General features: G+C 41.4%; 158 protein-coding genes and 2 riboswitches (2 of these 160 only partly in view). Of the genes, 103 read left to right on the top strand and 55 right to left on the bottom strand.

Going from position 1 to position 230,686, the window contains the following annotated elements:
* On the bottom strand, nucleotides 1-685 hold the 5' portion of the coding sequence (gene pstS, locus F1644_RS11420; protein ID WP_229782347.1) for a phosphate ABC transporter substrate-binding protein PstS. It extends 377 nt beyond the left edge of the window; the window shows 685 of its 1,062 coding nt (coding positions 1-685); its start codon is at nucleotides 683-685; its stop codon lies beyond the left edge, outside the window.
* 168 nt (nucleotides 686-853) lie between these two features.
* A complete protein-coding gene (locus F1644_RS11415; protein WP_118304549.1) occupies nucleotides 854-2,047 on the bottom strand; it encodes a uracil-xanthine permease family protein in 1,194 nt (397 codons plus the stop codon).
* Between the two features lie 112 nt (nucleotides 2,048-2,159).
* Here F1644_RS11415 and F1644_RS11410 point away from each other — a divergent pair, with 112 nt between their 5' ends.
* The 5 genes from F1644_RS11410 to F1644_RS11390 all read left to right on the top strand — a co-directional run bounded on the left by F1644_RS11410 (nucleotide 2,160) and on the right by F1644_RS11390 (nucleotide 6,133).
* The gene (locus F1644_RS11410) at nucleotides 2,160-3,038 is read left to right on the top strand and encodes a YicC/YloC family endoribonuclease (protein ID WP_118304548.1); all 879 of its coding nucleotides are present in this window, start codon (nucleotides 2,160-2,162) and stop codon (nucleotides 3,036-3,038) included.
* A 47-nt stretch (nucleotides 3,039-3,085) separates the two neighbouring features.
* On the top strand, nucleotides 3,086-3,430 hold the full coding sequence (locus F1644_RS11405; protein ID WP_118304547.1) for a four helix bundle protein: 345 nt from the start codon (nucleotides 3,086-3,088) through the stop codon (nucleotides 3,428-3,430).
* A gap of 30 nt (nucleotides 3,431-3,460) precedes the next feature.
* Entirely contained in the window at nucleotides 3,461-4,024 is a 564-nt protein-coding gene (gmk, locus tag F1644_RS11400; protein WP_118304546.1) for a guanylate kinase, read from the top strand.
* A gap of 4 nt (nucleotides 4,025-4,028) precedes the next feature.
* The gene (gene nadD, locus F1644_RS11395; protein ID WP_118304545.1) at nucleotides 4,029-4,625 is read left to right on the top strand and encodes a nicotinate (nicotinamide) nucleotide adenylyltransferase; all 597 of its coding nucleotides are present in this window, start codon (nucleotides 4,029-4,031) and stop codon (nucleotides 4,623-4,625) included.
* 160 nt (nucleotides 4,626-4,785) lie between these two features.
* Nucleotides 4,786-4,968, bottom strand: a riboswitch (cobalamin riboswitch).
* A 253-nt stretch (nucleotides 4,969-5,221) separates the two neighbouring features.
* Entirely contained in the window at nucleotides 5,222-6,133 is a 912-nt protein-coding gene (locus tag F1644_RS11390; RefSeq protein WP_118304544.1) for a YitT family protein, read from the top strand.
* A 24-nt stretch (nucleotides 6,134-6,157) separates the two neighbouring features.
* Here F1644_RS11390 and F1644_RS11385 read toward each other — a convergent pair whose 3' ends face one another.
* The 5 genes from F1644_RS11385 to F1644_RS11365 form a co-directional block, all read right to left on the bottom strand.
* A complete protein-coding gene (locus tag F1644_RS11385) occupies nucleotides 6,158-6,451 on the bottom strand; it encodes a PG0541 family transporter-associated protein (RefSeq protein ID WP_087419055.1) in 294 nt (97 codons plus the stop codon).
* A gap of 69 nt (nucleotides 6,452-6,520) precedes the next feature.
* The gene (locus F1644_RS11380; protein ID WP_118304543.1) at nucleotides 6,521-9,673 is read right to left on the bottom strand and encodes an efflux RND transporter permease subunit; all 3,153 of its coding nucleotides are present in this window, start codon (nucleotides 9,671-9,673) and stop codon (nucleotides 6,521-6,523) included.
* 49 nt (nucleotides 9,674-9,722) lie between these two features.
* Nucleotides 9,723-10,757 (bottom strand): efflux RND transporter periplasmic adaptor subunit, encoded by a 1,035-nt coding sequence (locus tag F1644_RS11375; RefSeq protein WP_118304542.1) that lies wholly within the window; start codon nucleotides 10,755-10,757, stop codon nucleotides 9,723-9,725.
* A gap of 35 nt (nucleotides 10,758-10,792) precedes the next feature.
* Nucleotides 10,793-12,079 carry a TolC family protein gene (locus F1644_RS11370; RefSeq protein ID WP_229782346.1) on the bottom strand — a complete coding sequence of 429 codons (1,287 nt, stop codon included), beginning with the start codon at nucleotides 12,077-12,079 and terminating at the stop codon, nucleotides 10,793-10,795.
* Nucleotides 12,080-12,162: 83 nt separating this feature from the next.
* Nucleotides 12,163-12,798, bottom strand: coding sequence for a TetR/AcrR family transcriptional regulator (locus F1644_RS11365; protein WP_087419052.1), 636 nt, complete (start codon nucleotides 12,796-12,798; stop codon nucleotides 12,163-12,165).
* A gap of 213 nt (nucleotides 12,799-13,011) precedes the next feature.
* On the opposite strand from F1644_RS11365, the gene dnaG reads away from it, so the two are divergent.
* Nucleotides 13,012-14,937, top strand: coding sequence for a DNA primase (gene dnaG / locus F1644_RS11360; RefSeq protein WP_087419051.1), 1,926 nt, complete (start codon nucleotides 13,012-13,014; stop codon nucleotides 14,935-14,937).
* A gap of 55 nt (nucleotides 14,938-14,992) precedes the next feature.
* On the opposite strand, the gene F1644_RS11355 is transcribed toward dnaG, so the two are convergent.
* From F1644_RS11355 to F1644_RS11305, 11 genes are all read right to left on the bottom strand, one after another.
* On the bottom strand, nucleotides 14,993-15,994 hold the full coding sequence (locus F1644_RS11355) for a hypothetical protein (protein ID WP_118304540.1): 1,002 nt from the start codon (nucleotides 15,992-15,994) through the stop codon (nucleotides 14,993-14,995).
* Between the two features lie 247 nt (nucleotides 15,995-16,241).
* Entirely contained in the window at nucleotides 16,242-16,736 is a 495-nt protein-coding gene (locus F1644_RS11350) for a hypothetical protein (RefSeq protein ID WP_118304539.1), read from the bottom strand.
* Nucleotides 16,737-16,972: 236 nt separating this feature from the next.
* A complete protein-coding gene (locus F1644_RS11345) occupies nucleotides 16,973-17,674 on the bottom strand; it encodes a hypothetical protein (RefSeq protein ID WP_051465918.1) in 702 nt (233 codons plus the stop codon).
* Nucleotides 17,675-17,745: 71 nt separating this feature from the next.
* Nucleotides 17,746-22,485: an efflux RND transporter permease subunit gene (locus tag F1644_RS11340; protein WP_118304538.1), complete on the bottom strand. Its 4,740-nt coding sequence runs from the start codon at nucleotides 22,483-22,485 to the stop codon at nucleotides 17,746-17,748.
* A complete protein-coding gene (locus F1644_RS11335) occupies nucleotides 22,482-25,571 on the bottom strand; it encodes an efflux RND transporter permease subunit (protein ID WP_118304537.1) in 3,090 nt (1,029 codons plus the stop codon). Before F1644_RS11335 ends, F1644_RS11340 begins: the two co-directional genes overlap by 4 nt.
* Nucleotides 25,572-25,577: 6 nt before the next feature.
* The gene (locus F1644_RS11330; RefSeq protein ID WP_087419046.1) at nucleotides 25,578-26,642 is read right to left on the bottom strand and encodes an efflux RND transporter periplasmic adaptor subunit; all 1,065 of its coding nucleotides are present in this window, start codon (nucleotides 26,640-26,642) and stop codon (nucleotides 25,578-25,580) included.
* 31 nt (nucleotides 26,643-26,673) lie between these two features.
* Nucleotides 26,674-28,146 (bottom strand): TolC family protein, encoded by a 1,473-nt coding sequence (locus tag F1644_RS11325; protein ID WP_229782345.1) that lies wholly within the window; start codon nucleotides 28,144-28,146, stop codon nucleotides 26,674-26,676.
* An 18-nt stretch (nucleotides 28,147-28,164) separates the two neighbouring features.
* On the bottom strand, nucleotides 28,165-31,434 hold the full coding sequence (locus tag F1644_RS11320; RefSeq protein ID WP_147344470.1) for a golvesin C-terminal-like domain-containing protein: 3,270 nt from the start codon (nucleotides 31,432-31,434) through the stop codon (nucleotides 28,165-28,167).
* Nucleotides 31,435-31,567: 133 nt separating this feature from the next.
* The gene (locus tag F1644_RS11315; RefSeq protein ID WP_087419044.1) at nucleotides 31,568-32,497 is read right to left on the bottom strand and encodes an ABC transporter ATP-binding protein; all 930 of its coding nucleotides are present in this window, start codon (nucleotides 32,495-32,497) and stop codon (nucleotides 31,568-31,570) included.
* 330 nt (nucleotides 32,498-32,827) lie between these two features.
* Nucleotides 32,828-33,544 carry a DNA repair protein RecO gene (gene recO / locus F1644_RS11310; RefSeq protein WP_087419043.1) on the bottom strand — a complete coding sequence of 239 codons (717 nt, stop codon included), beginning with the start codon at nucleotides 33,542-33,544 and terminating at the stop codon, nucleotides 32,828-32,830.
* 6 nt (nucleotides 33,545-33,550) lie between these two features.
* A complete protein-coding gene (locus F1644_RS11305; RefSeq protein ID WP_118304535.1) occupies nucleotides 33,551-34,126 on the bottom strand; it encodes a non-canonical purine NTP diphosphatase in 576 nt (191 codons plus the stop codon).
* A gap of 402 nt (nucleotides 34,127-34,528) precedes the next feature.
* Here F1644_RS11305 and rsgA point away from each other — a divergent pair, with 402 nt between their 5' ends.
* The 24 genes from rsgA (at nucleotide 34,529) to F1644_RS11185 (ending at nucleotide 69,441) form a co-directional block, all read left to right on the top strand.
* Nucleotides 34,529-35,449 carry a ribosome small subunit-dependent GTPase A gene (rsgA, locus tag F1644_RS11300; protein WP_118304534.1) on the top strand — a complete coding sequence of 307 codons (921 nt, stop codon included), beginning with the start codon at nucleotides 34,529-34,531 and terminating at the stop codon, nucleotides 35,447-35,449.
* A gap of 107 nt (nucleotides 35,450-35,556) precedes the next feature.
* Nucleotides 35,557-36,108, top strand: coding sequence for an RNA polymerase sigma factor (locus F1644_RS11295; RefSeq protein WP_118304533.1), 552 nt, complete (start codon nucleotides 35,557-35,559; stop codon nucleotides 36,106-36,108).
* 102 nt (nucleotides 36,109-36,210) lie between these two features.
* Nucleotides 36,211-37,164, top strand: a complete 954-nt coding sequence (locus tag F1644_RS11290) for a PD-(D/E)XK nuclease family transposase (RefSeq protein ID WP_118304532.1) — start codon at nucleotides 36,211-36,213, stop codon at nucleotides 37,162-37,164.
* A 146-nt stretch (nucleotides 37,165-37,310) separates the two neighbouring features.
* Nucleotides 37,311-38,486, top strand: a complete 1,176-nt coding sequence (locus tag F1644_RS11285) for a FecR family protein (protein WP_087419038.1) — start codon at nucleotides 37,311-37,313, stop codon at nucleotides 38,484-38,486.
* A gap of 89 nt (nucleotides 38,487-38,575) precedes the next feature.
* Nucleotides 38,576-42,007 (top strand): SusC/RagA family TonB-linked outer membrane protein, encoded by a 3,432-nt coding sequence (locus F1644_RS11280; RefSeq protein WP_118304531.1) that lies wholly within the window; start codon nucleotides 38,576-38,578, stop codon nucleotides 42,005-42,007.
* A gap of 13 nt (nucleotides 42,008-42,020) precedes the next feature.
* Nucleotides 42,021-43,967 carry a RagB/SusD family nutrient uptake outer membrane protein gene (locus F1644_RS11275; RefSeq protein ID WP_229782344.1) on the top strand — a complete coding sequence of 649 codons (1,947 nt, stop codon included), beginning with the start codon at nucleotides 42,021-42,023 and terminating at the stop codon, nucleotides 43,965-43,967.
* A 38-nt stretch (nucleotides 43,968-44,005) separates the two neighbouring features.
* Entirely contained in the window at nucleotides 44,006-45,373 is a 1,368-nt protein-coding gene (locus tag F1644_RS11270) for a DUF4959 domain-containing protein (protein WP_118304529.1), read from the top strand.
* A 9-nt stretch (nucleotides 45,374-45,382) separates the two neighbouring features.
* Nucleotides 45,383-46,960, top strand: coding sequence for a DUF4998 domain-containing protein (locus F1644_RS11265; RefSeq protein WP_118304528.1), 1,578 nt, complete (start codon nucleotides 45,383-45,385; stop codon nucleotides 46,958-46,960).
* 3 nt (nucleotides 46,961-46,963) lie between these two features.
* Nucleotides 46,964-49,342, top strand: coding sequence for a thioredoxin domain-containing protein (locus F1644_RS11260; RefSeq protein WP_118304527.1), 2,379 nt, complete (start codon nucleotides 46,964-46,966; stop codon nucleotides 49,340-49,342).
* Nucleotides 49,343-49,394: 52 nt separating this feature from the next.
* A complete protein-coding gene (locus F1644_RS11255) occupies nucleotides 49,395-50,024 on the top strand; it encodes a hypothetical protein (RefSeq protein ID WP_118304526.1) in 630 nt (209 codons plus the stop codon).
* A 64-nt stretch (nucleotides 50,025-50,088) separates the two neighbouring features.
* Nucleotides 50,089-50,823 carry a hypothetical protein gene (locus tag F1644_RS11250; protein WP_118304525.1) on the top strand — a complete coding sequence of 245 codons (735 nt, stop codon included), beginning with the start codon at nucleotides 50,089-50,091 and terminating at the stop codon, nucleotides 50,821-50,823.
* A 222-nt stretch (nucleotides 50,824-51,045) separates the two neighbouring features.
* Nucleotides 51,046-53,880, top strand: coding sequence for a M16 family metallopeptidase (locus F1644_RS11245; protein WP_118304524.1), 2,835 nt, complete (start codon nucleotides 51,046-51,048; stop codon nucleotides 53,878-53,880).
* 241 nt (nucleotides 53,881-54,121) lie between these two features.
* Complete coding sequence (locus F1644_RS11240; protein WP_118304523.1) at nucleotides 54,122-54,568, top strand: 2-dehydro-3-deoxyphosphooctonate aldolase; 447 nt, start codon at nucleotides 54,122-54,124, stop codon at nucleotides 54,566-54,568.
* Nucleotides 54,569-54,697: 129 nt separating this feature from the next.
* Entirely contained in the window at nucleotides 54,698-55,213 is a 516-nt protein-coding gene (locus F1644_RS11235; protein WP_229782343.1) for a YceD family protein, read from the top strand.
* 16 nt (nucleotides 55,214-55,229) lie between these two features.
* The gene (gene rpmF / locus F1644_RS11230) at nucleotides 55,230-55,415 is read left to right on the top strand and encodes a 50S ribosomal protein L32 (protein WP_027201828.1); all 186 of its coding nucleotides are present in this window, start codon (nucleotides 55,230-55,232) and stop codon (nucleotides 55,413-55,415) included.
* 110 nt (nucleotides 55,416-55,525) lie between these two features.
* Nucleotides 55,526-56,527, top strand: a complete 1,002-nt coding sequence (locus tag F1644_RS11225; protein WP_087419029.1) for a beta-ketoacyl-ACP synthase III — start codon at nucleotides 55,526-55,528, stop codon at nucleotides 56,525-56,527.
* Between the two features lie 138 nt (nucleotides 56,528-56,665).
* A riboswitch (cobalamin riboswitch) is annotated at nucleotides 56,666-56,867 on the top strand.
* A 138-nt stretch (nucleotides 56,868-57,005) separates the two neighbouring features.
* Nucleotides 57,006-59,225, top strand: a complete 2,220-nt coding sequence (locus F1644_RS11220) for a TonB-dependent receptor (protein ID WP_118304522.1) — start codon at nucleotides 57,006-57,008, stop codon at nucleotides 59,223-59,225.
* Between the two features lie 35 nt (nucleotides 59,226-59,260).
* Complete coding sequence (locus tag F1644_RS11215) at nucleotides 59,261-60,445, top strand: HmuY family protein (RefSeq protein WP_118304521.1); 1,185 nt, start codon at nucleotides 59,261-59,263, stop codon at nucleotides 60,443-60,445.
* A 74-nt stretch (nucleotides 60,446-60,519) separates the two neighbouring features.
* The gene (locus F1644_RS11210) at nucleotides 60,520-64,767 is read left to right on the top strand and encodes a cobaltochelatase subunit CobN (RefSeq protein WP_118304520.1); all 4,248 of its coding nucleotides are present in this window, start codon (nucleotides 60,520-60,522) and stop codon (nucleotides 64,765-64,767) included.
* A gap of 146 nt (nucleotides 64,768-64,913) precedes the next feature.
* The gene (locus F1644_RS11205; protein WP_087419025.1) at nucleotides 64,914-65,261 is read left to right on the top strand and encodes a bactofilin family protein; all 348 of its coding nucleotides are present in this window, start codon (nucleotides 64,914-64,916) and stop codon (nucleotides 65,259-65,261) included.
* A gap of 15 nt (nucleotides 65,262-65,276) precedes the next feature.
* Complete coding sequence (locus F1644_RS11200) at nucleotides 65,277-65,630, top strand: bactofilin family protein (RefSeq protein WP_087419024.1); 354 nt, start codon at nucleotides 65,277-65,279, stop codon at nucleotides 65,628-65,630.
* Nucleotides 65,631-65,638: 8 nt separating this feature from the next.
* Nucleotides 65,639-68,179: a M1 family metallopeptidase gene (locus F1644_RS11195; RefSeq protein ID WP_118304519.1), complete on the top strand. Its 2,541-nt coding sequence runs from the start codon at nucleotides 65,639-65,641 to the stop codon at nucleotides 68,177-68,179.
* A gap of 1 nt (nucleotide 68,180) precedes the next feature.
* Nucleotides 68,181-68,939: a 3-deoxy-manno-octulosonate cytidylyltransferase gene (gene kdsB / locus F1644_RS11190; RefSeq protein ID WP_087419022.1), complete on the top strand. Its 759-nt coding sequence runs from the start codon at nucleotides 68,181-68,183 to the stop codon at nucleotides 68,937-68,939.
* Nucleotides 68,940-68,952: 13 nt separating this feature from the next.
* The gene (locus tag F1644_RS11185; RefSeq protein ID WP_118304518.1) at nucleotides 68,953-69,441 is read left to right on the top strand and encodes a pyridoxamine 5'-phosphate oxidase family protein; all 489 of its coding nucleotides are present in this window, start codon (nucleotides 68,953-68,955) and stop codon (nucleotides 69,439-69,441) included.
* Between the two features lie 79 nt (nucleotides 69,442-69,520).
* On the opposite strand, the gene frr is transcribed toward F1644_RS11185, so the two are convergent.
* From frr to nhaC, 3 genes are all read right to left on the bottom strand, one after another.
* On the bottom strand, nucleotides 69,521-70,084 hold the full coding sequence (gene frr / locus F1644_RS11180; RefSeq protein ID WP_027201833.1) for a ribosome recycling factor: 564 nt from the start codon (nucleotides 70,082-70,084) through the stop codon (nucleotides 69,521-69,523).
* Nucleotides 70,085-70,148: 64 nt separating this feature from the next.
* Nucleotides 70,149-71,408, bottom strand: a complete 1,260-nt coding sequence (locus F1644_RS11175; protein ID WP_158571876.1) for an energy transducer TonB — start codon at nucleotides 71,406-71,408, stop codon at nucleotides 70,149-70,151.
* Nucleotides 71,409-71,518: 110 nt separating this feature from the next.
* Nucleotides 71,519-72,958, bottom strand: coding sequence for a Na+/H+ antiporter NhaC (gene nhaC / locus F1644_RS11170; protein ID WP_118304516.1), 1,440 nt, complete (start codon nucleotides 72,956-72,958; stop codon nucleotides 71,519-71,521).
* A gap of 145 nt (nucleotides 72,959-73,103) precedes the next feature.
* Here nhaC and F1644_RS11165 point away from each other — a divergent pair, with 145 nt between their 5' ends.
* Nucleotides 73,104-74,360, top strand: coding sequence for a peptidase U32 family protein (locus F1644_RS11165; protein ID WP_118304515.1), 1,257 nt, complete (start codon nucleotides 73,104-73,106; stop codon nucleotides 74,358-74,360).
* Between the two features lie 34 nt (nucleotides 74,361-74,394).
* On the opposite strand, the gene F1644_RS11160 is transcribed toward F1644_RS11165, so the two are convergent.
* The 3 genes from F1644_RS11160 to F1644_RS11150 form a co-directional block, all read right to left on the bottom strand.
* Nucleotides 74,395-75,189 carry an outer membrane beta-barrel protein gene (locus F1644_RS11160; protein WP_118304514.1) on the bottom strand — a complete coding sequence of 265 codons (795 nt, stop codon included), beginning with the start codon at nucleotides 75,187-75,189 and terminating at the stop codon, nucleotides 74,395-74,397.
* An 11-nt stretch (nucleotides 75,190-75,200) separates the two neighbouring features.
* Nucleotides 75,201-76,562 (bottom strand): PCMD domain-containing protein, encoded by a 1,362-nt coding sequence (locus F1644_RS11155; RefSeq protein WP_118304513.1) that lies wholly within the window; start codon nucleotides 76,560-76,562, stop codon nucleotides 75,201-75,203.
* Between the two features lie 101 nt (nucleotides 76,563-76,663).
* Nucleotides 76,664-79,138 carry a YfhO family protein gene (locus tag F1644_RS11150; protein ID WP_118594283.1) on the bottom strand — a complete coding sequence of 825 codons (2,475 nt, stop codon included), beginning with the start codon at nucleotides 79,136-79,138 and terminating at the stop codon, nucleotides 76,664-76,666.
* A gap of 111 nt (nucleotides 79,139-79,249) precedes the next feature.
* Between F1644_RS11150 and F1644_RS11145 the strand changes: the two genes are divergently transcribed.
* The 4 genes from F1644_RS11145 to F1644_RS11130 are packed head-to-tail and all read left to right on the top strand — an operon-like array spanning nucleotide 79,250 to nucleotide 84,612.
* The gene (locus tag F1644_RS11145) at nucleotides 79,250-80,377 is read left to right on the top strand and encodes a glycosyltransferase (protein WP_087419014.1); all 1,128 of its coding nucleotides are present in this window, start codon (nucleotides 79,250-79,252) and stop codon (nucleotides 80,375-80,377) included.
* Nucleotides 80,378-80,393: 16 nt separating this feature from the next.
* Nucleotides 80,394-81,899, top strand: a complete 1,506-nt coding sequence (locus F1644_RS11140) for a lipopolysaccharide biosynthesis protein (RefSeq protein WP_158581829.1) — start codon at nucleotides 80,394-80,396, stop codon at nucleotides 81,897-81,899.
* Nucleotides 81,900-81,956: 57 nt separating this feature from the next.
* Nucleotides 81,957-83,411 carry a hypothetical protein gene (locus tag F1644_RS11135; RefSeq protein ID WP_168044062.1) on the top strand — a complete coding sequence of 485 codons (1,455 nt, stop codon included), beginning with the start codon at nucleotides 81,957-81,959 and terminating at the stop codon, nucleotides 83,409-83,411.
* A gap of 37 nt (nucleotides 83,412-83,448) precedes the next feature.
* Nucleotides 83,449-84,612: a glycosyltransferase gene (locus F1644_RS11130; RefSeq protein WP_118304509.1), complete on the top strand. Its 1,164-nt coding sequence runs from the start codon at nucleotides 83,449-83,451 to the stop codon at nucleotides 84,610-84,612.
* Here the strand turns inward: F1644_RS11130 and wecB are convergent.
* The 17 genes from wecB to F1644_RS11045 form a co-directional block, all read right to left on the bottom strand.
* Nucleotides 84,594-85,670: a non-hydrolyzing UDP-N-acetylglucosamine 2-epimerase gene (gene wecB, locus F1644_RS11125; protein ID WP_118304508.1), complete on the bottom strand. Its 1,077-nt coding sequence runs from the start codon at nucleotides 85,668-85,670 to the stop codon at nucleotides 84,594-84,596. The two genes, F1644_RS11130 and wecB, sit on opposite strands and share 19 nt — an antisense overlap.
* Nucleotides 85,671-85,678: 8 nt before the next feature.
* Entirely contained in the window at nucleotides 85,679-86,719 is a 1,041-nt protein-coding gene (locus tag F1644_RS11120) for a glycosyltransferase family 2 protein (RefSeq protein ID WP_087419009.1), read from the bottom strand.
* Nucleotides 86,720-86,885: 166 nt separating this feature from the next.
* On the bottom strand, nucleotides 86,886-88,814 hold the full coding sequence (gene asnB / locus F1644_RS11115; RefSeq protein WP_118304507.1) for an asparagine synthase (glutamine-hydrolyzing): 1,929 nt from the start codon (nucleotides 88,812-88,814) through the stop codon (nucleotides 86,886-86,888).
* A gap of 47 nt (nucleotides 88,815-88,861) precedes the next feature.
* Nucleotides 88,862-89,842 carry a D-glucuronyl C5-epimerase family protein gene (locus F1644_RS11110; RefSeq protein ID WP_279038124.1) on the bottom strand — a complete coding sequence of 327 codons (981 nt, stop codon included), beginning with the start codon at nucleotides 89,840-89,842 and terminating at the stop codon, nucleotides 88,862-88,864.
* Nucleotides 89,843-89,855: 13 nt separating this feature from the next.
* Nucleotides 89,856-91,142: a glycosyltransferase family 4 protein gene (locus F1644_RS11105; RefSeq protein ID WP_118304505.1), complete on the bottom strand. Its 1,287-nt coding sequence runs from the start codon at nucleotides 91,140-91,142 to the stop codon at nucleotides 89,856-89,858.
* A gap of 10 nt (nucleotides 91,143-91,152) precedes the next feature.
* Complete coding sequence (locus tag F1644_RS11100; protein ID WP_118304504.1) at nucleotides 91,153-92,280, bottom strand: DegT/DnrJ/EryC1/StrS family aminotransferase; 1,128 nt, start codon at nucleotides 92,278-92,280, stop codon at nucleotides 91,153-91,155.
* An 18-nt stretch (nucleotides 92,281-92,298) separates the two neighbouring features.
* Nucleotides 92,299-92,877 (bottom strand): acyltransferase, encoded by a 579-nt coding sequence (locus tag F1644_RS11095; protein WP_087419004.1) that lies wholly within the window; start codon nucleotides 92,875-92,877, stop codon nucleotides 92,299-92,301.
* 131 nt (nucleotides 92,878-93,008) lie between these two features.
* Nucleotides 93,009-95,132, bottom strand: coding sequence for a peptidylprolyl isomerase (locus F1644_RS11090; RefSeq protein ID WP_087419003.1), 2,124 nt, complete (start codon nucleotides 95,130-95,132; stop codon nucleotides 93,009-93,011).
* Between the two features lie 114 nt (nucleotides 95,133-95,246).
* Nucleotides 95,247-97,631: a type I DNA topoisomerase gene (gene topA / locus F1644_RS11085; protein ID WP_118304503.1), complete on the bottom strand. Its 2,385-nt coding sequence runs from the start codon at nucleotides 97,629-97,631 to the stop codon at nucleotides 95,247-95,249.
* 213 nt (nucleotides 97,632-97,844) lie between these two features.
* Entirely contained in the window at nucleotides 97,845-99,881 is a 2,037-nt protein-coding gene (locus F1644_RS11080; protein WP_229128135.1) for a thioredoxin family protein, read from the bottom strand.
* Between the two features lie 155 nt (nucleotides 99,882-100,036).
* Nucleotides 100,037-100,648, bottom strand: a complete 612-nt coding sequence (locus F1644_RS11075) for a lipoprotein signal peptidase (RefSeq protein ID WP_118304502.1) — start codon at nucleotides 100,646-100,648, stop codon at nucleotides 100,037-100,039.
* A 42-nt stretch (nucleotides 100,649-100,690) separates the two neighbouring features.
* Nucleotides 100,691-101,071 carry a TraR/DksA family transcriptional regulator gene (locus tag F1644_RS11070; RefSeq protein WP_027201860.1) on the bottom strand — a complete coding sequence of 127 codons (381 nt, stop codon included), beginning with the start codon at nucleotides 101,069-101,071 and terminating at the stop codon, nucleotides 100,691-100,693.
* Nucleotides 101,072-101,165: 94 nt separating this feature from the next.
* The gene (gene ileS, locus F1644_RS11065) at nucleotides 101,166-104,594 is read right to left on the bottom strand and encodes an isoleucine--tRNA ligase (protein ID WP_118304674.1); all 3,429 of its coding nucleotides are present in this window, start codon (nucleotides 104,592-104,594) and stop codon (nucleotides 101,166-101,168) included.
* A 461-nt stretch (nucleotides 104,595-105,055) separates the two neighbouring features.
* Complete coding sequence (locus F1644_RS11060; protein WP_118304501.1) at nucleotides 105,056-106,765, bottom strand: hypothetical protein; 1,710 nt, start codon at nucleotides 106,763-106,765, stop codon at nucleotides 105,056-105,058.
* Nucleotides 106,766-106,784: 19 nt separating this feature from the next.
* Complete coding sequence (locus F1644_RS11055) at nucleotides 106,785-107,492, bottom strand: glycosyltransferase family 2 protein (protein ID WP_087419740.1); 708 nt, start codon at nucleotides 107,490-107,492, stop codon at nucleotides 106,785-106,787.
* A 10-nt stretch (nucleotides 107,493-107,502) separates the two neighbouring features.
* The gene (locus tag F1644_RS11050) at nucleotides 107,503-108,768 is read right to left on the bottom strand and encodes an aspartate kinase (RefSeq protein WP_118304500.1); all 1,266 of its coding nucleotides are present in this window, start codon (nucleotides 108,766-108,768) and stop codon (nucleotides 107,503-107,505) included.
* A gap of 90 nt (nucleotides 108,769-108,858) precedes the next feature.
* Complete coding sequence (locus F1644_RS11045) at nucleotides 108,859-109,803, bottom strand: Rpn family recombination-promoting nuclease/putative transposase (protein WP_118304499.1); 945 nt, start codon at nucleotides 109,801-109,803, stop codon at nucleotides 108,859-108,861.
* Between the two features lie 178 nt (nucleotides 109,804-109,981).
* Between F1644_RS11045 and F1644_RS11040 the strand changes: the two genes are divergently transcribed.
* The 22 genes from F1644_RS11040 (at nucleotide 109,982) to F1644_RS10935 (ending at nucleotide 143,626) form a co-directional block, all read left to right on the top strand.
* The gene (locus F1644_RS11040) at nucleotides 109,982-111,727 is read left to right on the top strand and encodes a fimbrillin family protein (RefSeq protein WP_158571877.1); all 1,746 of its coding nucleotides are present in this window, start codon (nucleotides 109,982-109,984) and stop codon (nucleotides 111,725-111,727) included.
* A gap of 271 nt (nucleotides 111,728-111,998) precedes the next feature.
* Nucleotides 111,999-113,018 (top strand): class 1 fructose-bisphosphatase, encoded by a 1,020-nt coding sequence (gene fbp / locus F1644_RS11035; protein WP_204247524.1) that lies wholly within the window; start codon nucleotides 111,999-112,001, stop codon nucleotides 113,016-113,018.
* Nucleotides 113,019-113,101: 83 nt separating this feature from the next.
* Nucleotides 113,102-115,159, top strand: coding sequence for an acetate--CoA ligase family protein (locus F1644_RS11030; RefSeq protein WP_118304673.1), 2,058 nt, complete (start codon nucleotides 113,102-113,104; stop codon nucleotides 115,157-115,159).
* A gap of 9 nt (nucleotides 115,160-115,168) precedes the next feature.
* On the top strand, nucleotides 115,169-115,396 hold the full coding sequence (locus tag F1644_RS11025) for a hypothetical protein (protein WP_087418996.1): 228 nt from the start codon (nucleotides 115,169-115,171) through the stop codon (nucleotides 115,394-115,396).
* Nucleotides 115,397-115,452: 56 nt separating this feature from the next.
* Nucleotides 115,453-116,139: a hypothetical protein gene (locus F1644_RS11020; protein WP_087419737.1), complete on the top strand. Its 687-nt coding sequence runs from the start codon at nucleotides 115,453-115,455 to the stop codon at nucleotides 116,137-116,139.
* A gap of 79 nt (nucleotides 116,140-116,218) precedes the next feature.
* Nucleotides 116,219-116,869, top strand: a complete 651-nt coding sequence (locus tag F1644_RS11015) for a flavodoxin domain-containing protein (protein ID WP_118304498.1) — start codon at nucleotides 116,219-116,221, stop codon at nucleotides 116,867-116,869.
* Nucleotides 116,870-117,052: 183 nt separating this feature from the next.
* Nucleotides 117,053-117,427 carry a cupin domain-containing protein gene (locus F1644_RS11010; RefSeq protein ID WP_118304497.1) on the top strand — a complete coding sequence of 125 codons (375 nt, stop codon included), beginning with the start codon at nucleotides 117,053-117,055 and terminating at the stop codon, nucleotides 117,425-117,427.
* Nucleotides 117,428-117,576: 149 nt separating this feature from the next.
* Nucleotides 117,577-119,868, top strand: a complete 2,292-nt coding sequence (locus F1644_RS11005; RefSeq protein ID WP_118304496.1) for a S9 family peptidase — start codon at nucleotides 117,577-117,579, stop codon at nucleotides 119,866-119,868.
* Nucleotides 119,869-120,013: 145 nt separating this feature from the next.
* Nucleotides 120,014-120,571, top strand: coding sequence for an RNA polymerase sigma-70 factor (locus F1644_RS11000; RefSeq protein WP_118304495.1), 558 nt, complete (start codon nucleotides 120,014-120,016; stop codon nucleotides 120,569-120,571).
* 73 nt (nucleotides 120,572-120,644) lie between these two features.
* Nucleotides 120,645-121,808 carry a FecR family protein gene (locus F1644_RS10995; protein ID WP_118304494.1) on the top strand — a complete coding sequence of 388 codons (1,164 nt, stop codon included), beginning with the start codon at nucleotides 120,645-120,647 and terminating at the stop codon, nucleotides 121,806-121,808.
* 70 nt (nucleotides 121,809-121,878) lie between these two features.
* Complete coding sequence (locus tag F1644_RS10990; protein WP_229782342.1) at nucleotides 121,879-125,481, top strand: SusC/RagA family TonB-linked outer membrane protein; 3,603 nt, start codon at nucleotides 121,879-121,881, stop codon at nucleotides 125,479-125,481.
* A 28-nt stretch (nucleotides 125,482-125,509) separates the two neighbouring features.
* A complete protein-coding gene (locus F1644_RS10985; protein WP_118304493.1) occupies nucleotides 125,510-126,889 on the top strand; it encodes a RagB/SusD family nutrient uptake outer membrane protein in 1,380 nt (459 codons plus the stop codon).
* Nucleotides 126,890-126,902: 13 nt separating this feature from the next.
* A complete protein-coding gene (locus tag F1644_RS10980; RefSeq protein ID WP_087418989.1) occupies nucleotides 126,903-127,103 on the top strand; it encodes a hypothetical protein in 201 nt (66 codons plus the stop codon).
* A 26-nt stretch (nucleotides 127,104-127,129) separates the two neighbouring features.
* Nucleotides 127,130-128,404 (top strand): Calx-beta domain-containing protein, encoded by a 1,275-nt coding sequence (locus F1644_RS10975; protein WP_087418988.1) that lies wholly within the window; start codon nucleotides 127,130-127,132, stop codon nucleotides 128,402-128,404.
* 3 nt (nucleotides 128,405-128,407) lie between these two features.
* A complete protein-coding gene (locus F1644_RS10970) occupies nucleotides 128,408-129,370 on the top strand; it encodes a hypothetical protein (RefSeq protein ID WP_168044064.1) in 963 nt (320 codons plus the stop codon).
* A gap of 87 nt (nucleotides 129,371-129,457) precedes the next feature.
* Complete coding sequence (locus F1644_RS10965; RefSeq protein ID WP_087418986.1) at nucleotides 129,458-130,036, top strand: 30S ribosomal protein S16; 579 nt, start codon at nucleotides 129,458-129,460, stop codon at nucleotides 130,034-130,036.
* Nucleotides 130,037-130,040: 4 nt separating this feature from the next.
* Nucleotides 130,041-130,568, top strand: a complete 528-nt coding sequence (gene rimM, locus F1644_RS10960; protein WP_087418985.1) for a ribosome maturation factor RimM — start codon at nucleotides 130,041-130,043, stop codon at nucleotides 130,566-130,568.
* A gap of 335 nt (nucleotides 130,569-130,903) precedes the next feature.
* Complete coding sequence (locus F1644_RS10955; protein WP_087418984.1) at nucleotides 130,904-133,465, top strand: adenosylcobalamin-dependent ribonucleoside-diphosphate reductase; 2,562 nt, start codon at nucleotides 130,904-130,906, stop codon at nucleotides 133,463-133,465.
* Nucleotides 133,466-133,859: 394 nt separating this feature from the next.
* Nucleotides 133,860-137,231, top strand: a complete 3,372-nt coding sequence (locus tag F1644_RS10950) for a PL29 family lyase N-terminal domain-containing protein (protein ID WP_087418983.1) — start codon at nucleotides 133,860-133,862, stop codon at nucleotides 137,229-137,231.
* Nucleotides 137,232-137,374: 143 nt separating this feature from the next.
* Nucleotides 137,375-138,613, top strand: coding sequence for an OmpA family protein (locus F1644_RS10945; RefSeq protein WP_168044066.1), 1,239 nt, complete (start codon nucleotides 137,375-137,377; stop codon nucleotides 138,611-138,613).
* Between the two features lie 874 nt (nucleotides 138,614-139,487).
* Nucleotides 139,488-142,259, top strand: a complete 2,772-nt coding sequence (locus F1644_RS10940) for a PL29 family lyase N-terminal domain-containing protein (protein ID WP_087421332.1) — start codon at nucleotides 139,488-139,490, stop codon at nucleotides 142,257-142,259.
* 128 nt (nucleotides 142,260-142,387) lie between these two features.
* Complete coding sequence (locus F1644_RS10935) at nucleotides 142,388-143,626, top strand: OmpA family protein (protein ID WP_087421333.1); 1,239 nt, start codon at nucleotides 142,388-142,390, stop codon at nucleotides 143,624-143,626.
* Nucleotides 143,627-143,680: 54 nt separating this feature from the next.
* On the opposite strand, the gene F1644_RS10930 is transcribed toward F1644_RS10935, so the two are convergent.
* Nucleotides 143,681-144,610: a bifunctional riboflavin kinase/FAD synthetase gene (locus F1644_RS10930; RefSeq protein WP_087421334.1), complete on the bottom strand. Its 930-nt coding sequence runs from the start codon at nucleotides 144,608-144,610 to the stop codon at nucleotides 143,681-143,683.
* Between the two features lie 366 nt (nucleotides 144,611-144,976).
* On the opposite strand from F1644_RS10930, the gene F1644_RS10925 reads away from it, so the two are divergent.
* Together F1644_RS10925 and F1644_RS10920 are read left to right on the top strand one after the other, a co-directional pair.
* Nucleotides 144,977-147,586 carry a carboxypeptidase-like regulatory domain-containing protein gene (locus F1644_RS10925; RefSeq protein ID WP_087421335.1) on the top strand — a complete coding sequence of 870 codons (2,610 nt, stop codon included), beginning with the start codon at nucleotides 144,977-144,979 and terminating at the stop codon, nucleotides 147,584-147,586.
* 97 nt (nucleotides 147,587-147,683) lie between these two features.
* Nucleotides 147,684-148,925: an OmpA family protein gene (locus tag F1644_RS10920; protein ID WP_168044069.1), complete on the top strand. Its 1,242-nt coding sequence runs from the start codon at nucleotides 147,684-147,686 to the stop codon at nucleotides 148,923-148,925.
* 106 nt (nucleotides 148,926-149,031) lie between these two features.
* On the opposite strand, the gene F1644_RS10915 is transcribed toward F1644_RS10920, so the two are convergent.
* From F1644_RS10915 to F1644_RS10875, 9 genes are all read right to left on the bottom strand, one after another.
* Nucleotides 149,032-150,270: a DcaP family trimeric outer membrane transporter gene (locus F1644_RS10915; protein WP_168044071.1), complete on the bottom strand. Its 1,239-nt coding sequence runs from the start codon at nucleotides 150,268-150,270 to the stop codon at nucleotides 149,032-149,034.
* 158 nt (nucleotides 150,271-150,428) lie between these two features.
* Nucleotides 150,429-151,985: a glycine--tRNA ligase gene (locus tag F1644_RS10910; protein WP_027201976.1), complete on the bottom strand. Its 1,557-nt coding sequence runs from the start codon at nucleotides 151,983-151,985 to the stop codon at nucleotides 150,429-150,431.
* A gap of 79 nt (nucleotides 151,986-152,064) precedes the next feature.
* Nucleotides 152,065-153,759 carry a Na/Pi cotransporter family protein gene (locus F1644_RS10905; protein ID WP_027201975.1) on the bottom strand — a complete coding sequence of 565 codons (1,695 nt, stop codon included), beginning with the start codon at nucleotides 153,757-153,759 and terminating at the stop codon, nucleotides 152,065-152,067.
* A 106-nt stretch (nucleotides 153,760-153,865) separates the two neighbouring features.
* Entirely contained in the window at nucleotides 153,866-155,500 is a 1,635-nt protein-coding gene (gene groL / locus F1644_RS10900; RefSeq protein WP_027201974.1) for a chaperonin GroEL, read from the bottom strand.
* Between the two features lie 76 nt (nucleotides 155,501-155,576).
* The gene (locus F1644_RS10895; protein ID WP_027201973.1) at nucleotides 155,577-155,846 is read right to left on the bottom strand and encodes a co-chaperone GroES; all 270 of its coding nucleotides are present in this window, start codon (nucleotides 155,844-155,846) and stop codon (nucleotides 155,577-155,579) included.
* A gap of 147 nt (nucleotides 155,847-155,993) precedes the next feature.
* Nucleotides 155,994-156,371: a preprotein translocase subunit SecG gene (gene secG / locus F1644_RS10890; protein ID WP_027201972.1), complete on the bottom strand. Its 378-nt coding sequence runs from the start codon at nucleotides 156,369-156,371 to the stop codon at nucleotides 155,994-155,996.
* A 2-nt stretch (nucleotides 156,372-156,373) separates the two neighbouring features.
* Nucleotides 156,374-157,084, bottom strand: a complete 711-nt coding sequence (locus F1644_RS10885; protein WP_051465935.1) for a hypothetical protein — start codon at nucleotides 157,082-157,084, stop codon at nucleotides 156,374-156,376.
* A 3-nt stretch (nucleotides 157,085-157,087) separates the two neighbouring features.
* The gene (locus F1644_RS10880; protein WP_027201971.1) at nucleotides 157,088-157,606 is read right to left on the bottom strand and encodes an LptE family protein; all 519 of its coding nucleotides are present in this window, start codon (nucleotides 157,604-157,606) and stop codon (nucleotides 157,088-157,090) included.
* An 85-nt stretch (nucleotides 157,607-157,691) separates the two neighbouring features.
* Entirely contained in the window at nucleotides 157,692-158,924 is a 1,233-nt protein-coding gene (locus tag F1644_RS10875; RefSeq protein WP_027201970.1) for a sigma-54 interaction domain-containing protein, read from the bottom strand.
* A gap of 423 nt (nucleotides 158,925-159,347) precedes the next feature.
* Between F1644_RS10875 and F1644_RS10870 the strand changes: the two genes are divergently transcribed.
* From F1644_RS10870 to F1644_RS10850, 5 genes are all read left to right on the top strand, one after another.
* Nucleotides 159,348-159,899, top strand: a complete 552-nt coding sequence (locus tag F1644_RS10870; protein WP_034502697.1) for an RNA polymerase sigma-70 factor — start codon at nucleotides 159,348-159,350, stop codon at nucleotides 159,897-159,899.
* A 266-nt stretch (nucleotides 159,900-160,165) separates the two neighbouring features.
* Nucleotides 160,166-161,323, top strand: coding sequence for a FecR family protein (locus tag F1644_RS10865; protein WP_051465934.1), 1,158 nt, complete (start codon nucleotides 160,166-160,168; stop codon nucleotides 161,321-161,323).
* Nucleotides 161,324-161,624: 301 nt separating this feature from the next.
* Nucleotides 161,625-162,533 (top strand): IS1595-like element ISBbi1 family transposase, encoded by a 909-nt coding sequence (locus F1644_RS10860; RefSeq protein ID WP_057281936.1) that lies wholly within the window; start codon nucleotides 161,625-161,627, stop codon nucleotides 162,531-162,533.
* A gap of 69 nt (nucleotides 162,534-162,602) precedes the next feature.
* Nucleotides 162,603-163,148, top strand: a complete 546-nt coding sequence (locus tag F1644_RS10855) for a BRCT domain-containing protein (protein WP_005807148.1) — start codon at nucleotides 162,603-162,605, stop codon at nucleotides 163,146-163,148.
* Nucleotides 163,149-163,368: 220 nt separating this feature from the next.
* The gene (locus F1644_RS10850) at nucleotides 163,369-164,193 is read left to right on the top strand and encodes a class D beta-lactamase OXA-347 (RefSeq protein ID WP_004295324.1); all 825 of its coding nucleotides are present in this window, start codon (nucleotides 163,369-163,371) and stop codon (nucleotides 164,191-164,193) included.
* Nucleotides 164,194-164,395: 202 nt separating this feature from the next.
* Here the strand turns inward: F1644_RS10850 and erm(F) are convergent, their stop codons facing one another.
* Nucleotides 164,396-165,196 (bottom strand): 23S rRNA (adenine(2058)-N(6))-methyltransferase Erm(F), encoded by an 801-nt coding sequence (erm(F), locus tag F1644_RS10845; RefSeq protein ID WP_004295323.1) that lies wholly within the window; start codon nucleotides 165,194-165,196, stop codon nucleotides 164,396-164,398.
* Nucleotides 165,197-165,446: 250 nt separating this feature from the next.
* On the opposite strand from erm(F), the gene F1644_RS10840 reads away from it, so the two are divergent.
* Complete coding sequence (locus tag F1644_RS10840) at nucleotides 165,447-166,310, top strand: aminoglycoside 6-adenylyltransferase AadS (protein ID WP_003013318.1); 864 nt, start codon at nucleotides 165,447-165,449, stop codon at nucleotides 166,308-166,310.
* A gap of 200 nt (nucleotides 166,311-166,510) precedes the next feature.
* Here the strand turns inward: F1644_RS10840 and ere(D) are convergent, their stop codons facing one another.
* Nucleotides 166,511-167,737, bottom strand: a complete 1,227-nt coding sequence (gene ere(D), locus F1644_RS10835; RefSeq protein ID WP_009040233.1) for an EreD family erythromycin esterase — start codon at nucleotides 167,735-167,737, stop codon at nucleotides 166,511-166,513.
* 357 nt (nucleotides 167,738-168,094) lie between these two features.
* Here ere(D) and F1644_RS10830 point away from each other — a divergent pair, with 357 nt between their 5' ends.
* From F1644_RS10830 to F1644_RS10720, 23 genes are all read left to right on the top strand, one after another.
* Complete coding sequence (locus F1644_RS10830) at nucleotides 168,095-169,261, top strand: tetracycline-inactivating monooxygenase Tet(X2) (RefSeq protein WP_008651082.1); 1,167 nt, start codon at nucleotides 168,095-168,097, stop codon at nucleotides 169,259-169,261.
* A gap of 234 nt (nucleotides 169,262-169,495) precedes the next feature.
* Nucleotides 169,496-170,053 (top strand): exonuclease domain-containing protein, encoded by a 558-nt coding sequence (locus tag F1644_RS10825; protein ID WP_009135711.1) that lies wholly within the window; start codon nucleotides 169,496-169,498, stop codon nucleotides 170,051-170,053.
* A gap of 19 nt (nucleotides 170,054-170,072) precedes the next feature.
* Nucleotides 170,073-170,981: an IS1595-like element ISBbi1 family transposase gene (locus F1644_RS10820; RefSeq protein WP_005807145.1), complete on the top strand. Its 909-nt coding sequence runs from the start codon at nucleotides 170,073-170,075 to the stop codon at nucleotides 170,979-170,981.
* A 15-nt stretch (nucleotides 170,982-170,996) separates the two neighbouring features.
* Nucleotides 170,997-174,263, top strand: a complete 3,267-nt coding sequence (locus F1644_RS10815) for a SusC/RagA family TonB-linked outer membrane protein (protein WP_209279519.1) — start codon at nucleotides 170,997-170,999, stop codon at nucleotides 174,261-174,263.
* Between the two features lie 17 nt (nucleotides 174,264-174,280).
* Nucleotides 174,281-175,705, top strand: a complete 1,425-nt coding sequence (locus F1644_RS10810) for a RagB/SusD family nutrient uptake outer membrane protein (protein ID WP_168044287.1) — start codon at nucleotides 174,281-174,283, stop codon at nucleotides 175,703-175,705.
* 13 nt (nucleotides 175,706-175,718) lie between these two features.
* Nucleotides 175,719-176,234 (top strand): DUF4843 domain-containing protein, encoded by a 516-nt coding sequence (locus F1644_RS10805; protein WP_087421346.1) that lies wholly within the window; start codon nucleotides 175,719-175,721, stop codon nucleotides 176,232-176,234.
* Nucleotides 176,235-176,253: 19 nt separating this feature from the next.
* Nucleotides 176,254-177,351: a thioredoxin family protein gene (locus tag F1644_RS10800; RefSeq protein WP_087421347.1), complete on the top strand. Its 1,098-nt coding sequence runs from the start codon at nucleotides 176,254-176,256 to the stop codon at nucleotides 177,349-177,351.
* 100 nt (nucleotides 177,352-177,451) lie between these two features.
* The gene (locus F1644_RS10795; RefSeq protein WP_087421863.1) at nucleotides 177,452-178,537 is read left to right on the top strand and encodes a thioredoxin family protein; all 1,086 of its coding nucleotides are present in this window, start codon (nucleotides 177,452-177,454) and stop codon (nucleotides 178,535-178,537) included.
* Between the two features lie 5 nt (nucleotides 178,538-178,542).
* A complete protein-coding gene (locus F1644_RS10790; RefSeq protein WP_087421864.1) occupies nucleotides 178,543-179,067 on the top strand; it encodes a TlpA family protein disulfide reductase in 525 nt (174 codons plus the stop codon).
* Nucleotides 179,068-179,093: 26 nt separating this feature from the next.
* The gene (locus F1644_RS10785; protein ID WP_087421348.1) at nucleotides 179,094-180,431 is read left to right on the top strand and encodes a TlpA family protein disulfide reductase; all 1,338 of its coding nucleotides are present in this window, start codon (nucleotides 179,094-179,096) and stop codon (nucleotides 180,429-180,431) included.
* Between the two features lie 136 nt (nucleotides 180,432-180,567).
* The gene (locus tag F1644_RS10780; protein WP_118303720.1) at nucleotides 180,568-181,146 is read left to right on the top strand and encodes an RNA polymerase sigma factor; all 579 of its coding nucleotides are present in this window, start codon (nucleotides 180,568-180,570) and stop codon (nucleotides 181,144-181,146) included.
* Between the two features lie 57 nt (nucleotides 181,147-181,203).
* Nucleotides 181,204-182,367: a FecR family protein gene (locus F1644_RS10775; RefSeq protein ID WP_118303722.1), complete on the top strand. Its 1,164-nt coding sequence runs from the start codon at nucleotides 181,204-181,206 to the stop codon at nucleotides 182,365-182,367.
* A 163-nt stretch (nucleotides 182,368-182,530) separates the two neighbouring features.
* Nucleotides 182,531-185,875: a SusC/RagA family TonB-linked outer membrane protein gene (locus tag F1644_RS10770; RefSeq protein WP_229128133.1), complete on the top strand. Its 3,345-nt coding sequence runs from the start codon at nucleotides 182,531-182,533 to the stop codon at nucleotides 185,873-185,875.
* Between the two features lie 10 nt (nucleotides 185,876-185,885).
* Nucleotides 185,886-187,334 (top strand): RagB/SusD family nutrient uptake outer membrane protein, encoded by a 1,449-nt coding sequence (locus F1644_RS10765; protein ID WP_118303726.1) that lies wholly within the window; start codon nucleotides 185,886-185,888, stop codon nucleotides 187,332-187,334.
* Between the two features lie 13 nt (nucleotides 187,335-187,347).
* On the top strand, nucleotides 187,348-188,088 hold the full coding sequence (locus F1644_RS10760; RefSeq protein WP_158571835.1) for a DUF4843 domain-containing protein: 741 nt from the start codon (nucleotides 187,348-187,350) through the stop codon (nucleotides 188,086-188,088).
* 18 nt (nucleotides 188,089-188,106) lie between these two features.
* Nucleotides 188,107-189,621: a PKD-like family lipoprotein gene (locus F1644_RS10755; protein WP_087421354.1), complete on the top strand. Its 1,515-nt coding sequence runs from the start codon at nucleotides 188,107-188,109 to the stop codon at nucleotides 189,619-189,621.
* A gap of 1 nt (nucleotide 189,622) precedes the next feature.
* Entirely contained in the window at nucleotides 189,623-190,714 is a 1,092-nt protein-coding gene (locus F1644_RS10750) for a TlpA disulfide reductase family protein (protein WP_118303730.1), read from the top strand.
* Nucleotides 190,715-191,158: 444 nt separating this feature from the next.
* Nucleotides 191,159-192,331 carry a FecR family protein gene (locus tag F1644_RS10745; protein ID WP_087421356.1) on the top strand — a complete coding sequence of 391 codons (1,173 nt, stop codon included), beginning with the start codon at nucleotides 191,159-191,161 and terminating at the stop codon, nucleotides 192,329-192,331.
* A 141-nt stretch (nucleotides 192,332-192,472) separates the two neighbouring features.
* Nucleotides 192,473-195,886, top strand: coding sequence for a SusC/RagA family TonB-linked outer membrane protein (locus tag F1644_RS10740; protein WP_229782408.1), 3,414 nt, complete (start codon nucleotides 192,473-192,475; stop codon nucleotides 195,884-195,886).
* A 3-nt stretch (nucleotides 195,887-195,889) separates the two neighbouring features.
* Complete coding sequence (locus tag F1644_RS10735) at nucleotides 195,890-197,353, top strand: RagB/SusD family nutrient uptake outer membrane protein (RefSeq protein ID WP_087421358.1); 1,464 nt, start codon at nucleotides 195,890-195,892, stop codon at nucleotides 197,351-197,353.
* Between the two features lie 32 nt (nucleotides 197,354-197,385).
* Nucleotides 197,386-198,222: a DUF4465 domain-containing protein gene (locus F1644_RS10730; RefSeq protein ID WP_158571838.1), complete on the top strand. Its 837-nt coding sequence runs from the start codon at nucleotides 197,386-197,388 to the stop codon at nucleotides 198,220-198,222.
* Nucleotides 198,223-198,447: 225 nt separating this feature from the next.
* Complete coding sequence (locus F1644_RS10725; RefSeq protein ID WP_158571839.1) at nucleotides 198,448-200,550, top strand: thioredoxin family protein; 2,103 nt, start codon at nucleotides 198,448-198,450, stop codon at nucleotides 200,548-200,550.
* Nucleotides 200,551-200,761: 211 nt separating this feature from the next.
* Entirely contained in the window at nucleotides 200,762-201,334 is a 573-nt protein-coding gene (locus F1644_RS10720; RefSeq protein ID WP_087421361.1) for an RNA polymerase sigma-70 factor, read from the top strand.
* Here F1644_RS10720 and F1644_RS10715 read toward each other — a convergent pair whose 3' ends face one another.
* On the bottom strand, nucleotides 201,335-204,709 hold the full coding sequence (locus tag F1644_RS10715) for a hypothetical protein (protein ID WP_118303738.1): 3,375 nt from the start codon (nucleotides 204,707-204,709) through the stop codon (nucleotides 201,335-201,337).
* 676 nt (nucleotides 204,710-205,385) lie between these two features.
* On the opposite strand from F1644_RS10715, the gene F1644_RS10710 reads away from it, so the two are divergent.
* The 15 genes from F1644_RS10710 (at nucleotide 205,386) to F1644_RS10640 (ending at nucleotide 230,187) form a co-directional block, all read left to right on the top strand.
* Nucleotides 205,386-206,555, top strand: a complete 1,170-nt coding sequence (locus tag F1644_RS10710; protein ID WP_158571840.1) for a FecR family protein — start codon at nucleotides 205,386-205,388, stop codon at nucleotides 206,553-206,555.
* A gap of 80 nt (nucleotides 206,556-206,635) precedes the next feature.
* Nucleotides 206,636-210,025 (top strand): SusC/RagA family TonB-linked outer membrane protein, encoded by a 3,390-nt coding sequence (locus tag F1644_RS10705; protein WP_118303742.1) that lies wholly within the window; start codon nucleotides 206,636-206,638, stop codon nucleotides 210,023-210,025.
* A 12-nt stretch (nucleotides 210,026-210,037) separates the two neighbouring features.
* Entirely contained in the window at nucleotides 210,038-211,528 is a 1,491-nt protein-coding gene (locus F1644_RS10700) for a RagB/SusD family nutrient uptake outer membrane protein (RefSeq protein ID WP_158571841.1), read from the top strand.
* A gap of 15 nt (nucleotides 211,529-211,543) precedes the next feature.
* On the top strand, nucleotides 211,544-212,284 hold the full coding sequence (locus F1644_RS10695) for a DUF4843 domain-containing protein (protein ID WP_027202241.1): 741 nt from the start codon (nucleotides 211,544-211,546) through the stop codon (nucleotides 212,282-212,284).
* Between the two features lie 17 nt (nucleotides 212,285-212,301).
* Nucleotides 212,302-213,813, top strand: a complete 1,512-nt coding sequence (locus F1644_RS10690) for a PKD-like family lipoprotein (RefSeq protein ID WP_158571842.1) — start codon at nucleotides 212,302-212,304, stop codon at nucleotides 213,811-213,813.
* A gap of 105 nt (nucleotides 213,814-213,918) precedes the next feature.
* Entirely contained in the window at nucleotides 213,919-215,277 is a 1,359-nt protein-coding gene (locus tag F1644_RS10685) for a TlpA family protein disulfide reductase (RefSeq protein WP_118303748.1), read from the top strand.
* A 71-nt stretch (nucleotides 215,278-215,348) separates the two neighbouring features.
* Nucleotides 215,349-218,084, top strand: coding sequence for a TlpA family protein disulfide reductase (locus F1644_RS10680; RefSeq protein WP_118303750.1), 2,736 nt, complete (start codon nucleotides 215,349-215,351; stop codon nucleotides 218,082-218,084).
* Between the two features lie 50 nt (nucleotides 218,085-218,134).
* A complete protein-coding gene (locus F1644_RS10675) occupies nucleotides 218,135-218,455 on the top strand; it encodes a hypothetical protein (protein ID WP_087421370.1) in 321 nt (106 codons plus the stop codon).
* 45 nt (nucleotides 218,456-218,500) lie between these two features.
* On the top strand, nucleotides 218,501-219,592 hold the full coding sequence (locus tag F1644_RS10670) for a BF3164 family lipoprotein (RefSeq protein WP_087421371.1): 1,092 nt from the start codon (nucleotides 218,501-218,503) through the stop codon (nucleotides 219,590-219,592).
* Nucleotides 219,582-220,070: a hypothetical protein gene (locus tag F1644_RS10665; RefSeq protein WP_118303752.1), complete on the top strand. Its 489-nt coding sequence runs from the start codon at nucleotides 219,582-219,584 to the stop codon at nucleotides 220,068-220,070. The genes F1644_RS10670 and F1644_RS10665 overlap by 11 nt, the downstream gene beginning before the upstream one ends.
* Before the next feature lie 14 nt (nucleotides 220,071-220,084).
* A complete protein-coding gene (locus F1644_RS10660; RefSeq protein ID WP_087421373.1) occupies nucleotides 220,085-221,125 on the top strand; it encodes a DUF1573 domain-containing protein in 1,041 nt (346 codons plus the stop codon).
* A 30-nt stretch (nucleotides 221,126-221,155) separates the two neighbouring features.
* Nucleotides 221,156-222,688 carry a hypothetical protein gene (locus F1644_RS10655; protein WP_087421374.1) on the top strand — a complete coding sequence of 511 codons (1,533 nt, stop codon included), beginning with the start codon at nucleotides 221,156-221,158 and terminating at the stop codon, nucleotides 222,686-222,688.
* A gap of 12 nt (nucleotides 222,689-222,700) precedes the next feature.
* Entirely contained in the window at nucleotides 222,701-223,921 is a 1,221-nt protein-coding gene (locus F1644_RS10650) for a hypothetical protein (protein WP_087421375.1), read from the top strand.
* A 25-nt stretch (nucleotides 223,922-223,946) separates the two neighbouring features.
* Nucleotides 223,947-227,309: a golvesin C-terminal-like domain-containing protein gene (locus F1644_RS10645; RefSeq protein ID WP_147344451.1), complete on the top strand. Its 3,363-nt coding sequence runs from the start codon at nucleotides 223,947-223,949 to the stop codon at nucleotides 227,307-227,309.
* A 184-nt stretch (nucleotides 227,310-227,493) separates the two neighbouring features.
* Nucleotides 227,494-230,187, top strand: a complete 2,694-nt coding sequence (locus F1644_RS10640) for a sensor histidine kinase (protein ID WP_229782407.1) — start codon at nucleotides 227,494-227,496, stop codon at nucleotides 230,185-230,187.
* A gap of 1 nt (nucleotide 230,188) precedes the next feature.
* Here the strand turns inward: F1644_RS10640 and F1644_RS10635 are convergent, their stop codons facing one another.
* Nucleotides 230,189-230,686 carry the final stretch of an FAD-dependent oxidoreductase gene (locus F1644_RS10635; RefSeq protein ID WP_118303756.1) on the bottom strand. 882 nt of this gene lie beyond the right edge of the window, so 498 of the gene's 1,380 nt are visible here — the last part of the coding sequence; the start codon falls outside the window, past its right edge; its stop codon occupies nucleotides 230,189-230,191.

Genomic DNA, 230,686 nt, shown 5'->3' with positions numbered 1-230,686 from the left:
AAGCATATTCGGAACCCACGTAACCGATGGACCCTTCAGTTTGACTGATTACTCCAGCAACGCCTGGGTTACCTTTAGCGGCCATACCTACCGGCCATTTTAATGATTTTCCGGTTCCGATCTTCTCGGCCCATTCCGGGCTTACTTTGGTCATATAGTCACTGAACACGAAAGTGGTTCCGCTACCATCTGAACGATAGACAGGACTCATGGCTTTGTCGGGTAAGTTCACGCCGGGATTGATGGCTGCAATACGGCTGTCGTTCCATTTGGTGATTTTGCCCAAGTAAATATCGGCGATAATATCCCCGGTTAGTTTCAAGTTGTCTACTCCCGGAAGGTTGTACGCCAACACCACGGCTCCCATGCACGTCGGGATGTGAACCACGGCTGCGGGCATTTCGCTCATTTCTTTGTCGGACAGATAGGCATCGGACCCCCCGAAATCCACGATTTTGTCTTTCAGGCTACGAATACCGCCACCACTACCGATGCCTCCGTAGGTAATGGAATTACCTGTTTTATCTTGATAAGTTTTGAATGCAAGGTTATAGAAGGGAAGAGGGAAGGTTGCCCCTGCTCCGGAGATAGATACTTTTTTAGCGGGACCGTTCACGTCATGTGTCGCGTTGCTGCTAAAAATAACAGCTAACATAAGAACTGTGGTTAAAAGCAAGTTTTTCATTTTCTATTCATTTAAATAAATTGTTTTCTTTCTTTTTTGCGATTGCAAGTTCCGCTGATTATGTGAATCTAATGTTTCAAAACGGTTATTTTTTTGTTACGCGGTAGGGCATAAAGGGGTGGTGGATATGTTGATCCACAAGAGATGAGTGACGTTTGGAAGCCTGTATTATGCTTTGGATTCTTTTGTCGGTAATATCAAGTTTAAGATGACGCCCAATAAGGCGGCAAGGCCTATGCCGGACATGGAGAAATTACCCCATTCGAAGGCCGCCCCTCCAATACCGAAGGTTAGGATGAGAGAGACGATAATCATGTTGCGGGTGTTGGAAAGGTCAACCTTGTTCTGTATTAAGTTACTCATTCCCAAAGAGGCAATTGTTCCGAACAAGAGTAGCATGATCCCTCCCAAAACAGAGGCTGGGATGGATTTTAACAAAGCACTGATTTTACCGAAAACCGAGAAGACGATCCCCATCACGGCAGCAATTCGAATCACGGCAGGGCTTGTCACCTTTGTTAAAGACACGGCCCCGGTAACTTCGGAATACGTGGTTACGGGAGGGCCACCGATTAACCCGGCGAAAACACAGGCAAGACCGTCACCCAGTAGTGTACGGTGTAATCCGGGGTTTTTCACGAAATCCTTACCGGCAACACTGTTCACCGCGTAGACATCCCCGATGTGTTCGATGACAGGAGCGATGGCCACGGGAACCATATAGATAATGGCAGCCCAAGAGAAATCGGGTGTCACGAATTGGGGAAGGGCAAACCATGCGGCTTCTTTGATCGGGGCGGTATCCACGTTATAGAAGAAAAGTGCTACAAGATATCCGACAATGATTCCGCAGAATATAGGGATTAATTTTAACAGCCCCCGGCCTTTCAGAGAGACGACGACAGCCGTGATCAGGGAGATAAGGGCCAATACCCAGTTTTCGCTTGCCATTTTTACCCCGGAGCTGGCGAGGGAAAGCCCGATTAATATGATTACCGGACCGATCACGATGGGGGGAAATAGTTGCTTGATAAAGTCGGTTCCCCGTAATTTTACCAACAAGCTCATAAGCCCGTAGACCGCACCCACGGCGACCATCCCGGAAAGGGCTCCTGCCATACCGTACAATTCACTGGCTTTGATGATTGGGGCGATGAATGCGAAACTACTTCCCAAGAAGATGGGAACGATACCTTTCGTGACAAGATGGAAAATTAATGTTCCGATTCCCGCGGTAAGAAGTGCTGTTGACGGGTCCAATCCTACAAGTAAGGGAACGAGTACCGTCGAACCGAAGGCGACGAAAAGAAATTGTACCCCGATAACTCCTTTTTGGAAGGCAGAAAGATGATTCGCATCCATGATTATGTATATTCTGATGATTTGACAAACTGAACAAAGGTAGTTATTTGGCGGGGATTTTCAAAAAAAGCCTTACTTTTGTGGTTAAATGTTTGTATTTAAAACAAGAGCTATGATAAAATCAATGACCGGTTTCGGTAAAGCAACAGTGGACTGCGGGACAAAGAAAGTGATCGTGGAGGTAAAAAGTCTGAATTCAAAACAATTGGATATTAATTTGAGGACTCCGAGTATTTACAAAGAGAAGGATATCGAGATCCGGAATATGATAAAGAACGTTCTGGAACGCGGGAAGGTGGACGTGTATATCTATTTTGATAATGCGGAGGACGAGAAAGATGTTGCCGTGAACCAATCGGTGGTAAGACAGTATTATAATCAGATGTTGGAAGTTGCGAGTTCGTTGGGAGTGGAAATCAACAAGAGCGAGTTGCTGCAAACCATTATGCGTTTCCCTGACACGATGCAAGCTAAAATGGAAGAGTTGGATGAAGAAGGTTGGAATTGTTTGAAGAGAGCCATCGAGAAAGCGTTGTCGGATGTTGATGATTTCCGTATTCAAGAGGGTAAAGTTTTGATTGCAGATATTTTGAAACGGATCGAGTTGATCAAAAGCTTGTCGGGAGAAGTGCCCCAGTTCGAGAAACAACGAGTGATTACTATCAAGCAACGCTTGCAAGACAAGATGAAGGAGTGGGGAGAGATTAAAAATATTGACGAGAACAGGTTAGAGCAAGAAATTATCTATTACTTGGAGAAACTGGATATTACGGAAGAGAAAGTTCGTTTGGCAAATCATTGTAAATATTTTGTCGAGACGGTGGAGAAAGAAGAGGCGCCGGGACGTAAACTCGGATTTATCGCTCAGGAAATCGGTCGAGAAATCAACACCATGGGTTCTAAAGCCAATGACCACGACATCCAGAAACTGGTTGTCCGCATGAAAGATGAACTGGAAAAAATAAAGGAACAGAGTCTCAATGTGCTATGATTAGGTTCGTAAAGTTCATAAAGTTTATAAGGTTCATAAAGTAAGTAATGAGAGTAGAGCGATTTGAAGATATTCTTGCTTGGCAAAGAGCTCGAGATTTGGCAAGAAGAATTTATAATCAATTTGGTTGTAGTAAAGATTATGGATTCAAAGATCAAATACAACGAGCTGCAGTATCTGTGATGAATAATATTGCAGAGGGATTTGAGCGTAAGTCCAATCTTGAATTCAAACAATTTCTTTATATTTCGAAAGGATCGTGTGGTGAAGTTCGCTCAATGCTTTATTTAGCTAAGGATGTATTGATATTAGATGAAAAGAATTTTTCCGAACTTTTGCTAGAAACAGAAATCATATCTAAAATGTTATCGAACTTTATTAAAAAGCTTTGACTTTATGAACCTTATAAACTTTATAAACGGATGAAAAAGAAGGTAATCATATTTTCAGCACCTAGCGGATCGGGGAAGAGTACGATCGTGAATTACTTGCTGGCGAAGGATTTCGGGTTGGAGTTTTCGGTGTCTGCAACGTGCAGGGCGCCCCGGGGAGAAGAGAAACACGGGAAAGAGTATTATTTCTTTTCAACGGATGAGTTTAAAGAAAGAATTGAGGCGGAGGATTTCCTAGAGTGGGAAGAGGTCTATCCGGGATGTTTCTACGGGACGCTGAAGAGTGAACTGGAGCGAATTTGGAAGGCTGGTCATGCCGTGGTATTTGACGTGGATGTTGTTGGAGGGGTGAATATCAAGAAAATATTCGGGGATCAGGCGCTATCTGTTTTTATTAAAGCTCCTTCCGTGGAGGTCTTGCGGCAACGGTTGATCGGACGGGGTACGGATTCAATGGAGAAGATAGAGCAACGTGTGGCTAAAGCGGAGTATGAAATGACATTTGCTGATAAATTTGACGTGGTCATTGTGAATGACAATTTAGATACGGCTTTAGCCGAAGCTGAAAAGGCGGTAAGGGATTTTTTGAAATAATCGAATGAAACAAGGTAAGGAAAAGAAAAGCGGACCTGTTATCGGACTTTTTTTCGGATCGTTTAACCCGATCCATAACGGGCACGTGGGAATTGCTCGTTACCTGTTGGAAAAAAAGTTGTGTGCGGAAGTGTGGTTTGTGGTCAGTCCTTGTAACCCGTTTAAAGTAGATCGATTCCTTTTGCCGGAGACCGAGCGTTTCGAGATCGTGAAGGCTGCCATCAAAGGAATTCCCGGAATGAAAGCCTGTGATATCGAATTTTCAATGCCTAAACCTTCCTACACGGTGGATACCTTACGGGTTTTGTTTGATCGATACCCCGGTCAACAATTTGCTTTGATCATCGGGGGGGATAACGTACTGGATTTCCCGAAATGGAAGGAGCATCGTTGGATCGAGGGACATTGTGATATTTTTGTTTATCCCCGTTCAGGTATTATCACTTCTATTGAAGGATTTACGAACATGACGTTCGTTGATGCCCCTTTGTTTCCCTTGTCTGCCACCGAGATCCGAGAAATGATCCGAAAAGGAGATGATATTTCAAGCTTGGTTCCAAGCGAGGCTTTATCGTTGATTTGGAAACTGTATTCAAAATAAGTGAGCTTGTTACGCGATGTAAAACAAAATTGGCAGAGATATTCTACATCTCATAATCTGCTCACTTATTTCACAGAACAATGCTTGTTGGAAAATTTGGGTAGAAGAAGATCATGTTACCATGATAAACATCTTGCCAGCTTCACTTCCCGAAAGCTACATAAACAGTTACGTCTTGGCAGGTTTTCTGACTTGTTTCCTTTTCGTCGCCTTCCCATCCATGTACAGACAGTGGCAGTAGAGACTAAAGTTTCGAAACTTACAGCTGCGGGTACAGTTCCCGACTCTCACGGGATTCCCTCGTAATGTCACGAAGAACATTACCTTTCCAATACGTTTACAAACATAAGGAAAATAATTGGAAATCGGAAATGGAGTATTGAAAATTATTCTTTTTCATGGGGTTCGTGTTTTTTCGAATAATTATGAGGTGAGTTGTATAATTATGCATCGAAATTAAAATGTAATTCACTTGTAATTAGGTGTTTATAGTTAAATTCGAGAGATCGAAAACGTTGTAAAAAGTCGAAAACAAGTTGTACTTTTGTGCGGCTAAAAACAAGCGAAATTAATAACTAAAATAAATAAGTTGTAGTATGGGATTTGTAACTAAGGAGAAATTGTTCTCCAAGGATTTCTTTATCACCTACGGATGGTTGTTGGGTGGTTGTTTCGTGTTTGCATTAGGGGCTGTGTTATTTGCGGAGCCTTATGGTTTTGCTCCCGGGGGAACATACGGTCTGTCCATGGTATTTCATCATTTGTGGGGTTGGGAGACTGAAATTGCGGCTCTTTGCATGGATTTACCCCTGTTGCTATTGGGAATCTATTTCTTGGGAGGGATGTTTGGTGTGAAGACCATCATCTGTACGTTTGCCATTCCGGCGTTTATGCGCTTGATTCACTATGTTTACGGTTATGATGCTTTATTGGAACCGGGAATTACTGACCGGACAATGTTAAACGAACAGTTGTTGTCGGCTATTTTCGGTGGTATTGTTTACGGTATCGGTATCGGTATGATTTTCAAGGCGCGGGCGACTTCCGGGGGATCGGATATTATTTCCATGATTTTGAACAAGTACACCCATATCTCTTTGGGAACGTTGGTAATTATCGTGGATTGTACGATAACCCTGTCAACGGTTGTAGCCTTCGGAGACTGGCGTTTGCCGATGTATTCCTGGATTATCGTGTTCATCGAAGGTAAGGTGATCGACTTGATCGTGGAGGGAGCTTCTGTTCACAAGACGTTGATGATCGTGACTAAAGAAATGGATACAGTGAAAAATATAATCTTGAATGATATTAATCGCGGTGCTACGATTTTACCGGCTATCGGGGCTTATAAAGGTGAGGCGCGTGAGATTATCTACACGATTCTAACCCGTCGTGAGATGATGATTTTACGTCACCGTATCCGTGAAATTGACCCGGAGGCTTTCATAAATGTTATTGATTCCAGAGAGATATTAGGAAAGGGATTCAAATCATTGGATGCAGAATAAAAAAAGAGGCGAAAGCCTCTTTTTTTAATACATATCCGTGATGTCCCAGACAAATGCCCGGATACCGTTTTCTTTATTCACTTCATCCAGGTTCTTGACGTATTTCAAGATCAGAGGAACCATTTCTTCCTCCACGATAGTCAAGGTTGCGGAGTTCATTTCCGGCCAAGTGTGGGTTCCCATTCTCGGTTCTCCATCCACGGTTCCAGCTCCGTTTACCAAGGGCCATTGCGTGAATCCCCGGATCTGTAATTGATCAAGGATAAAAGCAACCCGTTCGGTCAAAGCTTGGTTATATGATATAAATACTGCTTTCATAATTATTAGGACTTTAGATGTTAGATTTACGATGTTACATTTTACATCGTAAATCTAACTTAGTATTATTTATTTCTTTTTCGGAAGATCTCTTTCCGGGTTAAAGTCGGCCATGAACTTGAATTGTTTGCTGAGAATCTTCTTTTTGTCACGGCTACCACTCTTGTCCATTGCGGCGTAAACGGCCGGAACAATCACCATCGTGATAATCGTGGAGAAGATCATACCACCGATTACGGCGATACCCATCGGTCTCCAGGTTTCAGAACCCTCACCAGCACTAATTGCCATCGGCACCATACCTAAGATGGTGGTTAACGAGGTCATCAATACCGGACGCAAACGAGAACGACAAGCCATTGCGATTGCGTCGTACAGGCGGATACCTCGTTCACGCATCAAGTTGATAAAGTCGATCAATACGATACCATTTTTCGTAACGATACCCACCAACATGATAGCACCCAATGCGGCAACGATACTCAAGGTTGTGTTCGTCAGCAACAAGGCAAGAACCACACCGGTGAAGGCGAACGGAATTGCCAACATGATGATGAACGGCATCTTGAATGACTCGAACTGTGCAGCCATCACGATGTAAACCAACATCAAAGAGAGTAACAACAATAAGAACAATGAGCTGAATGATTCCTGTTGATCCTCGTAGCTACCACCGATATACATGGATACTTCCTGAGGTATTTCCGTGTTATCGATGATCTCTTGAGCTGCAGTTGCTATATCTCCTAGGGCAACTCCTGCTGCCGGGGTGATAGACACTTTCAACAAACGTTGTTTACTCTTACGCTCGATATTTGGCGGGGAGAAGAACTCTTGGATTTCTCCCAGTTCTTTTAACCGAACCTTCTGGCCCTTGCCGTCAGGAATAATGATATTTTCAATCTCGGTGATCGAAGAACGATATTTCTCGTCGAAACGTACGATAATATCATATTCCTCTCCGTTTTCCTTGTATTTACTGTTCCGGTATCCATAGATACGGTTACGCATGTATGAACCTACTTCAGACGTCGTCAGACCGTGGCGGGCTAGTTTATCTTGATCCAGCATGATACGCAACTCGGATTTATCTTCGTCACGGCTGATCTTGATATCTTCCGCACCCGGAATCTGGCGGGCTTTCTCTGCGATGGAGTGTGCTAGATTCGTAGTTGTGTTGAAGTCATGTCCCATGATTTCAATGTCCACGTTATTACCTCCCATGGAACCACCGCTTGAAGTTGTTACCGTGTACTGTAAAATGTCCGGGAAAGCTTTCAAGATACCACGCACCTGGTCGGCAATCTGGAACACACTACGTTGACGGTCTTTAATATCTGTTGTTCTCAAACGCATGTTCAAGATATTGTTACCCGTGCTGTTCATCATGGATGCGAAAGAGGCTTCCTCTTCACTACCGTATGACAAGTTGATCAACGTGATTTCCGGAATATCTTTTCGAATGATGGAATCAATTTCCAAGGCAACCTCTCTCGTCACCTCTACACGTTGGCCGGATTGCATCTTGGCGTACACGTTCAGGTAGTTCTGGTCATTTTGGGGCATAAAGTCCGTTTTGATCAATTTAGCCAGGAACATGGAGGCAAAGAATAAAGCAAACATACTAAGGATCGTTACGGTCTTGTGAACAAGTACCCAGCGGATCAATTTCTCGTAAGCACTGTCCAATTTCTCCAACATTCTGGAAACGAAGTTGTAGAAACTAAACTTACTTGAATCCGTCTTCTCTTGAATTTTCATCAATTGAGAACACAACATCGGGGTCAAAGAGATTGCGGTCACGGTTGACGTACATACCGTGATACAAACGATCCATCCCAACTGTTTAAACAAAATACCGGTCATACCGCTCACCAAGGTCAACGGGAAGAACACAGCCACGGTTACCAACGTCGTAACGATTACAGACAACCAAACCTCGTTTGTACCGTATTTGGCGGCCTCTCGCGGACGGCTTCCCCGGTCAATATGTTTCGTGATGTTCTCCAATACCACGATGGCGTCGTCCACCACCATACCAATTGCAATAGATAGGGACGATAGAGATATAATGTTAAGCGACTCCCCGGTTGCAAATAAGTAAATGAAAGCAACAATCAAGGAAATCGGGATTGTCAATGCGATGATGAAGGTTGCTCTCCAACGTCCCAAGAATAAGAACACGATCAAGATCACGAAGATCAAAGCGTACATCAAAGACTCCTGCAAGTTGTTAATAGACTTGATGATGAAGTCCGAGTTATCCGAAATGATTTGGAATTTGATATCTGTCGGTAGTTCCCTCTGTGCTTTCTCGATTTCGCTCTTTGCCTGTTTCGCAACAGCTACTGCGTTTGCATCGGTTTGTTTGGTTACCATTAATACACCACCCCGACCTCTGTTAATCGTTTGTTCTAGGGTAATATCTTTTAGGGTATCCCGTACATTGGCAACATCACGCAGGTAAATGATTTTATCATTTTGAGTGCCTAACACGATGTTTTTGATCTGGTCACTTTCTTCGAATTCTCCTTCCACGCGCAAAGTATAGTCCATCTGTCCCATCTTCACGTTACCGGAAGAAATATCTTTATTCTCTGCCAGAATCTTGTTACCGATTTGTTCCAGCGTCAAATTGTAAGCATCAAGTTTATTCGGGTCGAGGTCCACGTAAACGACACGTTCCGGGGCTCCGGCCACGATAACAGAGGCAACTCCGTCCACGCGGTTTAACCGGGTAATCAGCTTGTCATCCAAAATCTTGTCAATACCGGGATATGATTCCTTTGCGGTTACGGCATAAATCAAGATAGGCATCATGGACGTGTTGAAACGCATGATGGTAGGACGGTCTATATCATCCGGGAGGCTGGACATGGCTTTATCTACTGCATCACGCACGTCGTTTGAAGCCTCGTCAAGATTTACTTCCCATTCAAACTCTAGGGAGATAACAGATAGGTTATCGTAAGAAGTTGAGGTCAATTCCTTCAAGTCATCCACCGAGTTTAACTGGTCTTCGAGGATCTTGGTCACGTTCTCTTCAATATCTGCGGCGTTAGCTCCCGGGTAGGTTGCCATTACCGTGATATAAGGCGGGTCCATCTTGGGATACTGGTCCACCGGTAATTGTATATAGGCAGCAACACCCAGTACGATGATGGCGAGGAAAACCATCAAGGTTGAAATGGGTTTATTGACCGCTGTATTGTATATACTCATATTCTGAATTTTAAATTTTAAGTTTTAAATTTTAAGTTGCGGGTTTCTCCTATTTTGTAATAGAAAGTGGTGATCCGTCAACTAACCGGCCTTGACCGACAACAATCAACTCGTCTCCTTCGCGGATTTCATCACTGATCAACTCTACTTGATCTTCGAAACGTCTGCCGAGTTTTACTGCCACACGTTTTGCTTTTCCATCTTTATTCAAGAACACGTAACGATCGTTGGAACCCTGTAATTTCAATACAGCGATAGCCGGAACGACCATAGTTTCTGTGTTACCGATGAAGAAGTCAATGGTTCCGTACATCCCCGGTCTTAATGATTCGTCGCTATTCGGGATTTTTACTTCTACCGTGAAAGTTCTTGAGGCGGGGTCGATCGTCGGGTAAACGATGCTAACCGTACCATCAAATGTTCTGTCAGGATAGATATTGCTCTTCAACTGAACTTTGGTTCCCTTTTGTACGGACAAATAGTATTGTTCAGCTAGATTCACGTAAGCTTTCAAAGGGTTGATCTTCTCGATTGCGATGATAGAAGGTTTGCTGGCCCCACCGAAAGCTGCACCCGTGTAAAGTTCCCCGTTCTCGAAATATTTTCCGGTCACGATACCGTCAAAAGGAGCGAGCATTTTCGTGTTCTCTTTCAAGAAATCCACGTTAGCTTTAGCTACTTCGTATTGGGTTACGGCAGCATCATAAGCTTGTTTGGAGATACTTCCGGTTTCATTTAATTGGACGGCACGGTTATATTCCGTTTCCAAGTTCTTTAGTTGAACTTCTGCTTGAACTAGCTGGGTTCTATCCATCTCAACGAGTAACTGACCTTTCTTGATGCGGTCGCCTACTTCCACGTAAATCTTCTCGATTCTACCCGTGGCAGCGGGGGCATAGTACACTTGCTTATCTGCTTGTAAGTTGGCGGTATAGTCCAAGGTTTTGGCAATATCCGTCTTCTCTAATTTTTGCACCTTAACAGGAACCGCCTCCACGGTTTCCCCTGTAGTCTTATCTTTTTTGCCCGAGCAACCGGCAAGGATAGCTAATGCTATAATCGATAAAATGAGATTCTTTACCATTGTATTTCTTTTTTGTTTTTGTTATTCAAGTTGTTTTATCGGGGAAGTTGATTATACAGTTTTTCCAAACTTACTTGTGCTTGTAGCAAGCTTAGAATTGCTTCCGTGTAATTTGTTTCTGCTTGCAGGTAGTTGTTATTTGCTTGTGTCAAATCCAAACTGGAAACAGCTCCCAGCTCGTATTTTCTCTGGTAGTTCTTTAATACCCGCGTGGCAACATCGATGTTCTCTTTTTGCAGGTTGTAATTTTCCATGGCGTTTTTCAAGTTGAATTTCAACTGTTCGTCCTGCACGTTCAACTGGTCTTGCAATAAACTCTTCTGCATATAAGATTGTTCCAAGGTGATTTTGGCCTGTTTAACCTTGGAATCCCGCTGTAAACCGGAGAAAATCGGAATGTTCATCGTGAGGCCGGCCGTGTGTTTCGGGCTCATATCCAATGCTGGTTTCAAAATCTTGTAGTTGAAGTTGTAATTACCGGAGATTGTGGGAGCGTAACTCCATTTTTCCAATCCCAGCATCTTTTTATTCAGTTCGGTTTGCGTGGTGATCAATTGATAACTTAAATTATTATTGATGTCAAATTTCTCAACATACAAGCGAGTGGACTTATCGTTTTCCAAGAATACGTTCAGCGCGTCCGTAAGTTTAATCGGGGTGCCTGCTTCCAGTCCCAGTTGAAGACGCAGTAGGTTGTAATTCACGGCAACCGTTCTCTCCATGGATAATAAACTGTTTTTCAGTTGTCCCACGTTAATGCGGATTTGATCCACGTCCGTCACTTCAACCGTTCCGGCTTTGTACATATTATCGGTGTGCTTGTAAATTTCATTCATATTCTCCAGATTCTGACGTAGAATGTCGAGCATTCTTTCAGATACCAGCACCGTGTAGTATGAATTATAGATATTCTCAATAATATCTAGTTCCGTGGTTTCAACTTCCTGCTCGGTCAGGCGTACAGCGATTTTACTGGTTTGCAGTCCTAAAATCCATTGGCCGCTGAATAATAACTGTTGCAAACCTACCGTCAGGTTAGACTGGTCTTTCATTTTTATCGCTTGACCGCCGAAATCCATCTTGTAGTTGAAATTCGTGGAATACGTTACGGTACCATTGACTTGTGGCAATCCTTGTGATACGGATTCCCGTACCTTTTGGCGATACAAATCAATATTCATCTGCGAAGATTGCAGTTCTTTGTTGTGCTTGATGGCAAACTCCACTGCTTGCTGCAGCGATATCGTTTGCGGCGCTTCCTGTGCGTGGAGCATCCATGGCACGAAAAACATTAGGAGGAAAAGAGTCGTTCCTTGTTTCATAGATTATAGATTTAATTATTTATTTTTTCCGGGAAATTTCAAATGTTTTTTCTCTCGTTACAAAACTCGTACCAAAAAATCAATCATCCGTCTTCTGGTCGTTTTGCCGTGTTCCTTAAGCGTTCAAATTCTTTTAGACCTTTTTCTGTGGATATAGCGTAAATAAAATTGATAAAGATCGTTGAAATAATTACCGAAATCGGGTATTCAAGCTTACTGGTGATTTCAGGATCTTTCAAAAAGTGCAATTGTTTGCCTAACAGGTACAATTGTAATTCTTTGTCAATATCCTTCCGGAAGAGTTCTTGTTTTATACCGTTATCCAGTAATGCCACGAGAAACTTCTTCGTTGACTCCTCTTCTTGCTTGGCTACTCTTTCGTACACGGCCGGGTGGTATTTCCTTAAATCAAAATGATTGGCAGGTAAGCGGCTACCCAAGTCACTCACCATGAAATCCCGAATTTCGCTCATGACCACGATCGGGTTTTTCTTGGCTAGTTGATTAACATCCGTGTTTTTTATTTTTTCATCTCTCCTGTACAACATCACTTGCTCCACCACGTCGTCTTTATTGGCAAACTGTTGGTAGAGTGTTTTCTTCGAAATTTTCAAGTGATTCGCTATATCATCCATGGAGGTACTTCTCAATCCAAATCTCAAAAAAAGATCCGAGATAGCGGCTATAAGTTCCCTTTTTTGTTTTATGTTTTCTTCCATAGCTGATGTCTTAGTGTTTGTACGTGGAAACGAAACGTGTTTAAAACGTTTCCACGTGCAAAAGTATACAAATATTGTTCCACTAATACGACATGTATGTTAAAGTATTGTTAAAACTCTTGTCGGGCGCAACTTTTCAATGATTTTAATCTTATTACATCATTTTCAATTTTCAATTCTCCATTTTCAATTCCATTATCCTATCTTTGTGTCATGATTGATCAGGCTACCATACAGAAAATTTTTGATGCGGCGGATATATACGAGGTGGTTTCCGATTTCGTGAGTTTAAAAAAGCGAGGCGTGAACTATCTTGGGCTGTGTCCGTTTCATAACGAGAAGACAGGTTCGTTCACCGTTTCCCCGGCAAAAGGCATATATAAATGTTTCGGTTGCGGGAAAGGGGGAAATGCCGTGAATTTTATCATGGAACACGAGCAGATGTCTTACGTGGAGGCATTGAAATACTTGGCCGAGAAATATCATATCCCGGTTGAGGAAAAGGAATTAACAGAGGAACAGAAGAAGGAGAAGACGGAACGGGAGAGTATGTTAATTGTCTCTTCATATGCGAACGAGTATTTTCAATATCAACTGTGGAACACGGACGAGGGGCGTTCCGTGGGATTGGGTTACTTGCGTCAACGAGGTATCAGTGACGAGATGATTCGCAAATTCGGTTTGGGCTATAACCCGGAAGGTTGGGGGGCGTTCACGAAAACAGCTCAGGAAAAGGGCTACAAGAAAGAGTTTCTCGTGAAGACAGGATTGACCATCGAGAACGAGAAAGGACTTTTCGACCGATTCCGAGCCCGGGTGATGTTTCCCGTGCTTGATTTGGCGGGTAAGGTGATTGCTTTCGGGGGACGAACGATGACAGCCGATAAAAAGATTTCAAAATACCTGAATTCCCCGGAGTCCGAGATATATCACAAGAGTAAAACCCTTTACGGGATATTCTTTGCTAAGAAATCAATCGTGCAGCAAGATCGCTGCATCTTGGTGGAAGGGTACACGGACGTGATCTCTTTTCATGCGAAAGGAATTGAGAACGTGGTGGCTTCCTCGGGAACCTCTTTGACGATCGAACAGATCCGGTTGATTCGTCGGTTGACCCCGAACGTGACAATTATTTATGACGGGGATGCTGCCGGGATCAAGGCCTCTTTGCGGGGAATCGATCTCGTGCTGGAAGAGGGATTGAATGTGAGGGTACTTTTACTGCCGGACGGGGAGGACCCGGATTCTTTTGCCCGGAGTCATACGCCGCAAGATTTGGCGGACTTTATCGCAAATAACGAGACGGATTTTATAAATTTCAAGACTAAATTATTGCTGGGTACTGCGGGGGATGATCCTGTTGAACGGGCTCGCCTAATCACGGACATCGTGCGAAGTATTGCCAAGATTCCGGATAACATCGTGCGTTCCGTCTATGTGCGGGAAACTGCACACCAGTTGGATGTTGAGGAACGAGTTTTATATACCGAGATTGCCAAGGTTCGCTTGAAGAACGAGGAACAACCTTCTAAAACTCCTGTTACGACTCCGGAATTGAAGGTAACAACCCCGACACGAGGAGCGACTCCTTGTGACATCGAGGAAAGTGTGTTGATTCGTTACCTGCTTTTATTCGGGGATAGCGAGTTGTACGAGGAGGAACGTAACGGGTATATGCGAAGTGTGAGTGTCGGGGAATTCATTATCCGGGAACTTGGGGAAGATGATTTGGAATTGTTGAATCCCGTGTTCCGTACGATGCAACAGGAATATCAACGTCAGTATGAGTCTCCGTCGTTTATCCCGGCCCGTTATTTTATTTCTTACCCGGATATAAAAGTTAGTACTATGGCTGCCAATATCTTGAGTGAACCTTACGAGTTAAGTAAGATTTGGTACAAGATGGATAGTTTTGTCGAGACGGAACAGATGAAACTCGGAGAACTTCTGCCCAAGATACTAGATAATTACAAGATGCGAAGAGTGGAAATGCTCTCTCGGGATATAGATAATCGCATTCTTGAATCACAGAATAGTAAAGATCCTTCGCAAATCGTGGAACTCCTTAAGCGCAAAAATGCCATCAATGTCATTCGTCGTAAACTAAACGAGAAATTGGGGCGTACAGGGATTCATTAGACAGAAATTTCCCCGGCTCTTTTTGAAAACCGGGGAAAGAAATCTTTATAGGAAACTAGATAAATGTATATAACCGGAAAAATAATTCTGTTCCGTCTTGGAACATACATTTACAAAGAGGGAAAGGACTTTCTGCGCCTCGTTTTAGTTCCACGAATTCCCATTCTCCGATTTTCTCATCTTTATCCGTGAAAACAATAACACTTTCTCGCATATTTTTTCTGAAAAGTTCTGTAACCAACTCGTCATAACGTCCTTCGTTCGTGTAATATATTTCCTCAATTAACGCCTGTATGCTGTTATATTGTTCGAATGTTGAGCGAATCCGGATGTTATTGAAATCTGTCACTAAATCTAAGTTACCATTTTCGATATTCATTGAAAGGCTGTAATAATCTCCTCCGTCCTTTTGTACAATGACCTCTTTGGGCATTCTTCTCATGATAAATCGGGAGACAATATCATCGTAATTTATTTCCATCTTGACCATTTGGCTGTAAGGAGGGCATTTTACTATTTGTATGGCTTCGGAAGTTTCTTTGTTATATTGCTGTACTTTGTGTAATAGAATTTCTTCACCCTTGTAAACTTCCATTTTAAGGCAGACACCGGTACTATAATCAATCGTTGCAATGAAACGAAGATCATTTTTGGACTGATCTGTTTTGGAAGAGGGGAAGAGGACTTCCATGAATCCGGCTGCATTGATAGTCGTGTCGAAATCCTGTTTGTCTTTGTTCCAAACTAATTTCATTCCGGTAAATGTGTTTTCTTTGCTTGAGTCTGAACTTCGGGAGTTTATCAAATCGGAAATATTGAAACTCAAGTTTATACCATAATACCTTATTAAATCGAATATCTCATTATTTTCCTCCATCTCACTAAACTCCTTGACCAACGCTTCGCATGAACTGATATTGTCTTCGATTAAAGTTCTTAATTCGGAAGAGGGTAACTTCGTGTACGGTTTGTCATAATCGGTAATAATTTTGTCATCGTCATCACTACACGCTACAAGAGTCGTAAGCAGACATAATACATACAAGATTTTTTTCATTTCTTTATTTTTATGGTGATAATCTCCGCAAAATTATAAAAAATGACATAGCTTACATAAGACGTTGAAATTATTCTTGCAGAAGTCTATTTATTCCTATTTCCTATTTTATAGAATTGGTTTTTCATTCAATTATGTTTGTATGTCGGGTGAATCGTGTTGTATATTTACTATATGAGCTGTTATGCCATGATGTTTAAGAATAAAGAATATTTATACTTGCAGTAAGGTGTGCCGTGCAAAATGCTTATCGTGTACGCACGGCATATAAATCCGCATTTATAAGCCATTCACCATTATCTTTTACGGTTACATTCTGCCAATGAAATGTGTTATCCTCGATCTTGACGAAAGCCCATTTCTTCTTTTCGTCGTCAATATTCGTGAGAACAATCATATCATCTTGTTTTCTTGCCTCAAGGCGCATGATTCTTCCTGTATAGCAATAGGCAATGTCCCAAGTGTGCGTGGCTGGATTGTAGACACGAAGTGTCGTGCCGTATTCGGTGAGGGGATGTGGTATTTCTGTTCTGGTTTCTCGTGAAGGTAGAATAATAACATCTTGTACCGCCATTCCCTCAAGGATCCACGAGAAATGCCATTCTCCTTTAGTCGAACAGGATATGTTGTGATCGACATAATCAAATTTCCAACTGCCAATCAGTTTCCCGAAATAATTAAACTCTTCGGGTAGTTCCACGCTCTTGCTGTTGCTTGTTAGGGTTTCAATAAAATATTTCATGTACTAATCCTTCTTATTAGATGAATAGAGTTTCTTAAAAAAAGACGAAAATTTCACTTGATAGTAGTATTTGCGAACAAAGGTAACAAAAGAACAGACATACACAAAACAAGGTGTTTTCAAACTCCCTCCCCCCTTCGGGGTACTTCCCCTCAGGCAGGGGAAGAAAGAGGTGGCACGAAGTGACGGAGGAGTTTTACGAAATAAAATGACTTTTGGGACAACCCCGATTTCTTCTATATAAATTTCTCCCGGTTTCGGGTGTTGTTCAGTCCGAAGATGATAAAGAGGACTGAGGCGATCAACATATTCATCCGGCAATGGAAGACCGTGTTGAAGAATATCTGCGGGTTCTTGTCAATGGGAACATCGTAAGGATTCAAGAAAATGTTCCATTGACTATCCCCGATAGCTCCCTGTATCATGGAGAATAACAGTCCGATAATGATAATCACCACGGAAGTTCCGTTCCCGTTCTTGATCATTGTGCTTAACATGAAGGAAAGCGTGCCGATAAAAAGAGCCGGGACCATGGCTTGTAGGGTCAGTCCCATCGGGGGAACCGACACGATAGCCAAATCCGTTAATAGAGCAAGGAAACAGGTAATCACGAAACAGATCACGTAAGAAATGATGAGGCGTAATAACCAGACCTTATAACTATAGTTCGGGATTCCGAAAATAATCTCCACGATCTTGGCGTCCTGATCGTTCTGTATGCCGAAACACATCGGGTAGAAAACCAACAGAATGCTCGGTAACATCAACATGGAGTAGGCTGTTGCCTGCGTGATCTCGTCGTCTCCCAGTAATTTCACGATCACCGTGATCACGTAGAAGGCGAGGGCACTCAACATGAAATACAGGAATTTATTCCCGAATATAATCTTGATGTTATATTGTACCAGCTTTTGTAGGGTTATCCAAAATTGCACCATAGCGTTAATGTAAAATGTAAAATTTAGAATTTAGAATCACGAAATCGTCAATCATAAATCGCTAAATCTTTTTATTGTGTTATAATTTCTTCTTTATTCTCGATCTTCACACTTCTCAACAACCACAAGTAAGAGTCCTCCAAGGCCGGGAGAATCTTCTCGGCGGTCTCGGTGGGCTTATGCTCGCTGAGGCAACGTACTTTGATGATATCGCCTTGGCGGATGTGGTGAACGATCAGCATGTCGGACGGTAATTTTGCGAAATCCCGTACCGGAACCTCAAAGGTCCAGGTAACATCCTTGGCGATATTAGCCATGTCACTTGGCGTACCGTTGTATTTCAGAATACCCTTGTTGATCACGCCGACTTGGTTACAGGAACTGGCAATGTCCTCTATAATGTGGGTAGAGAAAATCACGATCCGGTTTCGGGACAATTCCACGAGCAAGTTTCTGAAACGGATTCTTTCCCGCGGGTCCAGACCGGCAGTCGGTTCATCCACCACGAGTATCCGGGGCAGGTTCAACAGGGTTTGTGCGATACCGATACGTTGTTTCATACCACCGGAGAAACCTCCGATCTTCTTGTCCTTGTTCTCGTACATATGCACGGCAGAAAGTACTTCGGCTATCCGGTTATGACGTATCTTTTGGTTATATATTCCTTTCAACAGGGCTTGGTACTCCAAGAACTCCCATGCCGTGAGGTTCTCGTAGGTCCCGAATTCCTGCGGTAAATAACCGATCAAACCTTGCAACTCTTCCCGTTTCTTCTGGGTATCGATGCCGTTAATGAATATCTTCCCGTAACTCTGTTCGAAGACCCCACAGATGATACGCATCAACGTGGTCTTACCGGCTCCGTTAGGCCCTAGCAAACCGAACATTCCGGTATGTATCTCCATGGAAACGGAATTCAACGCCTTGAACGGTTTCTTCTTCACCCCGATAAACGGAGCCTTGGAAGCCAGGCGGAAAATAGTCTTTTTCAACATACGGAACCGACCGTCGATTAAGTCAATATTGATGTTCTCCTTGTTGATCTTGTTGGACAGGTAGCGGGCAGCAATACCGAGATACCAGAACATACCGAGGAAGATGGCCCCCCCGCTGTTCTCGAATTTCTTGCTTGCCCAAATCAGGATTACCATCGGGCCGGCATAATAAATGACGATAGCAATGATCCGTAGAATCTTGGCAATGACGGTCTGTTTCCGGTTCTCGCAGAACTCCCGGAAAACATTCATGATACTTAGCGTCATCGTCCAGGTAATGAAGGCTAAAACAATTGCCCAGAAGAACAGTACCTGGTAGCTGAACGTGAAATAATACATGAATCCCAGCACGGGCAACGACCATAACAACGGTTGCATATCCCGCCATTCGCGATAATTCCCTTGCAGGCCGAGCCGTTCCCGGATCTTCAAACCGGAAGTCCATTCCCGGTTGAAACGTGACGGGCGTCCGTACACTTTGACAAGATTGCATATCTTGATCTCCAACTCTTCGTCAGCTGGGATGATATTACTTTGCGCCCGACGTAAACTGTCTTCCAAGAACCAGGTCACTCCCGGTACGAGAATAACCGTCAGGATCACGTATAGAATCCGGTTCAACAGGGTATAGGTCCAGAAGTAAACGCAGATTACGGCCACGACGAAAAGCACGACTTGCAATAGTTTCATGAAGAGACTTTGCGTGCGTAGGCGGTATAAAGCATCTTCCATTCCGGAATACAATGTCGGGATAATGACCAGAGTCAACAGCGTACTCATGGTAAGTCCCCCGATCACGGTGATGGCAAACGGGGCTCCCAGTCCGGACACATATTCTCCTTGCCCCATAGCTAACGGAATCATGGCCACGATCGTCGTGATTGCCGTGATCAGAATCGGTCTTAAACGGGATAACCCGGCCGTTATAATAGCTCGTTGTTTACGGTTTCCATTCCGACGGAGTAAAGAAGTGTAGTCGATGAGGATGATACTATTATTCACCACGATACCAATGAGGATAATGAAACCCACGAAAACATTGGCATTCATCAATGAATTGCTCGTGAATAATAACGCCAGTAAAGAACCGATAGCGGCCAGCGGGATGGTAAACATCAACACGATGGGAGCCGTGGTTGATTCAAATACGGCAGCTAAAATCATGTAAATCAAAATGAATGCGGCCAAAATAAGGAAGATAAAATCATCCATTTCGTTTTCCTCGTGTACGACCTCCACGGCGATACCCGTCGGGACATCCATGCTTTGCACCAGTTCGTCAATCTCCTCCCGTGCGGCTTCCAGCAAATCCTTTGATTCGTTGATGTCGGAATTGAACATATAAACGAGGTTCACCTCCTTTTCCTGGTTAATGCGAGTGATATTTCCTTTGTCACGTCCTAGGTTGATGCGGCTGAAACTCCGTAATTGGACTAACCCGTTATTCTTGTTCGTGACTTCCAGGTTGCGTAAATCTTCCAATGTCCGGGTTTGTGTCTTCTGATCGTCCTCATCATAATTGATATCCCGGATCAGGATATCATATTCCTGGTTCCCGGCTTTGTATTTTACCTCAGCTTTACTTTGAGGCTGGAAATTGGAAAGCTCCTGGCTTACATTACTGGGTTCAACCTCGTTCATTCCCATGAGGTACTGGTCAAAGAATATTTTGGAGACCGTACTTCCTTGGGAAACTGAAATGTGGGAATTGGAGATGTTATCCAGATCGTCAAGTTGATATTTCAAATATTCGGCAAAATTCGCCATAGACTCGAAATCCTGCCCCTTGATTATCACTTTTTCTGTTTGACTGCCCATACCCATCATTCTGAGCAAGGAACTATTGCCAAGCATTCCACCGCCACCGCTACTTCCTCTGAAGTTCTCGCTGCTCTCGCTGGCTTCTAGGCTGATTTGGTTGATATTGACCGTCTCGGCCAACCGGAGTACTTCGGTTTTCAGTTGGATGAGGGATTTCTTATTGATCTTTTGGTAATCATCTTTCAATCGAATCGTAAGCCGGACATCCTCTTTCATAACGTTGGAAGAGAATTCTTTTATTTCCGGAACTTCGAGTAATTCGTCCTCGAAAAGCCGGATCATCTCGTCGGTCCTTTGAAGCGTGTAGCCCGTTGGCGGGGTGATATACACGTTGAACGTATTCAATTCAACCTCTTTCAGCGTGTTCAAGGTTAAAGAGGTGGACAGAACCACGGTAACCAGTAACGTGACTAGAGCGATAATGATTACTTGTGCCGGACGGCGAAGTGACATCTTGAGTATGGCAACATATATCTGCACCAATCTGTTATGGATTGATAAGTTGCTGAAGTTTACATCTTCCGGTGTCTTGCGCAAAATAGCGTTTACCGCCATCGGAATCAATAGTAATGCCACGACCAACGATATGGTAAGCGTTGCCACGATAGAGATGCCGATATGTTCCCCGATCAGTTTGACTAGATAATTGTCTGCGAAAAGGAAAGGCAGGAACACGGTAATTGTGGTGACTGTGGCCGCCATGATTGCCTTCCATACCTCGGTAGTTCCCCGAACACAAGCCTCATCGGTGGAAACTCCCAGACCTTTCAGCCGGTAGATATTCTCCATGACGACGATAGAATTGTCCAGTAACATACCGACGGCAAGGGCGATACCCGTGAGGGTTAACGTGTTGATCGTTATTCCGAATAGATAAAAGAAATAGAATGACGAGAACACGGAAATCGGGATGGCAAAAGCCACGATGGAAATGATCCGTATTTTCCGAAGGAACAGGAACAACACGAATATGGCCAGTAAGGCTCCCGAAAGTCCGAGATCAATGATCTGGTCAATATTTTTATTCATCACATCGGCCGCATCATCTTCCACTTCAATAAGAACCCCTTTGGATTCTAATTCCCCGTTTAGGCGATCAATTTCTTGCCGGACTTTTTCGGAAAGGTCGATCACGTTAGCCATCGGTGATTTTGACAAGATGCAGGAAATCACCTCTTTCCCGTTAGTACGGGCGTAGGATTCCTCTTCCTTCACACCGAACTGGATTTCAGCGATGTCCTTCAACTGGATCGGGCCACTGGCAACCACGATACTTCCCAAGTCTTCTGTGGCAAGATATTCGGCTGTTACGTTGACGAAATAACGTTTGTTGTTCTCGTAAACCGAACCGGCAAAACTCTTTTCCGCCAAGTTGCTCGAAATGGCCCTGCTGATCGTTGATGTCGTGATGTTCAATGCTTTGCATCTTTCCGGATCGACAATAACTTCGATGCTTTTTTGTCGTCCTCCCATGATGGTTACATTAGCGATCCCGTCGATATTTTCCAGGTAGGGAACAATCTCTGAATCGGCGATATTGCGCACGTAGTCGATGTCGTCCTCCCCGAGAATTCGTAGGTTCATGAACATATCACTGGCAGAACCCGAAGAAGATTTGTTCACGTTTAACCTGAAATTATCAGGCAGATTCGGGGTGATGCTTTTTATCTTTTCTTCCAGTTGTAGAAAGGTGTATTTCAGATCAACGTCCTGTTTGAAAGAGACGGTTACCTGTCCTCCTCTCGAATAAATCTGGGTTTCTATTTTTTCTACCCCGTTAAGGGCACTGACGGCTCCTTCAACGGGAATAGCTACTTGATTTTCTATATAGGAAGGGTCGGATTCTGTCTCGGAGCTAATGCTCACGCTCAACACCGGCAATTCGGCATTGGGGTATAATTCCATGGGGAGGTGTTTATAGGAGAAAATTCCCATAAGTACCAGCCCGATGAAAAGCATCGATACAAGAACCCTTCTTTTTATAATCGTGTTCATGATTTCTTTCTGTCAATAACGTAATACACACACGGAATAACGATCAGCGTCATGATGGTTGAGGTCAGCAAACCACCGATCACGGCAAGTGCCATGGGGGAGCGCAATGAGGCTCCCTCACCGAATCCGAAACACATGGGTAGCAATGCCAGAATCGTGGTGGCACTGGTCATGATGATCGGACGCACACGATGCTGTGCTGCCATTTTAATAGCCTCTTCCAGGGGATGACCCTCTTCTTTCAGGCGATTGATCGCGTCCACGAGTATGATAGAACTGTTCACGGCAATACCCGCCAGCATGATAATACCGATAAAGGCCATCATGTTGAGTGTTTGTCCGGTGAGCAGGAATGCCAAAATACACCCGACGCCGGCTAACGGAATAGTCAGCAGGATCGTGAACGGGTGGCGCAAGGATTCAAATTGTGCCGCCATCACCATATATACTAATAGAATAGATAAAAACAGGGCGAATCCCAACCCGCTGAATGACTCTTGTCGCATCTCTTCCTCTCCCGTTATTTTAGCCGAATACTTGGCCGGGAATTCAACCTCGGACAATTTAGCTTTAATAGCAGGGGTTATATGGCTTAGTGAGTATTGTTTCTCGATCATGGCGGTCACGATGCCCGTCCGGCTTTGGTTAACCCGGTTAATTTCTTTCGGAGCCGACGCGATTTCTATGTCTGCAATCTCTCCGAGACGGTATTTCTTCTCGCCTTGTATGATTTCAATATCGTAGATTTCGGAAAGGGTCACTTCGGGAACCTTGATATTGATGTCAATAGTCTCGCCTTGTGTTTCGAAAGTTCCGGCATCCTTACCTGCCAGTTTCTCGCTGACTTGGTTACTTACCGTGGCAACGTCAATCCCGTAGATTCCACTTTTCAAGCGGTCAATCTTGATATTCACCTCCGGGGCTCCTTTTTCCAAGGAAGATTTGATGTCGTATATACCGGGAATTCCAGTGATTTTCTCTTTTATCTCGGTACACAATTCATCCAGCAATTCAAGTTCTTCCCCTTTCACCTCGATTACCAGCGGTGCCCCCTCTGTTCCCAGAATACTTTGTAGGGCGGATTCTCCTTTCTCGTAGGAAATTTCCACGCCTTCCGGCAAGGGGTAATTCTCGTTAATATTCGTGATAAAGTAATCGGCATCCAGCTTAGAATCTTTCTTTATCTTTACCTTAATTTGGGATTGATTCTCTGATTCCAGTTTTCCCCCGCTTTGACTTTCAAGGTTGGATGGGCCAACCAGCGTGTATTGCCATTCAATATCATCCTGTCCTAGAGTCCGGATGGCATCTTCAATGGTTCCCACGGCATTATCCGTACTTTTTAACCTTGTTCCCGGTTCCATGGTAACAAGAATCGAGAACTCCTTCGATTCTGTTTTAGGCATGAACTCCATGCCAATGAATGGTAACATCAAGTAAGAAACGATCATGAGAGCTGTGGCGATGCCAATCACCAAGTATTTCCTTTTAAGGATCTTCCCGACGAAATTTCCGAAACCTTTGATCGTGATGGCGTGACTGGAAATGTTGTCTTTCTTCCGCATGAATTTCGATGCCAGCATCGGGATAAACAGGATAGAAACAAAAAGGGAGGATAACAGCGAGAAACTAACCGTCCACGCCTGTTCCTTGAACAACTCCCCGGCGGCACCTTGCAGGTACACGATTGGAAGGAATACCACGATCGTGGTTAAGGTGGAAGCCGTGATTGCTCCCGCTACTTCCGAGGTCCCCCTCACGGCTGCCTCCGTGGGCGGCAGGTTGTTCTCGTCCATATTCCGGAAGATATTTTCCATCACCACGATGGCATTATCGACCAGCATTCCCGCACCCAGTGCGAGTCCTCCCAGCGTCATGATGTTAATGGAAAGACCGTTGAAGTACATCAGGTTGAACGTGGCTATGATCGAGATCGGGATAGAGAGACTGACGATTAATGTCATGTTCACTCGTCGCAAGAATATATAAAGTATAATAACGGCGAGGATGATACCCATTAAAGCGGAATCTTTAACCTCCTTGATGGAACTCCCGATAAATTCTCCTTGGTTACTGATGATATGGAAATCATACCCCGGTAAACTTTTGCGAAATTCATCAATCTTGGCGAGCAAGTTTTCCACGGCATTTACCGTGTTATATTTATTTTCTTTGTAGATACTGATTCCCAGACAGCGTTCTCCGTTATAACGGGCCAAATTTTCCGGGTCTTTGTTGCGAATGGACACGGAGGCCACATCTTTTAAATATACCGGGGCTTTTGTCTTGCTGGAACTGCTTGTAGATTCCGTGGAAGAGGAACTTCCGCTGGAAGAATTCTCTTTAAATGCCACGATAATATTTTCAATATCTTGGAGACTGGTAATCAGGTTTACCCCTTTCACCGTGTATTGAATATCCCCGTCCGTGATCGTTCCCCCGGAAACATTTTGATTGATGGCCGTGATTTGCGAGGCAATCCCGTCGGCAGTTAATCCGAATGCCTCCAACATATAAGGATTCGTGGATATTTCGACGATAGCCTGTTCCTGTCCGTTCAATTGAATATCTGCGATTCCATCTACCCGGACGAGTTCATTCCGCATGTAATTTTCTGCGATCTTTCGCAATTCATTCATGTCCTTCACCTCGTTATGAGTGAGAGCGATGGTCATGATTGGTGTCGCGTTGGCATCGTAACGGGTAACGTTAACTTCTTCGATGGTTTCATCTTGAGAAAGAGAAGAGACACTTCGCTGTAAATCCAGGAAAGCGGCATCCATGTCCTGATCCCATCCGTATTCCACGGTAACCTTCGTGTACCCGACTTTCGTGACGCTGTACACGCTCTTCACGCCTTCCTGACGTGCGGCAGTCGATTCGACATTGGTAGTGATTAGCTTTTCAACCTCTTCGGGTGGTCTCTGACCGCTTTTCACTTCCACGTAAAGAGCGGGATTTTTCAAGTCAGGGAAAAGATCTGTCCCTAACTTATTATAAGATATGGTTCCCAGTAAACATACCGCCAGCGTGAGCATTAACACGCTCACCGGGTATTTTACTGCAAATTTGGTAATGCTGTTCATGTCTTTTTATTTCATGATTTTTACTTTGCCTCTGTTTCTCAGGAATTCGTAGCCTTTCACCACGATCTTGTCTCCTTGGTTCAGACCGCTTTCCACCTCGATGAAACGGTCATCACTGATACCAATTGTGATGATTTTCTCCATGGCCCGGTTTTGTTCCACCGTGTAGACAATCCGGTTTCCTCCCCGACGGGAATTAACGATGTCTTTCGGTATAACAATAACTGAATCCTTTTGCAAAGTAATAATCTCTCCTTTCGCGAACATACCGGGACGTAGTTTCAGTTCCGGGTTGCTGATCGTGATGTATCCGGTGTATGTGCGGGTATCCTCGTTGATTGCCGGGGATAACTGGGAAACAAGGCCGGACAGTGTATCTGATTTGATATTATAATTGGTGACCAACACTTTTTGACCCACTTTCACCTTATCGATCGTGTTTTCCGGTAATGCGATTTCCATGTACATATGGCTGTAATCCATCAACCCGACCATCGTTTCGCCCGATGCGATCTCCACGTTCGGGGTGAAATACGGCAGGCTGACGATGGCTCCTTTGAAAGGGGCTTTGATCGAGAGCTTTGCCAGATCAGAGTATGCCGTTTCCAATGCTGTTTGCGCTTGTATGTAACTACTTTCGGCATTTAGTACATCTTTTTCCGTGGCACCGCCTTTTTCAAATACGGCTTTTTGTCCTTCCCACTCTTTCTTGGCGATATCAACCTGCATTTTTTTTGTTGGTAACGACACGGTATTTTCGTGTTCTTTATTATTCAGCTTGATAATCACGGCCCCTTCCTCGACAATGTCTCCCAGCTTGTAGGGACGCTTGGTCTTGGGGTTGATCATCAGCTCGTATTTACCGTTTGTCTCGGATTTCACTTCCACCGTTTTGGCTGCTTTGGCTGTTCCTGTTGTGGTGGTTAATTCCCGAACATCACGTTTCCCGACTTCGGCAAGCCAAACAGGCGTGGTTGTCTCTGAAGAAGAACTCATTCGTTGCTCGTTACAAGCGTTCAAGGTGTAAGCCAGTAGAATCACCCCGATATATTTTATAGATTTGTTGATCATAGCGTTTTTGTTTTATATTTTGTGTTAGGGTTTATTTCAATAAATCAACCGGTAAATAAGACCTGTTATTCTGGTAATCCCACAGGGTTTGGATTTTCAGATCCAGTAATTTCAATTTGTATGAAATGATGGCATCCGTCAATGAGTTTTTTGCGTCAGTTAACTGGGTCTGTTGGTTTTTCAGTTCCATACCGGTAAGGGTTCCGCTACGATATTTCTCGACGTTGATGTCGTACGTGCGCTCTGCGTTTCTGACTGTCTGGCGGGCGATTTCGATCTGGCGTAATAATTTGGGTAACTCTCGACAAATCTGACGTACTTCGAGCATGATGGATTTTCTTTCTTCCTCGTTGCTGATCTCCGTGTTTTCGTTGGATAATTCCGTACTGCGAATACTTGCCTTTCTTGCCCCCCAGTCCCAGATAGGAACGGTTAAGGTAACCCCGATCGTTTCGTTGTCATCCGGTTTCGAGAAAGCTCCGTTGAATTTATCACCTTGGCCCATCAAACCTACTCTGGCGGAGATACTACCTTTAAACTTGTTATTATCCTTTGCCTCGATCAAGCTAAAAATACCTTCTTCAATGGCAATCTGTTGTTGGCGGATTTCCATACGTTGAGTCAAGGCGTATTTAACGGCTTGATTCACATCCACGTGAACCGAATCAATCTGGATGTTGGGTAATATGCTGATGTCTATATCCAAGGGTAACCCCAAAGTTTGCTTGAATTGATCTTTGGTATTCTCGTAACTAGTTTCCGTGTCGGCGAGAGAATTCTCGTTCGTGGCTAAGGTTACTTCCGCCTGGAAGAGTTCTTCCTGGGCGATCAAATGTTGTTCCACTTTATTTTTGATTAACTCGTAATTTTCTTTTTGACTCTGGAAAGCTTCCCGAGCCGTAACGAGTCTTTTATAAGACTGGTAAACGCCATAAAATGCTGCGGTCACGTTCTTCTCGATGTTCAGTTGGGCTAGAGCGTATTGTATTTTTGCTTTTTCAAGGTTGAATTCCAGCCTTTTCAATTGCATCTTGGTCTTGTTGTAGGTAAAGATCGGTTGCTCCAGGTTTAAGCTAAGATTATTTGAAAAAGAGGTACTCTTGGCTCCGAAAGATTGGTTATCGTCATCTTGCCAGTTAAACGAGTTGCTAAGTGTAAGCGTTCCGTCCGTCCACTTGATCGGTTGACTGATCCTGAAGTCCAGGCCGGAACTCATGGATTTTCGGGTATACCATTGTGTATTGTAATCGTCAAACGACGTGCTTCTGGTGTATTGAAACGGGCTCAGGTTCAAACTGAATTGTGATTTTAACGAGGCTTTTTGCTGAATCAGGGCCAGCTCACTTTGTTCCAGACTCATTTTACTTTGAATGATGGAAGGACTTTGCTGATAAGCGATCTCCAGAGCCTTTTCCAACGTCAAAATTTCCTGAGCAAACGTTGATCCGGAACAAAGCATGAGTATTCCCGAAATAATCAACGATATTGACGCGATCTTTTTCATAATATGTTGTTGTTATTTTTATTTGTTATTGTTCGTGTACACCCATTTTACTGCATCGGCAAAGATGATTTGGTTTGATCCCGATCCTTTGTCACTTAAGGTAATCTTAGCCTCTCCTTGCGAGAAATAGAAAGAACCCAGTGTCATCCATCCCTGCCGTCCCCGGCCCGTCTCGACTGAAATTTCCTCTTCTCCGTCATCATGTTTTACCGTGTAATATTGCATTTTTTTCTCTTCATTCCTTCCCCAGCGATGTCCCATCATGGGAAGATCAGACGAGTACACGAATACCTCGTAGAATCCTGGAATTTGTATCTGGGTTGTCCATTCCGTCTTGTTACTACCGCTTCCGGATTTCTTGTACACGGCACTATTGATATAGTCCCCGTAATAATTTGCCCCGATAGTAGCTGTCCATTTACTGGGGGGCATCCAGAAGTTTAAGTTCTTGTATTTATCTTCGCTCTCCTTCTTGAAGAAGGATTGTAGCTTGTTCTTTTGATTGGATTCGATTATCCGGAATCCGGGATCTTCGTTGTCAACCGTGATCTCTTTCGGGTTAAACGTGAAAAGGGTGGCATTTGCGTCGAATATTCCTGTTACCGTGTCGGTCGTCGTGGTGGTCACTTTGGCGAAATTCTGCATGATCGTACTGGGTAGATTCTGCGAGATATTCGTGTTAATCGTGAGGTTACTCGGACGTTCGTCACATAAAATACGAATCTCTTTGTATTTCTGCGGTTCTATAATGTAATTTTTCGCTGGTTTGGACTCCATTTGAGCGGCCCGTCCTCTTCTTCCCCGCGGGCCGCCGGGGAACATTCCGCCTCCTTCTTCCACGTTGACGGAAATCACGCCTTCTACATTCGTGGGGTTGTACACTTGGAACTTCACGATATATTTCGTGTAATCCCCGACTTCTACTTGATCGGCATCCACCCCTTTCACGATAAAACGAGGCGTGCTGTTTATCGTGTACCAGTTCGGGATGAAATCCATTAAATTGAAATGGAATTTACGGATAAACTCACTGTTCAGGCGAGTGAAATTAACTTCTTGAAACTGGTATTTTTTCGTGAATTCAGCCATGAATTCCTTGAACTCGTTTGATGAAAGGCGTGAGTTTATATAGTTCCTTAGGTAAACGCCCTTTAGTTTCATCATTTCGTAGAACACCTCTGTCGAAAGCGTGTTATCAAGTACGGCTTGTTCAAAACTTTTCCCGTTCAGATAAGCGGCGGCTCGTTGGTCATCGCCCATCCCGTTGAACATCCGGAAGAAATGTCTTCCCTGATCGCTTTCTTCCTGTTTTAGCATGGTGTTCATCACGATGTCTATGATCGGGAAATTCTGGGAATAAATAGAACCCGCGTAATTAAAATACATGGACGATAAATCGTACTTGTTCAGCTTGGATGTCCCGGACCATTCGCCAGAGAACATATTCACGAATGTATTTCCCTCTTCTTGAAACGTTTCCTCCGAGAGAAGAACCCGGCGGACAAAATCCCGTATAACGTTCATTTCCACGTCAATTTCTTCCATCGCTCCCTGGGGATCACGTCGTCCCCAGTTGGCCATTCTTTTCTTGGCAAATTTGAAATTACTGCTAGGCAGGGTCGTGGCAAATTCCGGAAGGAAAACCATCTCCGGTTGCGCCTGCTCGCTGTTCCCTTTCCAATTTCGTACGTAACCCGTGTAAGAAATAGGCGTTTCTGCCATGATAAATTTCTGATACGGGTATTTACGGCCTTTTCTCAACTCGTATTCGGATTTCACATCCTGAAGGAATCCGGCTAACGTGTCCGAAATGTTAGGAAAAACTTCAGAATAGAAATCGTGACCCTTAAAATTGTATAATTCGATCTGCACGGAATCAACCACGATACTCTTCTTCTCGTAGTCCCCGATGGCTAAACTGATGCCGGGCAGTTGCTCTTTATTTCGGAATATTGTCGTGTCCCCCGATTGGAAAGGTGTCCCTTGTGAAAGAATCGTCCGGTCATCGGGATGAATCACTTTTAGAGTGTAATTCGAGAAGTTTTTCCGGATATTATAAGGAGCTTCCGGGTTTACCGGTGGAAAGGTAGAGGGGTACCACAGGCATTCCGGGGTCAGCAGGGTAAATTTATCCTGCACGAAAGCGTATCTTTTCCCGAAACGGAGAATGCTACTTCCGGTTTGCGTGTCGTAATATTCTTCGTCCGTGATGTCCAGGTAGCAGATATTCTCGTCGATGGAACCGTTATACGTGATATCCAGTTCAAGGCTCTCGTACGGGCGGAGTTTGTGTTCCGCAATAATAACTTGCGCATCTCTTTTATAGGGAATTTCTTCTCCTTGGCGGGTTAATTTTTCAACTTGCAGGGATGGGTTCAAGTAGAACACGATTTTGTCGATCTCCTGGTGATTCCGGTTTTGGACCTTTACGTGTGAATTGACGGTAATCTTTTTACCGTCTTGTGAGAATATAATCTCTTGATCTATCAAATGAACTTTGTCAATATTATTGTATTTCTTGTATCTTTCAGAATATAATTTGCGTTGATTGTCAACGTGATGGAATCGGGTGAAATAGGTGAAACCACAGCCGATTCCGGCGATCAGGATAATACATCCCAGGGCGTTCAGCAAGATATTTTTCTTGGGATGTAACGGTAAGCGGTTGACCATGGCGATGGTAAACGTGAGTAATCCCATTCCCAATAGCAAGAATGTCAATCGTTGAACGAGATAGGGAAACAAGTTCGTGTGTCCCAGCACGTCGGAGAACATATTCGGCACCGTGAGGGCGAAGAAGTCAAACGTTCCGTGTTCCGCGTCCCCGAGATAAGATAAGGTTACCCCGATGAATCCTAACATAATTACGAACGTAACCGCTTGGTTACGAATGAAACTCATGATCACGAACGATAGTCCCAGCACGAAAATCAGTGACGGGATCGATAACGTGAGTAGGTAGAAGAAATAGGGGAATAGGGTAAACGGGGATTCACTCGCAAACAAATGAATGAAACCAGCGATGAGTAAAGCGATAATGTTTAACGATACAAACACTTTCACGATCCCCCATGTTTTCCCGATGATATAATCCGCGTTACTCATCGGGCGTACGTAAATTACTTCGGCTGTATCTAACTTTTTATCTCGCTTTAAAAAGCTCCCTGCCAGGAATATGGCAATGACAGATTGTGCGATATTGAAAAGGTAGATATTGACAAACGGGATGGAGGATGGCATGGCAACCATGACCCATTCGAACCATCCCAGGTTTGACTGTGTACCCATGTGAAAAAATACGATAACTAAAAGGGATAAAATAGCGAATATACGAAATAGCCAGCTTCTCCGTAGGAGCTTGGTTTCGTATCTCGATATTGTGCTGATGTTGTGAATATTCATCGCTGGTTTCTTCTAAGATTTACTTGAACAATTCATTTTCTTTGATTGCTTCAACCTGCATGTTCATCTTGTCTTTCAGCAAGTAGTCCATGTAGTAAACGTAGGCATGTTCGAGGTTCGGTTCGATGGCTTTGTGCGAGTAGCCGTCAATGGCATCGGCCACGACCTGAATCTCCATACCGCCGTCCGTCGGGATGGTTGAAATAATCGGGTATTTATCTTTGATTTCTTCGTATTCCATGTCGGTTACGAAGATCTCCCATACTTTTCCGCGAGCCAGATCGATCATCTCGTCCGGTGAACCTTCAAACTTCAGTTCTCCGCGGTTTAGCAAGGCCAGTTTCTTACAGGTACTTGAAATGTCTCCCACGATATGGGTGGAAAGGATAATGATGGAATCCTTGTCGCTGATGTCTGACAGGATGTTACGGAACCGGATTCTCTCTTCCGGGTCCAGTCCGGTAGTCGGCTCGTCCACGATAATCACTTTCGGGTTTCCGATGATGGCTTGGGCGATCCCGAGTCTTCGTTTCATACCCCCGGATAACCGGTTGGCCCAACGGTCACGGACTTCAAATAAACCAACTTTGCGTAGCATCTCGTCTACCACTTCGGCCCGGTGTTGCTTCCCCTTGATCCCTGCAAGCCCGGCACCGTAATCGAGGAATTCCCAGGTTTTCAGTTTCTCGAAGAAACGGAAGTCCTGTGGCAAGTAGCCCAGCAGGGAGCGAATCGCTTTCCGGTCCTTGGCAATGTCATAATCATCAAAATAGATGGTTCCTGACGTGCAACTCTGCAATAGAGTCATGATTCTCATGAGAGAGGTTTTTCCTGCTCCATTCGGTCCCAACAGGCCGAACATCCCCGGTTCGATTTCCAAATTCAAGTCTTTTAAGGCTTTTTTACCTCCCGGGTAGACTTTATTCAGATTTACAATTTTTATACGCATAACGCTGGTATTTTAGGTTGGTATAAATCTATGCATAATAAGCCGGAATATATGTTAATAAAATGTGAAATATCCTAGTTTGAGTGAGACACTTTTTGCTTAAAAAGGTTTATTATTTTAACAAAATATTAACTTATGACTTCCAATGTTGGTTCTCGAAGGCCATTTTGGTGAATTTTTGTTGACTGCCGGATGCTTTACCCTGTTTCATGTGATTTTCGTTTAAGTTTTCTGTAAAGATATGAAATACAGCGTTATTGATCAATTAATTCAAGTCAACGTCGGTAATTTCGGGACAGAAACCTCGATTTTATCGATGAACACGCATCATCAAGAAAATATCTCCCGGATAACCCGGATACTTTTCGTGTTAAAATCCAAGTTCAGATGGAACCCGAGAAAGAGCAGGGCTATGTCGAGTAAAATCTTGCGTCCCTGTTGATTAAGCGGGATGTCTTTCAATTCTTGTAACTGGCACGTGCAGAGGGCATGGATTGCTTTGGCGGAATGTGGCCCCGTATGGTAACTTCCCGGTGAACCTGTGGGATAAAAACATCCGTCATTGATGTTGAACACGTGGTCGGGGTGGTATGTGCTATTGTCTATGCTGAACCCGAGTAATTTGCCCAACCGAAACAGGAATAGCAAGTTGAAATTGGCGATGTCCTCCCGTGTGATATTCAAGTATTCCACGGAAGTTTTGATGTACTCGTATAGGCTGGGGTTCGGGTCGGAATCCCGTAGCACGAGGTTTAATATTTCACCCCACAACAGGGCTATATTCATTTTGTACACGTCGAAATAGATGGCAGACGTGTTTACGAGTGGAGAGAATGATTTCAGTTTGTGGAGTCCCCCCCTTTCATTAGGGATAAACTCGATTTCCACGATTTGCATACACTGGGCGGAGGTGTTCGCTTTACGCTTGAACAGGGCTAACGGGGTAATCATTTGCATATAACCTCTTTCTTCCGAATAAACATGTAGAATTTGTTGCTGTTCGGAATGAGGTATGCTTTTTAATATGATGGCCTTCACCGTGTGCATGCTTTTTTATAAGTTGTTTAAAAAACTGCATAATGCCCGGACGGCTTGGCCCCGGTGGCTGATTTCGTTTTTCTCGTGAAGGGGCATTTCGGCAAAACTTTCTTGAAAACCTTCGGGACGGAAAATCGGATCGTAACCGAATCCCTCGTGCCCATGCTTGCTTGTGAGAATTTCCCCATTGACAATACCTTCAAACAAGTATTCCTTTTCCCCGAGAATTAAAGCGATAACAGTTCTGAAACGGGCTTGGCGTTCCGATATATTTTGCATCTCTTGTAAAACTTTTTTCATGTTGGCTTCCGAGTCGTGGGCATTACCGGCGTATCGTGCGGAATAAACACCGGGAGCATTGTTCAAGGCTTTTATTTCTAATCCTGTATCATCCGCGAAACAGTCTAAGCCATATTTCTCGTGAATATACCTGGCTTTTTGAAGAGCATTCCCTTCGAGCGTGTCTTGTTCTTCCGGAATGTCCTCATGGCATTGAATCTCTTTCAAGGAAACGATCTCATGCTGGGAACCGAGCATTTCTTTTATTTCTTCCAGCTTGTGGGCATTATTGGTAGCGAAAACTAATTTCATGGCTTGTAATAATTTGTATGTTGCAAAGGTAGTGAAATTGGGAGTAGAAACTAACGATTATCCCTAGAAATGCCGTGTAAAGTTAAAAAGTCATGATTTATAGATGATTACTACTAGACCACTACCGTGTAAAACGCTATTAGAACGCTATTAAAACCCTATTAAAACGCTATACTTAGAATAGCGTTTTATAAGAATTTTAAAAGCATGATAAAAGAGTGATTTCAGCTATTGATCAGGTAGAAATACAAGATTAATCATGTATTAAAGATTGACGTGGGACTGTCGTGGGTAGGACAATTTATAATCCTTGATATTATAATTTTTCTCGGTCCGTGCGAGAAGAAAATTATATCGTGTATATTTGCATTCGGGTAAAACAGGAACCATTAAATTGATAATATGAAAGGGATTGTTGTGAAATCTACCGGAAGTTGGTATTCCGTGCGAATGGAATCGGGGGAAGTGCTGGACTGTCGGATCAAGGGGAAGTTCCGGATGAAAGGGATTAAGACCACGAATCCTGTTGCGGTAGGGGATGTTGTCGAGGTGGTGGTCAATCCCGATGGCGCGGTGATCAACCGGATTGAAGATCGGAAGAATTACATTATCCGGAAATCAACGAACTTGTCGAAAGAGGCGCATATTATCGCCGCGAATGTTGATCAGGCGGTGTTGGTGGTGACGGTGAATCATCCCGTTACATCGACCGTTTTTATCGATCGTTTCCTAGCATCCGTGGAGGCTTACCGGATTCCAGCCATACTCGTGTTTAACAAGATAGATTTGTACGATGAGGAGGATTTATTGCTATTGGGAGCTTTGACCCAGATCTATATGCAGGTGGGGTATGAATGTTTTCACGTGTCCTCGTTGACCGGGGAGGGGATGGAAGACGTGGTGACGGCCTTGAAGGATAAAGTGACCGTGTTTTCCGGCTTGTCGGGGGTGGGAAAATCCTCGCTGATCAATCGTGTCGAGCCGGGATTAAAACTGAAAGTGGCGGAGATTTCCGATTCCCATGACACGGGAAAACATACCACCACGTTCGCAGAAATGTTCCCGTTGAGTTTTGGCGGGTACATCGTCGATACTCCCGGAATCCGGGCGTTCGGGTTGATTCACATGGAAAAAACAGAGATATCACATTATTTCCCGGAAATATTCAAGCGGGCAAGTGAATGCCGATTCTATAATTGCACGCATATTCACGAACCGGGATGTGCCGTGCTGGAAGCCGTGGAGAAGGGGGAAATCAGCGAGAGTCGCTATTTCAGCTATGTAAGCATGTTCGAGGAAGGAGATGAAAAATATCGGAAATAAAGGGTTTTGAGGGAACGGAATTTTCGTTATGTATATCCAAAAACCGAAGTTTTTTGTATAAGTTTGTAAATCTAATAATTTATACATGGTAGCGAGTTTTTGAATTTATGCAGGTTGATGATAAGTTGATATGTAAACTTTTAGTTGGACATGACGATCCCCGGGGGATGGAGGTCTTGTTCAATAGTTATTATCGACCGTTGGTTTTATGGGCTGACTCGTTTTTGGGTGATATTCCGGCGGCGGAAGATCTGGTACAGGATTTCTTCGTGGCATTCTGGGAGCAGCGAGCTTATGCGCGAATCACTTCGGGTAATCTTCGGGGATATCTTTTTGCTTCAGTAAGAAATCGGGCGTTGAAGTTATTGGAAAAGAGGGATCCCTTACGCGAGGCTTGTGGTGAGTTGAACGAGAATGTGGAAGTTGAGGACACGGATTGGCTGACAGAGGAGATTTTGCAGGCAATAGAAGTTGAGATCGAGAAATTGCCCCCGAGAACACGCGAGGTTTTGAAGTCAGTGTATATTGATGGGTTGAGTTACCGGGAGACGGCAGATCGTTTTTCCATTTCGATAGCGACGGTAAAAACGTTGCTCGTGAATGCTTTGAAGTATTTGAGGAAAGTCTTTTCCGGGTTCTGGCACTTCAGGTTCGAATGAACCTGATACCGGTACGATCGGTAGAAAAGTTAAATCACATTTTTTCCTCCCTTAATCTCGTAAAAAAGCTTACCTTTGAATAGAGAAGTAAACTATTTCCACATGGACAAGAATAAATACATTCGATTTGATTGGGCCGTGAAACGGTTATTGCGGGACAAGGCGAATTTTGTCGTTTTGGAAGGGTTGTTAACCGTGTTACTTGGTCGTCAAGTTCACATTATAGATATATTGGAAAGCGAGGGTAATCAACAGATTTACGAGGACAAGTTTAACCGGGTAGATGTTAAGGCCCGGGATAGCGAGGGTGAGATTATTATCGTGGAGGTGCAAGTTACTAGGGAATTATATTTCCTTGAACGAATTCTTTATGGTGCAGCCAAGGCGATTACCGAGCATATCAAGCTAGGAGAACTTTATTCAGAAGTGAAGAAAGTGTATTCTATTAGTATTCTTTATTTTGACATTGGAAAAGGGGATGATTATCTTTACCATGGTCAAAACACCTTTACGGGAGTACACACCGGTGATCATTTGCACGTGACCGTGAAGGAGCGGGATGCTTTGGTTCAGCGCTTGCCATCGGAGATATTCCCAGAGTATTTCTTGATCCGGGTGAATGAGTTTGATCAAGTGGCAACAACCCCGCTTGAGGAGTGGTTGGATTACTTGAAAAATGATTACATCCGTCCCGATACAAAGACTCCGGGATTGAAAGAAGCAAGGGAAAAGCTGGTTTACTATAATATGGATGAAGCAGAACGAGCTGCGTATGATCGTCACGTGGATGCTATCATGATCCAGAATGATGTGCTGGGTACAGCAAAGCTAGAGGGATTAGTCGAGGGTCGAATGAAAGGCCTAGAAGAAGGTCGAGTAGAAGGTCGAGAAAAGGGTCTAGAGGAGGGGCGAGTAGAAGGCCGGGAGGAGGGATTGGTCAAAGGTGAAGAGAGGGGGATCTTGAAAGTAGCCCGGAATATGAAAGAAAAGAATATGCCGATGGATATAATCATTCAAATGACCGGACTGACTGCCGAGGATATTGAAAGGTTGTAGTTATCTTTTTGAAATAGAGATCACGATGATAACCCTCAAATTCCATAGAATTTGAGGGTTATCATTTTTTTTTGAATTTTTTTCTAATTTCATTCAACCGTTTTCTACTCTTTCCGGTCTTTAGAATAACAAAGGTTATTGTAAAAATGAAAAGAGAATATCAAGTCACTGAATCCGAGTTGTTTGACTTTTTTAATGACAAACTTTCTGTCGAGGAAGAAAAAGAAATTCTGGAATGGAAAGAGGCTTGTGATGAGAATCGTGAGTTGTTCGATGTCATGCGAAAGGAAAATCTCATTCTGAAAGAGGTTGTCCGAGCTCAACTTATCAAGGGTGATTATTCTTCCATACAGGGACGGATAATTCCTCGGCGTCATCGGGCATTTAAATTAAAATATTGGGGTGTTGCTGCTGCTATCGTGGTGGGGGTTATTTCTTCGGTTTCGTTATGGCAGTATTCTTCTATGGATAATAATAAAGAAATATCTCATGTTGGCGCTCCTGCCCGTGCTGCGATATTAGAGTTGTCTGGAGGGGAACGCCATTATTTGGGTGGTAGTGAGATCGAATTCAAAGAGCAGGATGGTACGCAGTTGGCAGTCAGTGAGGGTAAAGTTGTGTATGATAAGAAGGCAGGGGAGGACGTGGAGAGAGAGAAGGAAGTACTTGTCTTTAATAAAATCACGGTACCGCGAGGTGCCGGGTTATATCGAATTTTGCTTAGTGATGGTAGCGTGATATGGTTAAATTCAGATAGTCGCTTGGAGTATCCGGAAAAGTTTGCCTTAGGAGAACGAAGGGTTCGTATCAGCGGAGAGGCGTTTTTTGATGTTGCCCGGGATACGATGCGTCCGTTTGTTGTTGAGACAGCTTTACAATCCGTTTCTGTTTTGGGGACAAAGTTTAACGTATCCGCTTACCCGTCGGAACCAGTTTTGACAACGCTTGCTTCCGGGAAAGTAAAAGTGATACCTGTTAGTGGAATGGATTCGGTTGTACTGTTACCGGGGGAGCAATCTGTTTTAAGTGTGCATGCAGATAACTTATCCGTGCGGCAAGTGAAAATTAATGATGTCGTTTCTTGGAAAGATGGGATCATTAATATTGAAAACATGGGTTTGAGAGAGATATTGAAGGTCGTATCTCGTGCCTATGATGTGGATTTTGATACAGAATTATTACCAGTTGATGATATTATTTTGCGGGGGAGCATTTCAAGTGATGAAAGTCTAGGAGTGTTTCTAGCCGTGTTAAGTAAAGTAGCGGATGTGAAATTTAAAATGAAAACCGATGGGAAAATAGAGGTTCAAAAAATTAATTAAAAAAGGGAGAGAATTCAAGGAATTCTCCCGCCCCAAGTTTGCGACGTCTGTTGGCGACAGACGATATCTTATAATTCAAATACAAAAATATGAAAAAAAAATGGAGTCACGCCATTTTTCGAGTGGAAATTCGGAAATGGGGTCGGATTATGTTAGTAAATTTAATTTTGGTATTGTTGTCGGGAGTGTCTTTGTATGCACAGAATGAATCTTCTCGGCAACAGAGAATTACGGCTAAGTACCAGAATAAAACGATTCTGGAAGTACTAGAAGACCTGAAAGCAAAGACGGGATATACTTTTGTGCACAAGCAAAACGATATATCCAGCGAGGTGAAAATCACGGAAACTTTTACAAATGCGACACTGGATGACGTGTTAAAAAAAGTGCTTACGGCTCATGGTTACGATTATTCGATTGAGAGCAAGGTGATTGTTATCAAGAAAAAGCCGAAAGCCCAAGAGTCATTGACACGGGATATTATCACAGTGAAGGGGCGTGTGGTGGATGAGAAGGGAAATCCCATGCCGGGAGTGAGTGTGGTGATTAACCAGACTACGAGAGGGGTAGCAACGGATCACCGGGGAAATTACGATATTCTCGTGCGAACGGATGATGTATTGAAATTCTCGTTTATCGGTTACAAGGATGCAACTATTCCGGTGGAGGGGAAGTCAACAATTAATTTAGCCCTTGAACCCACGGAGGAGACGTTGGAGGAAGTGACAGTGGTTGCTTACGGGGAGCAGAAACGGGAGAGCGTGACCGGATCCATCACGACGGTCAGACCGAGTTCGTTGAAGAGTTCTAATAGTGACCTCACGGCGAGTTTCGTGGGACGTATTCCGGGTATGATCGGTTATTTGAAAGGTGGTAAGCCGGGGGCGTTGACGGAGGCAGAGTTGAACACACAGTTTTCCATCCGGGGTATCACGTCTTTTGGAAATAATGCCAACACGGCTCCTCTCATCTTAATGGATGGCGTGGAGGTCTCCGTGCTTGACCTGTCGAGGATTGACCCGGAGGACATTGATTCGTTTAGTGTGCTGAAAGATGCTTCTGCAACAGCCATGTACGGGGCCCGAGGAGCAAACGGTGTGATTCTCGTGTCAACGAAAAAGGGGGTTGAGGGGTCGGTTTACACGGCGTTTCGCTATGAGGCAATCGCATCTATGCCAACGAGAAAGATTGATGTGGTGGACCCCATTACTTACATGAAAGCGTATAACGAGGCATTACAAACCCGCGATCCGTTGGCACAGCCCAAATACACGGCGGACCGGATTGCCAACACGGGGAGCGATCGTTTCCCGGAATGGTTATATCCGGCAAATGATTGGTATGATCTTCTTTTTAAGAATGTTGCGATCAATCACCACTTGGGGCTGAGTGTTCGCGGGGGTACAAAGATCATGCAGTACTATGCATCTATAGGGCATAATTATGACGAGGGTATGTTGAAGACCGACCGGTTGAACCAGTTTAACGTGAATATCCGGAATAACACGACTTCTTTGCGAATCAATATGAATATTGATATGACTCCCACGGCTAAGTTGGTGATTAACTCAAATTCCACGTATGATAGTTATCACGGGCCGCTTGCTGACGTAACTGCAGCATACGGGCTTGCTTTTAATGCTAATCCGGTGGATTACGCAGCCGTGTATCCGGCAGATGACACGTACGTGTTCCCGCATATTCGTTACGGGTATGAAACGATAAATTCGAAAAATCCTTACGCATCTATTCAAAGTGGGTACGTGGAGCGGAGTCGTTTTGCCACTACAAACCGGGTGGAATATATTCAGAATCTATCTGCTTTATTAAAGGGGCTGGAAATTCGGGCGAATGTCTCTCTTTATAAAGAATCTTATGATAGTACACCCTTTCAAACGGTGCCTTACCAGTACCGGCTTTTGGATTATAATCATCAGACTGGAAAACATACTTTGGAACAATTGTTAGAAGGAGATAAGAATCTGAAAGTAGATCCAAATAATAAAGTTACGATAGATGAAACTCAATTAGCGGGGGAATTCCGCTTGTATTACAATGGGAACTGGGGGAATCACTCGGTGAGTTACACGGGACTTTTCAATTTATCTCAGTTTGCTTCCTCGCAGGGAAGATCGTTGTTTGATGCCATCAAGCACCGGAATATGGGACTTTCTATGCGTCTTTCTTATGGTTTCAAGGAACGCTACTATTTAGAAGGGAGTTTCGGGTATAATGGATCGGAGCGTTTTGCTAAAAATAATCGTTTTGGTTTTTTCCCTTCCGTGGGAATATCTTACGTGATTTCGAAAGAGCCTTTTATGAGCGGGACAAGTCATTGGCTTTCTTTCTTGAAGTTGCGCGGTTCTTATGGTAAGGTCGGGAATGACGGTATCGGGACCGGAAGTGGAATAGGAGAAAACGGTCGATACGTGTATTTGCCGAATATCGGTAAAGATTCTCAGGATCATTATATTATTAAGTCTTACGGAGATCCGACGGTTCAGTGGGAAATTGCAGAGCAAGTGAACTTGGGTCTTGAAATGACGTTTTGGAACGGGTTGTTGGATTTCACGCTGGATGTCTATCAAGAAATTCGTCATAATATTTTGTCGCAACGTGTCATTGTTCCGGCAAGTATGGGGTTAGGACTTTACCCGGATGCCAATATCGGGTCGGTACGCTCGCGTGGTTTCGATTTTGCCGGAAAGGTGCAACATGCTTTTTCGAATGATTTCTGGTTTATATTGAATGCCACGGCGACATACAACAAAGCGGTTTATCGGAAGATAGAAGAGGCAGCGGACAAACCCTCGTGGCAGCGGAAAGTGGGACATGATATCTCGCAGGTGGTGGGATACGTTGCGGAAGGGCTTTTTCAAAGTCAAGAGGAGATTGACCGTTCGCCCCAACAGTCGGGGGACTATATGCCGGGAGATATTCGTTACCGAGACGTGAATAACGACGGACAGATTACGATCGAGGATGCCGTCCATATTGGGTTTCCGACGGAACCGCGCTTGGTGTACGGATTTAGCGGTACGGTGAGTTACAAAAGGTTTGAGTTTAATTTTGCATTTCAAGGATCGGGGCAACGTTCTCTTTTTATCAATCCGAGTGCGGTTACTCCGTTTGTTAACGATCGGGCTTTGTTGAGTGCCATTTGGAAGGATCACTGGACTCCAGAAAACATGAAAAGTAATCCTTTGTGGCCGCGGTTGTCCACAAATAGTATTGCTGCTCATAATATGGAAGAAGGATTGCTTGGTACGGAGACTTTGCGAGCTTCAACCTATTTTATGCGTGAGGTGAAATTCTTGCGTTGTCAGTCATTGGAGTTGGCTTATAATCTCCCAGAAAGATGGGTGAGGAAACTTCATCTGCAACGGGTGAAACCTTATGTACGGGTGAATAATCCTTTTTTGATCAGTGATTTCGATCTTTGGGACGTAGAATTGGGTAGCAGTGGGTTCAATTATCCTATCCAAAGGACTTATTCCGTGGGTATTAATGTTAGTTTCTAAATAAATCATGCTTATGAAATTCAAGAATATACTGATTTTAATTTGTTCCGTTTACTTTTTCTCGGGATGTGACGATTATCTCGATTTAGTACCTGAAGATGATATTCTGACGATCCCGAAAATATTTGAGACACGGAGCGGAGCGGGACAATGGATGATAGATGCGAATCTGTTATTTAATATGTTAGCGATACATCAAACTGGTAATCCTGCACTTATGGGAGCCGATGAGTACACGGCGGGAACTTATGCCCGGGTAGATAAGGTGTTGACATCTTTCTATATTGCGGATGGGCTACAGACAGCACTGTCACCGTTAGGTGATATATGGGATTATAAGAGTGCGTATTATTATATCCGTTTGTGTAATACCTTTTTGGAGCATATCGGGGATGTTTACAATTTACGTGCCGGGGAACTGGAGACTTGGACCGCAGAGATAAAAGCGTTGAAAGCTTTTTATTATTTTGAATTGATGAAACGTTACGGGCCGTTCACGTTGGTACCAAAAAATATAGATATTTATGCCCCCATAGAAGAACAACGGCAGCAGAGAAGCCCTATGGATAGTTGTGTTCAGGCGATTTCGACATTGTTGGATGAGGCGATTCCTCATTTAACTCCGTTAAGAGAAAAGGATGCGTCCAGAAGGGAGTTCTTTTCTAAAGAAGGGGCGATGGGTTTGAAAGCGAGGGTGTTGCTTTATGCAGCTTCTCCCTTGTTTAATGGTGGGATTAGCCCGTACAAGGACATGAAAAACAAGGACGGGAGTGCTCTATTTTCCCCGGAAGACAAGGAAAAATGGCGAATTGCTGCGGAGTATGCTGATGAAACAATAGAATATTTGGAGGGGATGGGATATAAATTGATTTCGGGAACGATGACGGAGGCAACTCCTCTTCTGAATACCATGCGGGATTTGGAATCCTCTTTATGGGCTCCTAATTTTCAGAATTCCACGGAAGCGATCATGATTGTTAGTGGAATTAATTCAATATATCAATACTTGTTACCTCGTTTGGGGACGAAGGAGTCCGACCCGTATTATAGCTCTGTTCTTGAAGGAATTCTTGGAACAAACATTCGGATGGTGAATAAATTTTACACGGTAAACGGGTTACCTATTTCGGAAGATAAGACTTGGGTTTACGGGGACGGTTATGGAATGGCACAGGAACGTGATGTCAGATACACGAATGTGGTACCGTTGAGTACGGATGTGTTGGCTCTGCATTTGGATCGGGAGCCTCGTTTTTATGCCACGATTGCAGCTCCGGGACTTTATTGGCAGTTAGGTCCGGGGAGTTATAATAGATTGCTGGTGGATTCTCGTCGGGGACAGTTGTTCGGTGTGACGCAGGATCGTATCATTTCGAGGGTACGGCAAAATCTTACCGGTTATTATGTGAAAAAAGGTACGCGGAGTGATATTCGACTACCGGATTATTTTAATGGTATCAGTACTTTTCAGCAAGGAGCGACCGTGTACATGCGATTGGCGGAGCTTTACCTGATAGCCGCAGAGGCTTGGAACGAGTACGAAGGGCCAAACGGAACTCATCGGGACAAGATCTTCGATCGGTTAAATGCAGTTCGCGAACGGGCAGGAATTCCTACTGTACAGGAAAGTTGGGGAGAATACGGTATCAATCCGAATAAGTTTAACGAGCAGGCTGGTTTGCGGGATATTATTCGTAGGGAGAAGACGATCGAGTTTATGTTCGAGGGACATCGTTTCTGGGATGTGCGCCGTTGGGGAACTGCTATCGCAGAGGGATGGAACGACAAGCCGATGGCTTGGGTTGTGCTAGGAGAGACATGGCAGGAATTTTTTAACAACGGTCAAGGCCCTGTGGTGGTGTGGGATGATGCGTATTTTAATCCGGCACGGGATTATCTGTTCCCCATCAAGAGTGAAGAAGCTATGGTTTCCGGTATCGTGCAAAATCCCGGATGGTAGGTGAATTTTAAATTTAAGTTACCTAAAAAAAGAGAAAGATGAGAAATACGATATTATTGATATTATTGATGTTCGGTTTGTTCGGTTGCTCCGATGATGATAACGTGAATTTCGATGTGGAGATAAACGAGAATATGTTTTCTTTTACACCGACGGAGGGGGGAGCCGTGATGCGTTATTCTCTCTCGGACCGACGCGTTAACCGGGTGAAGGCGGAGTACACGGACGAGTATGGTACACGGGTTTACAAGGTGGCGGATTATGCCGTGGACACGTTGGTCTTGGACGGGTTTAACCAAGTACACGAGAATGTTCCGGTGAAAGTATCATTTTTAGATAAGAATGAACAAGAGTCGAAGGTGATGAATTTTACTTTCGATACCCGTCCTTCGGCTCTTTACTCGTTCTTTGACAAGGTGGAGGTTAGTTCGTATTGGAATGGTTTCCAGGTGATTTGTGATTTGGAGGGTAGAACAGAGGGGTCGGCCTCGGTGTATTTCGTGGGGATAAATCCTACAACTAAGTTGAGGGATACGATCTTTTTAGAGAACTTCCGCTTAACGAATGGACATTCCGTGAAAGCGTATTCCTTGGACGATTCGCAACAGCAGGAAGATTATACGATCGTGATTACTACGGAAGATGACCGGCAGCGTATTGCCCGGAAACAAATTTGGACCGGGGTGAAAGGAGCCACACGGGCATTGATTCCTAACTATAATTTTGAACTTTTTGATCCTTTTAACAAGTCAAAAGAGATGCCTCGTTCTACCGATTCATGGAATCCGGGAGCGTTGGGTAAGGGCTACCTTTTTGACGGGGATGTGAAGGGGACGCAGGCTCTTGAATATTATAGGAGGGGGTATGCGACGCCACCTTTTACTTTCTTGGCGGGGCCTAATGCCTTGAATCGTCCGGGGAATGACGTTTATTTCGTGCTTGACATCAAGGAACCGGCTATCGTGGGAGAGATGCGCTTGTATATGCGGATTCAAGATGAGGGAGCTATAAATCATGATTTCGATAATGGTTATTACACCAAACTTCCCTGTAATGTTCAAGTGTATGCTTGGGTTGGTGACGGGGATTACCATCCGACAACAAATCCCGGAACAAAGGCGGATTGGGAACTGATCGGTAATTTTGAGCAGGATCCCGGTATAGAAGAGACGGAACGTTGGTACGTGAATAAGGAAAAGGTTAAGGATCAATGTAATACATTGACAGAATTAGCAGCCGTGGAGGCTCATTATTTGTCGATACCTTTCCCATTCGAGGAAAGGGAGTATCGTTTTTTGAAAATTCAATTCAACGAGACTTACGTGGATACTCTTACGCCAGACTATGACCATAATAATAATAACAACGTGACTTTCCATGAATTGGAGATCTACGGGGTAAAATAGTAGCGATTTATGAAAGAATTATTTTTTAAATATGCGGTAATACTCGTTTTGCTCGCCGGATACCTGACGGGATGCGAGAAACTTGAAGATACTTATTCAAAGCACACGGGAGACGGTCCGGAGCAATACCTGACTAAAATCTATGATTTGAAAGGGGAACCTAAATGGTTGTCCGTGTTGCTGACGTGGAATCTGAAACTTGATCCGGGACGGACGGCGATCATGGTGGAATGGACCGATGACGAGAAGACGGATTCAGTGATTATTGATCGGGATAGCGAGAGTTATCTGGTGGAAGGGTTGAAAAATTATGAATACACGTTCCGTGTTAGCGCTATCGAGCAAAAGGAGGGGGAGATTATAAAACAGTCGTTAGGAGACCCGGTGTACGTGCGTCCGTACACGAGTGCGTCGGAGGAATTATTGCTTTTTACCCGTGTGGTAAATAAACAATTTCAAGTGGCCGATAAATATTTGTTTGTTGCCTTTGACGAATGGGCGGATAACTTGATTGCCTTTAAGATCGGTTATTTTGAAAAGGGCAGTGAGACGGAACAATTCTGGGAGGTTGGGCCTGAAGATCGGGAAAATAGCTGGCCGAAAGGAAAATCTTATGCGCTGATCGGGGAGAATATTGATTTTACAAAACCGGTAAAGGTGTATCGTAAAGGTAAAATCGCGATCCTTGATGATATGATATTGGATTTGGATCCCATCGAGTTGTCTTTTAATGTCCCCTCTTTCGAGAGTGATTTTGCGGCTGACGTGAGAAATCGATTGGATTTATTGGGGGAGATCAAGCAGGATGATATTAAGAACGTGGAAATACTGGATATAGATTATGACCAGATTTCGTTAATAGATGTTCTTCATTTCCCGAATCTAAAGGAACTTCATTTGGGAAGAAACCGGTATCTTGCATTGGGAACGGAGGATCGGGTAAGATCCAGCCTTTCTAATAAGGAACTTTCTATCGGGGCTTTGAACGTGATTGCCGAGAAGTTGGGTGTGAAGATTTATCATTACGGGAATCATTATTTTGATGTTGTCCCTGATTTCTTTACAGAAAAGAATAAACTGTCTGAACAGCCGATGCTTGCATTCATGGATGCCACAAACTGGGATATATCTGTGTCTCCGGCAGATGCATTGGGATATGATTCCGGGGCAAAGAATCTGTTGGTTGATAATGATTCTTATTGGTTGCCGCAACCGACAACTCAGATCCGGACGCATGTCATCGAGATCGATATGAAACAGGAGGAGACAATTGCCGGATTCAAGATTGTGCAGACAAAAGACTTCGGAGATCCGGATGCTTCTCGCCCGGAGACTCTGAGTATAGAAGTCGAGACCGGATCAGGACAATGGGCGACAGCGACTTTCAGCAAAAGTACAACTCTCGGAAACGGAGAAGGTGAGACCACGATCGTCTACCTGAACAAGGATAAAGGGACGAAAACAGCTCAAAAAATCAGGATTACGGTATCTGATGATTTCTATAAACAAGGTTATGATTCATCTTGGAATTGGGTGGATTTCTATAACGTGACGTTATCCTCGATTATGGTGATCAAGGGAAATTAGTGGATGAGAAGAAGTGTTGTTTTAATTGTCTTGTTTTGGGCGATGGGCTTGAATGCTCTCGCCCAAACACAAGGCATTATGTTTGAGCCTACCCGGTCGTGGAAGAAGATCGTGGAAAAGGCTCGGAGCGAGAACAAGTTGATTTTCGTGGATTGTTACGCTGATTGGTGTGGCCCATGTAAACAACTAGCATCGCAGGTGTTCACGCAAAAAGAAGTGGGAGATGTTTTTAACAGCCACTTTGTCAACGTGCAGTTTAATGTAGAGAAAGATGCTGATGGCAAGGTGAATGTTGCGAAATGGGGAGTTGCTTCTTTACCAACGCTCGTGTTTATTGATCCGAAGACGGAACAGGTTATCGGAAAGCTTGTCGGGGCGGGTGATGCCGCTTGGCTTGTGAATGGGGCGAAAGCCGTGTTGGATCCTGCCAAGCGGTTGGATGTATTGGCAACCCGGTATAACGCAGGGGAGCGGGAGCCGGCATTTCTTTTGGAGTTTATTAAGGCTCTGGGGAGTGCGGGGATGAATGCCGAGGTGCAGCAAGTGGTGAAAGAGTGGCTTGACGGGTTATCACTTGATCAATTGGCGACACCGCGGATGTGGCCGATCATCATGCAGTTTGAAAATGACCCGTTGTCGAAAACGTTACTGATGGTACGGGATCATATTGATCGTTTTTACTCTATTCCCTTGGAGAACCAGCGGGCAATGGTGGACGCCACGTTAATGGGGGCGATGGTGCAAACGGCAATGGAGTTTTCCACGAATCCCAATCTTGGCATTTATGAACAGGATCGGTTTAATGCTTTTGTCGATTATCTGGATCAGGCAAAAGAGGGGCCGGGGAAAACGATGGCTGCCGTGTGGTTGAACACGTCGCAACTCGCCCGGCAAGGGGACTGGAAACAGATGTTGGAGGCGATGCGGGAGGTGGAGAGGGAGAATGTTTTTCCTCCCCAGTTGTACGGGCCGTATTTCTCGTTTTTCATGCAGGCATTGACACAGGTGAAAGAGCAGAAGGCGGCCGTTGAGGCCGGTTTGAAGTGGTTGGACGAGTTGATCATGGCGGCTTCGGGGGAAGATGTTGTTTCCTACCAGACACGTGCCATGATGTATGCGGGGAAAGCCGCTTTATGGCAGGCTTTGGGAAAATCCGCCGAGATGAAGAAGGCGCAGAAGGAGATGGAGAAGTATGTTAATTTGCTGAAAGCGAACGCGGGAAACCACGTGAATGAACAAATGTCGGGAGTTGTTCCGGGAGGGGTTTCCCAAGGATTGGGGGATAGTCAGGCAAGCCGGGAGATCACGTTGAATTACGAGTTCCGGCAAGGAGTCCCGGTGGTGAAGGTGGAGATTAACGGGCATACTTATTACTTTTTGTTTGATACTTGCGCGGGCATTACTTGCGTGTCCGACAAGCTGGTAAACACGGAGAAGTTAGCTTATCAGCAAACCGGGAACACGATGCAGGGGATGGGTGACCAAGTTGTCATGGCAGAGATCCCGGTGCTTTCGCTAGGTGGGCTTGTGCTGAAAGGCAGGCAGGCGGCCGTGATGAGCGAGCATAACCCGGTTTTCAAGCATTTGGGAGTTGACGGGACGATCGGGGCGAACGTGATTAACGAGTTCGTGGTGACGATTGACGCGAGGAATAAAACGATCACGCTTTCGGATCGGGTGGATCCTTCTATTTCTCGATGGGAGACGTTGAAGCTTTGGAACAATGTTCCGTTACTTTCGGTCAAGGTGCAAGGAAAAGGTGAAGTTCATGATGTTCCGGCTCTGTTCGACACGGGGAACGGAACGGGAGCTATCGGGTTGCCCTCGGTGGAAGGGTTTGAACAATGGACACAAGCGGGAATTATCGGGGACGTGGAAGAAGGGAACGGCTTTATCGGGACGATGGTTGGCGGTATGGTGAAGACGGATAAGCTTTACCGGGGTCGGATGACCGGACTTCATCTGGGAGATGCCGTTTTCAAGAAGATGCCGATTATTACCGGGGGAATCGGGTATTTGTTGCTCTGTTTCAAAACGACGGATTTAGGGGTGTTTACTCTTGATTATCCAAACGGAAGGTACCACTTTGAACCTTATGTCGATGCAAGCGTGTGGGAAGGCGATAGCCGTCCCGTGATGACGGGGTCGGATAACGGGGTGTTGAAAATCGCTGCCGTGTGGGGTAAAGAGGCGAGCAAGCGGTTGGCCCCGCGATGGACGGTGATCGCCTTGGACGGGAAACCGTTGGAGAGCATGGCCTTGGATTCTCCCAATATCGACGAAATGATCCGTGAGCGTGGGGTAAAAACGGTGACCGTTCGAGATACGGAGGGGAAAGAGTATGAAGTGAAGGCGGAGGTGTTTTTACCAAGTATGAGATAGTTTGAATATGATTAAGATGGTTGCATGACCAAATTCATTAATGTAAAAAATTATGAGAAAACTCTTATTGTTACTAGTGGTTACAATAATATTTTTTAGTTGTCAAAATAAGAATGTAATTTTGGACGAAGAGACGTTAGGATTCTCTAGATCGAATTGGGAAATATTAATACCTAATCCTGTCCCTCCAGTATGGACATTTGGTGTTTTTTATAGAAAGTTCGTAAAAGATGAATTTAATACAAATTCTGATTATCAGAATCTTGTCGCTTTTGATATGTATACAGAATCGATGTTTACATCGCTTGGAAGTAATTGGTTTGAATCAACTCCATTATTGAAACTTTTTGCTTATCAAGTATTTTGTGCAAATGGAAATGAGCCTATTCCCATGGGGTTTGATACATCATTACGTTTGGATGAAAAAGAAGGAGGTGTTTATCATACGCAGTGGGGAATATTTTTTTTGAAAGCTGGTGTTGGACCTAATTACGTTTCTCGTTCAGTATTTAATCACGAACTTGTACATGCATTCCAAGATAAAGTTTGCAATTACACGATGAATATTAACACGAGGCCTCTTGTTGAATTTGAAGCAGATATTGCTACTGATGCATTGGAGTTCGTGTGTAATAAAGGATCTTTTCCAAACGATTATGAACCGTTTCTATTATCAAGCTGATGCATTGCTTTGTATTACTTATTGGAAACAAACGATTTAAATGTAATTTGTAAAACGAGAATTTATGAAAAAAAAATTGTTTTTATTGGTATTTACTATTATGAGTTATTTCTTGGTAAATGCACAAGTTCATATAGATACTCTTTTTTTGGGTAATTGTGAGTTATTGAATTCTTCCGGTTTTCTATCGATTCATCCTAAGGAGTATAAGGTTATCATGATCCCGTTTTTTGTGAAGGGGAAGAATGTGGCTATTGATTTGTTGGATATTCCTGTTGAAATTGATCCGGAGTTGGATAGAGAACAATACCAAAAGGCTGTAGATAATCATCCGTGGACACGTTGGGCAGATGAGATGGAAACGAGAGTGTTCAGTTCTGATTTGATGAAAATGGTGGAGAATAAAGTGGATTCGCTCGGTTTAAAAACTACAATTTATGGAAGTATTTATTTTGACAAAAAGGGAAAATTACTCTCGTACGAAATAGTTATCCCTTCAGATATTCTTGATTTTTTAACAGAAGAACTACTGGGACAATTTCAAGCAGTGTGTCTTGATGAGGTTGGTGGGGGGAACGTGCCGAAGAACGTGTTAAATTCTGTATTTCTGAGGTTGTCAACGGAAGAATTTCTTGAATCCATGAAGAAATCGGTTTTGGAATATCAAGAGAAAATGAAAAAAGGAAAAACACCATATAGAGGGCATTTTTTTAATCACTTTTTACCAATTAAAGATCGTCCAAAATCAGATTATGGTAAATTGGAATTTAGAAGATATTTAAATAATAGTGTTGAATAGGCTTCGCTTTAATGAAAATGCTAAATGAGATGAAGTTTTATAAAGGTCATAAAGTTATAGATCCCTTGAGATTAATTTTCCAGTAACTTTGTATATAAAGGAGGAATTTCGAGAACGACTATAAATTTTATGATCTTGTAAATACGTGTGTGTTATGGTTATATATCTTCCTTCCTCCATGTATGGTGGAAGGAGAAATTGTTATGAATTATATCATATATTATGAGAACAATATTACGACAAATTATCTTGGGGATATTCTTGTTGGTGGCGGTAAGTAGTGTTGCTTCTGCCCAACAATTGAATATGGGGGATATACTCCCTCAAGATACAAATGTGAGGGTTGGAAAACTTGATAATGGGATGGGGTATTATTTGAGGCATAATGCCAAGTCGACGGGATTGGCGGATTTCTACATTGTGTATGATGTGGGATCAGTTCAAGAAGAGGATTCACAAAATGGATTAGCGCATTTCTTGGAACACATGATGTTTAACGGGACAAAGCATTTTCCGGATGATAGTATGATCCGGTGGCTGGAGAGTATCGGGATGCAGTTCGGGACGAACTTGAATGCCGCCACGGGGATGGAAATGACGTATTACCAGTTGACGCAAGTCCCGCTTAAGCGGGAAAGTATCGTGGACTCGATGTTGTTGATCTTACACGACTGGTCTGGGTATTTGGCTTTGGAAGATAAGAAGATTGACAAGGAACGGGGGGTGATTATAGAGGAGTTACGGCAACGGAATAATGCCCAATTCCGGGTGGGTAATAAGGCGGCTATTTCCGTTTTTGGAGATACTCGTTATGCACACCGGAATATGCTCGGTACGGAAGAGTTCCTGCGTACGTTTGATTCTCAGATGCTTCGAGATTTTTACAAGTGCTGGTATCGTCCGGATTTACAGGCCGTGGTAATTGTCGGTGATTTCGACGTGAACGAGATGGAGGCGAAGTTGAAGAAAGTAATGGCGGATATTCCTGTCGCTCAGAATCCGAAAGCAAAGGAGGTGATTCGGATTCCGGATAACGTGGTTCCTGTTGTGACGGTGATCACAGATCCGGAACAACAGACGTGTAATGCAAATTTTTATATCAGGCGAGCGGCTGTTCCAAAGGAATTGAATAACCGGGTCGGGGCGACTTACATGAACATAATGATCAATATTGCCGCAGCCATGATGAACACTCGTTTTGGGGAGCTGGCGCAACAGGAGGGATGTCCGTTCGCATCTGCCCATTTGCAGAATGTTCCGCTGACGAATACTTGTGATGCGTTGGAATTGCAGGTCGTGGCACGCGGAGATGCTATTGCGGAGGCTTTCACCTCAGCGTATGGAGAGTTGGAACGAGTGCGACGTTTCGGGTTCACGGAGGAGGAATTGGAGCAGGTTCGCACGGGAATCTTGAGAGGTGGAAAGTATGCGTACGAGACTGCTGGGGACCGGGAAACCGGGATGCTAGTGTGGGAGTGTATCAATCATTACGTGAAGAATACGCCCTTGATGTCTCCGCGACACAAGTGGGCGGTTACGCAATTGATGTTGATGAAACAGGTGACATTGCAGGAGGTTAACGAGTTGGTACAGCAGCTAATCTCGCTTGCTAATAACGTGTTGGTTATTTCCGCCCCGGAAAAGGCGAAGAGGGTTTTACCCGAAACGGAGATTCTGGAAAATTTCTTCTCGTGGGTTCGAACGGTTGAGATGGAACCTTACCAGACTGAAAAAATTGATCGACCCCTCTTGTCTGAAGAGGTTATTTCTGGTCGTGTTATAAAAACCAAGAAAGGGAAATATGGTTCGACCGTGTGGATGTTGAAGAATGGTATCCGAGTTGTAGTGTTACCAACCACGGATACTCCGTATCAGATCGTCATGAGCGGTCAGGCGAGTGGGGGACTTTCCATGATTCCCACGGAGGATTATTATTCGGTTTCGATGCTCGCACAGGTGGTGAGTGCTTCGGGAGTAGGGGATTTCACTGCAGAGCAGTTACGAAAGGTGTTGGGTAGCAAGGTTGTTAACATACAACCTACGATTAATCGTTTTTCGACAGATATAAACGGAAGTGCCGCGAAAGGAGACGTGGAGACCATGTTACAATTGACGTATCTGTATTTTACACGTCCTAATTTTGATCGGGGGCGTTTGGATATGGTAATCGAGGCGAACCGGAAAAATTTGGAAAATTCAGTAAACTCTCCGGATTTTGTCATGACACAAATGGTGAATAAGATCACGTATGGTGACCAACAGCGAACACGAATTCCTGATGAACAGATCTTGGCAGGTATTGATTGTGGTAAAATTAGCTCTTGGTATCGTAATTTGTTTACTGATGCGGCAGGTAATTATACTTTTTATTTTGTCGGGGATATTGACATGGAAACTTTCAAGCCTCTGGTGGAAAAATATATTGGAGGACTTCCTGCCGGGAAGCAACAATTGGGATGGAAGGATGACGGGGTGAGGGTGTTGCCCGGAGTGAAAGAGGAAAGGCAAGAAATACGTATGGAAACTGCCAGAAGTATGGTTAGTATTGGTTACTCGGGCGGGATGGACTACACGCAACAGAATATGATGACGATGGGAATGCTTTCCGCTTGTCTTCAATCACGCTATAATCAAATTATTCGAGAGGAAAAAGGTGGAAGTTACGGGGTTTCCGTGAATGGAACTCTCTCCAGACAACCGATCGGTACGTATGATCTGAAGGTAACTTTCCAGACGAACCCGGACATGGTGGAAGAGCTGGTTCGGGTGGTAAAAGACGAGCTTTTTCAGATTGCCGACAAAGGGCCTGATCCTGAAGATTTAAACAAGCATCTGGAATATTGGCGAAAGATGGAAACTCAAAATGCAAGGAATGTTCAGACTCGTTTGATTTTATTACAGACGTATTACACGTGGGGTGAGGATTGGGATGTTGATTACAATAAATTGTTGAATTCGATCACAGTGGAAAAAGTGCAGGAGCTTGCCCGGAAAATCATGGCTGATGGGAATTTGAAGGAGGTGGTGGTAAATCCGACGACGATGGTTACTCGATGAATGGGCTATGGGTGCACTAGACCATGAACATAGTTTTAACATAGCATCTACACGGCATGAATACTCGTTGGTGTTCATGCCGTGTTAGAAAAGGCATGATGCCGGGTGGTTGGTGTCGAGGAAGGATAGCCTGACATGGGGCCTTGTGGCTCCCTGTTGTTTATTAGAAATAGATTTCTAACCTTTGTAGAGTATATTTTCCTAACTGCTGATTCACATGAATCATTAATTATTCAAAATTATGAAAACGATCTATTTATTTATCTGTATTGTGGTACTCTTGATGAGTTCTTGTGCGACTTCGAAAAAGAGTGTCCGGAAGGGGGAAGCAAACGTCCGGCACGAGCTTTTGGATGCGAGAACTTTTAAGATCACGAAATTTGCTCGTGACAAGACCTATGGGTACACGGAGGATAATCCAATCAAGGTAGGTGGGGGGATGGAAGGCCCTCTGAATGAACAACGCTTTTTGAACGCATTGGCAGGTCCTAACGGAGAGAAGGTTTCGTATAAACGTCAAGGGAGTTGCTGCCCGTTCAAGACCCAAAACGCAGTTTTCGGTGATAGTGGAATGTTGGATATGTACGAGATTAGCATCGAGGGGATGTTCCAAAAAATTATTCTTTATCTGAATATGTACGATTCAGAAACTTTGCAAGTGCCGGTAGGGTTCACATTGCGGAAATAGAAACTTCAAAAGGCGAACACGATTAAGTGGGAGAGAGATACAAGATTTTGTTTCCAAGAAAAAAACGGGTATGAATGTACTGGGTATTATATTTTTTTGTACATTTGTCCCCGTTTTACGTCAAGAGTAGTGGACAGATTGAAAGAATATAAGATAGCCCACAGAGGCTTAGGGGAAGGCGTTCACACTTTCGAGTTTGTCATGGATGGCAGTTTTTTTGATTGTTTTGACGCGACAAAAGGAACGAAAGGAAAAGTAAACGCGAGAGTAAATATCGTGAAATCATCCCTGCTGATGGAGGTTCGGATGACGATCGAAGGGACGGTAGAAGCAATTTGCGATCGCTGTCTGGAGGAAATGGAGTTACCAATTAGCGGAGAATTGAACTTGTACGCGAAGTACGGGGAGAGAGAGGAAGGAAATGATGATGATTTTATTATCTTGGCTCAAGATGATGATTATCTGGATTTGAGTGAACCGCTATATGAGGTGTATATGCTGAATTACCCGCTTCGCGTGGTTCACCCGGAGGGAGAATGTAACGAGGAGATGGAGCATGTACTGGAAGAGTTGACAATGGAAGAAGAGAATGATAAGATTGATCCCCGCTGGGATGAATTGAGGAAATTAATTAATAATAACTAAATAAAACTAGAGAGAAATGGCACATCCTAAACACCGAATCTCTAAACAGAGAAGGAATAAAAGAAGAACTCACGATAAGGCAACGGTTCCTGCAATAGCAAAGTGTTCAAATTGTGGTGCTGCAGTTCAGTATCATACTGTATGCCCGGAATGTGGGTATTACAGGGGTAAATTGGCTATTGAGAAAGCAGTTGTTGCATAATTTTGATGCAATGATAAAGATTGCCTTAGATAATACAGCCCCCTGTACTAGGGGGCTATGATTGTATATAGGTGTCTGATTCTATTATTCAATTTGAAAATTTTTATTTTATGGAAAGGCCAAGAGCGGTAATCACAGGGGTAGGAGCGTATTATCCCGACTATATTCTAACTAACGAGGAGTTGAGCCGGATGGTAGATACCACAGACGAATGGATCATGACTCGAATCGGTATAAAAGAGAGACGTATTTTGCGGGATGCCGGTAAAGGCAGTGCTTACCTCGGGGCCAGAGCGGTGGAGGACTTGTTTCGTAAAACAGGTTTGAAACCGGAAGAAGTTGATTTATTGATTTGCTGTACGGTTACGGCCGACATGCATTTCCCTGCTAACGGGAACGTGATTTCCGATATGGTGGGAATAAAGAATGCTTTTAGTTTTGATCTTAATGCCGGATGTTCCGGTTTCCTATATGGCTTGATCACGGCGACGCAGTACGTGGAGAGCGGGCGTTATAAAAAAGTGATTGTCGTGGGAGCTGAAAAGATGTCCGCGATTACGGATTACACGGATCGGGCAACTTGTCCTATTTTCGGAGATGCGGCTGCCGCCGTGTTGCTGGAGCCGACAACTGAAGATTTGGGGGTAATTGACCACATATTGCGTTCGGATGGAATGGGACGTGTTCACCTACATATGAAAGCAGGTGGTTCTTTGAAACCGCCAACCATTGATACGGTTTTAGCCCGGGAACATTATATTTACCAGGAAGGACAGCCCGTGTTTAAACATGCTGTATCGAACATGGCAGACGTGTCGGTGGAAGTGATGGAACGCAATAACTTGTCCTCGGAGGACGTGGCTTGGCTGGTACCTCATCAGGCAAACCTGCGTATTATCAAGGCTACCGGGGAACGAATGGGGTTACCCAAAGAGAAGGTCATGGTTAATATCCAAAAATACGGTAACACGACCTCGGCAACAATCCCGTTGTGTCTGTATGAATGGGAGGACCAACTGAAGAAGGGGGATAATTTGATCCTTGCTGCTTTTGGTGCCGGATTTACATGGGGTGCCATTTATTTGAAATGGGGATATACTCATAAGGGTTAGATTGTATCGATAATACGATATACGAGGCTGTTCGGTTATTTCCCGAACAGCTTTTTTGATTTCAGAAGATGGGTGTAAGATATTTTAGCTGATTATTAGAAAATAATTGTTTTTTTCATTAAGAAATAAATTATTTTATATATTTGCGTCGATTTTGGTGAGTCCCATGCTATCTGTATGGGATGTAAGGGAATCCGGTGAGAGTCCGGAACAATACCCGTTGCTGTAATCTCTTTCCCGTTACACGGGAAATGCTTAGTCACCTCATGCCACTGGTTCGTCCGGGAAGGCGACATAAGCGGAGAAAGTCAGAAAACCTGCCTGAATTAGATGTTTTTATTGTTCTCGGGAATAAGGATGATAAAAAGGAAAAAATAATAGCTATTGTTTTTATTAACAGTAACATTTATGAAGCCACGGATGTGCGTGATGTGTGCTGTCGTGTGGCGTTTATAATGTTTATGAAAAAATAATAAACATGAAAAGTATCTTATTGCTAGTATGTGGCGTACTTGTATTGAATTTTGCACCAATGTCAAGACTTATGGCGATTCAACCGGAGGTGATGGCTGATACGGTGAAAACGGTAAAATTAACCGGAAAAGTCGTGGATGTTGAAACAGGGGAAGCAATACCTTTATCAACTCTCATGGTGAAAGAGTTAGGTTGGGGGAGTGTTTGCGATACGGAAGGAAAATTTAAAATTGACGTGCCTGCCAATCGTAAAGCAACTTTGACGGTTCGTTCTGTTGGGTATGAGACTCGTGAAGTTGATGTGGCTCCTGGAACGATCTCTGGGCTTGTTATTAAGCTGAAGAAGAGTTTGTTGGATTTGGATGAGGTGGTTATTACAGGTACGAGAACGGAAAAGGTGATTTCCGAGGCTCCCGTGATGACTCGTGTCGTTTCTGCCGAGGAGTTACAACGAAATGATTACGAGAGTATGATGGATGTTCTGGAGTACAATATTCCGGGGCTTCGTTTTAACGTGGACCCTCGCGGTAATAATATCCAGATTCAGGGATTGGAAAATAGTTACATCCTTATCTTGGTTGATGGGGAGAGGTTATCTCAGACTCCCGGGGGACCTATCGATTTCGATCGGCTGAGTACGTCCAATATTAAACGGATCGAGATTTTGAAAGGTGCGGCTTCTGCTCTTTACGGGTCAAGTGCCATGGGTATGGTTGTGAATATTATCACGGATTCTCCGAAACGCTCTTTGGAAGGCTGGGCAAAAGCTCGTTATTCTAAGTTTAATGACCTGCAGTTGGATGCGGGGATCGGGTTGGCTCACAAGGGATTTTTCTCCCAGACTCTTTTTCGTCGTAATTCCACGGATGGGTATGATCTTACGCCCGAAACACCCCAGTCTTACACGATGAATCCTTCACATGATATGAATATAGAGGAGAAGGTAGGATGGAATAATGAACGGACGAAAGTGGTGGCTTCAGCTTCTTTCTATTGGAATGAAGTAGAGAATCCTCCCAAGGGAGAATCTCCAACGCATTATCGCAGTTTAAACAAAACATTCCGGGCATCATTGGAGCATGCCTTCGGGGAAAAGAATAAGTTGTATGCGGTGTATTACGGAGATTTTTATACTCGTAAGACCGTGTATGATTTGATTGATCTTGCAGATAGTACGAATGCGACTTCTCACGAGCAGACAGCCCGTTTGACAGATATTTATAGTCCCTTGAAGAACGTGGAGATTGTTGGAGGAATTGAATGGAATTGGACTCGGAATTATAATAAGATGCAATACGGTAAGGAACAAACCGTGAGAAAAGTGAACGATGCGAATGTTTTCGTGCAGGTGGATTGGCAGATATTGCCGGAGCTGGATTTGGTAGGAGGTTTCCGTTACACGCACCATTCTGTTTTTGGTGACGCGTATACCCCGAAAGTAAATTTGATGTATGCCCCGGGCAGTTTTAAATTCCGTGCCGGGTATAGTCGGGGATTTAAAGCTCCCGGCTTGACGGAGTTGTATTCTGATTTTGACATGGGAAGTGTGTCGCATAATGTTGGAAATCCAGATTTGAAACCGGAGTATTCCAATTATTTATCGGTTTCGGCGGAATATACTTACAATGGACGGTTGAATGCAAGCGTGGAAGGGTACCAGAACACGATAAAAGATAAAATTAATTCTTTTGTTATTGACGTGGAAGATCCGGAACCGGGACAATTGGGAGCAGAAATGCATTATGCAAATGTGGAGGCCGTGCGTATACGCGGGGCAGAAGGAACATTAACTTATTACCCGATTAAGCAATTGTTGCTGAGGGGAACTTATGCTTATACTGATGCGAGAGATCGGGAGACGGATTTGCAATTGTCCGGAAATTCAAAACACGCCTTGAATTTTACCACGACATTACGCGGTAAATTATTGAAACGGGATGGTTCTGTTTCTCTCTCCGGACGGTGGACTTCTAAGAAATTGTCACAGAGTAAATCCACTGAAACGGACGATAGCGGTCAAGAAATAGAGGTGATTCGTGAAAATACAAAACCGGCTTATAGTCTTTGGAAGTTGGTGGCCCAATATACGCCTTGGCAAAAGAAGTTTATGAGGTTGACGTTAACAGGCGGAATTCAGAATTTATTTGATTATACGGACACGGAACATTACACGACGTATGATGCCGGACGTCGATTCTTCGGTTCCGTGATATTCCGTTTCTGACAACATGAGAATCTTTAACTTAATATTGATATAGAATGAAAAAGTTTAATTTAAAATCATGCCTCATGCTATTGGCTTGTCTGGCATTTTCGTTTAACTTTATGGCTTGTACAGATGATGATGGTGACGGTGATGGTCCGGAGGTAGATGATTCTATCCGTACTCGTACTTTTGAATCGGCAGATTATAATAGCGGTTGGAAATATTTTTCTTTTAAAAAAGGAGATTTTGTTGAATTGACAACAGAGCAGGCCACAACAAGTTTGGAGTGGGATGTTGCTTTCAATCGTTATTACGTGAAAACCAATAGTGGGACTTCTGGAAAAGGAAAGGGTGGAGTGCTTGATTCTGGAGCGACAACTTTTGCTGCTGTTACTGGAAATGTGAATTCCGAGTTTGTGGTAGATGATTCTCTGAATATCATGACTACGATGGGAAATTTCACGAAAGATTCTTATAATCCGGGGATAGAATGTGAAGGTTCTAATAGTTGGGCTTGGTATAAATATATGGAATCTACTTGGTATTATAATCACAATGTTTTTGTTTTCCGTTCTGCTGACGGAAAGAATTGTGCAAAAGTGATTTTCGATACTTATAAAGATAAATTAGGAAATTCTGGCCACATTACATTCCGTTATATATATGATGGAGAGGCTGATGCAGACATAGAGCAGGGTGGTGATGAGCCGGAAGAACCGGAAACACCTGTTACGAATAACATCGTTTATCTAGCTTCTTCAAATGCAACAGATCCATGGAAATATTTTTCCTTTGCTAAAGGGGATTTTGTTGAATTGACAGAGGAACAAGCTGCAACCAGCTTGGATTGGGATATTGCATTTCAGCGTTATTATATCCGTACGAATAGCGGAACTTCCGGTAAAGGTCAAGGTGGTGCCTTGGATATGAATAAGACGAGTTTTGATGATGTTCCGAGTGTGCCTAAATCTGGTTATACAATAGATAAGCTGGTTAGCATGATGACCACGATGGGAAGTTTTGAGAATAAAAGTGGAAGTCCTGCTTTCCAATGTAAAGAACAACCAACGTGGGCATGGTTTAATGCTCCTGCAGAAATGAAGTGGTATTATAATAATAACGTTTTTGCTATTCAAACGGCAGATGGTGAACATTGGGCAAAGATTATAATGAAGACCTATAAAGGTACGAATGAAAAGGGAAATATAGAATTTGAATATATCTATCCTGCAAAGTGACAGGAGGTAAATAATAGTGTTTGTCCCCCGGAGTTTAGGCTCCGGGGTAATTTGGTTTATTAAAATCTGATGTTATGGGATTGAAATCTTTTGTTCGTACACGTAAAAAGATATTGTTAAAGGTGGGGATAGTGATTATCCTACTTTGCTGTATCTGGGGACTTTATTCCCGTTACCTTGCCCCGACTCGGGTTGCATTAATTAATTTCCCCGCTTATCAGGCATCTAGTATCGCTTTGGCGAATGACAGTCGGATGATACAAGTCGATGCATTGAAACCGGAGGATGCAAGTAAGTTGAAAAATTACGATGTTGTTTTATTTTTTGGTCCCGGATTACGTTTAAACGGAGAACAAGCCGCGGCTATTCAGACTGCAGGGGCGAAGGGAACCGCGGTGTATACTTTAATATTTTCTTCTGGGGTAATTACAAATCATAATGTGGATAGTCTTCAGCAGGAACGCATTGGAGATTATTACGGAAATGGTAATAAGACGAATTACCGTAATCTGCTTTATTTCTGCCGTGCAGAACTCGACAAGCATAAGCTTTTTACAACGATGCCGGCTGATCCGCAACATTTGCCTTCTAATTTTTATTGGCATTTGGGAGATGATAACTATTTTACGGATTTGGACGGGTACAACAGCTATTATCGTAAAAATGGTTTTTATAAGGAGGGGGCTCCTTCCATAGCTATTGTTTCCGGCATGACTTCTCCTTTAAGTGGTAACCGGGCGAATGTGGATACTCTGGTTGTCAGTTTGGAACGTGCAGGTTTTAACGTGTATCCCGTTTATGCGGCAGGAAAACGTTTACAGATGTTGCAGGAGGTTTCTCCCGATGCCGTGATTTATCTGCCGATGGGGCGTTTGGGAAGTGATAAAAGCGTGGAGTGGTTACGGGAACGTAATATCCCGTTGTTTTGTCCGTTAACTCTTTTGCAGGAACGGGATGAATGGGAAAAGGACCCAAGGGGATTGGCCGGAGGGTACCTGTCGGCTAGTGTGGTATTGCCGGAAATTGACGGGGGTACTCGTTCACAAGTGCTTTCCGTGCAGGATGCTGATAAGAACGGGTATTATCAATTTGTTCCCGTGGCGGACCGGGTAAAGAATCTGGTTGACGGTATTTATAATCAAATACAACTTCAACGTAAAGAGAATAAAGATAAACGGTTGGCAATTGTCTACTTGAAAGGAGCCGGACAAAGTGCATTGACCGCTGCCGGACTTGAAGTCGCTCCATCGCTTTATGCTTTTTTGAAACGATTGAAAGCGGAAGGTTATACCGTGGAGAATATTCCGGCAACGGAAAAAGAATTTGAGGCTTTGCTCCAACGTGAAGGAAGTATTTTTGGGAGTTATGCCAAAGGGAAAATGGCGGAATTCATGGCAACCGCCCATCCGGAATGGATTAATAAAGCCGATTATGAGAGATGGGCCAAAGAGGTTCTTACCCCGGAGAAATATGCAGAAGTCGTGAAACAATATGGAGAGGCGCCTGGAGAATACATGAGTGGGGTAAAAAATGGAGAACCGGCTTTGGCATTTTCTTGTTTGCGTTTTGGAAATGTAGTGTTAATGCCCCAACCTGTTGCGGCTGCCGGAGATAATGAGTTCCAGATTTTACACGGGGTTGATGTGGCTCCTCCCCATGCTTATATTGCACCCTATTTGTGGATACAGAAGGGTTTTCTGGCGGATGCTTTAATTCATTTTGGCACGCATGGCAGTTTGGAATTTACTCCCGGAAAACAAGTGGCTTTGTCATCAGGGGATTGGCCGGACCGATTAATAGGGACTGTTCCTCATTTTTATTATTACACGATCGCTAACGTGGGAGAAGGTATCGTCGCTAAGCGTCGGACGTATGCATCATTGGTGTCATATTTGACTCCACCTTTTATGGAGAGCCGGACTCGGGGACAGTATGAAGAATTGTTCCGGCTGATTGCAGACTATGATCGTGCAGGAGAGACAGAACAACCGACTTGGGCAAAACGGATTAAAAGTAAGGTGTTAAGTCTTGGTCTGCATCATGATTTACAGATGGATAGTGTGGCTACAAAGCCTTGTACAGAGGAAGAGATCCGGAAAGTAGAGAGTTTTGCAGAAGAGATTGCCAATGAAAAAATGACAGGGCGGTTGTATACTTTAGGGCAGCCTTTTACTGGAGAAGATATTCGCTCTACGGTTATTGCCATGTGTGCAGAGCCGTTAGCTTACAGTTTTGCTCGTCTTGACAAGCAAAAAGGACGGATTACTGCCGAGCAATTTTCTGATAATGTATACGTGAATCGCCATTACGTGGCTAACGCTCGGAAACAGGTTGAAGAGTTGTTGCGTTCGGGGAAAGAATTGACATTGGAACAATTGGGAGTGAGTCAGGCAGACGTGATGCGAGCCCGTGCGACAGAAATGGCTCTTAACCCGAAACAATTGTCGATGAGTGAAATGATGGCGATGGCTTCTGATGCGGGTAATAATATATCGGAAGGGGTGAAAAAAAGTGATGGTGGGATGAAAATGCCTGTCGGGATGCCCAAGGTCGGTAAGATGCCCGATTGGGTGAAAAAACGTATCGAGGCTCGTAAAAAGGCGGAACAAGAGGGAAAGAAACCTGTGTTACCGGAAGTACCGCAAGAAGATAAAGAATTTGCCAAAGCGGTGAATGAGATTCAACAGGTTGCAGGGCACGTGCAGGATTATGCCCGGTGTTTACGTGAGTCTCCCGAACAGGAAATGCAGTCTTTGCTGAACGCATTGAATGGTGGTTTTGTGGCTCCTTCTCCGGGAGGGGATGCCGTGCGTAACCCGAACACGTTACCCACCGGACGCAATTTGTTTGCTATTAACGCGGAGTCCACTCCGGGCGTGAGGGCTTGGGACGAGGGTAAAGCTTTGGCCCAGACAACCATTGACCAGTATCGTAAAAAGCATGGAACTTATCCCCGTAAGGTAAGTTACACTTTCTGGGCCGGGGAGTTTATAGAAACGGAGGGGGCAACTTTGGCTCAGGCAATGTATATGTTAGGGGTCGCACCCGTACGTGACGGGATGAACCGGGTGACAGATTTGCGGTTAATACCATCAGCCGAGTTGGGACGTCCGAGAATTGATATTGTTGTGCAGACATCCGGACAGTTGCGGGATGTTGCTGCATCACGGTTGGAGTTGCTCACGAAAGCGATAGCGCTGGCGGCTCAGGCTAAAAATGATACGTGTGGGAATTATGTTGTTTCCGGTACAATGGAGGCAGAGAAGTTGCTGGTGGATAAGGGTTTTTCTCCGAAAGAGGCTCGGGAGTTGTCCATGGTGAGAGTATTCGGTGGTGCCGGGTATGGTACAGGAATTACGGGATTAGTAGAAAAAGGAGATGCCTGGGAACGGGAGTCGGAGATCGCTGATCGGTATTTGAGCAATATGGGAATGATGTATGGCGACAGTAAGGCGTGGGGAAAATATAGCCGGGATGCTTTTGAGGTAGCTCTTCACGATGCAGATGTTGTCATTCAACCCCGTCAAAGTAATACGTGGGGGGCTTTAAGCCTAGACCATGTGTATGAATTTATGGGAGGATTGAATTTAGCCGTACGAGAAGTGACCGGTAAAGAACCGGAGACTTATCTGAGTGATTATAGGAATCGTAATCATGTGAGAATACAGGAATTAAAAGAAGCTATCGGTGTGGAGGGACGTACAACAATTTTTAATCCTGCTTTTATTCGGGAAAAAATGAAAGGAGGGGCATCGTCTGCTTCTATTTTTGCTGAAACCATTCGGAATAGTTACGGTTGGAATGTTATGAAACCGTCAGTTATAGGGAAGGATTTTTGGGATCGGGTGTATGACGTGTATGTGAAAGACAATTTGAAGTTGGGTATTCATGAATTTTTCAAACAGGAGAGTCCCGCGGCTTTAGAGGAGATTACGGCGGTGATGCTTGAAACAGCACGTAAAGGCTACTGGCCGGCAACGAAAGAGCAGTTGGCCGATGTTGCAAACTTACATACCCGTTTATTAGAAGATTATCGCCCGGCTTGTACCGGATTTGTTTGTGATAACCGGAAGTTACAGGATTTTGTTGCCTTGCATACAGATAAAAATCGTGTTGAGGCTTATCGTAAAAATATAGATGGTGTTCGGGAAGTACAAGTGGAACATGCTCAGAATGGGGTGGTATTGAAGAAGGAGGAATTGAATCGAGCAAGTCAGGTACAGCAAGATTCTGGAGAAGGTAGGAAGACCCTCTTTATTGCGTTGTTATTGGTGGGAGTCATATTGATTATAGTGATGGTGTTTCTGAAACGGAAAAAATAAATTTGATTATTTGCGTTTACTATTTAAATGGAAGGACTGCTCGGATCAATGGGCAGTCCTTTTTGTTTTTACGTCATTAATCCTTAATCGGGATTTCCAATTTTAAATTACTTGTTGTATATTTGGTCGATTATTATGGATGCTAAATGAGAAAAAGTGCGAGTCAGGACTGTACCGAAATGAGGCAGACAGTTGTCTTGAAAGATTCCGAGATCGAGGGAGATATTATCCTGCCCGGGAACTTGTGTTTATTTGGCAAAATTTCAGGTAATGTTACTGCAAAAGGTAAGGTGGAGGTGAAGTCGGGGGCTGTAGTAACAGGAAATATTTCTTGTCGGGAATTGGAGATAGAGGGATTGGTGGGGGGAAACGTGGAGACCTGTTTTTTAATTATTGGAGAAAATGCCGTTTTGGAAGGGGATGTGCAGGCAGGAAAACTGCTCGTGAGAGCCGTGAAGTATGATATAAAACGGTTACGTTTGGTAAGAAAATAAAGTAAACGATAAATCATGGGAAAAGAAGTACAACAGCAAATAGCGTTAAATTTACTCAGTGAAGGAACTCAGATTACCGGGGATCTTCACGCTTCAAATGACATTCGTATTGACGGAGAACTTAAAGGAAAGATTTTCACGAAGGGACGTCTGGTTATCGGGCAGATGGCCAAGGTGGAGGGAGAGGTTAATTCTCCGAATGTTGATATTTTAGGAACCATGGAAGGGAATATCGTGTCGACGGGGACTGTTTCCTTGAGGGCAAAGTCGGTATTCACGGGAACGATCAAAGCTGCTTATATCGCGATCGAGTCCGGAGCGGTTTTTAATGGCGAGTGCCATATCCAACGAGAAGTTCAACAAAAATAATTAAAGACGTGGTGTGTCGTGTATTGGTAGTGATCTCATTGCTACTGAGTCTGGTTTCTTGTGAAAAGGAACAGGATAAGGTAGAAGATGGTGTTTCTTTGGAACTGGCCAAAGAACGTAAAGCGAATATAGGCGGCGTGACCTATAAATTGTATTTTTCCATTCCGGCGGACAGGAGTGAGGCGATTATGGCTGAATCGACGATCTTTTTTGAATTGTTTGATCTGGTTCCGGTCATTCTGGATTTTAAAGAGGCAAAAGAGAATATTCTTGCCGTTACGTCTTCGGATGGGAGAAAAGTTCCGTACACGTTTAAAAATGAACATATTATTATTCAACCAGAACACTTGAAAAAGGGACGGAACGAGCTGGTCATCCAATTTAAAGCGGGAGAGTCCTCTTTGAATCGAAGCGATGATATGCTATACACGTTGCTGGTTCCGGATCGATGTCGTACGTTGATGCCTTGTTTCGACCAACCGGATATAAAGGCGAGATTTAAATTGACGTTGAAAATACCATCCCGGTGGAGGGCGGTCGCTAACGGGGAACCCGTTCGTACGGAGTATTTTAATGATTATAAGTTATACGAATTCGAGGAAACAAAACCGTTGAGTACTTATCTGTTTGCTTTTACCGTGGGAAGGTTTTCGTACGTGGAACGTTACGTGGGGGGGCGCTGGATCGGTATTTACCATCGGGAAACGGATACTTCGAAGATCAATGCCAGTATTCCGGTCATTGCCAGAGAGGTAAGTCATGCATTGGATTGGATGGAAAACTACACGGGGATACGTTACCCGTTTGATGTATATAATGTCGTGGCGATTCCTGATTTTCAGTACGGCGGGATGGAGCATCCGGGCGCCGTGTATTACCGGGCGTCAACGATGTTTTTGGACCGGAACGCTGATTTGTCGGCATGGATGAAACGCAGTGATGTTATCGCTCACGAAACGGCCCACATGTGGTTTGGTGATTACGTCACGATGAGGTGGTTTAATGACGTGTGGTTGAAAGAGGTGTTTGCCGGTTTCATGTCGGACAAGATTATGACCCAGTTATACCCGGACGTGAATCATCGGTTGAATTTTTTCTTGAATCATTACGAGCCGGCATTACGGACGGACCGGACGAAGGGGACGCACCCGATTTTGCAGGAGCTGGATAATCTGAAGGATGCGGGGACTTTGTACGGGGATATTATTTACCACAAGGCCCCGATCGTGATGCGTATGTTGGAACGGGAGATTTCCGAACGGCGGTTACAGATCGGGTTGCAAAGGTATCTTCGCAGATGGTCTTATTCTAATGCGGACTGGGACGAGTTGATCAAACTGCTGGAAAGTACAACGGGACAGGATTTGCAGGCTTGGAACGAGATATGGATAAAAGAAAGTGGGGCTCCCGTGATCGAGTTCCAGAAGAACGGAATCGTGATGACGGATGAGAGCGGGAAGAATCGGGTTTGGCCTCAGGCTGTATCTGTTTTTTGGGATTACATGGGGTTGAAGAGAACATTGATCCCGTTACGTGATTCGCTGACCCCTTTCAGGTATGGGGCTGCTGTCGTGTTACCGGATGGGGACGTCATGGGATACGGTTGTTTCTTACCCACGGATTTTTCTATTCGATTTCTTGATGATGAGCTAGGAAATCTGAATGACCCGCTTTACAGGGCAGTTGCCTGGCAAGCTCTCTACGAAGGGGTTTTGCATAAAAAAGTGAAAGGGGAGTTTTTCCTGAAGTTATGTATCAAGCATTTACCACAAGAGAAGAATAACTTGGTTGTGAACCGGACGTTAAGTTTCTTGAAGATTATTTATTCAACCTATCTGGATGAGGGAAGTCGGCAGTTAATACAGGACGATTTAGAACGTTTTTGTATTAATATGGTAAATAATAAGGCTGAAGGGAAGAATAAAAAATCGTATTTTAATACGTTATTGTCAATTTGTTCTTCACCGAAGAGTTGTTCCTATTTGTCAAGCGTGTTAAAGGGTGAACAGGATTTACCGGAAGACGTAACGATCAATGAACAAGATAAGATTAGTATTGCGTTTAATTTGGTATTGCGAGATACGAGTGTTTATGAAGACACGAAGGCATATGTCATGAGAACGGTTAAGAATAAGGACTTGCTGGATCGGTTTGAATATGTATACCCCTCTTTATCTGGTGATAAACAAGTGCGTGATAGCGTGTTTAACGCCTTACTTGTAAGAGAGAACCGGGTGAATGAAGTATGGGTGGAAGAGTGTTTGCGGTGGTTGAATCACCCGCGGAGGAGAATGGAGGCGGAGGGGTATGTTCCGAAATTGCTTGGTGCGTTGCAGGAGATTCAACAGACGGGGGATATTTTCTTCCCGGGTTCTTGGTTAAGTGCCGGATTAGCGGGTCATACGAGTAAGAATGTGTACACGATGGTAAATTCTTTCTTGGAGAAACATGCGAATTATCCGCAGAATTTGAAATTGAAGATATTATCTAATTCAGATCATTTACGGCGTTTACATTCAGAAGAAGAGAATAGAGATAGATTAAAATAACATGGCGATAGAAGAGAATTCATTGATATTGATTCCGGCCCGTTATGCTTCCACCCGTTTTCCTGGGAAACCGCTGGTGGATATTGCCGGAAAACCTATGATTCAACACGTGTATGAGAAGGCTGCGGTTGTTTCTGATCACGTATACGTGGCGACGGATGACAAGCGTATATATGATGCCGTGCTTGCTTTTGGTGGGTGTGCGGTAATGACTTCCGATGCGCATCGGAGTGGAACGGATCGGTGTTACGAGGCGTACACGAAAGTCAAAGAGATGTTGCAGTGCAATTTTGACGTGGTGGTTAACGTGCAGGGAGACGAGCCTTTTATTATCCCGGAGCAGATCGAATCGTTGATTGCGTGCTTTGAAGATCCTGCCGTGCAGATTGCCACGTTGGCCAAGCCTTTCGAGAAAAATGATGAGATTTTTGACCCGAATAAAGTGAAGGTAGTGTTTTCCGCCAATCATACTGCTCTTTATTTTAGTCGAAATCCGATTCCTTATTGCAGGGGCGTGGAGCGTGCAGATTGGCTGGCTAAAACCCCGTTTTATAAACACGTGGGGATGTACGCTTATCGTCCGGAAATTCTGAAGGCGGTGACTTCTATCCCGCAGGGTGTTCTGGAACAGGCGGAATCTTTGGAACAATTACGATGGTTGGAGAATGGTTACACGATTGCTGTCAGTATCACGAATCATGAATCAATAGGGATTGATACCCCGGAAGACTTGGAGAAATTGAAGGAGTTAATTCAATAAAAGGAGGGTACGAATGTTTAGGGAGATGCGACGTAAAAAGCAGATGCTGTCATTGGAGGAATGTGTTGCCGTGTTGGATAACGGGACATCAGGGGTATTGGCTGTTGACGGTGATAATGACTATCCTTATGCGGTCCCGCTTAGTTACGTGTATTGTGATTCTAAGATCTTTTTTCATTGTGCCCGAAGTGGGCATAAATTAGATGCTATTGCGAGAAATGAGAAGGTTTCTTTTTGTGTTATCGAGGCAGATCAAGTGATGCCTCAAGAGTACACGACTTATTTTCGGAGTGTTATTGTTTTCGGGAAAGCACGTGTTCTGGAAGATGATATGGAAAAGAGAATGGCTCTTGAGATATTGGCAGCAAAATATACCCCGGATGACGAACGTGGACGTATGCAGGAGATTGATAAATTGTTTGGCCAAGTGAGTATGATTGAATTAACTATCGAACATATGACGGGCAAAGAAGCTATTGAATTGGTTCGGATGAAACCGTAAATTTGGGGGAATGTAGATAAAAAATTAAAAGCTAAAAGGTATTTCACTTTTAGCTTTTAATTTTTAGTTTTTATCTTTTTTAGATTGTCATGATGTCTTTTTCTTTCTTCGCAAAGTATTCATCGGCTTTCTTGCCGTACTCGTCTGTCATTTTTTGAGCGATGGCTTCAGCATCTTTGGACATATCTTCCGGAAGTCCGTCTTTTACCATTTTTTTCACTTGCTCAATGACATCCCGGCGGGCGTTGCGGATACTTACTTTCGCTGTTTCCATCTCGCCTTTACTTTGTTTTACAAGGTCGCGTCTGCGCTCTTCTGTCAGAGGCGGGATATTTATACGAATAATTTCTCCGTTGTTATCCGGGTTCAAGCCGAGATTAGCGTTCATGATTGCTCTTTCAATGGGAGAGATCATACTTTTTTCCCAAGGTTGAACTGCAATTGTTCTCGGATCTGGGGTTGAAATATTGGCTACTTGTGATAACGGGGTAGGACTACCATAATAGTCAACCAGCACGTCTTGTAAGATTTTCGGGTTGGCTCTTCCCGCTCTGATTTTACTAAGTTCTGATTCCAGGTGACTCAGAGCAGCTTCCATTCTCTCTTTTGCTTCGTCGAGATAAAATTGTACTTCCTCGTTCATATAATTTTTATTTGATTTAATATCCCATAATGAATCAAACAAAGGTATAAAAAAAACTTTATTTTTACTCTATCCTACGCCACGTTTCCTTGACTTGAACGTTTTTGTGGGTTCCATCTGCTAATTTTAGTTTTGCTTCGCCTGTGAGGACAAGAATCCGGTTGTTTGCATCATATTGGTAATGAGCAGAGGATTCCACGATGTCTTTTATTTTCACAGAAGGGGCGTGTTCCGATAAAAATTGTCCGTGGGCAATCTTGTAGGTCCCGTTGACCCCGTTAGAACAACTGAACGTGAAGTCGTCGAAATATTCTTTTTGTAAGAGTTGTTTCGTTTCAACCCCATTTTCTCTTATTTTTTCCCATTTACCAACAAACGGGTTGGCAATAATAGCCCGAATGAGTTTTCCGGGATTGAAAATACAGTCTTCGACGTATCTTTTGAACTTCTTCTCTCCCAGATAATCCCGGATTTTGATTTCTCGTAGGGTCGTGTTTGCTCTGAAACGAGGGGTGATCCGTACATACTCCGAAGTGAAATCTTCTGTTGGTAGGCTATCTATAAGCCGGATTTGTTCGTCCCATTCTTCTTTATAGAATTGTAGTATTTTGTTTTTATCGCTGACGGGAAGGGACATGGTGGGCATGACGATGCTTAACATGATTTCCGAGGACTGTTGTTGTTCTCGGGCGGAAGTGATGATTCCTTTATAAACGGCCTTATCTGATCCGTAACGTTTTTTCAGATAGAGGCGATACATATCGAAAGAAGCTTGAGGAACCGAGTCAAGTCCGTTTTTCAATTTTTCTTCTTCAGCATTCAATACTTTCAAGTATCTGTCGAAAGTTCTTCTTTCTACGCTAGGGGAGGTACTTTTTAAAGCAAAATAGACAGGGACCGTGTATGAAACACGCACGGGAGAGCCGTTTTGTTTTCCCGGTTCCCACTTCGGCATAGAGGCGATAACTGCTTTCGCCTCGTTGTCTAGTTCGGGAGAAACACCCCGAATAACTTTGACATTGCTGATGGCTCCATCCTTTTCAATAACGAATCTGACATACACTTTCCCTTCGAGTTTTTTCTCCTTGGCAGTTTCCGGGTAGCGTATATTGTTGTATATCCATGTATTTAGATTACCTGGGAATACAGGCATTTCTTGGACGAGGAAATGGATTTGGTTGTCTTCCGTGGAGTCTTGAACAGTTTGTTTATCTTGAATTTGGCTAATTGCCGTATGCGTATTAAAAATAAGAAAAACACTCACCAATCCGATTGGTAATTTGGCGAGGGATTTTAATTTAGCATAGAATGGTTTTAATGTCATGGTGTGTTTCTTAGTGTGATAAATAGTTCTTTTTATCACAGCTAAATATAGAAGGAATTTTTTGTTTTTGCAATGAAAATAAAGATTTAATGAAAGTTTAACGTGCATCGTTAAGAGTTGCTTTTGGGGTAAAAAGGAGGAAAACGACGGATTTTGTAATTGATAGAAGTGATGAAGATATTCATGATAGGACTAATTAGATTGAAAAAACAGTAGGGAAGATAATCTAACGTGGCAACTCCCAAAACTTTAGCTTGGGTGGCTCCACAAGTATTCCAAGGGATTAAAACGGACGTGACTGTGGCAGAATCTTCAAGGGCACGGCTTAGTACTTCCGGCTTTAATCCCCTGTTTTTATAGATATTTTGAGTCATTTTCCCCGGAACCACGATGGAAAGGTATTGATCACAGGAAGTAATGTTGAACAGGATACATGTCGAGATGGTTGTGGATACCAGCGAAGTATCGTTTTTGACAAATGAAAGTAAGACTTCGCTAATCCTTTTTAAAAAGCCGCCAGCTTCCATTACCCCGCTGAATATCATGGCCATGATGATAAGCCAAACCGTGTTTAGCATCCCTTCCATACCCCGGGTCGATAGTAATGCATCAATGTTGGGTGAGCCTGTTGAAAGTTCCATTTTCCCGAATATTGTTTGCACGACAAGCTGGTAGGTATTAGAGAAATGTTCTTCCTGTATGAGTTTATTTAGCAATTGGCCTTGAAAGATCAAGGCAAAGAGTATGCCGAGCCCGATGCCAGCGAGCATGGCAGGGACTGGTGGAACTTTCTTGATAATAATGAAAGCCAATAAAACGGGAACGAGGAATAGCCACGGGGAAACATGGAACGTGTTCCCGATCCCTGAAAGAATGGAATCGGTATCCGTGATATTTCCGGTGTTGTGGTACCAGAGTCCGATGATCCCGAATATAATTAAGGTAATTATGTACGTGGGTGTCGTGGTGTATAGTAGGTAACGAATATGTGTGAATATGTCTGTTCCTGCAATGGCGGAGGCTAAATTTGTGGTGTCCGAGAGGGGTGACATCTTGTCCCCGAAATAAGCACCGGAAATGACAGCTCCGGCAACGATGCTGGGATTCATGTTGAAAGCATTACCGATTCCGATAATAGCAACGCCCACGGTGGCAATGGTTGACCAGGAGCTACCCGTGGCAACGGAAACGATACTACATATAATAACGGAGGCGATCAGAAAGAAAGAGGGTGACATGAGTTTAATTCCATAATAAATCATGGTTGGGATCACTCCACTGAGCATCCATGTACCACTTAATGCCCCGATAAGTAGTAAAATCAGGATGGCAGGCATGGCGGAATTGATCATGCTTAGTATTTTATTTTGTATGGTATTCCATTTCACGTGGTGAAAGCCTGCGATGATGCCACTTATCGTTGACGTGATCATGAGAGCGATTTGATTAGCTCCACCCAAAAGATCATCAAAGTAGATCACGTTTAGGAACAGGAAACCGATCAGAATAAGAATCGGCGTGATGGATAACAACAAGGATGGAGATTTCATGGTATGCTATCATTGATTTTCGTGTAAATATACGGGAGAGAAAGAAAATAGTTTATCGGCTTGAATGATATTAAAATGAGAGAGTAGCCTTTAAATTTTTAATTTTCAATTAAGGGAGTTACTTTTGTCTGCTTAAAGAAACGATATGAAAAGGAAAGATTTTGAAGTGATGGCTCCGGTTGGTTCTTATGAATCTTTGGAGGCGGCTTTGCAGGCTGGAGCGAATTCTGTTTATTTTGGGGTGGAAGGATTGAATATGCGTTCCCGTTCATCGGCTAATTTCACGTTGGATGATCTGAGGAATATCGTGGAACGTTGTAACGCCCGGGAAGTGAAGACTTATCTCACGGTGAATACGATTATATATAATAACGAGCTGGATAAAATGCATCAAGTGATCGAGTGTGCGAAGGATGCTGGGGTGTCAGCGATTATTGCCTCGGATATTGCAGCAATCTTGTACGCCCGCTCGATAGGGGTGGAAGTGCATATCAGTACGCAATGTAATATTACCAATTATGAGGCGGTGAAGTTCTATGCCCAATTTGCGGATGTAGTGGTGTTGGCTCGTGAGCTGGATATGGATCAAGTGATGATGATTCATCGTCAAATTGTTGAAAATGATTTGCGTGGTCCCAAGGGAGAATTGATCCAGATCGAGATGTTTTCTCATGGGGCATTGTGTATGGCGGTTTCGGGTAAATGTTATTTAAGTCTCCATGAGATGAATGCTTCGGCAAACCGGGGGGCTTGCTATCAAATATGTCGACGTTCTTATACGGTGAAAGATACCGAGAGTGATATAGAATTGGAGGTTGATGGGAAATATATCATGTCTCCTAAAGATTTGTGTACGATTGGTTTTATTAATAAAATGATCGATGCCGGGGTGCGGGTTTTCAAGATTGAAGGGCGTGCCCGTCCGGCAGAATATGTGAAGACGGTTTGCGAGTGTTATGACGAGGCGTTGAATGCTTATCTTGACGGGAGCTACGGGGCGGAGAAGATTGCGAATTGGAAAGAGCGATTGGCTACCGTGTTTAACCGGGGATTTTGGGATGGCTATTATCTGGGCCAGCGTTTGGGGGAGTGGAGCGAGGTGTATGGGTCTAAAGCCACGAAAAAGAAGATTTGTATCGGTAAAGTGACAAACTATTTCGGTAAATTGCAGGTAGGAGAATTTAAACTGGAATCCTATGATTTGAAAGTGGGAGAAGAAGTAATGATCGTCGGACCGAACACGGGAGTGGTGCAAATGATTGTCCCGGAGTTAAGGTTGGAGCTGGCACCTGTCGAACAAGTGGGTAAAGGGGCTATTTTCTCCATGCCGTGCGAAACGAAATTGCGAAGGTCTGATAAATTGTACAAGTTGGTGGATACGACGGAGGAGTTGATGCAATAAAAAAATGCCGATTGTTAAATCGGCATTTCTTTTATTATTTTCTACTGAATTTAGGAAATCTAGGAGGTTTAATATCAAATAGATTATAGCTGATAACCACGGTACCTCTCATGTGTAACATACTATAATCAAAATATTGATTATTGCTTTTGAATATATCTTTGAATCCCCAAGAGAAACGAAGTCCAAGTTCGAAACGGGTTGAAAGTTTTCTTTCATATCCCATTAAGATTCCCAGATCCCAAGAGTCCAAGGAAGAGTCAAAATCCATATCGTCCATATCATCCGGCATGATTGAATCAACTTTGTCTGGACCTCCGGTTCCGATGTATCCTTTCTCCGGATCGATTACAAATGAACTCTTCATTACCCAAGCGAAATAGGGACCTAATAGAAGTCGGTCTTTCCCGTTACGTAGAGTATATTTCGTGTACACGGGGATCTCAAGCATGGTAAAATCCATGTGCATTTCTGCCGATCCTGAGAAGTATTGAACAAGTTCTTTGTCTTGATAGCGTTGATTTTCGACCCTCGCATCAGCATTCATGGTGATCGTTTTATACGTGAGTTCCGTACCTAGAGACCAGCGGGAAGTGATGGGAAAAGATAGTTTAGCACCTAACGATAAATTCAATTTGGGATAAGGGTTGAATGTTTCGGGTATATGTTTGAACGGGAACGGTACGGCTCCACCAATATCCGTACCCAACTGAACCCCTAATGCAAATCGATAATCGACAGAATCTGTTTTCCGTACCTTCTCTTGTCCTTGTACGGAGAATGCTCCACAGATTAGAAATATAAGTGTATATATGATGTAATGTTTCATGTTGCAATGATTTAATAAATCAGTTTGACGTCATCTACTTCCATGGTACTACCCGGAGCTCCTAAGAATATATCCCCGCTTTTGCTGGAACTGAACACGATAACAATGTGTGTAGGAATATCGGTTTGGTTCGTGTATACAACCGGGATATTGTAATGAGCCCAGTTCCGGTATTTCGTTTCTTTTCCATCAAAAAGGATTTCTCCTCTTCCGAGAACTTCAACACCATCTGCAGGTCTTCCATGGTATTCGAATGTCCCTTCTCCAGTCCAACGAATAATTTCGACAAAAGCTTGTCCGACATCCACGCCTTCGCGATCTTCGATAGAGTATTTTGAACCACTTTTAACCGCTTGTTTTAATTGTGGACCGGGTTCATATTTGGCATCAAATTCGATAGATTGAATTCTCACCGTGTGAGGGATTCCAAAGTGAGTCATGGATCGAGGGTCATTAAGTGCCCCAACATCGAATTTGAAACACCCAGTATAGATACTTCCTGCTGCGATTAACTTACCGAAAATAAGAGCATTTTGTTCATTTGTCGTCATCTTGGCTGCATAACCTCCATTGTGTTCAACAGGGCGAGTTCCTTGTACGAAGTAATTGTTTGCAGTTGCCCAACCTTTTCCGTATCCCGGTACGGGATCAATAGTTTCTTCATTTAAATTAATATCGTTTCCGAATTTTCCCCATGATTCAAAGTCCGAATTGGGGATTTGTAAAAGGGCTCCGAATTGAATCTTCCATGTCCGACGAGTTTGTCCGTCAGCGGAGACAACCGTGATCTCTTTTATATCCTCAAAACTTTGAAACGTTAATTCTTCTCCTTCCGTGTAACCTGCAAAAGTAGCATCCTCTGATAACCGGATTGTAGGTTTTATTGTAACCGGGAAACCGGGATCTAACACGGAGATATTGACTATTTTGCTCCAGGGATTGATTGTAATAGTCATTTTCTCTGAGCCTTCAAATTTGAATTGTAGAATATCTGCTCCAGTATCCATAGCTTCCAAACTAATAGAATATGGATGAACGAATCCACTTTCTGCTATAAGGAAAAAGTTGATAGTAGATTCTCCTCCATTAAATACAATATCTTGGCCTTTCACGTAATTACCAAGAACTTTATGGGTTGTTGAACTTGTCTCTAAAACAGTTTGGAGTGTTAAAGGAAATAAATTATCTTCCGGAACGACAGGTATAATAATAGACTTGTCATCGCGATAGATTTCTCCTAGTTCGGCTGTCGTCGGGGTGTATGATGTGATTTCAAAACGCTCAATTCTAGCATCATCACTCAAGTCTTTTACTTTCTCGCACGAGCTTAGTAATCCCACAGCAAATAAAAGAATCCAATAATATTTTCTCATAAAAATTTATTTTTCGTAATACCTAGCAATTTTCATGCCATCTATATAGATACGGAAATAACGACAAACGGGTTATCCGGCTGTCGTTATTTTATTGGTAGTTAATTTTTTTTCTTATAATAACGAATAATATAAAATACAATACATCCTAATAACGCAAGTAGTAATATGCTGGAACTTATCGCTGATATTTTAGCTCCCATGAAATAGGATTGCGGTTTATACTCGAACGTGATCACGTGTTCTCCGGCGGGAACGATCATGGCCCGTAAAATGTAATCAGCCCGGAATAGTTCACTTGGTTTACCATCCACGTAAACATTCCAGCCTTTCGGGTAATATACTTCGCTGAAAATGGCCAATTGTTCATCGGTAGCTGAAGTTTTATACTCTAATTTATTCGGGGCGTAAGATGTCAGTTTAATAGTTGCGTTTTCGTCGAAATTGAATCCCTTGTCTTGGATAATAGATTGGAATTCTTTGTTGATAACGGCAGATTCTTTCGGATCGATTTGTTTCAACGTGATAATTTCATCATCCGGAGTGTCAACTAATTCGTAATCTTTAACAAACCATGCGTTCCCGTATGCGAAACGATTATTGATTGGTGCCGAGTTCGGATCAATGATAATGTATTTCGCATTCAGCATGTTTAGTGCTTTTTGCTGGGAAAGGCTTCCCTCGATGGAAGAAAGTGTCGGTGATTGCTTTAATGCGTTCCCGAGATTCTGTATTTCGGGAATGATAAAGTAATCAATCATGTCTTGATAGCGTTGTAATTTTGCGGCACTGTAACCCCCGATTGTTTTGTGGAAATAACTGGTATGGGAATCGTTAAACACGTCTACGGATAAATCCAACACCCGGTAATTAGGATCTTTATCGGTTAAAATAGCATTATCAGCAGGACGTAACTTATATTGGCTATTAAATTCTCGTTGTGTAACGAAATGGTCAGCATTTAAATAACGTTTATCCACGGTCCACATATCTGCAAGAATCAGTAACCCCATGATTATAGCAACTTGGGTTACTTTTAGTTTTTGGATTACCCATGCCCAGATAACGGCTCCTGCCAATAATATAAATGCCAATGAGCGGAAAGCATCGGTGCGGAGTAAAGATTCTCGTTCTGCGGGTAAGTATTGTTGTAACCATTCGGCTTGTGTGTCGATGGGGGCGGAGAAATTTCCGGCAAGTCCGGGAATCAAGGCGAATAAAGCACAAATTCCGGCTGTAATACCAAGAGATATTTTTAATGATTTAACAAGAACTTGTCGTTCAAAGCAGCCATTGAGAATTTTGTTCAGCGTGTATATGCCTAATAACGGGATGGTCACTTGCAGTACAACCAGCATCATCGAAGGTACTCTGAATTTATTGTACAAAGGAACATAATCATAGAAGAAACTTGATAATGCCATGAAATGACGTCCCCAACCCAAGAATAGGGCTAACAGGGATATACCCACGATCCACCATTTCATGGGGCCTTTTATCAAGATTAATCCTAGTACGAATAGGAAAATAGCGATAGCTCCCATGTACATCGGCCCGGCTGTAAATGCTTGAGGACCCCAGTATAAAGGCATTTGCTTGATCATTTGCTCTGCATTCTGGGCTCCTGCGCTCTTTAAGAATTTGTAAGTCTCCGAGTTTTTGCTTAATGCCCCGGCCGAGGCTCCTCCTTTAAAGTTCGGGATCAGCAGATTCAGGGATTCATCTATCCCGTAACTCCATGCTGTCGCGTATTCTTTATCCAAACCACCTTTGGTTTGGTTCTTTTGATTTAAAGTTAATTCCGAACCACCACGCATGGTATATTTACCATATTCCCATGTCGGCCATAAATGGTTCACGTTCGTAGCCCCGGCCAGTCCGGCAGCAACAATTAACAATATGGTTGTTTTCAAGAATGACGGTAGAGCCTTTTGTTTTATAGCCGTGTATAATTGAGCAATACCGTAGAATATCGTAATAAATGCCAGATAGAATGTGATTTGCGGGTGATTGGCCATAATCTCGAAAGAGAGTGTGATGCCAAACAGCACGGCTCCCAGCCATCGGTTCTTTCGAAAGGCATAGACAAGTGCAGCGAGAACCGCGGGCATAAGGGCGATAGCGGTCATTTTGGCATTATGCCCTACTTGGATGATTTGGAAATTATAGGAGCAGAGTCCAAATGCCAAAGCACCAACAATGGACAACCAAGGATTGACCCCAAATGCCAGCATAAGAAAGTAAAAACTGATGAAACCTAAGATTAAATCGGCTGCAGGCCGAGGACCAACGAATAGAAATTCGTAAATATTTTCCAGATAGTTTCCCTTGTAATAGGTACTGATCATGGTTGTGGGCATTCCACTGAACATGGAATTTGTCCAAAGCGGTTCTTCCCCGTTGTTTGCGGCCCGGTAATCTATCGTTTCTTTGGCGGCACCCACGAAAGAAGAGACATCCGATTGATTGACAACCTTTCCTTGTAACGTGGGATAGAAATATATAAAACCGATCAGGATCAATAATATAATTGCAAATAAATGGGGATAGAATGCTTTCAGTTTTAGCTGTTTCATTTTGAATCTTTTTTAAGGCCATGTTTATTCATCGACAAAAATAAAAAATATAATATGAAATCTTTACTACTCGATGAATAATTGCTATTTTTGTTTATCAAGAATTGAATTATGAAAGTGTTCATGTTATCAAATCCCGCCGCGATACATACTCAACGATGGGTAAGTGCGTTGGCTAAGCGGGGAGTGGAGATTATGTTATACAGTTTTTATCCTTGTGAAAAGGTTGACTATTATAGGGGGATTAAGCATGTACAGGTAAAATCGTTCTGGCAATCACGTGATAGTAAAGGGATCAAGGGTTTTATTTTAGTCAAATTATTTATTTATTACCGGGCGTTGATAAAAGACATCAGAAATTCCATTCAAATATTTCATCCGGATATCGTTCATGCTCACTATTTATCGGATAATGGTTTATTCGGGGCGTTGGCGGGTTTTCATCCTTTCGTCGTTTCGGCATGGGGAACAGATGTATATGACTATCCCCGGCGTTCATGGAGCAGGGCTTGTGTGATTAAATATATATTGAAAAAGGCGGATCGGGTTTTGTCTACAAGCCACGTGATGGCCGGAGAACTTGCAAGATATACGGATAAAAAACAAATCCCTGTTACCCCATTCGGAGTGGATATGACATTGTTCAAGAGATTTCCAAAAAAGCATCAAGAGACAGATGGATTCGTGTTTGGAATTGTGAAAACTTTGGAATATGGGTATGGGATAGATACGTTGATTGATGCTTTTGCTTTGTTGTGTAAACGGCGACCAGATCTGAACTTGTGTTTACGGATCGTGGGAGAGGGAAGTGAGAGAGAAAAATTACAGTTACAAGCAATAAATTGGGGGTTGGCAGAAAAAATCATATTTGAAGGAAAGGTCGTACATGATCATTTGCCGGAAGTCATCAGTTCTTTTGATGTATTCGTGGCGCTTTCCCGGGCAGAAAGTTTTGGGGTTGCTGTAGTGGAGGCAATGGCCGTGGGCTGTCCTGTTGTTGTATCAGATGCTCCGGGATTCACCGAAATCGTGAAATCGGGAGAGTCCGGCCTTATCGTTGAACGTGAGAATCCACAACAAGCATCAGAGGCCATGGAAACCCTGGTAAATGATGAAACATTACGGGTTACTTTGGCTCAAAATGGAGAAAAGAGGGTTCGGGAATTATATGATTGGGATAAGAATGTGGAAGATATGATAGAAATATATCAAGAAATCATGGAGGAAAGAAATGTTTAAAGATATAAAGCAAGTCATGAAAGATTCGGTACTTTATGGTATCGGAAATGTGGCTGTCAAGCTTGTCGGTTTTATTCTGATTCCCCTTTATACGGATGCCGAATATTTCTCTACTGCTGATTACGGGTTGATGGGGTTATTGGAGGTGACATCACAAATTTTGATTGCGGTGATGGGACTTTCTTTATATTCCGGGTTGATCCGTTGGTATTGGGATGCCGAATATCGGGATAAACAAAAGACTATTTTTTTCACGACATTGTTGTTTACGATATTGATCTCTTTAACTGTTGGGGGGCTATTGTGGTTGAATGTTGATGGCTTATCGGTATTGTTGGTGCAGCAAGAAGGATATTCTTTAGGTGAAGATCTTCCGTATGTTCTTCAATTACTGATATTAACTTCTATGTTAGGGGCTGTTGTCGAGGTCCCGCAAAATTTGTTGAGATTACAAAGTAAGCCTATTTATTATTCGACAACGAATATTATGAGGCTGTTTGTAACATTGGTCTTGACCATTTATTTTACTATTTCTTTGCACAGAGGAATTGCAGGTGTGTATGAGGCGCAATTAGTGGGAAGTGTCATCCAGCTACTAATGGTTTTGCCATTGATCATTAAAAATAGTTCCTTCCAAATGGATCGGGCATGTACGGTTCAATTATTCTTATACAGTTATCCGTTAGTTTTTTCTGCAGTGATTGGGAATTTGCTTACTGTTTTTGATCGTTATATAATAAACCATTTTCAAGGGTTAGAGGATGTTGGTTTTTATAGCTTAGGGTACAAAGTGGGAAATACACTTAAAGTTTTTGTGGTAACATCAGTTCAATTAGCGTTGACTCCTTTGTTGATGAAGAAAATGAACGATCCGGACAATAAACGTTTTTATTCAAAAGTATTGACTTACTTCTCTTTTGGTTTGATGTTTTGTGCTTTAGGCTTGAATCTGTTCTCTAGAGAAGGGATCGTATGGGTGACGACCAATCCTGATTATATTGAGGCTCTTTATGTAATCCCTTTTATTACTTATGCTATTTTTTTCAATGTGATGCGAGAGTGCTGTATGATAGGATTACAAATAATGAAAAGAACTAAAATTATAAGTTATATCATAGTTGGTATTACAATCCTAAATTTCTTTTTAAATATGGTGCTTGTGCCTTCAATGGGAATGTACGGGGCTGCTTTGTCTACAATGTTTGTTCAAGTAATTTCGTGGTTGGCATGTTATATATTTGCTCAACGGTATTACCCTATTCCCTATGAATTGTCGAAAGTGGGGAAGGTGCTTGTTGTGGGAACAATATTATACCTGATCGGTATATTATTTAATGAAACAGCTATTGGGATAAGTATATTGGTGAAATTGGTTATTTTGGGCGGATATCCGTTTTTGTTGTATAAATGGCATTTTTACGATAAGGATGAGTGGAATAACTTGAAAGGAGCATGGAAAAAATGGTCTGATCTGAGGCGATTGAAAGAGAACGTGAAAAATGTAAAATACCGGGAGTCATAGGACTATTTCCCATACCGGATGAATTAATTATATTTGTAAGAATCTTAAAATGGACAAATGATGGAAACAGAGCTTTTTAACAGGCAGTATATAATTTCAGAGAAAGAATTGGCTCTAGACGGGTGGAAACAGTTTTTGTTTGATAATTATCATGTTTACGTACATCCGAATCTGGATTATGTACATCAGGATGGGAAACATTTGTCTGTGGCAGTATTGGGTTATCTGTTTGACTATCGGAATACTGAATATACAAATGAAGATATTGTAAAGAGATTATCGGAATCTGTTGACGTGGAAGATTTGATGCGGCAACTGGATCAATATTGTGGTCATTTTATTGTACTTTGTAAAGATGCTGTGGGGGTAAAAATTATACCGGATGCTTGTGCGCAGCGAATCCTTTATTATAAGGATTCTTTTGACGTTTTTGCCTCTCAAGTGAAATTAATAGAACATTTTTTCCCCTTGGAAGATGTTGTAGACCCGGAGGCAAAAGCATTTTTTAATTCATCGGTTTATAAATATCGATTATATGCGATCTCCAACAAGACTTGGAAACAAGGAATATTTCGTTTAATGGCAAATTCCTACCTGGATGTGACTGCACGTAAAGTCGTGCGTTTCTTCCCGGCACAGCCTATTCAGAGACAAGCCTTGCAGGATGTTGTGGAACAGGTGATTCCGATGTTTAAAGGATATATCGAGGCGATAGCGAAACGTTATAAAAAAGTAGTGATCCCCGTGACGGCTGGCTTTGATAGCCGAATGGTTTTTGCCGCTAGTCTTGGTTTGAAAGAGTGTACTTATTTTATTTATAAACATCCTTCTTTTAAAGAAAACCACCCGGATCTGGTTATTCCTAAAAAGTTGACAGAATTAGTTGGGAAATCATTTCAAGTGTTCCGGTATTCGCCAGAGGTCGATCCTATTTTGAAAGAAGTGTATAAGAATAGTGTTGATTATGCCAGAGATCGGACAGCGGCAATGATTCTTTCGGGGAACGGAACTTATTTTAAGGATGCAATAATGTTAAATGGTAATTTAGGAGAGATTGCCCGTAGTTACTACAATTATACAGAGAATGTATCGGGAAGGGAGCTTGCGGCGTTGATGGAGTGTAGAAACTATCCTTATGCCGTACGGGAATTGCAAGCATGGTATGATACGAATCGTCCTCTTTTTAAAGCAAATCATTTAAATGCGCTGGATATGTTGTTTTGGGAGTTGGATTGGGGACCTTCGACTGCACAGTCAAAACAGGAATGTTGGATTGCTTCGGAAGTTTGCTCACCTTTTAACTCCCGAATAATGTTGACAACATTGCTGAGTGCCGATGCAAAGTATCGGGTAAAAGAGTCTTGTCGGGTATTTAGAGAAGTGATTAATCATTTTGCAGGTAAAACAATAGACTTGCCTGTGAACCCGACGGGGAAACATAAAATTATAGCCATGATGAAATGGCTGGGTATTTATTTACCTTACCGGAAATTTCGAATGAATGTGCGTTAATGTGTTTATTTGAATAATAGAATAATATCTTCGGAGCATGAAAATACTGATGGTTTTAGAGAACCAGTTCCCGGATGACGAACGGGTTGAGAAAGAGGCGTTATCCTTGATAAAAGCCGGACATGAAGTCCATTTGTTGTGTGCAACGCTAAAAAAAGAACGTGTCGGGGATGAAAATTATAAAGGAATCAGGTTACATAGAGCCTTGTCGACATCTTTCCTATATAATAAAGCGAAAATTGCCTGTCTGCGCTTGCCCTTCTATTTTATGTTTTGGAAGAAACAGGTCGGGAATTTATTGTGTGCGGAGACTTTTGACGTGATTCATATACATGACCTACCCTTAGCCGAGGTTGGATATTGGGCAAAAAAGAAATTCGGGATAAAATTTGTTTTGGATAGTCATGAGAATTATCCTTATATGTTGGATATGGCTCCCTACACGAAAGGGATAGCCGGGAAGTTGATGTATTCTTTTGATGCTTGGAAACGCTATGAACGGGAGATGATAGGCAAGGCGGATATTGTTATTACGGTATGTAAGGAGATGTCTGACCGGATGAATGATCTGGTTCCACGGACATATTATCACGTGGACAATACGATTAGTATGGAGTTGTTTCCCCGTCCGGAACCACACCCGACGACAGCAGGAAAGATACGTTTACTTTATGTTGGGGGAATCACTTATCACCGGGGATTACAAAATGTGATCAAGGGATTGGCATTGATAAAGGATAAATCTAAGTACAGTCTTGACATATATGGAAAAGGGGCCTATGCCGGAGAGATAAAGGATTTGGTATTAGCACTTGGTTTAGAAGAGATGGTACATTTCCCCGGGTATTTGAAGTTTCCGGCAGAAGCCGTTAAGATGTGCGCCTATTCTTTGGGAGTAATATCGAATCTGCGTTCGGTACAGACCGACTGTTCTTCTCCGAATAAGATATACCAGTACTTTTATTATGGTTTACCCGTGCTGGTGAGCGATATGAATAGTGTTGGGAATATTGTACGAGAGCATCAAGTTGGAGTTGTGTATAAAGATAATTCTCCGGAAGACTGTGCCCGGAAATTAGAGCAGCTGGTAACCTTGGATTTGGAAGATATGGCAACTCGGGCTCACAAATTGTGTTTGGAGCAATATAATTGGGATGTTTCTGTTAAACAGTTAATAGCAGCTTACGAATCTATTCGTTGAAGTTCCCGGATAATGATATGTCCGGCTTGTCCATCCCCGTACAGAGGAGAAGAAAAAACGTCTTTTGTTGTATGTTTAAGTTGCTTGTAGCTGTTTAAAATATCTTCGTATCTCCAACCCGTAATGATATTGGCTCCTTGTTCAACCAGTTCAACCCATTCCGTTTCAGTTCGGAGAGTGATACAGTATTTTTTGAAAAAATAGGCTTCTTTTTGTAAACCACCACTATCCGTGGCAACAAGAGAACAGTGTTTTAGCAGATAAACCATCTCCAGGTAGCCCACGGGGTCCACCAGTTGGAGGCGGGTTTGTTTAAAATTGAAATTCAACTCTTGTAATTTTTTACGGGTACGGGGATGAATAGGAATAACGGCAGGCATTTCCCGTGCAATCTCTTCAAGAGCAGCGATAATAGATTGTAAACGTTCGGGAGAATCCGTATTTTCAGCCCGGTGCAAAGTAGCTAAAATAAAATGTTCCGGAAGTAAAAAATCAGGATGTTTGGCTTTATTGGCATAAAAAAGTGCGGCATCTTGCATGACATCACCACAATTCAATAATGTACAAGGAAATTGTTTAAAGCCTTCTTGGTGTAAATTTTTAATAGCTTGCTCTGTGGGACAAAACAATACGGAACTTATCCTATCCGTGAGAATTCGGTTGATCTCTTCCGGCATATTCATATTGTATGAACGTAGTCCGGCCTCGATGTGTGCAACCCGGATATGTAATTTACTTGCTGCCAAGGCTCCGGCCAGCGTGGAATTTGTATCCCCGTAAACGATCACCCAATCCGGCTGTTCCGTTAATAGGATAGATTCAATCTTTTCGAGCATCTGGCCCGTCATTGCTCCATGCGTCATTCCGTTGATATTCAAATTATAGTTGGGTTTGGGTATACACATCTCTTCAAAGAAAATATCAGACATATTCGTGTCAAAATGTTGTCCCGTGTGAACGATAACTTCCTGTATATCCGGGAAACTACTGATGGCTCGACTGACCACGGCTGCTTTTATGAATTGAGGGCGTGCGCCTATGATGGTAACTATTTTCATGTGGTGAATTATGATTTCTTATTTCCGTAATAATTTTTTGAAAATCCTTTTACTTCCTTTCCGAGCAAGGCATTCCAGCCTCCCCAGAGTAACCCGAAGCCATAAGCGAAGACTTGGATGAGCAAAGTAATGATGGAGAGGAAGGCAACAATGATGTTCCGGTATCTGAAAAGTGACTGAAAAAAAGCAAATAAGCAAACAAGCATTAATCCGTAGTCAACAATATTCCATACAAAATGTACGGGAGGATAGTTTTGTCCTGTGAAAAAGGTGCATAATTCCAAAACGACTAATCCAACGATTAATAGGGCCGGGAGCAGGTGAATCGGTTTTAGCGTATGTGGATGGCGTCTGGATAAATTGATGCGTGCAACTCCCCAGTTAAAGATTTGGCGGAAGAACTTGGGTATACTTGTGCGGCGTTTATGATAGACATAAGCATCTGCGATTAGCCCCACTTTAAAACCGGCATTGTATATTCGCATGGAATAATCCATATCCTGACCATGACGCAATCCTCCCATACCTCCAATCATGTCATATACTTTTCTGGATATTCCCATGTTGAAACTTCTAGGATAGAAACGCCCCACGTGCTTTTTATTTCCCCTGGTTCCTCCTGTTCCGATAAATGAGGTCATGGAGTAATTAATCGCTTTCAGTAGGGGAGAAAAAGAGGGATGACAGGTGTCCGGGCCTCCGAATGCGTCATAATGATGTTCGTTTTGGGCCTTCTCAATTTCAGCCAGCCATTGAGGGGGAAACATACAATCGGAATCTACAAAGATAAAATACTCTCCTTGGGCTTTACTCATGCCGTAATTTCTGGCAGCCCCGGGACCTTGATTTTGTTGGTATATCGCTCGTATTTGAAGTCCGCTGGCAGAGTGGTATTGTTCGATGAATTCCTTGAACCCGTCTTTCGAACCGTCATCCACGAATAATAATTCAAAAAGACACCGATTCCCTTCGAGCTTTTCTGCGCTTTCAAGGAGTTCTTTCACTTCTTCCAGACGGTTATATACGGCAATGATGATAGAGTATTTCATGATCTAGTTGTATTTATTATAATCGTGTATACCTGAATGCCAGTTCCTTGTTTGTAATATTTATTGGATTTATTTCAAACCATGACAATTTTTCACGGTTTGAAGATAAACTTAATTACGTTCTTCGAATAGCTTGATGCTTTCTTTTTTTGTCATAATCATGTTTTTAATAGTAAGCTTCGATGTTATCTTCTACTCGTTTGTGTATGAACTCCTGTTCCCAGATAGCCAGTCCCAGAATGATCCAGATAAAATTGTAGTGCCACCGGAGTTTCGGATGTGCCGGGTAATCCAGAATATAGCGGATATAGTCATAATTGAATATTCCCTGTTTCTCGATATATTCTTTTGTAAGAATCTTCTCGGCTGTATCTTTTAAATCCTTTTTGAATTGTAGATACGGGTTCACCGTGAATCCCCATTTCTTTTTCGTGATAATCTTGGGGGGAAGATATGGTTTCATGGCTTCCCGGAAAAGATTTTTAGTCTGGTTATTTTTGATCTTCATCTCCACGGGGAGAGTAAAGCCGAAGTCTACCAAATCCCGATCAAGGAAAGGAATTCGTTCCTCAACCGAATGGGCCATGGACATCCGGTCATCCGTAAGCAAATAATCGTTTACCATTTTGGATTGAAATTCGGCATATAGCACTTGATCCAATCCGTTCTGGTGGCGTACGGATTCAAAAATCTTGTCAAATTCCTTATGTACCTTGAATTGTTCTATTTCTTGCTGTTTCAAGAACGATTCCGAATAGATATTCTTGTAGAAAGGGTTATCGAAATCCCACGTGTTTCGCAGGATGAGGTAAAAGCGCTCCACGTTCCCGATAGACAGTAACATTTGTACGCCCCGGCGATATTCGTCGTAACGTAATGATTTAGAATTGTTCTGAAGACGGAAGATGAAATCCGATTTCCAGCGTAACATACGTTGTAGCCATTGTGGAGTATAGTGATGCCAGTTTTTGAATGGGTAAATAAATTTATGAATATCATATCCGGCAAATAGTTCGTCTCCGCCTAGCCCTCCGAGAATAACCTTCACGGTTGGGTGGACAAAAGCCGACATATTGAATCCCTGCAATAGATTAATTTTAGGTTCCTCTGCATGCCAGATTACTTTCGGCATTTGTTGCATCGGATTCATCGATAGGCTCAACGTGTGGTGATGCGTGTGAAAGTGATCGGCGATTTGTTGGGCATCGGGAAATTCATCCGTGGGCTCATTAAACCCTAGGGTAAACGTGTTGATCTCGGGAACACCCAGTTCATGCATTTTCTGCACGATCGTTGAGGAATCCAGTCCGCCCGATAGATACACGCCGACTGGAACATCACTGACCAACTGGCGTTTCACGGCCTGTTTGATCAATTCGTTCATTTTCTCTTTCGCCTCGTTTTCCGTGATGGATCGATCGATATTCACAGCCAGCTGCCAGTAGCGTTTTACCGTGAACAGACCGTTTTCAAACACGGCAAAGTGAGCCGGGGGAAGACGTTTGATGCCTTCAAAAAGAGTCTCATTCCCTTGCGTGTAACGCAAGTTCAAGTGTATATGTAAAGCCTTTAAATTTAATTTCCGTTCATATTTCGGGTGTAGGATAATGGATTTCTGTTCGGAACCGAAAACTAATATACCATCTTTGAGGAAATAGTGTAGAGGTTTAGTTCCGAAATGATCCCGTGCGAGAATCAGGCGGTTATTGTTTTGATCCAGTAGGGCGAAAGCAAAAATACCGTTTAACTTGTTGAAGAATCCGGTTCCGTACTCCTCGTAAAGATGAACCAGAACTTCCGTGTCGGTAGCGGTATAGAACACGTGTCCCTTGGATTTGAGTTCTTCCCGGATTTCTTCGTAGTTGTATATCTCCCCGTTAAAAATGACACAGACACTTTTGTCTTCATTAAAAATAGGTTGATTGCCACACGTGGAGACGTCGATAATGGACAAACGCCGGTGTCCGAGAGTGAAATCCCGGTAGGTATATATAGATTGATCATCCGGCCCCCGATGTTCAATCGTGGTCAGCATTTCCGACATGAGTTGAGTGTTATCTGTATCCCGTTCGAATATTCCGGCTATTCCACACATATTACAAGAGTTTGTTTATACAAAAGTATTATTTTTTCCCGTTTTTATTATAAACGATTCAGTTTCTTTAATGCCGTGAACTTGTGGCGATACATTTTTAAAATATTGGAAATACGGTCATAATGATGGAATTTCTCGCTAAAAAGGCGTAATTCCTCTTTTCCGGTGATTCGATAGAGAATTAGGAGTTGCTGGCGAACAAGTCTGAGATAACCGATCGTGCAGGGGTCATCTTGTGGATAACCGGAAAGATCGCAGCGATTGAATCGAGGCCAGAACCCCATGTCAAACAGAGGAAGTTGACGGGTAAGACCTTCTATTCCTTCATTAAACAGCCGAAGAGCGAGTGCGTACCCGTTGGGGTCCTTGTTTTCGGGAACTGCACGAATGTAATCGTATAAACCGAAAAGGCAAAAGCCATGGCCATCTAGTACTCGTGTCGGACACTCTGCCACGTATTCTTCGTAAAAGGTTTCCCCCTTTTCTCGGTCTACGGAAACCCCTCCGACTGTTATATCCTTCGTGAAAGGAATTAATGCTTGAGTTGCAACCTTCAAGTAGGCATCGTCCTCTGTAAGTTGCCAGGCTCTCAATAGCATGGATATTCCCCTACTTTGTGCGAAGGCGGATTTCCAAGGTTGATAAACATGGTATTCGGGTTTCGGCACATCGGTTAGCCAATAACAACCGAGTTCTGTATGATCTGTCCGATTGTTCATAAACCAGTCTGCAATGCGAAGAAAATGAGCCCTTTTCTCTTCGGAATGTGTCTTTAACCACGAGTGGAATATGGCTAACCCGTACTGTCCGATAGAAATAGGATAGTAGTGCAGTTTTGTATCTTCCACGTCAATATAAGTCGTGTTCAAGGGGACTCCATTTTTGTCGAAAGAGTGAATCAGACGATTGAGCTTAGCTATGTCCTCGTCAAATTTGATGTAATAATAGCCTAGCGTTTCAGATTGATTCTCCATGTTAATTTCGATCTTGCGGTTCGTGTTGAAATCTCGCAAAAGTTTACGTAACATGAAAATAGCTTTTTTAAGCTTCATGGCGGGCTAAGATTTGGGTTAAAGACTGGGTTAAGGACTTTCTCGAATAACGGTTGACTACATTGTCCTCTTTTATAGGAGATTGTGGATCAAAATTATTCAGTAAGGAGGTTAGAAATTGAAACATACCTTCTTCATCGTCATATTCGAATGTTTTCCCGGCCTTACAAACTTGAATGATGGCTGCGGCATCACCATCGGTGGGACCGAGGCAAAGAATAGGGGTTCTGGAGCCGATATACTCGAAAAGCTTGCCCGTGAGATTACCTTTACTCCCTTCGATGTTGGGGATAATGAGTAATAGAACAGAAGAACTCTTCATGTATTTGATGGCATTTGCGTGAGCTACGAATGAATGGATTTCTACGAAATCTCCCAGTTGTTCCGAGAGTTTTTGAGCTATACCCTGATCCACTTTACCGACAAAACGTAGTTTGAGTTTTCCTGATGTGGAAAGTCTTTTAACTGAATGGATAAAGGAATCAATCGTGTAGTCAGCCGCCAAAGTCCCCGTGTAGGTGATCGTGAAAACATCTTCCTTTGGAATAGTTAGGTCGAAATCCTCGGCATCGAATCCATTAGCGATAACTTTTATTTTAGAGGCTTGAATGGCCGGAGATTTTGCTGCCAGTTGCTTTTTGATGTAGTCGCTTACCGTGATTACCTGATCTGCATCCAGAAGAACATTTCGTTCATATTGCCGGTCAATCGCTTTTGCAATGGGAGTTGGGTACATTTTATTATAGTAATAGATGTCAGTCCATGGGTCTCGAAAATCAGCAATCCAATGCAGATGGAAACGCTTTTTTAGTTTTTGTCCGACCAGATGGGTTGACATAGGCGGGCCCGTTGTGATGACGGCGTCTATTTTTTCTTCCTGAATAATTTGGATTGCTTGGCGATAAGCGTGTTTATTCCAGCCTCTCCGGGCATCCGGTAGGAAAAAATTACCCCGGATAAAACGGGCAATCTTCTGTTTTAGACTGGGACTCCCTTCATTGACGAATCCGCTATACGGGGCACTTTGGGCTTTAGTCAGTTTTTTATAATATTCATATATACCGGAACAATCCGTTCGATACACGATTTGTCCGGCTCGTACATCTTGTTCCAGCGTGTGGTCTTTTATGGGATATTCAGCCTTTTCCGGATCAACCGTGATAATGATCGGATCATAACCAAATTCCGGAAGGTACTTCGAGAACTTCAGCCAGCGTTGAACTCCCGGTCCTCCTGAAGGTGGCCAATAATAGGTGATGATCAGAATCTTTTTCACGGTGAAATCTCTATCGGTTAAAGAATCTACGAATTTGTTCGATGATGTACTCTTGCTCTTCCGCTTTCATTTCCGTGTGCATCGGCAGCGATAGTACCTCTTCGCTTAATTGTTCTGCAACGGGGAATGTTCCTTGCCCTTGTCCCTTTTTAGCATAAGCCTCTTGCAAATGCAAGGGGATAGGATAATAAATCATGCTGGGAACATCATGTTCTGCCAAGAAAGATTTCAACTCATCCCGTAGGTGATTTTGAACCCGGATGGTGTATTGATGGAACACGTGTGTGCTATTAGCAGCCCGTTGTGGAAGGATAATTCCTTTTACTGTTGCTAATCCTTTGTCATAATGTTCAGCGGCTTGATTACGGGCGGCTGAATATTCATCAAGGTATTTTAGTTTTACATCCAAAATAGCAGCTTGCATGGTATCCAAACGAGAGTTACATCCCACGACACTATGGTGATATTTGATCTTTTGCCCGTGATTGGCAATCATGCGGGCCCGTTCGGCTAATTCGTGATCTCGGATAAATAAGGCTCCACCGTCCCCGTAACATCCTAAGTTTTTGGAGGGGAAGAATGAGGTTGTACCAATATCTCCAATGCATCCGGCTTTTTGTTGGAGACCGTTACTGAACGTGTAAGTAGCCCCGATAGCTTGTGCCGTGTCTTCTACCACGTAAAGTTTGTGTCGGCGGGCTATATCCATAAGCGGTTCCATGTCTGCGCATTGGCCGTACAAGTGAACAGGAACGATTGCTTTCGTACGAGGGGTAATTTTTTCTTCAATCTTGGTAACATCAATTGTGAAACGGTCTGCGACACAATCCACGAAAATAGGTTCCAACCGTAAAAGGGCAATCACCTCGGCTGTGGCCACGTAAGTATGAACAGGTACAATCACCTCGTCCCCGGGTTGTAACCCGAGAGCCATTAAAGCAATTTGTAGGGCATCCGTGCCGTTGGCACAAGGAACAACATGTTCTACTTGATTATATTCTGCGAGATGTTGGGCGAAAGTCTTCACTTGGGGGCCGTTAATGAAAGCCGTGGTGTCAAGTACTTCCTGTATGGCGTTATTTATTTCCTCCCGGATGCGTTCATATTGTCCGTGAAGGTCAACCATCGTGATTTTCATTGTGATATAAAATTAGATTTATTCTTCTATTTTTTGAACTAACCCGTTTTGTAAATGATAGCGTTGTTTGCTTTCCGGACATTCGGCTATTCCCTTTTCGTCAAAATGAAGACGATGCCCGTATTCACTCATCCAACCGATTTGTTTAGCCGGATTACCAACTAACAAAGCGTATGCAGGAACAGTTTTTGTTACAACGGCCCCGGCTCCGATGAAGGCGTAAGCCCCAATGTCATGCCCGCACACGATCGTGGCATTGGCTCCGATGGTAGCCCCTTTGCCCACGTGCGTTTTGGCATATTGACTTTTCCGGTTTACTGCACTACGAGGATTGGTCACGTTCGTGAATACGCATGATGGACCCAAGAAAACATCGTCGTCACAAGTGACTCCCGTGTACACGGATACATTATTCTGTACTTTTACTTGGTTCCCGAGAACTACCTCCGGGGATATGACGACGTTTTGCCCGATGTTACAATTCTCTCCGATCCGGCAATTACTCATAATGTGGGAGAAATGCCATATTTTAGTTCCTTTTCCGATTGTTGCGCCCTCGTCTACGATGGCGGTCTCGTGTACGAAATAATCTTTCATATCTGAATCATTTTACTGGCAAAGATAGTTTTTCTATTAAAGTATTGAAAGAAACGGGGGTGATGTTTTTCTTTCGAGGAAATAAAAAAGCCGCCTTGACGGGCGGCTTTTTCGGTTTGTGGTTTAGGTTACTAGTAAAATTTGTATCTTGTATCAACCACTCCGGCATTCTTCACTAAAGCGGGGAGAATCAAACGGAACTTGGTGTATAGATTCGTTTGTTCGATACTTCTCTTGGCAGCTTCAATTTGTTCGGGAGTAACTGTTTCAACAGTTTTAGAGTTTACAACCACAACATAAACTCCTTGGTTACCGATGATCGGTTTAGAAATTTCGTTTTCTTTCATTGTAACAACTTCGGCAGTCAGCACGGGTTCGATACCAACTCCGGGAACTTGGAATGAACTGAAACTAACATCCGTGGCATCCATTACCTCTGCATTGGCTTTTTGGGCAACAGAAAGTAAACTTTCACTTCCGGAAATAGCATTGGTCAATTCCTTGGCAATGATTTCGCCCTTCTTTTTACGGATAAGTTCTGTGCGGATAGCTGCAGAAACAGAGTTCAGAGGTGCGATACCTTCTTCTTGAATTCCGGTTAGAACCACAACAGAGAATTTGTCTCCAGCCTCAAAGATCGGCGATTTCTCTTTGGTCGTCAGGATGAAACCCGGTTTTTCAGCCATATAAGCCTCGCGGATAATATCTCTTGCGTTATCAATGCCTGCAATCTGATAATCGTTTTTACCTAAGTTTGCGATACGTTTGGTTTGATTATTAGCAGTTAAAGCTGCCTCAAAATCTTCTACGGTATTGATATTGTTTGCAAAAGTACGTGCGTCGTTATAAATCTTGTTGATCGTTTGTTGAGACGGGGTAATTTCTTTTGCAACGATTCCGATTTGTACCTTATCAACAGGTTTTGATCTGTCTGTTACTTGCAAAACATGGAAACCGTAATTTGATCTTACCACTTTCACCTCGTTTTTGTTAGAGAAGAACGCTGAATCAGCAATTGGTTGGAGCATCTGATCTTGGGTGAACCATCCGAAATCCCCACCATTTACAGAAGTATTCTGATCGGCAGAATATTGTCTTGCTAAAGCATCGAAATCTCCGCCTTTACGGATTAAGCCTGCTAAACTATCGGCTAATTTCTCTGATTGAGCCATATTGTTTGATGCGATCAAGATATGACGGGCTCTTACTGAGTCGGGTAATACACGGCGGTCGGCAACACGAACGATATTGTAAGCGTTATCTTTCAGATAAGGTCCGAATACGGCATCGCTCTTTTCCGTGAACAGGAATTCATCCAGTTCCTCGTTATCCAATTCTCCCTTTTTATAATATTTGGGTTGGAATCTTTTTTCAGATGAAAGGTTAGCGAATTCAAGCACGTTCTTTGCTTCTGCAAATTCGGGTTTCAAGTCATTCACCCAGTCTTCCGTTTCTTTAATGTCTTCGGCTGAGGCCGTGATGTCAAAATTCACGTAAGCAATTTGTCTGGCTTCTTCGCGTTCAAACAAATATTTGTGTGAATTATAATAATCTTTGATCTCGTTAGCTGTTACTTTTACTGCAGAGTCGCTAACCGTGTTGTAGCTTTTCATGATAAAGCTGATGTCAGCTGTCGTTGCTGCACTTTCTGCAAGTTCTTTGGCTTGAGCATCTGTTACAAACAAGCTTTTTGCTAGCAGAGTATTATATTTTTCTTGTTTACGAGCCGTGTTTACTTGCTCTTCCATGTTCAACCAATATTCCTTTTGCGGGGTCCCGGCAGGAGCTTCGATCAATTGTTTGATGATCAGACGGGCTCTTTCTTTGTCTACCTGTCCCGTGTTAGGATCTGCGAATAACTGGCTGACAGCCGGGTTCATGTTGCTCCCTAATAAGAAATCGTATAACTCGTCACCGCTAACGTCCAAACCTAATTCCTCGTATTCCTTGTTCAGAATGATTTCGGAAACAATCTGATTCCAGGTATTTTCCCGGATCATTCTTTGTTGCTCATCCGTTAAGGCAGATAAACCGTTCATGCTTTTGATGAAATCTTCATTCTTCATAATCTTTTGTTGATATTCTTGAATGCCGATAGTTTCACCTCCAACTTCTCCAACTTTGTTTCTGGAACGATTGATAAGGCTGGCGCCAGAGCTAAGAGCATCACCAACAATAAACGCCACGAGGGCTAATCCAATCACGATACTAACAAGTACTCCACCGCGATTTCTAATTTTTTGTAACGTTGCCATTTATATTAAAATTTTATGTTTCTACACACGAATTTATTCTATTTTTCGAGGGTACGAATATATAAAATGGATTGGTTTTATGCAAATAAATTTCAATCCCTTTCGTTTATTGCCCTATTCCTTCTTTTTCGTTTCCTTTTTTGTCTCTTTTTTCGTTTCCTTTTTTGTTGCCTTCGGGGCCGCTTTTTTTGTTGTCTTTTTTGTCGTTTTTTTCTTACTGTCCCCTTCCTTTGCAATGATCTCCATGGTTTCCTCAAAGGTTAATTTGTCTGCTTCTTTTCCTTTGGGAATCTTATAGTTCACTTTGTTGAACGTGATGTAAGGTCCGAAACGTCCGTTAAGAATTTGTACCCCGTTTTCAAACTCTTGGATCTTCCTATTTTTTTCGATTTCTCGTTTCTCGTTGATTCGTTCGATAGCGGTTTCAAGAGTTATTGTTCCCGGATCGTCAACGCCTTTTTTCAAGGAAACGAAAAGTTGATTATGCTTGATGTAAGGTCCAAAACGACCGATGCCGACACTGACAGGTTTCTCTTCGAATTCACCCAGTTGACGGGGAAACTTGAACAAGTCTAAAGCTTCTTCCAAGGTAATGGTTTCCATCAGTTGCCCTTTGAGCAGCCCGGCATAACGTACGGATTCTCCTTCACCAATCTGAGCCATCGGTCCAAAACGTCCGATTCGTACGGAAACGGTTTCTCCTGTTTGTGGATCTTTACCAAGTTCCCGGGCTCCCGTGTTTCGTTCGGATTCTTTCAACGTTTTCTCCACGTTAGCATGGAAAGGTTGATAAAATGTTCCGATCATGGATTGCCATTCAACCTCTCCTTCGGCAATGTGGTCAAGGGCATCCTCGGCATTTGCCGTGAAATTATAATCCATGATATTCGTGAAATAATTGGAAAGGAAATCCGTCACGACCATTCCGATATCCGAGGGAAACAATTTCTTCTTTTCCGCACCGAATATCCGGCTGATCTTCTTGACTTTTATATCTTGTCCTTTAAGGTCTATCTGGTCTAGTTGACGTTCTGTACCATCCCGGCTTTCCCGTAAGATATATCCCCGGTTCTGGATTGTGGTAATCGTGGGTGCGTATGTTGACGGACGTCCGATTCCCAAAGCTTCCATTTTCTTCACTAGACTGGCCTCCGTGTAGCGGGGAGGATGCGTCGTGTATTGTTCTAAGGCTTGGATCAGGGAACGTTGTAATTGGTCTCCTTTATGTATTGCAGGTAATAAGGCTGCTTCATCGTCTTCTTTCTCGTCATCGAAAGATTCCATGTACACTTTGAGGAAACCATCGAAAACGATCACTTCACCCACGGCCTCGAACGTGTGTTTCTCCCCGGTAATGGCGATCGTTATGGTCGTTTTTTCCAGTTCGGCCTCTGCCATTTGAGAGGCGAGAGTCCGTTTCCGGATTAACGAGTAAAGTTGTTGTTCATTCTTGTCTCCGCTGATTGATTCCTTGTCCATATAGGTCGGGCGAATGGCCTCGTGAGCCTCTTGCGCCCCTTTCGTCTTCGTGGCGAAATTCCTGGGTTTGGAATATTTTTCTCCCAGCGTGTTGCAGATAACGGCTTTTGCCGCACCGATAGCCAGTTGGGATAGGTTCACGGAGTCTGTTCTCATGTAGGTGATGTGTCCCTGTTCGTATAGTTTCTGGGCCACGGCCATTGTCTGTGAAACAGAGAATCCCAATTTGCGGGATGCCTCCTGTTGTAGCGTGGATGTCGTGAACGGTGGTGCCGGTTTACGGCTACTCGGTTTCGTCTCGACATCACTTACTGAAAATGCCGCCTTCTTGCAATGTTCCAGAAAGTTAACCGTCTCTTCCTGCGTGGAGAAACGTTCGGATAATTCTGCCTTTAAAGGGATCGAATTACCATTTGCGTCTTTGGTTTCGAATGTTCCGGTAACCTTATAGTATTTTTGTTCAACGAAATGGTTAATCTCCCGTTCCCGTTCAACGATGAGTTTTACGGCAACGGATTGAACCCGTCCGGCTGACAAGGAAGGTTTCACTTTTTTCCATAGGACCGGTGACACTTCGAATCCGACCAGTCGGTCAAGAACCCGGCGGGCCTGTTGGGCATCCACGAGGTTTTTATCAATGTCCCGGGGATTATTGATCGCGTGTAAAATAGCATCTTTCGTGATTTCGTGAAAAACAATCCGTTTCGTGTTCTCTTTCTTCAACCCCAGAACTTCGAATAAATGCCAGGCAATAGCTTCTCCCTCGCGGTCCTCATCGGAGGCTAACCAAACCGTTTTGGCTTCCTTGGCAAGTTGTTTCAGTTCTTTTACAATCGCTTTCTTGTCGGGTGATATTTCATATTTTGGTTGGAAATTATGTTCTATATCAATCCCCAAATCTTTTTTTTCAAGATCCCGGATATGTCCGAAACTAGATTTTACAACATAATTCTCTCCTAAAAAACGTTCAATAGTCTTGGCTTTAGCCGGAGACTCGACAATTACTAAATTTTCAATCATATACGATTTTCTTTTACATTTCCGTTTCCTTCCGAAACGGATTTATCGCTTTTTTTAAGCTGTTCGTCCTAAAATTAGGGTGCAAACTTACGTAAAACAATTGAAAATGAAAAACTCTACCCATTTTTTAGTAAAAAACTCTCTCCAAAATAGCGAAGAGGATGTTCCTTAGAAACATCCTCTTCGAGCATATTATTATAAGTATTCCGGAGTTTATTTCCCCGTGTTCGCTTGAACTATTTTTTGCCAACGGGCTTTTTGCGTGTCATTTGCTTTTGCCAATGAACCGGATAAATAGTAAGCTATCATTTGAGAATCTTTTCCCAGTTTCGGGAGTTCTTTCTCGCAAGCTGTCAAGATCTTGTCAATATTTTCTGTCTTCACAGCCTTTGCGATGGCTAAAGAAGACAGTAAGGTTTTCTCGTTTGATAATTTCAGTGCTTTTACTTCCCGTCCGATAGCGTCTAAACGTTTTACATCGGTTTTTTGACCACGTCCGGCGATAACCATTAATATTTCACGGAAAAGACCTTCACTCAAACGGCTATCTACTTTCTCCTTGCCAATGGTTTCGTTGAATTTGCTCCGGTTGTCAGTCAAGAATTTTGCCGCTTCTGAATCTTTTGGGCTTAATTCACTATTACCAAAAATGAACCAGTAATCTTCTGATAATTTTTCTTCATCGGTAGAAATTTTCAATAATTCGTCTACGATGGCTTTTGCGTTCGGATCGTAATTAGCTACCATCACTTGAGCGTATTGAGATAAAAATGCTTTATCTCTATTACCGCTATTGTATTTTGCATCTAAAGCTCCTAAAGCTTTGTTGTCATCGAAAGATTCCTTCACTCTCTCGATGAATTTCTCTCCTTCACCACCACCGACAAGTTTATGACGAATGGTACCGTCCGGATTTACGATCACGAAAGTTGGGTAGGCACGAACACCGAATTTTTTTGCTAGTTCAGGACCTTCTCCTTTTTCCATATCATATTTTAAGCAGATGAAGTTCTGATTTAGGAAATCTCCCACGTTTTCTTGTTTGAATACGGTTTCTGACATATACTTGCAAGGGCCGCACCAAGTCGTGTAGCAGTCAATGAAAAGTTTACGTCCTTGTTGTTTTGCCATTTTCAAGGCATCTTCATAACTTAACTCGTAGAAATATACACCAACATGTGCTGCAACCTTGAATTTTTCAAAGAAGTTGGTCATGTAGGCTTTCCCGTTTTCCGGGCTATTGGCAATGAATTTATCTCCTAATGTTACGATACGCCCGGCTTCGGCTTTGTTCACCTTGGAACTGATCGAGTTTAAGGCGTTTACGATAGACCATAGTTCTTCGCTCTTGGTTTCTGCTGCTTGTTCAGCGAGAGAAATAATTTTATCCACGTTCTGGTCAATCGTGGCTTGAGCCAACTCGATCTTGCTCATCAATTGATCTTTATTCTCCAAATCGATATTGGTTAATTCTTGGCGAATTTGCTCAAGTGTCTTAGCGGGTTCTTTTGCGTTACGGCGAGTAGTATTATCAATAGCTTGACTATAATTACCATAAAGGTAAGCATCTACTTTCTCTTTGCCGATGTTTTTATTGAACACGGCAAGGTTATTTACGACAAGTTTGAAATTATCAGAACCGTAAGGACTTTCTTCGAGAATAGGCCAGAATTCTTTTTTCATTTTATCCTTGTCTTTCAGTATTTTATTCAACTCTTCGCCTACTTTTTCGCTTTTTGCTTGTTCATAAGCATCGTTCAATGCGATCTGGTAAGCCATGAGTTGTTTCTTGTTCATTTTCCCTTTCTCGTATAATTTGTTCAAATAATCGAGAGAGGTCTTTTCGTTCAGTCCTTTTTCAACTCTTGCAATGAATCCTTCCAGATCCCCGCCGCCAACCACTTTGTGTTGTACCGATCCATCGGGACGAAGAATCAAGAACGTCGGGTAGGCTCTGACTCCAAATTTTTTACCCAGTTCAGGGCCTTCTCCTTTTTCCATATCAAATTTCACGCAAACAAATTTAGGATTGAAAAATTCTCCGGCTTTTTCCTGCGGGAAGATGGTTTCTGACATGTACTTGCAAGGACCGCACCATGAGGTATAGCAATCCATGAAAACGAGTTTGTTCTCTGCTTTGGCTTTAGCCAATGCTTCATCAAACGTGATATGCTCGAAATTCACGCCTCCTTGACAGAATGCCGTGAGACTAAGCATCAAAAATGCAACAATTGAAATAAGGCTTTTCATAAATTCAACAATAAATTGGTAAATAAAGTTGCAAGGTAGGAAAGAAAGCCTGACGCTGTTATTCCATGGTTTAACATTAACTTATTTTTAAAATAAAAGAGGCCTGAAAGCCTCTTTTTATCGTCTACTATAACATTTTTTTAAGGATTGACTGCTTATTTTTTCGAGGCGAAAAACTTTCGGTGGAAAAGCAACAGGATAAATACACCTATTGTAATATAAGAGTCAGCCAGGTTAAATACCGGGCGGAAGAATACGAAGAAATCACCTCCCCAGATGGGAATCCATTGAGGAAGAAAACCTTCGTAAAGCGGGAAATAAAGCATATCTACCACCTTCCCGTGCAGGAACGAGGAGTATCCGCCCCCGTGAGGGAATAGAGTGGCTACTTGTGAATAGCTGTCACTGAAGATCATCCCGTAGAATGCGCTATCGATGATGTTACCTATTGCCCCGCAGAAAATTAACCCGAAAGAGAGAATAACCCCCATGGGTGCTTTTTCTTTGATGAGACGTCCCAAGTACCAAGCGATGCCCACTACGGCAATTAAGCGGAATACACTTAAAACGGTTTTTCCCCACTTGCCTCCCCCGAGTTCCATCCCGAAGGCCATCCCGTTGTTTTCAATAAAATGAATTTTGAACCAGTCCCCGAAGACACTGAATTCATCCCCGATCATCATGTGGGTCTTGATCCAGATTTTAACAACTTGATCAATGACTAATAGGGCAATAATAAAAATAATAAGTTTTTTCCGCGTACTCATCTGTGTGATAAAATTTAAAGCGACTCTTAATCGCTTTTGCGATTAAGAGTCTTGTCCCATTTTGGCATCCATACTCAATGTTGCATGAGGTACGGCGCGTAATCTTTCTTTGGAGATCAGTTTTCCGGTTACCCGGCAGATCCCGTAAGTTTTATTTTCAATTCGTACTAACGCAGCCTCTAGGTGAGCAATAAATTTTGCCTGCCTTTGTGCCAGCCGACCGGCCTCCTCTTTGGAAAGAACAGATGCTCCCTCTTCCAATACTTTAAAAGTGGGAGACGTATCGGCAATGTCATTCCCGTCGCTGCCAGAGATCGAGGCTTTCAGCACCTCGTAATCTCTTTTCGCCTTTTCGAGTTTCTCAAGAATCAATTCTTTGAATTCTTGCAACTCTTCATCCGAATATCTAGTTTTCTCGGCCATAGTTGTAAAGTTTTTGTCTAAGTTAATAAAAAATCCGCTATGTAATCTTTCCCGTGGAAAAATATCCACTTTTACTTGTAACAAGGGGAAGAGGTTACATTTTTTGGATCTTAATAAACGTTTGTATGTCGTCGATTTCGATGGGTTGGGCACCGTCCTCGGCTTTATCTATTAGCGTAACGTTCTCTGCCAGAACTTGGCTGGCGATGTACGCCTTGAAGTTCTCGACGGCCTCGTTGATCTCTTTGTGCTTCCCGATGTAAAGATCAATTTTGTCTGTCACGTTGAAATCACTCTCTTTTCTCAAGTTCTGGATTCGGTTGATCAATTCTCTGGCGATACCTTCTTCACGTAATTCTTTCGTGATGTTGATGTCTAGGGCAACCGTGAGACGTCCCTCGTTGGCCACTAACCAGCCCGGGATATCTTCCGATAAAATTTCCACGTCTTCCAGTGTCAATTCCAGCGTTTCTGTTCCCACTTCCAGAGAATAAGTTCCTTGTTTCTCGAAATTGTAAATATCATTCTGGTTCATTTCTGCCACGAGAGCGGAAATCTGTTTCATGTATTTACCGTATTTCGGTCCTAGGGTCTTGAAGTTCGGCTTGATCTTCTTTACCAAGATTCCTGCCGTGTCGGTGATGTACTCGATCTCCTTCACGTTGACTTCCGACAGGATGATATTCTTCACGGCATCCAGTTGGGTAGTCATCTCGTCATTCAAGATCGGGATCAGCAACTTGCATAGCGGTTGTCTTACCCGGATTTGCACTTTGCGTCTCAGTCCAAGTACCATGGAAGATATTTGTTGAGCCATATTCATCCGTTCCTCCAGTTGCTTGTCAATCATTGATTCGTCGGCCACCGGGAAATCTACCAGGTGAACGTCCGTCGTGTATCGTCCCGTAACCTTGTTCAAGTCCGTGAACAAGCGATCCATGTAGAATGGTGCGATGGGCGAGGACAAGATTGCCACGGTTTCCAAGCAGGTATATAACGTTTGGTAAGCCGACAATTTATCAGTGGTTTGCTCGCCACCCCAGTAACGTTTACGGGAAAGGCGCACGTACCAGTTCGACAGGTTCTCGATCACGAAATCCTGTATTGCCCGTCCGGCCCGTGTCGGTTCATATTTCTCGTAAGCCTCGGTGACCTCTTTAATCAAGCTGTTCAATAGAGAAAGAATCCAGCGATCGATTTCCGGTCTCTCGTTAAACGGAACTTCTGCCTCTGCATACGTGAACTTGTCTATATTAGCGTACAAGGCGAAGAAACTGTACGTGTTATACAGTGTCCCGAAGAACTTACGTTTCACTTCTTCCACCCCGGCGATGTCGAATTTCAAGTTATCCCATGGTTGAGAGTTCGTGATCATGTACCAACGCAGGGGATCGGACCCTTGTTTCTCGATCGTGTCGAAAGGATCAACGGCATTGCCCAAACGTTTGGACATCTTGTTTCCCTTGGCATCAAGCACCAGTCCGTTGGATATGATATTCTTGAATGCCACGGAATCGAACACCATGGTTGCGATAGCGTGTAGCGTGAAGAACCAACCGCGGGTCTGGTCTACTCCTTCGGCGATAAAGTCTGCCGGGAAATTTGTCCGGTTGTCGATCAATTCTTTGTTCTCGAACGGGTAATGTACCTGTGCGTAAGGCATGGCCCCCGAATCGAACCACACGTCGATCAAGTCTTTCTCCCGGTACATCGGTTGTCCGGTGGGAGAAACCAGTATAATGTCATCCACGTACGGGCGGTGCAGGTCGATTTTCTCGTAATTCTCTTTCGAGTAGTCTCCCACCTTGAAGTCTTTGAAGGGATTCTCCTTCATGATTCCTGCCTGTATCGCTTTTTCAGTTTCTTCAACTAATTCTTTCACAGAACCGATACATTTTTTCTCTGTCCCATCCTCGCTAACCCATATCGGTAGGGGAGTTCCCCAGTAGCGGGAACGAGAGAGGTTCCAATCCACCAAATTCTCCAACCATTTCCCGAAACGGCCTTCGCCCGTGCTGGCGGGTTTCCAGTTGATAGTCTTGTTCAGCTCGATCATGCGATCCCGAACGGCTGTCGTTTTGATGAACCAAGAATCCAACGGGTAATAAAGTACCGGTTTGTCGGTTCTCCAGCAATGCGGGTAATTATGTTCTTGTTTCTCGACCTTGAACGCTTTGTTCTCCCGTTTTAACAGGATACTTAAATCGATGTCAAGAGTCGGGTCATTTTCAGTTAAAGTCGGATCGTAAGCGTTTTTCACGAATCGTCCGGCAAATTCCCCGTACAGGTCCGTGTTGACGTTATTTTTCAAGTATTCCGGGTCAATGTCTTCCATCCGGAACAAGCGTCCCCGTTTGTCCACCATGGGTTGCTTGCTGCCTTCCTTGTCAATCAATTGCAAGGGGGCTATGCCGGCCACTTTGGCCACCCGGTCGTCATCGGCTCCGAAAGTCGGGGCAATATGCACGATTCCGGTACCATCTTCCGTGGTAACGTAATCACCTAGGATCACGCGGAACGCATCACCCATGGGTTGCATCCAAGGCAAAAGTTGTTCGTAACGTATGCCTTCCAGCTCCGGCCCTTTATATTCGGCCACGATCTGGTAAGGGATCAATTTATCTCCTTCCTTGTAGTCTTCCAAGGCGATGCCTTCAGCTTTTTTGTTGAAGTACGCGCTGAGACGATCTTTCGCCATGATAATGGTTACCGGGCGGAATGTATAAGGATTATAAGTTTTTATTTCCAGATACGTGATGTTCGGGCCTACTGCCAATGCCGTGTTGGAAGGTAACGTCCAAGGCGTGGTTGTCCAAGCGGTGAAATATACCTCATCGCTGAAAGCGAATAATTTTTCCGATTTTTCGTCCCGGATCACTTTAAATTGAGCCACACACGTCGTGTCCTTCACGTCCCGGTAACATCCCGGTTGGTTCAACTCGTGCGTGCTTAATCCTGTTCCGGCAGCGGGGGAATAGGGTTGTATCGTGTACCCTTTGTACAGGAAACCTTTCTCGTACAATTGTTTCAACAAATACCATAAGGTTTCGATGTAACGGTTGTCGTAGGTGATGTACGGGTTGCTCATATCTACCCAGTAACCCATCTTGTTCGTCAAATCTTCCCATTCGCGGGTGAATTTCATGACGTCGGAACGACATTCTTTGTTGTAGTCGGCCACGGAAATCGTTTTCCCGATATTTTCTTTCGTGATACCGAGTTTCTTTTCAACCCCCAATTCAACGGGTAACCCGTGTGTATCCCAACCGGCTTTTCGCTCAACGAGAAATCCTTGTAAAGTTTTGTATCTGCAAATAATATCTTTAATCGTCCTAGCCATTACGTGGTGAATACCTGGCATCCCGTTTGCCGAAGGGGGACCTTCGAAAAAGACAAACGAGGGGTGCCCCTCTCTATTCTTCAAGCTTTGCTCGAAGGTATTGTTTGATTCCCACTCTTTCAAGACATCCTTGTTTACCTGAGAGAGATCCAAACCTTTGTACTCTTGGAATTTTTTGTCCATCGTGACTCCTGATTTTAAGATATTACTTATTTGCACATTTAAAAAATCAAGTTGCAAATATACCATTTATTTGTGAAACTGGAAATCCTCTTCTTTTTTTCGTGCATTCATTCTTTTAGAGGGTAATAAAAGACGTTTAGGAGTGGAGGTCATGATTTGCTGCCGTTTTTCTAAATCACTTCAGTATGAATAGAGTAGCAATACATGACGTGTTACGGATAAAGTAATTTTAATATCCTATTAAAATTCTAATAGAACGCTATTATATATAGCGATTTAATAGGGATTTAATAGCGTTCTAATAGCGCTTTACACGAAAGAGATCCGTTGTTGATGAGGATATGATAATGGATTATGGTATTAAATTTTCGGGTCAACGGTTTGTTGTCCTGTAATATACCTTCTCATGTCGGATTCTTCACCCGACATGAGAAGTATGATTCGTTTTTCTTTGAACTAAACTACGGAACTTGTGGTTGGCCTCCCGGCAGGAATTGGAAAATTAACGTGGGGAGTTGCTGTTTCGTGTTCTGCCCGATCTGGATGAGCGGTCTGAAATAATCCGGATATTTTTTGACCATGGGGTACACTGTGACATACCCGTGGCGGAACCAGCGGTCGATGATCACGTGAGAGATTTTTTGTTCTTGGAAACGGTTGAACAGGTCATCCGGTTCGGCATACTGGGGAAAAGAGGTCGATTTTCTACCGCCTGAAAAGAGGTAAAAAAGTTCCGGTTTCCGGCAGGCGATGCGGGCTTCTTCGGGTAGATTCTTTTTACACCAGTTGATGGCATAGATGTACTCCACGAAGGCGGCATCGGCAATTTTTTCATTCCATTGCTTGTATGTCGCAAAATTCTGTTGCGGTTTCAAGGCTTTCGCGTAGTGCGGGAACATGAAGAACACGAGGAACACGATCAGGCCTCCCGCGGGAATTATGTGTTGGTATTTGCCAAATGAAAGTTTTTTAGTGATCGAGTTCATGATTTCAAGGCAACCATTCAGGAACAGGAATATGAAAAGGGGGATGATCCCGATAAAATAGCGGTGTCCGGCGTATTGCTCCGGCCAGATCATGAGTACGGCCATCGTGATGCCGATGTACAGGAACAGGAGTAATTGCATTTTTTTCAGCGCGATTAATCCGAGTAGAACGATGATTAAGATGCAAATGCCCTCGATCAGTCCTGAAGTGGTTATTTTTTCATCGAATCCGGGATCATCGGAAATGATGGCAGTGGGGATCCATTTGCCCACGTAGCTGACTAGGTTATTTTCGATACGTTCTGTCCAGTCCGAGAACGTGGCCATGGTTTCACCCTTGGGTTTCTTTTTGAAGTCATGGAGATAGTCACTACTCGTGACCCCAATACTTTTATTTCGCATATCCCAGGCTGTTTTCGCCCCTGCAAAGGATGCTATGACCACGCATAGGATAATGAGGTGGCTGAACAGGGCTTGTTTGTTGGCAGCCTGTATGGTGATCTCGTCATTTTTACGCTTACTTTTGAGGAGCGTGAGACCTTTTTGGACACAAAGAATACCGAGGTAAATCATTATTGCCAGAATGATGGATGTTCCCATGGTCCGGACAAAATAGATGTAATTCAGCGCGATAATCATCAGAATGAAATAAATGATCTGGGAACGGGGGCGCTTTTTACAGAACAGGTGGTTCATGTCAATCAGGGAGATCAAGTACAGGACTCCCAGCGTGAGGAAGGTAAATAGCATTTCGCTCATGACAATCGTGGAGTAACGTAGTAATGCCTGCTGCATACAGCATAACAGGCAGGTTGACAGGGCGACGAATAAGTTCCCCGAAATCCTTTTCAGGAGGAAAAAAAGGATTAGGATGGACAACCCGAATAAAATGCCGTTTGCTATTTTTAAAGCCGTGTAGGAATGGGTGAAAAGTAAAATCCCCGCGTTAAACAGGGGGTAACCCGGTGGGAAATGGGAATGAGGGGTTTCTTCCAGAAACATAATATTCGTGTAGCCTTTCCCGGCGGCAATGGCTCTTCCCAGGGCATAATAGTAAACGTTATCCCCGTTCAGATCCGGTTTGAAGTCAAATATTTCCAGGTAATTCACGACGAATACGCATACGATGATCGCGAGGCAGAGATAAATCCATGTAGTCGGTTTTATTTTATTAAAAATTCCCATACGAAAATTATTCTTTAAATTAAAAACGATATTTTATAAGAGTCCATATGCCAATGACCCCGTCTTTCCAGTTTATTTTTTTACCCTCATCAATACTCCGGGGGTAATAGTGGATTGGTAATTCCTTTATCTTGTATCCCTTGCGACAAACTTTGGCTGTTACTTCCGGACAAAATTCGAATCCGGTGCATTTTAACGGGATGGATTTAAGTAGTGCGGTGTCGAACATTTTGTAACAGGTCGGTTCGTCCGTCAAGCGTTGCCCGTACAGGATGTTCGTGATGATGGATAATAGCCTGCCGCCGAAATAGAATCGTTGATAGGAGTGTTTGTTTGCTTTGTTTAGAAAGCGGGACCCGTAGATAACTTTCCCGTCGTGTTCGATCATCCATGTCAGTAACGGGTTAAAGTCTTCCGGTTCGTATTCGAGGTCCGCATCCTGTATAACGGTCCATTCTCCGTTGGCTTTCTGAATCCCTACCCGTAAAGCTGCTCCTTTGCCTTGGTTATAAGGTTGGTTGTGGTATTGAATGGGACAATCGGGATACGTTTCCATGAAACGCTGAATCTCGTCTTCCGTTTCGTCTTTCGAACAGTCGTTTATAACGATAATTTCTTTTTGGATATTTTCAACCAGTCGTGTGTGGTGAACTTTTTCCAGTAACGTGAAAAGAGTTCGGGCTTCGTTATAGGCGGGAATGATGATTGACAGCGTTTTATGTTTCATGCCGCAGGAGTTATTGTAGTACATGATTCCTTAGCACGAACTGGGCGGTCGTGCGGCTACGTTGCTCGACTAGCGAGGGGGTATCCCCGATGATCTCCCGAATGATTTCCTCATTGTAATGGCGGATCGTGATGAGTTTCACGTCTTGGTTGTAGCGTACCTCGAATTCTTCCCGGAGTTGATCCAGAAATTCGTTGAACACGGCACTGTTGCAATCCACGCAGAAAGAGAAGCTGATGGCAGAGTTTTGCATCAGGTTCAGTTTCAATTTATATTGGGCCAGCACGGCGAATATGTGGCTTAATTTTTCTTCCGCGATAAAAGAGAAATCTCTCGGGGTGAGGGTCAACAAGCATTGATTTTCTTTGTTAATGTAAATGGGGGGTAACTTTAGATGCTCGTCAATCTCTTGTATCACGGTTCCCTCGGATTCCGGGTGCAGGAACGATCTCACGTAGAGGGGGATTTGTTTGTTCTGGATTGGCTTTATGGTTTTCGGGTGAATGACTTTTGCCCCGAAATGGGATAGCTCGATGGCCTCTTTATAGGACATCCGGCTGATCACTTGTGCTTTTTCATATTCTTTCGGGTCGGCATTCATCACTCCCGGTACGTCTTTCCAGATCGTCACGTTTTCGGCATTTAGCAAGTTAGCCAAAAGGGCGGCCGTGTAATCCGATCCTTCCCGTCCTAAGGTCGTGGTCTGGTTGGTGCGGGTTCCGGCGATAAATCCTTGGGTGACGAATGTGGACGATGCCTTGAAGTCAAATGCTTCTTTGCAAAGTTGTTCGGAAAGTTCCAAGTCTATGTTCGCGTTACGATAGTTTTGGTCGGTTTTGAGGAATTTCCGGATGTCAATGAATTGATTTTCGATTCCCTCCATTTTCAAGTAGTCGGAGATGATGGTCGTGGAGATCAGTTCCCCGAAACAGATGATGCGATCGTATTCGTAATCATAGCATAGCGATGATTCGCTTGCCAGTATGTTTTCCAGGTTAGTAAATAATTCTTCCAAGTGCTTGTAAACCGGATTGTTCAAGGGAAATAGCGAGTTTACGATATTTAGATGAAAGTCTTTTAATTCTTTCATGATAGCGGTCGCTTTTGGATCTTGGTGAAAATAGGCGTTGCATAATGTTTCTAGCAAATTAGTCGTTTTCCCCATAGCTGAAACGACCACGATAAGTTGTCCATGCTGTTGATGGACAATTGAAGAGAGGTTTTTCACTCCTGCCGCATCTTTCACGGATGCTCCCCCGAATTTAAAAACTTTCATTTAGGTTCCGATTAAAAAGTAACACGAAACAAAAGTAAATTTTAAATTGTAAAATGCAAAATAAGATGTTGAAGATGTGTCTTTTCGTGTTTATTGTAATTGTTGTATTTCCGTTAAGGATAATCCGGTACATGTCATGATGGTTTTAAGAGGAATACCCTTTTCGAGTAATTTTTTGGCGGTTTCTTTCTTCTCTAGTTCGATGCCTTCTTGAATGCCTTTTTCCCTTCCTTCGGCTAATCCTTCAGCCTTGCCTTCAGCTTTCCCTTCAGCTTTCCCTTCAGCTTTTCCCTCGTCCCATCCTTCCCCGTGTGCGGTGGTAAGAACATCCCACTGGATTCTGATGTTGTCCAGGTGGCGTTCATAGGCACGACGTTCCTGTTCGCTCATGTCTGACACGCGCAGGCGTTCTCTTGCAGCTTGTAAGCCTTTGGCTGTTGTGTTTTCATCTATAATGCCGGATTTCAAGAAACGGACCCACTCGTCAAGAGGCGTTTTGGCCCGATCATCAAATTCATTAACTCTGAGGACGTAATATTCCGGAAAGATTTCTCCGGCATTTTCTTTCACGAAAGTGTTCCGTTGCTTGGTTGAAAGACGTAAGGTATCACCTGAATGAATTCCTCTGAAATCGGTTACTCCACGGTAGATATAATCACTCCCCTGTCCTAAATCGAAATATACAATATTAATGGAATAGACTTTTCGAACTTCAGCGTAAAGGTCACCTTCATGAATGTATTCTGTGATGGCTTTGGAGACACCGTATAGCATTCGTTGAAAATAATATAGTTCCCGGGTGTTTTGAACTTCTATGATAATGAGTTCCTTTTTGTTGTTTTCAGCCAAAACGTCAACCCGGTTGAATTTGTCGGACTCGTCTTCTTTATTGCCTTCGCTTTCTAGGATCCGATGAATCTTGATATTATCTTGTAGTAATTCGCTCAAAAATCCTTCTAACACGACAAAATTTGCTTTGTTGCGTAATAAACGTTTCATGGCCCAGTCGAACCGGATGAGATTGTATCTTGACATGGTTTTTGTATTAATAGTATTATACAAATGTACGAAAAAAAGTGGAATGAATCTATTTTAATTATTAGAAATTAATATTGTTGTAAAAATTGCTATTTAGTATTATTTTAGTATTTTTGTGAGTATTCTGGTTTTGGTGATCGGCGAATGAAATTATTAACCATAAATGTATGTGTTTATGAAAGAGGTTTGGTTGTATAGTGTAGTGTGTTTATGTATGCTTCAAAGTTGTACCCGAATCGAATCAGATGAATCGGGAGAGCAGGAAATTTGTTTTAGAGGGAATGTGCAAGAGTTACAACAAGTTAATTTGTCGGAATCTAGGGTGGGGTTGGGTAGTGGAAATAAAGTGCAGTTGTATATCGTGGAGCAAGATGAAGAAGGGGTGAAATTACCTGCAAGTGAGGATTTTTATCAAATGAGTAGCGATGCGGATGGGAATGTAAATTTTGAGGACGGGGAAAAGCACATTTATCCGAATAACCCGATAAACATATATGGGTTTTGTTGCAAAGGAATGGAAGGGAATCCCGTGAACCTTTTGAAAGTACCTGTAATGGTAGAAGGGGAACAAGTGACGGGGGATGCTTTATTGAGGTCTGATTTTTTGTATGTAAAATCGGAAGAGCGTTATCGGGCAAGTGATAATGCGATTTCATTGAGTTTTAGTCACCAGTTTGTAAAGTTACAATTTTGTTTTAGAACAGATACCCCAGAGACGGTTGATTTAGGACAGATAACGACTCTTGAGGTTTTAAACGTTGTCCGGGAGGGGAATTTTGACGTGACCACGGGTGAATTGACGTTGGGAGATGCTATTGATGATATACAGGTGCAACCGGCAAATGAATCGATGGTGATTGTTTTGCCTCAGAGGGTTAAAGGTGGGGATGTTTTGTTTCGTTTTGTTCAAGGTGGAAAAGAAAGGTCGTATTCGGTGCCGGCAGCGGGTATGTCATTGGAAAAAGGGAAGGTGTATAAGTGTGATATTTTGATCAATCAATATCCGGGAGCGGGTGATAAAGACGTGGTGATCAGTACTCGGGTTGAAGATTGGGATGAATCTGAACCGCCCATTCATATTGTGTTTGAAGACGGGCAGAATGTGGTGGCAACGTTGACGGATGTTGCGAGTGGGGTGGTCGTGAATCGGGCGGATTTGTATTTGTCTTCTGAAAATAAAGTCCATGAGAAGTTGAATATTCCTGTGATAAATAATAAGATGGAATTTATGTTCCCAAGGGAAAAGAAAGGCGAGACATTGCGTTTGAACAAGGCTCGTTTTTACACGGAGGCGGGAGATGAGTTTGATTATTATTTTAAGGATAAGGAGTTGCTGGGTGATAATCTGGATGAGTTGTCTCTGGTGGCACCGAAAGTTGGGGATGCTTGGGGAGATGGGGTGATTTTTGCAGTAGGAGAGGTGACGGGATATGATGAAAATACATCTTCTTTCGTGACGGATGTAAAAGGGATAAATGCCTATCGGGGACGGATGGTGTCAAGTAAGATGTTAGGGGAGTTGGCTTGGTGTGAAAGTGGAGCCAAAGGAGAAAAGGTATCGGTGGGAGCGAGTGATAAAAATAATGGAAAAACAAATACGATTGCATTGGAAAATTTCATCAAAATGAATGGTGAAAAATTGGAGAATTACCCGGCATTTGTAACTTGTCGTGATTTGGGAGATGGATGGTATTTTCCGGCATATAACGAAATAAGGTGTGTTGTTGCTAATAAAGATATGTTGAATGTCAAAATTGAGGAGCAATTAGGAGATCTAATATCTCTTGTTGAATTATATGGGAGTTCTACAGAGAAGGAAGGGGAACCTACGCACTATATTGGTCCTGATAAAATAGGGAAAACGGTATATCCATATACTAAAATAAGTCAGGCAAAAGTTCGTGCTGTTCGTGCCTACTGATGAAACTTCTCATGATGGATTGACGTAATGCTTTAAGATGAACTTGAGTATCAATATGGATACGTCATAATGTTGATGGAAAACGCTTTATCTTCGTGATAAGGGGTATACGGCGGAGAGAAGATTGATGTTTCGTCATCGATTGCAGGCCTCTTCGTGAATTCGGGCTATACGCGTAAGGATTTGAAAGGGAGAAACGGAATAAAACCCGCAAACCTTTTAAATTAAAGATTATAACTCTATATTTGCAAAAAAATTAAAACACATAACCATGATAATGCATAAAGTTACAACTTTAAATCAATTTATTATTGAACGGCAAGCCGAGATTCCCGGGGCTACCGGAGAATTTTCACGACTTTTGCACCATATAGGTATCGCTGCTAAAAAAGTTCACCGGGAGGTAAATAAAGCTGGTTTGGTAGATATACTTGGAAAGGTGGGTTCAATCAACGTGCAAGGAGAGGACCAACAGAAGTTGGATGTCTATGCCGACAAAACTTTTATGGATGAGTTGAGGGCGAGTGGCGAGTGTTGTGGGGTAGCTACCGAAGAGAATCAGGACATCGTGGTTTTCGAGGAGGGATTAAGCAAGGACGGGAAGTACATCATCTGTATGGACCCGCTGGATGGATCGTCAAATATTGACGTGAATGTTTCCGTGGGTACGATCTTCTCTATTTATAAACGTATTTCTCCTATCGGGGAACCGCTCGTGATGGACGATTTCTTCCAGCCCGGAACAGAGCAGGTGGCTGCCGGTTATGTGATTTACGGGTCATCAACCATGTTAGTGTATACTTCCGGTAACGGGGTGAATGGTTTCACGCTGGATACTTCTATCGGGGAGTTCTGTTTGTCTCACCCGAATATGCAAACACCGGAAAGCGGAAAGATATATTCTATTAACGAGGGTAACTACGTGAATTTCCCCGTAGGTGTGAAAAAATTCATCAAGTATTGTCAGGAGAAAGATGAGGCTACAAACCGGCCGTACACGTCCCGTTATATCGGGTCTTTGGTGGCCGATTTCCACCGAAATATGTTGAAAGGTGGGGTGTTCTTATATCCGCAGACGAGTTCTCACCCGACAGGAAAATTGAGATTGTTGTACGAGTGTAACCCGATGGCGTTTATCGCCGAACAATCCGGAGGGTTGGCCACGGACGGGGAGCAGCGAATCATGGAGATAAAGCCGGAGGCTCTCCACCAGCGGGTGCCGTTATACACGGGTTCGAAGAAGATGGTACAGAAAGTACAGGAGTTTCTGACATTCTTCAATAATATATAGAAACAAAAAAACTTCAAATGGATGATTGTAACAGCGATCATCCATTTGAAATTAAAGAGGAAGTTAAAAATAAATCGAAATATATGATAGCAAAACAATTAATTGAGCCAAAGAGCATTGTGGTTGTGGGTGGTTCTGACGACATTCACAAGCCCGGGGGTACCGTGTTACGGAATTTGCAAGATGGAAATTTCAAAGGTTCGCTTTACGTGGTGAATCCGAAGATGGATGAAGTGCAGGGAATCAAGGCGTATCGTGACGTGAAGGATCTTCCGGAGGTGGATTGTGCTATTTTAGCGATTGCTGCTAAATTCTGTCCGTCAACCGTGGAGGTTCTTGCAAAACAGAAGAACACGAAAGCATTTATTATTCTCTCTGCCGGATTCCATGAAGAAAACGAGGAGGGAGCCAAGCTGGAGCGCCAAATTGTGGAGACGATTAATTCAGTAGGTGGATCTTTGATCGGACCGAACTGTATCGGTGTTTTGACAAACCATTATAGTGGTGTGTTCACAAGCCCGATTCCGGAACTGAACCCACAAGGGGTAGATTTGATTTCCGGTTCTGGTGCGACGGCATTGTTTATCATGGACTCCGGAATGCAAAAAGGAATCAAATTCAACAGTATGTATTCCGTGGGTAATTCAGCTCAATTAGGTGTAGAGGAGATTTTGGAATACATGGACGAGTCGTTCGATCCGAAGACGAGTTCCCGGGTAAAATTATTATACGTGGAGAGTATCGAGAAGCCGGAGAAGTTGTTGAAGCATGCATCTTCTTTGATTCGCAAGGGATGCCGGATCGCTGCCGTTAAGTCAGGAGGTTCTGCTGCCGGAAGTCGTGCTGCTTCTTCTCACACGGGAGCTTTAGCCAGTTCGGATGTTGCCGTAGAGGCTTTGTTCCGCAAGGCGGGTATTGTGCGTTGTAACGGACGTGACGAGTTGATGACGGTTGCCGGAATTTTCATGCATCCGGAAATGAAAGGTCGTAACATGGCTGTCGTGACTCATGCCGGTGGACCTGCCGTTATGTTGACGGATGCTCTTTCTAACGGAGGGATGGATGTTCCGCATATTGAAGGTGAGAAAGCGCAGGAGTTGTTGGCGAAATTGTTTGCCGGGTCATCCGTGGGTAACCCGATCGACTTTTTGGCAACGGGTACGGCTGAACAATTAGGATATATTCTAGATGCTTGTGATCAGGACTTTGACAATATTGACGGGATGGCGGTTATTTTCGGTAGCCCCGGTTTGTTCCCCGTGTTCGACGTGTACAGGGTACTTGACGAGAAGATGAAGACTAGCAAGAAACCGATTTTCCCGATTTTCCCTTCTTCCAAGATCGTGAAGGACGAGATTGCGGAGTTCGTGTCTAAAGGCCGTGTTTATTTCCCGGACGAGGTGCTGTTTGGAAATGCCTTGTGCAAGATTTACAAGACTCCAGCCCCGCAACCGGAACATTTTGAAATGCCGGATATGGACGTGAAGAAGATCCGTGAGGTGGTGGATAACGCGCAAAACGGTTATTTGTCTCCGGACGAGATTCATACTTTGTTGGATGCTGCCGGGGTAGCGAGAGCTAAAGAGGGAGTTTCTGATAACGAGGAGGAGATTGTTAAGATGGCAAAAGAAATCGGGTTCCCGCTGGTGATGAAAGTTGTCGGACCGATCCACAAATCGGATGTTGGTGGAGTCGTGTTGAACGTGAGCGACGAGGAGACTGTTCGTCGTGAGTTCAAGCGGATGATGCAGATCAAGGATACGTACGCAATCATGCTGGCTCAACAGTTGAGCGGAACGCAAGTGTTTATCGGTGCTAAACGGGACGATAAGTTCGGTCACATGGTACTTTGCGGGTTGGGAGGTATCTTTATCGAGGTGTTGAAGGACGTGAAGGCCGGATTGGCCCCGATGTCCAAAGACGAGGCTCATGGCATGATTAAAGAGTTGAAATCTTACAAGATTATACAAGGTGTTCGCGGACAAGAACCTGTGAACGAGGATAAGTTTGCCGAGGCCGTGATGAGAATCTCTGCTTTGGTGAAGGTTGCCCCGGAAATCTTCGAGATGGACTTGAACCCGTTGTTAGGAAATAAAGATAACGTGGTGGCTGTAGATGCTCGTATCCGTATCGAGAAATAGAAATTTCTCATGCGAGCTTGGAAAAATTATAGCAAGGAAGAGAGAAAGATGATCATCATAATAGGAGTATTGCTGCTGGCAATACTCCTAAGTTTTGGTCGTATCAGTAGCGGTTGGAAAAAAGGATTTGATTTCTTCTATTCCTCTCCCAAGGAGGAAGTGAATAAGGACGCCCGGTTGAACCAAGGTCCGGAGGACGGGAACACGGATGCGTCGAGCGAGAGTACAGAAAAATAATGTTTAAAATTCCCCGGGAGGGTGTGGTTTTCCGGGAAACGGGTAAAGTATGTGTGATGAAAAAAAGTGATTTTATTGTTATCGGGTGTGTAATCGTATGCCTGTTGCCTTTCTTCGTGTCTGATGCCGTGTATTCTTTTTATAAAACATTTAATGCCGAACATGGTATGATTATGAGCTTTTTGAAGTTCGCAATCTTGTCAACACTAGGGGAATGTATCGGATTGAGAATCAGTGCCGGGGTGTATAACCGGAAAGGTTTCGGGATCTGGCCCCGTGCTATCGTGTGGGGTGTGCTGGGAATGGGTATCAGTATGGCAATGACGATTTTTTCAAGCGGGGTTCCGGTCTTTCTGAAGACGATGGGCATGGAAAATGCCGTTACCGTGATGGGGGAGAGTTTATCGTGGGATAAGGTGTTCGTGGCCTTCTGTATTTCCGTGGCGCAGAACACGATTTTCGCTCCTGTTTTTATGACATTGCACAAGATCACGGATACGCATATACTGAGTCATGGAGGGACGTTATCCGGTTTCTTTACCCCGATCAAGATGGGGGAAATCATGGCAAATTTGAATTGGCGGGTACAGTGGAATTTTGTTTTCAAGAAGACGATTCCTTTTTTCTGGTTCCCGGCTCACACAATCACTTTCTTGTTGCCGGGTGATATGCGGGTTTTATTCGCAGCCTTGCTAGGGGTTGTCCTAGGAGTTTTGTTAGCGATTGCCACGCATAAAAAATAGACTTCTATAACTTTTCGTCTTTCTTACCGTATAGTTTATAGTTGATAATAATGGTTTAATCACTATAAACTATATTTCTATGGATAAAAATAAGATTGAACAAAAGAAACCGGATTCGAATCAAAAGGGCGTGGAGGAGGATAGTCCTTTACGTTTGACGGCCGATCTGGAAGGGAGCTATCTGCTGGATGAGCGGACAAGCGAGATGAAGTGGTTGGGGATTTTCTATTCTCCCGCTGGGGGAAGTGTTCACCGGGTTGCCAAGATGCTGAAGAAGAAGATCGGAGCGGATAAGGTGGATATGTTTTGCGTGAATGATATTCAAGCGGGTAAGTTATTGGATTACAAGAATCTGATACTGGTATGTTCTTCTTTGGGACGTAGTACCTGGGAGAGGGAACAGCGGGATCGTTGGGCGAAGTTCTTTCCCGGAATGCGTAAGATTTCTTTGAAAGATCGTTTCGTGGCACTTGTCGGTTTGGGTGACCACGTGACCTATCCGAAGAATTTCGTGGATGGTATGGGGTATATGGCGGAATTGGTGACGGGGCTTGGCGGAACTCTCGTGGGAAAGACTTCGACAGATGGGTACGTGTACGAGGATTCCACAGCAGTGATTGATGATTTGTTTGTGGGGTTACCTTTGGATGAAGATTTTGAACCGGAAAAGACCGATGCCCGGATAAGTAAATGGCTGGATATGGTGTTACCGGAGTTCGAGAGAATATGATATTTATAAGTCAAAGGTTTGTAAGATTTATAAATTAGAGGTGGGTCAAAAGTCTTTTGATCCACTTCTAGTTTGTATAGGGGCGTGTTTGTGGTTGAAACCGGGTTTTATTTGGGAAAAAGTAATAATTTTGTATTGCATGATTAAGCGTGTGATTTGGTAAATTTTGATAATGATTTTATTATGGAGAAAAAGTTGAATTATAAAATGCAGATGGATGTTAAGTATGATTATCTTGAAAAGATTAATGTCCCGGAAATCGTAAAGAATTGTACGGATAAATGGTTTAACCAGTCATTGTGCAACGTGAATTCTTCCGTGTTCAGGTTAGGTATCTTTGAGGGCGAGTATCATTTGCATAAACATGATCATGATGATGAGGTGTTTTTTGTTATTGAGGGTAGTATTATTTTAGAAACGGAAAAAGGTAATTTTGAGTTGGGACAATACGAGGGGGTGTGCGTGCCTAAAGGTGTAATGCATAGGCCTATTGCAAAGAATAAAGCGGTAGTGCTGATGATTGAAAATATTGGTATAGATCCAATTGGAAATGATTGAAAGTTGAATTAAAACTTGTCTTTTTTTTATTTTTTTAGAGCATACATGGGAATTTGTTGAAAAAGAGTTACTTTTGAGGCAAGCGGTTTCATGGTTTATTGGTCTTTACCGTGTCATCGTGCTTATGTAGAACGCAAAATGTATTAAACATGATGAGAAGTATTGTATGCATACTACTCTTCCTGATGGGGAGTAGTGTATTCGCACAAAAGGCGGATTTTAAAGCTTGTGCCAAATTTTCTGAGAGAAATCTTTCTGATTATGTCTACAGTTTATCGGTTTATCCCTCGTGGATCGGGAATTCTGATTTTTTCTGGTATTATTACACGACGGGTGACGGAACGGTGTATTATTTGGTAGATGCTAAGAAGGGGAAAAAGCAAGAATTATTTTCAACGGAACGACTTGCTGCAAGATTAGCAGAATTGACAGGTAAAACTGAAGATGTTCGGAATTTTAAATTGGGAGGGTTCCGTTTTGAGGGAGATAATCCTTATCGATTGATGTTTTCCAGGTACGGGAAAGATTTTGAATACGATGTGAAACGTGATGTCTTGAAAGAATATTCACGGGAAAGAAAAGAGAATAGTTTTAGCCGGGTTCCTTACTGGCAACGCTGGTCTCCGGATAGCAATTATATGGTGTATGCTTACAAGCATAACGTGTATATACAGGAAAAGGGGGACACAACTTCTTACCAGTTAACGACGGATGGAGAACGTTATTATTCATATTCTTTTCAGCGGGATAAGGATACGGACAAGAAGGAAGGGGCATCAATTACTTGGTCGGGGGATTCCAAGGTGTTCTATTGTCTGCGGCAGGATCGTCGGAATGTGGGGGAGGGGTATTTGATTGATCATCTGGCAGAGCCCCGTCCGACGTTGAAAACTTATAAATTTCCGATGCCGGGGGAAAAGTATGTTTACACGTATGATTTACATTTGTTTGATGCAGAGAAGAGATCGCATCAGGTGGTTGACATTGCGAAATATCCGGATCAGGAGGTGAAAGTGATGCTTTTTGATTTTAATAAGTACCCGGAATATATTTATTTTACTCGTAAGAGCCGGACGTGTGACGAGATGGATCTTTGCCGGGTAGATACCCGTACGGGAGAGGTTTTTGAAATTATTCACGAACGTTGTGAGCCACATTTTACAGAGCAATTGTTTGAATGTCGAATTCTGAATGGAGGGGAGGATATTCTTTGGTGGTCGGAACGTTCCGGTTGGGGGCAATATTATCTTTATAACAAGGAGGGGCAGTTAAAGAATCCGGTGACAACAGGGGATTTCGTGGCAGGGAGAATTACGGAGATGGACACGTTGGGACGTAGTTTCGTGTTTGAGGGGTATGGTCGGGAGAAGGGAATAAATCCGGAGTATCGTCTTTTCTATAAGGTGAATTTTGATGGTTCCGATTTGACGTTGTTGACTCCCGGAGACGGGTTTCATTCGATTGATCTGGCCAAGAACGGGAAATATTTGATTGATAATTATTCCCGGGCGGATCAGGAGCCGATTGCCGAATTAAGAGACACGAAGGGAAGGAAAATTATGGAATTGGAACGTCCTGATTTACGCTTGCTGTACGAGATGGGATGGAGGAAACCGGAACGGGTAAAGGTGAAAGCGGCTGATGGAATTACGGATCTTTATGGTGTGATGTATCGGCCGTTTGATATGGATTCGACACGGAAGTACCCGATTATCATAAACGTGTACCCAGGGCCGCAAGAGAATTTTGTTCCACAGTCTTTCACGTTGGATGATAATGGAAACGAGTCTTTGGCTCAGTTGGGTTTTATTGTGATTAATGTCGGTTTTCGGGGCAGTTGTTTTACCCGGGGACGGAATTACCATTGTTTCGGGTATGGAAATTTGAGGGATTATGCTTTGGCGGATTGTAAGTTCGTGATCGAACAGTTGGCTAACCGATATTCTTTTATTGATTTGGACCGGGTGGGTATTTACGGACATTCCGGGGGTGGTTTTATGGCTGCAGCCTCTATTCTGACATATCCGGATTTCTATAAAGTTGCAGTTGCAGCATCCGGTAATCATGATAATAATATATATACGAAATGGTGGGGTGAAACTTATCATGGTGTGAAAATGCATGAGAAGAAAGCAGGAAAACAGGATAGCGTGGTGTATTCGTTCGAATCCAAGATTCCTACGACGATAGAATTGGCTAAAAACTTGAAAGGAAAATTGCTGTTAATAACGGGAGATATGGATATTAACGTGCATATGGCTCATACGATCCGTTTGGCTAATGCTCTGATGCAAGCGAATAAACGCTTTGATTTGATGCTTATTCCCGGGGCGGATCACGGCTTGGGTTCTCCTTATTATGTGAATCTTATCCGGTATTATTTTATTGAAAATCTTTTGGGTCAGAGAGTAGATAATGTTGATATGAATAGCATTGATTGATAATGATTAAACGATCCTTTTTTGATTTTATTTTCAAAAAAATTATTCGTAATTGAAAAAAATGAGTACCTGATAATTAGGTACTAAATTTTTTTGAATTACGAATAATTTTTGTTGAAAATAATTATCAAAAAAGGATCGTTTAATGACAGAGGAACGAGGTGAGTATATTCGATTTTTGAATGGGGAAGTGCTTGTTTTTAAGCACTTTTTTAAAGAGCATTTCCCCAAATTTTTTGCCTTTACTTCTCGTTTTATTGATGATTCGTATGTACGGGAAGATATTGTGCAGGAAACTTTTATTATTGTTTGGTCCCGACATTTGAAAATGTTTGATTCAGAAGTGGCATTGCAGGCTTTTATTTATCGAACTCTTCGAAACAAGTGTCTGGACTATATTCGTCATGAAAAAATCAAAGAACGTTATTCAAGTGAGTATTCGAAGGAACGGGAGACAAGTGATTATTTAATGCAGGCGATCATAGATGAAGAGAGTCGTTTCTTGATTCATAAAGCGATCAAATCGTTAACTCCTCAAGTGCAGGCCGTGATAAAATTACATTTAGAAGGCAAGAAGAATAAAGAGATTGCGGAGGAAATGGGGATAAGTGAAACAACTGTAAAATTTCATAAATCAATTGCTTATAAGGAGTTAAATAAATCATTGGGACATTTATTTTTAATGATTATCATGTTGTCATAGTTTTTTTGAAAAAAATAAAAATTTCACCTATACTGTTTTTTATCTCGATCGTTATTGGGGAAACGAGAGTTAGATGAAAGAGATAAGTCAGTATTTATTCATAGCTAAATTAATCTGTAAAGAACGGATTATCGGGTTGGATGATTCGGAGAGAAGACAGTTGGATTCATGGAGGAATGAATCCAAGGAGGTTGAGCGTGTTTTTTTTAACCTGCAAAGAATTTCTACGGAAGAGTTAGAAAAACGGTATGACGAGGTGGATGTTAATATGAAATGGGAAGATTTCAAGAAACGGCAACAACAAGGAAGGAGAAATATAAGAGTGGGAGTGACTGTTGCGGCGAGTATTTGTTTGTTAATGACAAGTGGGTTGTGGTTATGGTTGGGAGGTGCAAGAGAGGAAGGTGTTGTTTTGGCAGAACAGGGACGGCAAAATAATGTTTGTCTCGTGTTGTCAACCGGGGAAGTGGTGGATATTTCGAATGCAGAGCAGGATGAGGTAAAATTGGATAAAGGGACAAAACTTTATTCCGGGAATCGTTTGGAGTACGTTCGACCGGATTCTTTACATAAGAAGGAGTTGGAGTTTAATCAGTTGATTATTCCGAAAGGGACATTTTACCATTTAGTTCTTTCGGATGGGACGAAAGTGTGGCTGAATGCAGATTCAAAAATAAAATACCCGGTGTCTTTTGGTAAAGATAAAAGAGAGGTCAGTTTGCATGGAGAGGGATATTTCGAGGTTGCCAAAGACAGTACCCGTCCTTTTATCGTGAGTACGGATAAGATGGATGTGAAGGTGCTGGGGACAACTTTTGACGTGAACACGTACGAGGATGAAGGAAAAAGTTTTGTTGTTTTGGTAGAGGGTCTCGTGGAAGTGTCGGCGGGAAAAGGGGAATCCCGGATAATTACTCCGGGACATATGGCAGAAGTGAATATGTATGACGTGCAGGCTAAGATTCAAGTTTCAAAGTGTGACACGGAACATTATGTTGCTTGGAAGAATGGTAATTTCAGTTTTAGGAATGCCTCGTTAACAGAAATTTTGAAACGGGTGTCCCGGTATTATGATGTAACCGTTATTCGGGAACAAGTGTTTGAGGAAGAGTATTATACCGGGGATGTGTCAAGTGACGTCTCGTTAGAGTCTTTGCTTGCCGTTATTGAATCTTCAAATTCTGTATCATTTAAAGTAGAACGCAAAATCGTCTATGTACAAAAGAAAAGAGATTAGGCTAATTGGTCTTTCCTAATCTCTTTAACGCAAAATGTTATATAGACATAACACACAAATATAGGTAAAAATGATGGTAGAAAAGTTTTTTTTCAGGAAATTCAACAAGAGTTGCGCATTTTTGATGCTACTGTTATTCGCAGCGGGTCCACTTTGGGCAGGACATTCACCGGAAAAGATAACCTTGAAGGTGACAAACGAGAAACTGGTTAAAGTGCTTGAAGAGATCAAAAAGCAATCCGGGTATAATTTTGTATACAACGAGAAATTCGTGAAGGATCTTGGAGGAATAACAGTTGATGTCAAGGAAGTTTCTTTGGATAGCGTGATGAAAGAGGTGCTGAAGGGAACAGGGTTACGTTATCGAATCCAAGATCGGATTATTTTGTTGGAGAAGGCTCCGCAAGTTAGTAATGAGAAAAGATTCAGAGAAATTAAGGGGAAGGTGAGAGATGACCGTAACGAATCATTACCGGGTGTGACAGTACTTATAAAAGGAACATCTATAGGGGTTTCGACGGATATTGATGGTAATTTTAGTTTGAATGTTCCTGAAGGAAATGATTTATTATTGATTTCATTTGTGGGGATGGAAACGTTGGAGGTGAATCTGAAAGGAAAAACAATGCCATTGGATGTTGTATTGAAACCTAAAGCAGACGAGTTGGATGAGGTTGTTGTGACAGGGTACACACAAACAACGAAACGGCGTTCTACGGGGTCTGTTGGGATTATAAAAAAAGAAGTTTTCGAGAATCGTCCCGTTTCGTCAGTTGATAATTTGTTGCAGGGGCAGATCGCAGGAGTTAGTGTGTTGGCGACTTCCGGTCGACCGGGTGCTTCTTCTAAGATTCGAATCCGGGGAACAAATACATTGACAGGGAACGCCGAGCCTTTGTGGGTTGTGGATGGTGTGCCTTTGCAAAAAGATATCCCCGATATTTCAGCCGGGCAGATAAAATCGGGTGATTTTGATAATATTTTCACGACGGGGCTTGGGGGAATAAATCCCAATGATATTGAGAGTGTGACGGTGTTGAAAGATGCGTCTGCGGCGGCAATTTACGGATCGAGAGCGGCAGGTGGGGTTATTGTAGTGACTACAAAACAAGGGAAAGCGGGTAAGATGAAAGTGAATTATTCCGCTAATGTTTCGATCGTTTTGAAGCCGCAACGGGATATGAATTTGATGAATTCAAGGGAGAAATTAGCTTGGGAGCAAGAGTTGTGGGATGAATTCTCTGCGAAAGGTTTTAATAGCGGGACATATTACCCTGTCGTGGGGATTGTGGGGATGATTCGTTCCGGTAAAGACGAGTTTAAGGGGATGAGTGTCGCGGAGCAGGATGCGTATATCGAGGATTTGGCATCACAGACAACAGATTGGGTTGATATTTTGTTCCGGAATTCATTTTCAATGAGTCATCATCTTTCTTTGTCGGGAGGAAAGGAGGAGTTCACGTATTACCTGTCATTCGGATATTCCAACGAGAAGGGTACGATGAAGAATAACGCGTATAATCGTTATAACGTGAGTTCTAAGATAAATTTGAGACCAGTAGAACGGTTGAACCTTCAGTTTGGGGTGGATTTGGCCAGTCAGAAATCTGATGCTCCTTCGATGAATGTGAACCCGTTGGAATATGCTTATTATGCTAATCCTTACGAGCGCCCGTATAATGAAGACGGGTCGTATAGAGGCGATTACACGTATTTTACATTGAATCGGGTAAATGGCGGATTCACGGAAATGCTGCCGGAAGGGGGAGTGAATATATTGCGGGAGATGGAGGAAACGTCGAGTGATGCTTATAATACAACAGTAGATTTGCGTTTTAGTGTGGACTATCGTCTTTTGAGTAAATTCAGAGTATCCGGGATTGCCTCTTACTCTTTTACAAATAACAAGACGGATAATATAAATGGTAAAGAGTCTTATGCCGCTTTCTTGGATCGGTTGTCTTTTGATAGTTATCCGAGTACCCGGACATATGGGTCTATTACCCAGACTTCCGCAAATAATAGTAGTTATATGGCTCGGTTCCAATTAGGGTATGATGATCTTTTTAATGACCAACATCGCATCGGGATTATTGCAGGAGCAGAAATCCGGGGTGACAATGCCAAGAGTATTTATGAAAAACGTTATGGCTATGACGATGTAACGGGTAATTCATCTATTCCTTTGCCCCCGAAAACAGGAGATAATATTAGTTATAACCAGTTGATTTCATTCGGTAGAATCGTGGATGGGCTTTCTGGACAGAGTCGTACGGAGAATCGTTTTGCATCATTTTATTCGGCTGTAGATTATACTTTACGGGATAAGTATATGGTGAGTCTGTCGTTCCGGACTGACGGGTCAAATAATTTCGGTAGTGACGAGCAATTTAACCCGACGTGGTCTTTGGGGGCGGCGTGGCATATTGGGGACGAGGGGTTCATGCAAAGGATAAATCACGTGTTGAGTCGGTTGAAGCTAAGTCTAGCTATGGGATATACGGGTAATATAAACAAGACGGTGAAACCGAACTTGATCATGAGTTACGAGAGTGATTACAGAAAGGCCGATAATGATATGTACCGGATGGGATGGATCAAAAATGCTCCTAATCCCAAGTTGAAATGGGAGAAAACACGGGACATGAAAGTGGCTTTGGATTTCGGATTGTTTCGTGACCGGATTTCCGGAGTCGTGGAGGGATATTATCGTAAAAGTATAAATTGCGTGACATCGGTGAATGTTCCGGTGATGACCGGATTTTCTAGTCAGAGTTATAATACTTCCGAGCTTGAAAATAAAGGTATCGAGGGTACGATTCGGGCTACTATTTTAGAGTATAAGGGATTTCGTTGGAATATGTCGGCAAATATAGCGTGGAATCAGAATAAGTTGACAAAATATGAATCCCCTACCGGACATATTTACGGGAACTTGTACGTGGGATATCCTTTAGGGGCGGTTTTCGGAGGAAAGACTTCAGGTATCGATCCGACGACGGGGTTGTATAAGTTTAAATTGCGATCGGATGCCGTGATTAACAAGGAGACGGATTACGCAGACGCAACAAATTATCGGTTTTATTTGGGAACATCAACAGCTCCCACGACGGGAGGGTTTAATTTGAATTTTTCATATAAACAATTTGCGCTTAACATAGGAGGTGCTTTTACGCTAGGTGCCAAGTTGTTGAATGATTTAAACACTCCTGCCAGTTATTCCAGTATTTCGGTTGAAAACAAACCCTCGGTAGAAGGAGGGCGTGAATCTATCCCGATGAGATATAACGATTTGTACGTAAGTCATTTAAATGTGCGTAAAGATGTCGTTAATCGTTGGCGTGCAGATCAAGCAGTTGGAACGAAATACCCACGGATACTGGATCGTTACGGCGAGCGTTTGTATCTTGACAGGACCAACCCGTCGAGTACTGATATCACTAATGGGGCTTTACTGGAGAATGTTTCTTTTTTGAGAGTTCGGGATATTACATTTACCTATAGTTTGCCGGAAGATATACTGAAAAAGATCTCCTTGTCATCAATGAGTTTCTATTTATCAATGAATAACTTCATCACGATTACAAACTATTCGGGAATTGATCCGGAAACACCGGGTGCTACTTATCCTGTAACACGTTCTGTTTCATTTGGTTTGAATATTGGTTTTTAAAATAAATATGGATTAAATATTTTTAGTTATGATACGTAATCGTAGGCTATGGGTGATAATAGGGCTGTTTGTCTTGTGTTGCTCGTGTAAAGAATATCTGGATTTAAAACCTTATGGGGAGACGATCCCGGAAACTCCGGAAGAGTTTGAAGCTTTACTTCATAGGACGTTAAATAATATAGACTATGGTAATGATGCTGTTATTATAGGAAATCAATCGACAATCCTGGATTATGATTGTGTGACGGATAATTTGGATGCAAGTTTGACAATTTTGCCGCAAGGGAATAGTTTAAACCTGTATCTGGGGGAAAAGTTGAATGGATTCCAATCTAATTACAGTCAACTTTATGAGAAAATCCGGGACTGTAATCTCGTGATCGAAAATATGACGCAGAAGGAGTCTGCAAAAGGAAAGAAAGTGTTGGCAACGGCTTATACGATGAGAGGCATATGCTATTATAACTTGTTGCGTTTATTCTGTGAACCTTACGATAAAGAAAATGAGAATTCACAATTGGGCTTACCGCTTGTTAAGGTCTTTGATATGGAGGCTAGGCCTATACGTTCTAGTATAAAAGCCACGGCTGAGTTTATTGAAGAGGATCTGAAGAATGGTATAGGGTATAACCTGACGGACGATATATATCGATTGACGGTTGACGTGGCCAAGGTTTACCTGATGAAACTTTATTTTTGGACGCAGAATTGGGGAGAGGTTACGACCTTGGGAGAGGAATTGTTGAAGAAATATCCTTTGTTGGAGGGTGAGGCTTATAAGGATATGATACAAAGTAAATTTACCCGAAAAGGAAATGTGTTGATCCGCTCGCTTGTTTACGGGGATGAAAGTGCAGAATCTACGTTTCAACTTTTGGTTAAATATCGTCCCGTGAGTAAGCAATTTATAGATTTGTTTGTGGAGAAAGAAAATGATATCCGGTATGAATTATTTTTTGATAAGAAACGTGTGGTTAAGAAGCAGTTGACGGCGCAAGTGAGAAGTGCTGAGATTGCTCTGATGTTGGCAGAAGCTTACGCTCATATTCCGGATAATGATAAGGCTTTAGAACATCTGAATGCCCTCCGAGCCAAACGAATCAGTAATTATGTGCCTTATTCATTGACAACTTTACCTTCTGACACATCGGTAGGAGAAATCAGAGAAGACGTGTACGGGAAACCTTTGACTCCTTTATTGGCAGCTATATTGAAAGAGCGCCAAAAAGAATTGTTTCTGGAAGGTGATCGGTTGTTTGAACTGAAGAGGAATGGATGTCCTGAATTTTGGGTTACGAAAGACGGTTTGAAGTATGTGACTCTAAAATACATGTACACAGCCCCGTTGTCAAGGGTGGATGTGGATTTAACTCCTGGGTTGATTCAGAATGAAGGGTATGAACTTTAAAATATGATTTGATATGAAAACGATGATATTGTTTTTTTTCGGGATGCTTTTGATTTGTAATGCTTGTGGGGATGTTGACGAGGAACCGCCCCGGACTGATAGTATAGCCCGGCAATACGTGATACCTCAGGCGAAGCCATTGACGGCAGAGGAGCGTGAATTTATTAAGGCTAAGAGAGAAGAATATAATAATGCGATAAATAATGTAGAATAAATTGTTAAACCTATAAACGAAAGATTATGAGAAATTTAATTTTACTGTTTTCTTTATTCTTATTAACAGGAATATGGACATCTTGTAGCGATAATGATGATGATGATATGCTGGATGTTTCATTTGCGAAAACGGCTTATTTTTTGCCAGCGAATGAACCGGTAAAAATAGAAGTGACTGCGAATTCAGCGGTTGCCGAGAATACGGTTGTAAAATTCGGGATTACTGGTAGTGCTGTGAAAGATGAGGATTACACACTCTCGGCGGAGGAATTTGTTATCCCGGCAGGTGAATCTTCTGCTTTCATAGAGATGACCCCAAAAGATAATTTTACGGCCGATCGGGATGTGAAATTATCAATCCTGTCTGGGACTAATTATAAAATCGGGAAAAATGGTGTTACCACGGTTACGGTAGAGTCCAAAGAACAATTGATTTATTCGTTCGTGCAGGAGTATTACGCTCTTGCAAACGAGGTAACGGTTGAAGTGGAAGTAAAGGCGGTTGCGGGTACTTATGGACAGAAAGAAGAAGTTCATATTCCTTTTACAATCGGGGATGCTTCTACTGCAAAAGAAGGCGTGAATTTTGAGATTGAAGGGGGTGTGAAAGAATTTGTTATTCCGGTCGGTTCTTCAAAAGGATCAATAAAAATAAAGTTATTGAATGAGGAGGAAGGAAAGGATAGGATTATTTTGGAAACGAAAGATTTGAGTGAACGTTTTATTCCGGGTAATTTTGATGAAGCGATCGTGAAGGTTGATGGAAAACCGATGGGAAGAATGATCGGAAAGTGGGTATTTGAAGAAGAATTGTTGTTGAATTATTGGAAAAGCAGCTATCTGGAATGGCAGCAGGCTCCAGAGTCTGATTTCGTGAATATGCCTGTGAATAATACGAATAAGGATACATTGGAATTTATTGCAGGAGAAGTTGACGAGATGAAAACGATTTTGACTGGTGATTTGAAGAATTATTTTAGGGATTGTGAGGTAACGTATGTGCGTGATGAAAAAGAACGCTTGATAGAAGAGGGTGGTATTCGTCCCACGGTAGTGACCATGTCTGTTTATCATTTAAGTAAAGCAAATGTTACTTTTTCAGCGGGAACTGTTAAGGAAAAAGAAATAGAAATAGGGTTCCGTATGATTGATGATAATACCCTAGAAATTACTTTGTACGATTATGAGCCGACTGATTTCTACCAGACGATTTACGAGGGAATGAAGGCTGTTGCTGGAGAGGGGGAAATTGCGATGCGATATATTCAATTGCGTTATCATTTTACAAAAGTAAAATAGTCGATGAGATTAATGATGTTTTTATGGATTGCATGCCTGTTGGCATGCAATTCTAATGATAGGACTCCGGTAAGGGGAAATTTACAGAATTGTAAAGGAAAGAAAGTTTATTTTGAGATTTGTGGGCAAGACACAACCATTACTGTGGCTTTAGATAGTGTGGGAAATTTTGAGATTAATTTACCGTTAAGGGAAGCAGGATATGTGCGCTTGGCAAATGGTAAGGCCGCATTTCCGCTTTATTTGCAGCCGGGTGAGAAGGTTCAGGTGAAGATGGATGTGGAAAAAGTTCAAAATGGGGATTATAAATCTGTTGAATTGGTGGAAGGGAATAATCCGGAAACGAGGATGATGGTGGATTATTACGAAAAGCAGTGGTTCCCATCGACACAGGAAATGTTTGTGTTACCTCCGGTAGACTTTAAACAAATGATGGATTCTATCGTGCGGCATAATGATGCTATTATTACCAATTTTGTGAAAAAAACACCTTGTGACCCGGAATTCGAACGTTTGTTCAGAATACAAGTAAAAGTTCCTTTGGCTGCTTCTTACTTTTATTACCCCATGTATCATTCTTTATTAAATAGAGAAGATCAAAGTGAGGAGCCTGACCATTTCAATATATTTGATGAAATGTTACCGAAAAATGATATTGGTGTCTATCAGAAAGTATACCGATACAAGGTTTACGAGGTTTCCTATTGGAATAATTTGCTGGGAGAGAAGTTGGCTGGTTTGATGTCGGAACCGGAACAATTCGTGAATGCTTATATTGACGAGTTGAATAAATTGGGGTTGCACGAACAGATCCGGGATGATGTAGGGAATAATTTCGTGATGCAGTATTATAATGAATTACCGGAGGAAGCCGTGTTGATATTGAAAAGCAGATATAAGGAGATTGTTGTTAATCCAAAGTACCTGAAAGAAATAGAACGTGTTTTTCAAAATGTTTTGCCCTAAAAGAATTTTCAACTTTCAATTAATTGACTATCTTTGCACCCGCCTATCGAGAATAGGTAAGTAATTAATGAGTTAAAATTAAAAAGAATGGCAACTAAAATTAGATTAGCAAGACACGGTCGTAAAGGACGTCCGTTCTACCATGTAGTGGTAGCAGATAGTAGAGCACCGCGTGATGGTCGTTACATTGAAAGAATTGGTTCTTACAACCCGATGACCAACCCGGCTACAATTGATTTAAATTTCGACAGAGCGTTATATTGGTTGATGACCGGAGCTCAACCGACTGACACGGCTAAAAGAATTCTTTCTTACGAAGGAGTACTTATGAAAAAGCACTTGTTGGAAGGTGTGAAGAAAGGTGCATTTGATATGGCTGCTGCTGACACGAAATTTGAAGCTTGGAAAAAAGAGAAGATTGCTAAAATTCAGGCTAAAATTGCTCGTTTGGCTAACGAATCAGAGAGTGCTTATAAGGCTCGTCTGGAAGCTGAGGCTAAAGTAAAAGAGGCTAAAGCTGAGATCGTGGCTAAAAAACAAGCAGAAATTGCCGCTGCAAAAGCTGAAGCAGAGGCAGCTGCCAGAGCAGAAGTAGAGGCTGCCGCAACTGAAGTAGCCGCAGCAGAGGCTCCGGAAACTCCGGCAGAAACTCCAGCAGCAGAGTAATTTTATGGTCAAGAGAGAAGATTGCGTAAAGATAGGAGAGATCGGTAAGACTCATAACTTACAGGGCGCCCTTATTGTTTATACGGATAATGATCTTCTTGAACAATACATGGATGAACCGGTGTTTATTCTTTTAGAAGGGGCACCGGTTCCCTTTTATATTGCCGAAGATGGTTTAACAGAAAGAAACCATTCTTCTTATATTGTCAAATTTGATTTTGTTGACTCGAAAGAACAGGCAGATCGTTTGGTAGGATGTGACCTGCTAATGGATAAATACCTGTTGGAAGAAGAGAATGAATTGCCTTTTGAGCTTTCAGACTTGATTGGCTATTCCGTGCTGGACGAGTTGACGGGAGAGACGGGTGTCGTGGAGCAGGTGGATAATTATTCAGGTAACGTGGTTCTCACGATAAAAATATTTTCTAAAGAAATTCTTCTTCCCGTATCCGATGAATATGTTCTGGATATTTCTCATAACGAGAAAAAAATACATGTAAATATTTCTGAAGAAATCAAGGAGCTTTATTAAACCTTTTTAAATACTTAAACGTATAAATAGGTAAAAAATAATCGCTATTGGTGTGTCTTATTGGGTGTTTTGGAGTAGAGTACTTATCATGTAAAGTTCAATTTTTATTAAAGCAAAATATTTTTGTGGAATATTTCTAGTTTGTACCAATTTTATATTTGGAAAATTTTTTGGCTTTATTTGAAATGATAAATATGTTATTATCAGGTAAATGTGTATTCATTTTGGAAAACTTTCGTGTTTTGTTAGTAAAAACATTTTTCCAAGAAGTTTTTTTTCTTTAGTTTTGTCCTTGTTGAATTGGTCACAAAAAATACTATTTATATAATACGCTAATGGAACAAACTACGAAGAAAGTGGAAAAGCAAAAAGAAACTGTGAAAGAAAAGAAAGTCTACACGCAGGAGGAGGCTTATAGCAGTTCCTTGAATTATTTCAAGGGGGATGAGTTAGCTGCCCGTGTTTGGGTAAGCAAATACGCTTTAAAAGATTCTTACGGGAATATTTTTGAGTTGAATCCAGATGATATGCATCATCGTTTAGCTTCAGAGATTGCTCGGATTGAGAGAAATTACACGAACCCGATGACGGAAGAACAAATTTTCGAGGTGTTGCGTGATTTCAAATATATCGTTCCGCAAGGAGGGCCGATGACGGGAATCGGCAACGATTATCAAATTGCATCCCTTTCTAACTGTTTCGTGATAGGACATGATGGTCCTTCTGATTCCTATGGCGGGGTAATGAAGATTGATCAAGAGCAAGTGCAATTGATGAAACGAAGAGGTGGAGTAGGACATGACTTGTCCCATATTCGTCCGAAAGGGTCTCCAGTGAAAAACTCTGCTTTGACTTCTACTGGAATTGTTCCTTTCATGGAGCGTTATTCGAATTCTACCCGGGAGGTGGCGCAAGATGGTCGTCGGGGGGCGTTGATGTTGAGTGTTTCCATCAATCACCCGGATTCAGAAAGTTTCATTGATGCGAAAATGACCGAGGGGAAAGTAACCGGAGCTAATATTTCGGTGAAAATTGATGATGAGTTCATGAATGCGGTTATCGAAGAACGTGATTATATTCAAAAATATCCGGTATATTCTGACGAACCTAAAAACGTGAAACAGATTAGTGCGGTAAAGTTGTGGAATAAGATTGTTTATAACGCATGGAAATCTGCTGAACCGGGTATCTTGTTCTGGGACACGATTATTCGGGAGAGCGTGCCGGACTGCTATGCAGATCTGGGGTACAGAACAGTTTCCACGAATCCTTGTGGAGAGATTCCGTTGTGCCCGTATGATTCATGTCGTTTGTTGGCAATTAACTTGTATTCTTATGTGGTAAATCCTTTCGAGAAAGACGCTTATTTTGATTACGAGTTGTTCCGGAAACATGTCGCTATTGCTCAACGTTTGATGGATGATATTATTGATTTGGAATTGGAGAAAATAGATGCCATTCTTGAGAAAATTGCATCAGATCCGGAAGATAACGAGGTGAAGGGTGTTGAAATTCGTTTGTGGGAGAAAATTAAAACAAAAGCCAGAGAAGGGCGTCGTACCGGGGTCGGGATCACGGCTGAAGGTGATATGTTAGCTGCTCTCGGGTTGCGTTATGGTAGTGATGAGGCGATAGATTTTTCCGTAGATATTCATAAACAACTGGCTGTTGCCGCTTATAGTTCTTCTGTCGAATTGGCTAAGGAGCGTGGTGCGTTTAAAATTTTTGACGCTGAAAGAGAAAAAAATAATCCGTTTATTTCTCGTTTAAGAGAGGTAGCCCCGGAGATGTACGAGGAAATGGTGAAATGTGGTCGTCGTAATATTGCTTGTCTGACGATTGCTCCGACGGGAACGACCAGTTTGATGACCCAGACTACTTCCGGTATTGAGCCTGTATTCTTGCCGGTTTACAAGAGAAGAAGAAAGGTGAACCCGAACGACAAGAATGTGCATGTTGATTTCACGGATGAGATGGGTGATGCCTACGAGGAGTTTATAGTGTTCCATCATAAATTTGCCGTTTGGATGGAGAAAAACGGGTATGATGTCCATAAACGCTACACGAATGAGGAAATTGATGAAATGGTGGCTAAGTCTCCTTATTACAAGGCGACTTCTAATGATATTGACTGGGTTGCTAAAGTGCGTATGCAGGGACGTGTGCAAAAGTGGGTGGATCACTCCATCAGTGTTACCGTGAATCTGCCTGCAGATGTTTCAGAGGAATTGGTTGGGCAGCTCTATATCGAGGCTTGGAAGAGTGGATGTAAAGGATGTACGGTTTATCGTGACGGTTCTCGTTCCGGAGTTTTGGTTTCCAATAAAGATAAGAAGACGGATGGGGCAATGCCTGCCAAGCGCCCGAAGGAATTGGATGCAGAAATCGTGCGTTTCCAGAATAATAAGGAGAAGTGGATTGCCTTTATCGGTTTGTATGACGGACGTCCTTACGAGATCTTTACCGGTATCGCCGATGATGAAGAGGGAATTATGTTACCGAAGGCCGTGACCGATGGTAAGATTGTGAAGAACACGGATGAAGATGGAAATAGCCGTTACGACTTCCAGTTCTCGAACAAGAGAGGTTTCAAGACGACGGTCGAGGGGTTGTCATATAAGTTCAATAAGGAGTATTGGAACTATGCTAAATTGATTTCCGGGGTCTTGCGTTATGGAATGCCGATCAATCAAATCGTGGATTTGGTTGCTGCTATGGAGTTCGATAATGAGAACATCAACACGTGGAAGAATGGTGTGGAAAGAGCGTTGCGGAAATTTATCCCGGATGGTACGGAAGCTACTGGTTCTGTTTGTGAGAATTGTGGTTCTAAATCCGTTATTTATCAAGAGGGGTGTTTAATCTGTAAGGTTTGTGGTTCTTCTAAATGCGGGTGATGATTATATGGTAATTATATAGACTTTCGAGTTATAAGTGAAAGGTGACCAGATTAGTTTGGTCACCTTTTTTCATGATAATTGATGTGCTAAGATGTTTTACTTGATTTTCTTTAAAAGCGAGTTTTTGTATTCTTTGAAAATCAGATATTTGCATAAGTGAAAAAGATTGTATTTGTAATATGTATTTATTGTAAATTGTTGTTTGTCAGAGTGCTGTGTTGAAATTTAAACGAACGATTATTGATTGTTTGAATTGTTAAAAAATGGAGGCGTGTTTTTAGACAAATATTTACACATGTACACAATTAAGTTAGACAGACATTTAACAAAGAAAAGTTGCGCTTTGGGGTGACTTGATATTTTTTAATTACCAATATAATTCTTTTTAAGTATGAACAAAAAACGGAATTTTGCAAAAATGGCACTTTTAAGTGCTCTACTTTGTGGTCTTGCAAGTCCTACTTTCATCGGTTGTAAGGATTACGACGATGATATTAAGGATTTGCAGGAGCAGATAACTGCAAACAAAACATCCATTGATGAACTTTTGGGGAAAATTAAGGAGGGACAATTCGTACAGGGTGTTGAGAAAATCGCTAATGGATTGAAAGTTACTTTGGGTGATGGTAGTGTTGTTGAGATCGTGAATGGTAAGGACGGTGTTGATGGAAATGACGGAAATGATGGTAAGGTTCCTTCATTTGAAATCAAAGAAGACGGACACTTGTATGCGACTTATGAGGGGCAAGATCCTATTGATTTAGGAAATGTGAGAGGGGAAGATGGAGGTGCCGGGACTGTAACTGACGTGAAGCTCACGGTACAGGACGGGTATCTTTATTTGAACGGCAAAATTATCGAGCCGAAAATTGCTATCGGTGGGATTTTCTATGTAGAACAACAAGGCTATGTAGAACTTTATATGCCGAAAGGAACAGTGAATGAAGACGGAAGTATTACCGTTGGAGACTACGAGAAAGTAACACTTCCAAAAACAACGAATATTGTAACGGATATTTTATTCATGCCTTTAACTCTTTCTGCAGGAGAGGCTCCCATGATTTTCTTCCCGACAATTATTCAGGACGAGACTGATGGTGTGGGTAATTATGTAAATGGAACTGCTGCAGCTCCAGAATACACGGTAGGAACAATTCCGGCAGAGCCTAGTTCTATTCTTTATGCTGGTAAGGCTGAGTTGAAGTATCAGTTCAATCCTCGTTCTGTTTCTTTTGACGCTTTTAAAGTGTTAGGATTGTGGAAACATGGCGAGGCTACCGTAATTTCTCGTAGCATGAAAGACGGGGCAAACATGATCTTTAACAAGGGTCAGAGATTCTATGATATGGCAAATGGTGTTCTGGAAGGTGCTAAGAGTTATAGTCAAGATAAAGAAGTCGGAATGTTGCATTTCCGTGCAAAATCATGGAGATTTGCCGAGATGGTAGGTAATAATCACCAAGGTAATAAACGTGATCTTCTGACATTGGCTGTTTTGAACGGGAAAGATACCGTTTATTCAGAAATAGCACCGGCTAAACATTGGCATATTGCACAAAAAGATGTACGTATCGTGAATACGGATGTTGAGCATTATGCACTGGATGCAAACAAGGAAAACTTGTATGCAGATAAATTCCGGTCCGTAAACTCTTATCAAGATAAAAAGGCAGCTCCTGCAAAACAAGAGGATGCAGATGAATATTACAAGAGTCTAGCTCCAATCACGACTTTCGAGATTGCATATGACAACCGGAAAGATAATGGAGGTAAAGGATTAAACTTGACAGAACTTTTCCGTACATTCTTTATTGACAATGGAACGGAATATCCGTTTATGACGAATGGATTTGATGACTATCAGTTGAAATTCGAAACCGTTTCTTTCAATAATTTAGGTGTTGACCAAACAGAAAGATATTTGGAATTGGTTTCTACGATGGAAAAAGACGGAACGGATGAAAGACAATTAGTAACTAAAGCTTACGTGAAATCTCCGGATCAATATCCAGGATTTGAACAAGGTGATCACTCTGCTGCTATTGGAAGAACTCCGATCGTGCGTGTGAAATTGGTTGCTCCGGTTGAAGATGGTGCTAGTGCAGAAGCAGAAGAAAATGTTGTTGCTTCTCGTTTGATCAAGTTAGAGATCAAGGGTAAAGAGAGTGTAACTGAAAAGATTGTAATCAAAGACACGATCAGAGTAATGCTACAACATAAAGATCAAGCTGTTGAACTTGATATGGACCACATTTACAATGACCTTCGTGTACAACAAGCAGGTTCTAGAGGTAGAGAAGAATTCCACAAACATTATCAATTCGATCCGACTATTACGATTGATTTGCAAAAACAACATACTGCTGCTTTAGATGCAGATGCTCGTAAGAAAGATGTTGATTTGGAAGAAAGAAAAGCAGAAGACGGAACGATCTTGAATCAATTGGATTTGATTGTTAAACCTACTGCATTCAGCACGGAACATGTGGAGTATGTTGTTAAGGCTAAGTATGTTGACATCCCGAATAGTGGAGAAGTTTATCCGGATGTAAATGTTGAATACACTGTATTTGTAACTTATCCGAACGCTGTTGCTCCTGAAATTACCAAGTTGAATTGGCAAAATCCGGGAACTAATGGTGAAGGTGGTTTGATCTATGCTCACGGACGGATCGCTCCGGGTGCTGACGGAAAAGTTGAAACAACGGATGACGAATATGATATGGTGGCCGTTTTGAACAATATGTTTGACTTGGAGAAATACACGATGGATCAAATGCTGAAACCGAGAACGGGTGAAACTGCATATGATTTGGCAACAATTGCAAAACCTACATTATCATTCGAATTGGTTGACAAGTATAATAGTTCTTCCGATTGGGCTGGAACAACCGATGGTCTTAAATTGTATCAAGAAAATGGTGTTTGGAAGATTGAATTGGAAAAATCAGATGCCGGACGTCAATGGATCAATGCTATTGGTGAAGACAGTAAGAGAGTGAAGATTCGTGCCGTAGTAAGTTTCAACGAATGCTATGACGGATTGTATGGAACTTGCAACAATGGCGAGAAGAAGTATAACAAAGATCAAGCTTCTGACAATTTACCAGAATGTAAAACCACAGACAAGGTAGGTTCTCAAGCTCATGATATGCACGATTATACGGGAACTGCTAAGGCTCCTGAATATGGACGTTCTCAAGTTGTAATTAAAGAATTTGAAGTTGCATTCATTACCCCGATCAGATTCGTCAAGAAAACTATCGATCCGTTGTATGACAAATATCCTCTTGCTGAGAACAAAGCTTATTTGAAAGATTGTTTCAGACTTGCAGATTATTTGTCTGACGAGAATGCAGCACAAGAAGGCTTTAGATACAACCATATTGTATACGATACAGATCTGACAGATCAAGGAACTATTGATTTGTTCAAACGTGGAACCGATGGATGGTGTAACTACTGGAAACAGGTATACGATGTAAACAGTGTGTTCGAATACAAGGTAATCGGTGGATTCTTCAGCGATGGAACTGCGCTTGATACAGAGAACTCCAAGAAAATCAAATTTGAAACGGATGCCGAAGGCGAATATGTAACTTGGATCAATGATGGTGAGGATATTGCTAACGAATTTGTAATCAAAGTTGAAGTTTGTGTAAAACATGTTTGGGGTCTGGTATGCAATCATGCAAATAAAGAAACTGAACGTGGACACTCAGTTGTGACATTGGAAATTCCGGTAAAATTCCATAAAAACTAGAAATAGGATTAGGATACAGAGAGTATATAAATCTTTGCAACCAGAAGGAAATCATTAAAATGATTTCAAACAAGAAGAGAGGGGTGTCTGATTCAGACACCCCTTCTTCAAACGATCAGAAATTGAATACGACACATTTAAGTATGAAAAAATTGCTATTATCTTTTTGCTTTTTAGTGCTGACTTCTTTTTTGTGGGCACAAGTGCAAAAGAAACAAGTGTACAATGATTTTTCCCGTTGGAGCTTGGGATTGAACGGGGGCATATCCATTTTCCGTGGGGACATGGTTTCTTTCTCCGCTGATAAAACTTACCTGGGTAGACAAGGTGGTTTACAACTGGGTTACCAGTTAACCCCGACTTTCGGTTTGTCCTTGACAGCCGATATGGGACAGGGGAAAGGGAGTGCCAAGAAATGGGAGAAAGAGTTCAAGATTTACCCGACGGGGGAGTCTTACTACGGGACGCTGCCGGAAGAGGGTTTCGCTTATTATAATGACGTTTATTCCAAGGTGAAGTATTTCACTATCGGGTTACACGGTGATTTTAACGTGAACAATTTTTTCGGGAAGAAAGAACTACGCCGTTGGACCGTGTTAATAAGCCCGGCGGTTTACCTGCAAAAGTTCTCGCCCAAGTTATACAAGAAAGAGGATGACAAGCGTTTTGACCCCTCTTCCACGCTGGATAACGACCTGAACTTAGGGGTAGGAGGTGACATCGCCTTACGCTATCGCGCGAGCAAGCATATCGATTTACAATTGAAATCCGGTGTTACCTGGATCGCTAACAACAATTTTGACGGTGTTGCCACTTGTTGTTCCAGTAAATACAACTGGTTGGCGAACTTGTCGGTCGGGGTGGTCTGGAAGATGGGTAACAACAAGAAGAAGGAGAACTTGATGTATGCCCCCGCTCGTTCCGTGCCCCCGGTAACGCTCCCGGTAAAAGAGGAGACACGCCCGGTGGTGAAGGAAGAGCGGAAACCCGTTGTGAAGGAGGAGAAAAAGCCGGTAGAGAACGTTGTGAAGGTGGAGACCTCTGCAAAGACTTTCCCGGTATTACCGACAATTCACTTTCAACGTAACTTGGCGGTTATCGACACGGTTCGTTTCGCCGGTGAACTTTCCCGTATCGTGGAAGCATTGAAGGAATTCCCGGGGGTGAAGGTTGATATTCGTGGTTACACGGACCACACGGGAACGGATCGAGTCAATCTACCGTTATCCTTGAAACGTGCAGAAGCCTTGAAATCTTACCTGGTTGGTAAAGGGGTTTCAGCCGACCGGATGAGCACGTTTGGAGAGGGTAAGGATATGTCGGTGGATCAAAAGGATATTTACACGGAGAAGGCTCGTAAGGTTGAAGTGAAGAAACATTGATGTAAACTCATGTAAATATTTTCCCTACCATTATTAAAAAGAGGCTACCAGCTTTTTTATCTAAGCGTAATGCTGTTTTGGCATGATAAAGTCACCTATATTAAGGTGGCTTTTATATTGAAATTGATCAAAAGGAAACGAGAAAACGTTGACAAAACGAAAGGTTTTAGTGTTAAAATTAACTGTTATATTTTTTATTGATAAAATATCAATAATCGTTCATATATTGATTGCAAATGTACGACTTTTTATGAAACAAGAAAGAATTGATCAAAAAAAATTTCATATTTTGTATATATATTGTTTATTATGTGCGCAAAACGACACAAATGATCTGTTTTACAGATTGTAGATACGCATTTCGATATAAATATTGATAGTAATTGTTGCATTTTTACGATCTATTTAAGAATCATATTCTCACCTTTTATTTCAAGATAACTATATACTATATTATTTTAGGAGATTAATTGGGATAATGAATCATTTTTTTGTATTGGGAACTAAATTTTCCCATTTCTACAAATAACTGATTTTTAGAGGTTTTATCTAAGCCGATTTTAGACATGATATTCATATTATAAATCCAGATAATTTTATTTAATAGATAATACTGTTATAATCAAACATATATCGTCGCATAATACATGAAATATATTTGATAATCTATTTTTATAATATATTGATTACAAGGTTGTTATGCAATTTATTAAACGAACAATTAATGCGTTGTTGTAATCCTTAAAAGAGGAGGTGTATGATTAACAAGAAAATAACGTTTGTTTCAAAAATTGTAGAATAGAATTTTAGTGATAAAGTTGCGCTTTTGGGTGACTTGATATTTTTTTAATTACCAATATAATTTATTTTAAGTATGAACAAAAAACGGAATTTTGCAAAAACTGCACTTTTGGGTGTATTGCTTTGTGGTCTTGCAGGTCCTACATTCGTTGGTTGTAAGGATTACGACGACGATATAGATGGTTTGCAAGAACAGGTGAACACTTTGAACAAGAACTTTGAGGAATTGAAGAAACTTGTTAACGATGGAAAGGCAATCACGAGTGTTACTCCCATAACAGGAGGTTTCAAAATTACATTCAACGACAACACAAGCTATGACATTGTAAATGGGAAAGATGGTGAAAAAGGAAATGATGGAGCTGATGGCGTTGGAACAGTTGTAAGTGTTGATGAGAATGGACATCTGATCATCGACAATGTTGACAAGGGAAAAGTTGTTAATGAAGCTGCTGCAGATGTGGTAATCACGATCGGTGAAGATGGCTATATCTATGTAAATGGAACAAAACAAGAAGGGGCAAAAGTTAATACACAAACGGGTGCCTCTTACGCTGTTGATCACGAAAAATTTGTAGAATTCTACGTGGTAGACGAAAAAGGTAATCTTCCTGAGACTCCGGTTAAGATCTGGAAAAACGCTGCTTTAAGTGGTTTGTTGACTATTCCGAATTATTTGGTAGATGTTGCAGAGAACGGATTGTTGTTCCCGACGATCTATGGTGTTGATAAAGATGGCGCTTACGTACGTCTTTATGCCGGTAAAGCTGATTTGAAATATCAGATCAACCCGAAAGGAGCTACTGTAGAGAATCCGGAGTTTGTAAAACAACAGATTTTAGCTCGTTCTGCTAACAACGGAATTCTTGTTTCAGACGTGAATGTTGACGGGGAATATTTGACTTTAAGAGGTAAAGCCATGAGTGGTTTGTACTCTTATAATGAGTTGGAAGACGTAACCGATGAGGATTCATACATTTGGGGATGGGATATGCAAGAAGGAATGATTGATCCATCATTCAATATTGTCGCATTGAAAGTTCAAAATCAAGGAGAAGAATTGATTTCTGATTATGTAATGGGATTTGATTACAACATCTCTCAGAATGATGTGACAATTGAGAAGAAATTTGTTGAAGAAGGAGAAACTGAATATAAAGATGTACTAGCTAAAACAGGGGATGAGGCTAAGGCTGCTGACGCTCATTTCACGTTAGTTTATAAGGATGGTAAAGGCGAGTTGAAATTAGCTGACGAAATCGCTGCATTCTTTAAAAGAACAGGCTTGACTAATAAAGAAGGTAAATTCGAGTTTACTACCAATGGATTTGACGAACATTCTTACAAGTTTGAAAAAGTTGAATTCTTATTTGAAGATAACGATGGTAATAAAGAGGATCATTGTAGCTATGTAAATTTAGCAGAAGATGGTACTTTGACAATTAAAGAGGCTAGTGATGAGAAAGGTTCTTCCATTGGTAGAACACCAATTATTAAGATTACATTGGTAAGTGATGTAGAAGTTAATCATGGTAAAGATGTAAAAACGGTGTATGCTAAAGTGTTAATTGCAGAGAAAGAAGCAGAAAAAGAGATCCCGGCTTACACTCAAGCATTAGATTATCTGTTGAATAATGTAGGTACTGCTCAATATTTGCAATTGGATAAATTGTATGGACACGTTGCTACTCATTTAGGCATTTTAGGTGCAGATAAATTCCATACGATTTATACTACATTCGAACAAATTACAGAAGTTCCGTTTGATAGCGAAATCCAGTTGAAGATGACAGGAAAAACGGAAACAGAGAAGAATGAATGGTTGGCAGTTTATGTTCCGAACTATAAGAAAGCCGGTCAATATCAAGTGAAAGGTGTATTCAAATCTACTGACGACAATGTTTATCCTCCTGTATACGTGATTTACACGGTTAACGTTAAATACCCAGTAGGACCTTATTTGATGAAGCGTACGGATGCAGATCAGGGTGGTAACTTCTGGGAAGGTGGACATATGCTTGTAAACGGTGTATTTGACAAGACGAACGACTATGTATTTGACATGGGAGGTAAGATTGCAGATGCATTTATTTACAATTTGCCATATGACGAGAATCCTTGGGATGCAGCATGGAATATTGAAAATAAAGTTAGTGCTAGAGCAAATATTCAGTATACTTTTGTAAATCCGGCAGAAAAGGATGCAAATATTGTAGATATAAACGCTACGACCAAAGAGGATTGGAAGGGTGAAATTTCTGTAACGAAGTTACCTGCAGATGCTGATTATAGAGATATTGACGTTCAACCGGTTACTTGGTTTAACTTGGATCTGGACAAGATGGTCAATAATGTAGCTACTGGCGGAACGATTAGCATGACAGACGGTTTGAAAGCAAACACTGAAACTAAATTTACAGTACGTTTCGTTTCTCCGTTGAAATCATTGGTTGCCAAGGGTGGTGAATTGGATAAAAATAATACTACAATAGATCAAACTTTGAATATTATGAAGAGCATCGTTGTAAAAGATAAAAAAGATGTTGTTCTTTATGAGAAAGAAGCATTCGAAGAAATCATTGTAGATGCAGATGGTACTACGAAACGTGCAGCAGATAAAGTATACCAAATTTCGGCTCCGAAATTTGAATGGGCTGATGAGAATTCAAAAGCATTTGCAGCACAAATGGAACAAAGAGGTGGTAAGTGTTCTATCGATGAAACGACAGGTATTATCACATTCCATGCTACTGGTGAAGTAGGAGCTGTAAACTTGAAGGTGAAAGTTTCTATGGATTGTCCGTGGAGAAAACTTGAAACTATTGTAACTGTAGCGGTGAAATAGTTAAGATAGATTATAAGAAAATAATGGAACTTTGTTTTCATTATTGATTGCAACCAGGAGAAAGGGGGTGTCTGTACAAGACACCCCTTCTTCAAGTCATCAAAATCTGAATACTATATAAATTAGGTATGAAAAAATTATTATTGCCTTTTTGTCTTCTAATGTTGCTTTTCTCTTTATCAGTGCAGGCACAAAAGAAACAAGTATACAATGATTTTTCCCGTTGGAGTTTGGGGGTTAACGGGGGAATTTCAGCTTTCCGGGGAGACATGATCTCTTTTTCGGCGGATAAAACTTATATCGGGGTGCAAGGAGGTTTGCAACTGGGGTACCAGTTTACCCCGACTTTCGGTTTGTCCTTGACGGCCGACATGGGTCAAGGAAAGGGAAGTGCCAAGAAATGGGAGAAAGCGTTTAAGATTTACCCGAACGGGGAATCTTATTATGGCACGGACCCAGCGACTGGTTTCGCTTATTATAACGATATTTACACCAAGATCAAGTATTTCACGTTAGGCCTCCACGGTGATTTTAATGTAAACAATTTTTTCGGGAAGAAAGAACTACGCCGTTGGACCGTGTTGTTAAGTCCGGCGATTTACTTGCAAAAGTTCTCGCCCAAGTTATACAGGAAGGGAGATGACAAGCGTTTTGACACTTCTTCCACGCTGGATAATGACGTGAACTTAGGATTGGGAGGAGATATCGCCTTGCGCTATCGCGCGAGCAAGCACATTGATTTGCAATTGAAATCCGGGGTGGCTTGGATCGCGAATAATAACTTTGACGGTGTAGCAACTTGTTGCACGAGCAAGTACAATTGGCTGGCAAACCTCTCGGTTGGAGTAGTCTGGAAAATTGGTAACAACAAGAAGAAAGAGAACCTGATGTACGCCACCGCTCGTTCCGTGGCCCCGGTAATACTTCCCGTGAAAGAGACGACTTGCCCGGTGGTGAAGGAAGAGCAAAAGCCAGTTGTCAAACAAGAGGAGAAAACGGTAGAGAACGTTGTGAAGGTGGAGACTGCGGAGAAAACATTCCCGGTGTTACCAACGGTCCATTTCAAACGTAACTCAGCGATCATCGACACGGTTCGTTACGCCAATGAACTCTCTCGCATCGTGGAGGCATTGAAAGAGTTCCCGGGGGTGAAGGTTGATATTCGTGGTTACACGGATCACACAGGGACAGATCGTGTCAACTTGCCGTTATCCTTGAAACGGGCAGAGGCCTTGAAGACTTACCTCATGAGCAAGGGAATCCCCGCTGATCGGATGAGTACGTTCGGAGAGGGTAAAGATATATCCGTGGATCAAAAAGATATTTACACGGAAAAAGCCCGTAAGGTTGAAGTGAAAAAACACTAAGCCTCTCTATATGATCACAGGAAAAGCCACTTTGTATTCAAGGTGGCTTTTATTTTACGATTTCAATAGCTTGAGAATTTTTTCCTGGTCTTTTTGTAACTGAGCTCGTAATTCTTCAATATCGTTGAATTTACGTTCTCCCCGAACGCGGTCGATGAAATTTATCGTGATGGTTTTTCCATATAAGTCTCGATTGAAATCGAAGATATACACTTCGCAGGAAACTTGCCCATCGTTGCTGACCGTGGGGCGGATTCCGATATTGAGCATCCCGTTGAAGATTTCTTGTTCGATGATTACTTTTACGGCATACACGCCTATAGCTGGTAATAATTTTCGTTCGTCGGAAACTTGAATATTTGCTGTCGGGAAACCGATTTTGTGGCCTAAATGGTGCCCATAAACTACTTCTCCCGTGATAGAATAAGGATAGCCGAGGAAACGATTTACTGTAGTAATATCTCCCACAGCTAAAGCATTCCGGATTTTCGTGGAACTGACATTCACATCATCTTCTTCAAAAACGACTTCTTTTTCAAGGAAAAAACCGTATTCGTTCGCTAGTTCCTGTAAGTTTTCAAAATTTCCGGCTCGGTCTTTCCCGAATCGATGGTCATAACCCACGACAAGCCCTTTAATTTTTAGTTTGTCAATAAGAATCTTTTTCACGAAATCATTATAGGATTGCTGGGCGAATTCAAGTGTGAATTTCAAGATAATCAAATGATCAACGCCATATTTTTCCAGAATGGTAATCTTCTCTTCCAGTGTTGTTAAGATTCCTATTTTTTGTTCCCGAGGATAAAGCACTTCTCTCGGGTGGGGTTCAAAGCTGATAATGACGGATTCCCCATCAATACTGGACGCTTTCTCTTTTAGATGTTGTATCACGCAAGCATGACCTAAATGTACACCGTCAAAACTTCCAATCGTGACGACGGGGCATTTGATCTCTATATTTTCAACTCCGTAGTGAACCTTCATTTCTAGTCGTTTGAATAGTTAAGGGCAAAAATAATACAAATAACTGAATTATGGGGCTAAATAAACTCTAATCCCTGTATATATATTTATCGACAAATAATATAGGGTTGATAATGAGAGTGTATGGCCAAGTAGCCTCGACTGAGACAGAGCGATCTAAGCGAACATAATATTCTATATATCAATAAGTTGTAAATATTATTAAACGAACGTTTATTGATCGTTGAAATTGTTAAAAATGGAGGTGTAATATTAAATAGATATTTATAAAAATATACATTTATATAAAGCAGATATTTTAATGAGAAAAGTTACGTTTTAAGGTGACTTGATATTTTTTAATTACCAATATAATTCTTTTTAAGTATGAACAAAAAACGGAATTTTGCAAAAATGGCACTTTTAAGTGCTTTACTTTGTGGTCTTGCAAGTCCAACATTCGTCGGTTGTAAGGATTACGATGACGATATAAAAGATTTGCAGGAACAGATTGATGCTAATAAATCAGCTGCAACTCAAGAGTTATCAAAGGCCATTTCAGAACAGATTACGGCTTTAGAAAATAAATTAAATACGGCGATTGCAGATAAGGCTGATAAAGGTGTGATCGAGGGTCTTCAAACCGACATTAACAATTTGAAAAATTTACAGAGCCGTGTAGAGAAATTGGAATCAGAGGCGGAAAACTACTTGAAAGCTGGAGCTTTGGATAATTATCTTCAAAAAGGTGATATTGAGGGGTTCTTGAATGAAGATGCATTAGCAAAGTATTTGTCTGATCACAATTACTTGACTTCCGCGGATTTGGAAGGCATTCCGACAGAAACAATTATTAAAGGATGGATCACGAGTGAATTGACCGAAATTCAAGATTTAATTGATGGAATTAATGAATCGCTTGAAGGTATAGATTTGCCGGTGTTAACTGAAGATGTTACTACTTTGAAAGAACAGATGGAAGAAATGTTGAAAGAAGATGGAACATTTGCTCAGTTAAATGCTAAAATTGAGGCATTCGAAAATACGATCTCGGGGATCCTTTCTCCCGATGGTAATACGAATATTTCTTTCATAAGAAGTAAAGCCCTTGCTGCGGATGTCGTTTGGGGATATGGAGATATTAAAGAATCTCTTTCCAAAGGTGCTGTATTGAGTTTAGGTGATGCAGAATTCCCTGTAATCATTAATCCGACAAGTGTAAAGACAGATAAATTCCAATTTGCATTAGTTACTGCTGATGGGAAAGAGTTCCCGTGTACTATTGGTGTTTTGCCTACCTGGGAGATTAAGGGGGATGATGCTTTTGCTTCACGGGCAGCAGAGCCAGAGAAAGTTATCAACAAGGATATTTTCACGGTTTCAGCTTTGTGTAGTTCAGATACGAAGGTGGGCGATTACAAATTAGCCTTAAAAGCTACTCCTAAAGTTGAAAATGGGAAGTCGGTTTATTCAATGTATAGCTTTATTGTTAAAGTTAAGAATTCTGACGAATTAACGGGTATATCTGTTGATAAGAAAATTAAAATGTATCTTGGAATAGAAGAAGATATTAATGAATTTGCAACATTTGCTTTTAAAGAAAATGGTTCTTTGGCTTTTGAAGACGCTTCATCTTTACTTTATAAAGGGCAAGGATATATTATGATCGACGAGACAGATGAGTTTACAAAATCCTGTTTAGCAAATGGTAATATCGATCAACAAGCTTTGTATGAAGGGAAAATTCTTGTTAATGAGACTGTTGAGAATGTCCCTATGGAGATCGATGGTAAATCTTTGAAATTCGTATATTATGCGATGGATTGGAATGGAACAAAAATGGTGCCTGCAAAGTTTGAGGCAGAGTTCCATACTCAGATGTACAGCAAGGATGTTACTTTTGCTGATCAAAAGATTACGATTATGCAAGAGAATGGTAATACTCTAGATAATGCTTTAGAGTTTGATGCTATTTTAGGTAAGGTAATGACTGCTAAGCAGCTTGAATTATGGAAAACTCATGCAACTAATCTGAAAGGAACTGTTACTGATGCCAAAGGAACTGTTGTTACAGGTGCAGAAGTTGTAATTACGGGTAAAACTTCTTTCAATATTACGGCAACATCGGATGTTAAACCTGGAAATTATAATGTTACAATTAAGTTTGAGGATGATAGAACTGGAGAAGAAGGGCTGTTTATAATTACTGGTAAGTTAACCGTTGACGCATTTACAATTACACCGAATTTGGCTGATGGGTATTGGGTTAATAACGTTTTGACAATTCCTGGTGTATTTACAAATGCTACGACTCCATTTGACTTAAGTGTTAAAATGAATGATGCGTTCATCATTACGGCTCCGGAGGGAATGACCGTGACCAAAGAGTACGCATTAGTTCGTGAGGATATAACAGATGAATATATCGAGATTGATGGTGACAAGATTACTTGGAAGAAGAATCTTGCTAAGGAGAACTTGATCGGTAAAGAACTTGAGTTTATAGTAACGGTTAAGAATGGTTCTGTCGTATTAGCAAAAGAAACTTACAAATTGAAATTTGTTAATCCTTTAAGTGCAAAAGTTGAACAGAATGAGGTAAAACATACACTTGCTAATGATAGAAACTCTACGGCTAAATCAACATTTGATTTAAATAAATTGTTGTCATTTAAAGATGTGCAAACTGTAACGAATGAATTATTTGGACTTAGTGGCGATGGAAGTAAGGAAAAACCCTATGCATCGACAGGCGATTTTACTAGTTTGGCATATGATGTTTACGGTTTAGAGAAGTCTAATGTTAAGTTTGAAGTTATTGGGGAAAATAACACGAATCTTGTTCTTGATGAGGAGACGGGTGAAGTGACTTGGACAAATGTTACTGGAGCTGAGTTCAATGGTGTCACCGTGAACTTCAAGGTTACAATTACCCATAATTATGGAACTTCAACTGGAAATATCTCAGTTACGATTAAAGAAAAAGAGGTAAAATAATAATGGATTTCAATATTCATTATTGATTGCAACCAGGAGAATGGGGGTGTCTGATTCCAGGCACCCCTTTCTAATCAATTATTTAAAATGTATAGGTATGAGAAAAATAGTGTTCTCTTTTTGTTTTCTGATGGTTACTTCTTTTCTGGTAGCGCAGAACCAAACGAAACAAGTGTACAATGACTTTTCCCGCTGGAGCTTGGGATTGAACGGGGGCATATCCATTTTCCGTGGGGACATGGTTTCTTTCTCCGCTGATAAAACTTACCTGGGAGGACAAGGTGGTTTACAACTGGGTTACCAGTTAACCCCGACTTTTGGTTTGTCCTTGACAGCCGATATGGGACAGGGGAAAGGGAGTGCCAAGAAATGGGAGAAAGAGTTCAAGATTTACCCGACGGGGGAGTCTTACTACGGGACGCTGCCGGAAGAGGGTTTCGCTTATTATAATGACGTTTATTCCAAGGTGAAGTATTTCACTATCGGGTTACACGGTGATTTTAACGTGAACAATTTTTTCGGGAAGAAAGAACTACGCCGTTGGACCGTGTTATTAAGCCCGGCGGTTTACCTGCAAAAGTTCTCGCCCAAGTTATACAAGAAAGAGGACGACAAGCGTTTTGACGCCTCTTCCACGCTGGATAATGACATGAATTTGGGATTGGGAGGAGATATCGCCTTACGCTATCGCGCGAGCAAGCATATCGATTTACAATTGAAATCCGGTGTTACCTGGATCGTTAACAACAATTTTGACGGTGTTGCCACTTGTTGTTCCAGTAAATACAACTGGTTGGCGAACTTGTCGGTCGGGGTGGTTTGGAAGATGGGTAACAACAAGAAGAAGGAGAACTTGATGTATGCCCCCGCTCGTTCCGTGCCCCCGGTAACGCTCCCGGTAAAAGAGGAGACACGCCCGGTGGTGAAGGAAGAGCGGAAACCCGTTGTGAAGGAGGAGAAAAAGCCGGTAGAGAACGTTGTGAAGGTGGAGACCTCTGCAAAGACTTTCCCGGTATTACCGACAATTCACTTTCAACGTAACTTGGCGGTTATCGACACGGTTCGTTTCGCCGGTGAACTTTCCCGTATCGTGGAAGCATTGAAGGAATTCCCGGGGGTGAAGGTTGATATTCGTGGTTACACGGACCACACGGGAACGGATCGAATCAATCTACCGTTATCCTTGAAACGTGCAGAGGCGTTGAAATCTTACCTGGTTGGTAAAGGGGTTTCAGCCGACCGGATGAGCACGTTTGGAGAGGGTAAGGATATGTCGGTGGATCAAAAGGATATTTACACGGAAAAGGCTCGTAAAGTTGAAGTGAAGAAACACGAGTAAATGGGATTGAGGACGACAAATCTGACAATATAAAAAAGGGATTATTCCAAAATAATGGATAATCCCTTTTCCGATTAAAATATATTCGTACTTCTTGGTGCTGATTTTAGAACCGGTATTGTATCATCGTGTTGATACGGCTGGCGTTACCGTAATCTTTGTTGAAGTCATTCCGGCGACCGAACACGTACTCTATGGCGCAAGAACCGTATTCACTGAAATCCCAGAACAGGTTGGCGGCGGCGTATTGTGCGTATTTGTATGATGTCGTGGGCATCCCGTAGCGATCAAGGACCCGGGCGTAGCTGTACATGATGTTTGATGTCAGTACCTTGCTCCAGTTGTGAGAGAATCCGATGTAGCCACCCCATGCGCCAAAAGCTTTCAATTTCCCTTCTGCCGTGGCATTGGGAACGAGGTCAAGCCCCGTACCGGAAATGTCCTGTATGTAATTGGAGATTCCTTTCCCGTATACTCCTTGGAAACAGAGGGATGTATTTTGGGCAAATTGCCAGATACCGCTCAACGAGGCTCCCCAACCGGTAACGATCCGGTCTTTATCCTCAATTTCATCTTTATAATACATATTTCTCAACACGGCTCCCGCTTGCAGGTGACTCCCGTTTTTGAAACTGTACTTCACGTTGACCGGGATGTCCGGAATTCGTTGGTTGATGTACTTGGTAAATTCTCCTTCCGTGTAGGATGGCTCCACGTACTCCAATGCCAAGGATGCTTCCAGCTTGTCAGTAAAATCATACGTGTAACGAATCTGCGGCTGGCGTAATGCCACCTCGCTGGAAGGACCTTCCTCGTCCACCGTGGCCGGGCCTGCGGCAATATCACAGAATGTACTCCATGTCTTACCGATCGTGAAGCCTTTAAATTTGATAAAGGCTTGTCTTAGAATTGGGGTGCTCTGGTTACCCTCGAATTCCATTTCCATGTAGGTGACCAGTCTACCGACATCCGTGTCCCCGACTAATTTGAAGAATAGGCGGGACTGCCCGACAGAAATACCATATCTACCCCCGGATTGTTCTCCTTTAAGAGCAATGGTGTTTGTGGTAAAATAATTGTCATTGGGAACTCCGTTAAAATCGTAAATCCCCTGTACTTGCACGAATCCCCCCACACCGAAAACGAAGTTTTTATTTTTGTTGAAAAACACGAATCTTGGAGATGCTGGGTCATTGAATGATAGCGGGAAAGCCTCTTTCATCATTTTGTAGAAGTTGTCCGCGTCATTTTTTTCCGAGACGGAAGTCACGTTGACTTGTGCTCGTACCCCCGTGTAGAATCCACAAGAAATGGCTATCAACAATAGCAATGTCAATTTTTTCATAGCGTTACAAATTAATTGGTTAATTTAGTAACACTATATACGGGGAAGGAAAAGTAAAAGTTAAGGAGATAGTGGATTTTATGATTTTTAGATGAAGTGATTCCCGATTCTGTGATTTAAAAGGATCATAAATCGCAGAATCGGAAATCGCTCCAGCATTATATTTTGACTTCTTTTAGAATTTCCCGAAGATCTGTCTTTTTTCTCAGGATATCATGTAATTGGTCTATGGCCACGCGTTCTTGTTCCATGGTGTCCCTGTAACGGATGGTGACTGCGTTATCTTCCAGAGTTTGGTGGTCAATAGTAATACAGAATGGGGTACCGATGGCATCTTGGCGGCGATAGCGTTTACCGATAGAGTCTTTCTCATCGTACTGGCATCTGAAGTCTAGTCTCAACAATTTCATGATCTCCTCTGCTTTCTCGGGTAGCCCGTCTTTCTTCACAAGTGGCATCACGGCTAACTTGATCGGAGCCAAGGCTGGGGGTAATTTTAATACAACCCGTGAATCTTTCGATCCGTCTTCTTTTTCGATTTCTTCTTCCGTGTAGGCAGCAGAAAGAATTTGTAGGAACATCCGATCCACACCGATTGATGTTTCGATCACGTAAGGTACGTATGATTCGTTTAACTCGGGATCGAAGTATTGTATTTTCTTCCCGGAGAACTCTTGGTGACGTTTCAGGTCAAAGTCCGTGCGGGAATGGATTCCTTCCACCTCTTTAAAGCCGAATGGGAAACGGAATTCTATGTCTGTGGCTGCATTTGCGTAATGCGCCAGTTTCTCATGATCGTGGAATCGGTATTTCTCCGGTCCGAATCCCAGCGCTTGATGCCAGCTCATACGAGTCTCTTTCCATTTCTTGAACCAGTCGAGTTCACTACCGGGGCGTACGAAAAATTGCATTTCCATTTGCTCGAATTCACGCATACGGAAGATGAATTGACGTGCCACGATCTCGTTACGGAAAGCTTTACCGATCTGGGCGATCCCGAAAGGAATTTTCATACGTCCGGACTTTTGGACGTTTAGGAAGTTCACGAAAATACCTTGTGCCGTTTCGGGACGCAGGTATATCTTACTGGCACCTTCGGCCGTGGACCCCATTTCCGTGGAGAACATCAAGTTAAATTGGCGTACTTCCGTCCAGTTGCTGGTTCCGGAAATCGGGCAAACAATCTTGTTGTCAACGATAATCTGGCGAAGTTCAACCAAGTCGTTATCATTCAAAGCCTTTGCCATTCTGGCAGTAAGTTCTTCCTTTTTCCGAATATTTTCCAGTACTTGCGGGTTTGTCTGGCGATATAATGCTTCATCAAACTTTTCCCCGAATCTCTTTTTTGCCTTGGCAACATCTTTTTCGATTTTGTCGTCATATTTGGCAATATGATCCTCGATCAGTACGTCTGCCCGGTATCTCTTTTTTGAATCTTTATTATCAATCAACGGGTCGTTGAAAGCATCCACGTGTCCGGAGGCTTTCCAGATAGTTGGGTGCATGAAAATGGCGGAATCCAATCCTACCACATTCTCGTGTAGCAGCACCATAGAGTCCCACCAGTATTTTTTGATATTATTTTTCAGTTCAACCCCGTATTGTCCGTAATCGTACACTGCTGCCAGCCCGTCATATATCTCTGATGACTGGAACACGTACCCGTATTCTTTACAGTGTGCTACCAGCTTTTTAAAAATATCTTCTTGTGCCATGTTATATGTATAAGTTAAAAACTAAAAGCTAAAGACTAAAAGTTGAAAGCTGAATGTTTCATTTTCAATTTTCAATTCATTAATTGTCTGTCCCGATTTCCTTGATTGCCTCGGTCACGTTAATCGCATAATCCCCGATCTTCTCGCATTCGAAGAAAATGTCACTGTATATAATACCCGTGGCATAATCATATTTCTTTTCCTCGATTGCAGTCAAGTGTTCCTGTTGCAGGATCGTCCGGTAATCATTGATTGTTTGCTCTACTTCGTAAGCTTTCTTTGCCTTCACTTCCTTGTATTCAATCGTGAGGTTTGCACACATAACTACGAGAGCCTCGTCCACGATAGCCATCATGTGTTGTAACTTCTCGTCGATAAATTCGGGGAATTCCACGTTTTGTTCATTCCGACGTCCAACAGCTTTGGCAACGTTCAATGACGAGTCTGCGATACTTTCGATTTCCGATACGATCTTGAACATAGCTCTGACCCGTTGCGAGTTTTCCGTGGATAATTTGGATTCCGATACTTTCGTCAGGTAGTCTGCAATTTCTACTTCCACCACGTCACTCTCGTCTTCCAGTTTGTCGATTTTATTGAATTTCTTTTCGAATTCTTTCGTGGGAGTATGCAGACATTCCACTACTTGGCGATACATATCTAACGTATTCTTCGCATAGTGAGAAATCTCTTGTTTTGCTTGGAACAAGGATGCGTCCGGGGTAGATAATAACCCGATTTTAATATGTTTCAACGTGAAGGCATCGTCTGCCGATTCTTTAGATTTGATAATATGGGTAACGAGGTTTGCAATGATCTTGGTAAACCAGATCAAAATAAGCACATTGGCCACGTTAAAGCAAGTGTGGAACAGCGATAGCGCTACCGGAACCGAACCTACGCTTGTAAACGGATCTCCAATTCCCAAGTAAATACTCAATTGTGCCACCCAGCCTAAAAAGAACGGGAATATGGCTAAAACCCATGCAACCCCGAAGAGGTTGAATAGGAAATGAGCGAAAGCGGCTCTTTTGGCAGTAGTGTTGGCAACCATGGCGGCGAGGTTCGCCGTGATCGTGGTTCCGATGTTTTCTCCCAAGACCATGGAAGCTGCGATGTCGAACCCGATCCAGCCGTTAGCACACATGACCAGCGTCAGGGCCATCGTGGCAGATGATGATTGTATCAGTATGGTCAGCGCTGTCCCGATAAGCATGAATAGGATGTAGGAACCGTAGCCTAAATCCGTGTAATTATGTAGAAAATTCAGAATTTCAGGATTTTCTTGAATGTTCGGCATGTTTTCCTGCAGGAAATTCAGACCGATAAATAAAAGTCCGAATCCGATAATCAATTCCCCCCAGCTCTTGCGCATCCGTTTTGCCGAGAAAAGCAAGGGGAGACTTAATCCGATCAAGGGGAGGGAAAGACTTACCATGCTGATCTTGAATCCCAGGATGGAGATGAGCCATGCCGTGAACGTGGTTCCCACGTTGGCTCCCATGATGACCCCGATAGAACCGATAAGGTCAAGTAAGCCGGCATTAACAAAACTGACAACCATCACTGTGGTGGCTGAAGAACTTTGGATGATGGTGGTGATTAACAAACCTGTAATCACACCTTTCACGCGATTGGATGTCATTGCGGCGAGGATGGTCCTCATTTTATTACCCGCCACCTTTTGCAGGGCTTCACTCATCATCTTCATACCGAAGAGGAACACACCCAATGATCCGATCAACTGCAAGAAATCGAGAATCGTGTAATTCATAAAATCGTGTTATTGTAATAAATTGAATTTGCGGTCGTAAAGGTATATAAAGTAAATAAAAAAAAGCCCCGAAAAGGGGCTTTTTTTTATCTAAATTCCTCGATGATTACATCATTCCCGGCATTCCTCCTCCCATCGGCGGCATGGCAGGAGCAGGATTTTCTTGTTTTTCCTCTACTAACACGCATTCGGTGGTCAAGAACATTCCGGCGATAGAAGCGGCGTTCTCCAAGGCAACTCTTGTTACTTTCTTCGGATCTATAACTCCGGTCTTCATCAAGTTTTCGTAAACACCTGTACGAGCGTTATAACCGAAATCTTTCTTACCTTCTTTTACTTTGTTTACAACCACAGCTCCTTCTACTCCGGCGTTAGCGGCAATCTGACGAAGCGGTTCTTCGATAGCACGTTTAATGATTTCGATACCGGTGGTTTCGTCCTCATTTTCGCCTTTCAATTTTTCAAGGCTTTCGATAGCACGGATGTAGGCTACACCACCTCCGGGAACGATTCCTTCTTCGATGGCTGCACGGGTTGCGCTTAAAGCATCGTCGATGCGGTCTTTCTTCTCTTTCATTTCAATTTCAGAAGCGGCACCCACGTAAAGTACGGCAACTCCTCCGGCTAATTTAGCCAGTCTTTCCTGTAATTTTTCTTTGTCGTAATCAGAAGTAGAGTGCTCGATCAATTTCTTGATTTGATTTACGCGTTCTGCAATAGCTTCTTTTGAACCGCAGCCGTTAACGATCGTGGTGTTCTCTTTGTCGATAGTTACCTTGTCTGCACATCCTAACATATCGATCGTGGCAGTCTCCAGTTTCAAACCTTTTTCTTCAGAGATAACAACACCACCTGTCAATATGGCAATGTCTTCCAACATTTCTTTTCTACGGTCTCCGAATCCGGGAGCTTTTACAGCGGCAATCTTCAAAGAACCTCTCAAACGGTTTACAACCAAGGTAGCTAAAGCTTCGCTTTCAACATCTTCCGCAATGATTACCAAAGCACGTCCGGCTTGAGCAACCGGTTCCAGCAACGGAAGAAGTTCTTTCATCGTGGAAACTTTCTTGTCATAAAGCAGGATGTAAGGTTTCTCGAATTCTGCGTTCATTTTCTCCGTGTCAGTTACGAAATAGGGAGAAATATAACCGCGGTCAAATTGCATACCTTCAACCACTTTCACTTCTGTTTCGGTACCTTTAGCCTCTTCTACCGTGATAACACCTTCCTTGGTAACTTTTTCCATGGCTTCGGCAATTAATGAACCGATGTTGTCATCACCGTTGGCAGAGATACGGGCAACTTGACGAATTTTATCGTAATTTTCCCCAACTGCTTCTTTTTGAGCTTCCAAGCTTTTTACAACTTCAGCAACAGCTTTGTCGATACCTCTTTTCAGATCCATCGGGTTTGCACCGGCAGTTACGTTTTTCAATCCCACGCTAATAATGGATTGAGCTAAAATGGTTGCGGTTGTGGTTCCGTCTCCTGCGTCATCACCGGTCTTGGATGCCACTTCTTTTACCATTTGTGCCCCGATGTTTGCATACGGGTCAGAGAGTTCGATCTCTTTTGCCACGGAAACACCATCTTTAGTAATGTGCGGGGCACCGAATTTTTTCTCGATTACCACGTTACGTCCTTTGGGGCCAAGCGTTACTTTCACTGCATTAGCCAATTCGTCAACACCCTTTTTCAATAAATCGCGGGCTTCAACATTAAATTTTATCTCTTTTGCCATAACCGTTTCTAATTTTAGATTTTAAATTTTAGATTGAAAATTGGATAACTTGAAATTCATTTTCAATTTTCAATGATTAAAGAACCACCAGAATGTCTGATTGATTCATTACCAGATACTTTTTGTCGTCGATATTGACTTCTGTTCCTGAATATTTACCGAATAGAACGGCATCTCCCACTTTGATTTCCATCGGCTCGTCGTGTTTGCCTTTTCCGGTTGCTACTACGATTCCTTTTTGTGGTTTTTCTTTTGCGGAATCAGGGATGATGATACCTGATGCGGTTTTAGTTTCTGCCTCTACCGGCTCTACAATGATTTTGTTAAGAACTGTCTTAAGTGCCATAATTCTTAATATTTAAAAGTTTATTATTAATTAATTCTTTCTTTTTAATTGAAAATTACGTTTGGAGAAGAGCATAATTCGTGCCAAACAAAAAAATGTCAGTATGACTGACATACTGACATTTTCTTGTGTCGATTCTAGGAATCGTTATTCTTGTTCTTGTGAAGTCGTGTTATTCTCTTCACCCGTTGTCGTGGTCGTGTTGTTATTGTTCATCGTTCCGAAATCGGGGATTGCCTGTGTTCCCGGAGCGGCAGTATTAATTTGCTCTTGAATAGCAGATTTTTTCCCGGCTTGTTCACCTCTGGGGAGTACCATTGCGGATACAATACATAAAACAAGCATCGCCCCAGCTAATGTCCATGTCGCTTTTTCCAAGAAATCGGTTGTCTTTCTTACACCCATGATTTGGTTTGAAGAAGCAAAGGAAGAAGATAAACCACCGCCTTTTGAGTTTTGCACCAATACGATCAATATAAGTAGAGCGCAAACAATAAAGATCAAAATAGAAATAGCTATGTACATAATTAGTTCTTATTATTATTAATTTTCTCTTTTATTTTTTCAATCTGAACTGCAAAGTAAACACTTTTTTCCGGATATTTCAAACTTAATTTTAGATAAGTTGCAATGGCCTTGTCATATAGTTGCTGGCGGACGTATATTTTTGCCAGGGTTTCGGAAAAAAATTCGGGTTTCTCTCCCGTGACAGGTTCCGTAACGACTGGTATGTCCGGGTTTTCCTCCGTGATCTTGGGCATGGAGGGTTCTTCTTGGATAAATTTATCAATAAGGGAGTCTTTTCGTTCCTCTTTTTGTTTTTTACGTGACAACCATTCATTTGCGATGGCATCTATTGGTAGGAATTCCTCCTCCGGGAACTCGTTTTCAAGTTGGTAGAACGTGGTTGCGGGAACGACTTTCTTCTCCTCTTCCCCGTCTTCCAGCAATTCGATCGCAACAGGTTCCGGTTTGAACACCGGATTCCCGATCTCGTTCCAATCCGATAATAAATTGTTCAGGAAACGATAAAATTGTTTGTGATTGGGAATGTAAATCGTATTATGCTTTAATTTCTCGGGGTAGGCCGAGTGGCCCGAATCGTGTAACATTTTCAAGTACACGGTTCGTGCCGTGGCGAAATAAGGGAATTGTTCTATGAGAAACTCCATGTTCCGGATGTCTTCTCCCTCTTTTCGTCCCGAACGTATAATATCAATTAATTCTTCCGGTTTCAACGTTTACCAGTTTGTTAAGGCCTTGTTATAAATATCTTCGATAATCTTTTCCGTGATTTTCTTTATCAAGTCAGGTTCGATGGACTCGTAATTCTCGTCAATCCCGTAATCTTCATAATGCGAGAATGATGTGTCGAAATCCGATTTCCCTGATTCATCTTTTGTGTTCGTGTATTTCACCCGGATCGTGATTGTCAATCGGTTCTTGGCAGCGATTTCATCGGCCGTGATGTCAACCGGAGTTTGTGCGAATCCGGTAATCTGTCCCTCAAAACGGATATCCCCGTCATTATCTGTCAATTCGGTCAGGTTTGTTCGCGAGCGTAAATAACTTTTCAGTGCTTCTGTGAAATCCGCTCCTAGGTTCGGGGCAAAAGCGGTTTTATTTGAGAAATAATCTACCGAAAATGTTTTTTCTCCATTTTGTAACGACACGCCTGAAAACGAGTAACTAATACTTTGTAGTTTACACCCGTTAAAGGCAAAAGCCAGTAGTAATATAGGTATAATTTTCTTGATCATGTGTATTTTATCTTGATATGCGCGCAGTTCTATTTGTGTCAGACAAAGATAATTTTAATTTGCAGAAATTCGTCTCTTCGTGTTTTCAAATTTCAATATCATACTCTTTTAATTTCCGGTATAGTGTCCTCTCTGATATTCCGAGGTCCTGTGCGGCCAGTTTTCGTTTGCCGTGGTTTTTTTCCAAGGCTTTCACGATCATTTCTTTTTCTTTCTCTTCCAGTGAGAGGGATTCTTCCACGACAGCTTCCGTATCCTCGATATGATTATTCTTCTCTACGGTGATTGTCTTTTGCGGGGCTTGTCCTAGGAATTCCGATTGCGGGGTTTCATACAAGTTCCGGAGAACGATAGAGGTTGAAGGTTCCGGTTCGGGCTTTATCGTATGTTCTTTTTGCATGATGTCGTACACGAGGTGTTTCAAATCGTTCATGTCTTTTTTCATGTCAAAAAGTATTTTGTACAGGATTTCTCGTTCCGTGGCGAAACTATGATCGCTTTCCGGGTTAGATGTTAATGCCGGGAGCGTATTGTTTTGTACCGGAAGATACTCTTTTAGTCTTAGGGCATCCACCGTTCTTTCCTGTTCGAGAATGGAGATTTGTTCCGTGATATTTTTCAATTCACGCACGTTTCCCGGCCACCGGTAGTTTTCGAGTATTTGCACGGCGTCCTCGGTAAGCCGGATAGGAGGCATACGGTATTTCTCGGCGAAGTCTGCTGCGAATTTTCGAAACAGGAGAGATATGTCTTCTTTCCGCTCTCGTAATGCCGGAATCGAGATGGGAATCGTGTTGATCCGGTAATAAAGGTCTTCCCTAAACTTCCCATTTTTGACGGCCGCTGGCAGATCCACGTTCGTGGCGGCAATTACCCGCACGTTCGTTTTTTGTACTTTCGACGAGCCAACCCGGATAAACTCTCCGGCCTCAAGTACGCGTAACAATTTCGCCTGCGTGGATAGCGGTAATTCCCCTACTTCATCTAGGAAAATCGTTCCCCCGTCACTAACCTCGAAGTAACCTTTCCGGTCAGCAAGCGCTCCCGTGAATGATCCTTTTTCATGACCGAATAATTCGGAGTCAATGGTCCCTTCTGGAATTCCCCCGCAGTTAACGGCGATGTACTGTGCATGTTTACGGGCACTGAAACTATGGATGATTCGAGGAAAAATTTCTTTTCCTACACCACTCTCACCTGTGATAAGCACGGTAAAATCCGTGGGTGCCACTTGTACGGCTTTTTCTATTGCCCGGTTTAGCTTGATGTCGTTCCCGATAATTTCGAAACGTTGTTTAATCGTTCTGATGTCCTCCATGTGATTTGCAATTTATGAATTCTTTGTCCTTGATATTTGGCATGGAATGTGAAAAAGAATCCAATCCTCAATACTCATCTGCAAATTTAGCAGTTTTAGCTGACAAAATAGCATAACGGGGGAAATAAAATTGCAAAGAGTATATATTGGGTTGGGAGAAAATGAATGAAAAAAATAAAATTATTTGTCAGTTAATTTGTTTGTTTTTGGATGATTATAAGGGTGTTGCGATTTGAGAATTTGTAATTTATGATTGTAAAATAAATTCTTTATATTTGCGCAATAAATGACGTTTTATGACAGACAAAAACTCAAGGAAATATTGATTTTAGATCTTTATATATAAAACATAAAGCGTTGATTTACAAATAGCAATAAGTTTGATAAAAATTTATAAAACGAGAATCATTTAACGTTCATTTTATGATAGAAGAGGCTTCTATAAATGTAAATGGTCTAATGAAAGGTGATGAAAATGCTTTTCAAGCACTTTTTATAGACTATTATTCTGTATTAGTCTCTTTTGCAATGAAATATCTTGAAGATCAAGAAACGGCTGAAGATATAGTGCAAGATGTATTCGTGAAGATATGGGAAACTCGGGAAAAGTTGGGAGGGATTGATAATTTGTCCGCTTATCTGTACCAGATGGTTCGTTTTAGAAGTTTTAATTATTTACGTGCGGAGAAAGTTCGTCAAGATGCCACGAAGTTTTTTACCGAGGAACTGGAGGAGACCGAGGTGAATGAATATATCAAAAACGAAACTTTCCGAATTGTCATGCAAACCTTAGAAGATTTACCACCTGGAAGTAGAAATGTGTTTTCTCGAGCAATACAAGGTTATTCTGCCAAGGAGATCGCTGATGAATTGGGAATTGCCGTGGAGACCGTGAAAAAGCAAAAACAAGTGGCCCGGAGAATTTTGAAAGAAAAATTGGGGAATCTGTTCTCTCTTTTTTTTCTTGTGGGATGAATTAAGGGTGAGCATTCCTTTGCTCGTCTCTTCTCTATCCTTGCCTATACTTACGAACATACCATGAACACGCCATGAACATAGCATATACATAATCGGGTGTACTTGTTATGTTGGTATTGTGTCAGAATTGTTATTGTGGTGGGGAGTAGGGATAGAGGAAGGGGGAGGATATGGAGGGGAGGTTGGAGGGAAAGATAATTTATTTCAAATGGTAATACCTCCTTTTTGATTTTGAAGTGTCATAATTAATATAAACAAGAAATATGAAAACATATAAAGAGATTCCGTCGCTTTTGTCAAAGGTTCTTTTGGGCACGCTTTCTGAAGAGGAGGCGCATGTTTTACGGCAATGGCGAGAGGAAAGTTCAGAGAATGAGCGGTTGTATGAAAGCGTGATGAATGCCGAGTACATGGTTCAAAAAAGCCGGGAAGTAGCAAATGTTGATATCGTGAATGGTTATATGAACGTAGTTCAGAAACGGAAACGTAATGCCAGAGTACGGCGAATTCATCGAATTGTAAGTATTGCGGCAGGAGTCGTTCTTCCGTTATTGGCGGTAGTTTTGTGGTATGGAGCAAGGCAGAAGCTGGGTGATGTACCGGAACAGGTGACAAGTGTCATCCGACATGGAGAAGTGAAAGCCGAATTGGTATTGGCGGATGGAACAACCCGGATTTTGAGTTCAAGGGTAACCGATTCGTTGTTTGTTCAGCAAGGGGTAAGTATTGTTGTCCAGAATCAAGGAGTAAGTTATCAAGGGGATTCGTCCGTTGTGGAAGAACGTTACAATATATTACGGGTTCCTCGTGGGGGAGAGTATTCAATTACGTTGAGCGATGGAACCATTGTGTATTTGAATTCGGAGTCAGAACTTCGGTATCCTGTAAACTTCGTGGGTAGAGACCGTCGGGTTTATTTGTCTGGGGAGGCTTATTTCGATGTGACACAAAATAAGGAACATCCTTTTATCGTAGAGATGAAGAATTCGGTGGTAAGGGTGTTGGGGACGAGTTTTGATGTGAGGGCTTATGCGGATGAGGATGAGGTTTTGACGACTTTGGTACAAGGAGTTGTTCGGTTTTCTGCCGGGAAAGAATCCGTTGTGTTAGAACCGGGCAAACAAGCTATACTGGACAAATTAGGGCAGATTGAAACGAGAGAAGTGGATACCTATTTGTACACGGCTTGGAAAGAGGGTGTTTTTGCTTTTAAAAAACAACGATTGGAAGAGATCATGAAAGTAGTTGCCCGTTGGTATGATGTGAATGTATTTTGGGAGAACATTTCTCAAAAGGAGGTGACATTTACAGGAAAAATGAAACGGTATGATGATTTTTCCAAAGTGGTGGAAATGCTTGAGATGACGGGTAACACGGAATTTGTGGTTAGAGAAAATAATATTTTTATTCGAGAAAAATAGAGTTTTATATACCTCCTTTTTCTTTTTGAAGTGTCATCATGATGTAAGGCGATAAAAAAGGCTTACGAGAGAGAAATGAAAAAGACAGGATATTGGCCGTATCCCGTCTTTCGAACTCCGGAAAACCGGAATTGTTTCATTAAATATTGACAAATGTATGAAAAAAAAATGGATGCATGATCTTTCTTGGCGAGAAAGGTTGTGGAAAACGTGCTTAATTATGAAATTTTTAGTATTGCTTCTGATTCTCCGCAAACACACCTAATATTTTTAGTATATTAGCGCTCAAAAAGCAGGGATTATGAACATATTCAGTTTTACGGCTCATTTCGGTTCGGAGGAAGATTGTCGTTTGCATTTCAAGGAGCAGCGTGATAAGGAAGGGGTTGTCTGCAAGCGATGCGGGGGCACTTCCCATTATTGGTTACAGGGTAAATGGAGTTATGAATGCAAAGGTTGCCGTTTCCGCACCTCGTTGCGCAGCGGTACGAACATGGAGAGCTCCAAGCTGCCGTTTCTGGTGTGGTACAAAACGATGTTCCTGATGAGTTGCACAAAAAAGGGATTCTCCACCAACGAACTCCAGAAGCAATTAGGATTGAAGCGTTACGAACCGGTATGGGCGATGGTACACAAACTCCGCAGGGCGATGGGCAACCGGGATGCAAGGTATACACTGGAAGGGATGATAGAACTGGATGAGGGTTACTTTTCGGTGGCCAGTAAGGAAATCGAGCGAGGCAAGGGTACACGTGGCCGGGGAGCCGAGGGAAAGCAGAACGTTGCGGTGATGGCCGAAAGCACCCCGTTGGAAGATATCGAAACGGGCAAAAAGGAGAAGCATGTGCGTTATTTCAAGGCCAGGGTACTGGATAGCCATCAAAGTGAAGGAATCAACGGCGTGGTCAGGGACTGCATGGAGGATGATGCCATCGTATTTTCGGACAAAAGCACTTCTTACGTTGACATCTCCGATCTGGTGGAATTGCACGTCACCGAGAAATCAGACGCCAAAACCACCAAGGAAACACTCAAATGGGTGCATATCGCAATCAGTAATGCAAAACGGACATTGCTGGGCAACTACCATAAAATCAAAAGGAAATACTTACAGTTGTATCTCAACGAGTTTATTTACAAATTAAACAGACGGTATTTTGGAGACAAACTCTTTGACAGACTAGTAATTGCGAATATAACAGGTGCATAAACGGATAATCAGAAAAATCTATATGAACATTATAATTTAAAACCATATGTCATAAGTTATATTGACACAATGTTATTTGCAGATAAACTTGGGATGCCTAAAAAAATAAAAGATTTAGCAGAGAGTTTGGACTTAGAAGTAACAAATCATCACGACCCAGAATTCGATGCAAAACTTTGTGCTTTAATATTTGGCGAATTGACTGACAAGTATCCAAGTTATCAAGAACTAATAAGAAAAATTGATGACCAGCCTAAAACAAATAATAATTATTTCAATCAACCAAGTGAAGATGTTTTAGAAGAAAATGAAGAGCATTTATCAAATTATCAAATAACTCAAAACGAACTTGAAAACATTGATTTAATAGGAAAAGGAATAGTTATTACGGGCAACTTTTCAATAGAAAGAGAAGAAATAAAAACTTTTCTAATGAAAATTGGTGGACAAATAAAATCAGGAATAACAGGTAAAGTAGATTTTGTTTTTGCAGGTGAAGATTGTGGTTGGTCAAAAATCCAAAAAATAAACGACTTAAACCAATCAAAAAAAGCAAACATTAGAATTTTAAACGAAGCTGACTTAAATTATCTTATCAAAAAATACGGCATATAACATCGCATTGGCAAAATGGCGGGTTAAGTGCCAAACTCAACTTTTGTGCATTTTATTCCGCCGAATGTGTTCCACATTCAGCTTTTTTTAATAATTTAGCTTCTGTGGAAACACATCGGCTACGTCACTGCTAAATTGAACTTTTTGTCCAATTTATCCGCCACTTCGCCAATGCGTTTCCCGTTAGTGGCAACAAAAACAAACGATAATTAGACAATAAATGAAAAATATTTTATTTGTAGTTTTTATTTCAATGATATTTTTATTTGTTTGCTGTAACACAACAACGAATAAAAACATAATTGAAACAGAAATTTCTGATTTTGACAAAATTTTAGATAGTTTTCAAGTAAATGGTTCAATTCTAATTTATGATAACGACAAGAATACTTTTTACTCAAATGACTTTGATTGGGCTAAAAACGGAAAATTACCTGCATCAACATTCAAAATTCCAAATTCTATAATTGCTGTTGAATTAGGCATTATTGAAAATGATACAACTATTTTAAAATGGAATGGCGAGCAGAGAAAAATGGATATTTGGGAAAAAGATTTATCATTTAAAGATGCTTTTAGAATTTCCTGTGTTCCTTGCTATCAGGAAATTGCAAGGAAAATCGGAACAATTAAAATGAAAGAATATTTAGAAAAATTTGAGTATAAAAATATGATTTTTGACAGTTTAACGATTGACAATTTTTGGCTTGAAGGAAATTCAAAAATATCTCAAAAACAACAAATCGACTTTTTAAGGAAATTCTATTTTTCAAAATTTCCAATTTCTGATAGGACAATAAAGATTGTCAAAAATATTATGGAAATTGAGCGAACTGAAAATTACATTTTAAGCGGTAAGACTGGATTAAGTTCGATAGAAGAAAAATATAATGGTTGGTTTGTTGGTTATGTTGAAACAAAATCTAATGTTTATTTTTTTGCAACAAATGTAATTCCGACAGACGGATTGAATGTTGATGATTTTATTTCATCGAGAATTAATGTAACAAAAAATGCGTTAAAGCAAATGAATATAATGAAATGATAAATGCCACTAACATATGGTAGCCGATAATTGCCGGCTTTCGTGCCAACTTGATACTTTGGTGCTTTTAACGAACCGAAGTGCTAAATTGATACGAAAGTGCTGTAAATCCGGCAACTACGGCTACCATTTTTCGTTATGCGGCAGCTTAAAAGACGACACCAAACCAGAAAAATCATCTTGACAACCACCCGACTTTGAACTACGAAGGATGAAATTTTTCAGGGACAACTTCCAGCATTTCCAAAAAACAGTTTACCCATTGACTTGGAGACAAACAAACAATTTGAGCATTAAGGTTTAAACCGAATTTTTCCGAAATTGACCTGACCTGACTTTTCCTGAAAATCGACTTTAAAGCTGTTTTTACAGATAAATCAGGTTTCTCTAACAGACAGGAAATAAATGCTAAGTATTTGGCTTTAAACTTAAAATCAAAAAATAACTGTTTTCTTTTAATGTTTAACAGGGCTGATTTGACAGTTGGCGGTGGAAAGAAACTTTCAGGACCTACCTCATAGACAAGTTTCAAATCAAAAAAAGTATGATAGAAAACGGTATATGGATTGTAAAGCTTCCTCGAAAATAACTTTTGTGTAGGTTCTAACTGAAGGACAATGGAACCTCCCAGAAAATTTCCAAGACTCTCAAACATCAGGATTTTGAAAATATCGGAAGTAATGCCATAAGGAATATTTGACACCACTTTGAAAGGAAATTTCGGAACTGCAAAATTCCTAAAATCACAACCGACAACTTGAACATTTCGGGCATCAGAAAATAATTTTCGTAAATGTTCAACCAAAGCTGTGTCGTTTTCAATAGCAACAACATTGTTGGCGATTTTTAATAAATGAACAGTAAGAAACCCCTTGCCTGCCCCAATATCTAAAACCGTATCCTGATTACTTATATTTGCTTGTCTTATTGCATCTTTTATTAGCACTTTATCAATAGTAAAGTGCTGACCCGTAAAACGAACGGGCAATTTCTTTTTTGTCATTAGTAACTTCTTACAGGTGAATACTTGACTGCAAATTTAGTAACTTTGCTTGACAAATTAACGAGAAAGAAGAGAAAATGAAAACCGACCGCATAACATCACCTATACGCAAGCAGGGGTTTCGTGCTTCGTAGGACAGTTAAGTGGTAAATTTAAAGTTCAGTTCTTCGTAGGAAGTTCAGTGGTTAAAATCCCTGCCTGCGTATAGCTGAGAACCGTTGTACGACATAGTAAAACCGAACCAAACAAAATGAAAGTCAGAGAAGAAAAGTTAAGAACAATTATAGAATGGTCGGAGAAAAACGAAGATGTAAGAGTTCTTCTTCTGACAAGTTCACTTGTAAATCCTTTAGCACTTGTTGACGAATTTAGTGATTTAGACATTGAATTTGTTTTTGAGGATAATACAAATTACATTTCAGACAAAAGCTGGACGCTTAAATTCGGAAATCCAATTGCTATGATTGAAGAAGACGAAAGTTGTTTTAACCATAAACACGCAATGAAAATGCTACTTTATGAAGACGGTGTGAAAGTAGATTTTAAACTTTACAGCAAATCAAAATTTATAAAGGAAACGCAAGAGAAAGAATTACCAGAAGATTGGGATATTGGTTATAAAATTTTAATTGATAAAGATGGTATTACAAAGCAAATGCTGAAACCAACTTATCAAATTTCCATTATCAAAAAACCGTCTGAAAAAGAGTTTCAAAATCTAATAAACGATTTTTGGTGGGACACAACTTACGTGGCAAAGTGTCTTGTGAGAGATGAAATATTCTATGCGAAATTTATGTCGGAAACCGTTATTCGCACAGAATATTTAATTCCTTTAATTGAATGGCACATTGCAAGTGAACACAATTGGAACATAACGACCAATAAATATGGACGGCTTTTCAAAAAGTATCTTAACCAGGAAATGTGGGCTAAAACAGAACAAACATTTTCAGGGAGCGATATAAAGGAAAATTGGACTGCTCTATTTTCAATGACTGATTTAGTTTCAGAAATAGGAACTGAATTGTCAAAAAAATTAGAGTACAAATACCCGGATAAATTAGAAAATGACATACGAAAATATTTAGCTGGACTAAAACCCAAAACATAACTACGTCGTACAACATCGTATTGGCAATAGGCGGGCTGAACGGCTTCGTATCAACGGAAGTGCAAAATTCAACTTCTGTTCTTCGATTAAAGTTCAGTGCTAAAAATCCCGCCCATCGCCAATACGCGGCACGTTATGTGAAAGAATAAAACGGCACCTCCAAAAAGAAAGTGCCGTTTCGAAATTAAATTTATAAATTCTCAATCCACTACTTCTGAAACAGTTGATTTTTCTATTAGAAAAATTCCGTCAAAAGCTTCTTCTATTTCAGTTTTTAGGCACATCGAATCAAATCGAATCTTATTACAATTTTTTAATTCCGTACTTCTGTTCATTAGTAAACAGCATTCTTTTCCTCCAAATTCTTGCATAATAAATTCAACAGAATCCGACTCTGGAAAATCAAGTGGAAATTTATCAACCCTAAAGCCAAATTGATAATCATTATCAGGATACAATGCCGCAGTTTCTCCACGTAGATTAGTTATTGCAAATGCTTTATATTTTTCTCCAAAAGTCATCGAAAGTCTTTGCCCCATTGGATAACAACTAATAAATCCATCAAAATCTACCGGAGTTTTTTGAATGTGAGCATTGTGGGCAACCAAAATAATCTTTTTACCAAGTGAATTTTTCAAAAACCAATCAATGCTTTCTGCCATATACTGGTCTTTTGCTCCCATATCTCCTTCAATTCCCCTTTCAGTAATGAAACTTTCCATAGCATCAGCATTATAATTCATATAAATCAAGCCTTTAACTTGATGAACTATCGATTGAAATTCTAAACTTTCTAATTTTGGTTGAAGAGTAATCAAACGAATGTAAACTTTTAATAGCAATGCTTTTAATTCATTATGTTCAGCTTCATCAAAAAGCGATAAATTTAACGCAAGCTGAGAAGTCGAATAGAAATCAAATTTCTCAGCAAGATTTAAAATCTTCTGTAAGACATCAGAAGAAACGATTGAAAGTCTTTGCAAATAATCAGATACAATACGAAAGTTTGGAAAATAAGAACCTCCATTTTTAGGAATATCCACACCTAAAAAGGTAATTTGATTATTATTGTCTTGATTATACCGACGAAGCCATAGCAAAGTATCTTTAAACTCATTTGGATAATAAAAGTGTGACAGTAACTTATCCAAATCGTCGAATGGAATTTGTGATTTTATCCACTTATCAACTTCTAATCCTTCAGAAAAACCAAACTCAAATGCCAAGGTGTCAAAATCACATTCAGTTACTAAAAACTCAATAACTTGATGCCTGAATGTAAAAAACTCTTTTATGAAATGTGCGTTTTCGCCTAAACCAACAATTGTAGAAGAATCAAAATATTCTCGAAATCGAAAAAGACTTTGTTTTATGGATGTATTATTTTCCGAATTAAACGGAAAAGTTAAGGGTTTTATATTTTTCATTATTACCTTATTTTAAATTAAAAATTAACGTACCAAATAGCAACCGTCTCAAAAAGACGATTTAATAATTTACTTTAATTTTTAATTACCAAGGCTTGCTGAAATACATAAAATGTGAATTATTTGAATACAAAGATACTAAAAATTCCTTCACATAACATCGCATTGGCAAAATGGCAGGTTAAGTGCTAAATTGAAAGTTTCTGCATTTTATTCCGCCGAATGTGTTCCACATTCGCTTTTTATTTGTAAGTTAGCTCTGTGGAAACACATCGGCTACGTTCTCGCTAAATTGAACTTTTTGTCCAATTTATCCGCCACTTCGCCAATGCGTTTCCCGTTATGTGCCATTTTTGAATGACAATGCGAATAGATACAGACAAACAAATGAATTTACTTAGTGATAAGAACGTTGCAATAATTGGTGGTGGACCCGTTGGACTGACTATGGCAAAATTATTACAGCAAAACGGCATAGACGTTTCAGTTTACGAAAGAGACAACGACCGAGAGGCAAGAATTTTTGGTGGAACCCTTGACCTACACAAAGGTTCAGGTCAGGAAGCAATGAAAAAAGCGGGATTGTTACAAACTTATTATGACTTAGCCTTACCAATGGGTGTAAATATTGCTGATGAAAAAGGCAATATTTTATCCACAAAAAATGTAAAGCCCGAAAATCGATTTGACAATCCTGAAATAAACAGAAATGACTTAAGGGCTATCTTGTTGAATAGTTTAGAAAACGACACGGTTATTTGGGATAGAAAACTTGTTATGCTTGAACCTGGTAAGAAGAAGTGGACACTAACTTTTGAGAATAAACCGAGTGAAACAGCAGATTTGGTTATTCTTGCCAATGGCGGGATGTCCAAGGTAAGAAAATTTGTTACCGACACGGAAGTTGAAGAAACAGGTACTTTCAATATACAAGCCGATATTCATCAACCAGAGATAAACTGTCCTGGATTTTTTCAGCTATGCAATGGAAACCGGCTAATGGCATCTCACCAAGGTAATTTATTATTTGCTAACCCCAATAATAATGGTGCATTGCATTTTGGAATAAGTTTTAAAACACCTGATGAATGGAAAAACCAAACGCAGGTAGATTTTCAAAACAGAAATAGTGTCGTTGATTTTCTTCTGAAAGAATTTTCCGATTGGGACGAACGCTACAAAGAATTGATTCATACGACGTTGTCATTTGTAGGATTGGCTACACGGATATTTCCTTTAGAAAAGCCTTGGAAAAGCAAGCGCCCATTACCCATAACAATGATTGGGGATGCCGCACATTTGATGCCGCCTTTTGCAGGGCAGGGAGTAAATAGTGGGTTGGTGGATGCCTTGATATTGTCTGATAATCTAGCCGATGGAAAATTTAATAGCATTGAAGAGGCTGTTAAAAATTATGAACAGCAAATGTTTATCTATGGCAAAGAAGCACAAGAAGAATCAACTCAAAACGAAATTGAAATGTTTAAACCCGACTTTACGTTTCAGCAATTGTTAAATGTATAAAATGGAATAAAACGGCACATAACAAACAAATTGGCAATAGAGCCGGTGAAGTACTTCTATTGAACTTTTGTGCAATGTTGAAGATTAGTAATTCTATTCAACATTTGTGCTAAAAGTCGGCTCCATCGCCAATTTGCCAAACGTTATATGCCATATTACACCAAAACTCGTCTGAATTATACAAAATGAACTATGTTTAACTTTTTTAAACCTAAACCAAAAAATCAAATTGAAATGGAAGTTTCGGGAATAAATCCTGAAACAAACAATGAATTTCTATTCTATAATTTTATCGAAAATACACCAAACTATATTCTTGAACCTTGGCTAAAAAAAGCAAAACAAGTTGGTTATAAAGTAAAACCTCAATACGAACAAGCGATTTTGCAAAAATTGAAATTCAATCAATTTAAAAATCCTCATACATTCCCTGAGTACTTTGAAAATAAATTTGATTTTATTGCTATTGACTTTGAGACAGCAAATAACAGTAGATTAAGTGCTTGTGCAATCGGATTATGCTTCGTGAAAAATGACACAATAGTTTATTCGACAAAACACTATATAAATCCACCAAAATCAGAAAAGTTTTTAAAAACTCATACTTCAATACACGGAATTTCATATGAAGATGTAGAATTTTCCCTTAATTTTCAAGAATTATGGGAAGACGAACTTTCTAAATATCTTTCATCTAATTTATTAATTTTTCATAATGCGAGTATGGACTTGAGTGTTTTGAAAAATCTATCTGATTCTCCGCAAACACACCTAATATTTTTAGTATATTAGCGCTCAAAAAGCAGGGATTATGAACATATTCAGTTTTACGGCTCATTTCGGTTCGGAGGAAGATTGTCGTTTGCATTTCAAGGAGCAGCGTGATAAGGAAGGGGTTGTCTGCAAGCGATGCGGGGGCACTTCCCATTATTGGTTACAGGGTAAATGGAGTTATGAATGCAAAGGTTGCCGTTTCCGCACCTCGTTGCGCAGCGGTACGATCATGGAGAGCTCCAAGCTGCCGTTTCTGGTGTGGTACAAAACGATGTTCCTGATGAGTTGCACAAAAAAGGGATTCTCCACCAACGAACTCCAGAAGCAATTAGGATTGAAGCGTTACGAACCGGTATGGGCGATGGTACACAAACTCCGCAGGGCGATGGGCAACCGGGATGCAAGGTATACACTGGAAGGGATGATAGAACTGGATGAGGGTTACTTTTCGGTGGCCAGTAAGGAAATCGAGCGAGGCAAGGGTACACGTGGCCGGGGAGCCGAGGGAAAGCAGAACGTTGCGGTGATGGCCGAAAGCACCCCGTTGGAAGATATCGAAACGGGCAAAAAGGAGAAGCATGTGCGTTATTTCAAGGCCAGGGTACTGGATAGCCATCAAAGTGAAGGAATCAACGGCGTGGTCAGGGACTGCATGGAGGATGATGCCATCGTATTTTCGGACAAAAGCACTTCTTACGTTGACATCTCCGATCTGGTGGAATTGCACGTCACCGAGAAATCAGACGCCAAAACCACCAAGGAAACACTCAAATGGGTGCATATCGCAATCAGTAATGCAAAACGGACATTGCTGGGCAACTACCATAAAATCAAAAGGAAATACTTACAGTTGTATCTCAACGAGTTTATTTACAAATTAAACAGACGGTATTTTGGAGACAAACTCTTTGACAGACTAGTAATTGCGAATATAACAGGTGCATAAACGGATAATCAGATATTGCTTTTATTCGTATCAACGTTGCAGCTATCGGCAGGTGTGTATAGTCAAGAGGCAAGGGTCTCCCTTCATTTGGAGAATGCTTCATTTGAAGAGGTTGTAAAAGTTTTGGAAAGGACGACTGATTACACGTTCTTATTTCGTGATAATCAGGTTGCTGGTATTCGAAATTTGAATCTAGCATATACAGATGTTGATATTAAAGTTGTGTTAGATGCGTGTTTAAAAGGTACTAGGCTCACTTATAGATTAGTTGATAATACAATTGTTATTCAGCATGTTGTGGTAGCGAGTGTCGATACGCTTTCTAAATTTACGGTGAAAGGAATTGTGAAGGATAAGAAGGGAGAATTACTTCCTGGGGTGACTATTCGGGTAAAAGGAACAACTTTAGGATTTGTAACTAATGTAAAAGGGGAATTTGATATTGATTTGCCTAAACGGGATAATTTGATGTTGATTTTTTCTTTCGTAGGGTATAAACGGCAAGAGGTTCCGGTGAAAAATGATAACAAGTCTCTTGCGATCGTGTTGGAGGAAGACTTACAGACGGTAGACGAGGTGGTGGTGACAGGTATTTTTAATAAACCGAAAGAGAGTTTCACGGGAGCGGTAACTGCTGTTTCAAAAGAAGAAATAAAAGCAAAATATTCTCGTAATCTTTTGCAGACATTGTCAAACATTGATCCTAGTTTTCGAATTATTCAAAATAATGATGCTGGCTCTGATCCGAATCATTTACCTGAAATTCAGTTGCGTGGGGCTTCAACCTTATCAAGTGTGGAAGATTTGCAGAATGCTAATCGGGCTACATTGAATTACCCGTTGTTTATAATGGATGGGTTTGAGGTCGATTTGGAACGCGTGATGGATTTGAACGAGAATGAAGTAGAAAATATCACGATTTTGAAGGATGCAAGTGCAACATCTTTATATGGATCTAGGGGTGCTAATGGTGTGGTGGTGATTACGACAACTCGTCCAGCAGCTGGTAAATTGCGAATTTCTTATAATGGGCAAATAAAAATAGAGAGTCCGGATTTGAGTTCTTATAATTTAGCAACGGCTGCAGAAAAACTGGAATTTGAGCATAAGAATGGGGTATGGGATTTATATGAAGATACCTATCAAGAATTAAAAAATGCTGTTGACAAGGGGGAAAATTATGATTGGATGTCGGTACCAGTTCGTACGGGAATAGGGCAAACTCATCGTTTGAATTTTATGGGGGGGGCGGATGATTGGCGTTTTCGTTTTGATTTGTCATACGATTCAACCGTGGGGGTTATGAAAGGATCTGACCGTAATAATGTCAATGGAACGTTAGAGGTGGATTATATGACAGAAAAATGGATGGTGATGCAATCGTTTTCTCTTGGAGTGAATACATCTAAAAATAGTGTTTATGGTAATTTTTCGGATTATGTGCAAATGAATCGGTATTGGAACCCTTACGATGAAAATGGTGATCCTGTAACTTATTATTATCATCCGTTAAATCAAGATCCTATAGATAACCCTTTGTATGATTGGAGGGTTGGATGTTGGAATGATTCCAAGTATACTTCTTTACGGAGTAATACCTCGATTCGTTACACGATTTGTCCGGGTTTTCAAGTGGTTGGTTCCGTGGGATTAAGTAGGAAAATTTCTCGTAAAGATAGTTTTATACCTCCTTCGCATAAATGGTATGCAGATAAAGAATTAAAGCAGAAAGGACGTTATGATCGAAGAGATAAGACTGCGGATGTATGGCAAACAGCTTTAACAGTGAATTATACAAACACCTTCAACGAAAAACATATGTTGACCGTAAATCTGAATGGAGAGATGCAGGAAGATTTAGAAGATGAAGTAAGCTGGGCTGCCACAGGATTTCTTACGGATAAAATAGATAATATAGGAATGTCTTTAGGATATCCGGATGCTTGGGGTACAAGTGGTGAAGAGACTACCATGCGTAGAATATCTTTACGTGGTTCCGTGAATTATTATTATGATATGCGTTACTTTTTAGATATTTCGTATAGTACGGATGGTTCTTCATCTTTTGGGTCGGAAAGTCGTTGGGGATCTTTTTGGTCATTCGGGGGAGGATGGAACATATATAATGAGCGTTTTATCAAGGAAAACGTGGGGTGGATTAGTGACTTGAGAGTACGTTACTCTTATGGCGTATCTGGAAATATGGGATTTAGTCCGGCAGATGCTATGACGGTGTATAGGCAAAATGTGAACGAAACTTATTTATCCGGTGTAGGGGTTGAGATGGAACGGTTTGCTAACCCATATTTACAATGGCAGAATACGTATCAGCACAATGTCGGTTTTGATATGGGTTTCTTTAGTAATCGCATTGCATTCCAGTTTAATTATTATAATAAGTTGACGGATAACGCCGTGCAAGATATATTCTTACCGATTTCTCATGGATTTGAGAATTTTAAAGGGAATATCGGGAAGATACGGAATGAAGGATACGAGTTTAATGTTACGCTTTATCCTATTCGTAATACCGTGAAAAATATAAACTGGAGTATTACGGGACGATTTAATCGCCAGGTAAACACGATCGTCCAATTATCGGAAGGTTTTAAAGAGAAGGTTAAATATAGTTCGAAAACCATGAGTGGGGCAAGTGAATATTATCGTTACATTGAAGGACATTCTATGGATGCCATTTACGGATTACGTTCTGTTGGAGTCGATCCGTCAACAGGTTATCGAATGTTTTTGGATAAGAACAATAATATAACTTTCAGACAAAGTTCAGAAGATCTTGTTTGGTTGGGAGACCGTCAACCTAAACTTAATGGGAATATCAGTACTTCATTTTCTTATAAGGGTCTCTCGCTTAATGTCGGATTTGGCGTGAAGTGGGGAGGGTATCAGGTTAATTTTACAGAATTGACTAAGGGAGAGAACTTGAGTTTGTTGTATAATGTGGATAAACGAGCATTGTCTCAAGGTTGGGAGAAACCGGGAGATGTATCTCGATATAAACTTTATCAAGTTACATCAGATGCTTCGAGACAGTATACGTATCCCAATAGTATGTTTGTACATAAGGATAACGTGTTTAGTTGTACAAATATAAATGTTTCTTATCTAATACCTCGGAAATGGTGTCAAAAGTTGGGGATGGAATCCTTGTCGGTGAGTGCCTATTTAAGTGATATATTTTATTTATCAACAATCAAGCGGGAGAGGGGAATAGATTATCCATTTTCAATTAACCCGAATTTTTCAATTTCTTGTTCATTCTAATGCATAAAATTAAAAAGATGAGAAAAAAAATATATAGTTTGAGTATAGCATTATTGTTAGGATGTAGTGCTTGCAATGATTGGTTGACGGTACAACCGGCGACGTCAATATTGGCAGAAGACTTGTATGCTACAAATGACGGGATAAAACAAGCGTTAAATGGGACATATCTGAATATGCGGGGGGTATTATATAATCCGGCCGGTTATATGGGAGGAGGAGGTATGACGGAATCATTAGCGTGTTCATGGACTGTAAGTGAAGGTAATCGAGAGTATGATTTAAGTAATCATGATTACGATTCTGATTTGGTGGAAAGTTCTTTAAGTAGTTCTTTCCAAGGTTTTTATAAGATTGTAGTTACCATGAATGATTTGATTCAAGGGGTTGAATTGAATAAGAAAAAAATTTCTGATGACGTTTATAATATTGGGGTGGGGGAAGCTCATGCTCTCCGTGCATTGGCTCATTTTGATTTGATTCGTTTGTGGGGACCCGTTCCTTCAAAGGTTGATGTTAACAGAACTTATTTGCCTTATGTTACCGTAAATTCTGCTAATAGGTATGAGTATGTTACATATGAAAAATATATGACATTATTATTCGAGGACTTGAAACGGGCTGAGGAATTATTAGGAAAGTCGGATGTGGTGTTGAAAATGTCTTTTGAAGATACAGAAACGACCAGTAGTGTGTGGCCTTATCGGAAAAGCCGGATGAATTATTATGGTGTGTTAGGATTACTGGCAAGGGTTCATTTGTGGTACGGGAATATTGAAGAAGCATTGAGGTATGCTCGACTAGTGAAAGATGCGACAAACCCGGATGGTTCTAAAAAGTTTCGTTTAACAAATGAGGTTGATGATTTTCCGGATAATTCGTGGGTGGATGGAACTTGTTATAGTGAACATATTTGTGGCACCAAATGTGATACTTATGATTATGGTAAAGGTGGTTGGCAGTCAGGACGGGCGATGATTGTAAATGTCAATCCGACTTTTGTACAGACTTTATTTGATGGAAATACGTCTGATTTCCGTTATAAAAAGTTGTGGACTTATGAGAGAACTGGATTAATGATTTATGGATATGTTTTAAGAAAATACAGATGTTTTTATACTGGGACAAAAGCTGCACAAAATTTTCCAATTATTCGTTTGTCAGAAATGTATTTGATGATTATGGAGAAGGCTCCTTTGACGGAAGCGAATGAAGTTTATAAAGAATTTTGTACAGCTCGTGGTCTTGAATATGTACCTTTAACAGAAATAGATCGTCAGGGGCGAGTGTATAAAGAATGGATTCGAGAGTTAATAGGAGAGGGGCAGAATTTCTTTACATATAAACGGTTAAATGTAAGAAATATGATTTTTGGAATAAGTGAGTGTAGCGAGGAGCAATATATATTGCCTATTCCGGAAAAAGAATATTTAGGTGAATAAAAAATTAGAAGTTATGAAAAGGTTATTTATTATTGTATTCCTATTTTGTTTAGGAGTAGCTTCTTGTCATTATGAGAAACCGGAGTTTTATGAGGAAGGTGATTATATCCAATTTTATTATAGTAATTTGATAAATAAAGATACTAACGATCGAAAAACTGCTCCGTTGAATTATCCTTATGTGAATTCAAATCGCTTGCGGGATACGGCTTGGTTTAGATTACAAGCGGTTGGGATGCCGGCCAAAAAAGATCGGATAGTACGTTTTGAACCATACATTAATAAGGCGGATAGTAATTATATTACTGCAGTTCCGGGGGTGAATTATGTCGCTTTTGATGATCCGGAAATTCAAAGACATATGATTATTCCTGCGGATTCTGTTTATATGAATATACCTGTGGTGATTCTGTATGATGCGGAAACTAAAGGAAGTGTTGCGTTGAATTTTCAATTAGTGCCAACTAATGATTTTGAATTAGGAGAGTTGACTTTGAGAAAAGGACGTTATTCATATTCTAATTATTAAAAGGTTAATAAGAAACGTAATGAAGAAAATAATATTATTGTTAAGTTGCATATTTGTGATGACATCCATGTTTGCGCAGACGAGTTTTCAAGAGCTTACGCTTGAAAAAGCATTAGAGCAGGCCAAAGTGGAAAATAAGTATGTGTTTGTAGATTGTTATACTTCTTGGTGTGGGCCGTGTAAGATGATGGCAGAGAAGATTTTACCATTGAAAGAAGTTGGAGAATACATGAACGGGAAATTTGTTTGTGTAAAGTTCGATATGGAGAAAGGAGAAGGACGGGCGATCCAGCAAAAATACAGAGTATCAGCTTATCCAACTTTTTTAATTTTAGATACAGATGGGAATTTGGTACATGCAGTGGTTGGGGGTATGGCAACAGGAGACGAATTCTTGGCAAAAGTTAAAATCGCTTTTGATGAAAATTCAGCCGGGAAGTTAGGTGTGGAGTACGAAAATGGGAATCGGAATATGGATTTCCTGATGAGGTATATCAAAGCACTCGTGCAGTCTTGTGATTTAGAGAAAGCACGGAAAATCGCTCAAGATGTGTTAGTTGCGCTGGATGAAGAGGAAAAATGTTCTGAGCCGTATTGGTTTATCTATGAAAATTTGGATTTGTCCCCGGTTGGTTCCGGTAATATGATGTATTTGTTGAAACACGTGGAGCAGTTCAGAAAAGGCGTGGGGGTAGAGAAAGTAGATTCTGTTTTGGGAAATTTGTTTGCCATCCAGTTGGAAGATATTCTTCGGGGACGGAATAAAAATGCAACTCTGGCAGATGTGGAAGCCGCAGGAAAGTTGCTAGATACTTATAAATTGACAGGGCAACAGTATTTGTATGACTATATAGCTTTGATTAAGGCAATAAAGGAGGAAAATACTGATGAGACTCTTCGATTGTGCAAGGATATATTCCCAAAAATGCCAGATGAAAAAATTGCTTATTTATATTTTAGTCCTCTCACGATGTTGCAATACAAGTGGAATAATAAACAAAAAAAAGAATTGGTTGCTTTTACAAAACAATTAATAGATCAGGTCGAGATGTCGCAATTGAAACATTCTCTGAAAAATTTTGCTGATTTTGGAATACCTCATTTAGGAGAAAATTAAGAATTGGTGCGTGCTTTATACTTTTCTTCCCTAGACATAGGGAAGAAAAGTTTTTATAATGATGTTAGCGTATTTAGTATTACTTATAGAGTGTGTTTTTATGAAAGGGTTCGTATTGTTATTGGGGTGTATATTTGGGTTTATGTATGTTTCTGCCCAGACTATTTTTCGTGACTTGACGTTTGAAGAGGCTTTAAATCAAGCAGGTGTTGAAGGTAAATGTGTTTTGGTGGATTGCTATACTTCATGGTGTGGACCATGTAAAATGATGGCGGAAAAGATATTGCCATTACAAGAAGTAGGGGAATATATAAACGGGAAGTTTATATGTGTGAAATTTGATATGGAAAAAAGTGAAGGCCTTAATATTCAACAGCGATACAAGGTATCCTCTTATCCGACTTTTTTGATACTAACGTCAGATGGAGGGGTAAAGGCTAGGATTGTAGGAGCGGCTTTGGATGGGAAGGAATTTATTAAGAAAATAGATGCAAGCTTTACCGATAATTCTGTAGTAAATTTTGAAGGAGAATATTTGGCGGGGAATCGTAAAATGGATTTTTTGTTGAAGTATATCAAGGTGTTAATGGATTCTGGGAATGCGGGAAAAGCAAGGGATATAGCATTGGACGTAATGACATCTTTGGAAGATTGGCAGAAGTGTATGGAACCGTACTGGTTTATTTATGAAGATTATCAATTATCGCCTGTAGGCTCCGGGAATTTGACTTATTTCTTGAAACATGTGGAGCAATTCCGTCAAGGAGTTGGTGTTGAGAAGGTAGATAAAAAACTTGGATCGTTGTTTGCTCTTCCACTGGAAAGTATCCTGCGGGGGGCGAATAAGAATATAACATTGAAAGAGGTGGATAAGCTGAAATCTACTTTGGATACCTATAATCTAACAGGGCAGGATTACTTGTATGGCTATGTCGATTTGATCAAGGGGATAATGACGGGAGATACAGGGATGGCGCTAAAAGCCTATAAGAGGGCATTCCCGTTTGTGCCGGATGAAAAGATCGCATCTTTGTATTTTATGCCAATCATGTATTTCAAGGAAAAGTGGACCGGGGAGCAGAAGAAGGAATTGATTGTTTTAACAGATCAGTTGATTCAACAGGTGAAAATGTGGGAATTGAAGGCCTCTTTGAGTGAGATGAAAGCAGATGTATTGATGAAATGATGGTTATGAATAAGTGGTCGTTCATATTTTTAATGTTATACTCGTTAGCAGGATGGAGCCAGATTCGGGTAGAATCTGTGCCGGTTCATGATACCTGTGAGTTAAAGGTGGGAGATTTGGTTCCTGAATTTGTATTTCAGGATACAGCAAAGAAAAAGGTGTCGTTGAAACAGTTCGAGGGAAAGTACGTGGTAATAGATGTGTGGGCATCTTGGTGTTATCCCTGCAAGCAAGAGTATCTGGCTTTGCGAGGGTGTGTTGAGCGGTATAAGGATAAAAAGATTGTTTTCGTGAGTCTTTCTTGTGACACGGAGGAGCAACGTTGGCGGAATGAATTGTGGTGGGGGAAAATGAATGGGAACCAGTGGTGGATTGCCGGAGACGAATCTTCTATGATCGCTTTTCGGGTAAAGGCGATTCCCCGTTTGATTTTGTTGGATAAGAAGGGACGAGTGATGAACCTGAAACTACCTAAACCTTCAAGTTCAGAGTTCGAGAAAATCTTAAAGGAATTGAAGGGAATTGTTTAAAAATAGGATGTCTTAATTGGGTTATTATGAAGAATATTTTAATAGTGTTCGTTTGTATCGTGATGCTGGGAGCTTGTAATAAGAAAGAGAAGACAACTTTTGAATTCTTATACCCCGTGAGTGAGACGAGAAAAGTAGACTTGGAGTTTAGAGATGAACGGATAACATTGAAGTTCGTGTCTGGAGATTCTTTGCAAAAAGCATCAATTTCACTTGTATTGTCAGGAGGGGAATATGCCCGTTTATGGGTAGGGGAGTTTCCGTATATAGTTTGGTTGAAAGCAGGGAAACCTTGGGTTGCAAGGTTTCAAGGAAATCAATGGCGTTTTGAGGGAAAGGGGGCAGATGTGAATAGTTATTTGAACAAACGGAATGGCGAGCAGATTTATTTCATAGATTACTATCGGATAGCGAACCGGGAATTTAGGAAGAAGTTGGATCGGGTGATAAATAAACAAAAAGAAGATTTGTATGCGGCTAACTTGGACCCTGAATTTGTCAAACAGGAAATAAAGCGTCTTCGTTACGAGAGGAATCGCCATTTAGCATCTGGTGTCGTTTCCGGAAATGTGAAGGACGGGAAAATGGATGTGCTGGATGATTCTTATGGCGAGTTGCAGAAGGTTATAATAGAGGATTCTGCCTCATGGGAAATTCCCGGGTACAGAGAATCTATCGACATGATAGTGCATGCTTTAGCCAAGCTGGAAGAATCTCCAGATAAGTTTCATGATGTGTTACTGAATGTATTGAACAGAACCGTTTCGACTTATACGGATAGGAGGTTGGTGGAATATATTGTTAACAAGAATGTTATGTCATATGTGAAGGGGCTTGGAACGGAGAATATTGAAGAGATAGATCCTATTTTCAGGGAATGGGTGCATCAGCCCAATCTTGTTGCTGCTTACGATGAGTTATGTAATACAAATAAAAAGTTGAGTAAGGGGCAACCGGGGATTCCGTTTACTTTTCGAGATGTAAAAGGGGATGAAGTGAGTTTATCTGATTTTAAAGGAAAATATGTGTATATTGATATATGGGCTACGTGGTGTGGACCGTGTAATGCGGAAATTCCTCATTTGAAAAAATTGGAAAAACAGTTTGAGGGGCGGAATATTTGTTTTGTGAGTATATCCAGCGATCGGAGCCGGGAGGTTTGGGAAAAGTTTGTAAAAAATAGAAAATTGGGAGGTATTCAGTTACATATGGGAAATGATCGGAAATTCATGAAGGAGATTTGTTGTTATGGAATACCCCACTTTTTGTTGATAGATCGGGATGGTAATTTTATAAATGCTAATATGTTGCGTCCGTCTGATCCCAAAACAAGAGAGATTTTAAAAGGATTAGAGGGTATTTAAGAATATTTGAGAGAATTTGAACACGAGTTTCTTGAAAATGGGGTAACCTTTTTCAAGAAACTCGTGTTTATTTATAGATTATTGTATATTTGCAGGAGGTGAATTGGAGTAATATTTAGTAGAGAGGCATATAAATATGGATGGTAATTCGGAACAATTAATTACAGAACTACGGGAAGGGAGAGAAAAGGCTTTTACCCAAGTGTTTCGTATGTATTATGGCCCTCTGTTAAATTATGCGGGACGAATCCTGAAAGATGTGGAGTTGGCAAATGATGTAGTGCAAGAATGTTTTTGTAGGTTATACGAACGTCGCAAGGAGATAAAAAGAGGATTTCAAGTGCGACCTTATCTTTATAGATCCGTGTATAATAGTTGTATTGATGCTATCAAGCATCAAAAAGTGGAGAATAACTATATTAATCAAGAACTGTTAGATTTTTATTTTTCGAAAGTCGTGGAGACTCCCGAGGCAGAGCAAGCTTTGCTGGATGAGGATTTGAAGGGAGCGATACAGGATGCTATAAATAAGTTGCCGGAACGATGCCGGGAGATATTCGTGTTGAGCAAAGTGGATGGACTTTCCAATAAACAGATTGCCGAACAATTAAATATATCCATGAAAACTGTTGAAGCACAAATGACTACAGCTTTTGTCCGTTTACGGAAAGAGTTGGGATGGTTGTTGTGCTTTATTTTTATTCAAAATTTTTGAAAAATCTCTAGGGGTAAATTTGTCTTTAGTCGTTATAAGGATATAACGGATAAAGATATGATGCAAAAATCTGATAAAGACGAATTGATTTTAAAAGTTTTGGACGGGATAGCAACACCGGACGAAATTCAGGCTTTGGCTCGATGGATGGAAACGGATCCGGAGAACGAGGTTTATTTTAATCAATTGAAGAAAGCTTGGAATTTGACGAGTGGGCCAATTCCTTCCGAAGAGAGAGTGGAACATGAGTTAAAAAGTTACATGAAATATATTCGTTCCAAGCGCGGGAAATTCCGTGTTTGGCAGGTTTTGAAATATGCTGCGGTTATAGTCGTGCCGTTATTGTTAGGTATTTACTGGTTGCAACAGGAGCATATGGAAGAACAATCCCAGATGACCATGCATAAAACGGGAATTGTTCCGGGAGGATACAAAGCGACTTTGATTACGGCCCAAGGAAAGGCAATTACCTTGTTACCTTCTGCAGAGGAGGATATTCGCGTACAAGAAAATTTTGTTGTGAAAAATGGACAGAAAGGTATTGTTTATCAAGATACGAAAAAAGAAACGACTACATTGCAGTATAATACGTTGAAGACTCCCCGAGGCGGAGAGTACACGATAACTTTATCGGACGGGACGCGGGTGTACCTAAATGCCGCCTCTAAATTGAAGTACCCGGTGCAGTTTGATAGTAAGAGACGGGAAGTATATTTGTCGGGGGAGGCTTATTTCGAGGTGATGAAAGATATGAACAGGCCTTTCTACGTGGTAACGGATGCCGTTCGGGTAAAAGTGTACGGGACCGAGTTTAACGTGAACACGAATGGAATAGGGGGAACTCAAACAACCTTGGTGTCGGGTAAGGTCGGGATTTGGGGAAGGGGTTCGGTGCAAGAGTATATTATGAAACCTTTTCAATTAGCCGAATTTGGAGATAACGGTGAATTCAAAGGGATTCGGGACGTGGACGTGAAGACTTATACGGCTTGGAAAGAGGGTTTTTTTGTATTTGAAGATGAGGGTTTGGAAGGTATCTTGAATCGTTTATCCCGTTGGTATGATGTGGATATATTTTATAGTAATGAAAGGGTAAAGACGTATCATTTCACTGGACATATGGAAAAGTATGAGAATATAGAGACTATTTTGAATGCGATTAGTAAAATGGTGGGTGTACATTTTACGATTAAAGAGAAAACAATAATTGTAACAGAATAAAAAACGGAGGATGGTGGTACATCCCCCGTTGTAACCGTAAGCGACAGGAGTCCTAGGAAAACATACTGTCGCTAATAATAATCTTTAATATTGCAAATATATGGAAAAAAAACGATTATGTCTGTCTTTAGATGGACATAGAAAACGAAAAATCTTATTGAGGATGAGATTATGTATTTCATTACTGTTGTGTTTCACGTTGGGTTTGTCGGCCTCAACTTTAGCCCAACAGGAACGGGTAAATCTGGATTTGCAGAAGGTTTCGTTTAAGGTGTTGTTTAGTGAAATTCAAAAGCAAACTAATTTGTCGTTCGTTTTCAACACGGAACAAACAGAAAAATTAGGAGCCATCTCGGTGCGGGCCGTGAACGAGACCGTGGAAAGTGTTTTGCGTAAAGTGCTGGTGAATACGGGAATGATGTTTGAATTTGACGGGACATTGATTATTATTCGACCAGAAGAACCGGAAAAGAAAGAAGTAACAAAAATTAAAGTATCTGGAACGGTTAAGGATGAAAAAGGAGAGTCTTTACCGGGAGTGACCATCCTGTTGAAAGGTACACAGATCGGGTCTGTTACGGATTTTGATGGTAGGTTTAACTTTGAGTTGCCAAAGCAAGACAGTCTTGTGCTTGTGTTCTCGTTTATAGGTTACAAGCAACAAGAGGTAAGAGTGAAGAGTAATGACACGAAACCGCTATCTATCGTGATGCACGAAGATATAACGGAGATGGATGAAGTGGTGGTTACGGGTATTTACCAGAGAAAAAAAGAGAGCTTTACCGGGTCAACAGCTACATTTAAGAAAGAGGAATTAAAGATGGTTGGTTCCCAAAACTTAATCCAGAGTTTGAGAACTTTGGACCCTTCTTTTGCAATTATGGAAAATAATCAATTCGGTTCGGACCCGAACCGCTTGCCGGATATTGAGATCCGGGGTAAAACGAGTGTGATCGGGTTAAAGGAACAATTTGGAACGGATCCTAATCAACCTTTGTTTATTCTAGATGGATTTGAGACGACATTACAAGTAATAACAGACTTGAATATGGAACGGGTTGAGTCAGTGACTATTTTGAAGGATGCCGCATCTACCGCAATTTATGGGTCAAAAGCTGCCAATGGGGTTGTTGTGATAGAGACCAAAAAACCGGAACAAGGTAAATTTAAAATTTCGTATGTCGGTGATTTTAGTGTCTCGATGCCGGATCTTTCCGATTATAATTTGATGAATGCGGAAGAGAAGTTGGAATTCGAGAAATTGGCCGGGTATTATACGGCTTCTTCCTCGGGAAGTTCCGGGTCAAGAATGACGCAGCAAGTGTTAGATAGTCTGTACAATAGTCGTCGTGCAGAGGTTGCTCGTGGGGTGAATACGTATTGGTTGCATGAACCGTTAAGAGTTGGTTTTAGTCACAAACATAATTTGTATGCTGAGGGCGGTGACGATGCTGTTCGCTATGGTTTGGGAATAAATTATAATAATATTTCCGGTGTAATGAAACAGTCCAGACGTAATGTTATCGGGGGAAATTTCGATTTGAGTTACCGGAAAGGTAAAATTTCTTTTGCCAATAAATTTTCTTTGGATTATAACAAAGCAGAGAATCCTACTGTTCCATTTTCAGAATTTTCAAGAGCGAATCCTTATTATCGGAAAACGGGGGAGAATGGGAAGATCGAACGTTACTTGGATTATTTTGTGATCCCTAATACGAATACAACTTATTCTGTGGGTAATCCGCTTTGGAATGCCAGTTTGAATAATTTAGACGAGGAAGATCAGTTTAGTTTTAGGAATAATTTGAATCTGGAATGGAGGATTATGCCTACCTTGTATCTTCGGGGACGTTTGGGAATAGGGAAGGGAGCGAAAAAGACGGAGAAATTTGTTTCCCCTCAACATTCGTCGTTTGATAATTACGCGCAAGATAAAAAGGGACGTTATACATCAACAACGGTGAGTGAATTCTATTATGATGGCGATTTAACTCTAACTTATGGTGCTTTATTGAAAGAGGTTCACCAGATAAATGCCGTGATCGGAACAAATCTCCGTTCCAGTTTGTCAACGAATGAGGGATATTCTGTTTCAGGTTTTCCTAATGGGAATTTCACAAAGCCTCCTTTTTCAAATGGGTTTACGGAAGGAAGTAAGCCAACATATTCCGAAACGGAAAGTCGTTCACATAGTGTTTATTTTAACGGGGGATATGCTTACGACAATCGTTATTTGTTAGATGTGAATTTCCGTTTAGATGGTTCTTCCGCTTTTGGTAGTAACAAACGTTACACGGAGACATGGGCTGTGGGTTTGGCATGGAATTTACACAATGAACCGTTTTTACGTGATGCGAAATGGATGAATTTATTCAAGATCAGGGCTTCCATAGGAAACCCTGGGAACCAGAATTTTAGTTCGTATCAATCTATAACGAGTTATTCATTCAATACATGGATGCAAAGCTCTTTTGGAACAAGCGTTCTTATAGATGCAATAGGTAATCCTAATTTGAAATGGCAGAAGACGCTGGATAAAAATATAGGAGTGGATATTGCATTGTTGGGTAATCGCTTGAATTTTAATATGGATTACTTTGTCAAAGATACTGATCCTTTGTTGGTTTATATTACTGTTCCTTCTTCTGTGGGGATCACGTCTGTGGGTACGAATATGGGAAGTCAGCTTACAAAAGGGATCAACGGGACGGTGAAGTATTCACCTATATATCGCCCGTCAGAAAGGATCAATTGGACGTTAAGTGTCAATTTCAGATGGCAGAAAGCTCGTTATGAAAATATAGGTAATAGTTTGGAAAAGTTGAATGAGGCGAATCGAGAGGAGGGTGATGTAAGTGGAGACGGGTCTTATCGAGATAAGAATACCAGTTTGACGCGTTACTATGATGGCGGTGATCCGAATTCGTTGTGGGCTGTTCGCTCTTTGGGAATTGATCCCTCTACAGGGCGGGAGGTATTTATGAAGAAGGATGGGACTTATACTTTTGAATATGATGTAAAGGATGAGGTTATCGTGGGAAATAGTCAACCCAAGTTGGAAGGAGTCTTGGGAAGTACCTTGTATTATAAAGGCTTTTCCTTCTCGTTCTATTTCCGTTATAAATTAGGAGCTGATGTATTTAATAATGCTATGTACACGAAAGTGGAGAATATATCGGAGAGTTCATTAAAATACAATCAAGATAAACGAGCGTTATATGATCGGTGGCAAAAAGCCGGGGATCGCGCTCAATTTAAAGGAATTTCATTGACGGAGACCACGAAAATTTCGTCTCGTTTTGTTCAGCGTGAAGATGTGTTGAGCGGGGAATCTATTTCTGCAGGATACGATTTTAATCCGAAAGGGCTGGCAAAATTCGGGGTGTCTGCAATTCGTTTGCAAGCGAATATGAATGATATTTTCCGGGTTTCCAGCGTGAAGGAAGAACGTGGTATTGACTACCCGTTTGCCCGTACGATGTCAATGTCTCTTTCTGTAACTTTTTAAATGATCTAATATGCAAGTATTGAAATCAATAAAAAACGTAAGTGTCGCATTACTTATGGTAATGTTGTGCGGGTGCGAGAGCTGGTTGGATTTGAAACCGATAGACCGGGTTTTGGAAGATCAGCTATATGAAACTGAAGAAGGATTTAAACAGTCCTTAACAGGGGTGTACGTGGAGTTAAATCAAAAAACTTTATATGGAGGGGATTTGATGTTTAGAATGGTTGAGATATTAGCTCAACGTTACAATCTTTCGTCTATTGGTACATACAAAGAATGGATTGCCTATAATTATAGTGATGATGATGTAAAAGCAAGCATTGATGCTTTATGGCAGAAGATGTATTCTTTGATCATGAATTGTAATAAGTTGATGGAGAATGCCGATTTGCGTAAAGATGTATTTACGGGTGATAATTATAATCTTATTTATGGAGAGGCATTGGCTTTGAGAGCCATGTTGCATTTTGATTTGTTACGATTATTTGGTCCTGTTTATAAAACGAATCCCGAGGGGCTTTCCATCTGTTATAATAAGAAGTTTTCTTATCAAGGATCAAATATTCTCCCGGCATCAGAGGTGATTGATAATATATTAGATGATCTGAAAAAAGCGGAAGAGTTGTTGGTTAATGATCCGGTGATAACGGAAGGGCCGAGAAATACGACGGCTTCGGATGGAAATAATGACTTGCGTTTACGGACTTACCGATTGAATTATTATGCCGTTCAAGCCCTGATGGCACGGGTGTATCTGTATGCCGGACGTAATGAGGATGCGTTAATTATGGCAAGAAAGCTTGTTGAAATACAACCAAAGTGGTATCCGTTTGTATCCTATAATGCAATTATGGAAAGTAGTAATAAAAAGAAAGATAGGGTATTTTCAACAGAAGTATTATTTGGGCTGGAAAACAAACAGCGGGGAGACATTTTTACGGATTATTTTACTCCAGAGTTAGATAACGGGATTTTGGCTCCAACTAATACAAGTTTGTTGAATATCTTTTTGTCTGAGAACACGAGTGACTGGCGGTTTACCCCGTTTTGGATTAAACCGGATAATGGGAAATATAGTTTCCGTTGTTTTCATAAATATGAGGCAACAGAGGAAACAGATCCATTCTATTCCTATTTAGTCCCGATGATCCGTATTAGTGAAATGTTTTATATTGTTGCGGAAACGACAAGCGATGAGGCTGAAGCTCGGGCTTGTTTGAATCAAATTCGGAGAAATAGGGGATTGATTGCTTTTGAGGATACGGAAATAATCGATGTTCAACAGGTGTTGAAGGAGGAGTATATGAAAGAGTTTTTTGGTGAGGGACAGTTGTTTTATTATTATAAACGATTGAATGCTTCTACTATTCCGGCAGGCGATGACAGTGGAGATGTTATGATGAATGAGGCAAAATATAAATTCCCTTTGCCTGATAGTGAAACTGATTATAGAAATTAAAAATATGAATGACATGATAAAAAAATATGTACTCATAATTTCGGCCTTAGTGATGATTGGTTGGGGATGCCAGAAAGATTTGGATCTTTATTCCGGCCGTGATTTTGTTTATTTTAATCCGTCGGCCGGATTGGATTCAACGTATTTTTCATTTGCCTATGTGGATGTAAATAAATCTGTGGATTCTCTTTATATTCAGGTAAGGACCGGAGGCGAAGTGAAAAATTATGATCGACAGGTGAAAGTGAAGATTGCTGAGACAAATGCTACGGCTGAGACGGATTTTAGAACTTTATCAGATTCGTACACGATTTCGGCTGGTAATACTTTCGGAACAATTTTAGTTGAATTATTACGCCCAGAGGTTTTAAAACGGGAGGAACGTTATATAATTCTTGAGTTAGAGGAGAATGAATATTTCACCTTGAATTATCCGACGAAAGTGTCTTCGAGCGATGAAGAATATAGCGCAATCCGTTATAAGATTGTTTTTTCCGAGATTATGACCCCTCCTACGAAATGGAGTACTTATGAATTTGGTGAATTTTCGGTGAAGAAATTGGATGTGATCTGTGAGGAGATGAATTTGACACGGGAAATGTTTAATGATGCAAGTTATATGATCAATTCCAGACAGAAATATATTGCAGCGAAAATGGTGCAGATTTTAAATGATTATAGTGCAAACGGTCATCCAATTTACGAAGATGATAATGTGACATTGATGAGAATGGGTGATGTGTATTACAATTAGAATCCTAAAAGAGTTTATATGATGAGAAATATATTGTTCGTGTTGACGATATTTATGGCAGTCGTGGTCTCTGGTTGTTTCGATGATAAAGGAAATTATGACTACCATGAAATAAATGAGTTACAGGTGACAGGGTTACCTGGTGAAATGCAGATGAAATATCGAAATGTTGATACTTTGCGGGTGACTCCGGGCATAGAGGCTACTGCGGATGACGGTAGTATGCCAGATCGGTACAGTTTTAAATGGGAAGCGGTTTCCCAACCCAAGGTGGGGGATATTCAGACAACATCGTATGTGATTGGTGAGGAACGTGATTTGAATTACTTCGTGGAGCTTCCGGATGGAGAATACGATGTGAATTGCTTGGTAAAGGATACAATTACGAGAGTAACTTGGAAAGGATCGTTCAAATTGAAGGTGACGACTCAATTAAATGAGGGATGGTTGGTGCTTTCGGATGTGAATGGGTATACCCGTTTAGATTTAATTTCGATGTCTGCCAAGGAGGATCTTGTCGTGCGTGATTTACTTCGGGATGCCCCGCAGTTGAAAGGGCCCAAAAGGATAAATACGGTATTTGATATGTATTATCTCCAATGGGGAACAGATCCGAGGTTTTATCTTATAACGGAAACGACAACCGCTACTCTTGATGTTGATACTTATGAGTGGGATGATGGGAATGATATTCGTTATGAAATGTTGGAATATCCTCAGAATTTTGTTGCTTCGAACAGAACTGCCGGAATGGGATGGGAGTTACTTATCTCGGATAAATATGTATTCGGGGGAACAACTTTTGGGCAGCAAGTACTTTTCGGGGTTCCTATTAATTTTATTGCAGGTGACGATGGAAATTATTTTAATGTTGCTCCGTCCGTGGGAGTGAACACGTCATATAGTGCTTACAATCCCAATCGAATATTATATGACACTTCAAACAGACGTTTCGTGATGATTGCAAATAGCATGAAGAATTGTACGTTGATGACGGCAAAAGAGTCTGAATTTTCTTGGGTTACAGGGAAAGATTTTGTTTATATGGCGAATTCTCGGTATGATGGAGGTAGTGTGTATGCAATATTGCAAGATGTAGAGGCTCCTAACTCTCGTTATTTGTACGTGATGAAAGTATCAGCTTATGGAGGGGTAACTCAAACGAAGTTTATGAAATTGGATTATCCGGGGATTGAAAAAGCAACTTGTTTTGCAGTACATCCCAGTTTACCTTGGTTGTTTTATGCTGTCGGCAATACGGTGTATCATTTTGATATGGAAGGGCATCAGGCAGAACCAATTCATTTGGATGGAGAAACGATCACGATGTTGAAGTTCAATTTATTTATGGGAATGTATCCTAATTCGACGATGCAAGAAAAATTGATTGTAGGGTCTGTGAAGTCCGGTTCCGGGTTGAATGGGATTGTTCGCACTTATGACATCCCAACGGTATTTGGAGATGAATTCGATGCGCCTTCCGTGCATGATGGGTTCGGAACTCCGGTAGATGTAACTTATAGAGAGAAATAAGATGAGGAAAATATTGTTTTGTGTTTGTTTTTTACTCGTATGTTGTGTGGTTTATGCACAACATACAGGTAAATATAAGGTTAATGGTAAGATTGAAGGGATGGAGTCCGGGCAAGTGGTGATGAAACAAAAAACAGCAGAGGGATATAATGAATTGGGCGTTTCAGACATAAAAAACGGGCAATTTGAGTTTAAAGGAAAAATTGCAGAGATTCAATCTGTTCAATTGTTTTTTAACAATCAACGGGGTAGTTTGACCTTATTTCTAGAACCGGGAAAAATTCACGTGGCAGTAAAGAAAGATTCAATTTACTACGGGAATGTTGAGGGAACATCAACGAATGAGTTATGGCAGTATTTTAACAAAGAAGAACGTCGTTTGGAGAGTGTGGAGGCGGGATGCGCCCAAGCTTATCAAAAGGCATTTGCGACCAAAGATAAGGAGATCGTGCGTGCGGCCACGAGAGCTTTTGTGGATGCGACTAAAGCTCGGAAAATTTTCCGGAATGAATTTTTGAATCATTCAGCTCATAAATATGTGGCGGCTTGTTTTTATCGTACTTCTTTGATGCAAAAATTGCAATATGCAGAGTTGGACTCTTTGGTAAAAAGTTATGTTGGGATGGAAAATAATAACGATGTCCGTTTGATAACTCAACGTCGGGATTTGATGCGAACGGTGGCTGTAGGGGCTAGAGTGCCTGAGATCAATTTGCCGGATGTTGAGGGAAAGTTTTTCGCATTGTCTTCTTTTAGAGGAAAATGGGTATTGTTGGATTTTTGGGCATCTTGGTGTGCGCCTTGTCGTAGGGAAGGAAAACATGTTCTTGAGTTGTACAAAAAATATCAGCAGGATGGATTTGAAGTTTTAGGTGTGAGTATTGATCAAAATCCTGATGCATGGAAACAAGCCATAAAAGAAGATCAGACTCCGTGGAAACACGTCTTAGATCAGAGGAGTGAAGTGGCTAAAACTTTTGGTGTTTCTTCTGTTCCCCGGGTATTTTTGATTAGTCCGGAAGGAATTATCGTGGCTGTTAATTTGTATGGAAAAGAGTTGGAACAACGTTTAGAAAAAATCTTCTCGAAATAGTATTTTTATAAAATGCAGGAGATCCGAAAAGGGACTTGAAAAAGTCACTTTTCGGATCTCCTGCATTTTATAATTTATTTTTACAAATACTTTCTTGTTTAGTTAATTTAATGATAACCAGTTGTTAATATTTTGAAGTCGGTAGAATGAACATTTTAGAGAGGTCGGCTCGTTAAATAATATCTAATCAAAATCGGCTTCTCTCTTTCTCTCTCTTCGTATTCTGGAATATTTTTTTAATTTTGTTTTCACCCAGATACGGGGGTGAATTGTATTATATATGAGAAGCGATATTTTTATCATTAAACGTTCGTTTAATAATATTCACAAATTCCTCTAAAGACTTTATACCTTCTTTTTGTTAACCATTGGTATTCAGTTCTTTCCTTTTTTACCTTGTCCTTTGTTTTTCCCATAAATTTGCTCTCAACAATCGAAGGTATAATGAATGATTTGATACCAAGATTAGATATTTCTCGTTTGATTGTCAAAGATTTAAATGGAGAGATTAAAGAATCGGAAAAGCAAGAGCTGAAAGAGTGGATTAATGAAAGTGAAGAGAATAAAGCGTTGTATTTAAGAGTGCGGGAACGAGAGAATCGGAATCAGCGATTGGAGGTGATCCGGAAATTGAACAAACAAGCAGCTTGGCGAGAAGTAGAACGTAAAACAAGAAAAAGTCAGCATTTTATATCCGGGTGGCTTTATAAGGGGATTGCTGTGGCAATACCGGTGATTTTATTATTCTGTTTATATTATTATAGATCGGGAGAGGTGGATTTGGAGGTAGTAAAACAAGAACATCGGGAAATTCATCCGGGAGAAATAAAGGCAGAATTGATTCTGGCTAATGGGCAACGTTTGGCTCTTGATGCGAAAAAGGAAAATCCAGTGGAATCAGATTTGGATGGAGTAAAAATATTAAAGGAAAATCAGGGGATCCGTTATGAGTGTGAGGATTTGGAGGGGGAGGTCCCGTATCATGAATTGAGGGTTCCAAGAGGTGGGGAGTACCCGATTACGTTGGAGGACGGGACGGAAGTGTATTTTAATTCGGAGACAAGATTTCGTTATCCTGTGAAGTTTGGGGAGCGGGAGCGTAAAGTTTTTCTGGTAGGGGAGGCTTATTTTAAGGTGAAACGGGAGGCTGACCGACCTTTTATCGTGGAAATAGGGGAAAATCGTATAGAAGTACTTGGAACCGAATTTAATGCACGTTATTACCCGGAAGAGAATAAGCAAATGACCACGCTTGTTTCGGGGAAAGTGAAATTTATTTCAAAAGATGATAAAAGTCTTGTGCTTGCTCCGGGAGAACAGGCGGTTCTGACCGATGAAGGTATTTTGTCCCGTAAAACGGTTGATATTACCCTATATACAGCTTGGAAGGACGGGAATTTCGTATTTCGCAAACAGCGATTGGAAGAAGTACTGAACACATTGGCTCGTTGGTATGATGTAGATATTTTCTATGAAGATGTTTCTCGGAAGGATATTGAATTTACCGGGAATATTCAGCGATTCGAACGTTTTGAAGAGATTGTTGGGCTTTTGCAGATGACAGGTGATACGGAATTTGAGGTAAAAGGGAAAAGTATTTTCGTGAGGCGTAAATAAAGAACGAGGTATTTGCACTACCTCGTCCTTAAATCCGGTAAAATCCGGGATTGTTATATTTTAAAACTTTACAAATGTATGAAAAAAACAGGTAATTGTGTCCATCTTCGGATTAGATGGTTGTTAAAAATGTGGTTAGCTATGAGGTTTTTAATGTTTTTTCTACTCTTAAGCGTTGTACCGGTTTCGGCGTCGGTATTTGGTCAGGATGCTAAAGTGTCTTTGCAGGTAGAAAAGGCATCTCTTGAAAAGGTAATGAGCATTTTGGAGAAATCCACGGATTACAGGTTTGTCTACCAAAACAGTCAGGTGGAATCTGTGGGTAATTTGACCTTGAACTTCAAGGATTCCGACATTCGGGAGGTGATGACGGAATGTTTAAGAGGGTCCGGTTTGACGTTTAGCGTGGTAGGCGTGAATGTCGTGATTGTTCCGTTGGGAGAGAAACCACAGGTGCAAAAGGAGAACAAGAAAGAAAAACAAGTGAAAGGACGGGTTACGGATAAGGAAGGACTTCCAATACCGGGAGTTTCCGTATTGATTGATAGTACCACGTTGGGTGTGGTAACGGATATCGAGGGAAATTACGTGTTGACCTATCCGGAAATGAGTAATGTGCGTTTACGTTTTTCTTTTATCGGGATGCAGACGAAATACGTGACGGTGGGTAACAACACGGTTATTAACGTGGTTCTGGAAGAGGAAGTGAATCGTTTGGAAGAGGTGGTGGCCGTCGGGTACGGAACCACGAAAGCAAAGGATATGACCGGGGCGGTATCTCGTTTAGGGAAGAAAGAAATCGAAACGGCACCGATGGGGGCTTCTATTCAATCCATGTTGCAGGGACGGGCTCCGGGTGTGAACGTGATGATTGGTTCGGCATCTCCGACCTCGCCGGTATCGGTGATTATCCGGGGATCTTCTTCTTTGTCCGGAGATTCTCAACCGTTGTGGGTGATTGACGGGGTTCCCGAATATTCGGCTGGGACTTCCGGTAATATATCCAACACCTTGTATAATTTGAATTTGTCGGATGTAGAGACAATAGATATTCTAAAAGATGCATCCGCCACGGCAATTTATGGTTCGAGAGCTGCAAACGGGGTTGTATTGGTGACAACTAAACGAGGGAAAAAAGGTATGACTCCGACACTGGAATTTTCTGCCCGTTACGGGATTCAGACGATGAATGCGAATGATTTCGGGGTGTTGAATGCCGAAGAATATATTGCCTTATCAAAAGCTGCCGTGCGAGCTAGTTTCTTCACGAGAGGAACCTTGGATTATTTTACCCGGAAGTATATTGATGAGGCGAAATTTAACGCTGCCACGAATAATAGTCAATTTGATTTGGAGACATTAGTGGATGATTTCTTCTTGGAGGATGCTTATTATGATGGTGATACCGATTGGTGGGATTTGATGACACATAATGCCGCAACGCAGGATTATAGTTTGGGAATCCGCGGGGGATCGAAAGAATCGTCTTATAATGCTTCTTTCTTTTATAAAGATCAGAAAGGAATCGTGAAAGGTGGTAGCTCTAAGTTGTTAGGTGGTAGTTTCAATTTTGATGCCTCTGTTCGGGAGGTGATTCGTTTCAAATTAGGCTTGCGGGCAACATCCCGTGTGACGAATGACAAGGATGATATGATCAGTACAATTTTGGATATGCGCCCGGATTACCCGGCTTATCTGGAAGACGGATCGATCAATATGATCAGTTATTACGTGGAGAATCCTCTTTTCTCGTTGAAAAATACGAAAGAAGGGAAAGGAAAAGATTTCACGGGATCATTGGGGTTGGAATGGGATATTATTCCCGGGCTTACTTTACGGACGAACGGGACGTTGAAGTATGGTATTAATAAGAATTTGACTTACGACCGTAAATATTATGATGACGGAACAAGTTCTTCAACGGTTTCTAAGAATGAATCATATACCTATGTATGGGATAACACGTTGAATTATCTTAACACGTTTGGAGATCATAATCTGGTCGGTTTGTTGGGATTCTCCATTGAGAAGTACGAATCAGACGGATTGTCGGCATCAGGTTCGAATTTCCCGGATGATGAGGTATTGACGAATTTGGGTAGTGCGGCAACTAAAAACTCGATAGCTTCAAGTTATGCTTCTAACACGTTGGTTTCTACTTTTGCCCGTGTGGAGTATAAATTCAAAAATCGTTATCTTGCGACGTTTACTTTCCGTGCGGATGGTTCTTCTAAATTCGGGCCGGATAAACGTTGGGGATATTTCCCGTCGGGAGCTTTAGCTTGGATTATTTCCGACGAGAGTTTCTTGAAAGATTATTCTCATATTGTTTCTTACTTGAAATTGAGAGCTTCTATCGGAAAGACCGGATCACAGAATTTGGGTAATTATGACTGGAGAACGTTGATGGGATCAGCGACGTACAATAACGCACCGGGAATAAAACCCTCTTCGCTGGGGAATGATATTTTACAATGGGAATCTCAGGTACAAAAAGAAATTGGTTTGGATTACGGATTCTGGGATGATCGTATCCGGGGATCTATCGGTTATTACCAGAAAAAGGTCGATAACTTGTTGTACAGTGATCCTGTACCTTATTCATCTTCTTTCTCTTCAGTAACCCAGAATATTGGTTCTTTGAAGAATAATGGTTTCGAGTTTGACGTTAAAGTGGATATTATCAAGAATGCTCAGAAGGATTTGACTTGGGATTTTGATTTCAACGTGGCTAGAAATGTTACGACACTGGAAAAATTGAATAGTGAGGATGAGTATTTTGGTGGTGGTGCATATCAATATTTCAAAATTGATGTTGGAGGAAAAACCGGAATTTTGTATGGTTACAAGTATGGTGGTCGATTGATCCGGACAAATGAGGAGTTGGTGGCCTTGAAAACGGTGAATCCGGAAACAGGACAACAGCAATATTACCGGGATAATAATAATTATGAACGTCCGGGAGACTTGTACATCATGGATTTGGATGGAGACGGACAGATCACGGCTGATGGCGACCGTACAGAAATAGGTAATGCGAATCCCGATTTCTTCGGGGGATTCGGTACTACGGTTTATTGGAAAGGATTGATGGTGAACGCCACCTTTACTTATTCGGTCGGGGCTGATCGTTTCTATGATGAAGAAAAAAATAGTGCCGGGGATATGAACGTGTACAATACATCCAAGAACGTGTTGAAGTCTTGGACGATGAATCCGGGTGTGGATCGGGGTTATCCAAGAGCCATGTATTATGGTTGGGGATCAAATTCCATTATCACGGATCGCTATGTTCACGATGCATCTTTCATGAGATTATCCGCTTTGAATATTAGTTATCGTTTGCCTCGTCGTTTATTCGGTTCCAGCATAGTGAATGCGATTGATATAACATTCCAAGCAACGAATTTGTTCACTTGGACGAAATATCCGGGAATGGACCCGCAGGGAAACTTCAGCACGTCTTACAGTGCATTTTATAATATGGGTATTGATTATAGCTCTTACCCGTCAGCAAGAACCTACAATTTGGGAATAAAAATAACTTTAAAATAAGATATGATGAAGAGATTAAGTTATTATATCATGTTGTTGGGGATCGTGTTCTTTACTTCATGTGAGGATTTTTTGGATCAGGTTCCCAAACATAATTTGACACTGGATAATGCCGTCACGGATTATAGTGGGGCAAAAAATATTCTGAACGGGATGTACTCGATTGTAGCTTCCAACTCTGCATTCGGAGGTGCGACTTGGTGTCGCTTGTCTTCACAGGGAGGATTTTACTCGTCATACACGGTTAATTTTAATATGGCCTATAAAGAAGGTTCTAATGACATGGATGGAACTTGGCAGGCCTTGTATTCTTTGGTGAACTCTGCAAATGCGGCAATAGAGGCGATCTCAAACTTGGCAGAGAATAAGTTTCCGACACCGGAACGTAAGCAGGAAATGTTGGCTGAAGCCCGGTGTATGCGGGGCTGGGCTTACACGAATTTGTTCTGGTTGTTCGGGAGATGGTGGGATGCGGATGATTCGGCTTATGGAATTTTGTATCGGGATAAGATGTCAAATTTGAGTAATCTGCAGGTACCTCGTAGTAGTGTCGGGGAATCGTACACGAAGATCTTTGAAGATTTGGATGATGCAATCGCCAATATGCCGGACTTCACGACTTCTCGTAGTTTATCCCGTCAGATGGCACAGGTGTTGAAGGCAAAAATCTTACTTTATCGAGGGGCAATGCGTGGTTCTACGCAAGATTTGAAGGATGCGTTGACACTAGTGGAGACTGTAAAACGGGATGCACCTTCCGGTTGGCAGATGGAATCGGATATAGCAGCCATGTATGAAGTGGGTTGGGATTCGAAAGAGGTCTTGTGGGCAAGGTATTTGGGAGATTTTGCCAGTACGACGAGTTACGAGTTTGACTATTCGTATAATATCGGTTATAATAATACCTATTCGGATATTGCAACCGGGTGGCTGGAAGAAGATCCCCGTTACGAGGTTGTCATGGATTCCGCCCGGGCTCCCGAGACTTGGGATACAAAGATGGTGTTTACTCCGGTGAAATTATATCATGGAGGACGGTATGATGCGAAAGATGCTCCATACGCGACCTATTATTTCCGCTATGCCGAGTTGTATCTTATGGAATCTGAGTTGAAAGCCCGTTTGGATGATTATTCTTTGGAAGAAGCATTGAAGCCTTTGAATGATATGCGGGCATGCCGGACAAACCCTGTGTTACCAGCTTTATCTCCCGGAAGTAAGAAAGATTTGTTGAGAGCGATATTCCGGGAAATCTGGGTAGAACAGTTCTTGGAAAATGGAAGCGAGTATTTTGCCTCTTTGCGATTTATAAATGACACGGATGCCAGTGCGGCCCAGAATAAACCTTGGATATATACGCTGAAACCGGATGTGAATTTCACGGAAAATCAGTATTGTTGGCCGATCCCGGAGAACGAACGGTTAAAAAATCCTCTGGCAGTACAGAATCCGGAACTTGGTAATTGATGTTTGACAAAACAAGTAAATATATGAGATTTATGAGAAATTTGTGGTTTATATTCATTCTGATTATAGCTTTTATGGCATGTTCCGATGATAAGGATGTGCTGGCGCCTGTACCGAATGATGTGACGCTGAATGAACTGGAGTTGGATCGTTTTACTCATGCGATCCCGGACGGCGGCTTTACTTCGAAAGCGGCTCACAGGAATTCCGTAACGTTTAATACAAAGAAAAATAATGACGGGACGTATGCCGGGTTTGCTTATTCGAACCGGAATAACCGTTCCTTTACGTGGACGGCTACTCAAGAGGCTTTGGATTCAAATATTTATAGTGTGTACACGAGATTTCCCAATGCGAATGAAGTATATGCTGTTGGACGGGTTGAGGGCGATGATACTTATTTTACGCTGGGAACTCCGGCCGTGGTAGAACATATTTTAGTGGCCAATACGACTTATACCTATTTGGCATTAGTATATGGGGATCAGTACGGAACAGAAGAAGAGCCGGTTGCTAATCCCAATATTCCGGGTAGTGCGAATAAAAAAGGGGTATGGTTCACGAATGTTCCGGGAGGTGTGAAGAAGATGGTGGATGACGATAAGGATTTCTACAAATTGATCATTACGGGATATAACGGAGAGACAGAAACCGGTCAGGTAGAGTTTTATTTGTGTACCCGGAAGGGTGATCCGAATCATCCGGATTGGAGCTTGGTGATTAACGATTGGTATAAGGTGGATTTAAGTTCCTTGGGAGAAGTGTCGAAAGTTGTATTCCATGTGGCATCATCGGATATAGAGGCCGGAACCGGTCGGATGAGAACCCCACCGTATTTCTGTCTTGACGGGATTAGGATTAAAGAATAAATTCAATGAACAGGGACTGGCCAAAAAGTCATTAGATTTCAAAAAACTCCTCCGTCACTTCGTGCCACCTCCTCTATAAACAGAGGAGGAGCTGGTGACTCATTCTGAAGATAGAGAGTATTTCAACTCTCCCTCTGTTTATAGAGGGAGTACCCCGAAGGGGGGAGGGAGTTGGAGAAATGACTTTGAGGACAGCCCCTGTATAATATGAATAAAAATTACTGTATGAAAAGAATTGTGTGTTTATTGATATGCGTATGTGGCTATTTCCAGCTATTTTCGCAAGGAGTCGATTTTAAGCAAATCACGTTGAAGGAGGCTTTGGAGCAAGCAAAGGTTCAAGGGAAGATGGTGTTTGTGGATTGTTACACGACATGGTGCGGACCTTGTAAAATGATGACGGAAGAGGTATTCCCTCAAAAGGAGGCCGGGGACTTTTTCAATGCTCATTTCGTGAATGTCAAGTTTGATATGGAGAAAGGAGAAGGAAAGGAGCTTTCCAAGCAATTTAAAATACGGGCATACCCGACCTTTTTACTTTTGAATCCGGAGGGGAAGGAAACGTATCGGGTTGTTGGAGGCGGAGAACTTCAAGAGTTCATTCTTCGGGTAAAGAGGGGTTTGCAGAAAGAAAATACATTGGAGGTATTGGAAAAGGAGTACAAGACCGGAAAGATGACGAAAAAACGTATGTTGGATTATGTATTGACGTTACAAGATACCTATGATAATGAGCGTTTAAAAGTGGTGGCGGATGAATTGGTAAAGCGTTTGACTTCTAAAGAAAAAATGGCTAAGCCTTATTGGGTAATATACGAGGATAGTTTCCTTTCTCCTTTGATATCCGATAATTTTGCTTTTCTGTTAAAGAATAAAGCGGCTTTTGAAAAGAGTATCGGGGAAGAAAAAGTAAATCAGAAAATTGCTTCTGCCTATTCCGGTATGTTATATAGTTATGTTGCTGGGTTTGCAAAGAAAGAGGATGTCGGGCGGTTGGATGTGATGCAACAGCAATTGAATGAATATGACCTGCCGGGTAAGGAATACCTTCGAACTAAATTGGCCTTGGCTTATGCCCGTTGTAATGAGGATGTAAATGAGATGATTTCAATTTTGGAACGGGAAGTACAGAATTTGCCGCAGGCAGAGCTGTGGACTTTGGCAACCTCTTTGCAATTTGTGGAGAAAAAGGGAGATAAACAGCAATGGCAAAGAATTGCTGCATTGGGAGATCAGTTCGTGGAATCGGCAGCCGGAGAAGATTTAAAAGGATATTTGAAATCTTTTTTCAGTCGTTTTAAGAAGTTGGCTTCTGTCGGAGTGTATTGGGAGGATCTGACTTTGGAACAAGCTTTGAAGAAAGCGGAAAGGGCAAAAAGTATGGTATTCCTGGATTGTTACACTTCTTGGTGTGGTCCTTGTAAATACATGACTTCAAATGTGTTCCCGCAGGAGATTGTGGGTGATTATTTTAACGAGCATTTTGTGTGTCTCAAGGTTGATATGGAGAAAGGAGAAGGGCCGGAATTAGCCAAGCGTTACGGCATACGAGCTTTCCCGACGTTCTTGATTTTGCGTCCTGATGGTAGCGTGTATCACAAATTACTCGGTTCCGGTGAGGCGGATGAATTTTTGAAACGTGTACAAGAAGGAATGGAAGAAGAGAATTCCACGGGGTATCTGGACCGATTGTATGAAGAAGGAAACCGGGATAAGGCTTTCCTATCAAGGTATATTCTGTCTCTGTTGTCTATATATGAGGAGAATAAGGCGAAGGAAGTGAGTGCTGTCCTATTGGGATTGTTGGATGAGTCTGAAAAGGTGGATAGTAGTTACTGGTTTATTTTTGAAAGTCCGGCGTTGACTAAAAAGGGAACAGATCATTTTAAATATTTGGTAGATCATCGGGAGGAGTTCATCCGGTCTTTGGGTAAAACGAAGGTTGATAATAAGTTATATGCCGTGTATTATAATCAGTTGAGTTATATCTTGAAAGGGTATGATAAAAAAAGTACAATAGAAGATGTGGTAAACATGAAAAACGAGATTAAATCTTTTAAGTTGGAAAAACGAAAAGAGTTGTCTGCATGTATTGATATAACGGAAGCCTATCTGAAGAAAGATGTAAAGGGCTTGTATAGCCGTTGTAAAAAAGGATTTAAATTGTTTCATGATGACGAAGCGATGAATATTGCGTTCCCGGTATTAAAATATCTGAAAACGGAAATGGAATCAGAGGAGGATTTACAAAAGTTGGTTCTCATGTTGGAGGCAAATATAGAAAATGAGTCTCTGAGAGAATATATTTCAATGAATACAGGGCAATAGTTTGTGTGTGAATGAGAATTATTTTCTTGTAATTAATATTGTCTGTTGTTTGTGTTAAGGGGCTATATAGCCCCTTAAATTTATAAATAGATTTTAATTTTATAAAGAAAAAGAGACTATATTGAAACATAATGAAATAAATCATTTCGTTTTTACATTTTCATTTCTATCTTTGTTTTACGTAAAGAGGAAATAAATAAAGCGTAAGTGTATGCAGGAACAAACTTCAATAAAAATCCAAGGATTAACGGTTGGTGACAGAAAAGTGTATCAACAGATCTTTGATACTTTTTATCATAGTTTGTGTTTGTTCACGCACCGTTTTATTGATGATCTTTCTGTTTGTGAGGATTGTGTGCAGGAGGCGTTTATTTCCTTGTGGGATAATCGGGAGGAAATGGCATCCGCGGCTCATGTGAAATCCTTTTTGTATCAAGTCAGCCGTAATAACGCACTGAATCATTTGAAACATGAGCGAGTGAAAAGTGAGTATATGGCCAAAGGAGTGCAGGAACTGGAATCACAGGTTTGTTTTATCAATTACGTGATCGAGGAAGAGGCAGAACGTATACTGGCTGAGACAGAACAAGAATTGGCTCCGAAATGCAGGGAGATTTTCAAGCTTGCCATGCAAGGAAAAGATAACGAGGAAATTGCCCGCTTGCTGGGAGTTTCGGAGAACACGGTGAAAACGCAGAAAAAGATCGCCTATAAAAAGTTAAAACAGAAAATAGCAGAAGTAACGATGTTACTCCTACTATTGAATCAAGTGGTTGGTGAGTGATTACGGTTTTTGATAAACCCATTTTATAGCATCTCCCACAACCCATTGTCCGGGTAAACCGATATCATATAGGGAGACCGAGCATTCTCCTTCTGGTAACATAAATTCTCCAATGAACACCCATTTGGAAGTTTGGGGTGCATGGACTTTAATCTTTTTTTCTCTGTTGTTGTAGGATATGGAGTAGCAATATTGTATGTCCCGAATGGGTTCTTGGGTAATCATACTTCTACTGCGTTCGTGACGATGAGAGATATTTGGAATATAAGCATATATCTTGTATTTACCTTTTTTGTTAATGGGAGTTGTCCAGGTCAGTAAACCTTCTCCTTTACCTGTTCTTTTTCTGAGACAGCTCAAACAATATTCTCCGAAACAGTCGGGCATAAGAGTGTATTCCCAATGGGATACTGCTGTAGAGGAATGCGTGTGGTGATTATGATCTAGCCTTAGGAAACGTTTTAGCCAGGGAGCTGGAGGATCCGTGATTTGAAAATTGTTATCCTCGTTATCAACGATGATTTCATTTTTGGAAGGAAAGAAGATTGTGGGAGAGATGGATTCTTCCCCAGTGATGGTGTCTCTGGTGGATTCTATTCCTTTTTCTAGCGTGATCGTCTTATCATGAAAATTAAAAATGTTTGGGCGGTTTTTTGACAATCCGGTATAAATGCTATGTGCAATAACTGGATTCGGGCATATAAATATAATTTTTTTGGCTTCTCTGGCTTTCACAGAAAATGTGCGAGGTGTATAGAGAATCCTGTCGATCTGATGTTCAGGTCCAGCTTTGAAAATGGCAGTTCCTAAGTGCATAGCAATGACTCCATCCACATCACTTTGGTTTAAAACGTCAAATTCCATTCTAAATTTGGTGTGAGGAGTCCAAGGATCTCCTTCTTCTTCTGTGGGTGATAAAATTCGTTTTACCCGAAAGTTTTTTACTTGAAAAGCGGGTAGCTCTTGACAGTCAAAGTATTCCGGGAAAATTTCGGATAGGTGCCATCCAAATTTTTTTGAAAAAGCATCGTCAAAAGTTTGAAAATCAGTTTGTCGGAAACGATTGGTTGTCATAAAATCTTGTACGAATACGTGAAAATCCGTGGAGGTAGTTCCTTTAAGAATGATTTGTGAGAGTAGATCATTTGCTTTTAGTTCATTAATTTGATTTATGATCTCAAAGGAAAGTGTCTTATCCGAGAGAGCTGTCCGATAACTTTTCCCATTTAAATAGTCCAAGGCTTTTTGTTGGGAGTCTAGAGGTGCTGCATTGGGATTTCTGTTTTCCCATGGTCTTTTCACGATCTGATTTAAGAGACTATTGATCGTTGGGTATTTGTGAGAGTAAATATGGTTTATGCAATAAAAAAATAGAGGATTGAAGTTGTATATGTTGTAAATTGATTCGTAATGCCATGTTGTTCCTAACTTTAGGTGGGAGAGTGGGCCTTCTTCCCAAGATGTTAGAATATGTTCATTGTTAAGTCGCCAGTATATACTATATTTGAAAGGTTCAATCCACTCAGATATTTCAAAACGTAACCATTTCTTAGCAAAGGCTCTAATTCTTCCATTTAATATACCGATCCCTCTTTCCGGACACAATACCATTTCGGGTTGTATCATCTCGCTTCCTCCTGTTGCCGGGTGATAGTGGGAGGTGAAGGTAACCGGGGTTTCTACGAGGCGCAAGCGGTTAAATAGATAGGAAGATTTTCTTTCATATTCTATGGTCTCTTTCATATCCCTGATCTTGTCGGGGAGTGAAGTTAATTGTTGTTCAATCGAGGAGAGAACCTCGAAGTTGTTTTTTGACATGTACAGCTCGTAGGTCACGCTGTCCACGGTTATCTCCCGTTTCTCGTATTTCCCGATACATAGCGATATGTTCCTTTGAGGGTGTTCGTTTTCAAACCGGGTACCTGATGCCGTCTCGTGGCGTGAGCCTTGGGAAATAGCTGTAAGTCGGATGGGGTGATCGACGGTTAAGGTGTAGCGGGTGAAATCGCACGGGGTGTTATAGGGATGTGCGGGGTTTACGGGTGGAGAAGTAACCGGGTACCAGAGGCATTCGGGTGTGAGCAAGATGTAATCTTTTTCGAGGAAGGCGTATCGATGGCCGAACCTGCAGGATAGATAGTGACGGTTATCAATGTCAAATTCTTTCTGTCGTTTCGGGATGTAGAGGTAGCAGATTCCTTCATCGATAGTTCCTTGATACTGAATGTTAAGGGTGAGAGTATCACCGGGAGAAACAGGTCGGGAGATCACGATAGCCTGAGCCTCTCTCGTGAAAGGCACGGGAGATAGGTTTTCTTGTATGCTTGTAACTTCTAGGGAGGGGTTCAGGTAAAGGATGATTTTCGATAGGTTTGTGCCAGTCGGGTTATGTAGCGATATCCGGCTTTCCACATGAGCCTGTTTCTCTTGGTAGGTAAACCGGATGTCATGAGTGATGATGTTCATCTTGTTTGGAGAGTCGTGCTTCTCGTACACGGATTCATAGAGTGCGTGGCGTCGTTCGACTTGCTCGTGATGGTTGTACATGATAAACCCTGCCAATAATCCCACGAAAAGTAAGAGTATCCCGGAACAGACAGCCCGTTGGCGGCCGTTGATCTTGTTGGGGATACGGGGCAGGCCACTGATGGCGAGCGTGATGAACCCAATTCCCAGCAAGAGGAAAGTTGTTCGGTGGAGCAAAAAACCGGGTAAATCGGCCATCCCCGTGAAGCCGGAAAACGTGTAGGGAAGGAGGATGCCGAGAGGATCGAATAGCCCGTGGTAAAGGGTGGATAGGAAGAGGATATCCACGGAGAGGTAAACTAGCATAAAAAAGGTGGTGACGGTTCCGTTTTTAAAGCAACGAGCGGCAAGGAAAGAGGTGATACCCACGACGAAAACAATGGTGGGAAGGAATAGTGTCACCAAGTAGAACAAATAGATAAGGGGCTGGAAAGAGGTCGGGGAGGCGAAAAGATTGATTAACCCGGCTAGGGCGAGCGAGATACTTCCCATGATCATGAAGGCAATGATGATCCCGAGTATAAAGCCTGTCGAGTAGGTATCGTTTCCTTGCGGATGAACGAGTAGGGCTTCCAGCGTGTTGTATTTTTTTTGCTTGTGTACCCAGAATCCCATGGTGGCAAGGGGGAATACTAAGAGTAGGTTAAACATGTAAGCGTTTTGTGTGGGGATGAAAGAGGATAGGACAAGGGTGTACTCGACGGGAATGTTGAACATGTCACTTTGGAATGATACCTGGTATGCGATGAGTAGAGGGATCAAGACCATGAATGCAACACGGAAAGTTTTATTTCGCCATATTTCCGTGAAAGAGTACCGGGTAATTAACCAAAGTTGATGCAGGTTCATAAGTAGTTTTTTACTACTAATACAGTTCAGAGCGTTTTTGGGGTGAAAAATGGAAATAGATTCTACACGTTATACCCTAATTCAACCTAAATAAAGAGGTAATGCAACCCAAATAATCTCACTCATTCAGAGCTCATTCGAAGCTTAATCGTTGCTCAGACATTGGGGGATGGCGAAGCTCTGAGGGAGCTTCGAGTGTTCTTCGAATAAGTGGGATTATTTCCCTAGAATTTCCTACAGTTTACTTTAGGTTCTCGTTAGGATTTCATTCTTTACCATCATTTGTTATCCCGATAGTTCCGAATTTGTTTAAACTTTACCGAGAATGGGTAAAAATACTAGATATTGGTAATTCAGAATGTGGTGATAGTAAAAAGAATTGTTTAAATTTGTTTGGAAATTTGGCTTTTAGAGGGTGATTTTGTAATAAATGCTCTTGATGTGTTATAAAATAATCAATAAAATTTGAATTAGGTTTTCACCCTGATCTTGTTGTGAATTGTATTAGGATAAAACGATCGTTTAATGCGTTTGTAAATAGGAGCCTTCTGGGCTCTTTTTTTTTAATTCTAAAAAATCGTTTGTTCTAATTATCAATTCGTTAGTATTTGTCTTTCATTTTCATCTTTCAATGTCATTAAACGATCCTTTTTTGATCGAATCAAAAATTTGGAAGATGGAAAATTTAGAAAAAGGTATAGAAGTTTCTCAGTTGATAGTGAAGGACTTGCAGGGATGTATTTCTCGGGAAGAGAAAGTTATGTTAGACAAGTGGTTGGAGGAAAGTCCTGAAAATAGAGAAGTATATCATCGTGTGCAGGGACGGGTAAATCGAGATGAGCGGCAGGGAATCATTCGACAACTAAATAAACGTGCGGCTTGGGAGCGGGTAGATAGGAATACGAAAGAGTACAAACATTCTATTTTGAGGCGGTGTATGAGGTATGCAGCTACGATTGTATTGCCTTTATTCGTTGTTGGGATTGGCTTTTATCTGACTAGAGATAAGGAGGAAATTCATCCGGTTGCCGAAGTGGTGACAATTGCTCCGGGAGTAACAAAAGCGGAATTGGTGTTGGCAGATGGGCATAAAGTGATTTTGGGCACGGAAACCGTAGATTCGTTAGCAAGTGAAGGGGGGGTGAATATCGTGAAGGATGGGAATGGGGTATCTTATCTAGGAAATAAAGAAGAAGGTGATTTGGCTTATAATATTATGCGCGTACCCCGTGGAGGTGAATTTAAGGTGAGGTTACAAGATGGGACATTGGTCTATATGAATTCGGAGACCGAGTTAAAATATCCGGTACGTTTTGTAGGAAAGGAGAGACGGGTGTATCTGTCGGGAGAGGCTTATTTCGAGGTACAGCGAGATACAGCGAAGCCTTTTATCGTGGTTATGAATGGGAATGAGGTTCGGGTGCTGGGTACCGAATTTAATGTTCGTTCTTATAAGGATGAGAAATGTCAATTTACGACGTTGGTAACAGGAAAGGTGTTGTTGACAACTTCTGATCGTAAATGCATGGAATTATTACCCAATGAACAAGGAATTGTTGATCCGCAAGGGGAGTTGAGAAAAGAACAAGTGGATGTTGCTCTTTACACGGCTTGGAAAGATGGTAATTTCGTGTTTCGAAAACAATGTTTGGAGAATATAATGGAGATTGTCGAAAGGTGGTATGACTTGAAAGTGACCTTTGAAGACGAGTGGTGTAAACAAGTTAGTTTTTCCGGTAACGTGGAGCGATATGATGATTTTAGTAAGCTGGCAGAAATGCTGGAGGCTACCGGGAGCGTGAAGTTTAAAATAAAGAATAATGAGATCTATGTAACCAAAAGATAAAAAGAAAAAGATGGAATACTTGCACTATTCCACCTTTAGTACCAGTGTGACTGGCATTGTTTTACTTAAAATACAAATGTATGAAAAAAAAGCGAATTGTACATCTTCTCCCGAAAAGAAGGTTATTAAAAACATGGTTGATTATGAGGTTTATCGTCCTGTTTATGTGCGTGTCCGCAATGCAGCTGACGGCTGCGGTGTACAGCCAAGAAGTAAAAGTGACGTTGTCTGTGAAAGACGCTTCTTTTGAGAGTGTGATCCGTCTGTTAGAAGCAAACACGGAATACACGTTTCTTTATGAGGATCGGCATATTGCCGAAATTGGAGGTTTAAATCTGAATTTCCGAGAAACGGATATTAAGGTTGTGTTGGATAAATGTCTGCAAGGAACAAATTTGAGCTATCGCTTGATGAATAATCACACGATCGTGATCCAACGGGGTGTGGCGGTTGACACGACAAAACAGAAAGCTCCTCAAAAGATGTCTGTTTCCGGAGTAGTTAAGGACGTGAAGGGTGAGGTTTTGCCCGGAGTAACGATTCGGATAAAAAACACGCAATTGGGATTCGTGACGGATATTGATGGAAAATTTAAGTTTGATTTTCCAAAACAGGATACGGTGGTTTTAATTTTCTCCTTCGTGGGTTACAAGACTCAAGAATTTCAGGTGAAAAATGACAAACCGATCACGATTGTCCTGAAAGAAGATGTGACGGAAATGGATGAGGTGGTTGTTACCGGTATTTTCACGAAAGCAAAAGAGAGTTACACGGGGGCGGTAACTACAATTACTGCGAAAGATCTCCAACGGGTTGGAAATCGGAATCTGGTGTCTTCTATCCGGAATATTGACCCAAGTTTTAATATTGCGGACAATATTGATATTGGTTCGGACCCGAATAAATTACCTGATATTACAGTACGTGGTTCTTCCAGTCTGGATGTCGGTGTAAGAGATTTGCAGGAAGATTCTAGGAGTACGCAATCTACAAACCAACCCTTGTTTATCATGGACGGTTTTGAGATTACTTTGGAACGAATGATGGACTTGGATGAGAATCAAGTGGAGAGTATTACTCTTTTGAAGGATGCCAGTGCTACAGCGATGTATGGAACTCGTGGAGCGAATGGTGTTGTAGTTATCGTGACGAAAAAGCCGGAAGCGGGACGTATCCGGGTAACTTACAAAGGTAGTTTGAATATTGAGGCGCCGGACTTGACATCTTACGACTTACTGGATGCCAGAGAGAAATTGCAGTACGAGTGGGCTGCCGGATTGTATGAGAATACAAATGCCAATCAAACACAAGAGCTATGGGATTTGTATAATCAACGTAAGATGGATGCCGAGCGGGGAGTGAATACGTATTGGTTGAAATATCCTGTGAGAACAGGCGTGGGACATAAACATAGTTTACGTTTTGAAGGTGGAGATGAAGTTTATCGTTATTCGGTCGGTTTGTCGTATAATGATATTGCCGGTGCCATGAAAGGATCAAACCGGAGAACATTTAACGGGAATGTTTTTCTTTCATACAAATATAAAAACTTGACATTCCAAAATGATTTACAAGTTTCTTCTAACCGTTCATATAATTCTCCTTATGGAACATTTAATGATTTTGCGAAAATTAATTCTTATTGGACTCCTTATGATGAAGAAGGGAATTTGATAAAAGTGTTAGAGGATTACTACTATAATAGCCTTAATAGGAGAAATTTTGTATATAATCCACTTTATAATGCGAAGTTACCCAGTAAGGATGAGAGTCGGTACACGCAAATCCAAAATAATTTTGCGATAGAATGGCATATCTTACCGGAGTTGTTTGTCCGCGGGCGTTTGGGGATTACTTCAAAGACGGATCGTACAGATGTGTATAAATCGGCTAAACATACTGATTTTGACAATTACTCGGAAGATGATTATGGACGGAAAGGAACTTATTCGTATGGCACAGGTGAAGCTTTCAATTATGAGGCAGATTTCACGTTGAATTATTCCAAGAATTTTATGGAGAAACACCAGTTGTACGTGGGATTAGGATATAATTTTGCTCAAGAAAAGAACGAGTTTTTCACTATTTTGGCAGAAGGGATTTCTAATGTTAATATGGATTTTCTCGGTATGGCCAGTATGTATGAAAAAGATGGTCATCCACAAAGTTCAGAAGGTTTTTCTCGACGGATGGGAGGAATCGCTAACGTGAATTATACTTATGATCGTCGTTATTTTATAGATGCCTCATTCAAGATAGAAGGATCATCTAAATTTGGTAGTGATAACCGTTATGCACCATTTTGGTCTGTCGGAATTGGTTGGAACTTGCATCATGAGGCATTTATGATGGATAATAATTTGTTGAATGTTGCTCGTTTGAAACTTTCTTACGGAACATCCGGTTCTCAGGCCTTTAATTCCTATCAAGCAATGACAACCTTTAAAGATTATGGAGGTTCGAGTTATCAAGGTTGGTATGGAGTCTATTTGATGGCCATGGGAAATAGCGATTTAGGATGGCAGAAAACCAAACAACTGAACGTGGGTGCTGAATTGGAATTCTTTAATGGGCGGATTCGTGTCAATGCAGATTATTATAACAAAGTAACAGATGATTTGTTGTCGGATATTACGTTACCGTCATCCAGTGGTTTTGGAAGTTATAAGGCTAACGTGGGACAGGTTGCCAATACTGGTGTCGAATTAGGAGTGAATGTTTACGTACTTCGGGATACAAAACGGGATTTGTCCTGGTTGATAGGGGGAACTTTGGCTCATAATAAGAATGAAATTAAAAAGATTTCAAATTCGTTGGAATTTTTGAATGAACAGATGAGTTCAGAAGATGGGGGGAATCCGAGTTTCATGTACGAGGAAGGACAATCTATGAATACGATTTTCGCCGTAAAATCTAAGGGAATAGATCCTAGTAACGGTAAAGAAATATATATAAAGAAAGATGGGACAGAGACATATACTTGGGATGCGAAAGATAAAGTACCTTGTGGTATTAATGAGCCGAAAATATGGGGTAATTTAAATACGATGTTCCGGTATAAAGGAATAACGTTGAATGCCATATTTGGTTATCGTTACGGTGGACAAATGTACAATTACACGTTAGTTAGTAAAGTAGAGAATATCAAGCCTTATGATAATGCAGATAAACGTGTATTATATGATCGTTGGAAAAATCCGGGAGATAATGCTTTCTTTAAGGGGGTACGGGATTTTACGGCAACAAATGCTACAAGTCGTTTCGTGATGGACGAGAATACGTTGGAGTGTCGTTCCATTTCTTTAGGATATGACTGGGAGGCTAAGTGGCTGGATCAAGTAGGCATTTCTTATTTAACCATAACGGGTTACATGGAAGATGTGTTTAGAATTTCATCCATAAAACAGGAGAGAGGTTTATCTTATCCTTTCTCTCGCAAGTTTTCAGTGTCTTTATCTGTTAGATTTTAAAAGAGTATGATTATGAGAAATATGATTAAAAAGAAATATGCCTGTATCCTGTTATTGTTATTGGCAATAGGATCTGGATGTAGTGATTGGTTGGATGTACGGCCTCGGAACGAGATGAAAGAGGATGATATGTATGCTAATGAAGAAGGGTTTAAGAGTGCTTTGACGGGAGCGTATATCCAATTGGCTGCCAAAGAACTTTATGGCCGGGATGCGTCCATGTATTTACCTGAGATGTTAGCACAACATTGGACAATTTCGACGGATAAAACCTCCTTGATTTATAATATTTGTGCATTTGACTATACACATGAAAAGTCGGAAGAGGCTATTGAAAAACTTTGGAAAAAGTACTATCAATGTGTCGTGCATTTGAATAATGTGTTGGGAAATTTGGAAACAACCGGAGTAACTTTTACGAATGGAAATGAGGCTTTGATCAAAGGGGAAGCACTAGGATTGCGGGGATTCCTTCATTTAGAATTGTTACGTCTATTTGGGCCTATTCCTGGGGATGGGGTATCTAGTGTTCCTGCAATTCCTTATCAGGAAGAGATGACGAAAGATCCTGGTAAATTGCGTACTATCACTTACAAAGAAGTATGTGAGAAGATCATTCGGGATTTGGATGCTGCAGAAAAACTTTTGGAGAAAGATCCGATTTTAGTGGGGTCAAATACGCAGTTGAATCAACCCGCATACGATTGGGAAGGTAAGCCTCAAGACGAGTGGCAATTTTATCGGCAAGTTCGTTTTAATTACTATGCAGTGAAGGGGGCTAAAGCTCGTTATTATCATTGGATTGGTGATAAAGAAAATGCAGTGAAATTTGCCAAAGAGGTGATCGATGCTAAAAATGAAGATGGTACATCCAAATTTACTTTAGCGACAGAGTCAACATATAGTTTATCCACTGTCGGTACAAACTTGGTAATGAAATGTGAACATCTTTTCGGGGTACATAATCCGCAACATCAAACGATCTTACAACCTTTATTTAAGGATGACGATGCTAGTTTGAGGCAGACGGTAGCTTATATTAATACAGCGTATGAAAGTACGATACACCCGGATGATATAAGAAATAAAGCAAATCGTTATTGGGAAGAGAGGACTTATCAGAATTCCAATAAAGTGAATCATTTTAGAAAATACACGGGAAGTGATACTTATGAGTCTCTGAATATTGTGCCTGTACTTCGTTTGGCTGAGATGTATTTGATTTTGGTGGAAGATTCTCCCTTGTCTGAGGCTAGTGGATATTTTAAAACATATCGCATCGCTCGGAATCTGGATATTTCTATTGATAATTCACTTGTAACGGAACAAGATGTTTTGAACCGGATGGAGAAAGAGTATCGGAAAGAATTCTTCGGAGAAGGACAGATGTGGGCTTTCTATAAGAAACATAATTTTACCAGATTTACTTGGCCCAAGAATAAAACTATTCCGGAAGGAGCTTATCTGCTTCCGATACCTAAGAGCCAAAGTGTGTTTGATTAAGTAAAAAGAGAGATTATGAAAATAGTAATTGCGAATATATTGATATTTTTATTGGTTGTGGGTACAATCAGTTGTAAAGAAAATTCAGCATTAGAGTATGAAAATGATCCGGCCCTGTATTTTGAAAATACAACTTATGGTCAGCGAGATAGCATTGCCCATACTTTTTTCATCCAACCGGATGATCAGATGCGGGATACCGTGTTTATTGAGATACTGACGATGGGGTACCCGACAGATTCGGATCGTCCTTTTATCTTGGAACAAACGAATGCTGGACAACCGGGATCGGCAATTGCAGGAAAGCATTTTGTGGCTTTTGATGATCCGGAAATGTTAGAGCATTTAAAGATTCCTAAAGGGAGTGTACGTAAAAGTTTTCCTTTAATCGTTTTGCGTGATCCTTCTTTGGAATTGGAAGAGGTTCGGATTGAGTTGAAGATTGGGGAGAATGAGTATTTTAGATCAGGAATTGACGACTGGACGAATTTTGTTGTAAAGACCACGTCTATGGCGGTAAAACCTACCAATTGGGATACCTATTGGAAATATTATTTCGGACCAACTTGGGGTTCCGTGAAAATGAAATTTATTATTGATAATACCGGATTCTCGGACTTTGACGGTGATCGTTTGAATACAGATTATACTAATTATCTGAGTTCTAAGGTAAAACAAAAATTATTGGAGTATAATACGAATCATCCGGATGATCCATTAAGTGAGGCAGACGGTACATTGGTAACTTTTGAATGATTAAAATGAAATTGATTATGAAACTGAAGAACATATTAATAGGAATAGGTTTAATAACATCTCTTCAGGGAGTACAATCCTGTATTGATGACCGGGGGAATTATAGTTATATTTCTAATGAAGAATTACTTCCTGTAACTATTTCCGGGTTTGAAGATACTACGGTAATAATCCGTTCAACTTTGAATATTACTCCCGTATTAGAGAATATGGATGATGAGTCCCGTTATATACATTTGTGGTATGCAGCTCCTTCGGTTACGGCAGGATTTACTCCGCAACGGGATACACTTTCCTTGAAGAGAGATTTATCATTTGAAGTGACGTATGAATCCGGAACCTATAATTTGGTTTATGAGCTACGGGATCCCAAGTTGGATATCTATGTTCGAAAACAAGTGTTGATGACCGTTCAATCGGATGTAAGTACCGGGTGGTACGTGATGAAGGAGGAGAACGGAGAAACGGATATTGATTATATCTCTATGGATGGGAAGAAGATTGAAAATTTGATCACCGCTTCTGGACAAGAACGGTTAAAAGGGAAACCGGTAAAAATGGCATATCAGTCTTCCCGTTATACTCCCGTGATTCAGAATCCGGATGGAACAACGACTCGGTTGAATAATAAAAGAGCTTTTCATGTTTTTAGCGATCAGGATATAAAGATCTTTAATGCAGACAACATGGCTCTGTTTTATAATTATGAAGATTATTTTTATGAAGTCCCAGAAGTGTGTAAGCCGGAAAATTGTGGAATGTATAGCACTGATTTTTATGCGATTAATGCAGGAAAGGTTTATTCAATTTATGGTATGTCACCGAATAGCGGAATGTTGGGATATGCGAAACCGGGATTGTATGAAGTGCACCCTGATATGGTGATGGGTACTTATGGTGTGATGCTTTTTGATACTAAAACAAGTACGTTCTATAATACATCGTCCAGTGGTAGTTCCATGAATTTGTTCCCTGAAGATTCCGAGGGTGGAATTTCTCCAACGAATATGGATGTAGATATGATTCGGATGTTAGTTCGGAAAGAGGGAAATCCCTCTACTGCATTTGCTGTAATGAAGAATAAAAATAAAGATGAGCATTACGTGTTTGATATGTCTTATTCCATGGCTAGTTATCCGATTGTTGATATTGATACTGTTCCTGCACATTGTGAAATGCCAGAGACAAAGGTTATGGGAACTTCTTTATATGCCAGTTGTATTTATTATTCTAAAAAGGAAGCGGATGGTGATGTGTTGAAGGTGTATAAGAATGTCAAAATAGATAATCGTGAAAGTGAGTTGAAACGTTTTCCGGGAGAAGAAATAGTTTACATTGTAAATGCGACTAGTAGATATGGAGCTCCAGCGGATGAGGTATTCAATCATTTGGTTGTATTGACAAATAGTGCGACGGGTTGGAAATTGTATCGTTTTAATGTAATCGGGCAAACACCGGAGATCGAAACGGAGCCTGCGTTTGTTTATTCCGGTAAAGGAACAGCCGGATATGTTATGCTTCGTAACTAACATCGTTTTGTAAAGAATTTTCAGTTGGCTTGAAAATAAGGTGGATGATGGCATTTGCCATTGTCCGCCTAAATCACTAGTATATTTTAAATAATTATCGGGAGTATGAAAAAATTTAGTTTGTTATTGTTTTTAACCTGTATGGGTGTGGTGCTATATGCACAAAAGTACACGGAAATAAAGGGTTTCGTGAAAAATGATCGCTTGAAGGAAGTTCATCTTTATCGTGTAGAAGATGGGACGACACATTCTTATGCTTCGACCATGGTGGCAGAAGATGGTTCTTATGGATTTTTGTTTTGCCCGGAAAAGCCGGGGTTTTACACAGTAGGCAATGATAAACAGATGGATTTTGTAGTTTACGTAAAAGGTGGCGATAAAATCAATATCAATATTTTGGAAAACAGGGCCGAGTTGGCGGGAAAGAATACTAAAGAGAACGTGGCCTTGTATAAATGGGAAGACTTTGCGGCTGATGTTCGTTTGAAATCAGTTTATTTTATGCTGACAATCAGTAATTATAAGGACTTTTTCCCTGAATTTACTGTATTTGTTTCTAAACTTGATTCGATTAAAAAGAAGATAAAGAGCGGTAACGCGGAGTTTGATGCTTTATTGAAAAAGAAAATTGATTATGACGTGGACTATTATGCAGCAGTCTTTTTGCAGACTCCCAGAACAGCTCATCCGGAACGTCAGGATTGGCCGGAATTTTACAACACGATTATATCTGATGATAAGTTCACGACGGATGATGTGTTGTTGTTTCCTCAAGGAGCACGAATGATCGGTATCTATGCAAGTTTTGGATATAAGATGTCTGGTAAAAAGTATGATCCGGTAGATTATCAAAGCACTTGTTTAGGGTATTTGAAGACAGATCGTTTGAAAGGGGAGTATTTGTTACGGAATGTATTTGCTGGGTTGAAGTCTTATGACCAATATCTAAGTTTGATGGATCGTTATGGAAAATACTTGGTAACGCCTTCTCTAAAGGCTCGGGCTGAGGCTATCGGGACAGCGTTGTATGACACGGCTCCCGGTTCGATTGCTGCCGATTTTACCTATCCGGACGTGAACGGGAAAGAGGTGTCGTTATCCGATTTCAAGGGGAAAGTCGTGTTGGTTGACGTGTGGGCTACTTGGTGTGGTCCTTGTCGGGGAGAAATCCCTCATTTGAAGAAGTTGGAACAGGAAATGCATGGGACGGACGTGGTATTCTTGGGCGTTTCCGTGGATGAAGCGAAAGATAAACAGAAATGGTTGGATTTCATTAAAAAGGAAGAGTTGGGAGGAGTTCAGGTACATGCATCCGGATGGAGTAAGATTGCCCAGGATTACAAGATAAAGGGAATTCCCCGGTTTATGGTGTTTGATAAACAAGGACGAGTCGTGTCGGTCGACGCTCCTCGACCTTCATCACCGGAGCTGAAAGAAATGTTAGAAAAAGAGTTGAAAAAATAAATAAGATTCGGGGGATTTGTGAAGGGAGAACAAATCCCCCGAATTGTATATTCATTAAAATGGAATAGATTATGAAGTATCGTTTATTATTTATCGTGTGTAGCCTATTATGTTTTTCTGAATTATGGGCAGGACCGGGAAAAGTGGTTGTTAAAGGTGCGGATCAAAATGTTTGTGTTTATAACAGTAGCCGGGGAAGAGGGCGAGCTTGTTTTGCCCCGGAGAAAGGGATGAAAGAAACGGTGATTTTACTACCGGAAAAGGAGTGTGGTGATTTGTTTTATTTGATTTCGGGGGATCGGACTTCTTGGATAAGGGTGTTACCGGATGAAACGGTCACGGTGGATGTCCGGAAAAAAGACTGGAAGTTCGCCGGAGATTCAAAAGCGATAAATCGTTATTTGTATCAGTGGACACAAAAGATGTTTTTCGGGAAGCCGAACGCTTTGACGTATCGGGTTGAAATGATGTTCTATCAATTACCGGATCGGGATAAGAGAATTCCGGATCCGAAGACGTTTTACACGAAGGAGTATATGGAATGGGCTGATCGTTTAGTGATAGCTTGTTTGAGAGATTTACGTGAAGCGAAAATAAAGGACTCTAAATTTATAGAAGAACAGGAAGGGCGTATTTTATTTGGTTGGGTAGAATTGCAGATGTTAAATTACCAAATGGTAGAAAATAAGGAGGAAATTCCTGAAAAAGCTTACCTCTTTTTGGATGATTTCAATTTTGCGGATGCGGTGTTCTTAAAGTATCCAGGGGCGGATGATATTCTGAGAATTTATTTTGATATGGTAGATGCTCGAGGAATGATTCAATATGATAATTATAACTTTTTGCAGAGAAGGGCAGAGATGATTGAAAATGCCGAGGTTCGTGAATACTATATCCTGCAGGAATTAGATAATATCATTCGTAATCAATGGTTGTATCAATTGGATAAAGTCATAGCATCGGTGGAAAATATGGTGATAACTCAAGCGGGAAAAGAGCAATTGACAGGATACAAAAAGCAGTATCAGGATTTGATGGCATCAGACGTAAATCAGGAAGGGAAGAAAGCGGTAAATATTTCGTTTAAAGATGTGAATGATAGAGAGTGGGGATTGTATATGTTTAAGGGGAAATATGTTCTCATTGATGTGTGGGCTACTTGGTGTGGACCTTGTAAATATCAGATTCCACACTTGATGCGTTTGGAAGAAGAGTTTGAAGGAAGAGGAATCGTGTTTGTTTCTTTGTCCGCAGATAAACCAGCCGATACTCAGAAATGGAAAGATATGGTTAAAGAGTTCGGGATGAAGGGTATTTGTGGGATTGCCCCGGATGCATTTAATCACGCATTCTTCGAGAAGTATAAAGTGAAAAGTATTCCTCGTTTCATTTTGATCGATCCCGATGGAAATATGGTGATGACTAAAGCTCGGCGTCCGTCGGATCCAGTATTAAAAATGCAGTTGGAAGAGTTGCTGAAACAGTATGATCAGAAGAAAACAACGATCCGTGGTAAGATGGAAGGAGTTGCGGATGGAACGCAAGTTTCTGTCAGTCATAAGATCGGAATGATGACTCACACATTAGGGCAGGCAGAAGTAAAAGATGGGCGCTTTGAATTGAGCTTTCTTTTGGAGAAACCCGAATTTATAAATTTCTCTTGTTATAAAATTTTTTTTGGGAATGTTTGGGCCAAGCCGGGAGATCGGATGGTACTTGAGGGAAATAAACCTGTTTATACCGGAGGAGAATATGAGTTGAATAATTTGTTGACGGAGCTTAATACAAAATATACAGATCGCTGGCCGGGGTATGGAGATGATGTTTTTGATCAAAAACGAGGGAAGCTGTCTTATGATATTTATGCAAGTATCAAGAACGAGATTGATGCCAGTGCATTGCAACCGGAAATGAAACGTATGTTGACAGGTTATTTCCAAGGAGTGTTACTGGATAAGATGTATGGAAGGGTAGCTACGTCAAAGGTGATCGGTAAAGGTTTTCCTCGTCCGATTGTGAAAAACGGGTATTCGAATGCCGTGTTAAAACTAGAATTATTGCCGGAGTTAGTGAATTATCCGTCTTGGACAGATTGCGTGCAGGAGCTATTGTACGCACGTTTAGCCGCAGGTATGATAAAAATTCAAGGACGAGGTAGTTATATTACTGATATGGCTGCCGGGCTTAAGAGTGAGAAGTTGCGGGAAACTTATATTATGGATCAATTACGGATGGAGATTTTACGAGGTCATTTATTGGGAATTGAAGATCGGATCGAGAATGCACGTTCGATGGTAAAAAGTCCTGATAATGTAGCCTTGTTGTCTCGGATGCCGGAACAAGCACAAAAGTCTTTGCAAGAGTTTAAGACTGTTTTACCTGGTACGGATTTGAGCGGATTTTCTTTTGAGAATGAGAAAGGGAAACGGGTTGCTTTATCTGATTTTAAAGGGAAATATGTGTTTATAGACATTTGGTCTACGGGATGTAATCCTTGTGTCGGAGAGGTTCCTTATATCAAAGATATGGAACACCGTTTTGCCGGGAAACCGATCACGTGGGTTTCTATTTCAATGGATTTAAATAAAAAAGAGTGGTTGGATTTCTTGAAGGAAAAGGGAATGAATGGAATACAGTTGATATGTAACAAAGGGTATAAAGATCCATTCCCGAAACAAATAGCATTGAGGGGAATACCACGATTCCTATTGTTGGATAAGGAAGGAAAAGTAATTGATTTTGAATCGTTGAGACCTTCTAATCCGGTGTTGGGAGAGTTGTTGCAGTTAATGCTAAATAAAAAATGAAGGGCTGATGTGTGGCTCTTTAGTATATGTTTTATTTAAATTTTTGAGTTATGAAAAACGAGAAATTGAAAAGAATGAAAACAATATTGTTTTCATTAGGGATTATTTTATTCTTTAGCAGTTTTACAGGAGATGATGAGTACATAATGTTTACTTGTCCTGATGGAATGGCTTATAGTGTACAAATAGATGCTTGTGTACCAGAAGAAGATGTGGATGGAGAAGGTCTTGTCTGTATTTTAAGAAAAGTGAAAACAGGAGAGATTATCTTTGCTTGTGATCCTAAAGGTAAGAAAGATAATTGTAATATTAGTAAATTGGGACATTCATTGTCGTGCCCAAATTCGGAGATTAAAGTAAATGAAATTTAATTATTTAACTATATAGGGGCGTATGCCCCTATAAAAAAATTATTTATGCGTCAAGTTGTATTTTTAGTGTTAATTTGTTTGATTTCATGTAAAAGATCAGACAAGATTGAATTATCCTATTTCGGATTAGAGGATTTTCCCGAAACAAAATGCTGTAAGTCAGATTCGATAGGGATACAGGTTTTAGATGCGTTGTCTTATCATGTTCTGCGAGATTCTTTGGTTTTAGTGACAACGAGAGGGCATAATGGTTATTTTGTTGAAATGTATTATTTAGGTAGCAAACAAAAGGTGATGAATTTTGCTAAGAAAGGTTTGGATACAAATCAATTTGCTCATGCTAGAGTTTTTTTGAATGACAAAAATACGTCAACTGAATTTTATCTTTATAATGTAATAACCAATTCTATCGTAGAGATAAATATTGATTCATTATTAGAAAATAGAGAAACTTTTAATTATAAAAAGGTATATTTATCGGGATATTCTAGTGTTCCAGATTTTTGCAAGTATGATAAAGGAAGATATTTAGTTCAAAATAAATATTTTTCTCCTGTGAAGAATTTTAATAATAATGTTGATCGTTTCATATTTGTAAATGAGAAAGAATTTAATGTAACTAATAGTACTTATTCAGATTTTAAGAAGTATAACTACTATTTATCTAACATTAATCAAGTCGTTATGTTTAGTGATGTAACTAAGAATCGTTTATGGTGCGCATCAAAAGGGGAGGATCGGTTTGATATTTATACAAGAGATAGTTTAAGATTATTAGGGTCATATATTGGGCCTTATCATTATGATGTAGAGTATGTTGTAGGAGAAGCTGGTGGTGATTTACCATTGGTTGTGAGAGATGGGCTATATTCGGGGTATGAAGCAGCGGTTATAACTGATAATTATGTTTATCTATTGCTTGGTAATCAGAAGTATAAATCTGAAATTCCGAAATCAGATGTAATTTCAGATAAAAGTGAAATATACAAATTGAGTTGGGAGGGAAAGTTATTGTGCAGATATATATTAGATCGTTACGTGTATGCTTTCTCAATGGATAGCCAGGAAAAGTATTTTTATTGTACTGTTGATGAAAATCGTCAACTTGATCCAAAATTTGTGCGTTATGAGCTTTAAAAAGATAAAAAGATATTTTGTTTTTTGTTGTATCGTCATTTTTTTTTGTTGTAATAGTAAATCAAATAAACAATTACAACATTTAGAACTTGGAAAATTACGATGTCAACTAGAAAACGATTCGGTGAATTATAGGATTGTGTGTATAATTGATGGGGGATGTTCTTTGTGTATAGGTGATTTTGTTGAATTGAATATGAATTTTCTAGAGCAAAAAGATAAATATAAATTCCCTCTATATTATTTGGTTATGACAGGAGATTCTGTGATTTTTAAGAGCAATTTAATGAAATTCGATCAAGAACTTTGCGGAAAGCTTTTTGTTGATACAACTTATTCATTAATGCAGGCGAATCAGTTATTTAAAGAATCTGGGATCGAGGTGTTTTTGATAAATAAAGAAGACCAGATTGTAATATCTGGAAATCCTTTTGAAAATACAAAGGTATGCCATCAATATGATGATTTATTGAAATAATTCTATTTGTGAAAATGAAAGAGGTTATATATATATTATTCATATTATTATGCTTTGGATGTGTTCGTCATCATTCCAATATTGTATTTGAAAATAAAAATTTTGAGGCGATTTTTAGTGATACTTCATTAGTCAATAAAGATCATGTACTTTTTTTTATCCGAATGAAAGATTGTATTTCGTGCGATTTATTACAAGAAGGGGCTTTCAATAATAAGAAATTATTGCAAAGGATGTCTGACAAGTATATGTGCATAGAACAATATGTTGATTTAGGTGAGGGTAAATTTATACCATATTTGTTATATGAAAATAGTTTTCCAATGATTGTTGTTTTTTCTAAAAGTGGTATATTAGAGGCATTGGTGATAGGGAATAGAACGGCAAAGGAATTAACATTAATGTTGGATAAAATTGAGGCTCATCGTGGTTTTGTTACAAACACTCGTAATAGATTCGTTTTAAATGATACATGTTATGTTGATTTAATAAAAAAAACGGTGAATGCTTTTCTTGCTTTAAAAAGTGAGGACTTAGGAAAAGCAAAAGATGAAATTGAATCATCAATAAAGATCCAACCTTATTTTTACAATTTGTATATAGGATCCCAAATTTATAAAGAATTAGGGGATACAGTTCGTTTTATAGAATGTACAGATCAAGCTTTAAAGATGAATGATCGTTTTGATAATTTATTGTATAATTCAATAAAAGAGAAAATTGGTAACCCAGCTGAAGAACTAGATCTTGTTACTTCAATTTCTTTTGAAAAGACTATACATGATTTCGGTCGTATATCGAGTGAAGATAGTGTGGAATGTTCCTTCCTGTTTAAGAACAATAATTCTTTTCCAGTAATAATTGAAAGCATAAAGCAATCCTGTGATTGTATGGAAATCATTTGGGATACAAAACCAGTATTACCTCAAAAAATTGGAACTGTAAAAGTGATATACAAACCATCCTCTAAAGGGGTATTTATGAAAGCATTATTTTTGACAATATCTAAAAGTAATAAAATCATTCCTTTACATATAAAAGGAGTGGTTATATAAGAAGACTATAGATATACTAATAACAAACTTATGAAAAAGAGTTCTTTAAAAGGTATGATGAGTAGAGTGATAATTTACTCGATTACTGTATTGTTGTCTTCCTTATTTTGTTGGCGGGAGGCTGTTGCTCAAGTACGGGCAAAAACAGTGTGTTTGACCGTGACGGATGGCTTTTCTGCGCCGTTATATGGAGTATATGTCGTGGATATTCGTAACCGATTACTGGTGACAACAACGGATGATGAGGGACAATGTAAGATTTTACTGAAAGGATTTTCGGTAAAAGATACATTGGAATTTTCTTGTTTGGGCTTTTATGCAAAGCGCATGGCGGTGGATTCTCTGCATGACGGACAAGTTATTGCTCTTCAAGAAAGAAGTATTTTATTGGAGGAGGTGGCAGCAGAGGGGATTCATCCTTGGGATTTACTGAAAGGAATTTCGAAGGAAATTAAGAAAAAGAAAGAAAAAGTAAAAGGATATCGTTATTTTGGGAATGGGCAGTATGAAAAAATAACCGAGTGTAACGAAAGAATTGTTGAGTATCGGCGGGAATATGGTTGTTTTGCCACAACCGGGAATACGAAAAAAAGAGGAACCTTTGATCGTGGAGGTGAATATGGTTTTGTCCCCAAGTACACGGCTCGTAGCTATCCTCTCATGGTGGATGGGACCGATACGTTAGTCCCTTTATACCAAACGGAAGAAAAACTTTTTTTTGAATCCGGGAAACGAAGGGTGTTTGAATTTATACGAGTGGTGGAACTATATGGGCCTCTATTCGGGGGAATGAAGGACTATGATTTTAAACAGATAGAAACGGAAAGTGGTGATTATACATTTCAATTTAAGACAAAGAAGTCCCGTTATCCAAACAAAACGTTTTTATCTTGTCAAGGGACGCTTACAATTGATCGAAGAACACGAAAGTTGAAAGTTATCGATTTTGATTATGTGGAGTACGCTCTGTGTAATCAGCCCCGTTGGGCTAGGAAAATTATGAAAGAGATATTTTTCTCTTCACAGGCTGAGTTGAAGTTTAAATATTGGGCAGAAGGGGAGTATTGTGTAGAGAGCTGTACGATGGAAACAACTTGGAAAAGTAGTAAAACAGGAAAAGGACGTTACGGAACATTACCCTCTAGAATTGAGCCGCTGAAGAATAAATTGATAGAAAAAGAGGCATTTGCCTGTAATTCTTATTATGAGATTCCGGCAGAAGGACGGAATTCAGCATTTATTTTTGCTATGGGAATAGGATCTTATAATCCACAAGGAGAGTATAATGCCCACATATTTTCTCGCTTACCGGAATTGTTGGATTCTAAACAGGCATTTCAAGATTTAAATCAATATATGGATATTGAGGAGCAATTTAAACGATTGAGTAATCGTGCCTATTATCCGGAGGATTATTTGCTTGCCTCTCCTTGGCGTTGGAGTAGTATATTGACTAGAGGAGAAGGTGTTGTGGCAAATTTTAATAAAATTAGGGAAATGATTTTGCTTTGTTTTTTTACCGGATGGCGGAATCCGTTAGGGGATGAGGAGGAGGCAAAATGAAATAGAATAGATATGAAGATAAATAATTATTACCGGATTATACTCGTTGGATTGTTTCTTTGTATTGTAAATTGTGTACAAGCAGGAGGGAATGAAACCGGACTTTTGCCTGGGATGAGTAAGACATCTTTTGAAAAGATATTGAAAAGGACGTCAGAGAATATCAAGAAAAAACGGGCGTCTGCAGACATATTACAATTTTATGGAAATGGACAATATGAAAAAATTACAGAATGCCGAGGAAAGGCTGTTGAATACCAGAGGGAATACGGGTGTTTTGTGAAAGTTGGTAATTGTCGTAAGGATGGCAATATTTATACCGGAATGTATTCTTTCGTTCCTCGTTATTCTGCCCGTAGTATCCCTTTTGCAGAAAATGGTATCGATTCTTTGTGTCCATTATTTGAGAAATATGATGAATACTATTACGTGTCAGGGAATCGTAAAATTTTTGGATTTATGCGTGCTTTAGAATGGTGGGGGCCACTATTCGGTGATTTGGTTAATTATGAGTTCCAGCAATTGAGTGCTAATGGTGAAACTTTGACATTTCAATTTGAAACAAGAGATTCATGTTACCCACATAAAATACCGTTCTATTGTGCAGGGACTTTGGTACTTGATCGTAAAACATGTGAATTAAAAAAGATTGACATTAATCAAGTAGAGTATTATTGTTGTGGACAGCGGGGATGGAAAGAGAGGTATTTGAAAGAGGTCCCGGTGGATTCACGTGCTGTGGTGGAATTTAGCTATGATGATAAAGGGGAATGTTTTATTAAAAGTTGTGTATTGGAATCTGTTTGGAAAGATGTGCCGTTGGAGAAATGGCCATTCACTCATGCTCCGTCAAGAAGAGAACCAGGGAAAAATAGATTAATAGAGAAAGAAGCCTTTTTCTGTGAAACTTGTCAGCGTGTTTCAAAGAATATACAGTTTGAGGATCTTCCTCCAACGCTCATGTATAGTGTATGTAATCTGCAAGTAGAATATGTATCGGATATTTTCGGGCCTTTGCCTGAGTTGTTGGATGCTAAACAGGCTTTCATTGATTTAAGTAATGATGTAAATATTCATGAACAATTCAGGCAGATGAGTAATCGTTCATATTATCCAGAGGATTTCTTTTTTGTTTTGCCTTGGTGTATGGAGGCGGATGAGGCTTTGAAAGACTCTTTCTGGGAAAATAGTCTTAAAATTAATAAAATGATCTTGCTTCTTTTCTTTAAATAAATGGTTTAAATTAAAATATTTAATCATGAGTATTAAGAGAATAATAATGGTTGCTCGTTACGAGGCCAGACTACTACGACGGAGTTGGGTGTTTCTGATTTTTGCAGTCTTGGGAGTGGTGGGAATTTCGTGTTTCCAGTTTTTAATTGGTAGTGTTGACAGTGCAATGGAATATGGATTGACTTCCGGACAGAATTTGTGGTATTTGAGAGCGTTGCCGTCCTGTATCCCTTATATGAATGCCTATCTTTTTAATGGTTTACAAGCACTTTTGATCGTGTTTTTCGTGGCTGAGATGGAGAAACGAGCACGAGTGACAACCATGGAGCCGTTATGGACCCGGCCTTGCACAAATGGGGAGTTACAGTGGGGGCGAGTTCTAGGCCTTGCAGGAATGGTGGTTGTCTTGAATATTATTTCCATGCTGGTGACTTTGATGGTTCACTTGTTTACTCCAAAGGGGAGTGTTGAGGTAAGCATGTATGTATTCTATTTTTTCACCTTGACATTGCCGGGTTTAGTTTTCTTTTTGGGAATATCCATGTTTGTGGTACATTGGATTAAATCGCAGGGACTTGCGATTTTGTTATTGTTGATGCTTATTGCCGGTATGGTTGGGAGTACGGGAGGATTACATGGGTTGCTGGATCCATTGGCGAGGACGATTCCCGCTATATTTTCTGTTGAAGTCGGGAGTGCCAATTTAGGGTTGTTTCTATTACAACGATTGGTGTTCTTGGGTTTGGGTGGGGCGTTATTGTGCTTTTCTATTTTTTACGTGGAACGTTTGACAGGAGAATCGGAAAGGAAAAATATTTTGCGATTGGCAGGAACCGGGTTACTGGTAATTGCTGTTTTCGCCGGGGTGAGTTATGAAGGGTATTTTGTCAAAGGTGGAAAACAGCGGGAGGCGTTTAGGCAGGTGTATGTGCGAAGTGAGGATAAGGTAAAGGTGCATATACTGGAACATGATATTCATTTTAAAGAGAAGGTAAAAGGAATGGAGGCTTCCAGTCGAATGGAAATTTGTAATAAAACGGGCAAGGAAATACCTTCGATTATTTTGTATCTGAATCCATCATTGACGATTTCACGATTGACTTGTGAAGGGCAGGAAACCCGATATTCTCGTGACGAACAAGTGGTCGAGATCAATCGGGTAATACAGCCGGGAGATACGTTAGTGATTGAGATGGAATATGAAGGGGGTATAAATGAGAGAGTATGTTACTTGGATTTGTCGGATAAGGAGTTTTATGACACGGAAGCGAATGGTGTCGGTATTTTCCGTTTCGGGAATCGGCAGGCTTTCGTGGGTGAAGAGGTGACGTTGTTGCAACCGGAGTGTTTGTGGTATCCTCAAAGTGTGGCACCGATCCATTTGTCTTCGTTGTTTGATCGACAAGTGGATTTTACACGTTATTCTTTGACGGTAGAAAATGCTGCCGGGCGTATGGCGGTTTCACAAGGGGAACCGGAGCGTTTAGAGGGGAAGACTTTCTTTCGGCATGATCATGCTTTACAAGGTATCAGTTTAAGTATCGCGGAGTTTGATAATCGTTCGATAGAGGTAGATGGGACACAATATGATATTTTCTTTTATAAAAGTAGTGATTTTTTACTTCAGGCATTTGAGGCCCCTGAAAAGGCATTTAAATTCATGATAAGGGATATTAAATACATGACGGAGTCAACTGTTTGCCAGATGGATGAAGATTATAAGCAAAAGGCAAATGCGGTTTGGAGGAAACGAGGAGAGATCGAGGGGGAAGACCCGGAGGCATACAGCCCGTCGGGACGGTATCCGTATAAATGGTTTATCGTTATGGAGACTCCGGTTTCTTATTCGAGACGTTACCGGGGATGGGCTCAGAATGAAGAATACTTGCAAGCGGGAATCGTGTTTATGCAGGAACGGATGGCCAGTGCTTTTTATTTCGAGAGCACACCACCACCTGTTGAGGAGTGGGATTTTGTGGCTATGAATAATTTTAAGGGGGATATTGCGATGATTTTTAAATCGGGGAAATATAAAATAGCTCCGATGTTTGTTGGGAATACTTTTTTCATGAGTTCTGAGGAGTTCCCCGCGATACAGGAGGTAATCAAGATGTTCGGGATGCCCGTGGATAAATTACCGGCTGCGATGCAGGCCCCGGAGAGAGTTCGGGATGTCGCTGCCTATTTGAAAGATCATAGTTTGATGCAGGCGTTTACGGACGAGGGGGTGTCTCCTGAATTGCTAGGAGAAATTATTGAATGGAAGACGATCGAGTTGAAAGAATATTTGAAACATGAATTGTCAGAGGAGAAGTTATATGGTTTTTATAATCGTTTTTTACAAGAACATTTGTTTGAAACAGTTGATATAGATCTATTTTGTGAGGAATTCATGAAGGAGTTCGGGATGGACTTGAAGGAGCGGTTAAGGACGTGGTATACCAGGGATCATTTGCCTGTGTTGCTACTGGAAGATGTTGTGTTGACTGAATTGCCGGAAGAAGAAGACGGAGGGGAGGAAAGGCGAAGTAAATCTGCATATGGTCGCTTTAAAGTGTATAATCCCGGTGATGTGGAGGGGGTGCTTGTGGTTTCTGCGGCAAGGATAAAAGGGGAAAAAGTCCGTAGTTTTTTAATTCAAGGACACGAATGTAAGGAGATTCGGGTGAAAATGGATTATCGAGGCCTTATGATCACTTCCCCGCTGGTGCAGAACATTCCTTCGGGAAGATGGGTATTAACAGATGAGATACGTCCTTTTGAAGGGGACACGTTGACAGGCGTCTTTCCCGCAGATTCAACGGTCTTTTTACCTCGGCCCGGAGAAATTATCGTGAATAATCGGGATAAAGGTTTTAAGCTGGTCGAGCCTCAAGGGGAGAAGTTATTCACGTTATTACGGGGAGGACCGAAATCCTGGGATAAAGCAAGACAAAATTACGAGCGTTGGGTGGAAATGGTTGATAATCGCTTTTATGGAACCGTGGTTCATGATGCTTATTGTAAGAGTGTCGGGGAGGGGAAATACAAAGCTGAATGGACAACTCAGATTCCAGAAGCAGGGGAATACGAGGTATATTTTTATAATGGAGATTTCTTTAAAATGGGAATGCTTTTCCAGGCGAGAAAGAAAGGTACATGTATATATTATACCGTGTATGATTCATCGGGGAGTCATGAAATCCGAGTTGAACCGGCAGAGGAATCGATGGGATGGGTTTCTTTAGGGAAGTATTATTTGGAGAAAGGAGAGACAAAGGTGGTATTGGATGACCGGGGAGGTGGTTCGGAAGAGGTTGACGAGAAGTCGGAGGGAGGTATGCGAATGATGCAGAATAAGCAGATGATTGTGGCAGATGCCGTGAAATGGGTGAGAAGAGGGCGTTAAATATTTATTTTGTATAATATTTTCAATTTTCCTTCGTTTTTTGATGAGGGAAAATTAAAGATATTGTATTGATTTTGTGACATCGTTTAAATATTTATCAAAAAATATTTAAAAAATAGACTAAAAAGAAGGGTAAACATATTATTATTTTTGTAATTTTGGTGCTGATGTATGAATAGAATTTATGATAAGGAGGATCACGGCACTATTTTTCTTCTTGGGCGTGTATGTTCTAGGGTTTGCTGAAAATACACGGGGGAGGGAGTATATACTGGTGCTTAGCTCGATTAATTTCAATGAGGCTTGGGCGAATAATTTATACCAAAATATTCTGGATGAATTCTCGTCGCCGGGGTTTCATGTTGAGGCAGAAGAGTTGTCTATTCCAATGATGACGAGGATCGAAGAGGTGGAAGAAAAGAGGGAATATTTGTTGTCTCGATATTTAAAGCCACCTAAAGTGGTTGTTTTTATTGGGGACCCGGCGTGGCTCGTGTGTCAGCCGTTATTTGACAAGGAATGGAAGGATATACCTACTGTAATCTGTTATTCACGGGATTCTATGCCGAGAAGTTTAGAAAATTTTGTCAACAAGGATTTTCTGGGAGAAGGGAAATTCGTGTTAACAGAAGTGGCTACTGCGGGATATAACTTGACCGTGATAAAACAGCCATTTTATGTCAAAAATACAATAGATTTGATCCGGAGGTTGCAACCGGAAGTCAAGAAAATAGCTCTTATTTCAGATGATCGTTATATTAGTGCCATGGTTCGGGAAGAAGTGTGTGGTGTGTTAGAGAAGGATTTTCCCGAATTGAAGTTAGATTTGTTGACGTCAATTGACATATCTACGGAGAAGTTGTTGGATACTTTAATGGGATATAGTAGGGAAGTAGGAATTATTTACAACTCTTGGTTCGTGGGGAAAAAGCAATCCGAGAGCCACTATCTGTCTGATAATCTTCAAAAAATTATATATGGTTTTGTCGATGCTCCCGTGTTCACGTTAACGGAGATGGATATGGAGACCGGAGCTTTTGCTGGTGGATATTTTATTTCTGCATCAACTTTCGGAAAGGTTGCGGTTCAAACGATACGACAAATTTTAGACGGAGTGCCAGCCCGGAATGTAGAGGGAAGGATTGGGGGAGAGCCGAAAGTTTATTTGAATTATCATCATTTACAACATCATGGTGTAGATCCTAACAGCATCACGGGAAATGTAGTGTTTTATCAGGTCTCGCCTAATTTTTATCAACTCTACAAGGAGTATATTATTATCGGCTTGGCGTTTATTATTTTGCTGGGTGCGATCGGTTTAATGCGTTTTCATGTCATGTGCCAGAGACGGCAGCAACGTCAACGGGAATTTCAGTTACTTTCACAATATAGAAAACTGGTTGATAATATGCCTGTGATTTATATTCGTAAGCAATTGATCTTTGATGAAGAGGGGAATGTTGTTGATTTCATATTTCGTGATGTTAACAATCTTTTCGAGGAAGTTTTCCATTGTACCCGGGATCGGGTTGTGGGGAAACGCTTGAGTGAGGCTGATGTGGATAACCAACTCTTGGACTATATGATGGATAAAGAATCCGGGCGTATCACCTCTTTTGTTTTTCCGGAAGAAAATAATAAAATTCGTTATTACGATAAATTATCTTTCCCGAGTTCCGAGAAGAATTTTATGGATGTATTCTTTATCGATCGGACAGAAGAGTATCTGGTTTCGTTGAAAATGAAGGAACATCAAGTTTCGTTGGAGGCGTTGAATCGAAGGTATGAGCTGGTGCTGGGTGCGACACGACTCATCCCGTGGACATGGGATCTGTTGAACAAGACGATTAATTACGACATTACATACGTGACTCACAAGCTTTGCAAGACGAAGAATTCTAGGATGATGACGGAAAGGGATGGGGATATGCTTGTTCATCCGGATGATCGGGCCGGGATGCGTGAGGCGTATTATGATTTATATTATGACCGGGCTACTATTGTTCGAAAAGAACACCGATCTATGTTTTTGGGAGGATCGAACGAGTATGTCTGGTTCGAGAGTTTCGTGACTGTGGGTGATAGAGATGGAGAAGGGCATCCCACGTTGCTGGTCGGAGGCTCTTTATTGATTGATGAACGCAAGAAGATGGAGGAGGAATTGTTGAAAGCGAAAGAGGCGGCTGAAATTTCGAATCATTTGAAGTCGGCTTTCCTTGCTAATATGAGTCACGAGATTCGGACCCCGTTGAACGCTATTGTCGGTTTTTCTAACGTGTTGGCTTACACGGAGGATGAGAACGAGCGACAGGAGTATATCAAGATTATAGAGAATAATAACACGTTGTTGTTGCAATTGATTGGTGATATTTTGGATTTGTCAAAAATCGAGGCTGGTGTTTTTGAGTTCGTTTATTCCAAGGTAAACCTGAATGTATTGTTGATGGAGGTTATTCGGGCGGCTCGCTTGCGATTAAAAAATGATTCGGTTGTTGTGGAGTTCGTGGAGTGTTTACCTGAATGTGTGATTTGTTCCGATGTAAACCGTTTGATGCAAGTAATGAATAATCTGATCACGAATGCCATAAAATTTACAACCAAGGGGAGTATTCGTGTCGGATACAGGTTGCGGGAGGATGAGTCGTTGTATTTTTATGTCTCGGACACGGGATGTGGTATTCCCGCGGACAAGCTGAAAGAGGTGTTCGGGCGATTTGTGAAATTGAACTCTTTCCAACAAGGTACAGGATTGGGACTTTCCATCTGTGAAAGTATCGTGACCCGGTTAGGGGGACAGATTGGGGTAATGTCAGAAGTGGGGCAAGGATCAACCTTCTGGTTTACCTTGCCTAAATCTTCATGGCAACAAGCGGATTAATTCATAGTTTAAATTTGAACAGGTCGTTGAATGATTCGCTCATGGAGGGGTGCGTGAAGATGAAATCCCGCAGGAATGTGTAATCCTGTCCCGTTTTCATGGCGATAGCCACAATATTGATGATCTCGCTTGATTCCGGACAAAATAGTGTACAGCCCAGTATCTTTTTCGTGTCAGCGTCAATAATCGCTTTTAGCATTCCCTCGGTTTTGCCGATCGTGTGTACTCGTGGAATGGAAGAGACTGTGAATTTGTTTACCTTGAAATTCAAGTTCTTTTTCCTGGCCTCTTCTTCATTCATCCCAATACGGGAAAGCGGGGGCTCGATAAACACGGAATAACTGATTGGTTCCCGGTCGATTGTTGCCCGATCCTTATTGCCGAATAAATCTTCCCGGATGATTCGATAATCGTCCAGAGAAACATAGGTGAATTGTAAACCGCCTTTTACGTCTCCTATGGCACGGATATGGGGTGTTGTTGTCTTCAAGTATTCGTC

It is taken from the genome of Butyricimonas paravirosa, from assembly GCF_032878955.1.
GTDB classification, from domain to species: Bacteria; Bacteroidota; Bacteroidia; order Bacteroidales; family Marinifilaceae; genus Butyricimonas; species Butyricimonas paravirosa.
Note: the sequence above shows the minus strand (reverse complement) of the source record. Positions and strands in the feature narration are given on the sequence as shown.

What these genes read in the sequence shown, in the direction of transcription:
- F1644_RS10920 (WP_168044069.1), top strand. Translation starts at nt 147,684, where the DNA reads ATGAGAAAAATAGTGTTCTCTTTTTGTTTTCTGATGGTTACTTCTTTT.
- F1644_RS11030 (WP_118304673.1), top strand. Translation starts at nt 113,102, where the DNA reads ATGATAGCAAAACAATTAATTGAGCCAAAGAGCATTGTGGTTGTGGGT.
- F1644_RS10700 (WP_158571841.1), top strand. Translation starts at nt 210,038, where the DNA reads ATGAGAAATATGATTAAAAAGAAATATGCCTGTATCCTGTTATTGTTA.
- topA (WP_118304503.1), bottom strand. Translation starts at nt 97,631, where the DNA reads ATGATTGAAAATTTAGTAATTGTCGAGTCTCCGGCTAAAGCCAAGACT.
- F1644_RS10775 (WP_118303722.1), top strand. Translation starts at nt 181,204, where the DNA reads ATGATGCAAAAATCTGATAAAGACGAATTGATTTTAAAAGTTTTGGAC.
- wecB (WP_118304508.1), bottom strand. Translation starts at nt 85,670, where the DNA reads ATGAAAATAGTTACCATCATAGGCGCACGCCCTCAATTCATAAAAGCA.
- F1644_RS11090 (WP_087419003.1), bottom strand. Translation starts at nt 95,132, where the DNA reads ATGGCAACGTTACAAAAAATTAGAAATCGCGGTGGAGTACTTGTTAGT.
- F1644_RS10930 (WP_087421334.1), bottom strand. Translation starts at nt 144,610, where the DNA reads ATGAAGGTTCACTACGGAGTTGAAAATATAGAGATCAAATGCCCCGTC.
- F1644_RS10860 (WP_057281936.1), top strand. Translation starts at nt 161,625, where the DNA reads ATGAACATATTCAGTTTTACGGCTCATTTCGGTTCGGAGGAAGATTGT.
- F1644_RS10780 (WP_118303720.1), top strand. Translation starts at nt 180,568, where the DNA reads ATGGATGGTAATTCGGAACAATTAATTACAGAACTACGGGAAGGGAGA.
- F1644_RS11250 (WP_118304525.1), top strand. Translation starts at nt 50,089, where the DNA reads ATGAAAAAAAAATTGTTTTTATTGGTATTTACTATTATGAGTTATTTC.
- F1644_RS11220 (WP_118304522.1), top strand. Translation starts at nt 57,006, where the DNA reads ATGAAAAGTATCTTATTGCTAGTATGTGGCGTACTTGTATTGAATTTT.
- F1644_RS10795 (WP_087421863.1), top strand. Translation starts at nt 177,452, where the DNA reads ATGAAAGGGTTCGTATTGTTATTGGGGTGTATATTTGGGTTTATGTAT.
- rimM (WP_087418985.1), top strand. Translation starts at nt 130,041, where the DNA reads ATGGTCAAGAGAGAAGATTGCGTAAAGATAGGAGAGATCGGTAAGACT.
- F1644_RS10665 (WP_118303752.1), top strand. Translation starts at nt 219,582, where the DNA reads ATGAGCTTTAAAAAGATAAAAAGATATTTTGTTTTTTGTTGTATCGTC.
- F1644_RS11200 (WP_087419024.1), top strand. Translation starts at nt 65,277, where the DNA reads ATGGGAAAAGAAGTACAACAGCAAATAGCGTTAAATTTACTCAGTGAA.
- F1644_RS11130 (WP_118304509.1), top strand. Translation starts at nt 83,449, where the DNA reads ATGAAAATACTGATGGTTTTAGAGAACCAGTTCCCGGATGACGAACGG.
- F1644_RS11305 (WP_118304535.1), bottom strand. Translation starts at nt 34,126, where the DNA reads ATGAAATTAGTTTTCGCTACCAATAATGCCCACAAGCTGGAAGAAATA.
- F1644_RS11135 (WP_168044062.1), top strand. Translation starts at nt 81,957, where the DNA reads ATGATGGAAACAGAGCTTTTTAACAGGCAGTATATAATTTCAGAGAAA.
- F1644_RS11340 (WP_118304538.1), bottom strand. Translation starts at nt 22,485, where the DNA reads ATGAACACGATTATAAAAAGAAGGGTTCTTGTATCGATGCTTTTCATC.
- F1644_RS10750 (WP_118303730.1), top strand. Translation starts at nt 189,623, where the DNA reads ATGAGGAAAATATTGTTTTGTGTTTGTTTTTTACTCGTATGTTGTGTG.
- F1644_RS10925 (WP_087421335.1), top strand. Translation starts at nt 144,977, where the DNA reads ATGAACAAAAAACGGAATTTTGCAAAAATGGCACTTTTAAGTGCTTTA.
- F1644_RS10725 (WP_158571839.1), top strand. Translation starts at nt 198,448, where the DNA reads ATGAAAAGAATTGTGTGTTTATTGATATGCGTATGTGGCTATTTCCAG.
- F1644_RS11010 (WP_118304497.1), top strand. Translation starts at nt 117,053, where the DNA reads ATGGAGAAAAAGTTGAATTATAAAATGCAGATGGATGTTAAGTATGAT.
- F1644_RS11265 (WP_118304528.1), top strand. Translation starts at nt 45,383, where the DNA reads ATGAAAGAATTATTTTTTAAATATGCGGTAATACTCGTTTTGCTCGCC.
- F1644_RS11055 (WP_087419740.1), bottom strand. Translation starts at nt 107,492, where the DNA reads ATGAAACATAAAACGCTGTCAATCATCATTCCCGCCTATAACGAAGCC.
- F1644_RS11020 (WP_087419737.1), top strand. Translation starts at nt 115,453, where the DNA reads ATGAAAAAAAGTGATTTTATTGTTATCGGGTGTGTAATCGTATGCCTG.
- dnaG (WP_087419051.1), top strand. Translation starts at nt 13,012, where the DNA reads ATGATTGATCAGGCTACCATACAGAAAATTTTTGATGCGGCGGATATA.
- F1644_RS11060 (WP_118304501.1), bottom strand. Translation starts at nt 106,765, where the DNA reads ATGGGAATTTTTAATAAAATAAAACCGACTACATGGATTTATCTCTGC.
- F1644_RS11320 (WP_147344470.1), bottom strand. Translation starts at nt 31,434, where the DNA reads ATGGGTACACAGTCAAACCTGGGATGGTTCGAATGGGTCATGGTTGCC.
- F1644_RS11005 (WP_118304496.1), top strand. Translation starts at nt 117,577, where the DNA reads ATGATGAGAAGTATTGTATGCATACTACTCTTCCTGATGGGGAGTAGT.
- F1644_RS11355 (WP_118304540.1), bottom strand. Translation starts at nt 15,994, where the DNA reads ATGAAAAAAATCTTGTATGTATTATGTCTGCTTACGACTCTTGTAGCG.
- F1644_RS10785 (WP_087421348.1), top strand. Translation starts at nt 179,094, where the DNA reads ATGAAGAATATTTTAATAGTGTTCGTTTGTATCGTGATGCTGGGAGCT.
- F1644_RS11110 (WP_279038124.1), bottom strand. Translation starts at nt 89,842, where the DNA reads ATGTTACGTAAACTTTTGCGAGATTTCAACACGAACCGCAAGATCGAA.
- F1644_RS11315 (WP_087419044.1), bottom strand. Translation starts at nt 32,497, where the DNA reads ATGCGTATAAAAATTGTAAATCTGAATAAAGTCTACCCGGGAGGTAAA.
- F1644_RS10790 (WP_087421864.1), top strand. Translation starts at nt 178,543, where the DNA reads ATGAATAAGTGGTCGTTCATATTTTTAATGTTATACTCGTTAGCAGGA.
- F1644_RS11245 (WP_118304524.1), top strand. Translation starts at nt 51,046, where the DNA reads ATGAGAACAATATTACGACAAATTATCTTGGGGATATTCTTGTTGGTG.
- secG (WP_027201972.1), bottom strand. Translation starts at nt 156,371, where the DNA reads ATGTACATAGCTATTTCTATTTTGATCTTTATTGTTTGCGCTCTACTT.
- F1644_RS11280 (WP_118304531.1), top strand. Translation starts at nt 38,576, where the DNA reads ATGAAAAAAAAATGGAGTCACGCCATTTTTCGAGTGGAAATTCGGAAA.
- F1644_RS10910 (WP_027201976.1), bottom strand. Translation starts at nt 151,985, where the DNA reads ATGGCACAAGAAGATATTTTTAAAAAGCTGGTAGCACACTGTAAAGAA.
- F1644_RS11140 (WP_158581829.1), top strand. Translation starts at nt 80,394, where the DNA reads ATGAAAGATTCGGTACTTTATGGTATCGGAAATGTGGCTGTCAAGCTT.
- F1644_RS11210 (WP_118304520.1), top strand. Translation starts at nt 60,520, where the DNA reads ATGGGATTGAAATCTTTTGTTCGTACACGTAAAAAGATATTGTTAAAG.
- rpmF (WP_027201828.1), top strand. Translation starts at nt 55,230, where the DNA reads ATGGCACATCCTAAACACCGAATCTCTAAACAGAGAAGGAATAAAAGA.
- F1644_RS11080 (WP_229128135.1), bottom strand. Translation starts at nt 99,881, where the DNA reads ATGAAAAGCCTTATTTCAATTGTTGCATTTTTGATGCTTAGTCTCACG.
- F1644_RS10810 (WP_168044287.1), top strand. Translation starts at nt 174,281, where the DNA reads ATGAGAAAAAAAATATATAGTTTGAGTATAGCATTATTGTTAGGATGT.
- F1644_RS11040 (WP_158571877.1), top strand. Translation starts at nt 109,982, where the DNA reads ATGAAAGAGGTTTGGTTGTATAGTGTAGTGTGTTTATGTATGCTTCAA.
- F1644_RS11345 (WP_051465918.1), bottom strand. Translation starts at nt 17,674, where the DNA reads ATGGTGCAATTTTGGATAACCCTACAAAAGCTGGTACAATATAACATC.
- fbp (WP_204247524.1), top strand. Translation starts at nt 111,999, where the DNA reads ATGATAATGCATAAAGTTACAACTTTAAATCAATTTATTATTGAACGG.
- F1644_RS11270 (WP_118304529.1), top strand. Translation starts at nt 44,006, where the DNA reads ATGAGAAATACGATATTATTGATATTATTGATGTTCGGTTTGTTCGGT.
- F1644_RS11240 (WP_118304523.1), top strand. Translation starts at nt 54,122, where the DNA reads ATGAAAACGATCTATTTATTTATCTGTATTGTGGTACTCTTGATGAGT.
- F1644_RS10675 (WP_087421370.1), top strand. Translation starts at nt 218,135, where the DNA reads ATGAAAAACGAGAAATTGAAAAGAATGAAAACAATATTGTTTTCATTA.
- F1644_RS11330 (WP_087419046.1), bottom strand. Translation starts at nt 26,642, where the DNA reads ATGATCAACAAATCTATAAAATATATCGGGGTGATTCTACTGGCTTAC.
- F1644_RS10855 (WP_005807148.1), top strand. Translation starts at nt 162,603, where the DNA reads ATGTTATTTGCAGATAAACTTGGGATGCCTAAAAAAATAAAAGATTTA.
- F1644_RS11205 (WP_087419025.1), top strand. Translation starts at nt 64,914, where the DNA reads ATGAGAAAAAGTGCGAGTCAGGACTGTACCGAAATGAGGCAGACAGTT.
- F1644_RS11100 (WP_118304504.1), bottom strand. Translation starts at nt 92,280, where the DNA reads ATGAAAATCACGATGGTTGACCTTCACGGACAATATGAACGCATCCGG.
- F1644_RS11390 (WP_118304544.1), top strand. Translation starts at nt 5,222, where the DNA reads ATGGGATTTGTAACTAAGGAGAAATTGTTCTCCAAGGATTTCTTTATC.
- nhaC (WP_118304516.1), bottom strand. Translation starts at nt 72,958, where the DNA reads ATGAAATCTCCATCCTTGTTGTTATCCATCACGCCGATTCTTATTCTG.
- F1644_RS10975 (WP_087418988.1), top strand. Translation starts at nt 127,130, where the DNA reads ATGAGAAATTTAATTTTACTGTTTTCTTTATTCTTATTAACAGGAATA.
- F1644_RS11365 (WP_087419052.1), bottom strand. Translation starts at nt 12,798, where the DNA reads ATGGAAGAAAACATAAAACAAAAAAGGGAACTTATAGCCGCTATCTCG.
- F1644_RS11275 (WP_229782344.1), top strand. Translation starts at nt 42,021, where the DNA reads ATGAAATTCAAGAATATACTGATTTTAATTTGTTCCGTTTACTTTTTC.
- F1644_RS10720 (WP_087421361.1), top strand. Translation starts at nt 200,762, where the DNA reads ATGCAGGAACAAACTTCAATAAAAATCCAAGGATTAACGGTTGGTGAC.
- F1644_RS10645 (WP_147344451.1), top strand. Translation starts at nt 223,947, where the DNA reads ATGAGTATTAAGAGAATAATAATGGTTGCTCGTTACGAGGCCAGACTA.
- ileS (WP_118304674.1), bottom strand. Translation starts at nt 104,594, where the DNA reads ATGGACAAAAAATTCCAAGAGTACAAAGGTTTGGATCTCTCTCAGGTA.
- recO (WP_087419043.1), bottom strand. Translation starts at nt 33,544, where the DNA reads ATGCACACGGTGAAGGCCATCATATTAAAAAGCATACCTCATTCCGAA.
- F1644_RS10955 (WP_087418984.1), top strand. Translation starts at nt 130,904, where the DNA reads ATGGAACAAACTACGAAGAAAGTGGAAAAGCAAAAAGAAACTGTGAAA.
- F1644_RS10905 (WP_027201975.1), bottom strand. Translation starts at nt 153,759, where the DNA reads ATGAATTACACGATTCTCGATTTCTTGCAGTTGATCGGATCATTGGGT.
- F1644_RS10805 (WP_087421346.1), top strand. Translation starts at nt 175,719, where the DNA reads ATGAAAAGGTTATTTATTATTGTATTCCTATTTTGTTTAGGAGTAGCT.
- gmk (WP_118304546.1), top strand. Translation starts at nt 3,461, where the DNA reads ATGAAAAAGAAGGTAATCATATTTTCAGCACCTAGCGGATCGGGGAAG.
- F1644_RS11215 (WP_118304521.1), top strand. Translation starts at nt 59,261, where the DNA reads ATGAAAAAGTTTAATTTAAAATCATGCCTCATGCTATTGGCTTGTCTG.
- F1644_RS11415 (WP_118304549.1), bottom strand. Translation starts at nt 2,047, where the DNA reads ATGGATGCGAATCATCTTTCTGCCTTCCAAAAAGGAGTTATCGGGGTA.
- F1644_RS10800 (WP_087421347.1), top strand. Translation starts at nt 176,254, where the DNA reads ATGAAGAAAATAATATTATTGTTAAGTTGCATATTTGTGATGACATCC.
- F1644_RS10760 (WP_158571835.1), top strand. Translation starts at nt 187,348, where the DNA reads ATGATAAAAAAATATGTACTCATAATTTCGGCCTTAGTGATGATTGGT.
- F1644_RS10970 (WP_168044064.1), top strand. Translation starts at nt 128,408, where the DNA reads ATGAGATTAATGATGTTTTTATGGATTGCATGCCTGTTGGCATGCAAT.
- F1644_RS11120 (WP_087419009.1), bottom strand. Translation starts at nt 86,719, where the DNA reads ATGAAATACTCTATCATCATTGCCGTATATAACCGTCTGGAAGAAGTG.
- F1644_RS11285 (WP_087419038.1), top strand. Translation starts at nt 37,311, where the DNA reads ATGAAAAGAGAATATCAAGTCACTGAATCCGAGTTGTTTGACTTTTTT.
- F1644_RS11375 (WP_118304542.1), bottom strand. Translation starts at nt 10,757, where the DNA reads ATGGTAAAGAATCTCATTTTATCGATTATAGCATTAGCTATCCTTGCC.
- F1644_RS10650 (WP_087421375.1), top strand. Translation starts at nt 222,701, where the DNA reads ATGAAGATAAATAATTATTACCGGATTATACTCGTTGGATTGTTTCTT.
- F1644_RS10840 (WP_003013318.1), top strand. Translation starts at nt 165,447, where the DNA reads ATGAAAGTCAGAGAAGAAAAGTTAAGAACAATTATAGAATGGTCGGAG.
- F1644_RS10945 (WP_168044066.1), top strand. Translation starts at nt 137,375, where the DNA reads ATGAAAAAATTGCTATTATCTTTTTGCTTTTTAGTGCTGACTTCTTTT.
- rsgA (WP_118304534.1), top strand. Translation starts at nt 34,529, where the DNA reads ATGAAAGGGATTGTTGTGAAATCTACCGGAAGTTGGTATTCCGTGCGA.
- F1644_RS11045 (WP_118304499.1), bottom strand. Translation starts at nt 109,803, where the DNA reads ATGTCAAGATACAATCTCATCCGGTTCGACTGGGCCATGAAACGTTTA.
- F1644_RS10935 (WP_087421333.1), top strand. Translation starts at nt 142,388, where the DNA reads ATGAAAAAATTATTATTGCCTTTTTGTCTTCTAATGTTGCTTTTCTCT.
- F1644_RS11145 (WP_087419014.1), top strand. Translation starts at nt 79,250, where the DNA reads ATGAAAGTGTTCATGTTATCAAATCCCGCCGCGATACATACTCAACGA.
- F1644_RS11070 (WP_027201860.1), bottom strand. Translation starts at nt 101,071, where the DNA reads ATGGCCGAGAAAACTAGATATTCGGATGAAGAGTTGCAAGAATTCAAA.
- groL (WP_027201974.1), bottom strand. Translation starts at nt 155,500, where the DNA reads ATGGCAAAAGAGATAAAATTTAATGTTGAAGCCCGCGATTTATTGAAA.
- F1644_RS11295 (WP_118304533.1), top strand. Translation starts at nt 35,557, where the DNA reads ATGCAGGTTGATGATAAGTTGATATGTAAACTTTTAGTTGGACATGAC.
- F1644_RS10770 (WP_229128133.1), top strand. Translation starts at nt 182,531, where the DNA reads ATGAGATTATGTATTTCATTACTGTTGTGTTTCACGTTGGGTTTGTCG.
- asnB (WP_118304507.1), bottom strand. Translation starts at nt 88,814, where the DNA reads ATGTGTGGAATAGCCGGAATATTCGAACGGGATACAGATAACACTCAA.
- F1644_RS10825 (WP_009135711.1), top strand. Translation starts at nt 169,496, where the DNA reads ATGGAAGTTTCGGGAATAAATCCTGAAACAAACAATGAATTTCTATTC.
- F1644_RS10990 (WP_229782342.1), top strand. Translation starts at nt 121,879, where the DNA reads ATGATGGTAGAAAAGTTTTTTTTCAGGAAATTCAACAAGAGTTGCGCA.
- F1644_RS10655 (WP_087421374.1), top strand. Translation starts at nt 221,156, where the DNA reads ATGAAAAAGAGTTCTTTAAAAGGTATGATGAGTAGAGTGATAATTTAC.
- F1644_RS11165 (WP_118304515.1), top strand. Translation starts at nt 73,104, where the DNA reads ATGAAAAGGAAAGATTTTGAAGTGATGGCTCCGGTTGGTTCTTATGAA.
- F1644_RS11075 (WP_118304502.1), bottom strand. Translation starts at nt 100,648, where the DNA reads ATGAGTACGCGGAAAAAACTTATTATTTTTATTATTGCCCTATTAGTC.
- F1644_RS10850 (WP_004295324.1), top strand. Translation starts at nt 163,369, where the DNA reads ATGAAAAATATTTTATTTGTAGTTTTTATTTCAATGATATTTTTATTT.
- F1644_RS10820 (WP_005807145.1), top strand. Translation starts at nt 170,073, where the DNA reads ATGAACATATTCAGTTTTACGGCTCATTTCGGTTCGGAGGAAGATTGT.
- F1644_RS10875 (WP_027201970.1), bottom strand. Translation starts at nt 158,924, where the DNA reads ATGGAGGACATCAGAACGATTAAACAACGTTTCGAAATTATCGGGAAC.
- F1644_RS10895 (WP_027201973.1), bottom strand. Translation starts at nt 155,846, where the DNA reads ATGGCACTTAAGACAGTTCTTAACAAAATCATTGTAGAGCCGGTAGAG.
- F1644_RS10670 (WP_087421371.1), top strand. Translation starts at nt 218,501, where the DNA reads ATGCGTCAAGTTGTATTTTTAGTGTTAATTTGTTTGATTTCATGTAAA.
- F1644_RS11160 (WP_118304514.1), bottom strand. Translation starts at nt 75,189, where the DNA reads ATGAAACATTACATCATATATACACTTATATTTCTAATCTGTGGAGCA.
- F1644_RS10710 (WP_158571840.1), top strand. Translation starts at nt 205,386, where the DNA reads ATGGAAAATTTAGAAAAAGGTATAGAAGTTTCTCAGTTGATAGTGAAG.
- F1644_RS10695 (WP_027202241.1), top strand. Translation starts at nt 211,544, where the DNA reads ATGAAAATAGTAATTGCGAATATATTGATATTTTTATTGGTTGTGGGT.
- F1644_RS11410 (WP_118304548.1), top strand. Translation starts at nt 2,160, where the DNA reads ATGATAAAATCAATGACCGGTTTCGGTAAAGCAACAGTGGACTGCGGG.
- kdsB (WP_087419022.1), top strand. Translation starts at nt 68,181, where the DNA reads ATGGCGATAGAAGAGAATTCATTGATATTGATTCCGGCCCGTTATGCT.
- F1644_RS11185 (WP_118304518.1), top strand. Translation starts at nt 68,953, where the DNA reads ATGTTTAGGGAGATGCGACGTAAAAAGCAGATGCTGTCATTGGAGGAA.
- F1644_RS10765 (WP_118303726.1), top strand. Translation starts at nt 185,886, where the DNA reads ATGCAAGTATTGAAATCAATAAAAAACGTAAGTGTCGCATTACTTATG.
- F1644_RS10950 (WP_087418983.1), top strand. Translation starts at nt 133,860, where the DNA reads ATGAACAAAAAACGGAATTTTGCAAAAATGGCACTTTTAAGTGCTCTA.
- F1644_RS11255 (WP_118304526.1), top strand. Translation starts at nt 49,395, where the DNA reads ATGAGAAAACTCTTATTGTTACTAGTGGTTACAATAATATTTTTTAGT.
- F1644_RS11350 (WP_118304539.1), bottom strand. Translation starts at nt 16,736, where the DNA reads ATGAAATATTTTATTGAAACCCTAACAAGCAACAGCAAGAGCGTGGAA.
- F1644_RS10735 (WP_087421358.1), top strand. Translation starts at nt 195,890, where the DNA reads ATGATGAAGAGATTAAGTTATTATATCATGTTGTTGGGGATCGTGTTC.
- F1644_RS11260 (WP_118304527.1), top strand. Translation starts at nt 46,964, where the DNA reads ATGAGAAGAAGTGTTGTTTTAATTGTCTTGTTTTGGGCGATGGGCTTG.
- F1644_RS11370 (WP_229782346.1), bottom strand. Translation starts at nt 12,079, where the DNA reads ATGAAACAAGGAACGACTCTTTTCCTCCTAATGTTTTTCGTGCCATGG.
- F1644_RS10880 (WP_027201971.1), bottom strand. Translation starts at nt 157,606, where the DNA reads ATGATCAAGAAAATTATACCTATATTACTACTGGCTTTTGCCTTTAAC.
- F1644_RS11050 (WP_118304500.1), bottom strand. Translation starts at nt 108,768, where the DNA reads ATGAAAGTTTTTAAATTCGGGGGAGCATCCGTGAAAGATGCGGCAGGA.
- F1644_RS11325 (WP_229782345.1), bottom strand. Translation starts at nt 28,146, where the DNA reads ATGAAAAAGATCGCGTCAATATCGTTGATTATTTCGGGAATACTCATG.
- F1644_RS10965 (WP_087418986.1), top strand. Translation starts at nt 129,458, where the DNA reads ATGGCAACTAAAATTAGATTAGCAAGACACGGTCGTAAAGGACGTCCG.
- F1644_RS11095 (WP_087419004.1), bottom strand. Translation starts at nt 92,877, where the DNA reads ATGAAAGATTATTTCGTACACGAGACCGCCATCGTAGACGAGGGCGCA.
- F1644_RS11225 (WP_087419029.1), top strand. Translation starts at nt 55,526, where the DNA reads ATGGAAAGGCCAAGAGCGGTAATCACAGGGGTAGGAGCGTATTATCCC.
- F1644_RS11150 (WP_118594283.1), bottom strand. Translation starts at nt 79,138, where the DNA reads ATGAAACAGCTAAAACTGAAAGCATTCTATCCCCATTTATTTGCAATT.
- F1644_RS10830 (WP_008651082.1), top strand. Translation starts at nt 168,095, where the DNA reads ATGACAATGCGAATAGATACAGACAAACAAATGAATTTACTTAGTGAT.
- F1644_RS10870 (WP_034502697.1), top strand. Translation starts at nt 159,348, where the DNA reads ATGATAGAAGAGGCTTCTATAAATGTAAATGGTCTAATGAAAGGTGAT.
- F1644_RS10680 (WP_118303750.1), top strand. Translation starts at nt 215,349, where the DNA reads ATGAAGTATCGTTTATTATTTATCGTGTGTAGCCTATTATGTTTTTCT.
- F1644_RS10685 (WP_118303748.1), top strand. Translation starts at nt 213,919, where the DNA reads ATGAAAAAATTTAGTTTGTTATTGTTTTTAACCTGTATGGGTGTGGTG.
- F1644_RS10995 (WP_118304494.1), top strand. Translation starts at nt 120,645, where the DNA reads ATGAAAGAGATAAGTCAGTATTTATTCATAGCTAAATTAATCTGTAAA.
- F1644_RS10980 (WP_087418989.1), top strand. Translation starts at nt 126,903, where the DNA reads ATGAAAACGATGATATTGTTTTTTTTCGGGATGCTTTTGATTTGTAAT.
- frr (WP_027201833.1), bottom strand. Translation starts at nt 70,084, where the DNA reads ATGAACGAGGAAGTACAATTTTATCTCGACGAAGCAAAAGAGAGAATG.
- F1644_RS10705 (WP_118303742.1), top strand. Translation starts at nt 206,636, where the DNA reads ATGAAAAAAAAGCGAATTGTACATCTTCTCCCGAAAAGAAGGTTATTA.
- F1644_RS10690 (WP_158571842.1), top strand. Translation starts at nt 212,302, where the DNA reads ATGAAACTGAAGAACATATTAATAGGAATAGGTTTAATAACATCTCTT.
- nadD (WP_118304545.1), top strand. Translation starts at nt 4,029, where the DNA reads ATGAAACAAGGTAAGGAAAAGAAAAGCGGACCTGTTATCGGACTTTTT.
- F1644_RS11175 (WP_158571876.1), bottom strand. Translation starts at nt 71,408, where the DNA reads ATGACATTAAAACCATTCTATGCTAAATTAAAATCCCTCGCCAAATTA.
- F1644_RS11380 (WP_118304543.1), bottom strand. Translation starts at nt 9,673, where the DNA reads ATGAGTATATACAATACAGCGGTCAATAAACCCATTTCAACCTTGATG.
- F1644_RS10640 (WP_229782407.1), top strand. Translation starts at nt 227,494, where the DNA reads ATGATAAGGAGGATCACGGCACTATTTTTCTTCTTGGGCGTGTATGTT.
- F1644_RS11015 (WP_118304498.1), top strand. Translation starts at nt 116,219, where the DNA reads ATGGATAAAAATAAGATTGAACAAAAGAAACCGGATTCGAATCAAAAG.
- F1644_RS11405 (WP_118304547.1), top strand. Translation starts at nt 3,086, where the DNA reads ATGAGAGTAGAGCGATTTGAAGATATTCTTGCTTGGCAAAGAGCTCGA.
- F1644_RS10730 (WP_158571838.1), top strand. Translation starts at nt 197,386, where the DNA reads ATGAGAAATTTGTGGTTTATATTCATTCTGATTATAGCTTTTATGGCA.
- F1644_RS10740 (WP_229782408.1), top strand. Translation starts at nt 192,473, where the DNA reads ATGAGGTTTTTAATGTTTTTTCTACTCTTAAGCGTTGTACCGGTTTCG.
- F1644_RS11000 (WP_118304495.1), top strand. Translation starts at nt 120,014, where the DNA reads ATGACAGAGGAACGAGGTGAGTATATTCGATTTTTGAATGGGGAAGTG.
- F1644_RS11290 (WP_118304532.1), top strand. Translation starts at nt 36,211, where the DNA reads ATGGACAAGAATAAATACATTCGATTTGATTGGGCCGTGAAACGGTTA.
- F1644_RS10715 (WP_118303738.1), bottom strand. Translation starts at nt 204,709, where the DNA reads ATGAACCTGCATCAACTTTGGTTAATTACCCGGTACTCTTTCACGGAA.
- F1644_RS10915 (WP_168044071.1), bottom strand. Translation starts at nt 150,270, where the DNA reads ATGAAAAAATTGACATTGCTATTGTTGATAGCCATTTCTTGTGGATTC.
- F1644_RS10865 (WP_051465934.1), top strand. Translation starts at nt 160,166, where the DNA reads ATGAAAACATATAAAGAGATTCCGTCGCTTTTGTCAAAGGTTCTTTTG.
- F1644_RS11155 (WP_118304513.1), bottom strand. Translation starts at nt 76,562, where the DNA reads ATGAGAAAATATTATTGGATTCTTTTATTTGCTGTGGGATTACTAAGC.
- F1644_RS10745 (WP_087421356.1), top strand. Translation starts at nt 191,159, where the DNA reads ATGAATGATTTGATACCAAGATTAGATATTTCTCGTTTGATTGTCAAA.
- F1644_RS10660 (WP_087421373.1), top strand. Translation starts at nt 220,085, where the DNA reads ATGAAAGAGGTTATATATATATTATTCATATTATTATGCTTTGGATGT.
- F1644_RS10755 (WP_087421354.1), top strand. Translation starts at nt 188,107, where the DNA reads ATGATGAGAAATATATTGTTCGTGTTGACGATATTTATGGCAGTCGTG.
- F1644_RS11025 (WP_087418996.1), top strand. Translation starts at nt 115,169, where the DNA reads ATGCGAGCTTGGAAAAATTATAGCAAGGAAGAGAGAAAGATGATCATC.
- F1644_RS10940 (WP_087421332.1), top strand. Translation starts at nt 139,488, where the DNA reads ATGAACAAAAAACGGAATTTTGCAAAAACTGCACTTTTGGGTGTATTG.
- F1644_RS10985 (WP_118304493.1), top strand. Translation starts at nt 125,510, where the DNA reads ATGATACGTAATCGTAGGCTATGGGTGATAATAGGGCTGTTTGTCTTG.
- F1644_RS11385 (WP_087419055.1), bottom strand. Translation starts at nt 6,451, where the DNA reads ATGAAAGCAGTATTTATATCATATAACCAAGCTTTGACCGAACGGGTT.
- F1644_RS11335 (WP_118304537.1), bottom strand. Translation starts at nt 25,571, where the DNA reads ATGAACAGCATTACCAAATTTGCAGTAAAATACCCGGTGAGCGTGTTA.